Here is a 228048-nt window from a genome sequence, read left to right on the forward strand (position 1 = left end):
CAGCGGCACGCGCAAAAGGGTGCCACCGGCCAGCAGCCTTACCTCGGCCTTGCCGAAGACCGGATCGTCACGCAGCCCGGAAAGGTCGATCGGCCGGCGTTCATCGAAGACGGCGAACAGGTCCTGGCCGCTCTGAAACGCCGCCGCGCCGACGCCGGCAGCGAAAGGCAGGATGGCGGCTGACCCGCCGGCTTCGGCCGACATGCGTCCGAGCCGCGCCAGCAGGTCGGTCTGGCTGTCCGGCGCGGGATCGGCAAGGCCCGGACCGCCCGGTGCGGTGGCCTGCGCCAGGTCGGGCGGCTGGACCGGCGGGGCGGGCGGAGACATAAGCGGCCGCGCGGCCACGCCCCGCGCGGCAGCCGACACACCCGGCGGAAGCGGGGCGGAGGCGGCCTGGGACGAAGACGTCCCGCTCGAAGACACCCCGTTAGGGAAGCCCGCGGCGACAGATGGTGCCGGTGGAAGTGTCGCGGCCGCGGTGGGCTTGGCAGGCTGCGGATCGGACCGGGACGCCGAGGCCGATTCTGTCGGGGCGGTCCGCGCCTGAGAAATAACGCCCTGGACAGGCGTGCGGCCGCCAAGTTCAGGCGAACGCATCATTGCGGTCGGGTCTGTCCGCCTTGGCTTATGCCGGCGCCCCTTCTTCTCCCGCTGCTTGTCGCGGTCCGGCTTGTCGGGTGTCGGGGCACCGGCGGCGGCCAGAACGGTGTCCAAAGCACCGGGCTTCGGATCGTTCATGTCCAGGACCAGATGCCCGCCAATGACGGATGGATGCAGCGTCGCGCCAGGCAGCAACGTCAAATCCAGGACGGATCCATTGGTCCGCACGGAGATCACGTTCTGCGGCGGGCGTGGCGCGCGTTCCAAGGCCGACGATTGCTGCAGCCTCACCGTCACGCGCTGCCCGGACTGCTCGATCCGATATTTCGGCTCCTCGGGTGTATCGATGACGATACGGCCAAAACCGGGATGGTCGCCGGACCGCACCGGCACCGCCGCCGGGGACGCGGCGCCGGCTATCGCCGGCACCGCGCCGAGCGCGGTCAGAGCCGCGGCAAGGGTCCGCGCGACGCTCGACGTCATTCGAAGCTGGCCAACAGCTTGTCGATGTCGGATTGATCCATGGCCTGTTCCGGCAGTTGCGGGCCGTTCAGCAGCCCGTCGGTCTCGGTGGCCGTTGCATGCCCCGGCATTGTGACAGGACGCGTGCGGATGCGGGCACGATCGGTGGAGGAGCGATCCTCCGGAGAGCGATCGTCTGGAGAGCGATCCTCGGGGAAATGATCTTCGGCCATGGCCGGACCGAATGTCGCGATGATGTGTGCCACCTTGGCGTCAATGGCTTTCAGCGCGGCGACGATCTTGGTGATCCGCTGGCCGGTGATGTCCTGGAAGCCGCATGCCTCATAGATGCGCGTCGTCGCTTCCTGCAACCGCTCGGCGGGGGCTCCGTCGATGGTGTCGGCAACCTCATCCAGAATCTCGCAGCTGGTCAGTATGGCGTGGGTCGCCTGCGCGGTATGATCGACGATCGCGTCCAGTTCGTCCGTCGCCAGCGGGATTGCCCTGCCCGTGATGTCCTCCACGTGCAATGCCGCGATTTCCGTCCTGGCGGCTGCGATCGTTCGTGCCAGATCCTCCACCTCCTGCAGCAGCGATGCCTCCTTGGCGCTGAGTTCGTCACTGATGGTTGTTAGCACGGCGCGCACGACGTCGGCCAACATCTCAGGATCGAGCTCCGGCTTCTGCGCCCTGATTTCAGCCAGCCGGTTCTTGAGGGCATCGATGCCGGTGAGTCCGAACGAATCAAGCATGGTTCAAGACCTTTTCGATCTTGTCCTTCAGCGTTTCGGCGTTGAACGGCTTCACGATGTAGTTGGACACGCCGGCGGCCTTCGCGGCGACGACGTTCTCGGCCTTGCTTTCGGCGGTCACCATGATGAAGGGGGTCGCTCTCAGACGGCTGTCGGCGCGCACTTCCTGCAACAGTTGCAGGCCGGTCATCGGTTCCATGTTCCAGTCGCTGATGACCAGTCCGAAGTTGCCCTTGCGTAGCTTTTGCAACGCCTCGGCGCCATCGCTCGCTTCCTCGACGTTATTGAACTCGATCTGTTTCAGAAGGTTTCGGATGATACGAAGCATTGTTTTATAGTCATCCACGATCAACACGTTCATTGACTTGTCGATGGCCATCGCATGGTCTCCTGTTCCTGCATCAACTGCCTCGTGGTTCAACCCCGGCCAAGCGGCGCGGCGGCCTGCGATGTGGGTTTCGATCGCCCGGCCGGTGGGTTCTGCGGCGCGGCGAATGGCGGCGCCTGAGCAGGTAGCGGCGACGCGTCGCCAGCTGGCCCCGGCAAGTCCGGCACGGGATTGGCCGGGCCACGGCCGGTGCGCATCCGCGCCAGTTCGGCGGTGACTTCACGGGCCTTGTCGGGGGTCATGGCCGCCATCACCGCGGCGGCCTTCGAGTCCTTCATCCGGTCCATCACCTGCAGCAGGACCGGCATCGACAGGTCGTTGAAGATGGTTGCCGCATCGCGCGGCTTCATCGCCTCATAGAGCTTCACGAGGCCCTGCCACCCGGCCTCCTGCTTCTGCTTGCGGGCCGTGTCCAGATCTTCCAGGCTTTTGCGCAGGGCCTGCAGTTCCGCCACGCGCGCCTCCAACCGGTGCTCCGAGGCGCCAAGCACTGCTTCCCGCGCGGCCAGCGCCTTGTCCCGATCGTCGAGGTCCTTGCGGCGCTGACGCAGATCCTGCAGCAGCGCCTTTTCGGCATCGCTCAGAGCCGAGGCCGGAGGTGTCCTGGGCAGACCATCAGCTTGGGGCGCCTGGCCGGGTGGCGGCGACAGGGGCGGGGAAAGGCCAGCCGACGCCGATTTCTTTTCAGCGGCGGTGCCGTGATCGGCGGCATTCGCCAGCGCCACGACCGCCGTGTCGGCCGGATGCGCGCCGGTTACCACCGCCTTGACCAGCAGGCCCAGCTTCACCGCCAGCAAGACAGCGATCATGCTGGTGGTGATCGGCAGCAACCGCGGGGTGGGGATGCGTTTCATCGGACGAGGCGCAATGCCTGCAACAGATTACGCTCCGCCTCCGACCGTTGCGCGGGGGTGGCGGGTTCGGTCGTGACCAGCAATGGGTCGGGCGCGAGCGGCCTTGCGGCCCGCACGAGAGAGTCCAGGCGGTCGGCGATCCGATCCCCCCTCTCACCCAGGAACAGCAGGTCGTCCTTCAGCATGGCGGAGGCGGCAATCTGCTGTTCCAGCTTGCGGCCAGCCCCGTCGGCAGCCGCCTTTAGCCGGTCGACCCCGGCCTCGGCCTGGCGGGTACTGGCGTTGAAACCGGCGATCAAGGCTTCCAGAGCGACGCGATCGCGTTTCAGGACTCCCAGCGCGCGTTCCAGCCGCAGCGCCTGGACCAGGGTGGCCAGCAGCAGGACGACCAATACGATTTCGAGCGTCCATTCCATGGCGCCATCGTGCGCCGGAATTGGTTAAGAAATCGTGAGCGGCGACCGCACGATCGGGATGCGTACTGCTCAGGCCACTTCGGCTCTCGCGCCTGCGTCCGCGACGCGCGTCGCGCCTATGACGCGGGCCGATGCGCTCGGAGGAATGTCCGGACGCGGTTGATCGTCCGCGCCTTCAGCTCCGGTGGCTCACGCCATGGAAACACCGTGATCTCGGCGTTGGGACACAGCGAGGCGACATCAACGGAAGCCTGATGCGGGTGTGCGGGCGTATTATCCGGCAGCACCAGGATCGGTGTCTGACAGGCCCGGGCGAAATCGCGCGAGACGCTGTACACGAAGTCGGGACGGGCCCGATAGAGATTATGGAGATATTTCTCCACCATGCTCATGTTCAGGTCGGCGTGGCGCCCCAGCAGTTCAGGCGCCCATACGTCGCGGCCGGACCGATACATGACATCCGGGTCGTCATCCCAGTGCCCGACCGTCTGCACCAGCACGGCGGCCTTCACCCGGTCTGGCGCGCGCTCCATCAGCTTCATGGCGAAACATCCGCCGATGCAGTAGCCCATGAAGGCGAATTCGCGGATGCCAAGATGGTTCATCAGGCCGAGCTGGTCATCGGCGAACGCACCCCATGGATCGTCGACCGCGATCGGTCCGACCGACTCGCCGCCGTTGGCGTTTCGCTGATCCATGGTGATGCAGCGGAATTCGTCGCTGAAGATCTCCATCGCGTTGAAGACCGCGGTCGGCCAGTTGCTGACGCGGGAGTTCAGGCCACCACCTGGCGTGACCAACAGGGGGAATCCGGTGCCAGCTTCTTCATAGCGGATGGTGACGTCGCCGTTCTGGTAGTGAGGCATGCGATCCACTCCCTGTCGATTTTGTCGGGAGAGTGTCGTGCTACTGGACGGTGGCGTAAAGCGGCGGACGGCGGCGCGCCCGGGCCAGGGTGAACCCGGGCTGCCTGCCAATAGCCACGTGGCCGCGTCGGCCCGGGCCGCCGAAACCGCCGCGATCCGATGGGCCCGATTGAAACCATCACGGTCCGCCCGTGCCGCTCATCCCCGTTCGGCGTTCGGTGTCCGTGGCACCACACGCTCGATCTTCACCGCGACGTGGTTGTTCTTCTGACCGATTCGCCCCTCGAACATCACCACGCTGCCGCAGCGCACCTGCACCGGCTGGCCCGGTCCGACATTCAACAACATACGCTGCCCCGGCTTCAGCGCGATCACGTCGGACAGACGCATCGTGTGCTCATCCAGCACCACCGACAGATCGACGTCGGTGTTCCATAACTCCTCGGCAAGGTGGGTTTCCCAGATCGAGTCACGGCCGAATTTCTCGCCCATGAACTGCTGCAGCAGCAACTCGCGTACTGGCTCCAGGGTGGCATAGGGCAGCAGCAGTTCCAGCCGGCCGCCGCGATCCTCCATGTCGATGCGCAGCCGCGCAAGGATGGCGGCGTTGGACAGGCGAGAAATGGTGGCGAAGCGGGGATTCACCTCCAGCCGCTCAAAGCGGAAGGTGACGGGGCATAGCGGGTCGAAGCTCGTGGACAGATCGGCCAGCACCACCTGGATCAGGCGTTCCACCAATGTACGCTCGATGGTGGTGTAGGGCCGTCCCTCGATCCGCATCGCCGCGGTACCGCGCCGGCCGCCCAGCAGCACATCGACGATCGAGTAGATCATCGCCGAATCGATGACCATCAGGCCCTGGTTGTCCCATTCCTCGGCCTTGAACACCGCCAGCATCGCGGGCAGCGGAATGGAATTCAGATAGTCGCCGAAGCGCAGGGAGATGATGTTGTCGATTCCGACCTCGACATTGTCCGAGGTAAAGTTGCGCAGGCTCGTCGACATGATCCGCACCAGCCGGTCGAACACGATCTCCAGCATCGGCAGGCGCTCGTAGGACACGAGGCCGGAGCTGATGATCTTCTGCATGCCGGTGCGGACATCACCGGCGGCCGCGCCGTCATCAAAGCCCAGCAGGCTGTCGATTTCCGCCTGGTTCAGCTCGCGAGCCGGCACCGCGCCGGTCGGTGCCGCTTCCCCTTCCCCGTCCGCACCGGCTTCGGCAGCCCAGGCCGCGGCGAGTTCCTCGTCGGACTGGCTGCCGCTCATTGCACCAGCATCTGCGTGAACAGCACATCGCTGACCGTGTTCGGCGCGACGGCGATGTTGGCCCTGGCGATCAATTCCTCACGCAGGCGATAGGTGCCGGCGGAGCCACGCAGCTCCTCCGGACGGATTTCGCGCAGATAGGTCTGAAACATATCCTGCAGGCGGGGAATGGCCGCCTTGACCTTCTCCACGTCCTCCTGCTTCGGCACCTCGATCCGGACCACCACCTTGATATAGGCCGGCTTCCGCGTGCCGTTCAGATTGGCAACCATTTCGGGCAGCTCGACATAGGCTGGCGGGCCGCGCTTCGCCTCGGCCCCGCCATGCTCACCGCCGTGATCGCCTTCGCCGTGCATCTCCTTATGGCTACCCAGCAGGTTCGGCAGGATGCCGGTGACCCACAAGCCAGCCCCACCCAGCAGCAGCACCAGGACCGGTGCGGCGATCAGGATCAGCTTTTTCTTGCCAGCCTTTTTCGGTGGCTCCGCGGACGGATCATCCTCCGCTGGCTTGGGCTTGGGCGCGGCGCTCATGCGCGCCACTCTGGCGCGCACCGGTTAACGAAAGGTTATCGCCCGAACCGGTCGGGTGGCGCGCCGCGGCGGTTCAGCGCAGCGAGGCGTTGATCTTTTCCAAGGCCGCCGATCCCGGCACCAGCACCTTGTCCGGCAGCGCATTCAGCGGCGTTTCCGAGGTCCTCAGATGCTGGTGCATGTCGCGCGGCTCCGGATCGACATACAGCAACCCGGTGACGATCTCCCCCGCCGCCTTACGCTGGCTCATATACGTCATCGCCGCGGTGCGGTCATACATGTCGTAATCCATGCTGACCTTGCGCAGCCGCAGACGGGAGCCATCGTGCTGGGTGACGATCTCCACCGAACCGGGGGCATAATCGACAGTGATTTCCTTCCGGCCGGTGATGACGTCCAGGTAGTTCACCGCCGCATTGTGCTCCCGCACATAGTCGAAGCTCTTGGTGGAGCCTTCGTGGTTGTTGAAGGCCACGCAGGGGGAGATGCAGTCGATGAAGGCGGCGCCTTCGTGCTTCAGCGCAGCCTCGATCAGCGGCACAAGCTGCGCCTTGTCCCCGGAGAAGCTGCGGGCGACGAAGGTGGCGCCGAGCTGCAGGGCCATGCCGACGAGGTCGATGGCCTCATCGCTGTTCACGACGCCGCGCTTGGACTTGGCGCCCCTGTCGGAGGTGGCCGAGAACTGGCCCTTGGTCAGGCCATAAACGCCATTGTTCTCGACGATGTAGACCATGTTGACGCCGCGCCGCATGGCGTGCGCGAACTGGCCGATGCCGATCGAGGCACTGTCGCCGTCGCCGGACACGCCCAGGTAAATCAGGTCCCGGTTGGCCAGGTTGGCACCGGTCAGCACCGAGGGCATGCGCCCGTGTACCGAATTGAACCCGTGCGAGGCGCCCAGGAAATAGGTGGGCGTCTTTGAGGAGCAACCGATACCGGACAGCTTGGCGATGCGATGCGGCGGCAGGTCCAGCTCGAAGCAGGCCTTCACGATGGCGGCGCTGATCGAATCGTGGCCACACCCGGCGCAGAGCGTGGAAATCGCGCCTTCGTAGTCGCGCCGCGTGAAGCCCAGCGCGTTCTTCTGCAGATCCGGATGGTGCAGCTTCGGTTTGGCCAGGAAGGTCATGCGGCAACCTTTTCAAGCTGGGCGGCGATGGCGCCGGCGATGAAACGGGCGCTGATCGGCGTGCCGTCGTAATGGACGATCTTGACCAGCTTCTTCGGATTGATTTCGAGCTCGTTGATCAGCAGCGAGCGCATCTGGCCATCACGGTTTTGCTCGACCACGAACACCACATCATGTGCGTCGATGAAGGCCGCCACCTCGTCACCGAAGGGGAAGCCGCGCAGCCGGAGCAGATCCAGGTCGATGCCATCCTCTGCCAACATCGTGTCGGCTTCGTTGATCGCCGGGCTGGTCGACCCGTAATAGATCGCGCCGTACCGGGTCGGCTTTTCCGACGGACGTTCGATCGCCTTCGGCACCAGGGTGGCGGCGGTGCGATGCTTCTTCAGCAGCCGCTCCATGTTCTCCTGGTAGTCCACCCCTTCCTCGGAGTAGCGCGCCATGCGGTCCTTGGAGGTGCCGCGGGTGAAGAACGATCCCTTGGAGGGATGCGTGCCCGGCAGGGTGCGGTATGGGATGCCGTCGCCGTCGACGTCCAGATAGCGGCCGAAGACTTTCCCGGCTTCCAGTTCCTCCGCGGTCATGACCTTGCCACGGTCCAGCACGCGGCTGTCATCCCACTGGAAGGGCCGGCACAGGCGTTCGTTCATGCCGATCTCCAGGTCCAGCAGGACGAAGATCGGGGTCTGCAGCCGGTCGGCCAGGTCGAACGCCAGAGCCCCGAACTCGAAACACTCATAGGGGTCTTCCGGCAGCAGCAGCACATGCTTCGTGTCGCCGTGGGACGCATAGGCGCAGATCAAGATGTCGGTCTGCTGTGTGCGGGTCGGCATGCCGGTGGACGGGCCGGCGCGCTGCACATCGAAGATCACCGCCGGAATCTCGGCAAAATAGGCCAGGCCGACGAATTCCTGCATCAGCGAGATGCCGGGTCCGGAGGTCGCGGTGAACGCCCGCGCGCCGTTCCAGGCGGCACCGATCACCATTCCGATCGAGGCCAGCTCATCCTCGGCCTGGACAATGGCGAAGTTGTTCTTGCCGGTTTCCTTGTCCACCCGCAGGCGGCTGCAATAGCGGGTGAACGCCTCGGCCAGGGATGTGGATGGCGTGATCGGATACCAGGCGCAGACGGTGGCGCCGCCATAAACGGCACCCAGCCCGGCCGCGGCATTGCCCTCGATGAAGATGCGATCGCCGATCGTATCGGCCTTCCGCAGACGCAGGCCGATCGGATACGGCAGGTTCTCCTTCACCCAGCTCCGGCCCATGTTCAGCGCGGCGACATTGGCCTGGATCAGCTTGTCGCGGCCTTTGAACTGTTCGGCCAGCAATTGCTCGATCACCGCCGGGTCCATGTCCAGCAGCATCGACAGCGCACCCAGGCCGACGATGTTCTTGAACAGCTGCCGCTGGCGGGCGTCCTGGTACGCGGCGTTGGTGATCGCGGTCAGCGGCACGCCGATCACGTGGATGTCGGGCCGCATGCGCTCGACCGGGATCGGCTTGGTGTTGTCGTAGAACAGATAGCCGTTCGGTTCGATCGACTTGACGTCCTTATCCCAGGTCTGCGGGTTCATCGCCACCATCAGATCGGGTCCGCCGCCGCGCGCGGCCAGGTGGCCCTCCTGCGAGATGCGGACCTCGTACCAGGTCGGCAGACCCTGGATGTTGGACGGAAAGATATTGCGCGGCGTCGCGACGACCCCCATCCGCAGCACCGCCTTGCAGAACAGGGCATTGGCGCTGGCGGAACCGGAGCCGTTGACGTTGGCGAACTTGACGACGAACTCGTTGACCCGCTGGAGGCCCTCCAGACGGTCTACTTGCTGCAGCATGCGTTTTCCGCCTGTGCCATGTCGAAGAAAAAGCGTTGCATGTCCCAGGCGCCGGTGGGGCAGCGTTCCGCACACATGCCGCAATGCAGGCAGACATCCTCATCCTTGGCCATGATGCGGCCGGTCTTGAGGACGCCTGATACGTACAAGGCCTGGTCCAAGTCGTGCGCCGGGGCGTTCAGCCGGGTGCGAAGCTCCGCCTCCTCCCCGTTCGCGGTGAAGGTGATGCAGTCCACCGGGCAGATATCGACGCAGGCATCGCATTCGATGCACAGCGTGTCGGTGAACACCGTCTGCACATCGCAGTTCAGGCACCGCTGCGCCTCGGCAAAGGCCAGCTTGAGGTCGAAGCCCAGCTCCACCTCGGCCTTGATATCGGTCAGTGCCGCCTGTTTCTCCCGGTGCGGCACCTTGAAGCGCAGGTCCGGGGAGACGGCGTTGTCGTAGCTCCACTCATGGATGCCCATCTTCTGGCTGACCAGGGTGACGCGCGGCGGCGGGCGGTCGGCCTTGATGTCCAGGCCCTGGCACAGCAGGTGGATGGAAATGGCGGCCTGGTGGCCATGCGCCACGGCCCAGATGATGTTCTTCGGCCCGAAGGCGGAATCGCCGCCGAAGAAGACGTTCGGCACGCTGGACTGCAGCGTCTCCTCATCCAGGACCGGCAGGCCCCAGTCGTTGAAAGCCAGGCCGATATCGCGCTCGATCCAGGGGAAGGCATTTTCCTGACCGACCGCCACCAGCACGTCGTCGCATTCGAAGAAGGCATCCGGCTCCCCGGTCGGCACCAGCCGGCGCCGGCCCCTGGCGTCGTACTCGGCTTTCACCTTCTCGAACGTCATGCCGTAGAGGCGGCCGTTATCGTGTTTGAATTCCTTCGGCACCAGGAAGTTCAGGATCGGGATGTCCTCCCGGATCGCATCCTCCTTCTCCCACGGCGAGGCCTTCATCTCCTCGAAGCCGGAGCGGACGATGACCTTCACGTCCTCGCCGCCCAGGCGGCGGGCGGAGCGGCAGCAATCCATCGCCGTGTTGCCGCCGCCCAGCACGATGACGCGCCGGCCGATGGATTTGATGTGACCGAAGGAGACCGAGGAGAGCCAGTCGATGCCGATATGGATATTGGCGGCGGCTTCCTGACGGCCGGGGATCGGCAGGTCGCGCCCGCGCGGGGCGCCGCAGCCGACGAAGATCGCGTCATAGCCGCCGTTCAGCAGCGCGTTCAAACTGTCGACACGCTCCCCAAGCCGCATGCTCGGGCCCAGATCGGTGATGTAGCCGATCTCCTCGTCGATCACCTCTTCCGGCAGCCGGAATTTCGGAATCTGGGTACGGATGAAACCGCCAGCCTTCCGTTCGCCGTCGAATACGTCCAGCTCATACCCCAACGGCGCCAGGTCACGGGCGACGGTCATGGAGGCGGGGCCGGCACCGACCAGGGCGATGCGCTTGCCATTGCGGGTCGCAGGCGCTCGCGGCATCCGATCGCTGACATCGCCCTTGAAATCGGCGGCGACGCGCTTTAGGCGGCAGATCGCGACAGGCTCTTCCTCCACCCGGCCACGGCGGCAGGCCGGCTCACACGGGCGGTCGCAGGTACGGCCCAGGATGCCGGGGAAGACGTTGGATTTCCAGTTGATCATGAACGCGTCGGCATAGCGCTCGGCGGCGATCAGGCGGATATACTCCGGGACCGGCGTGTGCGCGGGGCAGGCCCACTGGCAATCGACCACTTTGTGAAAGTAGTCGGGTGCCTTGATGTCAGTCGGCTGCAAACGGGACTCCTCTCCTTCGCCGGGTCGGCCGCTTTGAAGATGCGCCGTTGGCCGGACCTACCGAGCGAATTCGGTGCGATGTTTCGATTGTGGGAACGCTAGCCGGAATCGGCCCGAACGGCAATTCGCCCCCAGAGGCTCGGGCGCAACCCAGGCATCGGCACGATGCATGCAGGGGGACAGGCAAGGGAGCACGCAACCGCCTCGCCGGCGGTCACGGCGCGGACTGGCGAGGGAATTGTTCATGATGGCGGATGACCTCCCGAATGATGAAATGAAGGTATTTTTCCGCGAATTCAGGATCGAGCCGGGCCGTCTCGGCCAACTTGCGCAGACGGCCGATCTGATAGGCCTCGCGTCCGGGATCGCCGGGCGGCAGGTTGTGCCTGGCCTTCAAGGCGCCCACCTGCTGCGTGCAGCGAAACCGCTCGGCCAGCATGTGGATCATGGCCGCATCAATATTGTCGATGCTGCCGCGCAACTCATTCAGCGCCGCCAAGGCGTCTGATGGGTCCGGCATGGCTCTTCTCCTCACGTAGGAAGCACGATGTGTCCGGAATCCAGCCGGGGCCGGACCGCTCACGAGCCCGGCAGGACCTTGCTATGGCCGCATCCCGAAGCTGGACGGGCCCGGCTCGCGCAGCGGCGCGGCCAGATTGGCGAAATCGCACAGCAAGCGGCGGGTGTCCCGCGGATCGATGACCTCGTCCACCCAGAATGCCTCGGCGGTGCGGAATGGCGAGCGCAGCCGGTTCAGCCGCAATTCGATCTCCTCCAGCTTCGCCTCGGGGTCCGGTGCGGCATCGATCTCGGCGCGATAGGCCGCCTCGATCCCGCCTTCCAGCGGCAGCGAGCCCCAGCTCGCGGATGGCCAGGCATAGCGCAGGCAGAGGCGCCCGACCGGCTGGTGGCCCAGCCCGCCGACGCCGTAGCAGTTGCGCACGATGATGCTGCACCAGGGCACCGTGGTCTGGTTGATCGCCGACAGCGCCCGTACGCCCCAGCGGATCACCGCCGTGCTTTCGGCCCGCAACCCGACCTGGAAGCCGGGGCAGTCGACCAGGTGCACCACCGGCAGGTGGAAGGTCTGCGCCATGTCGACGAAGCGGATGATCTTGCTGCAGGCATCCGCGGTCCAGGCACCGCCCTCGAATAACGGATCGCCCGCCATGACCGCCACCGGCCAGCCGTCCAGGCGGGCGAAACCGGTGATGATGGAGCGGCCGAACAGCGCCCCCATTTCGAAGAAACTGTTCTTGTCCACCACCGAGGTGATGATCCGGCGCATATGGTACGCCTGCTTCTTCACCTTGGGAATCGCCGAAATCAGCTTTTCCACCCGCCGGTGCGGGTCGTCCCAATTGCGCACCCGCGGCGGTACGTCATGGATCGAGCTGGGCAGGTAGGACAGGAAGGTCCGCGCGGCCTCGAACGCTTCCGCCTCGGTGTCCACCGCGTGGTCGACGGCGCCGCAACCCAGCTGGATCTGCCAGCCGCCCAGCTCCTGCTTGGTGCGCGGCTCGCCGAGCCGCTCCACCACCGGCGGGCCAGCGACGAAGACCGCCGCCATCTCCTTCACCATGACCGAGTAATGCGCGGCGACAAGGCGCGCGGCACCCAGGCCGGCGACCGATCCCAGGCCCAGCCCGACCACCGGCACCTGCGACATCTGGTTGGCCACCAGATCGAAAGAGGTCGTCTCGGTCAGTCCGCCCGGCAGGTTGGCACGCCCCGTGGTCTCGATCGTCTTCACCGATCCACCACCGCCGGATCCTTCGATCAGGCGGATGATCGGCATGCGGAACTGCGTGGCGATCTCCTCCGACATTTTTGGCTTGGCCTTGATCGAGGCATCCGCCGACCCGCCACGCAGGGTGAAGTCGTCCCCGGCGACCACGACGGGCCGCCCGTCCAGCAGGCCACGGCCGAACACGCAGTTGCCCGGCATGAACGCGATGATGTTACCGCTGTCGTCGTAGCTGGCCTTCCCGGCGATGCTGCCGATTTCCTGAAATGTGTCGGCGTCCAGAAGACGATCGATCCGCTCACGCACCGTCAGCCGGCCGCCGGCATGCTGGCGTGCCACCCGCTCCGGCCCGCCCATCTGCCGCGCGAGTTCCTGGCGGTGGCGCAGCTCGGCAAGCTCCGCCTCCCAGCCGACGGGGGCGGATCGCGCCGCCTCGACCGGGGTGGATGAAATCACATTGTCATCGGCCATACGCTTCCGTCCGCCCGTTCCCTCTGATTGTCGCGGAAAGTACGGGGGTTCCAAGCGATGTGCAACAAAGGCGGCGGGTCGTTCCGTGCGCGGGTGGGATCAATCCGCGGGCGCGGCGGCACGGCGGGCAAGGCGGCGTCCCATGCGGAGCAGGAGTTGACGGTCATCGGGCGCACACTCCCGGTAAAGGCGGAGCAGTGCCACCTCGTCCCCCTGCGCTGCTTGCAAGGGCGCCTGCTTGTCCTTGCCGTACATCAGAAATTCGACCCCGGTGTCCAGCGCCGCGGCGATGCGCGCCAGGTTTCCGGTCAGCTGGCCAGCGCGCCCGGTTTCCCACTGTGCGATGGCGCTGCGGGAGACGCCGATCCGGCGGGCGAGCTGGTCCTGGGTCATGCCGCGGTCGATGCGTTCCTGACGAAGGCGGGCACCGATCGTGGTGGGGGAAGTGACCATGAACGTTAGAATAACTGACATCAACGGCTGAAACCACAGTTTTCGCCAGGCCACCGCCGCAAAAGACAAACCGCTCGGCTCGGGAGGCGACCGCCCAGCCACGCCACATGTCGGTGCGAGCCGAGCGCGGCGCGCCGGACGGCGCAGATCTCATAGGACCGACCACCTCAGCCCAGCCGGATTCCCCGCTGGCAGCCGAATTCGAAATGCTAATATTTCCTATTTGGGTAAATATTCTGTTGACAGGCTCATGTTAGTCATACTAACTATTGCTCCGGAAACCTGCCATCCCTGGAGACGCTCTGTGCCTGAGAAAATTATCTGGACCGACGGCCAGGATACCCAAATCCGCCGCCTGCGCACCGAGGGCGCCTCCTGCGATGTGATCGCCCTGCTATTGGGCGTGACTCAAGCCGCCGTGGCCGAACGGGCCCGCCATCTCGGCGTCGATACCAAGCCCGTCACCGATCCGGATCAGGCGGATCGCCCGCCGATGCCGGCCGGCCATCCGGCCAGCTGGGGCGCCCTTACCCGAGGCACGACGCTACAGGACGTGCCATTCCGCGGCCCCAACACGATCCGCTGACGACCAGGGGCGGCGGATCCAGCGGCGAATCCCAGGGCGGCTGTCATCGCCTCCTCATCCCAGGTCGCCAGGCGCGCCCTCTCTTCACCCGCCCGCAGGGCGACCACGATTTCGACCGGAAGGACCCGTTGCCATGGCTCCTCGCGCTAAACCGCCGATTGCCCTGACGTCGCAGCCGCCGATGCGGCCCGTGGCCACCAACGGCTACGGCATCGACGCCGACTTCATCATCTATCGGCTGGAGGAAGCCGGTGCGACGCTGCTCGCCCTGCCGTCCGGCGGCTACAGCACGCGGCTGCGGACCTCATCCCTGGAGATCGTCCGCACCGCCCTGGAGGCCTATGGCTGGAGCGACGCGCGCATCCGCCCACCGGTGCCGTCCGCCGACAAGATCGACCGCATGGACGAGGCAATGAGCTGGCTGAGCCTGATCCCGATCGACCGCTATGTGCTGCGCCGCGTCGTCGGCGCCCGCAGCCTGGTGAACCCGCTGACCGATCGCCACCTGTATCCGTGGCGCCGGCTGGGCAAGGCGCTGGGCGCCGACCACAAGGCAGTGCAGCGCTGGCATGCCCAGGGCATCGCATTCATCCTGGATGGGTTGCACGCGGACTGACGGCGCGTCCCGATCGGGCGCTTGAGGTCCCGATCCGGTCGATGGCCGTTATGTCGGTGACCGTTATGGTGCCTTGTGGATCGGGTCGACCCAAAGCACTTCCTCGGGCTTCTCGACCGGTTCGATGTCCAGGTTCACGACGACGGCTTCGTTGTCGCTGCGCACCAGGACGCACTCAAGCGTCTCCTCGGTGCTGGCATTGATCTCCTGGTGCGGAACATAGGGGGGAACGAAGATGAAGTCGCCCGCCTCGGCCTCGGCGACGAATTCCAGCTTTTCGCCCCAACGCATCCGCGCCTTGCCGCGCACGACATAGATCACGCTTTCCAGTGCGCCGTGGTGATGCGCGCCGGTCTTGGCATTGGCATGGATATGGACGGTGCCGGCCCAGATCTTCTGCGCACCCACCCGAGCCTTGTTGATGGCGGCAGCTCGGTTCATCCCGGGGGTCTGTGCGGTGTTGGTGTCCAGCTGATCACCCTTGATCACCCGCACGCCGTTCAGCCGCCAGTCGACCGTGCCAGGAGCCGGCGGGGCGTCGTGATGATGGTCATGATCGTGCTGATGGTCGTGAGAGTGGCTCATGATGTCAGTTCCCTTGTGCCGATCACTGGCTTGCCGATCTGGCTCGCCGATCACTGGCCGGCGACGAAATGTTCCAGCCAATGGATCGTGTAGTCGCCGGACTGGAAACCGGGGTCGTCGACGATCTTCTGGTGTAGCGGAATCGTGGTCTGGATGCCGACGACGACAAACTCCTCCAGCGCCCGGCGCAGGCGATTGATCGCCTCCTCCCGGGTCGGTGCGTGGACGATCAGCTTGGCGACCATACTGTCATAATATGGCGGCACGAAATAGCCGGCGTACAGCGCCGAATCGATCCGCACACCCAGTCCGCCTGGCGCGTGATAGGCGGTCACGCGGCCAGGTGTCGGCGTGAAGGTTTTCGGATCTTCCGCGGTGATGCGGCATTCGATCGCATGACCGGAGAAGGTGATATCCCGCTGCCCGTAGCCCAGCGCGGCACCGGCGGCCAGGCGGATTTGTTCCCGCACCAGATCGATCCCGCAGACCATTTCGGTCACCGGATGCTCGACCTGCAGCCGCGTATTCATTTCTATGAATGCGAACTGCCCGTCCTGGTAGAGGAATTCCAGCGTCCCGGCGTTGCGGTAGCCCAGTTTGCGCAGCGCGGTGGTCGCGGTTTCACCCAGCCTGGCGCGGTCCGTTGCGGAGATGGCGGGCGAACCCGCCTCCTCCAACAGCTTCTGGTGCCGTCGTTGCAGGCTGCAATCGCGCTCACCGAAATGTACCACCTCGCCATGGTTGTCGGCGAGAATCTGCAGCTCGATATGCCGCGGCCTGTCGAGGAATTTCTCGATATAGACCGCGTCATTGCCGAACGCCGCCCTGGCTTCGGCGCGCGCGGTCTGGAACGCCTCCTCCAGCTCGCCGGCCTCTCGCGCCACCTTCATGCCGCGCCCGCCGCCACCCGCCGCCGCCTTGATCAGCACCGGATAGCCGATCCGGCTTGCAACTTTCCGGGCCTCCGCCAGATCCGCTACCGCGCCGTCCGAACCCGGCACCAGTGGCACGCCCAGCGATGCCATCGCCTCCTTCGCGGCGATCTTGTCGCCCATCATGCCGATATGGCCGGAGGATGGCCCGATGAAGGTCATGCCATGCGCCTCGACCATTTCGGCGAACCGCGCATTCTCCGACAGGAAGCCGTAGCCGGGATGAATGGCCTCTGCACCGGTGATGGAGGCCGCGGAGAGAATGGCAGGTATGTTCAGATAGCTGTCCTTTGCCGCCGGCGGACCGATGCAGACGCTTTCATCGGCAAGGCGCACATGCATGGCCTCGGAATCCGCGGTCGAGTGCACCGCCACCGTGGCGATGCCCAGTTCGCGGCAGGCGCGCTGGATGCGCAGGGCGATCTCACCGCGATTGGCGATCAGGATCTTCTGGAACAATGGCTTATTCCAGGATCATCAGCACTTCGCCGTATTCCACGGGCGAGCCGTTCTGCACCAGGACCGCGGCTACGGTACCCGCCTTGGGAGCCTTGATCTGATTGAAGGTCTTCATCGCCTCGATCAGCAGCAGCGTCTGGCCGGCGGCAACGGTCTGCCCGACGGTGACGAACGGGGCGGCGCCGGGTTCCGGCAGCAGATACGCCACGCCCACCATCGGGCTGGTCACCGCGCCGGGATGCGCCGCCATATCGGGGACACCGGCGCTCGAGGAGGCGGCGCTGGAAGCAACCGCCGAGCCCGCGGATGGCGCGGGTGCGGCGGCCGCGATCACGGTCGCGCCCGCCGCACCGCCGCGCACGACCTTGATGCGGCTGTCCTTCTCGGCGATCTCGATCTCGGTCAGGCCGGTCTCGGTCAGCACGGCGGCCAGTGCCCGAATCGCATCGGGATCAATCGGGATACGGGTCAACGGCATTCCTCCAGAAGATCGGCCCTCGGAACGACAACGCCGTATCGGACGGCGTGCCACCACGGTTCGCCGCCGCGCGTAGCACAGCAGGTGCCCCCGGTCCATGTTGCGGCGCCGTGCTTGCCACGGGCGCCGACATTGCGAGCCGCCGCACCGCGCCCCATACTCGTGTCATGCACAGTTCCGTAACCCTGACGCTGAATGGAGAGAGCCGGGTCTTTCAGGGGCCAGCCGACGGTCCCCTGTCGGTCGCCGGCCTTCTCGTCACCCTGGGTCTCGACGCCCGGAAGGTCGCCGTCGAACGGAACGAGGAGATCGTCCCCCGCTCTCGCTATCGTGAAACCTGGCTTGTCAGCGGCGACTCCCTGGAAATCGTGCATTTCATCGGAGGAGGCTGAGACATGGACGGATCTATCGCGGCGGACGACACCTGGACGGTGGCCGGGCGCACCTTCCGCTCCCGCCTGATCGTCGGGACCGGCCGCTACAAGGATCTGGAGGAAACCGGGCGCGCGATCGAGGCCAGCGGAGCGGAGATCGTCACCGTCGCGGTGCGGCGCGTGAACCTCTCGGACCCCGGCGCACCGATGCTGCAGGACTACGTCGATCAAAAGAAATACACCTATCTTCCGAACACCGCCGGTTGCTTCACGGCGAAGGACGCGGTGCGCACGCTGCGCCTGGCACGCGAGGCGGGGGGCTGGAACCTGGTCAAGCTGGAGGTGCTGGGTCCGCCGCCACTGCTGTACCCCGACATGCAGGGCACGTTCGAGGCGGCGGAGGCGCTGATCAAGGACGGGTTCGAGGTGATGGTCTATTGCGCCGATGACCCGCTGGCGGCGAAACGGCTGCAGGAAATGGGTTGCGTCGCCATCATGCCATTGGGCGCGCCGATCGGGTCCGGGCTGGGCATCCAGAATCCGGCGATGATCAGCATGATGATGGAGCAGGTGACGGTGCCGTTCCTGGTCGATGCCGGCGTGGGCACCGCGTCCGACGCCGCGATCGCGATGGAGCTGGGCTGCACCGCCGTATTGCTGAACTCGGCCATTGCGCACGCCAAGGATCCGATCCGCATGGCCAAGGCGATGAAGCTGGCAGTCGAGGCGGGACGCCTTGCCTATCTTGCCGGGCGCATGCCGCGCCGGATGGGTGCCGATCCGTCCAGCCCATTGACGGGCCTGATCCGCTGACGCGACCCCGGTTACGTGGCCCCGGCCGGCGAAACGATCGCCGGCCGGTTTCATGTCCGCCTGACCGACCGGCCCGCCGCGCGCATGCTTTATCAGCTCTTTGATTCAGGAGCGCGATTTACATCTTCCGACCGCCGGTTTCAGGCGATCGCGCCTTAATCGCCGTTCACGCCGACCGTTTCCGACAATGGCGGGCACGGTTTTTCATCACCGATCGCAATGGACCCGACGGCCCTGACGAGCCGGCGTCAAAGCCGGTTCATATCAGATGTAATGTTCCGCCAGCGGTGCGAAACCGTTGAAGCGCGTGCTGGCGTAGGTGGTGACATAAGCGCCGGTCGACAACAATTCCACGCGGTCCCCGGATGTCAGGGCCAGTGGCAGGCGATAGTTCGACTTTTCATACAGAATGTCGGCACCGTCGCAGGTTGGCCCGGCGATCGCCACCGGCCCCATCGCACCGCCGTCGTGCGACGTGGCGATGCGATACTTGATGGCCTCGCCCTCGGTCTCGGCCAGGCCGCCGAAACGGCCAATGTCCAGATACACCCAGCGGACCGGGTCGTGAGGATTCCGCTGACTGACGAGTACGACCTCGGCGCAGACGAGCCCGGCATCGGCAACGATGAAACGCCCGGGCTCCACCACCATCTCGGGCAGGGCATTGCCGAAATGCGCCGTCATGGTGCGCATGATCGCGTCGCTGAAGCGGTCGATTTCGGGCACGTCATCGCGGTAGCGGGTCGGGAATCCGCCGCCCAGGTTCATCATGCGCAGATTCACCCCGGCCTCGGTCAGGTCGGTGAACAGCATGGCGACCTTGGCGATCGCGACCTCATAGGCTTTGGTCGTGGTCTGCTGGCTGCCGACGTGGAATGACAGGCCGTACGGGTCCAGACCCATGCCGGCCGCAGCCAGCATCAGATCGCGGGCATTGTCGATCGTGGTGCCGAACTTCCGCGACAACGGCCAGTCCGCTCCGTCGTTCTCGACCAGGATGCGGCAATAGACGCGCGCGCCGGGTGCGTGCCTGGCCAGTTTTTCCAACTCTTCCCGGGAATCGAAGGCGAACATCGGCACACCCGCCGCGTGCGCCTGGCGGATGGCGGAGACCTTCTTGATCGTGTTGCCGAAGCTGATGGACTCGGGCGGTGCGCCGGCGGCCAGGCACAGCTCGATTTCCTCCATGCTGGCGGCGTCGAAGAAGCTGGACAGGCCGACAAGGCGCTCCAGCACCTGCGGCGCGGGATTGGCCTTCACCGCATAATATATGCGAGCCAGCGGCAGCGACCGCCGCAATGCGTGGAAATTGGCTTCCACGCGGTCGACATCCAACACCAGGCACGGCGTCGCCGGCTGTTGCTGCGACAGGAAACGGGCGATTTTCGGGGTCATCGCGCCGGGCCTCCCATTCTGACGCTCACCTGTTCAGGCGATGAGCGGAGTTAACGAAACGGTCGAACGAACCAGCGACCAAACGATTGCCAGAACGCTTGACGTCGTTGCGTAACCACAGAGGGCCAGAGGCACGTGCGTTGCTGCGTAGGGGGACGCACATAAGACCGCCCCGGGGTGGGTGCAATAGCAAAGTCGTCCCGGCGGGAATTTTTGTCCGGGCCGGGCCAAAGGGTTACCGGCTGGGCTGAAGGTCCAGTACGCGTCGGGACGCGCGTTGGGTATGCGGGCGTGCTTTTGCACACGAAACGCCACCTGGATGATCCAGGCGGCGTTACGGGGAAACAGCCGGTAGACCGGACGTAATCAGGCCTTCCGGCGCCGGCCGCGGGCAAGTCCCAGACCGGCCATGCCGACACCCAGAAGCGCCATCGAAACCGGCTCCGGCGTCTCGACCGCGGCCAGGTATGGGCCGGGGGAGATGCCGCCGGCCAGTTCATAGATGCCGGCGGCGCCGTTAAAGTCGAGCAGATAGGCCTGATTGGTCACGCCGGCCCCCGCCGGATTGCCGTCGTCCCAGTACCAGAGGCCACCGCCGTCACCGATGGCGGCAACGATCCAGTACTCGTTACCGGAGGTCTCATTGAGGATGGTCGCCGCGGTGGCGAAATCGATCGCCAGGCTGACCAGGTTCGGCGAGGTGGTGCTGAGGCTGGAGACGGCGACCGAACCGAGCGAGATCTCCTTGCTGAGGTCGGGGGCACCGGCAGTGCCGGTCGCGCCGCCCGAGCCGTCATCCGGTGCGAGATAGATCATGATCGACCCGCCAGGGGTCGTGACGCCGTCATAGCCCAGGGCCAGCGTGACGCGGGAGGGCAGGCCGCTCGTCGGGTCGGGCAGATAGAATGACTGGCCAACCGTCGTGGCGCCGTCGATGGTGCCATCCGCGGACACGGCGTTCGTCCCGCTGATGGAATCAAAAATGATGGCGGCCTGGGCATAGGGCGCAGCCAACACGCCCATCAGCGCAGTCGCCGCGAAAAGCTTCTTCATCAAGCGGGCACCCTTCAATCAACTTGTGGCTGTATGCCCACGCAGATTTCATGCCAAAAGATAAAATCATTTTGGATCAGTCTATTAGCTTTTCTAATATTTCATTCTGCCACATGAATGTAAAAAATCCCGACACTTTCTATTCGCCTTAAGGTGGTGGCTGTAGCAATGATTGGCAATAATCGTCCCGACAGGGCGCGATAAAGCCGCCAAAATGGCTCATAAAATGAGATTTGAGTCTTGTTGTGGAATGTATCTCTTGGAACAGGATGACACTTATTTGTCAGAGGACATGGTCGGGGGAGGAGGCAGCTCCATTGGGAAAAGCATTATATTTTTATTCAACAATGTGTTTTTTGGACGCTCCTGCAGATCACATCCAGACATGTCACGGCCGTTGCTCCCGGCGCTGGCGGGATGGTAAACCGGTGCCGCGCTGCACAACGGCGATCTGCTGTGCGCGGCACTGAAGATCTCGTGTGCATTGCACAACGGAGGCCCCGTGACGGAACTGCATTGGCTGCCATCACATCCGGAATGGCGACAGGCAGTGAAGGCCATCCCCGCGGACCCCGACACCGCCTGGGACAAGGCGGTCGGGCTGGCCAATGCACGCCTCAACTTCGTCCTGACCAACGCGCTGGACGAAACCGTGCGACGCACCCTGCCTCACGGCCCGGACACGCTGCCGACGAAGAAGGTGCGGCTGGCGGTCCTCGGCTCCTCCACCCTGGCTCATTTACTGCCGGCGATCCGCGTCGGCGGCCTGCGTCGTGGACTTTGGATCGACACCTACGAAAATGACTACGGTCAATATCTGCAGGAGCTGTCGGATTCCGATTCGGCCCTGCATGACTTCAAGCCGACCGCCATTCTACTGGCACTGGACGCTTATCATCTGACCGGCGGCATCACCGCCGCCATGGATCGCGGCAGCGCCGATGCCGCGCTGGCCGAAATGGCCGATCACATCCGCGAAACCTGGCGTCTGGCGCGGGACGCGTTTCGCTGCCCGATCATCCAGCAGGCGGTGCTGCCCGTGCATCTGCCGGTCCTGGGCAACAACGAACATCGTCTGCCAGGCTCCAAGGCCCATTTCGTCACACGGCTGAATCAGGCCATCCGAGCGATGGCGGAGGAGGAAGGCGTTGACGTGCTGGCGCTGGATGAGCGTGCAGCGCGCGACGGGCTCACGAAGTGGCACGACGCGGCGCTGTGGCATCGGTCGAAGCAGGAGGTTTCGCCCACTGCGGGACCGATGTACGGCGACCTGATCGGGCGCTGGCTGGCGGCAAAGCAGGGTCGCTCCTTCAAATGCCTGGTCATGGACCTGGACAACACGCTGTGGGGCGGCGTGATCGGCGACGATGGGCTGGAAGGGATCGCGCTAGGCCAGGGCAGCCCGTTGGGTGAGGCCTACGTAGCTTTTCAGGACTATGCCCGCGAACTCGGCCGCCGCGGCGTCATCCTGGCCGTCTGCTCCAAGAACGATGAGGCCAACGCGCTGGAACCGTTCGAAAAGCATCCGGACATGGTCCTGAAGCGCGGCGATATCGCCAGCTTTGTCGCCAACTGGTCCAACAAGGCGGACAATGTTCGCGCGATCGCGGCGGAGCTCAATATCGGCATCGATTCCCTGGTGTTCATCGACGACAACCCGTTCGAGCGGAACCTGGTGCGGCAGGAACTGCCGATGGTCGCGGTGCCCGAGGTTTCGGACGACCCGACCAGCTACCCGATCGCATTGGCGGATGCCGGATATTTCGAGGGGCTGGCGATCACCGATGAGGATCGCGAACGCACCGCGCAATATCAGGGCAACAAGGCACGGGAGGCGCTGAAAGCCTCGGTCACCGACCTGCCGGCCTATCTGCGCGGGCTGGAGATGCAGTTGATCTGGAAGCGCTTCGACAGGATCGGGCTGCAGCGCATCACTCAGCTGATCAACAAGTCGAACCAGTTCAACCTGACGACACGCCGTTACACGGAAGAGGACGTGATTGCCGTGATGGCCGACCCGGACGCGTTCGGCCTGCAACTGCGCCTGACCGACCGGTTCGGCGACAACGGCATCATCGCCATCGTCATCGGCCGTCTGCAGCCGGATAAGGATCTGCTGATCGATACCTGGCTCATGAGTTGCCGCGTGCTGGGCCGCCAGGTCGAACCCACGACGCTGAACCTGATTGCACAGGAAGCCGGCCGACTGGGCGCGCGACGGCTGGTCGGCGAATACATCCCCACCAGAAAGAACGGCATGGTGAAGGATCACTACGCCAGGCTGGGCTTCACCGTGATGGAAAACGACCCGTCCGGGGGCAGCCGGAACATTCTCGACCTCGCGGGCTTCACGCCCGCCGAGACCTTCATTCACGTCGTTGAGGGCTGATTAGAATGGCGAGCGAAGCGGACATCTATGCCGCATTGACAGGCATTTTTCATGACATCTTCATGCGTGACGACCTGGTCCTGACTCCCGACCTGTCAGCCAAGCAGGTCCAGGGCTGGGACAGTTTCAAGCAGATCGAGATCATCATGGCGAGCGAGGAGAAATGGGGCATCAAGTTCAACACCCGTGAACTCGACAGCCTGCGCTGCGTCGGCGATCTGGCGGGACTAATCGCCACCAAGACCGCCTGAAGCCAGGCGGCTCCGCCACCCTACACGATCGGGCCATTGACCTCCCGCGTCAGCTTCTGGCGCATCGCCTCGGTGAAATCGGCGTAGGTCCGGCAGGTGACCACGAACGCGCCCGGACCACCGATGACGCTGTCGGTGTAGGAAGTGACCAGGTCCGGCTCCTCATGCAGGATGCACAGGCCGTTGATGGTGATCCCGGCCGAGGCCATCCGATCACGGATCGGACCAGGCTCCACGCCGTCGTTCGACCGCCCGTCACCCACCACGTCCACCACGCTGCGCTTGGCCGTGACGGGCATATGAGACAGCAGGGTCAAGGCAGCCAGCAGTGCCTCGCCGATTGCAGTGGAGCCGGCCCTGACGAGGCGCGGCATGTTCTCCACCTCGTCGGCGAACGCATGCAGGGCCTCGGCCGTCCGGACGACGGTCCAGGGCGTGATCACCTCCTGGGCACCGGCGCCCGACCAGAGCAGCAACGACAACAGGCTGCCGCCGACCAGGCCTTGAACAACCGTCGGGTCGCGCAGCGCCGCCGCCATGCCTCCGGCGATCAGCCCGAATTCCTCGTAGGTGACGCTGGCGGACCCGTCCACCGCCAGCACCAGGGCAAGATCGACTCTGTCGGCCGTGGCTGCCTCACCGCTTCTCGATATTCGGCAGCAATGCGGTCAGCAGGCCGATCAGCGGCAGGAAGGAACAGACCTTATAGACTGTCTCGATGCTGGTCATGTCCGCGATCTGTCCCAACGCCGCGGCACCCAGGCCGCCCAACCCGAAGGAGAAGCCGAACACCATCCCCGCCACCATGCCGACGCGCCCGGGCATCAGCTCCTGCGCGTAGACGACGATGGCCGAGAAGGCGGAGGCCAGGATGAAGCCGATGGTGACGCTGAGCACACCCGTCCACATCAGGCTGGCGTAAGGCAGCATCAGGGCGAAGGGGAACGCCCCCAGAATCGAGAACCAGATCACCGGCTTGCGGCCGACGCGGTCGCCAATCGGGCCGCCGAAGAAAGTACCGGCCGCGACGGCGGCCAAAAAGGCGAACAGGTGCAGCTGCGCGCTTTGCACCGACACACCGAACTTCTGGATCAGGTAGAATGTGAAATAGGAACTGAGGCTGGCCGTGTAGACGTTCTTGGAGAACAGCAGGACCAGCAGGATCGTGAACGCGAAGATGACGGTCGATCGCTTGAAGGGCGAGGGCGCGATCGCCACCGCCGCGCGCTTGCCACGCCGCGCCGCCATCGCCGGATGACGCGAATACCAGAGGCTGACATTGGCGAGGATCAGGATTGCCAGCAGTGCCGCGGCCGAGAACCAGGCCACGCTGCCCTGCCCGCGCGGCACCACGATGAATGCCGCCAGCAGCGGTCCGATCGACGATCCCGTTGAGCCACCCAGCTGGAACAGCGATTGCGCGAAGCCATAGCGTCCACCCGATGCCAGCCGAGCAATGCGTGAGGATTCCGGATGGAACACCGAGGAGCCGATGCCGACCAGCGCGGCGGCGAGCAGGATCAGGCCGTAGCTGTTGGCCACCGACAGCAGCAGCAGGCCGGCGAGAGAGCTGCCCATGGCAATCGGCAATGAGAAAGGTTGCGGCCGCTTGTCGGTCACCATCCCCACCACCGGTTGCAGGAGCGAGGCGGTCAGCTGGAACGCCAGCGTAATCAGCCCGATCTGCCCGAAGTCCAACCCATAGGAGTCCTTGAGGATCGGATACATCGCCGGCACCAGCGACTGGTTCATGTCGTTCAGCAAATGGCACACGCTGAGCGACACCAGGATGGCCAGGGTCGTGCTGGAATCGCTGGCAGGCTTTAATGTCGGCGCGTTGACCAGGGATGCCGTCAGTGGCACAGCCGTGGCCATACCTCCGACGGGCTGATTGGCGACGTTTTCACTCACGGGCATGTCCTGTGTCGACGAGGTGCCGGAGTATGGCGTGCAATCTGACGCCGCACCTATGCGGCGGACGGGAAGCAGGTATCTGCCGTCTGGCGTTCAGAAATGCGTAGCTTCTAAAAAATTGCCTTAATCCGAGACGAAATGTCATCAGACGGCGCCCCGCATGGACAACCATGCAAACCCCAAAGGCGCCCCAGGGCGGCTGGAGGTTTTTCATGGCGGCGCGGAAGTCATCTTCAACAGGCAGGAGTTTCCTGCTTCCGTTACTGTGGATTCTGCTGCTGCTGGCAGTTTACTGGCTGCTGATCGAATGGCGGTCGCTCCCAGGCCTGGTATCGACCCTGGAGCTCGGCTTCTTCCGTTAAGGCGTGCGCGCAAGACGTCCGGGCGCCGTCCGACCGGCGCCCCCGGTCGTCCAGCTGCGGCATTTCCATCACATCAAGGCCGGCACATCAAGGCCGGCAAGGCCGCCGGCCTTGATGGACGTGGCCAGCCCGGTCAGACCGCCTTGCCGCGCTGCTGAAGGTCCTGATTCAGCGCGGGATCAAACACGCGATACATATCCGAGCGGCTGAGACCGATATCGGCCAGATCATAGTCGGACATCGAGGCGAACTCGGCCATCATCTGCTGATTCCGGCGCCAGGCCTGGTATCGTGCGCCGAGACGCGCCAGCAGGCCGGACTTCCGGGTAACGCCGCGCGCCTGGACCGGGGCCTGCAGGGCAGGCTCTTCCCACTTGGCGTCGATATAGCTCAAGCTGGGGAGCTGAAAGTTGAAGTTCTGATGAGCAGTCTGTGCGGCCATGACGAATATCCATACAAAACCCGAGACCAACGCGACGTCACAGTGGCGGGGCGTCTCCGGGTTATGACGCACTGCAACATAGCCCTGAATTCCTCTAATTTAAGTGGGAATTTGAACAAACAGCCATGCATGCTGCGCATGCGAAGACGCTTGTCCCCGCCCCTGCCCGCGCCGCCCCACCTATCGGATCAGCCCAACCGGATTAGCCCATGACCCACACCCCTCCGCTCACCGCCCTGCGCCAGGAACTTGCCGGACGGGGCCTCGACGGCTTCATCGTCCCGCGCAGCGATGAACACCTGGGAGAATACGTCCCCGCGTCGGCGGAACGCCTGGCATGGTTAACCGGGTTCACCGGCAGTGCCGGGATGGCGGTGATCCTGCCCGACCGGGCCGCGGTGTTCACCGACGGGCGTTACGTTCTGCAGCTGGCAGACCAGACGGATGGCTCCCTGTGGGAACGTCTGCATGTCATCGAGCAGCCGCCGCCGCGTTGGCTGGCCGAACACGCACCGCAGGGGGCTCGCATCGGCTACGACCCGCTGCTGATCAGCGCCGATGGCCTGGCGCGCTATACGGAACTCAACCTGACCATGGTGCCGGTGGACACGAACCCGATCGATTCGGTCTGGACACACCGCCCGGCTCCGCCCACCGCCCCCGCTGTGCCGCATCCGCTGCTTCATGCCGGCCGATCGGCCGATGAGAAGCGGGCCGACATTGCCGCGGTGCTGTCCGCCGCCAAGCAGGACGCGGCGGTGCTGACCGACCCCGCGTCGATCGCATGGCTGCTGAATATCCGCGGCGGCGACGTACCGTTCACGCCGTTCCCGTTGAGCTTCGGGATCGTCCATGCGGATGGCGGGACCGAGTTGTTCATCGATCCCGCAAAGCTGTCGGCCGAGACACGGGCATGGCTGGGCAACACCGTGTCGGTGTCCGGGCGCGATGCGCTGGGACCGGCGCTTGACCGGCTGCATGGCATGACGGTGCGGGTGGATCCGTCCGGTTCGCCGGTCTGGTTCGCTCAGCGCCTCACCGCCGCCGGCGCCAAGGTCGTCGGCGACCCGGACCCATGCCTGATCCCGAAGGCCCGCAAGAATGAGGTCGAGCAGCAGGGCGCACGCGACGCCCATGCCCGCGACGCGGTCGCCGTATGCCGTTTCCTGCACTGGCTGGACGCGGCGGGACCTGCGGGCGGGGAAACCGAGATGTCGGCGGCGGCTCGGCTGCTGGCGTTTCGCGAACAGGTCGAGGGCTTCCGCGGCGAAAGCTTCCCGGCGATTTCCGGCGCCGGCGAGCACGGCGCGATCATCCATTACCGCGTGACCGAGAAGTCCGATCGGGCGATCCGGCCGAACGAGGTCTACCTGATCGATTCCGGCGCCCAGTATCCGGATGGCACGACGGATATCACCCGCACGATCTGGACCGGCCCCGACACGCCGCCGGCGGCGCTGCGGGAGCAGGTCACACGCGTCCTGCAGGGACATATCGCCATCGCGACCGCGGTATTTCCGCAAGGGATCGGCGGCGCCCATATCGACGCCTTCGCGCGCCGCGCGCTATGGGCATGCGGCCTGGATTACGATCACGGGACGGGCCACGGCGTGGGCAGCTATCTGTCGGTGCATGAAGGGCCGGTCAGCATCTCCCGCCTGGCGCGGCCGGTGCCGATCGCCACCGGGATGATCCTGTCCAATGAACCTGGCTACTATCGACCACATCATTACGGAATAAGATTGGAAAATCTGCTGCTGACGCGCCCCATGGAGTTCAAGGACGCGAACAAGCCTTTCCTGTGTTTCGAAACCCTGACCCTGGCGCCGTTCGACACGCGGCTGCTGATGCCGTCGCTGATGACCGCGGCCGAGCTGCGCTGGCTCAATGACTACCATTCACGGGTATTGGAAACCGTCGGCCCGCATCTTGGGGATGCGGAACGAGGCTGGCTGGCTCGGGCCTGTGCCCCTATCGGCAGCATGGCGTAACGCTCAACCCGGCATCGGCAGGCTCATATGGGCAGGTCCTGCAGGATCAGCCGCCCTGCTTGACGTGTGCGGCGGCCGGAGCCTGAGAGGGTCAGGTCGACCCTGTCATGCTCCGGCCGCTCTCCGGTTCAAGAGCACCAGGCACCGCCTTCCGCCGCCGGTCCCAGGCCTCAGGCAACCGGCCTCAACGGGTCTTCGCCCATTCCCTGTATCGCGCCAGATTATCGGCGTTGGGCGGGTACAGGCCGGGCAGCGAAGCGCCGCCATCGACCTCACTCATGATCCACTCCTCCAACCGTTCCTGTTCACTGGCGGCCGCGGCCACATCAGCGACCAGCTTCTGCGGGATCAGGACGGCGCCATCATCATCCACGACCACGATGTCGTCCGGGAACACCGCAACGCCACCGCAACCAATCGGCTCTTGCCAGTTGATAAAAGTCAATCCTGTAACCGATGCGGGCGCCGCGGCGCCCTGGCACCAGACTGGCAATCCCGTGCCCAGCACGCCGGCCATGTCGCGCACGACGCCATCGGTCACCAGCGCCGCCACGCCGCGCTTTGCCATCCGGGCGCACAGGATGTCGCCGAATATGCCGGCATCCGTGACCCCCATGGCGTCCACCACTGCCACGCACCCGTCCGGCATCGCTTCGATCGCCGCCCGCGTGGAGATCGGGGATGACCAGGATTCCGGCGTCGCCAAGTCCTCCCGCGCAGGCACGAACCGCAAGGTGAAGGCCCTGCCGACGATTTTCGGCTGACCGGCGCGGATCGGCCGGGTGCCACGCATCCAGACGTTACGCAGCCCCTTCTTCAGCAGCACCGTGGTAATCGTTGCAGTCGAAATACGTAATAGTTGGTTACGAAGATCGGCTTCGACGGTCATGACACAGGACCTCCTGTCCGGCGACCAGGGCCATAACACGGGATCGCATGGCGCAGAAGACGGTGCATCGGACGGTGGTGCATCGGAAGGCGATGGACCGGGCCTTGACCGCGCGTCCGCCCCTCGGGATCAGTCCGCGGCGTCGGCGATCAGGACTTTCTTTGAGTGATCGATCAGTTTCAGCAGGATCTTCTGCAGATTGGTCCAGTCCGTCGCCGACAGTCCCGCCGTCAGCGTATGGTCCATCTGTTCCGCCATCGCCGGCAGGCTGGCATAGACGGTCGCGCCCTTGCGGGTCAGTCGCAGCAGCCGTCCACGGCCATCGCTGGGGTCTTGCGACTGCTTCAGCAAACCTCGGGCGACCAGGCTTGCCGCGGCTCGGCTCACCTTGACCTTGTCCATGGATGTCTGCTCGCCCGCGACGGTTGGTGACAGGACGCCGGCCTTGCCTACGGCAGCCAGCAGGCGCCATTCCGGCATGCCCAGGCCCACCGCATCCAGGAAGTGGCGCGCCATGATCCTGCTGACATTCTCCGACGCAACCATAAGCCGGTACGGCACAAATGCTTCCAGGTGAAACTCGCCGTGAGCGCCATTTCCCGACATTGTCGACTCTTTCACTTGAGACTATCCGATTCTCGTGACCAAGTATGCCGTCGATATTTCAATCCAACAATAGGGTGCGAATCGACAACGCGGCCCCTATGCCCGGATATCGAAATGACTGCACCGGCCTGCGAGCCTTGGCAATTTTGCATATTTTCGGTGTGCCATGCGCGGAACTAGGACCTTGCCGACACAGCAGGCTGTTCCCGAGCCAGGCCCGGCGCAAGGAAGTATAATACACGAGCCGCCAAGACCTGCCGCGACAGGTGTCCGATCGCATGTTGTTTCTTGGGCGGTTGCATCGGCGCAACCGGCCGCCTGCGCGGCCCCGTGCTCGCCGCCAAAGGCCGGAAGGGATATTGGATAACAGTATTCACCAGTTCCACCCTCTGCGCCAGGGGCTTCTAATGCTAATTTCCCCTTTGGGGTCAGACACCCGGCCACGCCCTGCCGTTTCGGCCAGGCTCCGCTTCCGGGCGGTGCGCGGATCGGCAGGACGTATGTAGAGGATGATTCTGCAGAGGGTGATTCATGTCTGCCCTGTATTGTCTGTCAGGGTATTGTCCGTCAGGGGACGGGTTTGCCGACGCGGGCTGGTGCGGTTCCGCGACCGTCTCCAACCCCGGCGCCTATCCGGCGGCTTGTCGGCCCCGCCCGGCCGGGAAGCGGCGGCCATTCCCGAGGCCATTCCCGGGGGCCCTTCCGACAAAGGCCTTTTCCGCCAGAACGCCCGTCCGCCGGGGTCCCGTCTGAAGGCCGTCGCCCTTTCAAGCAAAGGACGGCGCTTGCGTCCGCCGGCGGAGGCCGCTATAGCCCCGCCCTCGTTTGCGCGCCGGGCCTGGAAGGGCATGCCCGGCCGCGACCGCTGGCCTGCGCCGGATACGGCATCCGCCGGACATGGCAGCTGGCCCAGCACCATGGAGAAGGAGATCCAAATGCCCAAGATGAAGACCAAGTCGTCGGTCAAGAAGCGGTTCAAGATCACCGCGACCGGCAAGGTCCTCGCCGGCCCCGGCAAGAAGCGCCATTGCCTGAGCGCGCGCAGCCAGAAGGCGAAGCGGCAGAACCGCGGCAGCCAGACCCTGACCCACGCGGACGGCCTGACCGTCAAGCAGTGGGCCCCCTACGGCCTGGGTTAAGGAGGACACAGCATGGCACGCGTCAAGCGGGGCACCACCACCCACGCCCGTCACAAGAAGGTCCTGAAGCAGTCCGAAGGCTTCTACGGCCGCACATCCACCACCTATCGCGCGGCGCGGGAGCGGCTAGAGAAGTCGCTGCAATACGCCTATCGCGACCGCCGGGTGAAGAAGCGGGAATTTCGTGGCCTGTGGATTCAGCGCATCAACGCCGCGGTGCGGGAGCACGGGCTGACCTACAGCCGCTTCATCGACGGTCTGAAGAAGGCGGGGATCGAGATGGACCGTAAGATTCTGGCCGCGATCGCCTACGACGATCCGCAATCGTTTGATGCCATCGTCCGGAAGGTGCAGGCCGCCCTCGGCTGATGGGTCTTAACACCGGCTCCGGCCGGACCTAAACGAAGGGCCGCCTCACCAGGGCGGCCTTTTCCGTATGCGAGATGCCATGAACGACGATCTGGAAGCGCTGAAGCAAGAGACCGACGCCGCCCTGGCCGCCGCGGCCGATCTGCGCGCCTGGGATGCCGTCCGGATCGCCGTGCTAGGCCGCAACGGCAGCCTGACCGGCATGCTGAAGGACCTGGGCAAGGTACCGGCGGAGCAGAAGCGCGAGCGCGGCGCCGCGCTCAACCGGCTGAAGGAAGTCCTGACAGCCGCCATCGAGGCCCGCAAGGGCGAACTGGAAACCGCCGCTTTGGATGCGCGGGTGGCGGCGGAACGGATGGACCTGACCTTGCCGCCCCGGCCGAGGGCAACCGGGCTGATCCACCCGATCTCCCGCACCATGGAGGAGATCGCGGCGATTTTCGGCGCCATGGGCTGCACTGTCGTCGATGGACCCGATGTCGAATCCGACTGGTTCAACTTCGGCGCGCTGAACATCCCGCCGCACCACCCGGCCCGCGCCGACCACGACACATTCTACCTGCCGGCTCGCGACGGCGGCGCGCCACCCGTGCTGCGCACACACACGTCGCCCGGCCAGATCCGCACCATGCTGTCGCAGGAACCGCCGATCCGCGTCATCGTCACCGGCCGCACCTACCGCGCCGATCATGACGCCACGCACTCGCCCATGTTCCACCAGTGCGAAGGCCTGATCATCGACCGCAACCTCACCCTCGGCCACCTGAAGGGCACACTGATCGACTTCCTGCGTACCTTCTTCGCCATCTCCGACCTGCCGGTACGGTTCAGAGCGTCGTATTTCCCGTTCACCGAACCCTCGATGGAGGTGGATATCGGCTGGAACCGCCGCACCGGCGAACTGGGCGGCGGCGGCGACTGGCTGGAGATCCTGGGCAGCGGCATGGTGCATCCGCGCGTGCTGGCCAATTGCGGCATCGACCCGCGCGAGTGGCAGGGCTTCGCCTGGGGCATGGGCGTCGAACGCATCACCATGCTGAAACACGGCATGGCCGACCTGCGGCCCTTCTATGAATCCGACCTGCGCTGGCTGCGCCATTACGGTTTCAACCCGCTGGCGCCGACCATGCTGCATGAGGGCGTCTGAGCGATGAAATTCACCCTTTCCTGGCTCAAGACGCATCTCGACACCGATGCGCCGCTGGAACGCATCACCGACACGCTGACCCAGATCGGCCTGGAACTGGAAGGTGTCGAGGATCGCGGAGCCGCGCTGGCCCCCTTTGTCGTCGCCCACGTGATCGAGGCCTTGCCGCACCCCAACGCGGACCGGTTGCGGGCCTGCAAGGTTGACACCGGCAGCGGCATCGTCTCCGTCGTCTGTGGCGCGCCGAACGCGCGCAGCGGCATGAAGGGTGTGTTTGCCCCGCCCGGCAGCTTCATCCCCGGCACCGGAATGACCTTGAAGATCGGCGAGATCCGCGGCGTGCAGAGCGCCGGGATGCTGCTGTCGTCGAAGGAAATGGGGCTGGGCGATGATCATAGCGGGATCGTCGAACTGCCCGAGTCCGCCCCCGTCGGCCAGCCTTACACGGCCTGGTCCGGCCTGGACGATCCGGTGATCGAGGTCAGCGTCACGCCGAATCGCGGCGACTGCTTTTCCGTCCGCGGCATCGCGCGCGACCTTGCCGCCGCCGGGATCGGCACGCTGAAGCCGCTCGCGGCCGAGGTCATCCCGCCGCGCTTCGACGGCGGCCCGACATGGCGAATCGACTTTCCCGAGGCCTGCCCCTGGATTCTCGGCCGCACCATCCGTGGCGTGAAGAACTCGCCCAGCCCGAAATGGCTGCAGGACCGGCTGACCTCGATCGGGCTGCGGCCGATCAACGCGCTGGTCGATGTCACCAACTTCTTCACCTTCGACCTCGGCCGTCCGTTGCATGTTTTTGACGTCGCCAGGCTGACGGGCGACGTGCTGACCCTGCGACGCGGGGCGGGCGAAACGCTGCGGGCGTTGAATGGCAAGGACTACGTGCTGGATGCCGAGGATTGCGCGATCTGCGATGCCGCGGGTGTGCAGTCGATCGCCGGCGTGATCGGCGGCGAAGCGACCGGCTGCGACGAAGCCACCACCACCGTTTTCATCGAATGCGCCTTGTTCGACCCGGTGCGCATCGCGCTCACCGGACGCCGGCACCAGATCGTGTCCGATGCCCGCCAGCGCTTCGAGCGCGGGCTGGACCCGGCGCTGATGCCGGCGGCGATCGAGGCGGCGACAGCACTGATTCAGGAATTGTGCGGCGGCGAACCGGGCGCTGTCACCGCCGCCGGTGCCGAACCGGCCTGGCAACGCGAGGCGACGATGCGCTTCGACCGCGTCCGGACATTCGGCGGCTCCGACATCCCCCCGGACGAGGCCGCCGCGTCACTGGAGCGCCTGGGTTTCCTGCCCCGCCGGCGCACCGCCGAGGCGATCACGGTCGCGGTCCCGTCCTGGCGCAACGACGTCGCCGCCAGAATCCTGCTGGACCAGTCCCCATCGCTTGACCCGGCGAAAGCGGCGAAGGCCGCCGAGGGCTGTGCGGCGGTCGAGAGTGAGAACGATCTGATCGAGGAGGTGCTGCGGTTGCGCGGGCTCGATGCCGTGCCGCCGGTGTCGCTGCCGCGCGCCGGCCCGGTGCCGCCGGCGACGCTGACCCCGCGCCAGCAGCGCTCCGCCCTGGCGCGGCGCACCCTGGCCGCGGCCGGCCTGCTGGAGTGCGTGACGTTCAGCTTCATGGCGCGCGATGAGGCAGCCCGGTTCGGCACCGCACCGGAGTCGCTGCGGCTGCTGAACCCGATCGCCGCCGACCTGGATCAGTTGCGCCCGACGCCGGTGGCGACGCTCGCCCTGTCCGCGCGGCGAAACGCGGCACGCGGCTACGGTGACGTGGCGCTGTTCGAGATCGGGCCGGCCTTCGCCGAGGATGCACCAGACGGGCAGAAGCTGGTCGCGGCCGGCCTCCGGGCGGGGGCGACGCCGCGCAACTGGCTGGCTCCGACGCGGCCTGTCGATGCCATGGATGCCAAGGCCGATTTCTGGGCGGTGCTGACCGCGGTCGGCGTGCCGCTGGATGCCCTGCAGATCAGCGCGGATGCCCCGCCCTTCCTGCATCCCGGCCGTTCCGCGACGGTCCGCCAGGGCCCGAAGCTGGTGCTGGGCTGGTTCGGAGAGCTGCATCCCCGGCTGCTGGCAACCCTCGACCTGCCCGCCCCGATGGTGGCGTTCGAGCTGAACCTGGATGCCGTGGCCGATCCCAAGCGCCGCAGGAAGGGCGCGCCGGATCTGCCGGCCTTCCAGCCGGTGCGGCGCGACTTCGCGTTCGTGGTCGATGCCGCCGTGCCCGCGGACAATCTCGTCCGCGCCGCCAAAGGGGCCGACCGGGCACTCATCACGGCGGTGGCGCTGTTCGACGTCTACGAGGGCGACCAGATGGCGGCGGGCAAAAAGTCGCTGGGCATCGAGGTCACCTTCCAGCCACGCGAACGCACGCTGACAGACGCCGAGATCGAGACGGCCTGTCAGAAAGTCGTCGCGGCGGTGGCGAAGGCGACGGGGGCGTTGCTGCGATAGGACAGGAGGGGCCGGGGAGCGGGCCGCCATCCCCGGCCGCCGAAAAGCACCGTTCCCAACCGGAATGACCGGTGGCGGGACTTGAGTGGCAGGCCTGTGCCGGCCATGGCGCCGACAGCCGATCCGGTCACCCGCCTCGCTTCAGGAATGTGGCAAAGGCCGCCAACGTCACGTCCGAAACGTGGTGCTCGATCCCCTCGGCATCCGCTTCCGCGGCTTCCAGGGGCACGCCCACCGCCAGCAGCAGGTCGACCACCACGCGGTGGCGGGCACGCACGCGGGCGGCCAGGGTTTCTCCGGCCTCGGTCAGAAACACGCCGCGATAGGGTTTGGCGACCGCGAGCCCTTCCCGCTTCAGCCGCCCGATCGTCTTGATCGCCGTGGCATGTGCGACGCCCAGGCGGCGGGCAATGTCGGTTGGCCGTGCCTCACCCCCGTCATTCAGCAGGTCGGAGATCAGCTCGACATAGTCCTCCAGCAATGCGCTGGACTGTGCCGAACGCGCCTTGCCGAATCGGCTGGCCTGGGTCGGTTCGGCCGGCAGTGCCCCGTGCACGGCCGGCCGACTCGGGATGCTCGCCATGTCCCCAACATCATCGGTCAGTTACCGGTGAACAGGTCGGGCGAAACGCCGAAGGTTTGCAAGAGCAGAATTGCGTTCAGCCCCAACACGACCGCCGTCGCCGCGATGGCGACAGCCCGCGTTCCCGGCCTGATCGCAAAGGACCCCATCAGCGAGGGGCGGCCGACGAGCATCAGCAGGGAGATCATCGGCACCGGCAGCACCAGGCTGAGCACCACCTGGCTGATCACCAGCGCCTCGGTCGGCGCCACGCCGATCCCCACCACCACGATCGCCGGCAACATCGTGACCAGGCGGCGCACACTGACGGGAATACGCACGTGGACGAAGTCCTGCATGATGGTCTGCCCGGCCATCGTCCCCACGACGGAGCTGGAGATGCCGGAGGCCAGCAGCGAGGCCATGAAGGCACCGGCGGCCACGCCCCCGAATAGCGGGATCAGCGTGTGATAGGCGGTTTCGATCTCGCCTACCTGGGAATATCCCTTGTGGAACATCGTCGCGGCCATGATGACCATGGCCATGTTGATCAGCCCGGCGATGCCCAGGGCGACGACGACCTCGATATTGGAGAAGCGCAGCAGGCGGCGCTTCTCCGCCTCGCCGTTGGCTGTCACCCGCCCGGGCATCAACGCCGAGTGCAGGTAGATGACATGGGGCATGACGGTGGCGCCGACGATGCCCACGGCCAGCAGCACGCTGTCAGCGTCCGTCAGTTGCGGCACCACCGTATGGAAGGCCACGGCACCCCAGGCCGGTGGCGCGATCACCAGCTCGATCAGATAGCTGAGGCCGATCACGCCGATGAAGCCGGTGATGATCAGCTCGATCGGACGGAAACCGCGCGACTGCACCATCAGCAGCCCCCAGGTGACGACAAATGTCGTCAGCAATCCTGTCATCAGCGAGACGCCCAGCAGCAGGCTGATGCCGATGGCGGCGCCAATGGTCTCCGCCACGTCGGTGGCGACCGCCGCGATCTCGCTGGCGACCCACATCGCCAGGACGACCGGCCGCGGGAAATGCGCCCGGCACAGGCTGGCCAGGCTCTGGCCCGTCACGATGCCGATGCGGGCCGACAGCGACTGGAAGAACATGGCGACGACGTTCGCCACCAGGACGACCCATAGCAGCATGTAGCCGTAGCGGGCCCCCGCCTGGATATTCGTCGCGAAGTTGCCGGGATCCATGTACGCGATGGAGGCGACCACCGCCGGGCCGAAAAACGGAAAGATGGCCCGCAGACCGTGCACCCGGCCAGCCAGCGACATACGCGCCATCCGTTCCGTGCGGGACGACAGTGAGACGATCGCCTCACTCATGCGGATATCCTGCGCTACGAGATACAGATGTTGCCATACAATCCACCTCGGTGCGGAAGATGTAGCCAAGGCTACATTCCGAGTCCAGGAGTTTGTGGGATGACCGCGCGCTTTCAAGTGCGCCGCGAGACTTCTCAGCCGCGCGGAGTATGGTAGACAGCGCCCCCCATGCGACATTTCCTCGACTTCGAAAAACCGATCGCCGAGCTTGAGGGCAAGATCGAGGAGCTTCGGCGGATGTCGGAGCCGGACGGTCTGAACATCAACGATGAGATCGCGCGCCTGACCGCGGTGGCGGACAAGCAGCTCCGCACGCTCTACGGCAAGCTCACGCCCTGGCAGAAAACCCAGGTCGCCCGCCACCCGGACCGGCCGAAGGCGTCCGACTACATCACCGGACTGATCACGGACTTCGCCCCGCTCGCCGGCGACCGTGCCTTTGCCGACGACGCGGCGGTGCTGGGTGGCCTGGGCCGCTTCCACGGCCGCCCGGTCGTCGTACTGGGGACCGAGAAGGGATCGGACACGGAAAGCCGCGTACGACACAATTTCGGCATGGCGCGGCCCGAGGGCTACCGCAAGGCGCGGCGCCTGATGGAGCTGGCCGGGCGTTTCACCATGCCGATCCTCACCTTCGTGGATACCTCCGGCGCCTTCCCCGGCATCGATGCCGAGGCACGCGGCCAGGCCGAGGCGATTGCCCGCTCGATCGAGGCATGCCTGGAGGCCCCGGTGCCGGTCGTCGCCACGATCATCGGGGAAGGCGGGTCGGGCGGCGCGATCGCGCTGGCCACCGCCGATCGCATTCTGATGCTGGAGAATGCGATCTATTCAGTGATCTCACCCGAAGGCTGCGCCTCGATCCTGTGGCGCGACGCCGCCCAGGCGCCGGCGGCGGCCGAGGCGCTGAAGCTGACTGCGGAGGATCTGCTGAAGCTGAAACTGGTGGATCAGATCATCCCCGAACCGCTGGGCGGGGCGCAGCGCGACAAGAACGCCACGTTGAAGGCGGTGAACGAGGCGGTTCAGGGTGCGCTGGCCAGCCTGGACGGCCAGGATGCCGCAATGCTGCGCAACCGCCGGCGCGAGAAGTTCCTCGCCATGGGCCGCGACGCGATCACCTGATCGAGCGGGAATTTTTGAGCCGGCCAAAGGGGCGGCGGGCGCCGCCCCGGGGTATCGAAGAGCGGCGGCGCGTGCCGCCCCGGGGTATCGAAGGGCGGCGGCGCGTGCCGCCACCGACGTGTTGAAAGGCGGCGGCGGGAGCCGCCGCAGCCCTTCTCAGATGCCCGCCTGCGTGACGAACTTCGTGTTCAGATAGGCCTCGATTGCCTCGGAGCCGCCCTCGGACCCGTAGCCCGAATCCTTCACGCCGCCGAACGGAACTTCCGGCAACGCCAGGCCGATATGGTTCAGCGTCATCATGCCGGCCTCGACCTCGGTGGCGATCATGTTCGCGGTCTTGGCGGAGCGGGTGAAGGCGTAGGAGGCCAGGCCATATGGCAGGCGGTTGGCCTCGGCCACCACGTCGTCCATGCCGCTGAAGCGGGAAACGACGGCCAACGGACCAAACGGCTCCTCATGCATCACGCGCGCATCCATCGGGACGTCGGTCAGCACGGTCGGCTCGAAGAAATTACCCTTGTTGCCGATCCGGTTGCCGCCGGTCTGGATCTTCGCGCCTTTCTGAGTCGCGTCGCCGATGAAGGTCTCCATCGCGGTGATCCGGCGCGTGTTGGCCAGCGGTCCCATCGTCGTGTCGGACTTCAGCCCGTCGCCGACCTTCACCTTCCTGGCGTTGGCAACGAAGCCCTCGACGAACTGATCATACACCTTTTCCTGCACGAGGAAGCGGGTCGGGGAGACACAGACCTGGCCGGCGTTGCGGAACTTCGACGCCGCGAGCAGCCGGGACGCCAGATCCACATCGGCGTCATCGAATACGATGGCCGGTGCATGGCCGCCCAGTTCCATCGTCACACGCTTCATATGAGCCCCGGCAATCGCGGCAAGCTGCTTGCCGACCGCGGTCGAGCCGGTGAAGGACATCTTCCGGATGATCGGGTGCGGGATCAGATACTCCGAAATCTCGGCTGGCACGCCGTAGACCAGGTTCATCACGCCAGCCGGCACGCCCGCATCCGCGAAGGCCCGGATCAATTCGGCGGGGGAGGCCGGAGTCTCCTCCGGCGCCTTGACGATGATGGAGCAGCCGGCCGCCAGTGCCGCCGACAGCTTGCGCACCACCTGGTTGATCGGGAAGTTCCACGGCGTGAACGCGGCGACGGGGCCCACCGGCTCCTTGATCACCAGCTGGTACACGCCCTCGGCGCGCGCCGGGATGACGCGGCCATAAGCACGACGCGCTTCCTCGGCGAACCAGTCGATGACATCGGCGCCGGCCAGCACTTCGCCCTTGGCCTCGGGCAGCGGCTTGCCCTGCTCCATCGTCAGCAGCGGCGCGATGGCGTCCGCCCGCTCCCGCAGGATATTCGCCGCCTTGCGCATGACCTTGGAACGATCGAAGGCCGAGACCTTCCGCCACTGCCGGAAGCCACGCTCGGCCGCCTCCAGCGCGCGATCCAGGTCTGAACGATCCGCATGCGCGACCTTGCCGATCGGCTCCCCGGTGGCGGGGTTCACGATGGCGATGGTGCGGCCGCCGGTGGCTGCGGTCCACGCACCATCGATGAAGAGCGATACGTCTGGGTACATTGGTGGTTTCCTTTGCGTCTCACGTGGAAGCGCCGTGGGGGATCGCTGTCGCTGTATGCGCATAGCGTCCCTGGTTACACAAGGGTCAAAGAGGACTTTCAAAGTCCAGTTTAAGATCCCGACGCCGGGCGCGCGCCTCAAGCGCCGTTTCGCCGTCCCGCGAACCTGTGCCGGCTCGGCACACGGACCGCCGGTTGCCGCAAACGGACCGCAGGCGCCGCCCGTCGCGCCACCTCCGGCCGTCGGCCAGCGACATAGGGTCTGAACCCGAGTTCGCAAGAACCGCCGACGCGCGCGGACCCGGCCCGGGTCGTTACGCCACGACATGCAGGCCGGCATCGACATAGATCGTGTCGCCGGTCATGCCGCTGGCCGCCCCGCTGACCAGGAACGCCACCACGCGCCCGACCTCCGCGATATCCACCAGGCGCTGGGCCGGCGCCCGTTTCATGGCCGCGTCGATCAGCTCATCGAAGGCGGCGATGCCGCTGGCCGCCCTGGTGCGCAACGGCCCGGGCGAAACCGCGTAGACACGGATGGCTTTCGGACCAAGCTCCACGGCGAGATAGCGGGTGGTGGCTTCCAGCGCCGCCTTCACCGGGCCCATCATATTGTAGTTGTTCACCACCTTGTCGGCACCGTAATAGCTCATGGTCAGCAATGTGCCGCCATCTGTCATCAGCGGTTCGGCCAGGCGAGCCATGGCAATGAAGGAATGGCAGGAAACGGCCATTGCCTGAAGGAAGCCATCCTTGGAACAGTCGACCACGCGGCCATGCAGATCGGCCCGCGGCGCGAAGGCGATGGAGTGCACGACGAAGTCCAGCGAGCCCCATTCGGTCCGAATCCGGTCGAACACCGCCTCCAGCTGACCAGGCTCTTCGACATCGAGCGGCAGGATCATGCTGGCAGCGAGTTGTTCGGCGAGCGGACGGACGAAGCGTTCGGCCTTGTCATTGAGATAGGTCACCGCGACTTCGGCGCCGAAGGCTCGGAGCTTCACGGCACAGCCATAGGCGATGCTGTCCTGGTTGGCGATGCCAACCACGAGCCCGCGCCGGCCGCGCAGCATGTCACCGATCCGGCCGTCGGGATCCCAGACCTTGGGAAGCTGATCGATGCCAGGTGCGCCGCTTGGATCCGGCATGGTGGGTCGCCTCCTCACATCGGCGCCGGGGATGGGCGCCGGCGAACAGAAAGCCGCATTTCACCTGCGGCTGTCGACTGGTTCCTGCGCCGGCGCATTTGATCGTTCGAAGACAGGCAGGCCCTCATCGCCATGCGGCGTGCCGCCGTGGGCGGCGACAGCTATTGGCAACAACTAGTTGAGAATGGTTTGCATTGCCTAGAAACCCATGGTTGTAGTGGATTACCCAGCACAAGGAGATTTTCAGATGCGCATCCGCTCCATTGTTTCCGTCACGACCCTGCTGCTGACGCTGACCGGCTGCGCCCAGGCCGTACAGCAAAAGGAAGACCTGCTGGCAGCGTCGGGCTTTACGCTGGTGCCGGCCAATACGCCGCAGCGGATAGCGGCCATGAGAACGCTGCCGCCGCACAAGTTCATCCGGCAGGTTCGCAATGACACGGTGGTTTATGTCTACGCGGATCCGACAGTCTGCATGTGCATCTATATCGGCAATCAGGCGGCGTACGGCAGTTTCCGTGAGAAGGTCTTCGCCCGGCAGATCACCGACGAACAGGCGATGACCGCCCAGATGAATCAGATGACGGCCATCGACTTCGGGCCCTGGGGTCCGGGCTGGTGGTACTGAGCAGAAAGAAGGCGGCGCCGCCGGCAGGCTCGATCATCTGATCCATGATCATCTGATCCATCAGGCGACCGGATGCTGACCTGAGCAGGCCGGCATCCTCTGCCGCCTCTGCCGTGTCCGCGCCTACGGTGTCAGGCCGTAATAGTCGTCGACCGAACGCCCGTAGAGCGGATCCACCCACGGTTCCTCGCCGGCCGCATAACGCGGCGCGCCTTGCAGACGCTCCGGCGGCACGTCGATCTCATATCCGCCCATGGTCGAATTGAAGGTCAGCTTTTTCCACGGGACGGCATTGTACTCGGACCCGATTCCAAGGAATCCGCCGAAGCTGACCACGACGTACGATACCTGGCCGGAGATTTTGTTGATCATGACGTTGTGGACGGACCCGAGTTTCTCACCGGAATGGTTGTAGACCGAGGTCCCTTCTACCTTGTCGGACGCGATCAGGCTGGCGGTCTCATCAGCTTCCACGTCCGCGTTCTGCTGAAGCGGTCTTTCCATGTCTCCACCTCCTTTGACAGCATGTTCGCGCCGACGGGACGCGACGCCTTCTGAACCAGGGACAGGCGGACGCGGTTTCCGGACCATCGGTTGACATTCGCGCGCGCGGCCCGCGTTCGCTTTCAGGTCTCTTGTTCCAGGCCTCTTTTTCCAGGCCTCTTTTTTCTGGCTGGTTTTTTCTGGGGCTGGTTTCTCCAGGCTGACTTTTTGGTCAGTTTGCAGCACGGTTACGATGGCGCCGTGGCGGGAACCGGGTCAGGCGGCAAGGGTTACATCCCCCATGCTTGATCAAGACCCACAGCATTGGCTGGCCACTATCCGCCTGATGTTGCCGCTGATCATAACCAACGCCCTGCATGTCCTGGCGGCCATCTTTATTCTGATCATCGGCTTCTGGATCGCCGGCTGGGCGCAGGCCATGGCGATCCGGTCGCTGAACCGGGCGGGACATCTGGACGGCATGCTGAAGACCTTCTTCAGCAACATTGTCCGCTATTTCGTCCTGACAATCGCCTTGCTGGCGGTCCTGTCGGAGTTCGGCATCCAGACCACCAGCCTTGTCACGGTCATCGGCGCGGCCGGCCTGGCCATCGGCCTGGCTTTGCAAGGAACGCTGTCGCACCTTGCCGCCGGCGTCATGCTGCTGATCTTTCGTCCGTTCCGAATCGGCCATCACGTCCAGGTCAGCGGCGTCGACGGGACGGTAAAAGAGCTGTCCTTGTTCTGGACCGAGATCGTGACGACAGACGCGGTGCAGGTGATCATTCCGAATGGCAGCGTCTGGGGTCAACCGCTGCGGAATTTCAGCATCTATCCCCGTCCGGCAACGACAGCGGAAATCCGGTTCCGGCTGCCGGAGCGGGACCCCGCCAAGGCCTGCCGTGACATCGAAACCATTGCCCTGTCGCTGCCGGCCGTGAAGGCGGAACCTCCTCCGGCCGTCCTGCTGGACCGCAATGCCACCAACGATGCGCTGGAGATCGTCCTGACCTTTGTCCCGGCGGATGGGATGACGATCGCTTCAGCCAGGAGTGATGTCATCCAGGCCGTTTACGATGCGATGGATGCCACGGCAGCCGGCCGAAACCAATCGGCCACAGCAAGCGCTGCCAATGTCTGAACCGTGGCGCTGCGGGCGCGGAACCGCCCGTCACGGCTTCCACCGGAACGTTGCGCGATGTGATTTACATCGCTAGCCGCGCCTCTGCCTGTCTGGCCCTTTATCTGTCCTCGAACACGCGCTCCGAGGGCGGGTCCGAGGCCGGTTGCGCGGCATCGCGCCGAGCCATCGCGTCGAGGATGGTGCCGATTTCCGCGTCGCGCGGCACGCGGTTGAACGTCTGCTCGAACCAATGCGCGATAGCATCCTCGCTGATCGGATATCCCAGCGGCGGTAGCGGAAATCCCCGTCGATGCGGCGCTTCCATCTCCATCCGTTCGGCAACCGGCCGCCAGGTTGGATGGGGATCCACTGCCGAGGTCTGCTCCCAGTCGAGGTCGCGCTGGTCGGCTGCCTTCTCGTTCGGCTTCACCATCACGGACTCCCTGCATCTGCTGACGGCAACGCCCAAGCCGTCATCGGGTTGCTGGCTGCCGCTCTGTCGCGAGCGGGCTCTGGACGTTGGAAACCGGCAACGCAGGCGGCGGCAGGCGGCTCGCGCACGCGCAGTCGCCGCGGTGCGGCACGACAGGAGGGCCGCCGCACGAAAGGAATGGTGGGAATACCGGCACGCTGTCAAATGATCTCCACACCCGGCGACCCACCCACCACGCGTCCGATCACCGCCGCGTCCGGACAGCCTGCATCGCGGATCGATGCCAGCAGGGCCGCGGCGTGGGCGCCCTCGCATGCCACGAGCAACCCGCCCGATGTTTGCGGGTCCGTCAGCAGATGACGCATCGACAGCGCGTAGTGTTCGGGAAAAGTGACGCCCGCGCCGTAGCTGTCCCAGTTGCGATGGGAAGCCCCGGTAACGTGGCCGGCCTCGGCCAACCCGCCCGCCTGTTTCAGAAGCGGCACAGACGCTGCCTCGACACGCAGCCTTATCCCGCTGGCTCGGGCCAGTTCCAGGCTGTGGCCGAGCAGGCCGAAACCTGTGACATCCGTCATGGCATGCACGTCCGCCCGCGTTCCAAGCATTGCGCCGACGCGGTTCGGCGTCGTGGTACAAGCGAGCATGTCGGCATAGCCCTCGGCGTTCAGTTCCCCCTTGCGCAAGGCGTTCGCATAGATGCCGACCCCGATCGCCTTGGTTAGAATCAAGGCATCTCCCGGCTGGGCGCCGGCGTTCCGACGGATATGCTCCGGCTTGGCGGTGCCCAGGACAGCAAGCCCATAGATCGGTTCGGCCGTGTCGATGGAATGGCCACCGGCCACCGGAATACCGGCCTCGGCACAGGCCGCGCCGCCGCCATCCAGGATGCGCCGCGCGACATCAACCGGCAGCTTGCCTAGCGGCATGCCGAGGATAGCCAGGGCGAAGATCGGGGTGCCGCCCATGGCGTAGACATCGCTGATAGCGTTGGTTGCCGCGATGCGCCCGAAGTCGTGCGGATCATCGACGATGGGCATGAAGAAATCCGTGGTGGCGATCACGCAGAGTTCATCCGAAATCTGCCAGACGGCCGCATCATCAGCGGTCTCGTGGCCCACGAGAAGCTGCGGAAACATCGCGCCGGCCTGCCGGACCAGAAGCTGCTGCAACACAGCCGGCGCGAGCTTGCAGCCGCATCCCCCGCCATGAGCCAGTTCCGTCAGGCGAATCGGAGGATCGATCGGCCGAACATCATTCATCGAACATGCCTCCTTGATAACCGCTCCTCCGCCGGCCTGGTTGGCCACTGACGGCGCGGGGCTGGGGTCAACCATGGCTCACAGGCCGCCAGCCGGATAGATCCGGCAGCCCGCGAGGCGGAACAAGGGGCGCAGGCGCGATCCGGACATCACGTGCGCGGCGTGGCAGGAGAGTACGCTAGAACTGGCGCCTGACCAGGCGGAGGAATGACATGCGCGCCAAGCTTCGGCGGCTGGCCAGGGCATTCGAGCAAGCCGCGGCCGATCACCGGGCTGGCCGTCTCATGGATGCCGAACGGGGATATCGGAACATCCTCGATGAAGCGCCGGACCATCCCGACGCGCTGCATGGTTTTGGCCTGCTCGCTCTCCAATGTGATCGTGCACCCGCCGCCATCGCCTACCTGGGCATGGCCATGCGCGCCAGGCCGGATGATGCCAGGATTCACCTCGATCTGGGACTGGCCCTGCGGGCATGCGGGCATCTGGACGAATCGCGGGGCGCCATCCGCAGCGCCACCCTCCTCGATCCTGACGATCCGCTTGCTTATGCCGCCCTGGGCGACTCCCTGGTCCTGCTGAACCGGTTGGACGAGGCGGTGAACGCCTACCGGGACGCCCTGCGTCTGGCGCCGGAACTGGCAGTCGTGCGATCCTCACTCGGCTTTCTGCTGCGCGAACGGGGATCGCTCGACGAAGCCGTCATCGAGCTGCGCCATGCGGTGACACTGCAGCCCGAAAACGCGGCGGCCCGCGTCGCGCTTGGCGCCTCACTGAGCGAGCTGGGCCAGCTCGATGAAGCCGCGGCGGAATTGCGGGCGGCGCTGGACCTGGCGCCGGACGACGCGATGGCGCTCAACAATCTGGGCCTGGTTCAGCATACGCAAGGCGATGTGGCCGGGGCTGTCGCCAGCCTCACCGCCGGGCGCCGCCTCCGGCCCGACCTTGCCACGATTGCCGCCAACCTCGCCGCGGCGCTTCGCGATGCCGGCGCCCTCGACGCCGCGCTGGCCGAGGCCGAGGCCGCCCTGCGGATCGAGCCGGACAATGCGGATGCTCATTTTGTCTTGGGGACGATCCATCTTCTGCGCGGGGACCTGACACGGGGATGGGCCGGATTCGCCTGGCGTCACCGGATACGGGGAGCGCTGGTCCGGCCACCGCTTCCACCAAAGTGGGACGGCTCGCCCCTCGATGGCCGTACCCTGCTGATACGGCCGGAGCAGGGCTTGGGCGATGTGATTCAGTTCTGCCGATATGCACCGCTGATACGCGGGGGACGCGTCATCATTGCTGCCCCGGAACCACTGCTTCGATTGCTGGCAACCCTGCCGGGAGATGTCGAGGTGGTTCCGCAGGATATCGCCCCACCCGCCGATGTCGCTTGTTCGATCCTGGACCTGCCACACCTGTTCGGAACGACTCTCGAATCGATCCCCGCCGACATTCCGTATCTGTCCGCGGATTCCGTCGCGGCCGACGCATGGCGGCCGCGGCTCCAGGCCCTGCAAGGGAAGGCGGTCGGACTCTGCTGGGCCGGCGGTGCCCGCTACCAGCACGATCGCCGGCGGTCCATTCCATCTGCCTTCCTGCGCTCATTGGCGGCCGTTCCCGATGTCACATGGGTGTCGTTACAAAAGGACGCGGCCGGCACGCCGGCCCTGCCGCTTGTGGACTGGACGGCGGAGCTTGCCGATTTCGCCGATACGGCGGCGCTGGTGAGCGCGCTCGATCTGGTGATCACGGTAGATACAGCCATTGCGCATCTCGCCGGCGCGGTCGGGCGGCCTGTCTGGCTGCTCAACCGTTTCGGCGGCGACTGGCGCTGGCTGCTCGACCGCTCGGACAGTCCCTGGTACCCGACACTGCGCCAGTTTCGCCAGCCCAGGTTGAACGACTGGGCCAGCGTGCTCGATCAGGTTCGGCGCGCGCTGGTCGGCGCTGCGCTTTCACGGCCCGAACATCCTCAAGCGGGGTGAACGAAGGCTGCATCATGATCCCGGCGATCGGGCGCCGTCGTCCCTTTGCCAGGCGCGGCGGACGCCCAGGGTGGTCCAATTTACGCGTCCCCTTACCCGAGGTCGACATATCTGGCGCCGTTCCAGACGAGCCGGCTGTGATTCACGATCAGGTCGGGCATTCCGCGGTGACGGGAGGTTGCGATCCGGACCATGCCGCCCACCGTGTCCACGGTCCTGACCCAGTCCCCGTCCACATACTTGAACGCCATGATGCTGCAGCCGGCGGACCCGCATTCGCTGGATGACTGGAGTTGCACAAACAGCAGTTCATCCTGGTCGTTCAACCGGGCCATGGCCACCAGTACGACCGGGGCCGGCCCGCTGGCTTTGGCATGCTCGATTTCACGAGCCATCAGGCGGCGGGCGATGCCGTCAGCGGGGCTGCCAGGATGAGGCGCCATTTCGACAGGCGCACCGTCGGTTGTGCTCAACCGTGGAAAAGCGTGCGCCGGCCGCGCTTCGCTGGTTGGTTTGGCTGCCGCCGCCCCGATCGATATGAGGACGGCAGCCAGGCCGCCAAGGGCCGTATGTGTGAGCGTCTTCATGACGGATTAACTTGCCACCGCGCAAGAGAGTTCACTCACAAGATGCTGATTCCGCCCAGATTACACCACGACTCCCCCACAGTCCTTCGTCAGTCTCTGCATGCCGCGCCCGGATGTTCACGACGGCGATGCTCCGCGTCCGGCCCTCGACGCTGGCCGATCTCGGGACCGATCTCGGGGCAGATTTCGGGGTTTTCCGCGCGGTCTGGTAAGGTTGGAATCCCAGGGCCGGACCAGCAGGGCGTATCCGCGGAATGGTATGTCCGTCGGGAATGCGCGGTTCGCGGCGCGACAGCAGGAGGAAAAGATGGGTCGACTAGACGGCAAGGTTGCAGCGGTAACGGGCGGAGCCTCGGGGATCGGTGAGGCGACAGTCAGGCGTTTTGTCGCCGAGGGCGCGCGCGTGGCGTTCTGTGATCGGGACGGTGAGCGCGGCCAGCGCGTGGCCGCCGACCTTGAGGCCGCCGGCGCCAAGGTTGCCTTCACACAGGCCGATGTCGGGACCGAGGCCGCATGCCTCGCCTTCGTCAACGGCGCCGCGCAGACCTTCGGCCGCCTCGACATCCTCGTCAACAATGCCGGCATCCGTAAATACGAGAAGATCGACGAGGCGAGCGCGGCGAGCTGGAACGAAATCCTGCAGGTCAACCTCATGAGCTACGCCTTCTGTGCCAAGGCAGCGATTCCGCTGCTGCGCCGCAACAACGGGGGTGCCATCGTCAATGTCGCCTCCGTACGGTCCGTCATCGCGGGCGGTGGCAACCTTCTCTATGACACCACCAAGGCGGCGATTGCGGGATTGACGCGCGGGCTTGCCGCCGACCACTCCCCCGAGGGCATTCGCGTGAACGCGGTCGGTCCTGGTCCGATCTTCACGCCGTTCCATCAGCGCCGCATCGCAGCGGCCGGCGAGACCGTCGAGCAGTACAATGCCAAGGCCGCGCAAGGCACCATGATGAAGCGTCCGGGCCGGGCGGAGGAAGTCGCCGCCGCAATCCTTTTCTTGGCCTCCGACGATGCCTCCTATGTCACCGGTGCACTGCTGTTCGTGGATGGCGGCATGACGGCCCTGTGAGGATCGGCAACCGGTCCGGAACCGTAGCGACTCCGGAGCTGTAGCGCCTGGAACGTGAAGGCCGCGCGGCATCGGAACGAAACTCGGTGGCTGAGGTTTCGGATGCCGCTGGTCTGCGCAAGGATCGAAGGACGGGTGGCTCACGAAGCCGGCGCCGCGCGACCGCTTTGACGACCCGGCCGTGCAAGGCGTCACGCCTGACGGGGAGCAATCTCGGCTATGTAGCTTATGTCTCCGGTGGCCGTGTCCGGGCTGCCCGGACCTTGTTCAACCACGACTACGTGGCCGTTGCCTTGTCGAACAATCCAACACGGTTCGACGCGCGCGCCCGTCTCAGCCTCCTTGATGACGTCATCCGGCACGGTCGGCCACAGTGTTTCGTCAAGCACCCTGATGCGGTCCGTGATTTTCTCCTGCGCATCCCGACTGAACGTCTTCATGCGCAACAGGTTTCCCGGTTGATGCGCCAGCAGTGAGCCGACTTGCCAGGCCGCAGGGCCCCGGTTGCGGGCAATCAAACGGAAAAAATATCGGGTTGGTACGCCCGTCATCTTCGCCGGCCACGGGCTTTCCAGGCGTGCGATTCCCAGGAAAACAATAAAACCAGTGCGTTCGGCTGGTGCCGGGTGAGGGATTTGAACCCCCGGCCTTCGGTTTACAAAACCGCTGCACTACCGCTGTGCTAACCCGGCATCCGGCATCCGTATAGCGAAGTCGGGCCTGGCGCCGCAATCTCCCCCTGTGAGCATCACGGACGTCCACCGCGCCACCCCATAAGTAACTTACGGTATCGTAACACACATGACGGCGGTTTAATCGCTCTGTCCAGGAAACGGTTAACAACGGTGCCTTATCTTCATCGTTGTCTGTAACACACATCAACGCACGGTCCTGATGACGACGGAGACAAACAGAATGGATAAGCAGCACCGCCCCTGGCGTCGCGCGGCCCTCGCGGCTGTTCTGCTGGGGGGCACGAGTCTCGGCGGCCTCGCCCTTGGCACGGCCTGGGCCGACAGCGCCACGCCGGTGAATCCGCCAGGCGCGCCCGCGGTCACCGCCGCGCATGAACTGCCCGACTTCACCAAGCTGGTCTCCCAGGTGAAGCCCGCCGTGGTGTCCATCACCTCCAAGATGAAGGCGACGCCCGCCGCGCTGGAGGATAATGGTGACGATGACGGCCAGAGCCAGGGCCGCATGCCGCAATTGCCGTTCCCGTTCAACCAGATGATCCCGAATGGTGGCATGCCCCAGCAACCCGGGCGCGCAATGGAAGCGCGGGGCTCCGGCTTCATCATTGATGCCAACGGGACGATCGTCACCAACAACCACGTCGTGAAGGGCGCCAAGAGCGTATCCGTGACCCTCGATGACGGCACCGAGCTGCCTGCGAAGGTGATCGGCGTCGATCCGCGCACCGACATTGCAGTGTTGAAGGTGAAATCCGACAAGGCGCTGCCCTTCATCCAGCTGGGCAACTCCCGCGACGTGAAGCCGGGTGAATGGGTCGTGGCGATGGGCAATCCGTTCGGCCTGGGCGGCACCGTGACCGCCGGTATCGTGTCCGCGGTCAGCCGCGACATCGGCGCGGGCCCATACGACCAGTTCATCCAGGTGGATGCCCCGATCAACCAGGGCAACTCCGGCGGTCCGCTGTTCACCCAGGACGGCAAGGTCATCGGTATGAATACCGCGATCATCTCGCCCAGCGGCGGGTCGGTGGGTATCGGCTTCGCCATCCCGTCCAACATGATCAAGACGGTCTCAGCGCAGCTTGAGACGACCGGCCACATGACCCGGGGCTATCTGGGCGTCGAGGCGCAGCAGGTGACGGCGGCGACAGCCAAGGCCCTGAAAGTGCCGGAGAATTCGGGTGCACTGCTGGCCGGTGTGTCAGCCGACAGCCCGGCGGCCAAGGCCGGCCTGCAGCCGGGCGACGTGATCCAGTCCGTGAACGGGGTAAAGATCGCCAACCCGCGTGAGCTGGCGGTGAACGTGGCCAGCGTCCAGCCTGGTCAGGACGCGAACCTGACCATCCTGCGTGACGGCCAGACGAAGGACATCTCCGTGAAGGTCGGCACCATGCCGAACGAGCAGGTCGCCAGCAATGACACCGGCCCCCAGGGTGCGTCGCGCGGCCAGCTCGGCGTGGCGCTGGCGCCGCTGTCGCCTGAGGCCCGCAGCCAGCTCGACGTTCCGGACGGAACCAAAGGTGCTGTTGTGCAGCGCGTCCGGCCTGGCTCGCCCGCCGAGGCCGCCGGCCTGCAGCCGGGTGACGTCATCGTCGGCGTGAACACCGAAGCGGTCGGCTCGCCAGGCGAAGCCGTGAAGGCGCTGAAGGGCGCCATGAGCGGTGGCAACAAAGCACTGGCCCTGCGAATCATCCGCAATGGCCAGCCCGCCTTCGTCGGCGTGACCCTGGAGCAGAACAGCCAGGGTTAACCCCCCAAGCCGACGTTTTGGCCCGTCATTCGGCGACAGCCGGGTGACGGGTCTTTTTGTAAAGCCGGCTCCGCGCGCGGCAACCCCTCCGGATTGCGTCGGCTGCCCTTTGAAACGGCGGGAGGAAACGGCGGAACGCTCAGCCTCAACACCGCCCGTCATCATGCGGCGACGCAAGGCATGGGCCAAGACATGGCCCGAGACATGGCCGCTCCCCGACCAGTGCCTATTCCCGCACCGGCCGGCGGACCGGCGCGAAGGGCCGCGCGCCGAAAGCCTCCGGCAGCATCACCGTCTCGGTGCGCGGCAGCCTGCGATCGCCGCCGTCAGACCCTTGCGCACGCCCTGGGGAGTCCACACCAGCCGCCTGGACGTCCTCCATGGCCGGATCGTCGTCGGGGTGGAATGTCGCCGGCATCCCCGGCGTCCAGCCGTCGCCCATCGATATGGCGGTGGCGCCATCCACCGCCCATCCGACCGGAATCGAGACCGGTTCGATGATCCCGGCCTCCCTCAAGGATGGCACCGGATCCTCCCCCTCTGGGATGATCACCGCGCGGCAGGATACCTGCTCCGCCCTGATCAGCCGCCGGGCCGTGTCATCGACATTCGCCTCGGCCGCGCCCGCCGCGCCCCATTCATCATCCATCGTGCCGGCCCCTATGTTCTTTATATGTTCTTAGCAAAATCCGGCCGCTGTTGCAACCTTTCCGTGTAATCCGGTATGTGTGTAAAGCCTCATTTGGCACTGCTGGTGGCACCGCGCTAAACCCGGACGGACGGAGCGCAGGGATACGCCATGCCTCGCCATACCTATGCCCTGGTCGCCTGCGCGCGGTGGGAAGAAGCGTACATCCGCGAATGGATCGAGTATCACCGCGCCATCGGGTTCGATCATATTTATCTCTATTCGAACGACGACGATCCCGCGCCTCTGTTCTCCGCCGTGTCGGCCTACCTGTATGGCCGGGACCCGTTCGTGACGTTCCGGCATTGGCCTGTCCTGGGTGACCAGCGCCGCATCTACCTGCACTTCCTCGCGACATTCAAACAGGACACGGAATGGTTCTGCTTTCTCGACATCGATGAATTCATCGTCCTGAAAGACATCGACGACATCGGCGTTTTCATGCGCGATTATCGGGACCACGTCGACTGCCTCTATTTCCATTGGGCCGTCTTCGGCAACACCTTCCGCAAGCATCGCTCGGCCGGATCCGCGCTGATGACGTACCTGTTCCGAGCCCACTTCATCAATCCGCACACGAAGATGCTGTGCCGTTCTGCGGCGATCGATGCCGCCGCCGTCCGCAAGGGCTTGGACGACGGGTTTGGCGCGTTCTGGCATTTCCTCGACAATTATCACCTGCCGGGCGTGCGGTGCCGAGACGTCCTGAACGGCTCAACCGAGGGATACTCAGCGGATTTTCCAAATTCCGCCCGCCCCTTCCTGAGCCGCCCCGGCTTCACCCCCGATATCCTGGCGCGCGCCTATATCGCTCATTACCAGTTCAAGTCCGAAGGGGACTTCATGCGGCGCTGGCGCCGCGGCGGCTTCTCCAACCGCGAATTCTGGCGGGAAACCTATGAAACGGGACTGCACAAGGAGATACTGGCGGAACTGAACCAGGTCTACGATCCCTACCTGGCGGCATACTGGCATCGCTACACCCAGACCGGCCTGGTCCTTGGCCCGCAACCGGGCGAACCGCCTTCAACCCATCCCTCCTTTGCCCATGCCAATGTCGCCCTTCGCAAACCGGCATGGGCGAGTTCAGTATCCGACGAACCTGTCCAGGGATGGTCCGCCGAGGGATGGACTGGGAACCGGAACGGCGGCGCCGCCAATGACGGCATCATACGCGGCCTGTCCGGGTTCCGCACGGCGCCGGAGGAGCGCCCGTGGTGGATCGTCGATCTGCTGGCGGTGCACCAGATCGACTCCATTCGTCTTTTCGGCGGCAACCCGCAAACCGGAGCAGCAGCGCCGGCCCCCGCGCTGGAGATACTGGCCAGCGTTGACGGCGGCGCCTGGACACATATCCGTCGTCACGCCGGCGCCATTCCGGGTCCGAATGACGGGGCCCTGGTGATCAAATCTCCCACGGGGACGAGGGCGCGCTTCGTCATGCTGCGCCTGGCGGGCGAAGGCTGCCTGGACATCGATGAGGTCGAAGTCTACGGCATCCCCACCGGCGAGGATCCGCCGCTGCAGGCAGACGCCCTCACGCCCGCGGCGCTACGCGGCATTGGCTGACATCCATAGCCCGTCGGTCCAGTTGGCTGTCACCACCTGCGGCGATGCTGATGCCAGGCCGTTGTCCAACCGCTCCCTGACCGTGTCGCCAGGATGGTTGTAAATGAAATGACCGCGGACCGGTCGCCGCTGCCGGGCGAATTTCTCCAGGCAGGCCAGGTTGGCAAAGCTGGAGAATGACTGGCCGATGAAGCGCGGTGCGTCGCGTGCGAGCTCGAAATCCAGGATCGACAGGTCCAGTGCGTTGAAGCCGGACAGCGCGATCAGATCGCTTTTCCAGATCAGCCGGATACCGAACCGGTCCAAGGCCATCGCCCGGATTGCGTCCTTCCCGACGGGCAGGATCGATTCGTCGGTGGTCACATAGGCCATGCCCAGACCGGGAAACGTGTTGGCGACCCGGCGCAGGATCTCGGGAAAGTCGATACCGACGTCGTCCGAGACGCCATGGGCGGATTGCAGCGCCGACGCATAGTCCGGCCAGTCGCTTTCGATCCGCAACTGCAGAACCGTCCGCACCCCCAGGGTGCACAGCACGAACCCCTTCAGCGCGGACAGCTCTGGACGGGCATCCATCCTCGGCCGCAGCGCGGACAGCGCATCCAGCGCCATGCGCGCCACCTCCGGCAGGCTGGGAATGGCCAGGAACTGGCTGAATGCGAAGAAGTACGGCCACCCGCCGGGATCGCTGGCAGGCGGCCCGTCATCAATCCGCAGCCCATGGCGGTCGGTGAAGCCACGCAGCGATGCCAGGTCATAGATGTCACCGAACCGCGCCAGCGCATCGGCCGTGCCGCGATGGTCCTTGATGTGGAGATACGGCAGCGTGACCGGCAGATGCTTGCCGGCAGCGGTCAGCAGTAAGCCGGCCAGCGCCATCTTCTGATTGCTCAACCCGCCATCGTTGAACAGGTACCCCAGGACGTCCGGCCGGTCGGGACGGCGGACAGCCTGGGATGCCGGGAAAACCGGGTAGGACATGACTCAGGTCCGCCTGTGGGAGCGGCCGGACGCGCCATCGATCACGCGGGAGACAGGCTGCATGATGGTCGGTGCAAAAGCCGCCTTACGGTAGCGTGGTTCATCCGGCCGGCAAAGCGCGCTTGCCGAGCCCCGCCGGCACAGGGCAAAGCTCCGGTCATGAATGTCGATGACGAGGACGAAGGCCCGCCACGCCTGCCGGGCGCCAAATTCTACATGACGCCCGCTGGCCATGCGCGGCTGACCGCCGAACTGGCGGCCCGACGGGCGGAGCGGCACCGTGTTGTGGAGATCGTCGCCTGGGCGGCCGGCAATGGCGATCGCAGCGAAAACGCCGATTACAAGGAGGGTAAGCGGCGGCTGCGCGAAATCGACCGCCGCCTGCGCTTCCTGGCCAACCGGCTTGCCCATGCCGAGGTTGTCGATCCGGCACAGCAGACGCAGCGTGACCGCGTGTTCTTCGGGGCCACGGTCACCTACTATGCGGCGGAACGCGACACCGAAGTCACCGTGACGATCGTTGGCGTCGATGAGGCGGATATGGAAGCCGGCAAGATCAGCATCGGCTCGCCCGTCGCCCTGGCGCTGCTGAAGGCCCGGCCCGGCGACGAGGTCCGCGTGCGCACGCCCCGCGGCTTCGACGTGCTGGAAGTCCTCGCGATCCACTATCCCGGCGTGGACGGCGCCGCCGCTGTCTGAGGCTGCATGGACCGCCGCGACCTCGGCAACGCATTGCGGCTGCGAGCCCCCCGGCCATGACTGCAACGACCGGCGGGGACCGGCGGCATCGATGCCGCTTGGTATCAGTGCCGGAAGTGCCGCATGCCGGTAAACACCATCGCCACGCCAGCAGCGTCCGCGGCGGCGATCACCTCGGCATCGCGGATCGATCCGCCCGGCTGGATGACCGCCGTCGCACCCGCCGCGATCGCGATCTCCAGCCCATCGGCAAACGGGAAGAACGCGTCGGAGGCGACCACGCTGTCCTGGGTCAGGCGGTGCGGCAGACCGGCGGCCTTCGCGGCTTCTTCCGCCTTCCAGGCCGCAATGCGTGCCGAATCCGCCCGGTTTGGCTGACCGCCGCCGATGCCGACCGTCGCACCATCCCTGGCGTAAACGATCGCATTGGATTTCACATGCTTGCAGACGCGGAAGGCGAACAACATGTCCGCCAGCTCCGCCGCGGAGGGCGCGCGCTTCGTCACGACCTTCAGGTCATCGGCCGTCACCCGCCCGTTGTCCCGCGTTTGGGCCAGGAAGCTGCCGGCCAGGCCGCGCCAGGTCACACCACCCTCGGCAGGATCGGGCATGCCCCCGGTCAGCAGTAAACGCAGGTTCTTCTTTCGCGCGACCACCGCCTTGGCGGCGTCGCTGGCGTCCGGAGCGATGATCACCTCGGTGAAGATCGCCGCGATCTTCTCGGCCGCCGCCTCATCCAGCGTGCGATTCACCGCGACAATGCCGCCATAGGGAGAAATCGGGTCGCAGCGGAACGCCGCGTCCCAAGCCTCCGCCAGCGTCTCCGCCGAGGCCACGCCGCAAGGCGTGGCGTGCTTGATGATGGCGATCGTGGGAGCATCGAACTCGGCGACGCATTCGAACGCCGCGTCGGTGTCGTTGAAATTGTTGTAGGAGAGTTCCTTGCCCTGCACCTGGAACGCCGTCGCGACGCCGCGACGCCGGCCGGCCGTATAGAAGGCCGCCGCCTGGTGCGGGTTCTCACCGTAGCGCAGCGTTTGCTTCAGGGTGCCGGCGATCGCCAGGCGCTTCGGGAATACCAGGCCTTGCTGGCCGGCGAACCAGGCTCCGATGGCCGCATCATAGGCGGCGGTACGCGCATAGGCCTCGCCGGCGAGCTGACGACGCAACGCCAGCGAGGTACCGCCGGATGCCGCGATCTCCGCCAGCGCGGCCTTGTATTGATCCGGATCGGTCAGCACCGCGACGAAATCATGGTTCTTGGCCGCCGCCCGGATCAGCGCTGGCCCGCCGATATCGATGTTTTCGACACAGTCGTCATAGGCCGCCCCCTTCGCCACCGTCGCCTCGAACGGGTACAGGTTCACCGCGACCAGATCGATCGGTGCAATATCGTGCTGCCGCATCTGCGCCAGGTGATCCGGCAGGTCGCGCCGGCCCAGGATGCCGCCATGGATCTGCGGCACCAGCGTCTTCACCCGGCCGTCGAGGATCTCCGGAAAGCCGGTATGCTCGGATACTTCCTTCACCGGCACCCCGGCTTCGCGCAGCGTCCGGGCGGACCCGCCGGTGGACAGAATCTCCACACCCCGGGCGGCCAGGGCCTGAGCGAACGGCACCAGGCCGGTCTTGTCGGACACCGAGATCAGCGCGCGGCGGATGGGAACGAGGTCTGTCATGACGGCGTGTCCTGGTCGTGTGCGAAGGCGGCGGGATAGACCGACAGGCCCAGCAGGTCCAGGGTCCGTCCCAGGACCTTCGATTCATCATATAGTTCCAGGGCTCTGACCCGGCCGGCCTCACCCAGCCGGCGCCGCAGGGCCGCGTCGCGCACCAGCCGTCCCAGCGCGGTAGCCAGCGCCGCGGCATCGCCCGCGGCGACCTTCAGACCGGTTTCGCCTTCCACCACCTGCTCATCCGGGCCGCGGACCCGGGTGGCGACCACCGGCAGACCGGTCAGCATGGCTTCGATCACCGACATCGGCAGGCCTTCGAACCGGCTGGGCAAGGTGAAGATATCGGCGGCGGCCAGCAGATCGGGAATGTCCTCGCGATAGCCCAGCAGGCGCAGCCGGTCACCCAGCCCGGCCTGGCGCAGCGCTGCCGCCATATCCGAGCCCCGGTCGGTCGCCAGCCGTTCACCGACCACCCACAACTCGGCCTCCGGCACCTGGGCCATCGCCCGGGCAAGCTCCGGGTAGCCCTTGTGCCAGACCAGCCGGGACACGGCGATCACCACGACCCGGTCATCCGGCACGCCCAGCGCCGTCCTGATCCGTGCTCGGGCCGCCGGGTCGGGATGGAAAACCGCCGGATTGCGGCCGTTGCGGATCGCCACCGCCCTGCGGGAGATGCCCAGGCGTCGCGCGTCCCGCGCTTCGGCTTCCGAGACGGTCAGGAAGACGTCCGTCACCCGCGCGGCGATAAACTCCATGATGAAGGAGGCAGCGCGCCGCGGCAGCGAGGAATCGCGGTGATTGAACAGGAAGCCATGGCAGGTATAGGCGATGACCGGTACGCCGGCGCGCCACGCCGCGAGCCGCGCGACGAAGCCGCTGATCGGCATATGGGCATGCACGATATCCGGCTTCTCGGCGCGCAGGACCGCCACCAGCGCCCGGAAGGCCTTGATGTGCGCCAGCGGCGACACGCGGCGGACAAACGGAACGGCGATGACGCGGAACCCTTCGGCGCGAACCCCGTCCAGCAGCGGTCCCTCGGCACATCCGCCGACCGCTTCGTGGCCGGCGTCACGGATCACCCGCATCAACGGCAGCAGGAAATGCCGCAGCGAGAAATCCACGTTGGTGATCTCGATGATTTTCATGACGTGGGCGGGGCGTACGCCGCCTACCCCGCCCGCTCGACCTTGCTCAGCGCCCATTTCACCTGCTGGGGGCCATCGGCGAATCCGGTCAGGACGACCTGCTCGCTACGCCTTGGTTCGGCGCCGCCCAGGTAGATGCTGTCCTCCAGCGTCAACCGCGCGCCATCGGCGCGCAGACGCCAGAAACTGCCGGATCGCAGGCGCAGCAGCACGGTCGCGCCATCCTGCTGCAGGTTGGCCTGCACGTCGGGATGCAGGTGGAAGCGCAGGGTGAAAGGCTGCGGGTCGGGTGACTCGATCAGATCCTCGCCGCGCACATCCTCGCCGCTTTCCGCCATATAGAGCCGCCGGCGGTGGATCGCGCCGAACGGCTTGCGCCATCCGTCGTGCGAGGCGTCCAGCCAATGTGCCCCGGCGGCTTCCTGACGCTGCGCGTCCACCACCTGCGGCCGGCGCCCAAGCCCTTCCGGCCGCAATTCGCTGCTGTTGGTGTCGGCGATCACCAGGGTGGAATGGGCGGCCGTGGCGCGGGACGCGTCCCGCCATTCCGGCGGCCCGGCCGGAAAGGCACCACAGTTCACGATCAGGCGATCGCGGCCGACCGACATTTCCATCGACAAGGTTCCGGCATGGGTGCGGCGGTCGACACCCGGCGGAGGCGGGGCACCGCAGTCGACGATCAGCACCGTACGGCCGGCCTGCATGCGATGAAACCCGCCCTCGCTCAACGAGGAGGGGCTGCGGCCGCCGCGGCCTGCCTGGTTCAGCACGAGAGTGATCAGCGCGTCGCTCTCCTCCCGCGTGCCATTGAACAGCGCCAGACCGCCATCGCCGTGCCGCATCAGCCGCAGGGCCGGGGACATCCGGTCGATCGCCCCCGTCAGCGCCGGCGGCGGCGCCGTCTGCGCGCTTTGCAGCAACGCCCGCATTTCCGTCAAATCCTGCAGCGCGGCGAGCTGGGCGGCCGGACTCCGCTCCGCGTGACAACCATCCGGCAGGATCTGCCGGGTAATCTCCTGCGGCAGGAAGCGCAGGGCGCGGGCCAGGAAGCCGCCCTGCTCCCGCAGCGCCACGGCGGCGGCGATCAGGCCCTTCAGGGCGGTCAGCGCCCTGGCGTCCAGCTCCTCGGCCGGCAACGCCGCGGACAGACCGCGGGCATCGGAGACCAGCCGCGCCATCAGGCGCTGACGGAACGCATCATCGGCGGTGGCGGCGAAAAAGTCGTAGTGGCCCAGCCACGCGGTGATCCGCGCGCCGACGATGTCCGGGCGGTGCGCGATGGGGTCGGGGGGCGGATTGGCGATCCAGTCCGCCACCAGGCCCCGCGCCTTCAGCCGGGCCGCGTCGGTGCCCAGCGCGCGCAGGTCACGCAGCCAGCTGAAACTGTGCGCACCGGCCCGCAGGTCCGGCGACCCGCCCAGCGCGTGCCAGGCACCCTGTTGCAGGTATTGAACCGCGCCACCGACCTCCAGCTCGCCCTTGATCAGCCGGGCGCCGCGGTCGCCGTCGCCGGGCCAGGGATCGCGGACCGAAAGGGCCGGCGCGTCCGGCACCCGCCCCATCCGCAGGTTCGGCAGGCGTGCCATCGCCCGGCGCGCACCGCGCAACCATCTTCCAGGCACCGGCGGGGGAGTCATGCAGCCACGCAAGGAACAAAGGGGGAAACCGGTCGGCCGGACAGATCGTTTCGCGACTCGAATGCGCTCACTCTGGCATGACACAACATGCCCCGTTCTAGACAGTGGCCGCGAGGATGCACAAGGCATCCGTCAAGTGCGGACCAGTCGCGCGGCGAAGAATCCGTCCATGCCGCCGCGCGCGGCCCAAAGCCCGGGATGGGTGCGCAGGAACCCGTCGGATGTGATGGCTTCGGGCAGGCCTGGCAGGTCCTCCGGCCGGAACGGGTCGACCCGGACGCCGCCGCGTGCCACCGCGGCGGCAATCCGCGGCCGGCCCTCCTCCGGTTGCAGGGAGCACACCGCATAGACCAGCCGCCCACCGGGACGCAGCATCGCCACGGCGGCAGCCAGCAGCGCATCCTGGGCCTGGTTCAGCGCCTGGATGTCACGCGGCCGTTTCAGCCATGCGACATCGGGATGACGCCGGATCGTTCCGGTCGCGCTGCAGGGCGCGTCCAGCAGGATGGCATCCAGCAGCGCCGGCGGGCGCCAGGTGGTGGCGTCCGCGGTGACGATGCCGGCCCGCAAGCCCCATCGATCGAGATTGCCGCTGAGGCGCTTCACCCGCTGCGGGTCCCTGTCAAGGGCGGTGACCATGGCACCGGCCGTGGCAAGCTGGGCCGTCTTGCCGCCCGGCGCCGCGCACAGATCGGCGATCGCCTCCCCCGGCCGGGGGGCCAGAAGCCGGGCGGGCAAGGCGGCTGCGGCATCCTGCACCCACATATCGCCGGCCATGAAGCCGGGGATGGCGGCGACGGGCGTGCCGGGGGGGAACCGCACCGATCCCGTGGGCAGCCATTCGCCCCCAGCCGGCGCGGCCACACCTGGCTTCAGGGTCAGATCCAGCGGCGCCTCGTGCTGATGCGCCTCGGCGATCGCGCGGGCATCCGCACCCCAGGCGGTCCATAGCCAGGGCGGCGTGTCCAGCCTGGGCGAGTCCAGATCGGCCAGGGCGGCCGACCCGGCGGAAGCGACCTTCCGCAGCACGGCATTCACCAGGCCGGTGAATGGAGCCAGGCCCTTGGTTCGGGCCAGCGCCACGGCCGTCGCCACCGCCGCGTGGCTGGGTGTATCCAGAAGCAACAGGCCGGCGGCGCCGATGCGCAGGACGATCCGCACCGGGTCGGGCGGCTGTTTCCGTAAATGGGGCTCCAGCACGGCGTCCAGCGTGCCGAGGCGCCGCAGCACGGTGGCGGCGATACGATGGGCCGCCGAGCGATCGCGCGCGTCCTGCGCCGGCAAGGCGTCCAGCGCCTCCTCCAATGGGCGGCGCCGGTCCAGGACGGCCGTCAGCAGGTCAAACGCGGAAGTACGGGTCGGATCGGCCATCAGCGGCAGCTCATGTGGGGTGCCCCGTCGGGGCTGACCCCGATCAGGCGCGACGTTGTGGCCGCCCGACGCCATGATAGTCAAACCCGGCCTCCCGCATCGCCGCCGGGTCATAGACGTTCCGCAGGTCGACCAGAACGCGCCCGCGCATCACCTCGGCCAGCCGGCTGGGGGCCAGGGCGCGGAATTCGTTCCATTCGGTGATCAGCACCAGGGCATCCGCGCCGGCGGCGGCGTCCAGCGCATCCTTGCAGTACTCCACATTCTCCGGCAGCAGCGGTTTCGCCTGCTCCATCCCTTCGGGGTCGAAGGCTCGGATCGTGGCGCCGTCGCCGGCCAGGCGCGCGATGATGGACAGCGATGGCGAGTCCCGCATGTCGTCGGTCTCCGGTTTGAACGTCAGGCCCAGCACGCCCAGGGTCTTGCCCCGCACCGATCCGCCGCAGGCGGCCACCACGCGCATGGCCATGCTGGATTTGCGGGCGTCATTGACCGCCACGGTCGCCTCCACCAGCCGAGACGGTGCGCCGTAATCCTGCGCGGTACGGACCAGCGCCAGGGTGTCCTTGGGAAAGCAGGACCCGCCATAGCCGGGGCCGGGATGCAGGAATTTGCGCCCGATCCGCCCGTCCAGGCCGATGCCGCGCGACACGTCATGCACGTCGGCGCCGACTTTCTCACACAGATCCGCCATTTCGTTGATGAAGGTGACCTTCATCGCCAGGAAGGCATTGGCGGCATATTTGGTCAGCTCCGCCGTCTCGATCGAGGTGAACACGATCGGTGCCTCGATCAGGTATAGCGGCCGGTAGAGCCGGCGCAGCACCTCCCGCGCGCGATCGGATTCCGCGCCGATGACGACGCGGTCGGGCCGCATGAAGTCGCCGATGGCATTGCCTTCCCGCAGGAATTCGGGGTTGGAGGCCACATCGAATTCCAAGTCCGGGCGCGCCGTCTGCACGATCTGCTTGACGTGGCGGCCGGTGCCCACCGGAACGGTGGATTTCGTCACGATCACCGCATAGCCGGTGAGCGCCTTGGCCACCTGCTCCGCCGCCGTATAAACGTATTTCAGGTCGGCATGGCCATCGCCGCGCCGCGTGGGCGTGCCGACGGCGATGAACACGGCCTCGGCCCCCGCGACGCCGCCAGCCAGATCGCCGGTGAAGCGCAGCCGTCCGGCCGTGACATTCTCCTGCACCAGCTTGTCCAGGCCAGGCTCATAGATCGGCATGCGGCCTTCATTGAGCGCGGAGAGTCTTTTGGGATCCGCCTCGACAATCGTCACTTCCGTTCCAAATTCCGCGAAGCAGGCGCCGGAAACCAGTCCGACATAGCCGCCGCCGATCATCGTAATGCGCACCGGGTGAAATCCTTCTGCTCACGAGGCGGATTCAGCACAGAGCGCCGCCGGATTCCAGAAAATTGCCGCCTCCCGGCTCCGCTCATGTGCCGCCCGCCGCCACCCCTCTTGACACGACGTGCGGCCGCGCGATGTGTCTGCGCTGTTCGCCGCCTCAACCGATCGGTCAAGCCATGCCCGCTTCCCCCCTTCGCATCGGCGTCGTCGGTGCCGGTCATTTCGGCCGCTATCACGCGCTGAAGGTCGCCGCCTCGGCACGCGCAACGCTCAGCGGCATCGCCGACCTGGACACGGAGCGGGCGAAGACCCTGGGGTGGGAGGCGGGCGCACCCGACCTGGCGCTTGAAGCGCTGCTGCACACCAGCGACGCGGTCATCATCGCCGCACCCGCCGACACCCATCACGCGCTGGCCCACGCGGCGCTGACCGCCGGCAAGCACGTGCTGGTGGAGAAGCCGATGGCGGCCACCCTGGCCGAGGCCGAGGAGCTGGGCGCGCTGGCCAAGGCGCGCCGGCTGGTGCTGCAGGTCGGCCATCTGGAGCGCTTCTCCGCCGCCTTCCAGGCGATGGAGGGCAAGGTGCTGAACCCGCTGTATATCGAGGCGACGCGCATCGCCCCGTTCAAGCCGCGCGGCACCGACGTGTCGGTCATCCTGGACCTGATGATCCACGACCTGGACCTCGTGCTGGCCCTGGTCGACAGCGAGATCGAGGGCGTGGATGCGATCGGCGGCGCGGTCGCCAGCCAGTACGAGGACATCGCCAACGCCCGTCTGCGCTTCCGCAACGGCGCGGTGGCCAGCATCACCGCCAGCAGGATTTCCCCGCGCACGGAACGGCGGATGCGCATCTTCGCCCAGGACCGCTACCTGGCGGCCGATTTCGCCGCCCGTAAGCTGACCGTCATCCATCGCACCGAGGAGGATGCGGACGTGGCCGACGCCATGCCGGTGCCGGGCGTCAACGGCTTCAGCATGGAGGACGTGTCCTGGCAGGACCATGATTCCCTGGCGGCGGAACATGCGGCCTTTGCCGCCTCGATCCTGGACGGCGCGCCGGTGCTGGTGGACGCGGCCGTTGGTCGCCGCGCCTTGGCGGCGGCGCTGGCGGTCGGGCGAGCCATGCGGGAGTCACGGGACCGGATGATGGCGTCCGGGCTGATCGCCCCGCCCGGCTGACACAGTCATCCCAGGCGGCGGCGATAGAGGGCGATCAGCCTTTCCCAATGCCGCTCCGCGGCCGGCTTGTCGTAGCACCAGCGCTGCGGGAAGGCGAAACCATGGTGCACGCCGGGATACATTTCCAGCTCCCCGCCATTGCCGGATTTTTCGAACAGTACCTTCAATTCCGCCACCATCGGCAAGGGCGCGAGTTCATCGTGCTCCGCACAGGCGATGTAAAGCTCGCCCTTGGCGTTCCCCAGCGTCAGATGCGGGCTCTCCGGCGCGTCGCTGACCAGCCAGGTGCCATAAAAGGACGCGGCGGCCGCGACGCGGTCGGGAAAGCGCGCGGCGGCGGCCAGGGAATAGGGGCCGCTCATGCAGTAGCCATGCGTGCCGACCGGGCCCGGCCGGGCCGCATCCTGCGCATCCAGGAACACCAGCAGGTCGGCGATGTCGTCCATCACCGGCGGGATGGTCATCTTCGTGCGCACCGCGCGCATCCGCGCCTGCTCCGCACTGCCCTTCACCAGCACATCAGGACCGTATTTCGTATCGGCACCGGCGCGATAATACAGATTCGGCAGCAGAACGTAGAAACCGACCGCGGCGAGGCGGCGCGCCATGTCATACAGTTCCTCGCGGATGCCCGGCGCGTCCATCAGCATCAACACCGGCGGGTGCGGCCCATTCCGTTCCGGATGCACGATGAAGGTCTCCATCGTCCCGGCCCGGGTAGGGATATCGCGAATGTCCTCGATCATGGCTGCCTTCTCCCCCGCGCGCCGGTCACCGTGCCGGCGCCGTCGTCCCCGGCGGCATCGCCATGCCGGGCGGCATCGCCATGCCGGGCGGCATGCGTCCCTGCCCCATCATGCCATGCTGCATCGCGGGCAGGTCCAGCTTCCGGAAGTCCGCGGGCGGCGAGAACAGGGAAGCGGGCTGTGGGCCGTAGGTGACCTTGATCGCCTCCAATGTGAAATGGCCGGCCTTGCCGGTGTCACTGCCGGACCGCAACAGGACCCCGTCATCGGTGATGCACGCCTCGCCCTTGTCCCCGTCTCGCACCACCTCATAGACCGTGCAGCTCAGACCCGCGACGGTATCGGTGCCCTTCCGCTTGAAGCTGGCATTGGCCAGCGCCGCCATCGGCGTGTGCGCCTGGTCGATCGCATGCTCGATATACATCTTCTGCTCGGCCATCACGATGACGGCGCGCTGCGTCCCATAGTCGACGATCCCGTAGCCACGGCCCGACGCCATGTCGAAGCGCATCTTGTTGCCATGATCGGTAAAATACATCGACATGGTCCGATCAGCCTGGCCGGCATCGCCCGGCTGGTCGCCCTGGAAACGATACTCGACGGCCACGTCCTTGTCAGGCCGCAATGAGGGCGGGGTATCCGCCAGGGCGGGACCGGCGGCACACAACAGGGCACCCGTGACGAAGACTGCTTTCATGAACGTTCCTGCCTGATCGCCGATCGTGCCGGCGCGTGATCGTCGGGCGATGGTCCCACCTTCCCCGCGCGACGGCAAGCGGAACCGGACGCGTCGCCCGGGCCATGTCGGGCCATGTCGGCTTGGTCCCGGCCGAAAACTGCGCCAGGCTGGCGGGAGCCGAAGCCAGGCCGCCATGGAAGAAGCCGGCATGAGAATGCTGCCTTCGTCGTCCGCATCCGCGATGAGGTGCTCCGATCCATCCCGCCGGAAAGCGCTGTCACCGCGACCGGCGGCCCCGGCACGACGGTACTGCTGAATTGCCGGACGATCCATGGGTCGTTGAAGAAGCAGTCCGATCGCGCGCGGCCGTTGCCGCTGCCGGTTTATTCGTCGGCGGATTCGTTCGCCTATACGCCCAGCCCGATCCCCAGCCCGCACATGGGCGACATCGTGCGCGGCCGCCCGGCGCGCTTCGCCAGCTTCGATCCTCGGCCCTGCGAGCTGCCGGACTTCCGCGCCGGGTATGTGCCGCCATGGCTGGCGCAGAAGCAGCAGGAGGAGGAGCGGACACTGGTGATGTAGATCCTGCCGCGTAGACCCTACCGCGAGGAAATCCCGATCAGCCGCATCCGCAGATAGCGCGATGCGGTATCGATCAGCGCCACGGTGACCAGGATCAGCACGATGATGTAGGCGACCTGGTCCCAGGCATTGATCTGGATTCGTTCCGACAGGCGCAGGCCGATGCCGCCGGCACCAACCAGACCCAGGATCGTCGCCTCCCGCGTATTCGATTCGATCAGATACAGCGTCTGGCTGACCATCACCGGCATCACCTGCGGCAGATAGGCATAGCGCAACACGGCCAGGCGGCCGGCACCCACCGAGGTGATGCCCTCGATCGGCTTGCGGTCGATGTTCTCGATTGCCTCGGAAAACAATTTCGCCAACGTGCCGGCGTCGGCCACGGCGATGGCCAGGATGCCCGCGATCGGCCCCAACCCCATCGCGCGGACGAACACCAGCGCCCAGATCAGCTGGTCCAGCCCGCGGAACCCGTCGAAAATACGCCGCGTCAGGAAGCGGAAGACTGCGTTCGGAATAACGTTCCGCGCGCCCAGGAAACCCAGCGGCAGGGCGATCATCGAACCCAGCAACGTGCCCAGATAGGCCATCGCCACGGTTTCCAGCATTGAACTCCAGAGCTGGGCATGGTCCCAGTCCGCGAACCCGGTCCAGTCCGCCATCAGGCGCAGGATCACCCACAGCCGGGGCAGGCCGGTGAATGTCCGTCCAAAATCGAACAGGGCGCCCAGATAGATCAGATAGGCGAGCGCCGCGACGCCCAGCAGCCAGTGCCACCAGCCGCGCGGGCGGAAGACCTCGGGATGCCGATCCCGTTCCGCGGTCACATCGAGTCCGGCCACGCCGCTCATCGCGCCGTTCCTGTCATGACGGCGTCCCCAGGAAGCGGTGACGGAGCTGTGCCGACAGCAGATCGATGGTCACGACGATCAGCAGGATCAGAATGACGATCGCGCTAACCTCCTCATAGATGTTGAAGCTGATCACCCGCTTCAGCTCCTGCCCGATGCCGCCGGCGCCGACGAAGCCGATGATGGTGGAGGAGCGTACGTTGATCTCGAACCGCAACAGCCCATAGCTGAGGAAGCCCGGCCAGACCTGCGGCACCACGCCGTATCGGATCTGCGCCAGCCAGGACCCGCCAACCGAGCGGATGCCGTCGACGGCACGCATATCGGCGTTCTCGTTCAGCTCGACGAACAGTTTCCCCAGCGAGCCGGTGGTGTGGAGGGCAATCGCCAGGATGCCGGCCAGCGGCCCGATGCCGTACGGCCAGACCAGGATGAAGGCCAGCACCACTTGGGGTATGCTGCGCATCACCTCCAGCAGGCGGCGCACGACGAACACGACGGGCGGCGTGGCCATCAATGTCCGCGTGGCCGGAAAGCACAGCGCGACCGCCAAGCTGAAGCCGATCGCGGTGGACAGGATGGCCATCTGAATGGTCTGCCACAGCAGCCGCAGATAGACGTCGATCCGGTAGAACCAGTAGGCAAGGGACTGCGGCTGCTTCACCCCGCCGAACAGGTGTGCCCAGGCCAGCACCGGCACCGGATCGGCGTCACGCCTGGGCTGGATCGACAGCAGTTTTCCGAAATATTCGCCGATGCGCGGCAGGCCATGCCAGACCGTGGCGGGCAGGAAGTCCGTCCATACGGCTGCCAGCACGAACAGCAATGCAACGACGGCAAAGGTCAGCACCGGCTCCAGCTGCCGCGCTCGGCGCACCGCGCCGAACCGCCGTTCGAACAACCGGTAGGCGGCATCATCGGTCGGATCGGTCGGGGAGGCTCTGGCCGTCATGCGGAACGGATCAGCCGCGGTTGCCGCTGCGTTCCGCCTCACGCAGCTCGATCAGATCCTTGTACATGTCCATCGAGGCCGGCACATAGCCGATCCCTACGCCCTGCTCGATCGCATCATAGATGTCCTTGTGCGACTTCGGCAGGTCCATCATGAACGCGGTGAACACCTGCTTGAAGCCGGCGGGCAGCGCACCGCGCAGCCCCCAGGGGCCGTTCGGAATCCGGGCGGATTTCCAGATGATCCGCACGTCGGACATATGCAGCATGCCGCGATCCACCATGCCGCGCAGCGCCCCGCGGCTGAACCCCTGCGCCTCATCGCCCTGGCCCGAGGTCCAGGTGACGCAAGCGTCGTATTGCTTGTTCAGCACCGCGATGATCCCCTGCTCATGCCCACCGGCAAAGCCGGTGCGGGAGAAATACGCCCCGTCCGACAGATCTATGCCCTGCTTGCGCAGTGACGCCGCCGGAATCAGGTAGCCCGATGCCGAGTTCGGGTCGGCCCAGGCCAGCGAATGCCCCTTCATGTCGGCGATCGACCTGATCCCGCTATCCGCGCGCGTGATCATCACGGCAATGTAATAGATCGTTCCGTCCCTCTCCAACGGCACCACGGTGGGCCCGACGCATTTGCAGTCCAGCCAGGCGCCGGCGAAGGCGGAGGGGCTGAATTCGGCGCCGTCCAACTGGCCGGCGGCGATCGCCTGCATTACGCCGGCGTAATCGGCGGCGGGGTAGAGCTTCACCGGAATCCCCAGGTTTTCCTGCAGCAGTTTCTGGAAGCCGTCATAGCGGGCAAGCCGGGCCTGGGTGTTTTCGCCGCCCAGCAGGCCGAGCCGGAATTCCTTCATCTGCGCCTTCCAGTCCTGCGCCCTGGCGTGGGACGCCCACACCTGGGACACCAGGATCAGCGCGCAGGCGGCGGCAAACAGGTAGGTGAGACGGCGGACCATCGATCAACTCCGGCGCAGGCGGCAAAACTGCCTGACGGTAGGAGGCTTCGACGGCCCGGTCCACGCGTCTTTCGCCGATCCGATCAGGACCGGCCGCCGCTCCGTTCCGCCTCCCGCAGTTCGATGATGTCCTTGTACAGCTCCATCGTGGCCGGGACATAGCCGACACCGGCGCCGCGCTCGATGGCGTCGTAGACGTCGGGGTGCTCCTTCGGCATGGCCAGCATGAAGTCGGAAAATTCCTTCTTCAGGTCGGCCGGCAGCGCCGTCCGCACCGCCCACGGGCCGTTCGGAATCTTGCCGGACTGCCAGATGATGTTGATGTCGGACATCCTCAGCATCTTCTTGTCGACCATGCTGCGCAGATTGCCGCGCGTATAGCCCTCGGCCTTGTCGCCCTGCCCGGAGGTCCAGGTGACGCAGGCGTCGTACTGCTTGTTCAGCACCGCGACGACGCCCTGCTCATGGCCGCCGGCAAAGCCGGTGCGGGAGAAATAGGCACCGTCCGACAGGTCGATCCCCTTGCTCTTCAACGTCGCGCTGGGGATCAGGTAACCCGAGGTTGAATTCGGATCGGCGAAGGCGAGCGAATGGCCTTTCATGTCGGCGAGCGACTTGATGCCGCTGTTCGCCAACGTGACCATCACCGAGTAGTAATAGGTGGTCCCGTCCTTCTCCTGCGGCACCACCACCGGCTCCACGCATTTGCAGTCCAGCCAGGTGCCGGCAAAGCCCGAGGCGCCGAATGCGGCGGCGTCGAGCTGGCCGGCCGCCATGCCCTGCATCACCCCGGCATAGTCCGCAGCCGGGTACAGCTTCACCGGGACGCCCAGCTTCTGCTCCAGCAGCTTCTGGAATCCGTCGTAGCGGACCAGCCGGTCCTGGGTGTTCTCGCCACCCAGCAGGCCGATACGGAACTCCTTCACCTGGTCACGCCAGCCGGCGGCCTGGGCCGCGGCGCTGACAGCCAGGCTGACGGCCGCCGCCAGGGCAAGACGGATCGCGTTGCGTCGAAACATGCGCTTTTCTCCGGTCTGAGCGATATGAAGGATCAGCGAGTAACGGCGGCGGCCGGGCGCAGCGGCAGGCTGGTGGACGTAATGCGCTCATCCAGCACCACGGCCGGATCGCCCTGCCCGTAGATCTGCTGCAGCGCCGCCGCCGTCAGTTGCTCCGGCTCGCCGTCGAACACGACCCGGCCCTGGGCCATGCCAACCACTCGGCGGCAATAGGTCCGCGCGGTATCCAGCGTGTGCAGGTTGGTCAGCACGGTGATCCCGTCGCGGCGGTTGATGTCGGCCAGCGCGTCCATCACCACCTTGGCGTTGTGCGGGTCCAACGAGGCGATCGGCTCGTCCGCCAGTACGATGCGCGGCTGCTGCATCAGGGCGCGCGCGATGGCGACGCGCTGCTGCTGCCCGCCCGACAACGCCTCGGCCGGCTTCAGCGCCGCCTCAGCGAGGCCCAGCCGATCCAGTGCTCGGATGGCCAGGGCGCGCTCCGTGGGCGTGAACAGCTTGAACAGCATGCGCGGGGTGGAGACCTGGTTCAGCCGCCCGCACAGCACGTTGGTCAGGACGTCCAGCCGTCCGACCAGGTTGAACTGCTGGAAAATCATCGCCGTCCGTGCCCGCCACGCCCGCAGGTCGCGGCCGCGCAGGCTGGTGACGTCGACGCCGTCGCTGCGAATGCGCCCATCCGTCGGGTCGATCAGGCGATTGATCAGACGCAGCAGCGTCGACTTGCCGGCGCCGGAGCGGCCGATGATGCCGACCATCTCGCCAGGGGCGATGGTCAGGCTGGCCTCGGCAACGGCCAGCGTGTCGCCGAAGCGGCGACTCACGTTCAGAAGTTCGAGCACTCTTTCGCGGTTCCCGTGTCCGAGCCGGTGCCGGAGCGGTGGCTTTCCAGGATGCGGTAGCATTCAGGGGCAGGGCAAGGGCGTTATGTTTCGGTGACATCTGCCCGTACGTGCACTTGTGCCGAAGACCGATGGCTGCACGCAATGGTCGTGCCGCCGGCGCCCCCGGCTCGCGCGGCGGCCACTATTGGTAGAGGTGGGCATGCCCCAATCGCCGCAATATCTAGCGGTCCGACCAGGATGTTATCCACATCATTTTGTGGTCGACACCGGTTTTGCCGTTGACCCTGCAACGTCGGCGCGATAGGTCGAAACTGTGACAACAGCCGAGTCTGCCCCTTTGATCCGCCTGAGAGGCCGTTCGATCATGGCCCTCGTCCTGGCGCCCGAACCGCCCTTGCAGGGTTGGCTCAACGCGCTCGACACGCAGATGCAGCGCTCGCCGAATTTCTTCGACGCCCGTCCCGTGGTGCTGGACCTGACCGGCATCCCGCGCGAGCAGCAAGGCGTGGCGGAGTTCATCCAGTTGCTGGAGCAGCGCGGCATCCGCATCATCGGCACCGAGGGCGCGCATCCCTCCTGGGCGGGGATCGAGGCATGGGGCCGGTCGATGCCCCCGCCATCGAAGCCCGGACGCGCGGTAGAGATCCCGGAACCGGCCCCGGCGCCCGCCGCCGCGCCGGAACCCGAACCGGGTCATGCGGACCCCAGCCAGGCCGCCGGCAATGCGCTGGTGATCGACCAGCCGGTCCGCTCCGGCCAGACCGTGGTGTTCGAGCGCGGCGATGTCACCGTCCTCGGCTCCGTCGCCTCGGGGGCCGAGATCATGGCGGGGGGGTCGATCCATGTGTATGGCACGCTGCGCGGCCGGGCGATCGCCGGCATGGGCGGCAATGCCGCCGCCCGGATCTTCTGCAACCGGCTGCAGGCGGAATTGGTGGCGATCGACGGCGTCTATCAGACCGCGGACGACATGCCCGCCCAGGTGGTCGGACGATCCGTGCAGGTCTGGCTGGACGGCGAGCAGATGAAAATATCGGTGTTGGAATGAGGGGAACGCAGATGGGCAAGGTCCTGGTCGTGACGTCCGGCAAGGGCGGCGTCGGCAAGACGACATCGACGGCGGCCCTGGGCGGGGCACTCGCCCGCTCCGGCGCGAATGTCGTCGTCGTCGATTTCGATGTCGGGCTGCGCAACCTCGACCTCGTGATGGGCGCGGAGCGGCGGGTCGTGTTCGACCTGATCAACGTCGTGCAGGGCGATGCCAAGCTGCCGCAGGCGCTGATCCGCGACAAGCGGCTGGAAACCCTGTCGCTGCTGCCGGCTTCCCAGACCCGCGACAAGGACGCGCTGACGACGGAAGGCGTGGACAAGGTCATCGCCGACCTGCGGGAGAAATTCGACTGGGTGATCTGCGACAGCCCCGCCGGGATCGAGCGCGGCGCCCTGCTGGCGATGCGCAATGCCGATGTCGCCGTCGTCGTCACCAACCCCGAAGTCTCCTCCGTCCGCGATTCCGACCGCATCATCGGCATGCTGGATTCGAAGACGCTGAAGGCCGAGAACGGGGAGCGGATGGACAAGTTCCTTCTGGTCACCCGCTACGATCCGGCCCGCGCGGCCCGCAACGAGATGCTGAAGACCGACGACGTCCTCGAGATCCTGTCGATTCCCCTTCTCGGTATCATTCCCGAGTCGGAAGAAGTGCTGAAGGCATCCAATGTCGGCTCGCCCGTCACCCTCAACAGTCCCGACAGCGCTCCCGCCCGCGCTTATTTCGACGCCGCCCGCCGGCTGAAGGGGGAGACGGTCGAGGTGGTGGTGCCGCTGGAACGCAAGGGCCTGATGGGCCGGCTGTTCGGCCGGAGAGTCGCATGAACCTGTTCGACGTCTTCCGTCGGCGCAACACCGCTCCGGTCGCGCGCGACCGCTTGCAGGTCCTGCTGGCGCATGAGCGCAGCGTGATCGGCAAATCCGACCTGATGGCCGTGCTGCAGGAGGAGATCCTGGCGGTCATCGCCAAGCACGTCCAGGTCGACCGCGACGCGGTGCAGATCAAGATGGATCGCGGCTCCAACGTGTCGATGCTGGAAATCGACGTCGAGGTGCCGATCGACGCCAAGCTCAATCCCCGCAAGCCGGAAACGCGGGTGTCAGCCTCCGCCTGAGCGCGCCGCGCGGGCGCTCTGCGATTCAACACCAAGCTGCGCCGCGAGATCCAGCGCCGCCAGCAGGCTCGTCGGCTCCGCAAGCCCCTTGCCCGCGATGTCATAGGCAGTGCCGTGATCCGGGGATGTCCGCACGATCGGCAGGCCCAGCGTCACGTTGACGCCATGCTCCATGTCCAGGGTCTTCAGCGGGATCAACGCCTGGTCGTGATACATGCAGATCGCCGCGTCATAGCGTGCGCGCGCCTTCGCCGTGAACATCGTGTCGGGTGGCCAGGGACCCGAGACGTCGATGCCGTCCGCCCGCAGCACCGCGATGGCGGGTTCGATCAGCGTGGCTTCCTCCCGCCCCAGCGCGCCCTTCTCCCCGGCATGCGGATTGAGGCCGGCCATCGCCAGGCGTGGCCGCGCCAGGCCGAAATCACGGCGCAGGGCGGTCGCCGTGGTGCGGGCGGCGGCCACGATCATCTCCGTGCTCAGCATGGCGATCGAATCGCGCAGCGAGGCATGCACCGTCACCGGCACCACGCGCAGCGTCGGGCTGGCCAGCATCATGATCTGCCTGCCGCTGGCGCCCGTCAGGTGCGCCAGGAACTCGGTGTGGCCCGGATAGGCGAAGCCGGCATCATACAGGGCGGCCTTGTTGATCGGATTGGTCACCACCGCCGCCGCTTCGCCTCGCAGCGCCAGGCCCGTGGCCAACTCGATCGACCGCACCACGGCGCCGGCATTGGCCTTGCTGGGGCGCCCCGGCACCACCGGTTCCGCCAACGGCACGGGCAGCACCGGCAACGCGGCCGGGAACACGCCCACGGCCTGGGACGGCGACGCCACCGGCCGCACCGGCACGTCCAGGCCCATTTGCCCCGCCAGCGCGGCCAGCCGATCCGCATCATCCAGCGCCACGAACACCGGCCCCGTCGCCCGGCGGTCGAGCCAGGCCCGCAGCGTCAACTCCCCACCGATGCCGGCGGGGCATCCCATCGTCAGTGCGAGCGGCTCCATGGCGTCAGATATGGATCGCCCGGCCGTCGGCCGCCAGGGCCGCTTCCTTCACCGCCTCGCTCAGCGTCGGATGGGCATGGCAGACACGCGCGACATCCTCGGCCGAGGCACCGAACTCGATCGCGGTGACGACCTCGGCAATCAGCGCGCCGGCATCCGGCCCGACGATATGGGCGCCCAGCAGGCGATCCGTCCCCTTTTCCGCCAGCACCTTGACGAACCCGTCCGTATCGCCCATGGCGCGCGCTCGGCCGTTGGCGGTGAACGGGAATTTTCCCACCGTGTAGGCGGGGCCGCCCAGCTTCAGCTCATCCTCGGTCTTGCCCACCGTGGCCACTTCCGGCCAGGTGTAGACGACACCGGGAATCGCGTCGTAGTTCACATGCCCGGCCTGACCGGCCAGGATTTCCGCCACCGCCACGCCTTCGTCCTCGGCCTTGTGCGCCAGCATCGGCCCGGCGATGACATCGCCGATCGCATAGATACCCGGGACGTTGGTGGCATAGTGCTGATCGACGATGACCCGCTTGCGCTCATCCAGCGCGACGCCGGCTTCCGCCAGGCCAAGACCATCCGTGTAGGGGCGCCGGCCGATCGCCACCAGCACGATATCGGCTTTCAGCGTTTCGGCGTTGCCGCCCGTCACCGGTTCCATGGTCAGGACGACCCCGTCCGCGCCGGCGGCGGCGCTCGTTACCTTGGTACCCAGCCGGAACTTGATGCCCTGCTTGGCCAGGATGCGCTGGAAGGCGGTGGCAACCTCGGTATCCATGCCGGGCACGATGCGGTCCAGGAATTCCACCACCGTGACCTCGGCGCCCAGGCGGCGCCACACGCTGCCCAGTTCCAGCCCGATCACGCCGGCGCCGATGACAACCAGGTGGCCCGGCACCTTGTCCAGTTCCAGCGCGCCGGTGGAAGTGACGATCTGCCGCTCATCCACCGTCACGCCCGGCAGCGGCACGCTGTCGCTGCCGGTGGCGATGACGATCGCCTTGGTCTCGTGAATCTGGCCGTCCACGTCCACCTTGCCGGGCGCGGCAATGCGGCCGGTGCCCTTCAGCCAGGTGATCTTGTTCTTGCGGAACAGAAACTCGACGCCCCTGGTGTTGGCGGTGACGACCTCCTGCTTGCGTGCCTGCATCCGCGCGAGGTCGAGCTTCACGCCCTCGACCAGCACGCCATGGTCCTTCAGTGCGTGGCTGGCCTTGTCGAACGCCTCGGAGGACTGCAGCAGCGCCTTGGAGGGGATGCAGCCAATGTTCAGGCAGGTGCCGCCCAGGGTCGCGCGCTTTTCCACGCAGGCCGTCTTCAGCCCAAGCTGGGCGGCGCGGATGGCGCAGACATAGCCACCAGGGCCGGAGCCAATGACGATGACGTCGAAGGAGTCGCTCATGCAATCCTCTGGTGTCGTTGCTGAAGGGTTACAGCGCCGAACGAGGCGCCGCGCTTGCCGATGATAGCGGAATGGTCGTCGCCGTTACTTCCCGTACATGCCATGGCGGTATCACGCTTTTTGTCACGGCAGCCGTGCGTCGCCACGGCAGCGCCTGCGCCGGGATGTATTGCGAGGGTGGCGCCCCTTCGTCATGGCGGGCGTACGCCGGCCATGACGGAGACGAGTCGTCGCCGAGGATGACGGGAAAGGATCATTGCCCCGCCATGACCGCGATCAAATCTCCAGCAGCAGCCTGCGGGGATCCTCGATGCTTTCCTTCACCCGCACCAGGAAGGACACCGCTTCCTTCCCGTCGACGATGCGGTGGTCATAGGACACCGCCAGGTACATCATCGGACGGATCTCGATCTTGCCGCCGACCACCATCGGGCGGTCCTGGATCTTGTGCATGCCCAGGATCGCCGACTGCGGCGGGTTCAGGATCGGCGTCGACATCAGCGACCCGTAGATGCCGCCATTGGTGATGCTGAACGTGCCGCCGGTCAGGTCCTCCAGCTTCAACTGCCCGTCCCGCGCCTGGCGGCCGAAGGTGGCGACGGCGCTCTCGATCTGCGCCAGCGACATCCGATCGGCGTCGCGGATCACCGGCACGACCAGGCCTGACGGGCCGCCCACCGCGATACCCATGTGGACGAAGTTCTTATAGATGATGTCGTCGCCGTCGATCTCGGCGTTCACCGCCGGGAACTCCTTCAGTGCCGCGCAGCAGGCGCGAACGAAGAAGCCCATGAAGCCCAGGCGGACGCCCTTGTGCTTCTTCTCGAACACGTCGCGGTATTCGGCACGCAGCGCCATCACCGCGCCCATGTCCACCTCGTTGAAGGTGGTCAGCATCGCCGCGGTGTTCTGCGCTTCCTTCAGCCGTGCGGCGATGGTGCGGCGCAGGCGGGTCATCTTCACCCGCTCCTCCCGCGGTTCCGCGGCGCGCGGCGCCTTCGGGGCGGGTGCCGGGGTCGGGGCGGGGGCCGGGCGGTTCAGGAACGCCAGCACATCGCCCTTGGTGATGCGGCCATCCTTGCCGGAGCCGGTGCCGATATCGGCGGTGCTGACCGCATTCTCGGTCATCAGCTTGGCCGCGGCGGGCAGCGGCGCGTGCGCCGGCGCGGCGGCGGGACGCGCCACCGGGCCGCGCGCGGCGGGCGGCGGGTTGATGCCGGTCGGCGGCGGCGCGGCCGGTCCAGGCGCCTGGATCGCCTCCCCGCCGGACGCGGCGGCCGGCTTGACGGCCGGCGTGGCCCCGGCGGCATCCAGCATCCCCAGCACCGCGCCAACCTCCACCTCGGCGCCTTCGGGGGCGGCGATCGAGGTCAGCACACCGGCGGCGGGCGCGTTCACCTCGACGGTGACCTTGTCGGTCTCCAGCTCCACCAGCGGCTCATCGGCGGCGACCGCTTCGCCAGCCTGCTTGATCCACCGCGCGACCGTCGCCGTGGTGACGCTTTCGCCGAGGGCCGGCACTACGATCTCTGTCGCCATTCTTCTATCCTATTTCGGGCGCTGGTGAGGCTGGGGAACCGGGGCGCGGTCTAGCCGATCCCGAGGACCGTGGCCACCAGCCGCGATTGCTGCGCCATATGGGTCTTCGCCAGGCCGGTCGCGGGGCTGGCTGCCTCGTCGCGGCTCACCAGCACCGGCCGCCGTACCTTCATGTCCAGGCGCGACAGCACCTGCTCGATCCGACGGTCGACGAAGGTCCATGCGCCCATGTTCGCCGGCTCCTCCTGGCACCACACCACGTCGGCGTTGCCATAGGGCGCCAGCAGGCGGCTCAGGGTCTTGTCCGGGAATGGATGGAACTGCTCCAGCCGCAGGATGGCGATATCCTTGATCTCCTTCGACCGCCGCTCCTGCAGCAGGTCGTAATAGACCTTGCCGGAGCACAGTACGACGCGGTGCACATGTTCCGGCGGATCGATCGCGTCGATCTCGGGGATGACGTAGCGGAACCGCGTGCCCTCGGCGAAATCCTCCAGCGGCGAGACCGCCAGCTTGTGCCGCAGCAGCGACTTCGGCTCGAACACGATCAGCGGCTTGCGGAAGTTGCGGTGCACCTGCCGGCGCAGCGCGTGGAAGTAGTTCGCCGGAGTGGAGCAGTTGCAGACCCACATGTTGCGTTCGGCGCAGAGCTGCAGATAGCGCTCGATACGGGCGGAGGAGTGCTCCGGCCCCTGGCCCTCGTAACCATGCGGCAGCAGCATCACCAGGCCGGACATGCGTAGCCATTTCGTTTCGCCGCTGGCGATGAACTGGTCGATGATCACCTGCGCCCCGTTGGCGAAATCACCGAACTGGGCTTCCCACAGAACCAGCGTGTGCGGATCGGCCAGCGAGTAGCCGTAGTCGAAGCCCAGCACGCCGGCTTCCGATAGCAGCGAGTTGTAGATCTCGATGCGCGCCTGGTTCGGCTGGATGTTGTTCAGCGGCGTGTATTCGTTCTGGTTGAGCTGGTCGATCAGCACCGCGTGGCGCTGGCTGAATGTGCCGCGCTGCGTGTCCTCGCCGGACAGGCGGACGCGATGGCCCTCCAGCAGCAGGCTGCCGAAGGCCAGCGCCTCGCCGGTCGCCCAGTCGATGTCCTGGCCGGTCTCGATGGCCTGCCGCTTGGCTTCCAGCTGCCGGGCGATCTTGGAATTGACGTTGAAGCCCTCCGGCACCCGCGTCAGGGCGATGCCGATCCGCTTCAGCGTGTCGGTCGGGACGGCGGTCTCTTCCTCGACATGCGGCATGTCCTCCCGCTCCGGCGGGTGGAAGCCGGACCAATGGCCTTCCAGCCAGTCGGCCTTGTTCGGCTTATAGGATTTCGCCGCCTCGTTCGCGTCGTCCAGCGTCTTCATGACGGCATCCAGCATCGCCTTCGACTCCTCGGCCGACACCACGCCCTCGGCCGCGAGTTTCTCCGCGTACAGCGTCCGCGTGGTACGGGTCTTGGCGATCTGCCGGTACATCAGCGGCTGGGTGAAGGCCGGCTCGTCCGTCTCGTTATGGCCGTGGCGGCGATAGCAGACGATGTCCAGCACGACATCACCGCCGAATGTCATGCGGAAATCCGCGGCCATGCGGGAGCAGAAGATCACCGCTTCCGGGTTGTCACCGTTCACATGCAGGATCGGCGCCTGGATGGCCTTGGCCACGTCGGTGCAGTACAGGCCGGAATAGGCATGCGCCGGCACCGTGGTGAAGCCGATCTGGTTGTTGACGACCAGATGGATCGTGCCGCCGGTGCGGTAGCCGATCAGCTGGCTCATCGCCAGCGTCTCATACACCAGCCCCTGACCGGCGAAGGCGGCATCGCCGTGCATCAGGATCGCCATCACCGACCGACGCTCCTTGGTGTCGCCCGCCGAATCCTGGCGCGCGCGCACCTTGCCGACGACCACCGGGTCCACCGCTTCCAGATGGGACGGATTCGGCTGCAGCGACAGGTGCACCGTCCGGCCGGCAATCTCCATGTCGGTGGAAGTGCCCAGATGATATTTCACGTCACCGGACCCCAGCACGTCGTCCGGCAGGAAGCTTTCGCCACCGAATTCAGAGAACACGGCGGTCAGCGGCTTCTTGACGATATTGACCAGCGTGTTCAGGCGGCCGCGATGCGGCATGCCGATGGCCACCTCCTTCACCCCGCCGGCCGCCGCCGTCTCGATGATCGCGTGCAGCGCGGGAATGGTGACCTCGCCGCCTTCCAGCCCGAAGCGCTTGGTGGTGACGTAGCGCTTCTGACAGAACGCCTCGAACCCCTCGGCTTCGGTCAGCTGCCGCAGGATCGTACGCTTGTCGTCGCCGGTCATCGCCGTCAGCCACGGCGCCCCCTCCACCCGTCGCTGAATCCAGGATTTCTGGTCCGGGTCCTGGATATGCATGAACTCGACACCGATCGGCCCGCAATAGGTCCGCCGCAGGATCGTCACGATCTCGCGCAGGGTGGCGGTTTCACGGCCCAGCACGTGGTCGATGAAGATCGGCTGGTCCATATCGGCCTCGGTGAAGCCGTAGGTCTTCGGGTCCAGCTCCGCGTGCGGAGCCGGGATGGTCAGGCCCAGCGGGTCCAGCCGAGCCTCCAGGTGGCCGCGGACGCGGTAGGAGCGGATCAGCATGAGCGCGCGCAGTGAGCGGACCGTCGCGGCCCGGATCTCCTCCTGTGACGCGCTGCCCGTCCTTGGGGCCTCGGCCGTCCCCGGGCCGGCGGCGCCGGCACCCTCCGCCCGCCCGCCGGCCTCCGGTGGGGTACCCAGTGGAGTTCGTGGCGCCCAGGAGGCGCCGGTCGCATCCTCCAGCACCGCCCGCGCCTCGTCGTTCATGGCACCGAACAGCTCCGCGAAGCTGGGATCGACCGAGGCGGGATCGGTCACCCAACGGGCATAGAGGTCCGCGAGGAATGTCGCGTTGGCACCGCTGAATGCCGACGCCAGAATGTCCATGCCGGCCATCTGTTACGATCCTTGGATGTCGTGTGGGCGGGTCTTAGAGAACGCGTACCAGCCAAGACAAGGCTGTAACGGCGCGCCTGGGTTGCTTCAAGAGCATGTCCGCGCCGGTTCCTTGGCGGGCGCCATGAATGGCGGACGGCACGGGCCAGCGGCAAGGCCAAGCGGCAAGGGCAAGGCGGGCGCCACGAGGCGCCGCGCCTCTGTCGCCGGATGGTGCCGCCGGCGCCACGCTGGCCACCGCGGCGCTTTCGACTATGCTGCGGGAAAAGGCGGCCGGATCGACCGGGGCGCCAAGGAGGACGCCATGACCTCATTGAACGATGTCCTGGAAAGCAGCGCGTTGACCAAGGTCGCGGGCGGCATGTCATTCACCGAAGGTCCGTTGTGGCACCCGGACGGGTTTTTCTATTTCGTCGATCTGTTCGCCAACCGGCTGTACCGCCTGGTGCCGGGCGGGACGCCAGAGCTGGTGCGCACCACCGAAGGTGGCAATGGCACCACCTTCGACCTGCAGGGACGCCTGATCCATTGTGAGGGCGATGGCCGCAAGGTCACGCGGCTGGAGCGGGACGGCACCGTCACCACGATCGCCGATCGGATCGACGGCAAGCGCCTCAGCCGCCCGAACGACGTGATCTGCCATTCCAACGGCATGCTGCTGTTCACCGACCCGGATTTCCGCGTCCCGCTGGCCCAGCGCGAGATCGGCCACGCCGCCGTCTACCGCATCGCCCCAGACGGCTCGGTCTCCGAGTTCCTGCGTGTCGAATACCCCAACGGGCTGGCACTGTCGCGGGACGAGCGGACACTGTACGTCGCCAACACGCGGTGGACGCAATATATCCACGCGGTGGAGCTGGACAGCGCGGGCAACGTCGTCCGGCGCCGCATCTTCGCCGACATGTCGGCCGACGGCACCAGCGGCGTGCCCGACGGCATGAAGATCGACGAGGCCGGGCGGGTCTTCTGCACCGGCACCGGCGGCGTCTGGGTGTTCGAGCCGGATGGCCGCTTGATCGGCATCATCGCGATGCCGGAGGTCTGCGCCAATATCGCCTTCGGCGGCCCGGATCTTCGCACGCTGCTGCTGACCGCATCCACGTCGGTCTATACGCTGCGCACGAAGGTCCCGGGACTGCCGCATCCGTGGTACTCGTTGCGCAAGGCCTGAGCCCATGCCGTATCGCAGTGTCGAGGATCTGCCGGACCCGGTTCGCCTGCACCTGCCCCGGCACGCCCAGGACATCTACCTCGCCGCCTTCAACAATGCCTGGCGGCAGCACGCCGACGATCCCGATGGCGAGGCGATCGTCCATCGCATCGCCTGGGGCGCGGTAAAGCGTCATTACCACAAGGAGGGTCCCGTCTGGGTCCCGAACGAGTAGCGCGACGCCGACTCATTCCCGCTCCCGCCTGCCCGCGTGGCGGCCGTCCATAGAGCGCGATCGCCTGAAGCCGGCGGTTGGAAGGCGTGAATCGCGCTCTCGAATAGCGATAGAGCGCGATCGCCTGAAGCCGGCGGTTGGAAGGCGTGAATCGCGCTCTCGAATGGCGATAGAGCGCGGTCGCCTGAAGCCGGCGGTTGGAGGGCGTGAGTCGCGCCCCTTGAATCAAAGAGTTGATAAAGCATGAGGGGGTCAACCTGACCCTGGCATGCTTTAGCAGATCGGCCCCAGCGCTTCCCGGCACACATCGGCAAGGTGCACGCCCAGGGCCCTGTAGTCACCGGCCCGCGGGGAATTCGGCCGCCAGGCCAGCCCCAGCGTCCGCCACGCCCCGGCCCCCGCGAGCGGTCGTAGCACCACGCCCGTCCCCTGCGTGATCCCCGCCGATACCGCGAGTTGCGGCAGCAACGTGACGCCCAGCCCGCCAGCCACCATCTGAACCAGTGTATGCAGGCTGGTGGCGGCGAAGCCGTCCTCACCGTCCACCCTGTCCCCGGCCAGCAAACCGCACACCGCCAACGCCTGGTCGCGCAGGCAGTGCCCGTCCTCCAGCAGCAGAAGCCGCTCCGTCGCCAGCGCGACGACCGGAACCTCCGGCTCGCCGGCCAACCGGTGGTTCGGCGGCAAGGCCACCACGAACGGATCACGCGCCACGGTGACGGACGGGGCGCCGCCGCAATCGCAGGGCAGCGCCAGCAGCAGCAGGTCCAGCCGGTGCGACGCCAGACGGTCGACCAGCCGCGCCGTGGTGTCCTCCCGCAGATAGAGCCGCAGCTTGGGAAAAGCCGTCCGCAGCGCCGGCATCAGCCGGGGCAGCAGGAACGGCCCAATGGTCGGGATCAGGCCGAGGCGCAGCGGCCCCGTCATCGGATCGCGGGCCGCGCTGGCCGCTTCGGTGACGGCCTCCAGCGATATCAGCGCGCTCCTCGCCCGCTCCACCAGGTCGAGGCCAAGCGGGGTGAACACCACGTGGCGGCCGGCGGCGCGATCCAGGATCTGGGTGTCGAGCTGCCGCTCCAGCGCCAGCAGCCCGGCCGACAGGGTCGACTGGGTCACCGCGCAGGCCTGCGCCGCTCGCCCGAAATGGCGGGTTTCCGACAAGGCGACGAGGTATCGGAGCTGTTGCGGGCTCGGGAGAATGGTCATCGGATGAGTCGATCGAACGGTCAAATATCATTCATTGGCGCTGTCATACCAGCCGCACCACACTTGTGGTGCTTTTTTCATCTGGAGCGTTTCGGAATGCTGACTGTTGGCGATACCTTCCCCTCCTTCGCCCTCAAGGCCGTCAAGGGTGGGCCGGAAGGTCTCAACCTGAACACCGCCTTCACCGACATCACGCCGGAGACCGATGCGGGCAAGTGGAAGGTGGTGTTCTTCTGGCCGAAGGACTTCACTTTCGTCTGCCCGACCGAGATCGTGGCGTTCAGCAAGATGGCTGGCGACTTCGCCGACCGCGACACGGTGGTCTACGGCGTATCGATCGACAGCGAGTTCGTCCATCTGAACTGGCGCCTGCACCACGAAGACCTGAGGGATCTGCAGATCCCGATGCTGGCCGACCTGAAGCGGGAGCTGTCGACGGCAACCGGCGTGCTGGACAAGACGGAAGGCGTCGCGCTGCGTGCCACCTTCGTTGTCGATCCGGACAATATCATCCGGTTCGCCGCGGTGAACGACCTGTCCGTGGGCCGCAATCCCGCCGAGGTGCTGCGCGTGCTGGACGCGCTGCAGACCGATGAGCTGTGCCCGTGCAACTGGAACAAGGGCGAGCAGGTCCTGCGCCCCGCCGCCTGATATTGCCGTCGCCTGACGCTTTCTGACGGGCCGGGCCGCGGGCATCCCCTGATGGATGTCACGGATGGATGTCACGCGGCCCGGCCGGTCGTTTTGCCCAAGGACAAGTCATGTCGCTTGACGCCCTGAAGTCGGAGCTGCCCGACTATGCCAAGGATATCCGGCTGAATATCGGATCGTTGGCAACGGAACCGTCCCTGACGACGGAGCAGCGCGGGGGCACCTTCATCGCCTCAGCCTTCGCCACCCGCAACGCGACGGTCATCCGCGAAGTGCTGGATGAGTTCGCGCCGCAACTTTCGCCGGAAGCGATGACCGCCGCGAAGGCGGCCGGCGCGATCATGGCGATGAACAACGTCTATTACCGGTTCACGCATCTGGTCGGCGGCGACTACCCGAAGCTGCCCGCCAAGCTGCGGATGAACGTCATGGCCAGGCCCGGCGTCGACAAGGCAACCTTCGAGCTGTGGTCACTGGCGGTTTCGGCGATCAACGGCTGCGGCATGTGCATGGAAAGCCATGAGCGCGCGGTGCGCGAACATGGCATGACGACGGAGCAGGTGCAGGCTGCTGTCCGCATCGCCGCGGTCGTCAACGCCACCGCCGGAACGCTGGACATGGAGGCGGCGGTCCACTGATCTCGGCGGACCGGCAGGCGGGCACCGCGACCCTGTCATGCGTGTCTCCGGATCAGGCCGGGTTCGCCAGCGGGTTGCAGGCATCGCCCGCCACCACGGCCAGCCGGTATAGCCGCAGCTCGGCCGTGCTGAGCCCGGGAACCGTGCCGGCCAGGTGGCGCAGGATCGGCGTGCTTTCCAGCAAACGGGCGCCGGCGCCTTGCGCGACGAGGCCGACGGCGGCGGTTTCCAGCGCCGCGCGCAGCGTTCGCCGCAGCAGCATCAGCGTCACCATGCCGCCCGGCCTCAACCCATAGGCCACCGCGACCTGCCGCACGATGCGCAGCCCATACAGCGCGACGATGATCCCGTCCCAGGACTGATGAGGGGAGATCGCCACCAGCAGGCTGCCCTCGGTGGCCACGCGCAGACCGATGCGCCTTGTCTCCGCCTCCAGCGGGGGCGCCACCCGATTCTTCAGGATCGCCAGCACCTGGTCCGCCGTCTCCGCCTTGCGGATCGCCGACATCACCGCCGGGTCAACCTCCAGCCGGCCGGGCAAGGTGCGCAGCCAGCCCAGCGTGACGCCGCGCAGCTGCGACAGGCCGATCGTCTCGGCATGCCGCAGCGCATCGCGCACGATCTCCACGCGTCGCACCGACCGCATGGCCCGCCATTCCGACAGCAGCGCCGCCAGCACCAGCAGCAGGCCGGTCGCGTAGGCGGCGATGACGATGTTCCCCATCACCGGCGAGACCTGATACGAAGACAGCGCCGCCAGCGTCATCGTCGTGGCCAGCCAGCCCGCGATGATCAACGCTATGCCGGCGACGGCCACCAGGCCGGCTCCCAGCCGGCGGGGCGGCCGCTTGATCTCATCCGGCCGCCAGTCGGCGCCGATCGCGGTGGGCGCGTCCGGCAGAGGATCATGCAGGAAGGGCCGCTCGATCTCCACCCGGTCGGCCGCCGCCCCGGCGGGATCGGACGCCACCGGGCGTGCTCGCGGCGGCTCTGGCACCCGCGGTACTGGATTCGATGCCTCGTCGTCCAGGAAACGCGGCGTTTCGCGTGTCACAGCAGGTCTCCGATCACCGCATCCAGGACTTCATCCAGTGCCAGGTGGCGGATTCCCCGCACACCACGGGGATCGATCCGCGGCGGCAGGAAGTCCGGCAGCTCGAAATAGCCGGCATCCCAGAAATAGTCGGGAATATCCTCCGCCGGGATCTGTCCCGGGGAGAATGGCCGCGCCGGCCCGCCGGGCACCAGAACACCCTGCACGGCGCGCACCGGGCGGCCTTTGACGGTCAGGGTCACATCCTCGGTCGAGCGGATCGACGAAGCCACGTGATAGCTGACGCTCGCACGGTCCGCCTCGATCGCCCCGGCCGCGGGTTTCGCGAGGTTCGTCAGCAGCGAGCGCAGCGCCTGACGGTCGAGCTCCGGGACATGGTCGGCTTTGGTGGCGACGAAGGCGACACGATCCACCGATCGCGTGCCCATGAAGGCTGCCAGCAGCGATTGCGCCGCCGACACGGTCAGTGACAATGGCCAGGGTAGTTCCGACGCCGTCACCCCCGATCTGCGGCCGCGCGCCCAGGTGCCCCAGCCGTCACGCAGGACCACGGCCAGATCGTGAATGGCCGCGGCGGTGTCGTCGAACGCCAGCTTGCCGGCATAGAGGCAGCCCAGCACATCGACCAGCATGATCTGCCGGTCGAACGACCGGAAATAGCTGTCGAAGAAGTTCGCCCTGATTTCCCGCTTGTAGGTCTCGAACCGGTCCTGCAACAGCCGCCCGATCGAGCCGTGCATCAGCGGGCCCGCGGTGCCCGGCATCGGGAAGAACCACAGGAAGGGCGCGTCGCCGAACGGGCCGGGACACAGGAAGCGCCCCGGCTGCAGATAGCGCAGGCCGGCGGTATTTCGCAGGCTGGACAATGTTTCCTTATATAGCGCATGGCCCTGCCGCACGGTCGCCCCATCGGCCGGGCCATCGGCGCTCAGGCCACGCAGATAATCCAGGAACCGCCCGGTCTGCGGCTGCAAGGCAGGGGTTTGCAATCGGGCCAGCGTATCGTCGGACCAGGCGGCGTGACTGAGATCCAGCAGCGGCAGGTCCAGCAGCCACTCGCCAGGGTAGTCCAGGATGTCCATCCGCACCCGGCGGGAGCCCAGCTTCTGGCCCAGCCCCTCGCGCTCGATCTCCAGCGTGATGGAGATTTCCGAGAGATCCTCGGTGCGCGGCGGCCACGCGGCGTCCGAGCGGGAAAGTGCCAGCAACTTTGACTGGAAGTCGAAATAGGGAATCGTCTGCACACCGGCCGGATCGATCGACACGCGCCGCAGCCGGCTGCGGCCCCGGCTGTCCAGCCGCCGCGTGATCAGGGGCAGCGTGTCGCGCCCGTGGCCGAGCGCGATCAGGTTCTGGATCAGGGAGGTGATGAAGACGGTCTTGCCGGATCGGCTGAGGCCGGTGACGGCAAGGCGGATCCGGGTTTCGTTCATGGCGGTATCGACGGAGTCGGAAACTCCCGACGCCATGTTCCTGACCCCGGTCCACAGCCAGTGGCCGAGACCTGCCCCCTGCCTCATGCGGTCTCCATGTCCTTGCCGATCGCGGCGGCCGCAAAGCCCGGCCGCGCAGCCTGGTACGGACCCGCCGCGGCAAGCCCATCCCGGTATAGGCCCATCCCCATCGGCCGCGGGTCCGCACGGCGCTGACCACCATACATGGTTCTACCCGCGCGGTCCTGCCCCTCCTGTAACACGGCCCTGACCTGCCCGTCTTTCCTGCTTGTCGGGCCATCGTCGGCATCCCACCTGCCGCGAAACCGCAAAACGGAGTCTTCAATGATCGAGGTTCGCCCGTTCGACAGCCTGGGCGCGTTCCGCAACGCCTGGCTGGATACGCACCACCACTTTAGTTTTGCCAACTACCATGACCCCGCCCGCATGGGCGTCGGCCGTCTCCGGGTCTGGAACGACGATGAGATCGCACCCGGCACCGGGTTCGACCCGCATCCGCACCGTGACATGGAAATCGTGACCTATGTGCGCCAGGGCGCCATTACGCATCGTGACAGCCTGGGCAACCAGGGCCGGACCGAGGCCGGTGACGTTCAGGTGATGCATGCCGGCACCGGGATCACCCACGCCGAATACAATCTGGAGCAGGTGCCCACCAGCCTGTTCCAGATCTGGATCCTGCCGGACCGGCGCGGCGCGGCGCCGGGCTGGGACATGCGGAGCTTCCCCAAGGAAGGGGAAGGCCTGTCGGTCCTTGCCTCCGGCCGCTCCGGCGACAGCGGCGCGCTGCCGCTGAATGCGGATGCCGCCGTGCTGGCCGGCACGCTGGGCGAGGGTCAGACGGTGGAGCTGGCGCTGGCCGAAGGGCGGGTTGCCTATCTGGTGCCGGTGGACGGGCCGGTGACCGTCAACGGCGTGGAGGCGAACCCGCGCGACGGCGTGGCGATCACCGATGAGTCCAGCGTGGCGATCACGGCCAGGCAGAAGACGGCCGTCGTGGTGGTGGACGTCGCCGCCTGAAGGCACGACCGCGCGGCGGGCGCACCCGGCGGTCGGCGCCCGGGGGCGCCTGCCGTGTCCCTGCTGATATCAACGAGGACGGACAACCGAGCATCGGGCCGTCCTCGCACGATCCCGTTCGTCAGTAGACGACAACCGACCGGATCGACTCCCCGCGCCGCATCAGATCGAACCCTTCATTGATCTGCTCGAACGGCAAGACATGCGTGATCAGGTCGTCGATGTTGATGCGCCCGTCCATATACCAGTCGACGATGCGCGGCACGTCGGTACGCCCCCTGGCGCCGCCAAAGGCCGTGCCCATCCAGGTCCGGCCGGTGACCAGCTGGAATGGCCGCGTGGCAATCTCCTGCCCCGCCCCGGCGACACCGATGATGACGGATTTGCCCCAGCCACGATGGGCGCATTCCAGGGCCTGGCGCATGACGTTCACGTTGCCGATGCACTCGAAGCTGTAATCGGCCCCACCCTTGGTCAGGTCCACCAGATACGGCACCAGGTCGCCCCGCACCTCGCTCGGGTTGACGAAATGCGTCATGCCGAACGTCTCGGCGATCGGCTTGCGGCCGGGGTTGAGGTCAACGCCGACGATCTGCTCCGCGCCGATCATCTTCAGCCCCTGGATCACATTCAGCCCGATGCCGCCCAGGCCGAACACCACCGCCCGGCAGCCGGTCTCGGCCTTCGCGGTGTTGATCACCGCGCCGATGCCGGTGGTCACGCCGCAGCCGATATAGCAGACCTTGTCGAACGGCGCGTCCTCCCGGATCTTCGCCAGCGCGATCTCGGGCAGCACCGTGAAGTTGGCGAAGGTGCTGGTGCCCATGTAATGGAACACCGTCTCCTTTCCGCTGCGGAACCGGCTGGTACCGTCCGGCATCAGGCCCTTGCCTTGTGTCGCGCGGATCGCAACGCAGAGATTCGTCTTCCGCGACAGGCAGTACTCGCACTGCCGGCATTCCGGCGTATACAGCGGGATGACGTGGTCACCCTTCTTCAGACTGGTGACATTGCTGCCGACGTCCACCACGACGCCGGCCCCCTCGTGGCCCAGGATCGATGGGAAGATGCCTTCCGGGTCCGCCCCGGACAGCGTGTACTCGTCCGTATGGCAGATACCGGTCGCCTTGATCTCGACCAGCACCTCACCCTCGCGCGGACCGTCCAGTTCGACCGTCTCCAGGCTCAGTGACTTGCCGGCCTCGCGGGCGACCGCGGCACGTGTCTTCATGGTCCAGACTCCCAACCATCAGGGCGCCCATGGTGCTGACAGGCACGCCGGGGATCAAGCGGGGTGACCGGAATCCCGCCGCAACCCTGGCGTGGGACGTACCGTCAAACACATCTATCGCGCGCCGGGCCGAGACGTGGCACATAAATGTGATCAGCCCCCGATTCTCCTCCCCATGTCGCTTGCCACGCGCATCCTGCTGCTGATCGCCCTGGCCATGCTGCCAGTCGTCGGCGCCGAACTGTATACCCAGCTCGAACTGCGGCAGGCGCGCGCCGCGGCGGAACAGGCTGATGCCCTGCGCTTTGCGCGGCTCGTATCGAGCGACGCCCTGCGCACGGTGGAAGTCATGAAGGCGATCCTGATCGCCGTCGCCGCGGCACCCCCGGTCGAGAATTTCGACCCCGACGCCTGCAACCGCTATCTGACCGGCCTCGCCAGCCATTATCCGCAGATCTTCAACATGGCTCTTGTCGACACCAACGGACAGTCGATCTGCGGCAAGGTCGTGGCTCCGCCCAGTATCAACGCCAGCGACCGGTTCTATTTTCAGGAAGCGATCCGCACCGGAAGCTTCGTGATCGGCGACTACATGGTCGGCCGCACCGTTCGGCAGCCGCAGCTGCCACTCGCCCTTCCGTTCAAGGACGCGGCCGGGCGCCAGCGCGTGGCCTATGTCGGTCTCGGCTTCGACTGGTTGCAGGCCCATTTCCGTGAGCTCGACCTTCCCCCGGGCGCGACGCTGTGGATTGCCGACCGGCGCGGCGTGCTCGTGGTCGCGCCCACGCCGGGCGCTGTGGGCACGCCCATGCCTGCGATCCTCGGCCCAGCCCTGCATCGGGCGGAAGGCACGATCCGCTACCGCGACGCCGAGGGCCAATCCCACATCGTCGGGTACCTGCCGCCGATGGTACCGCCGCAAGGGCTGCTGATCGCGGTCGATCTGCGGGAGCCGCCGATATCCCTGCTGGCGACGGCGGCGGCACGCCGTGATCTGATCATCCTGCTGACCTCGATCCTTGCGACCGCCGCCCTGGCCAGCACCGGCACGAGATGGCTGGTCAGCCGGCCGCTGCAGCGCCTGGCGCACGCGGCGCGGCAATGGTCTGCCGGCAACTACGACGTTCGCGTCAACCTGCCGGACCGGTCATCCGAGGCCGGCCGGCTGAGCATCGCCTTCGATCAGATGGCCGACGTCATCGAACGCAACCAGTCCGCGCTTCGCAGGGCAAACGAGACTCTGGAACAGCGTGTGGCGGAGCGCACGGCCGCCCTGTCCAAGACCAACCGGCAGCTGGAGGCCGCGATCGCCGAGCAACAGGCGGCCGAGGCATCGCTGCGGCAATCGCAGAAAATGGAGGCGATCGGCCGGCTGACCGGCGGCATTGCCCATGATTTCAACAATCTGCTGACCGCTATCGGCGGTAGCATCGATTTCCTGTACCGGTCCGTACCCGCCGGGGACGACCGCGCGCACCGCTACTACATACTGGGCCGGGACGGGGTGAAGCGCGCCGCGCGCATGACCCATCGGCTGCTGGCGTTCGCCCGACAGCAACCGCTGGAGTCACGCACGGTCGACCTCAACCGGCTCGTCGCCGGCCTGGCCGACCTGCTGTCCCGCACACTCGGCGCCTCGATCGAGATCAAGACGATCCTGTCGCCAGACCTGTGGCGAACCCGCAGCGATCCGGCGCAGATCGAGAATGCCCTGCTGAACCTGGCGATCAATGCCCGCGACGCGATGCCGGACGGCGGCAGGCTGACGATCGAAACCGCCAACGCGGAATTGGATGCCGCCTACGCCGCGACTCACAACGAGGTGCAACCGGGCCAATACGTCATGCTGGCGGTGACCGATACCGGCCATGGCATGTCGCCCGGCGTGGCCGCCCAGGCCTTCGACCCGTTCTTCACCACCAAGGCACCCGGTCAGGGCACCGGCCTGGGCCTGTCGATGATCTATGGCTTCGCCCGCCAGTCGGATGGCCACGCGAAGATCTACAGCGAGCCTGGCCATGGGACGACCGTGAAGCTGTATCTGCCGCGCCTGACGGGCGCGGATGCCGCCGTCATGGAGCCACCGTCGGAACTGCCGACCCTGACGGCGCCGGCCGGGCAGACGGTGCTCGTGGTGGAGGACGACGACGCGGTGCGCGAGCTGACGGTCGCCTTCCTGCACGACCTCCGCTACCGCGTCCTGGCCGCGGCCACGGGTACCGCCGGGCTGGACCTGCTGCGCCGCCACCCCGAGGTCACCGTGCTGTTCACGGATGTCGTCCTGACGGGGGGCATGAGCGGGCCGCAACTGGCCGAGCTCGCACGGAGGGAACGGCCCGGGCTGCCGATCCTGTTCACCACCGGCTATGCGCCCGGCGCGGCCAGTCACAACGGCATGCTGCCCGCTGGCGAACACGTGCTGTCGAAACCCTTCACCGCGGCGGAACTGGGCGCGCGCCTGCTCGACGTGCTGGAACCGCCCGGGCCCGCCTGACCGGCTCCCGGCGCATCGTGAAGGGCTGCGTTCAGAGCGTGGCGCCGCGCCGCCGATCCGGTTTGCCGCACACCATCGCCACGCATTTGCGCATCACCGACGGCAACGCCTCCTCGTCCAGCGTGGCAAGGGACCGAAGCAGGCCCTCGGCGGCAATCCGCGGCACCTGCGCGGCAAACAGGTCGATGACGAGCTCGAAATGCGTGAAGCCATGCCGCACCTGCCCCGCCGGCCGCCAGTCCGTCGGCATCGGCGCGGCGGCGCGGACCTCATCCGCCGACCAGGGCTCGCCCCGCCATTCCGTCCCCGGCAGCTCGGTCATCCCGCCCAGCAGGCCCCGGGCCGGGCGGCGGCGCAGCAACACCTGCCCCGCGGGATCGGTCAGCCAGAAATGCACGCCATAGCGCAAGGGCCGCTGCTTCCTGGGCGCCTTGCGCGGCAGCTCCGAAGCGATCCCCTGGCGCCGGCCGGCGCAGGCTTCCACCCAGGGACAAAGACCACAGGCGGGCTGCGCGGGCGTGCACAGCGTCGCCCCCAGATCGAACAGCGCCTGGGCGAAATCGCCCGGCCGGGCGCGCGCGGCGGGCTGCTCCCCAAGCCGGTCGGCCGCCTCACGCAGTGCCGGCTTGGCGGCGGGCAAGGGGTCCTGGATCGCGAACACGCGCGCCGCGACCCGTTCCACATTGCCGTCCACCGGCACGGCCGGCACCCCGAAGGCGATCGCGGCCACCGCCGCGGCCGTGTAGACGCCGATGCCGGGAAGCGCCCGCAGCCCGTCCAGGTCCGACGGAAAGCCGCCTCGCGCCACCACCGCCTGGGCACAGGCGTGCAGGTTTCTGGCGCGGGCGTAGTAGCCAAGCCCGGCCCAGGACGCCAGCACCGACTCGATGGGCGCGTCGGCCAGCACCCGCACCGTCGGGAAGCGGCTTACGAACCTCTCATAGTAGGGTATGACGGCCGCCACGGTGGTCTGCTGCAGCATGATCTCGCTCAGCCAGACGCGATACGGATCGGGACTCTCCCCGGCCTCGGCCCGCCATGGCAGGCGGCGGCGATGCCGGTCATACCAGCGCAGGAGCGACTCGGCGGAAGCGATGGCGGATGACGGCACGGACAAAGGTATGACAGCCCGCGGCGGCGTTCTCCAGGGCCCGCGTCCGATCGGCGCGCTGGTGCCGTCGGTCACCCGCCCGGCCTATCGCCGCCACAGCCCGGCCGCGGCACAGATCATGGCGGACTGGCCATTGATCGTCGGCCCCCGGATCGCCGCGATCACCGCCCCGCGCCGGCTTGACCGCGGCACCTTGACCATCGGCTGCTCCGGTCCCGCGGCGATGGACCTGCACTATGTCGGTTCGGAGCTGATCCGCCGGATCAATGCCCATGTCGGGCCCGGCAAGGGCGCGCCCGCGGTGACCGCGCTGCGCTTTACCCAGGCCGGCATGCCGCCACGATCCGCGCCCGCGCGGCAACCGCCGCCGGAAGCAGTCGCCGAGGCCGAGGCGGCCGTCGCCGATCTGCCGGAAGGCGACCTGCGATCCGCGCTGGCCGCGCTTGGCCGAGTCGTGCTGGGCCGCGACCGTCAGCGCGCCGGCCTCCGTCAGCGCGGATCACGCTTGCAGCACAATGCCTTAGCCGGCAAGCCGGACCCCGGCCGGCCCTGACTGGGCCACCGTGGTGCTCGACACTCCGCCGCCTGTTGTCGTATGGACTAGATATAGAGGTATCAATGCAGTTTTCCCGTCGCTTCCTACTATCCCTAGTGCCCGCCAGTGCCATGCTGCCGGTTCTGGCCCACGCCGATGAGGATGTCACGCGGGCTGAGCGATCGGTCGGCAAGCCGGACGCGAAGGTGGTGGTGCAGGAGTTCTTCTCCCTGACCTGCACGCATTGCGCCGCCTTCTCTCAAGAGACGTTTCCGCAGATCAAGACCAACCTGATCGACAAGGGGGTCGTGCGCTGGGTGTTCCAGGACTATCCGCTGGACCGCACCGCGCTGAGCGCATCCATGGTCGCGCGCTACCTGCCGGTGGACCGTTATCTGCCGTTCATCGAGGCGCTGTTCGCCACCCAGGACCGCTGGGCCTTCAACCGGGGCAACAATCCGACGGATGAGCTATGGAAGACCGCCGCCCTGGCCGGCATGAGCCGCCCGACCTTCGACAAGGCGATCAATGACACCGCGCTGCGCGACTGGATCCTGCAGCAGCAGCAGGCGGCGACCCAGAAATGGAAGATCGACTCGACTCCGAGCTTCGTGATCGACAACCAGAAATATGCCGGGGAAATGAGCTACGAGGCCTTCCGCAAGCTGATCCCGTCATAAGGCGACCCACAGGAGTTTCGTTTGCCGGTCAGCTTCCGTCGTCTGCGCATCGCGGGTTTCAAAAGCTTCGCCGAACCGACCGCGGTTGAAATCCTGCCCGGGCTGACCGGCATCGTCGGGCCCAACGGCTGCGGCAAGTCCAATGTCGTGGAGGCGCTGCGCTGGGCCATGGGCGAGTCCAGCGCCCGCAACCTGCGCGGCGGAGAGATGGAGGACGTGATCTTCGCCGGCACCGCTGGCCGCGCCTCCCGCAACATCGCCGAAGTGACGCTGGTGCTGGATGAGACGGTCGGCAAGGTCCCGCCGCCCTTCCACGAACAGCCCGAGCTGGAAATCGTCCGCCGCATCGAGCGTGGCAGCGGATCGGCCTACCGCATCAACGGCAAGGAGGTTCGCGCCCGCGACGTGCAGACCTTGTTCGCGGATATCGGTTCAGGCGCCCGCACCTCCGCCATGGTCAGCCAGGGCCGCGTGACCGGCCTCGTGAACGCCAGGCCGGAGGACCGGCGCGGCGTGCTGGAAGAGGCGGCCAATATCACCGGCCTGCACGCCCGCCGGCATGAGGCGGAACTGAAGCTGCGCGCCGCCGAGGCCAACCTGGCGCGCGCCGAGGACCTGCGCGGCCAGTTGGAAGCCCAGTTGGCCGGGTTGAAACGCCAGGCCCGCCAGGCCAGCCGCTATCGCAATATCTCCGGCACCATCCGCACCGCCGAGGCCGAGCTGCTGTCCGTGCAGCGCGCCCGCGTGGATGCCGCCAGGGCCGAGGCCGCCGCCACGCTGGCGGCCGCCGAGCAGGCGGTCGCCGAAGCGAATGACGCCGCGCGCCTGGCGCTGGGCAAGGCCGGCGATAGCTCGGACGTGCTGCCGGCCCTGCGCGAACGGGAAGCCGAGGCGCGCACGGTGCTGGAACGCCACCGGATCGCGCAGGAACAGATCGCCGGCGAGGAACAGCGCGCCCGCACGGAACTCGCCGAGGCGGAGCGCCGCCTGGGACAGATCCGCAACGACCTGGACCACGCCCGGCAACTGCAGCGGGACGCCGCCGCCGCCGAGGAACGCCTGGGCGCCGAGGAGGCGAGCCTGGCAATGGCCGATGACGGGTACGAGGAACGGGCCGCGCAGGCCGAGGCCGTCGCCGTTGCCGCCGCCGAGGCGGTGCGCGGCGCGGAAGCCGAGGCCAATCGCGCCACCGAGGCCGCCGCCGAGGCCAATGCCAGGGCACAGGCGGCAACGCAGATGCTGGCCCAGGCGGAAAGCCGGGCCACCCGGGTGAACCAGCAGTTCCAATCGCTGACGCAGGATCGGGCCCGCGTGGCCGCCCAGCAGGTCGATCCGGCCGCGGTCAGCAAGGCCGCCGAGGAGACGGCGCAGGCGGAAGCCGCCGCCACCGCGGCACGCCAGGCGGTGGAACAGGCAGAGCAGGCCCGCGCCGCCGCGGCCACCGCGCTGACCGCCGCGCGCGAAGCCCAGGCAGCCGCCGATTCCGCCCGCGCCCGGCTGGCCGCCGAAGCCCAGGCCCTGGCCGAGGTGCTGGCGGTGAAGGATGGCGAGCGCTGGCCGCCGATGATCGATTCGCTGACGGTCGCCGCCGGGCTGGAGGCCGCGCTGGGCGCGGTGCTGGGCGAGGAGCTGACCTCCGCCCTGGACCCGAATGGCGCCCGCTACTGGGTGGCGTTGCCGGCCTTCGATCCGGTACCCGCCCTGCCCGCCTGTGCCACGCCGCTCTCATCCTTCGTGCAGGGCCCGCCGGCGCTGGCCCGCGTGCTCTCGCAGATCGGGCTGGTGGAGAACGAGCAGGACGGCGGAGCCCAGCAGACCTCGCTGCGGCCGGGTCAGTCCCTGGTCTCCCGCGCCGGGGCGATCTGGCGGTGGGACGGCTACACGATCCGCTCCGGCACGCCGACCCAGGCGGCGGTGCGCCTGCAACAGCGGAACCGTCTGAACGATTTGCGCGCGCGCCTGGGCGTCGCCGAGCAGCAGGCTGCGGCCGCGCGCGCCGGCCGAACCCAGGCGGAAGCCGCGGCGCAGAGCGCCACGCAGGCGGAGCAACAGGCCCGCGCCGCGCGGCGGGACCGGGAGAATGCCCTGGAACGGGCCAGGGCGGCCCTCGCCACGCTGCGCAACCAGGCCAATACCGCCGCGGCGCGCCTGGCCGCGGTCGACGACCAGCTCGCCCGGGTGAGCGGAGAGCGCGACGAGGCGCAGGCCGCGCTGGACCAGGTGCGGCAGGCCCAGGCGGACCTGCCCGATATTGCCGCCCTGCGCGACGCGGTGACAGCGACCCGCACGGCCCTGTCGAATGCGCGCGCGGCGGAGACCTCGGCACGCACGCAGCGGGATTCGCTGGCCCGCGAGTACGCGGCCCGCGCCAACCGGCGCAAGGCGATTGCCGCCGAACGGGGCGGCTGGGCCGAACGCGCCGCCGACGCCGCCGGCCGGGTCACCGATCTGGCTGCCCGGCAGCAGGAGGCGGAAGCGGCGCTGGGCACGCTGCAAGCTCGGCCGGCGGAAATCGCCGCCCGCCGCGCCGAAGCGCTGGACATGCTGAAGGCCGCCGAGGAGGCGCATCGCCGCGCCGCCCAGGAGATGAGCGCGGCGCAGGCCCAGGCCAGCGAGACCGACCGCGCCGCACGCGCCGCCGAGGCGGCCGTCGCGGCCCGGCGCGAAAACCTGGTGCGGGCCGAGGCCGCGCTGGAGCAGGCCAGTCACGCCTGGGGGGCGGTGGCGGAGCGCATCCTGGAGCGCCTGGGCGTGAACCCCGACCTGCCCGAACCGCCGGCCGAGCTGACCCAGGAAGCCGAGGACAAGGCCCGCAGGCGCCTGGAGCGGCTGCAGAAGGAACGGGAGGAGATGGGTCCCGTCAACCTGCGCGCCGAACAGGAGGTCGAGACGGTCGAGGAGCAGATCGCCACGATCGAGAAAGAGCGCGAGGAATTGACGACGGCGATCGCCAAGCTGCGCGGCTCGATCGGGCATCTGAACCGCGAGGGGCGGGAGCGGCTGACGGCTGTGTTCCAGGAAGTCGACCGCAACTTCCAGCAGCTCTTTACCCACATGTTCGGCGGCGGGCGGGCCCACCTGGCCCTGGTCGGCTCCGACGACCCGCTGCAGGCCGGTCTGGAGATCTACGCCCAGCCGCCCGGCAAGAAGCTGGCGATCCTGTCGCTGCTGTCGGGTGGCGAGCAGGCGTTGACGGCACTGTCGCTGATTTTCGCCGTGTTCCGCTGCAATCCAGCCCCGGTATGCGTGCTGGACGAGGTCGACGCGCCGCTGGACGATGCGAATGTGGACCGGTTCTGCACCCTGCTGGAGGACATGGTGCGGGACACCGGCACGCGGTTCCTGGTCGTGACCCACCACCCGATGACGATGGCGCGGATGGACCGGCTCTATGGTGTGACGATGCAGGAACGCGGTGTGTCCCGCCTGCTGTCGGTCGATCTGGCCGCCGCCGCCGGCATGGTGGAACACTCGCTGATGGCGGCGGAATAGCCGGCGAGCCGGTGCCGCATTCGCGTCACAAAGCGGTCATCGCGAGGATACAATCGCGTGGGAGCCTCGCATCGTCCAATCAGATGCATGAGGTGACGTCATGGCAATCTCGACACGTTTCATGACGGCATCGGCCTTCGGCGGCCTCGTCGCCGTCGGACTGATGGCCGCTCCGGGGCAGGCCCAGGCGTGGTGGCGGGGCGGGATCGGCGTGGTGGTGCCGCCCGTCGTGGTCGGCCCGCCGGTCGTGGTCGCTCCCGCGCCGGTCTATGCCGCGCCACCGGTCGTGTATGCGCCGCCGCCCCCCGCTTATTATCCACGTCCGAGGGCCTGGATTCCCGGTCACTGGCGGGGTGGCTACTGGATTCCCGGCCATTGGGCCTGAGCCAGCGGACATGAACCATCAGGCTTGAATCGCCGCACCTGTGAGCATCTCCGCTTGAGGTGACCCGGGTATCGCGTCTATCATCGGACGCGTTCCATGGCGGCGATGGAGTTCGCCCTAATTGCCCATTTGGGCTGATGACTCCTACCGATCTGGCTGTGCCGGAGGGGTAGGATATGGGGCAAGGCTTTCCCGACAAGCATATCCAAGTGGACTGGCCGGCGGTGTCGACACCCCGGCCAGGTCACGCATGCGCGCCGTGTATCGGTGCGCGCCAGCATGGGGAGGTGGTGGGATGAAGCATCGCATTACGTACATCGACGCCATGGAAATTCTCGATTCGCGCGGCAACCCGACGCTGGAGGTTGAGGTCGTCCTGGGCTCCGGCGTCAGAGCCACGGCCAGCGTGCCCTCCGGGGCGTCGACCGGCGCGCTGGAGGCGGTCGAACTGCGCGATGGCGATGGCCGCCGGTACGGCGGCAAGGGCGTCCGCAAGGCGATAGAGGATGTCCGCGGAGAGATTGCGTCGGCGCTGGCCGGCAAGGGTGCGCTGGATCACGCGGAGATCGACCAGTTGCTGATCGACCTGGACGGCACGCCCAACAAGTCCCGGCTTGGCGCCAACGCGATCCTGGGGGTTTCGATGGCCGTGGTGCGGGCCGGCGCGGCGGCGGAGAAGCGGCCGCTGTACCAGTTTTTCCCGCGCGCGGAACGGCGGCTGCCAATGCCGATGTTCAACGTCCTGAACGGCGGCAAACATGCCGACAGCAGCCTGGACTTCCAGGAGTTCATGCTGGTGCCGGTCGGCGCGCCCAGCTTCGCCGAGGCTGTACGCTACGCTTCAGAAACGTTCCATGCCTTGCGGGATCTGCTTGCCGCGGCGGATCAGCCGATCGCGGTCGGCGACGAGGGCGGCTTCGCCCCCCGCCTGCCGACCAATGAGCTCGCCTGCGAGTTCATTGTCCGCGGCATCGAAGCCGCCGGCTATCGACCCGGGGAGGACATCGCGATCGCGCTGGATCCCGCCGCGACGTCGTTCTTCGACGGCGAATACGCCCTGACCCGCACGCGACGCGGACGCAAGACGGCCGCGGAGATGATCGCCCTCTACGGCGACTGGGTCGCGCGCTACCCCATCGTATCGATCGAGGACGGATTGGCGGAGAACGACTGGGACGGGTTCCGTGCCATGACCGATTTCACCGTCGCCATGGGGGGCGGCCAGATCAAATCCGGCTCGTTATGCCGGGGCGAGCGCGTCGCGAAGTACAACCGGCTCCTGCGGATCGAGAAAGAGCTGGGACGGGACGCGATCTTCACCAACCCGTTTGCCAAGCGGCGCTGAACGGGGCGTTACCGCCCGCGACTCACATCCACCCGGGCGGCGCAGGGTGGATGTGGGCCTTCACGGCTTGAGCCGGTTGCGCGATGACCGTCAGCCGCTGAGCCGTGCGGGCTGATCATGCGCTTCCTCCTCCGGACCGAAGATCTGCCGGTACAGATCGATACCGAAGCTGCGCGGGAGCGGCCTGGCCGGGTGCAGCCGGAAGGTCCGCGTTCCTCCCGGATCGGGATCGGCGCGCAGAAACAACACCCGGTCGTCGTCGAAGAACACTCTGGCCAATTCGTACATATGCGTGACGAAGAACACGGTCACGCCGCTGTCCAGCAGCGCCGACACGACCTGGCGGGCGATCTCGGCCCCCTCCCGCTCATGCGTCGCGGCGAAGGATTCGTTGAACAGCACTAGCGCGCCGGGGCGGATATGATCGGCGATCTCGCTCATGCGGACCAGTTCCTCGTCAAACTTGCCGCTGCGCATCGACCGGTCCTCCTGCCGCTTGTAATGCGTGAACAGGCCGGAACGCAGTGACGACGAGAACTGCTCCGCGGTGACAAACAGGCCGCATTGCAACATCAGCTGAGCGACGCCGACACTGCGCAGAAAGGTCGATTTGCCACCCCGGTTCGCACCCGTGATGATCACCAGCGGCCTGTCGCCCGCATCCACATCGTTTCCCACCGCGCGGCAGCCCAAGGTCAGGGACAGGCAGGTATCGCGCAGATCGCGGCAGCGGAAATACCGTGGCGCGTCGCTCACTTCGGGAAAGCAGGTCGATTCGCCGATCCCGTCCAGGCGGTCCTTGAGATTGAGGCAGCCGACATAGAAGGCCAGTTCGTCCCGCAGCGCCTTCAGGAAGCCCAGCACATGTTCCGCGGACCGGTAAATAGCGTCCGAGATCTGGCCGAGGCCGCGATTCTGCAGCTCGCTGAATGCCTGCGCGCCGGCATCGTCACGTGGTTGCAATTGCAACGTATAGCTTTTGACACCGATCGCCGGCAGGTATTGCATCCAGCTCATGTCCCGCGGCTGCGGCTTGCGTAGTACCAGCCCCGCGGCCTTGCCGCCGCCGCCGACATGGGCGCTCAGCAACACGCCGGCGCCGAATGTGAGGCTGTTCAGGTCGTCCGCCACCGCCGCCAGGTACGTGTCGTCCAGGTCCCGGCGCAGCATGACGAGAAGTTGCTGCAAACCCGTGGAGGCAAACCGGTCGGCATGCGCAAGGCAGGTGTCGCGCAGGCGCCGCAGCAGGGCGAACGCATGCTGCAAGGTCCGGACCGCGCTGCCGACCATGGCCGAGGGCTCATGGCCATACAGGCTGAAGTCCCAGCTTCTTTCCCGTCCGAACGGCTCCCCCGCCATGGCGTAGAGCCGCCGCACCAGCTCGGGGTTCGCCAGACAGTCCTTCAGGATACCCTGCCGGTAACGGACCGTCGTGCTGTCGTTGGTCCAGGCTTCAGCACACACCGCTGCCATGACGGTCCGAATCAGCCGGTCGCTGCCGGCCGCGGCGGCGATCAGCACGTCCAGCTCGATATCCTGGGCAAAGCGTTCCGCCAGGCCCGCCCGCACCGATGCGGTATCGAAATCACGGTCCGGATACATCAGGCAGGTCTTCATGGCCGTATCCTCGCGCACAGCCGCTCATAGGTGACGCCGCGCTTTTCCGCCAAAGACAGCGCATAGGCCAGTCCGTTCGCCGGCATGCGCTTCACCCGGAATGTCCGGTTCGCCGGATTATCCGGATCGACCATGCTGACCATGCTGACGGTCTTCGCGCTCAAGCTGGTCAGGCCGTCGAGGAAGGTGACGCACACCCCAAGCGCATCGGTCGCCAGGATGCGTTCCATCACCTTGGTACTGAGCAGGATCTGGTCATCCAGGCTGGTCGAATTGAAGACCTCATTGAGGATGACAACGCTGTCGCCGGTCATCACCTCGCAGGTCCGGTGCAGACGGAACAACTCATCCTCCAGCTTGCCGCGGAGATTGGTGATATCCTCCTCGCGTTCGAAATGGGTGAAGACCTGATCGGCCAGGAACAGGCGCGCCCGCGTGCCGGGTACCGGGCAACCCAGGCCGGCCAGGATATGCATCTGGCCGAACATCCGCGAAAAAGTGGTCTTGCCGCCCTGGTTGGCGCCCGTGACGACCAGCATCCGTTCCGCGCCGGTCAGGCGGAAATCATTGCATATGACAGGCTTCCGTTCCGACACCAGCTTGGCGGCCAACGCCAGGTCGAAGGCCTCGTGCGCCTCGGTCTCCTTGCTTACCGCCGAAACATCCGGATGGCAGAACGGCAGGTTGGCCGCCTTCATCGGCGCGATGAATTCCAGGTACGAGACGAAGAAGGCGATCTCCCGCTCAAATCGGGCAAGCGCCTGGTCAATGAACTCCGCCCGGCGCGTGACAAACGCGGCCAGTGCATGGAACTCATCGGGAAACAGCTTCGCCACGAATGCCAGGATGGCTTCTTCGATATGGTTCAATGCGAAATCATCGCCCGGTGGACGCGGCGGTCGCGCGCCCACCGGTTCGGTTCGGAAACGCGCGAAACGATCCAGTATCGTCGCCGCGAAATCCACCTCGTCGGCGTATTTGCGCACCGTCACCTTGTCGCCGCGAAACAGCATGCCGTAGCTCAGGTCGGCCAAGGCCCGCGTCAGGTCGTCGGCCTCACCCGCCAGGCTGCTGAAGGCCGGCGACGCCCTGTAATCCGCCAGATAGGCCAGCAGTTCCGATAGCGCTTCAGAGCGCGGTCGGTGCAACTGCAAGCCTTCCGACAGCGACAGCACCGCCCGACAATAAAGCGTGATGGCGCGCAGCGTCACCGCATGCTGGTGGCTCGCCCGGTCGATCGGCGCGGCATAGGCCAGGTTGGCCCTGACCGTCCGCATCGCCCCGGAAAACGCCTGCATGACCTCGAAGACACCAGGCCGCTCCAGGTCGGCGAACACCGCCTGGCGATAGCGGATGATGTCTTCGCGACGCGACGGAGAGTAAAACAGCGGCCGCAGCACCGCCTCATCCCGATCCGCGACGATCGCGTTGACCACCTGATCCAGATTCAGATCGACAAAGCACGCCGGCTGCTCCGCACGCGGGGTCTCGGGTTCGCCGGGAGGAAACAGGACGCTGCGGAATATCGGCGGCGCCGATCCGGTGTCACGATCTAGCGGAACCGAAGGCAAGGCGGCCCGACGGCCGGCCGCCATGTTCCCGTCTGGAAGCCCCAGCGGGGATCCATCTGATATCGACCATTCTGTCATCACCACCCTGCCTCAGCTGCCGGTAACGGCACGCATCTCTATTGGCAGGAGTCATCAGCGTACGGAGCATGACAGGGGACTCCATCCCTTGCTCTGGACGTAGGTCCGCGAGAACGCTCAGTCAAGATCGATGCGCACGTGCCCCTGGTGCCGACCCAGGCGGCCCACGCCGGCATGGTTGACCGCTCGGCCTTGTTGGTCCACCGCTGATCGGATGCTGCGCCGCTTCGAACGCCTGCTGGACCCGACCGCCGGACAGCCCGATCCGCCGCCGACCGCCGGGCTGATGCGGTTCTACTGGCATTTCATCCGCCAGGTGCGCGGCCTGACCGCGGCGCTGTTCGTGTGCGGCGGCCTGATCGCGATCCTGGATACGATGATCCCCGCCTTCATCGGACGGGTCGTCGGGTTCGTTTCGACATCGACGCCGGACACCCTGTTCGCCGACCACGGGCCGGCCCTGCTGGGCATGGCCGCCATCCTGGTGCTGGCTCGCCCGGCCGCCTTCATGGCGCACAACATCCTGGTCAACCAGGTCGTCAATCCCGGGTTCTCCAACATGATCCGGTGGCAGAATCATTGGCATGTGGTGCGGCAGAGCTGGACGTTCTTTCAGAACGATTTCGCCGGCCGGATCGCCAACCGCGTGCAGCAGACCGGGCCGGCCCTGCGTGAAAGCCTGGTGATGGCGTTCGACGCCGCCTGGTACATCGTCGTCTACGGCAGCTCGGCGCTGCTGATGCTCGCGCACCTGGACTGGCGGCTGATGGTGCCGATGACGGCCTGGTTCGGCTGCTACGCCGTCATGCTGCGCTACTTCGTGCCGCGGCTGCGCGATCGCTCCCGCCGCGTGTCGGAAATGCGCTCGACGCTGACCGGACGGATCGTGGACAGCTATACGAACATCCTGACGGTGAAACTGTTCGCCAAGGCGCTGGATGAGGACGCCTTCGTGCGGGATGCGGTGGACGACCATACGCGGGCCTTCCGCGACCAGACGCGCCTGACATCCGGCTACACGATGACATTGTCGATGATGAACGCGCTGCTCGTGGTCGGCACCGCAACCGTGGCGCTGTGGCAATGGACCCAGGGCCAGATCGTCCTTGCCGCCGTCGCCACGGCCATTCCGCTCTCCTGGCAACTGACGAATATCGCCGGCTGGGTGGCACGCAGCATCACCAGCATCTTTGAGAATATCGGCACCGTGCAGGATGGCATGCGCTCGATCGACGTCGCGCGACAGATGCCGGACCCGCCGGGCGTGACGGACCTGCATGTGCACGGCGGCGAGATCCGCTTCGAGGACCTGCATTTCGACTACGGCCGCATCCGCGACGTGGTGACGGGACGGCAGGCCACGCAGGCCCCGGCCGTGCTGCACGGCATCGACCTGACGATCGCCGCCGGGGAACGCGTGGGCCTCGTCGGGCCGTCGGGCGCGGGCAAGTCGACGCTGGTGAACCTGCTGCTGCACTTCTACGACCCGGCGCGGGGCCGCATCCTGATCGACGGCCAGGACATCGCCCGCGTCACACAGGAAAGCCTGCGGGCCCATATCGCCATGGTGACGCAGGACACGTCGTTGCTGCACCGGTCGATTCGCGACAACATCCGGTACGGCCGGCCTGACGCCACCGAGGCACAGGTGATCGACGCCGCTCGCAAGGCCGAGGCGCATGACTTCATCATGGGGCTGGAAGACTGGCACGGCCGCCGCGGCTATGACGCGCATGTCGGCGAACGCGGCGTGAAACTATCCGGCGGCCAGCGCCAGCGCGTCGCCCTGGCGCGGGTCATCCTGAAGGATGCCCCGATCCTGATCCTGGATGAAGCGACTTCGGCCCTGGACTCCGAGGTGGAGGCCGCGATCCAAGGCCAGCTTGACCGGCTGATGGAGGGTCGCACGGTCATCGCGATCGCGCATCGGCTGTCGACCATCGCCCGGATGGACCGGCTGATCGTGTTGAACCAGGGGCGCATCGTCGAAAGCGGCAGCCATGCCGAACTGCTGCGCCAGGGTGGCGTCTATGCTCGGCTTTGGCACCGCCAGTCGGGTGGATTCCAGGCGGACGGAGTCCGGTCGGGCGAGTACCAGCCGGCCGATGCCGCGGAACTGCGGCCGTAAAGCGCGATTGCCGGCATGGGACCACCAGGGGACGCGACATCCACACCGGCAATCCGCGCCGCGAGGCCGGATTGAAAACCGCCGGCACCTGCGGGAAGCTGCGGGCAAGGATAACGGAGGAATCCAGTTCATGGTCGGGTTGCTGCAGGGAAAAGTCGCGCTGGTCACCGGCGGCGGCAACGGGATAGGGCGGGAGACCGCGCTGGTGATGGCACGCGAAGGCGCGCGCGTGGCGGTCGCCGACTACGAAGCGACCGCGGCGGAAGAGACGGTGGGCCTGATCAACAAGGCCGGCGGCCAAGCGATTTCCCTGTCGGGCGATGTCACGCGCGCCGCCGATGTGAAGGCGATGGTCGACGGCGCCACCGCCGCCTATGGCCGGCTGGACTGCGCCTTCAACAACGCCGGCATCGCCGGACACCAGGTCGACTCCGTGGGCCAGATGACGCACGAATGGTCCGAAGCCTCCTTCGATCGCATGATCCAGGTGAACCTGAAGGGCGTCTGGCTGTGCATGAAGCTGGAGGTGCCGGCAATGCTGGCGAATGGTGGCGGCGTGATCGTCAACACCGCCTCGATCGCCGGGCTGGTCGGGCTGAAGGGCTCCAGCGCCTATGTCGCCTCCAAGCACGGCGTGATCGGGCTGACCAAGACGGCGGCGATGGAATATGCCCAGCAGGGCATCCGGGTGAACGCCGTGTGCCCCGGGTTCATCGAAACCCGCATGACCGCGCCTTCGCGCCCGACGCGTGGTGAGGCCGTGATCGCGCGCACCCCGCTGGGCCGCTATGGGGAGCCGAACGATATCGCCGAAATGGTGACGTATCTGTGCAGCGACCGGGCAAAATACATCACCGGCGCCGCGTATGAGGTGGATGGCGGCTGGACCGCGACATAGGGGCGGGGCCGTCCGAGAGGCCGGCTCAGAACACCAGCTTGCCGCCGACGACGACGAGGGTGGCGGCAAGCACCGTGCGCAGAACCCGGTCCGGCACGCGTGACGACAGGTGGCTGCCCAGGATGATGCCAGGCACCGACCCGCATAACAGCGAGGCCAGCAGCACCCAGTCCACCGAACCCAGCCACCAGTGGCCGAGCCCGGCCAGCAAGGTCAGCGGCACGGCATGCGCGATGTCGGACCCGACGATGCGGGGCAGCGGTTCCCGCGGATAAAGCGCCAGCAGGGCGGTGACGCCCAGCGCGCCCGCGCCCACCGACGACAGGGTGACCAACACCCCCAGCACCGCGCCGGTGATCACCGTCAACCCGGCGGCCTGGCGCGGCGGCAGTCGATCCAGGGTCGGTCCGACCATCCGCAGCAATTGCTGGCGGAACAGCAGGGATACCGCCGTCAACAGCAGCAGCACACCCAGCATCAGCGCGATCACGCGGCCGCTGCCATGCGTGGCCATGCCGTAATGGGATGCCACCAGAAGAGTCAGCATCGTGGCCGGAATACTGCCGGCCGCCAACCGGCCGGTGATCCGCCAGTCGACCGTGTGATTCGCCCCATGGACCAGGGTACCGACCGTTTTCGTCGCCGAGGCGTATAGCAGGTCGGTCCCGACGGCGGTCGAGGGGTGCACTCCAAACAACAGGACCAGCAACGGCGTCATCAGCGCACCGCCTCCGACACCTGTCTGACCAACCAGCAGTCCGACAAAAAAGCCTGACAGCACAAATCGAAAATCGATTGAAAATAGTGAGGACATTCAAAGCCCGGAATGCGTCGCGGCTATTGGTAGCACAGGCACCGGGCGCCCGCACCTGCCTGCATGCGCCGCCCCCCACCCCGCTTGCCGGGTTGCGGCCGGGCCGGCTACCGCGGCAGTGTCACCGTCGCCTTCAGGCCTCGCGGCGCGCGGTTGACCAGCGTCACGTCACCACCATGGGCGCGAAAGATGTTCCGGGCGATCGGCAGGCCCAGGCCGACGCCACCTGTTTCCCGGCTGCGGCTGGGGTCGCCGCGGTGGAACGGCTCGAACACGCGATCTATCTCGGCGGCGGGAATCCCTGGCCCTTCGTCCTCGACCTCCACCACGACCGAATCAAACCTCGGCGTCGACAGCCGTACAACGGCGCCGCCTCCATAATGGACGGCATTGGCGACCAGGTTGACGAAGGCCCGCTTCAGGGAAAGCGGGCGGACCTGCAAGGTCAGATGGGATGGCCCCTCATACCGCAGCACCTCCTGTGCGCTGGGCCAGGCATCGCCGACCTCGTCGACGATAGTGCGCAGTAATTCGGCGAGATCAATCGGCGACAGCGGCTCCGTCGACCGCGCGTCGCGCCCGAAGGCCAGGGTGGCCGACACCATCGCCTCCAGCTCCTCCAGGTCGGCGAGGATCTTGGCGCGCTGCTCGTCATCCTCGACGAACTCCGCGCGCAGCTTCAGCCGCGTGATGGGAGTGCGCAGGTCATGGCCGATCGCGGTCAGCAGCTCCGTCCGGTCCTGCACGAAGCGCCTGATACGCATCGCCATCGTATTGAACGCGATGGCGGCGGTGCGCACTTCCGATGGTCCGGTTTCCGGCAGCGGCGGCGCATTGACGTCCCGACCCAGCGCCTCGGCCGCCTCCGCCAGGACACGCACCGGCGCGATCAGGCGACGCACGGTCCACAGCGTCAGGACCGCGGCAGCCAAGGTCATCAGAACGAACGCCACCAGGAATGTCGGCGAGTGCCAGGGCCGCAGCGGATCCAGGTGATCGGCGATGTTCAGCCACGTCCCGTCCGGCAGCCGCAAGCCCATCACCACGCGCCCGAAGGGCGGGCCGCCATAGATCACGATGTCACGCCAGGGCATCTGTGCGTCGCTGAACGGTACCATGTTCAGATGCAGCCGGATCAGCCGCTGCTCCATCGGCGGCATTTCCGGGAGGTCCGGCTGCGGCGGCGCGTCACTGACGGTGGCCGACAGGTCGGGCGGATGGCGCATGCGGTCCAGCACCTCCGCCCGCCGCGCCGGATCGGTCAATGCCATCGCGCGGTACAGGCCGCTGGCCCGGAAGGACAGGTCTCGCGCCTGCGCCAGGCGCTGCACGTCCAGCCGGTCCAGCGCATGGATCGTCAGCCCGGCGCCCTGCACCGCGACCAGCCCGACCAGCAGCACCACGGCCGTGCGCCCGGCCAGGCTCGCCGGCCAGAGGCGGATCGTCACGCCCGCTCGACGCTGGCGGCGAGCACGTAACCGCCGCCGCGCACCGTCTTGATCAGCTGAGCATGCCGGCCGTCATCTTCCAGCTTGCGGCGCAGCCGCGACACCGCGACATCGATCGCCCGGTCGAACGGCCCGGCCTGCCGCCCACGCAGCAGGTCCAGCAGCATGTCGCGGGTCAGCACGCGGTTGGCGCGCTCGACCAGGGCGAGCAGCAGGTCGAACTCGCCACCGGTCAGGGCGACTTCCACGCCCTCGGGGTTCAGCAGGCGACGCCTGGCGGGCTCCAGCGTCCAGCCGCTGAACGTCCAGCCGCGCAGTGCCTGTTCGCGACGCGGCTCTCCCTGGTCCGTGGTCCGCCGCAGGACAGCGCGAATCCGTGCCAGCAATTCCCGCGGGTTGAATGGCTTGGCCACATAATCGTCGGCGCCCAGCTCCAGCCCGACGATCCGATCCGTCTCCTCCCCCATCGCGGTGAGCATGACGATCGGCACATCGCCCTGGCTGCGCAGCCAACGCGCCACATCCAGCCCCGATTCGCCCGGCAGCATCAGGTCCAGCACGACGAGCTGATAGTGCCCGTTCATCCAGGCGCGCCGCGCCTCCTTCCCATCACGCACCGCGGTGACGCGAATGCGTTGATTTTCCAGGAAGCGAGCCAGCAGGTCGCGGATTTCGCGATCGTCATCGATCACGAGGATGTGGGGGGTCGGGTCCATGGGCTGTTACATAAGCCCAGATCCCCCGCATCGGAATCGCGGTTGCACTTTTTTGCATTTCGCACGGGCATGGCCAGAAACCGGACATGTTGGTCGGCGATAAACGGGTTGGATACCCGACCACCTGGAGGTACCTGATCCATGCGTTCATCCCTTATTGCTGTCGCCGCGGCAGCATTCGTATCAGGTGGCATTGCCACCGGCGCCGCCCTGTCGCTGGCCCAGTCCACGCCGGCGGCGCCCGCACCGGCCGCCGATGGCGCCGCTCCGCCCATGCACCCCGGACCTCAAGTGGAAGCGGCGGATGGACCGATGGGGATGCGCCCGCATCCCATGGGCCCTGCGATGCACCACTGGTGGCATCGGATGCACACCTTCGCCCTGATCTACCCGTCCGCGGACCGGAACCTGGACGCGAGTGACGTCAAGAAGATCGCCGAGGCATTCCTGCTGTGGAACGGCAACCATAGCTGGAAGATCGCGGACGTCGCGCCGACGGCGGACGGATCGATCGCATTCAGCGTCACGACCGGCGACGGATCGGTGGTAGCCAAGTTCACCATGGACCCGCACACCGCGCGGCTGCGCCGGATTTCCTGAAGCAGGGTCGGCCTGACCCGTCCCTGCCTTGGCCATCCGGTCTCCGCCGGCGCGGAGCGGCGTCGGCGGAAATCGTGCCATGTCTGGCGGGGACGGCGCGTCCCGGCGTCAGTGACGCATGAACAGCGGCATGTCCGCCTCGGCGAGCATGTACCGGGTCACACCGCCGAACATGGCCTCCCGCCATGGTCCATGGGCAAAGGCGCCCATCACCAGCAGGTCGGCGCCGAACCGATGCGCCGCGCGCAACAGCCGGGCGCCGACCGAGCCCTCACCCTCCGGCACCTCGTGACAGTCCGCCTCGATCCCATGCTCCGCCAATACGGCCGGCAGCCCGCACGGATGGTCCGCGCACAGCACGTGCACCTTGTCCGCGTGGCGCAGCAAGGCGAGGCCGTCCCGTACCGCCCCCGCCGAGCGGGCATCGTCATTCCATGCGATCGCCACCACCTTGCCGATGGGGCCGGCATGGCCGGGCGGAACGACCAGAACGGGACTGCCCGTGTCGAACAGCGCCGCGTGCAGGCACTCCCGCATCCGCTCCCCCTGATGCGGAACCGGACGCGAGATGACGATCGCATCGCTGCGGCGTCCCTGCTCGGCCACGATCGTCGCGGCATCGCCCTCGATATCGATCAGCTCCGTCCTGACGCCGGCCGGCTGGGATTCGGTCTGCCAGTCATCCACGACGTCACGCAGGCGCGCCGCCCAGTTCTCCTGCTCCGCTCGGACGGCCTCCGCGCGGTCCTCCGTCAAGACTTCCTCCGAGGGGAGAACCGCGGCGGCGGGCGGCAGACGGATTGCCAGGGCCTTCAGGCGCCCGCCACCCTCCCGGCTCAGCAGCCTGGTGCCGGCGTCCAGCAGGGTCTTGGCATCCTCCGGGGTGTGCAGAACAGCCACGGCAACCTCCCCCATCCCGCCTGGCGCCGGCGTGACGGCGGCAGCCCGCGAGGGGATGCTCCGCACGTGATGCGCGCCGGAGAAGCCGGCATAGACGGCGGTGAGGCACAGGACGACTGATAAGCCGATATTCAGCAGTGCCTGTCCCGTCCGCCCGTCGCGCGCCAGATCCAGCGTCTGCAGGCTGAATGAGGAAAACGTCGTGAAACCGCCGCAGATGCCGATCATCACGAAGGCGCGCAGATCGGCCGAGACGGCATACCGGCTGTCATTCGCCGTCAGCGTACCGAAGAATCCGATGACGAAGGAGCCGAGGATGTTGATCAGGATCGTGCCCCACGGGAACTGCGGACCCGTGAAGCGCGCCACCGCGGTGGCCATTCCGGCGCGCGCGATGCTGCCCAACGCGCCACCGATCGCGACGTAGAGATAAAGCAAACCGATCCGCCTCCGAACATGGCCACATGCCAGACCGGCACCCGGACCGGCACATCGGCACGGGTCTAGTCCAGCACTCCCACCGCGGGCAACGGCCGTTCGCGGCGGGAGGGATCGGCCAGGGGCACTCCGGAGGCTCCGTCTCCTTCGGCCGAGGATGGGACAGGGTCAGCCGCGCCGCAACGAATGGCCCGACACCAGTTCGCGGGACACGCCACACGCGCCGGTTGACCCGGTTCCGCCGGTTCCGAAGGATCATGACCGGGTGACGCAGGACCGGGTGACGCAGCACCGCCTTGGCGGCCAGTCCTGCGTCACCGATACGCGGAAATCAGGCCGGCATCCGATGCAACGCGCACAGCTTGTTGCCGTCCGGGTCGCGCAGATAGGCAAGATACATCGGGAACGCGCCGCCGGTGCGCACGCCGGGCGGATCCTCGATCGAAGTGCCACCGGCGGCGACGCCGGCGTCGTGCCAGGCCTTCGCCTGCTCCGGCCCCGTCATGGCGAAGCCGATCGTGCCGCCATTGGCGGGCGTGGCCGCCTTGCCGTCGATCGGCTTGCTGACGAGGAACAATCCGCCATTGTACATGTAGACTAGGCGCCCCTTGGGGTCCACGGAGCCCGGCTTGCCGCCAAGCGCGCCGAACAGCGCGTCGTAAAACTTCTTCGAACGATCAATGTCGTTGCTGCCCACCATGACATGGCTGAACATGCGGTTTCCTCCTCATGAGATCCGGTGCGGACCGGCGGCGGCAGCAGATCACGGTTCCCCTCCGCCGAAAAGCCCTGCCTGGACCAGCCGGCCGCTCGCACGCCTCGTCGCTTCAGCCCTTCAGCAGCTTCGCCGCCCAGTCGGAGACCGCGTCGCCGCTGCTGATGTCGGGCTGGACCAGGCCATCGATCATGAAGGTGGGCGAGACATGGATGCCGTTCTGGCGGGCGTATCTGCAGTGCCATTTGACCTCCCGATCCAGGTCCGGGATGGCGAACGCCTCGGCCAGCGCGACGCCGCTGTAGTCCTCGATCCGGCGGAGGATGTCGTGCGGGGTGGCATCCATGTTCGGACCTCGGCAGTGCCGTTCGAACTCGAACTCCTCGCGATGCGCGCCTACCGCTGTCATGACGGTCCTGGCGGCCTCCTTGCCGCCCGGCAGCGTAGAGGCCGCCAGGATGCAGCGCACGATCACCCCCGAATACATGTGCCAGGGCTGGGACTGCAGACGGATCTTTACCGTGATCCGATCAGCGCCGGCCTGCGCCAGCAGATCATCGAGCTTGCCGAAGGCCCGCACCGAGAAGGGACAGGTCGGCTCCAGGAAGATCTCGAACACCCGGGGACCGGTGCCCCAGGTCAGCGGATCGGCACGCCACGTCGTGTCTGTCATCGGATCATCCTTACTACAATATGGGGCTACGATATGGGCGAAGCGCGGCTGTCCCGCCGCCCGGCGGTATCATGAACGACAGCACGTTCCGGAAGGCAGCGAAAGCTCACGCGGGATACGCCGCGCCGGATGGCTCGCGCCGCTTGGGCACGCACCGGCCAGGCCCATATCGCGGCCGGACATGACCGGCGACGGCCGAGGGGCAAGCCGGGAAGACTCCACGCGGCGCGCTCCGCCCGGTAAGACGCGTCCGTGCCACATACCCCACCCTTGGCAGCATTGGCCGCCGTCGACACGCTGATCGCGCTGGACCCGGCCTTCGCGTCGATCCAGGACCGCGCCGGCCCGCTGCCCTGGCGCCGCCGGACACCGGGCTTCCCCGGCCTGCTGCAGGCGATCGTGGCGCAGATGATCAGCAATGCCGCCGCGGCCGCGATCTGGGGGCGGCTGCGGGCGATCCCCGGCGCGCTGGACCCGGCGACTCTGCTGACCCTGTCCGACGACACGCTGCGCGCCGCCGGTCTGTCGCGCCCCAAGGTCGTGCATGCCCGAGCCCTCGCCTCCGCCTTTTTAGACGGCACACTCAGCGCCGAGCGGATCGCCGGGCTGGAGGATGAAGCGGCTGTCGAGGCGATTGCGGGCGTCAAGGGTCTCGGCCGCTGGACAGCCGAGGTCTACCTGCTGTTCGCGGTGGAGCGGCTGGACATCTTTCCATCCGGCGACATCGCCCTGGCTGCGTCGCTGGCGGACCTGAAGCGCCTGCCCGCGCGGCCCTCTCCTCGGGAACTGCGGTCGATTGCCGCCGGATGGCAGCCGGTCCGGTCGCTCGCCGCCCGGCTGCTCTGGCACCATTGGCGGTACATCACCGGGCGGCCGGCCATGGACGATTTTCCGGCGACGTGACAGACAGTGCGCGATGGTTCGCAGCCGGCTGGCAGAAAACGCGGATCGCACCGTCAAATCAAATACTTAAAGTCTGAACCACAGGAGTCGCCTCGCGTATGTCCGCCGCTCGCCTGCTGATGTCCCGCCAGGGAGCCATCGCCACCGTCACGTTCAACCGCCCCGAAACGCGGAATGCCTTCGATCTGGCCATGTGGCGTGGCCTGCAGGCGATCATGGAAGAGCTGTCGCGAGACGACTCCCTGCGCTGCGTCGTGCTGCGCGGGGCGGGGCACCAGGCCTTCTGCGCGGGCGCCGATATCGGCGCGTTTGAACAAGAGCGAGGCACCCAGGAGCGGGAAGCCGAATACGCGCATGTGCTGGATGAGAGCATGCAGTCGATCCGGCTGTGCCAGCATCCGGTGGTGGCGATGATCATGGGCCATTGCCTGGGCGGCGGCGCGGGTATCGCCACCATGTGTGATTTCCGCGTCGGCGGGGAAAGCATCCGCATGGGCATTACCGCCCGCAACCTGGGCGTCTGGTACCCGTATGCCGAGATCGACCCGATCATCACCCTGGCCGGCACCGGCGTCGCGTCGGAAATGCTGATCGAGGGCCGCATCTTCACCGGGCGAGAAGCCTATGAAAAAGGGCTGCTGTCCCGTGTCGTGCCCGACGATCGCGTGGAGGTCGAGGCGATGGCACTGGCCGAGCGCATCGCCCAGGGTGCCCCGCTGTCCGCGCGCTACCACAAGATGGCGCTGCGGAAGTTGCGCGGCCCGTTGCCGATCGGCAAGGAAGAGGAGCTGGCCACCAGCGATTTCACCCGCACCCAGGATTTTCGCAACGCCTGCAAATCCTTCATGGCCAAGCAGAAGCCGGTGTTCCACGGGCACTGACGGCCGGCGCCGTCCATGATGAGAGCCGTCGGTAACCTTTTGTTTAGGAACTGCCCGCACACTGGGTGGCGTGAACGCATTCAGCCCATCGCCGGCGGATCTCCATCACCCGGCCACGTTCCAGGACCGGGGCGCGGCGGTGCCTTTCACCACGCCCATGCTGGCCGGCGCCCGGGTGCGGGACACCGGCCGGCAGGGCAAGGAACTGGTCGTTCATAACCCCTCCGGCGGACGGGGCGTCTATATCCTGCCCCTGCGCGGCATCCGCCAGCATTACCGTCCCACCGTGCACGACGTCTTGCTGGCCAGGCGTATCGACACCCTGCCCACGCTCTCCCCCAGCTCCGTCCGCGAAGCCGCTCGGGCCACTGCCGCCGAAGGCTACGCGGGCGACGCGGCGAGACCCGTGGCGCGCGGTGCCGCCGAAGCCGACCGCACCCGTGCCCTGATGTCCGAGTTCCACCTGCTGAACCTGTTGGTGGAGCAGATCGAACCCAGCGGCGACAAGATCACCGACGTCGGCGCCCAGGCGGCCGAGCTGCAACGGCGGGGTCGCGGCGTCCTCACGCGCCTGAGCCGGCGATTTGGTCGAAGTGGGCCGGAACTGGGCCAGGCGCTCGCCGCGATGGCGGTCCTGTTCGCGCCCGTCGGCGTGGATGGCGACCCGGTACCCTCCCGCATCGTCCGCCTGACGAGCCTCGTCCGTCAGACCCGTGACCAGATCCTGGACACGGCGGCCCGTGGCGAAACCGGCGTCGGCGCGCTGGGCAGGGCCATCGCGGCCTCGGCGGATATCGTGCTGCTGTGTGCCGAGGCCGCCCTGGCCGCGGCGCGCGCGCTGACCAGCGATCCGGTCGCGCTGCTCGTCCGCTGGTTCGGCGGCCACGCGGATGTGGTGGCGACCGCCACCCGGCCGGAATGGTTCCTCGACGGCTGGGAGCAGATCACCTTGCTGTGGCGTGTCAGCGCGAACAGCCAGGACCGGTTGGCGGCGCTGTTCGAGATGGCGCAGATCATTCCCTCGCTGCCGCGCGAGGCGATGCAGTGGAGCCCGCGCCCCCTGCCCGCCTCGGCCCTGACGCCGAATGTGCATGTGGCATCGCATAATGATGCGTGGCGGGTCGGTGCCAATGCCTTGCTGCTGATCGAGCGGAACGAGCGCATGCGCGCAATGAGTCTTTGACCGAATGCCAGCGGGGACCGAATGCCAGCGGGGACCGAATGCCAGCCGGCGCTGCCAGCCAGTCCTTGCCGTCACGGCGGGCGCAGCTCCGCCATGGCACGGCCCGGCGATGCACACAGCGCCGCGTCGAGTCCGAGAGGCATAGATAGCCATGAAGGATGACATCAAGGCACTGAAGCGGCAGGTTGCCGGGGCCGAAGATCATCGGCTCCGGCGTGTCGTTGAGACCGTGGACGGGCTGGCCGACCGGGGCGAAGCCGACGAGTTGATCGCCCCGCTGCGCCATCGCCTCGGCGCGCTGCAACTCGCCCGGCCGCTGCGGTTTTCCCGCCTGCTGTTCTACCCCCTCGATCCGCTGATCATGCCGCCGACCACCTGGAGGCTCACCGATCCGGCGCTGCCGCGCAGCGTCGTGACCCCGATGACCCTGATCGTCGAAGCGGCGATGGGCCCCAAGATGGCGACCATCCGCGAATCGATCCGCGACCGCACAACCGATGACGCCGAACTGATCGGCGCCCTGGGTGCCACGTTCTGGCCCGAGGCCGCTTCGATCCTGCGCGTCGCCCAGGTACCCGACGGGTGGGACCAGACCGGGCTGTCACCGCGCGTTTTCCAGGATCTGGCCGCCCGTGCCGCGGCGCTGCTCCGCCAGGCCCCGGTGCTGGATTCTCTGGTGATCGCCACCGCCAACGGGCTGCTGCCGCCCGACCGCAACGCCGTCGACGCCATGCTGTGCGCTGTCATGCAGGAGCGCGCCGACGCCTTGCCGTTGCTGGTGTTGATCCTGCTCAGCCGCCTGTCGCAGGCCGCAGCCGTGCTGTACGACCTGTCGGCCGGCGGCTCACTGCCGGGCCTGCGCGCGGCGATGGAAAGTGCCACCGACCTGCTGTTGCGGCGGCTGGCGGACGGCCAGTCCATCGTCGCGCACAAGCCGTTGGCTGAATTCAGCGCGGCGGTGCGCCAGGTTGCGGAACTGCTGGCGGAGTTGGACCAGGACCAGGCCTCACGCGGCCGGCGGGAACAGATCCGGGAACTGCGCCAGCGGCTGGATCGCGACTGCCAGCGGCAGTTCGACCAGGGCCTGGCACAGGCGTTCCTGATCCCGTTGCGGGCGTCGGCCGGGCCCGCGGCGCAGGTCGACCTGACCGGATTGGAGGCGGTCGCGCGCGGGCTGCGCGTTCTGGAGGCGGAAGGCAGGGCGATCGGCGGTGCCGCGCCGTATCAGAAGAAGATGGCCGGAGCCGCGGAAGCCGTCCGGCAATTGCCCGAGACGGCGGCGATCGATCTGGCCGGCCGGGTACGGCTGGTGGAAATCCTCGAAGGGGCCGACGCGGCGCTCGCGCTGCTAGCGGAGCATGATCGTTCCGCGTAACGCACAGCGGCGCCGGCCTGTCGCGGTCCCGGCAGTCGTCACCCTGGATCGTCACCCTCTATGGTCACCTGCGATCGGCGTGGGATCGGAGGGGAACTGCCATCACCAGCGTGGCATGACGGGCACCGCAATCCGGCGAGGCTCAGCCGCGGCCGGAGAGGATCAGGCGGATCGTGCCGGCCAGGGCTTCTCCCGGCGCCAGGCATGCCATGGCCTGATCCGCGGGCAGGCCAGCATGGTTCAACGCGTCGGGCACGTGGCTGACCGGTTCGGCGCAGAAGAAGTCCCCCCAATCCGGCGTGAACACCTGCAGGTTGGTGAAGGCGGCGCTGGCCGCGATGCACAGGCTGGCGGGTCCGGCGGCGATCGCGGCGCGGCCATCCCATCCGGTGAAGCAGTTGTCGAGCCGCATCGGCGTCACCCGCCTCGACTGGTCGAAGCGCCAATCCGCGGGGACAGGACCGTGCGCGGCCGGCAGCACATCGGGACCGGTCCGCCAGACACCGGTCGCGCCAAAGCGCAACGCCGGGTCATGCGCCTTGGGGAAATACGGATGCAAGCCGAGACCCGCCGGTGCCGGGTGGGGGGCGCGGTTGGTCAGGGCAATGCCGACCGTCACCGAATCCGGCGCCACCGCGTAATCCAGCGTCGCCCGGAACGCGAACGGCCACGCCGCGTCCCCGGCATGATCCAGGCCCAGGCGGGCGCGGCACGCCGTCAGCATCTCCACCGACCAGGGCCGCTGCCAGCCGATCCCGTGGATCGTGTGCGGGCTGTCGCCGAAATTCGGCGTCAGCCGATGGTCCACGCCCCGCCAGGTGAATCGGCCCCGCGCGATGCGGTTCGCGTACGGCAGCAGCGGGAACCATCCCAGCACATGCGGATTGCCGGCCACCACCGCACCGGGAACGGCGCGGCGCAGAACCGGCGTGTTACCGGTCATCCAACCGACCACCCCACCACCGGTCTCCGGCGCCACGACGATGGCGTTCTCGCCCGCCCTCAAGGTGAGCATCGGCTTTTGACTCCGGTTTCGCCGGAGATTAAGGCCGGGCGCGGAGCGACGGAAGGCGGCTCGCATCGCGCGGCGCCGACGCGCACTGTGCCGCCCTCGGACGGGCGCACCCGATCGCAGGAGGGAACGGCGTGGAGGAAGTGGATTGCGTGGTCGTGGGTGCCGGCGTCGTCGGCCTGGCGGTGGCGAGGGCGCTGGCCCTGGCCGGACGGGAGGTCATCGTCCTGGAAGCCGCCGAAGGCATCGGCACCGAAACATCCTCCCGCAACAGCGAGGTCATTCACGCCGGCATCTATTACCCCGCCAACAGCCTCATGGCTCGGTTCTGCGTCGCCGGGCGGCGCGCCCTATATGCCTATTGCGCCGAGAAGGGCGTGCCGCATCGCAACTGCGGCAAGCTGATCGTCGCGACCAGCGCGCAGGAGGACGCGATGCTGGCCGGCATCAAGGCGCGGGCCGAGGCGAACGGCGTCGAGGGCATGCGCGTGCTGACCGCCGATGAAGCCGTGGCGATGGAGCCGAACCTGCGCTGCACGAGCGCCCTGCTGTCGCCCACGACCGGGATCATCGACAGCCACGGCTACATGGTGGCACTGCAAGGCGACGCGGAGAATGCCGGCACGGTGCTGGTGTTCCTCAGCCCGGTGCTGCGCGGGCGCGTGGCGGACCGGCGGATCGAGATCGATGTCGGCGGTGACGATCCGATGACATTGCGCACGCGGCTGCTGGTGAATGCCGCCGGCCTGCATGCACCCGCGCTGGCGAGCCGGATCACCGGCATGCCAAAGGATCGTGTGCCCGGCACCTATTACGCCAAAGGCAATTATTTCACCCTGTCGGGGCGGTCACCTTTCTCCCGCCTGATCTACCCCGTTCCGGTGCCAGGGGGCCTGGGCGTGCACCTGACGATCGACCTGGGCGGCCAGGCCCGCTTCGGACCGGATGTGGAATGGGTCGATTCCATCGATTACGCGGTCGATCCGCACCGGTCGGACAGTTTCTATGACGCCGTGCGGAAATACTGGCCGGGGCTGAAGGACGGCGCGCTGCAGCCAGGCTATGCCGGCATCCGGCCAAAGATCGTGCCGAAGGGTGCGCCGGGACAGGACTTCGTCGTCCAGGGCCCGCAGACGCACGGTGTGGCGGGGCTGATCAACCTGTTCGGCATCGAAAGCCCCGGCCTGACCGCGTCGCTGGCGATCGCGGACCATGTCTTGGAAGTATCGCGGACCGGCTGAACCCGTCCTTCCATTGCACGTCGGTGATGGCGGGCGCCGGCCCGCCATTCATGTCTTTGCCAAAAAGGCACAGGCAAAGGCTGGGGATTTCAACGACACAACAATACAACGAAAAGGGCGGTGTCGCCACCGCCCCTTCCGTTATTCGCGCTCCGGCCGCGTGCGGTCGTTACGCCGCTTGTTCCATGACGTGGCCGTTGATCACCAGGCCGTCGGCACCGGCGGTCACGTGCACCGTGTCGCCGTCCTTCACCGACCCTTCCAGGATCATCTGCGCCAGCGGGTTCTGCAACGAGCGCTGGATCACCCGCTTCAGCGGCCGCGCGCCGTAGACACTGTCGTAACCCTCGGTGCCGAGCCATTCCAGGGCGGAGCGGTCCAGCTCCAGCCCGATCTTCCGATCGTGCAGCAGCGCCTTCAGGTGCCCCAGCTGGATGGTGACGATGCTCGCCATGTCCGACCGCTGCAGGCGGCGGAACAGGATGATCTCGTCCAGCCGGTTCAGGAACTCCGGACGGAAGTGGCGGCGGACGATCGCCATCACCTCGCCATGCACCATGGAGGTCGCCTCGCCTTCCGGCTGCCGCGCCAGGATCTCGCTGCCCAGGTTGGAGGTCAGCACGATGATGGTGTTCTTGAAGTCCACCGTGCGGCCCTGGCCGTCGGTCAGGCGACCGTCGTCCAGCACCTGCAGCAGGACGTTGAACACATCCTCGTGCGCCTTCTCGACCTCGTCGAACAGGATCACCTGATAGGGCCGGCGACGCACCGCCTCGGTCAGCACACCACCCTCGTCATAGCCGACGTAGCCCGGCGGCGCGCCGATCAGGCGGGAGACGCTGTGCTTCTCCATGAACTCGCTCATGTCGATGCGCACCATCGCCTTGTCGTCGTCGAACAGGAACGCGGCCAGCGCCTTGGTCAGCTCCGTCTTGCCGACGCCGGTCGGACCCAGGAACAGGAAGCTGCCGATCGGCCGGTTCGGGTCCTGCAGGCCGGCACGGGCACGCCGCACCGCATTGGACACCGCGACCAGCGCGTCGTCCTGGCCGACGACCCGCTTGCGCAGCTCGTCCTCCATCCGCAGCAGCTTGGCCCGCTCGCCTTCCAGCATCTTGTCCACCGGCACGCCGGTCCAGCGGGAGACGACCGCGGCGATGCTTTCCTCGGTCACCGCCTCGTTCACCAGCTTGCCGTCACCGGCCTTGGCGATCTTGGCCTCGATACCCGGAATGATGCTGTAGGTCAGTTCGCCCGCCCTGGCGAAATCGCCCTTGCGCTGCGCGATCTCCACCTCGGAGCGCGCCTGGTCGAGTTGCTCCTTCAGCTTCTGGGTCTCGGTGACCTGATCCTTCTCGGCCTTCCAGGCGGCGGTCATGGCGTTGGATTTGTCCTCCAGCTCCGCCAGTTCCTTGACCAGCTTCTCCAGCCGCTCCTTGGAGGCGATGTCGGATTCCTTCTTCAGCGCCTCCTGCTCGATCTTGAGCTGGATGACGCGGCGATCGAGTTCATCCAGCGCCTCGGGCTTGCTGTCGACCTGCATGCGCAGACGGCTCGCGGCCTCGTCCATCAGGTCGATCGCCTTGTCCGGCAGGAACCGGTCGGTGATGTAGCGGTTGGACAGGGTCGCCGCGGCCACCAGCGCGCCGTCGGTGATGCGGACGCCGTGGTGAAGCTCGTACTTCTCCTTGATGCCGCGCAGGATGCTGATCGTGTCCTCGACACTCGGCTCGCCGACGAAGATCGGCTGGAACCGCCGCGCCAGGGCCGCGTCCTTCTCCACGTGCTTGCGGTACTCGTCCAGCGTGGTGGCGCCGATGCAGTGCAGCGTGCCGCGGGCCAGCTCCGGCTTGATCAGATTGGACGCGTCCATCGCGCCATCGCCGCGGCCGGCGCCGATCAGCGTGTGCATCTCGTCGATGAACAGGATGACCTTGCCTTCGGCCGCCTCGATCTCCTTCAGCACGGCCTTCAGCCGCTCCTCGAACTCGCCGCGGTACTTGGAGCCGGCGACCATCGCGCCCAGGTCGAGCGACAGCAGCTGCTTGCCCTTCAGCGCCTCCGGCACGTCGCCATTGACGATGCGCAGCGCGAGGCCCTCGACGATCGCGGTCTTGCCGACGCCGGGCTCGCCGATCAGCACGGGGTTGTTCTTGGTGCGGCGCGCCAGCACCTGGATCGCACGGCGGATTTCCTCGTCGCGGCCGATGACCGGGTCCAGCTTGCCGTCGCGCGCCAGCGCGGTGACGTCACGGGCATATTTCTTCAACGCGTCGAAGGTCGACTCGGCGTTGGCGCTGGTCACCTTGCGGCCCTTGCGCACGTCATTGACCGCCTTTTCCAGCGATTGTGGCGTCACGCCACCCGCCTTCAGCGCACGGCCGGCCGGCGTGGCGGACTCGGCCAACGCGACCAGCAGACGGTCCTGGGCGACATACTCGTCGCCATGGCGCGTCGCGCTTTGCTGCGCGGCGTCCAGCACGCGAACCAGCTCCGGCGTCAGCGAAGGCTGGCCGACATCACCGCTGACCTTCGGCTGCTTGGCGACCTCGGCATTGATCGCGGCCTGCACCGCCTTCGGATCGCCACCGGCAGACTTGATCAAGCCGGCTGCCGCCCCTTCCTCATCGTCCAGCAGCGCCTTCAGCAAGTGCTCCGGGGTAATGCGCTGATGGTATTCGCGCATCGCGATGGTTCCCGCGGCCTGCAGGAATCCTTGTGCGCGCTCGGTGAATTTCTGAATATCCATGGTCCCTGTCCCTTCATAGGCGACGGCCATCCGACCCCTTGCAGGCAGCCGGATGAACCTTTGATCATCAACTTGGGGCGAGCGGCACGGCGCCTCAAGAGGGAGGCGTCGATGCGGATCGAATATCTTTATCGCTATCCGGTCAAAGGCTTAACGGCGGAGGCGTTGGAGGAGACGGAGGTCGAGGCGCGGCAGACGATCCCGTGGGACCGGGCCTTCGCCCTGGCTCAGGGGGATTCGGGCTTCGACCCGGCCGTGCCGGCCTGGCTGATGAAGACGAACTTCATGTGCCTGATGAAGAACGCCAGGGCGGCGGCGCTGTTCAGCGTGTTCGAGCCGGGCACGGGCCAGCTGACCATCCGCGCGCCGTCCGGCGACCGGGTATCGGCCAACGCGCTGACCGAGAGCGGCAGAGCCGAGATCGGCAGCTTCCTCATAACCTATCTTGGCGAGGAGGCTCGGCGCGACGAAGCCGGGAACCCGCCGCGCTTCCACCACGTGCCGGGCCACAGCTTCATCGACCAGAAGACCAAGGTGGTGAGCCTGAACAACCTGGCAAGCCTGCGGGACTATGAGGGCAAGGTCGGCGGCCGGCGGCACCGGCGGCGGTTCCGTGCCAACATCTGGTTCAGCGGTGCCCCGGCCTGGGCGGAGCGCGAATGGATCGGCAGGGAGCTGCAGGTTGGCGGTGCCGTGCTGCGGGTGTTGAAAGGGATCGCCCGTTGCCCGGCCACGCAGGTGAACCCCGAGACGTTCCAACGCGACTGCGACCCGATGGAGGAGCTGCGCCGGCTCTACGGCCACGTCGAGCTGGGCATCCATGCCGAGGTCGTCGAGGGCGGCCGGATCGCGATGGGGGATGCGATCGAGCTGCTGGACTAGTCGGCAAGCCGGGTCCACGCCGCCAGCGTCCGGCCGTCCAGGAAGGCCGCGTGAGCCGCCTCCATCCGCGTCACGCCGCCAGCGGTACCCCCTCCAGCGTGATGCGGTGCATCAAACGACGCTCACCATGATAGTCATTGACCGCGTAGTGCCAGGTGGCGCGGTTGTCCCAGAACGCCAGTGAACCCGACTGCCATGCGAAGCGATAAGCGAACTCCGGCCGCACCGCGTGCTGGTACAGGTAAGACAGCAGGGATCGGGATTCCTCGTCGGTCCAGCCCTCGAAGCGCAGGGTGAAGCCCGGATTGACATACAGCGCCTTCCGCCCGCTGTCGGGATGGGTGATGACGACGGGATGAACGGCGTCCTGGGTCGCCAGATCCTGGTTATGGAACCGGTCCTCCATCCCTTCCCGCTTCACGCCGAAGACGTGCCGGCTGGAATGGACCGCGCGCAGGCCGGCCAGCGTGCGTTTCAGCCCGTCCGATAGCGCGTCGTAGGCGGCGTACATGCTGGCAAACAGCGTGTCTCCGCCGGTCGGGGGCGTTTCGCGCGCATAAAGCATCGACCCCATGGCAGGCACCCGGTCATAGCTGTGATCGGTATGCCAGCCGCCGCCGATATTCTTCGTCTGGTGCGGCTCCTTCACCACCAGGGCAATCTCGGGATGGCCCTCGGCATGGGAGAAGAAGCGGTTGATGTTGATCTCACCGAACTGGCGCGCCAGCGCGATGTGCTGCTCCGGCGTCAGGGTCTGTCCATGGAAGAACACCACCCCACGCTCCGCCAGGGTGTGCCGGATCGTCTCCCGCGCCGCGGCATCGAGCGGCCGCGACAAATCGACGCCACTGATCTCCGCGCCGACCGAAGGCGCGGTCCAACGGATCGCCATGACACGGTCCATCCTGCCCTGCATGTCCTGCCTCCCCACCACACCGCCTGCCGCATTGGCCGCGGTCGACTTGTCCCGGGTATTACAAATACCCCATAAGGTCATGTCCCGCGCGGCACCAGGCGCAATTGGCTTGCCGCCCCGCGTCGATCCGGGCAACAAGCGGCAAATGACATTTGTGCGATCCGCATGACTGCCGCTGACCGGCCGGCCGGTTTCCTCCTGCCCGCCAAGCGGGGCGCACACGCCAGCGAAACATCCTTTCCGACCGCGAGACAGCCCTCATGCGTGGATTAGGCCCATTCCTCAAGGACGCCTGGCGTCTGACCCGCCCCTATTTCATGAGCTCCGAGGAAAAATGGTCGGCCCGCGGCCTGCTGCTGGGCATCATCGCGATGAACCTGACGCTGGTCGGCCTGACCGTGGTGCTGAGTTTCTGGCGGCGGGAATTCTACAACGCATTGCAGGACAAGGACTGGCGGGCGTTCCTGGAGCTGCTGTTCCTGTACCGCGCCACGCCCAGCGGCCTGATGCCCGGCTTCTGCGCGGTGGCGGCCTTGTTCATCGCGCTGTCGGTCTACCAGGTGTACGTGAACCAGTTGCTGCAGATCCGCTGGCGCCGATGGCTGACGCGCCAGTACCTGACCGAATGGCTGGCCGATCGCGCCTATTACCGGATCAGCCTGACCACGGGGCACGGCACGGTCGGCACCGACAACCCCGATCAGCGCATCGCCGAGGATCTGCGCGACTTTACCGACAATACGCTCAGCCTGGGGCTGGGCCTGCTGTCCAACGTCGTATCGCTGTTCAGTTTCGTCGGCATCCTGTGGGGCCTGTCCGGGCCGCTGTCGATCCTGGGCGTGCCGATCCCGGGCTATATGGTCTGGGTGGCGCTGGGTTATGCGGTCGTCGGCACCTGGCTGACCCATCTCGTCGGCCGCCCGCTGGCCATGTTGAGCTTCAGGCAGCAGCGCGTGGAAGCGGATTTCCGCTACGCCCTGGTCCGCATCCGCGAGAATATGGAGAATATCGCGCTGTATCGGGGCGAAGCCGAGGAAGGCGTGACGCTGCGGGAGCGGTTCGCCGCCGTGATCGTGAACTGGCGGCAGATCATGACGCGAACGAAACTCCTGAACACGCTGACCGTCGGCTATGACCAGGTTGCCGTGATCTTCCCGATCGTGGTGGCGGCACCGCGCTATTTCTCGGGCGCGATGCAGCTGGGGGATCTGATGCAGACCGTCGGCTCGTTCGGCCAGGTGCAAAGCTCGATGTCCTGGTTCGTTTCGGCCTATGCGCAACTGGCGACATGGCGCGCCATCGTCGAACGTCTGGCCACCTTCGATCGCGCCATCACGGCGGCGCGGGAAGCCGCCGCGGCCGGCTTCAAGACATCGGAGTCCCCGGATGGCGCGATCCGCCTGCAGGACGTGACCATGAGCCTGCCGGACGGCACCAGGCTGCTGGATGGCGTGGACCTGACATTGACGCCGGGCCACTCGGTGGTGCTGGTCGGACGGTCGGGCACCGGCAAGTCCACCCTGTTCCGCGCGCTGGCCGGCATCTGGCCGTTCGGCACCGGGCGGGTGGAGGTGCCGCGCGAAGCGTTCTTCCTGCCGCAACGCCCCTATGTCCCGCTGGGCTCGTTGCGGCACGCGATCACCTATCCGAATGCCACCGATGCGTTCAGCGACGCGGAATTGCGCCAAGTGCTGGCGGATGTCGGGCTGCCGCATCTGGCGGATCGGCTGGATGAGGATGAGAACTGGCCGCAGCGCCTGTCGATGGGCGAGCAGCAGCGTCTGGGCTTCGCCCGTGCGCTGCTGGCGAAACCAGAGTGGATCTTCCTGGACGAGGCCACCGCCAGCCTGGATCGGCAGGCCGAGGATGAGCTGTACCGGCTGCTGAAGGAACGCCTGCCCGGCACGACCCTGGTATCGATCGCGCACCGGGAGTCGGTCGCGCGTTATCATGAGCGCCTGCTGACATTCCGGCGGGAGACCGGGCATGCGGGTGTGCTGACGCTGTCTGCGACGGCCGCGCAACCGGCGGGAGACTGACATGGCACCCATGGCACCCATGGCACCGCACTTCGCCGATATCGTCGAGGCCACGCCCACCCGCGAAACCCTGCGGGCCGACAGCGCCGTGATCCATGCCGCCCTGGATCGCGGCGACCGGGCACGGGCGCTGGCCGACTGGGATGGGATGCGCCGGCGTTACGAGACCTGGTCGGCGCTGGTGTATCTGCGCTTCGCGCAGAATACCCAGAACCCCAAGGCAAAAGCCGATCGGGATTACGCCGACGCGCTGTCGCCCGAGGCGGCGGATCTGGATATCGCGTTGAAGCGCCGCCTGCTGGCCGATCCCGACCAGGCGGGACTGGCCGGCCTGGTCGGCCGCCACGCGCTGCGGCTGTGGGAAACCGATGTCACCACCTTCGATCCCGCCATCAAGCCGGACCTGGAGGAGGAGTCCCGCCTGTCCGCCCGCTACACCGAATTGCTGGCCGGCGCGAAGCTGGCGATCCGCGGCCAGACGGTCAACCTGCCCGGCATCGAGCCGTTCGCCGAGGATCCCGACCGCGCAACCCGCCACGACGCCGAGACAATACGCTGGTCATTCTTTGACCAGAACGGGCCTGAGCTGGACGACCTCTACGACCGGCTGGTGAAACGCCGCCACGGCATGGCCCGCAAGCTCGGCTACGACACCTACACCCCGCTCGGTTACCGCCGTATGCGCCGGGTCGATTACGGGCCCGAGGATGTGGCGCGCTATCGCCAGCAGGTCGTCCAGCATGTCGTCCCCCTGGTCGGGCGGCTGCTGGAGGCGCGGCGGGCGGCGCATGGCTGGGACAAGCTGCGGTTCTGGGATGAGGCGCTGATCGATCCGGCCGGCAACCCGAAGCCGGTCGGCGACCATGACATGCTGGTCGCCGCGGCCGAGGACATGTTCGCGGCACTCGATCCCCGGCTTGCCGCGTTCTACCGGATGATGCGCGCCGGCGGCTTCCTGGATCTGAAGAACCGCGCGGGCAAGGCCGGCGGCGGGTTCTGCACGTCGTTTCCCACCCTGGGCGTCCCGTTCATCTTCGCCAACTTCAACGGGACGCATCATGATATCGGCGTCTTCACGCACGAGATGGGACACGCGTTCCAGAACTGGGAGAGCCGCCACCAGCCGGGCATCGACTATCTGTGGCCGACGATGGAGGCGGCCGAGATTCATTCCATGGGGCTGGAGTTCCTGACCTATCCGGCGATCGACCGGCTGGTGGGGGCGGACGCGGCGGAACGGTTCCGCCGCATGCACCTGATCGGCGCGCTGGCCTTCCTGCCCTACGGCGTGTGCGTCGATCACTTCCAGCACGAGGTGTACGCAGTACCCGATGCCACGCCGGCGGAGCGGCATGCGATCTGGCAGCGGCTGGAACGGATCTACATGCCGTGGCTGGACTACGGCGACCTGGCCTATCCGGCGAAGGGCGGGCGGTGGCAGGCCAAGCAGCACATCTACAATTCGCCATTCTACTACATCGACTACACCCTGGCGCAGTGCTGCGCGCTGCAATTCTGGGTCCGCGCGCGGCGGGATGGGGCCGCGGCGCTGGAAGCCTATGTCGGCCTGTGCGGCCGCGGCGGATCGGCGCCGTTCCAGGACCTGGTGCGGTCGGCCGGCCTGGTGTCGCCATTCGCCGACGGGGCGCTGGCGGACGTGGTGAAAGAGGCGGAAGCAGTGCTGGCGGCGTAAAGGCTACGCCGCCGCCCGCGCATCCTCCTGGATCATGTCGGATGCCTTCTCGGCGATCATGATGGTCGGGGCATTGGTATTGCCCGCAACGATCACCGGCATGATCGAGGCATCCACCACCCGCAGCCCCGGCACGCCGTGCACGCGCAGACGCGGATCGACGACCGCCATCGGCCCATTGCCCATGCCGCAACTGCCGACCGGATGCAGGTTCGATACGCCGCGGGCGCGGGTATCCTCGGCGATGTCCTCATCGGTGCGGACGGCGATGCCGGGCAGCGTTTCCTCCACCAGCAGCGCCTGCATGGCATGCTGGCGGACAATGCTGCGGGCGATGCGCACGCCCTGGATCATCACCCGCATGTCGTTGTCCGACTTCAGGAAGTTGAACTTGATCGCCGGCCCTTCCAGCGGGTTCGGCGTCTTCAGCCGCACCGTGCCCCGCGCCTCGGGCGACAGATGGACCGGGCTGATGGAAATGCCCGGATGCGGATGCGAGATGATGCCCCTGCGCGTCCGCTCGATCGTGCTCCAGGCCGAGATGTTGAACTGCAGGTCCGGCCGTTCCAGCCGCTTGTCGCTGCGCACCAGCGCGCCGACGTAAAGCCCGTTGCCCGACATCTTGCCGGAGCGGAAGAACACGTATTGCGCGCCGGCCACCATGCGCTTGATGAAGCTATGCTGCAACGAGTTCAGCGACAGGTCGCGGGCGATCCGATAGGTACAGTAGGTGTTGAAATGATCCTGCAGGTTTGATCCCACGCCGGGCAGGTCGTGGACCACGTCGATGCCCATGTCCCGCAGGTGCTGCGCCGGCCCGATGCCGGACAGCAGCAGCAGTTGCGGCGACCCATAGGCGCCGCCGGACACGATGACTTCCCGCGATGCCCAGGCCTGGCGGGGCCCGGCGGGCGTCGCGAACGCCACCCCGGCCGCGCGGCCATCCTTGAACAGCAATTTCGTGGCGTGGGCCCTGGTCTGGATCACCAGGTTGGGGCGCCCCTTGGCGATGCCCAGATAGGCGGCGGCGGTGCTCCAGCGCCGCTTGTCCCTTGTCGTGGTCTGGTAATAGCCACACCCTTCCTGCGTCGCGCCGTTGAAATCGGGGTTTTCGGGGATGCCGGCCTGCTTGCATGCCTCCAGCAGCGCACGGGCGATTTCCCAGTCATACGGCTGGTTAGAGACCCGTAACGGTCCACCCTTGCCGTGGTAGCGGTCCTCGCCGCGTTCGTTGTCCTCGGCCCTGCGGAAATAGGGCAGCACGGATTCGTAGTCCCAGCCTGGATTGCCGAGCTGGCGCCACTGATCGTAATCGGCGGCGTTGCCGCGCATGTAGATCATGCCGTTGATGGAGCTGGTGCCGCCCAATACCTTGCCGCGCGGCTGGTACATGGTGCGGTCGTTCAGCTCCTCCTCCGGCTCGCTCTCGAACATCCAGTTCACGCGCGGATCGACGAAGGTCTTGGCGTAGCCCATCGGCACGTGAATCCAGAAGCTCTTGTCCTCGCCGCCCGCTTCCAGCAGCAGCACGCGATATTTGCCGCTTTCGGTCAGGCGCGCCGCCAGGACGCAGCCGGCGGAGCCGGCGCCGGTGACGATGAAATCATAGGTGTCGGCTTGGTTTGTCACGCTTCTGTTCCCCCTGGACCTGCCCCCTTGGGCCTCTCCCCCTGGACCTGTTCCCCTGGGCCTGTTCCCCTGGACCTGTTCCCTCGGGCCTGTCCCTTCGGCCGATCCGGCTGGCCCGCGCGGTCGTCAGGCGGCCAACGGCTCGGCGCCGGCCTTGGCGTCCTCCAGCAGCATGGCGGCGCATTTCTCGCCGATCATGATCGTCGGCGCATTGGTGTTGCCGCCCGGCGCGACCGGCATGACGGACGCGTCCGCGACGCGCAGCCCGGCGATGCCATGGACCCGCAACCGCGGATCGACGACGGTGCTCGGGCCGGCGCCCATGGCGCAGGAGCTGGTGGGATGCTGGTTGGACACGCCGGTCCTGCGGATATAGTCCAGCAGGTCGTCGTCGCTGACCAGGTCCTTGCCGGGATAGATTTCTCCAGCGTTATAGGCTGCCAGCGCCGGCTGCTCGGCGATCTTGCGAACCAGGCGAAGCCCCCAGATCGCCGTGCGGATGTCGTATTCCGTGCGCAGGTAGTCGAACAGCACGGCGGGCGGCGCCAGCGGATCGGGGCTGCCCAGGCGCACGGTGCCACGTCCCTCGGGCCGCAGATGCACGGGCGTCATCGAGAACCCCGAGAAATCATGCGGCACCACGCGTTCCCGCGTGCGCTCCCTGGTGCTCCATTCGAACAGGTTCACCTGGATGTCCGGCCGTTCCAGCCGCGGATCGGATCGGGTGAACAGGCCGGCGGTGACGCCATTGCTGGCCATCGGGCCGCCGCGATACAGCATGTATTGCAGCCCGGCGATCGCCTTCCGCAGCATGGAGTTTTCCAGGTCGTTCAAGGTGATCGCCCTGGTGCAGCGCCAGCTTGCCGTGGTGTTGAAATGGTCGTGGAGATTGGATCCGACGGCAGGCATGTCGCGGATCACCGGGATGCCCATCTCCTGCAGGTGCTCCGCGGGTCCCAGCCCCGACAGCAGCAGCAGTTGCGGCGAACCATAGGCGCCGCCGGACACGATCACCTCCCGCCCCGCGCGGCTGGTCTTCCGGCCTTCCGGCGTCTGGTATTCCACGCCGACCGCGCGGCCATTCTCGATCAGCACCCGGGTGGCGTGGGCGCCGGTCTGGATCGTCAGGTTTTCCGGCTTGTTGGACAGGTACGCCCTGGCCGCGCTCCAGCGCCGCCTGTTGTTGGTGGTGGTCTGATAGAAGCCGCAGCCCTCCTGTTCGGCGCCGTTGAAGTCGGGATTGGCCGGGATGCCCGCCTGCACGCAGGCTTTCAGCACGGCGCGCGACAGCTCGCCCTGGATCGCCTGGTCCGACACATGCAGCGGGCCGCCCACGCCGTGGAAGTCATCGGCGCCGCGCGTCTGGTTTTCCGCCTTCTTGAAGAAGGGCAATACGGAGTCGTAATCCCAACCGGTACAACCGCGCTGGCGCCATTCGTCGTAGTCGCCGCGATGGCCGCGGATATAGACCATCCCGTTGATGGAGCTGGAGCCGCCCAGCGTCTTGCCGCGCGGCAGATATAGCTTGCGCCCGGCCATCTGCGGCTGCGGCACCGTCTCGAACTTCCAGTTCACCCTGGGATCGACATAGGTCTTGGCATAGCCGAGGGGGATGTGAATCCAGGGATTCCTGTCCGGCGGTCCGGCTTCCAGCAGCAGCACCCGGTATTGCCGCGATTCGGCCAGGCGCCCGGCGATGGCACAGCCGGCGGACCCCGCGCCGGTGACGATGAAGTCGAACATTTCCTCGGACATGGTCTTCCTTGTGCCGTCGAGACGGGTTACCCAGCTTGACGCGGCCGCCATGCCGTACCGCATACGGCACCGGTCCCGGCTGGTCGCCGAGGCTGTCGGCTGCGCTGGATCATCGATTTGCTCCCTGACGGCCACGTTACACAGGGAGCCGACCCACTGGAAGGGGAGCAGAAGCATGCTGGAAGTCGAACGCCCGGCGGACATGAAGGCCTATGTCGGCAAGTCGCTGGGCACCAGCGAATGGGTGACGATCGATCAGCCCATGATCAACGCCTTTGCCGATGCGACCGGCGACCATCAATGGATTCATGTCGATGTCGAACGGGCGAAGCAGGAGATGCCGGGCGGCAAGACCATCGCGCATGGCTTCCTGACCCTGTCGCTGCTGCCGCGGCTGGGCGACGCCATCTATCGCATCCGCAGGATGTCGCGCGGCATCAATTACGGCGCCAACAAGGTGCGTTTCACCGCGCCGGTGCCGGTCGGCTCCCGCGTGCGGCTGAGCCAGGTGCTGAAGGCGGCGGATGACGTATCGGGCGGTGTGCGCCTGACCTTCGAAAGCACCGTGGAGCTGGAAGGCAGCAGCCGGCCGGCGCTGGTGGCCGAGACACTGGCATTGATATTCGATTGATATCCGATGGATGGGATCGCGCCGCGATTGCTGTTCCGGCGTGCAACCGCGGCAGCATCCGCGGAACACGTCCCGTGGCCGGACCGGGCGGCGTAGCTTGCCGCGGCGGGCGGCGCCATGTCGGGCGGCGGCGCTGACGCCAGGGATCGCCGTCCGCGCGCGCTGACAGCGGGAGCCGCCGGCGCCGCCGACGAAAGGACAGGCATCGTGTCGAACGTAACGGTTCTGGACCACCCCCTGCTGCGCCACAAGCTGACCCTGTTGCGGGACCGGAACACCTCCACCGGCCAGTTCCGCCAGGTGGCGCGGGAGATCAGCCTGCTGATGGCGTACGAGGTGACCCGCGACCTGAAGCTGGAACCGATCGATATCGAAACGCCTCTGGAGCCGATGCGCACAGAGCACCTGGCGGGAAAGAAGTTGTGCATCGTATCGATCCTGCGGGCGGGGAACGGCATCCTGGAGGGGATGCTGGACCTGCTGCCCTCGGCCCGGGTCGGCCATATCGGCCTGTATCGCGACCACACGACGCTGCAACCGGTGGAATACTACCTGAAGCTGCCCAACGACGTGGCGGACCGGCTGGTGATCCTGGTCGATCCGATGCTGGCGACCGGCCACTCGGCGGCCACGGCGGCGGCGCGGCTGAAGCAGGCCGGCGTCAGGATGCTGAAATTCGTCTGCCTGCTGGCGGCGCCCGAAGGGATCGCCACCTTCACCGCCGAGCATCCCGACGTGCCGCTGTTCACCGGCGCGATCGACCGGGAGCTGGACGCCAACGGGTATATCCGGCCCGGGCTGGGCGATGCCGGAGACCGGTTCTACGGCACCCGCTGATCCGCCCTCGGCCGGGCCTTTCCGCTGTTCACGCGGAACGCAGATCGTGTAACCTTCCCGTCAATAAGATTGGGGAGGCTGAACGATGAAGAGACGAACGGTCCTTGCCGGGCTTGGCGCGGCCGCCGTGCCGCTTCGCATGCACAGCGTGGCGGCGGCTACGCCAGGCGTGACCGAAACGGAGCTGCGGATCGGCAATACCGCCGCCTATAGCGGCCCCGCCTCCGCCTACGGCGTCATCGCGCGGACGGAAGCCGCCGTGTTCAAGATGATCAACGAGCAGGGCGGTGTCGGCGGACGGAAGATCAACTACCTCTCCTATGACGACGGCTACAGCCCGCCGAAGACCGTCGACATGGTGCGGCGCCTGGTGGAACAGGATGATGTCGCCTTCATCTTCGCCACGATCGGCACGCCAACCAACACCGCCATCGCCAAATACACCAACAGCAAGGGGGTGCCGCTGATCTTCCTGGGCAGCGGCGCCAACAAATGGGGCGATCCGAAGAACGCGCCCTGGGTCATGGGCTGGCAGCCAAGCTACCGGACCGAGGCGCAGATCTATACGCGCTACGCGCTGGAGCAGAAGCCGGATTGCAAGATCGGCGTCCTGTATCAGAACGACGATTTCGGAAAGGACTATCCGGCCGGCGTGAAGGACGCGCTGGGCGCAGATTTCGACAAGCACGTGGTCAAGGTCGTCTCATATGAAATAACTGATGCCACGATCGATTCCCAGGCGGTGGCGCTGCAGGGATCCGGCGCCGACGTGCTGATCACCGCCGCGACCCCGAAATTCGCCGCGCAGACCATCCGCAAGATCGCCGAGCTTGGATGGAAGCCGCTGCATTTCATGACAAATGTTTCGATATCGGTCGGTTCGGTGATCGCCCCGGCCGGCAAGCAGAACGCGCTGGGCATGATCACCGCGCGCTATCTGAAGGACCCCACCGATCCGCTGTGGAAGAATGATCCGGGCATGAACGAATGGCGCGCCTTCATGGCCAAATACATGCCGGACGCGGATCTGACGGATGCCGGGCCGGTGTTCGGCTACGGCGTCACGACCTGCCTGTGGCAGGTACTGAAACAATGCGGCACGGATTTTTCGCGCGCGAACATCATGCGGCAGGCGGCGAACCTGAAGGACGTGGAACTGGCCGTGCTGCTGCCGGGCATCCGGGTCAACACCAGCCCGACCAATTTCCACCCGATCCGGCAGATGCAGTTGTCCCGCTGGAACGGCGAGAGTTTCGACCTGTTCGGCAAGGTGCTGGAAGGGACCGCCGACATGGGATGATCGATCGGGCGTGACGCGCGCAAGGACCGCGCGCCGCGGCCAGTCCGCGCATCGGGGGCGTCAAAACTGGCAGACGTTCCGGCACGCACGCTGAGACCCGTCCCGGCCGGCACGGACGCTCACGCCGCCGGCCATGCCCGGACGGCAGCGGCGCGGGCGCGGATGGCCGCGTCAGGCGGCCGGCAGCAGCGATGCCTCCGGCCGCGGCCTGGGGATCTCCTCGCCTGTCAGGGTCTCGTGCGCCAGCAGCGCCGCGGCGCCTTCGTCCAGTTGCGCCTTGTTCGCGCGCAGGATCGCCACGGCACGGTCCAATGCCCGCTTCAGCAGGTGGCGGACCGCCTCGTCCACCTCGCGCGCCGTCGTCTCGCTGAACCGCCGCGGCCGCCAGAACGCCCCCGGATCGTTCAGGAACTGCCCCTGGTCGGTGTCCAGCGCGACCGGACCGAGTCCGCTGTCCATGCCGAAGCGCATGACCATGCCGCGCGCGATATCCGTTGCCTTGGCGAGATCGTCCGCCGCGCCGGTGGATATATCCGCGCCCAGCATCATTTCGGCGGCACGCCCGCCCATCAGCACCGCCATGCGCGCTTCCAGCTCCGCCGCGCTCATCAGATAGCGGTCCTCGGCCGGGCGCTGCATCGTGTAGCCCAGCGCGCCGATGCCGCGGGGAATGATGGAAATCTTCTGCACCGGATCGGTGCCCGGCAGCGCCAGCGCAACCAGTGCGTGCCCCATCTCATGATAGGCGACCTGCCGCCGCTCCTTCGGGATCAGCACGCGGGAGCGCTTTTCCAGCCCCGCCACGATCCTGTCGATGGACTCGGTGAAATCCTCCATGGCGATGGAGTCGGCATTGCGCCGCGTCGCCCGCACCGCGGCTTCGTTCGCCAGGTTCGCCAGGTCGGCCCCGGTGAAGCCCGGCGTCAGCGCCGCGATCCCTTCCAGGTCGACGTCCGGCGCCAGCCTCAACTTCTTCAGATGCACGGTCAGGATGGCGATCCGGCCTTTCCGCTCCGGCCGGTCCACCAGCACCTGGCGATCGAACCGGCCGGCGCGCAGCAGCGCCGGATCCAGGATTTCCGGCCGGTTGGTCGCGGCCAGGATCACCACCGCGACGCTGCGATCGAAACCGTCCATCTCGGCCAGCAACTGGTTCAGCGTCTGCTCCTTCTCATCCTGGCCGCCCATCGGTGTCGCGCCGCGCGCGCGGCCCAGCGCGTCCAGCTCATCGATGAAGATGATCGCCGGGGCCAGCTTGCGCGCCTGCTCGAACAGATCCCGCACCCTGGCGGCACCGACGCCGACGAACATTTCCACGAACTCGGCGCCATTGGTCGAGAAGAACGGCACCCCCGCCTCGCCCGCCACGGCTCGGGCCAGCAGCGTCTTGCCGGTGCCCGGCGGCCCGACCAGCAGCACGCCGCGCGGGATATGCGCGCCCAGCCGGCTATACGCCTCCGGCCGCTTCAGGAAATCGACGATCTCATGCAGCTCTGTCTTGGCTTCCTCGACGCCGGCGACATCGTCGAAAGTCACCTTGACGTCCGTCTCGGCCACCAGCTTGGCCTTGGACCGTCCGACCGAGAACAACCCGCCGCCCATCAGCCCGCCGCCGCCGCCACCCATCATGCCGCGCGACGCCAGCATCCAGATGCCGACGAACAGCAGCGGCGGCAGAATCCACCCGAGTGCCGTGCCCAGTGTCGAGGTCGCCGGCTCACCCGTGAACTCGACACCCTGCTTCGCCAGCTCCGCCGCCAGGTCCGCCGGGACGGTGCGGGTGGTGAAGCCGGTAGCGCCATCCGCCTGCTTTTCCTTGTATTCGCCGCGGATCGCGTCGCCGGCCACCACGACACGGGCGACCTTGCCCTCGGTCAGCAGCTTCTGGAACTGGCTGTAGGGAATGGCCGGGTTCGGCACGGCATAGAACTGGCCTAGCAGGCTGAAGCCCAGCAGGCCCAGCATGATCGCCAACCACCACACGCCGGGGAGATAGTTCTTCACATCCGCCTGCCTGTCATCGCATCCCCGCGTTCTTCCAAACGCCGCGCGAATAGTTGAGGGACCTCAAGGCCGTTTGCAACCGCGCGGCGCAGTATGGTGCCGCCCAATATCGGGAAAGGGAGCCACGCTATGAAGACGATGAAAGCCGCCCTCTTCATCGAACCCGGCCGTATCGTGCTCGATGAGAAGCCGATCCCCGATGTGGGACCCAATGACGCGCTGATGCGCATCACCACCACCACGATCTGCGGCACCGATATCCATATCCTGAAGGGCGAATACCCGGTCGCCCGGCGCCTGACCATCGGCCATGAGCCGGTCGGCGTCATCGAAAAGCTGGGATCCGCGGTCACCGGCTACACGGAAGGCCAGCGCGTCATCGCCGGCGCGATCACGCCCAGCGGCTACAGCAACGCCTGCCTGTGCGGCTGCCTGTCGCAGGACGGCGCGGGCACGAAGCACGGGTTCAAGGCGATCGGCGGCTGGAAGTTCGGCAACACGATCGATGGCTGCCAGGCGGAATATGTGCTGGTGCCGGACGCGATGGCCAACTTGGCGCCGGTGCCGGACGGGCTGACCGATGAGCAGGTGCTGATGTGCCCGGACATCATGTCGACCGGCTTTTCGGGCGCCGAGAGCGGCGGCATCCGCATCGGTGACACGGTCGCGGTGTTCGCCCAGGGACCGATCGGCCTGTGCGCCACGGCCGGCGCGAAGCTCAGCGGGGCAACCACCATCATTGCAGTGGACAGCATCGACAAGCGGATGGCCGTCGCCCGGGGCCTGGGAGCGGATCACACGGTCGATTTCCGCAACGAGGACCCGGTCCAGGCGATCATGCGGCTGACCGATGGCCGCGGCGTCGACGTGGCGATCGAGGCGCTGGGCACCCAGACGACGTTCGAGGGCGCGCTGCGGGTGCTGCGGCCAGGCGGCACGCTGTCCAGCCTGGGCGTCTATTCCACCGACCTGAAGATCCCGCTGGACGCCTTCGGCGCCGGCCTGGCCGACCTGAGGATCGTCAGCACGCTGTGCCCCGGCGGCAAGGAGCGGATGCGGCGCCTGATGGCGGTGATCGCCTCCGGCCGCGTCGATCTGAAGCCGCTGGTGACCCATCGCTACAAGCTGGACGACATCGAGGCCGCCTATGACCTGTTCGGCCACCAGCGGGACGGCGTGCTCAAGGTGGCGATCACGCCATAGGAGTCCGTCGGGGCCGCGCGCGGATCGGAACGGCCCCGCATCGCCGCGTCTGGTGGTCGCCGCGTAGGTGGTCGCCGCGTCAGATGACGACGCGCGGCAGGATCGCGACATCCATCAGCGGTGCGCCCGGCGGCGTGCCGCGACGGCCGGCATGATGGTGCCCTGAAGCCCGGTTTCGCGCAGGAAGGTCTCGATCCCGGTCGCGGCGGCATCACCGGCCGCCGCGACGGCCACGTGGCCATCCGGCCGGACCAGGTAGACGCCGTCCTGGACGAAACCGGCGCTGGCGGCGGCCGGTGTCCACGGCAACGCATGCACCGGAAGGCCGGCCTGCACGCACAAGGGCCGCAACGCCTCATCCCGCAATGCGTCATCCCGCGATGCCTCTCCCCGCGTTGCCGCATCCGGCGCGGCGAAGACATGCACCTGCCAGTCCAGCGACCGCAGCGGCGCGAAGTTGTCGGGATCGGCGATCCACGGCAGGCGATCGCCCCCGCGCACATCTCCGGCACGTCCGCGGCTGAGGGCGCTGTCCGGATAATGGATCTCCGTCTGCGAGACGGCGCGGAACAGGGCCCGCCGCGCGAAGGCCAGATGCGAGGCGATGCTGGCCAGAACCGGCGCCACCAGACGGCGCATGGCCTCGCCGCCCAGGCCGGGCGCCACCATGGGCCGGAACGCCCGGTCGGTCGTCGCGACCAGCCGGCGGGCGAAGCCGATCCGCTCCGTCTCATAGCTGTCCAGCAGATTGTCTGGCGCCCGCCCCAGCCAGACCTGCGCCAGCTTCCACCCTAGGTTCACCGCATCGCCGATGCCGGTGTTCATGCCTTGGCCGCCGGCCGGACTGTGCACATGGCCGGCGTCGCCGGCCAGGAACGCCCTCCCGACGCGGAAATGGTCGGCGACCCGGTGATGGACACGGTAGGCGGAGAACCAGTTCACCTCCATCACCCGGCGGCCGATCAGCGTCTCGATATGGCCCCGCACATCGTCGAACGTCAGGTCGGACCGGCTGGACAGATGCGGCGGCACCAGGCCGATCAGCCGGCTCATGCCGGTCGCCCGGACGGGCATCACCAGCTCCAGGATTCGCGGCCCCAGATTGGCCTGCAATTCATGATCGAACGGGCCTTCCAGCCGCACATCGGCAACATGGAACAACTGGTCGTACGTGCCGCCGGCGAAACCGATCCCCAGGGAATGCCGGACCTGGCTGTGCGCGCCGTCGCAGCCGGCGACATAAGACGCCCGCATCGCCTCTGCTCGTCCGTCCGGCAGCCGGAGCCGCGCCAGCGCGCTGCCCAACGTCAGCTCCACGGCCTCGAGACGCGTGTTCCATTCCGGCTGCACGCCCAATCCCGCCAGCTTCCCGATCAGGAAACGTTCGTGCAGGTCCTGGGCGTAGGTGAGGACGAACGGGTACGGGCTGATGCCGCCGCCGAGGTCATCGAAACGGAATGTCGTGACGTCGATGCCGGTGCCTTCGGCATCCACCTCCCGCAGATGCACGGCATCGGCCACCACCCCTTCCGCCACGACCTCGTCGGCGAAGCCGAACTGCCGATAGAATTCCAGCGTGCGCGCGTGGACCGCCATGGCGCGTGAGTGCGCGCCGGGTCCCGGCGCCTCGGCGATGAGGCGTATCGGTATGCCGCGCCGAGCGAGCGCGAGGGCAAGGACGAGGCCGGTCGGACCGGCGCCGGCAATCAGAATGGGGGAATCCGACACGACGGGCCTGCTTCACGGGAGGGGAACGAGACGGGACGAACCATCGATCCCGATCATGACCGAGGCGCGCCACGGCCAGGGTCACGCTTGCGTGTGATCCGCCAGGTGCAACCACCGGTGGGGCGGTGCCATCAGTCGGCCGTCCATCCCCCATCGACCAGCAGCGCGGTGCCGGTGACCAGCGCCGCGGCATCCCCCGCCAGATAGACGATGGCGCCCATCAGGTCTTCCACCGTCCCCAGCCGGCCCAGCTTGATGCGGCGCAGGACGTCGTCCCGAAACGCCGCGTTCTGGAAGAACGGCCGGGTCAGCGGCGTGTCGATGAAAGTCGGACCGATCGAGTTCACCCGGATTCCCATCGGCGCCAGGTCGATCGCCATCGCCTTGGTCAGACCCTCGATCCCGTGCTTGGTCATGCAATAGACGGTGCGGTTCTGTCCGCCGACATGCCCCATCTGCGAGGAGATGTGGATGATCGAGCCGGGCCTGGCCGCCGCCACCAGCCGCCGCGCCACGGCCTGGGCGACGAAATAGGCTGCCTTCTGATTCAGGCCGGTGATGGCGTCGTAGTCGTCCTCGGTCACGTCCAGGAACGTCTTGGGACGGTTGGTGCCGGCATTGTTGACCAGCACGTCGAAAGGTTCGGCCGCCGCGACGAAGGCTTCCACCGCCGGCAGGTCCAGCACGTCCAGCACCGCCGCGGCCGCCGCGCCGCCCTCCGCCCGGATCTGTGCCGCGGCGGCCTCGACCTCCGCGCCGGTCCGGGCGATCAGGGTGACATGCGCCCCGACCGAGGCCAGAGCCGCCGCCGCGGCCAGGCCGATTCCGCGACCCGCGCCGGTGACCAGCGCGCGCCGTCCGTCCAGCCGCATCGACGGCATTCTCGGCAGTTGCATGGTGTTATGCGTTCGCCGCCGCGCCTATCCAGACCTGGCGGTAGAGGCTGACAATCTCCGCCGCCGTCGGGACGCGCGGATTGTTGCCGGGGCTGCCGGAGGCCAGCGCCTGGTCCGCCATCAGCGCCATCTTGGCGTTCCAGTCAGCCTCCTTGATGCCGAATTCGGCAGGTGTGGGAACCGACAATTCCTTGTTCAGCGCTTCCAGCCCGGTCACCAGCTTGGCGGCGGCGACGCTGTTGTTGTCGTCCGGTCCGGCGAAACCGATGCGGCGGGCCGCCTCGGCATAGCGTCCCTCGGCACCTGGCACGCTATAGCGTGTGATCGCCGGCAGCAGCATCGCGTTGGACAGTCCGTGCGGCACATGGAAATGCGCGCCGATCGGGCGCGACATGCCGTGCACCAGGGCGACGGAGCTGTTGGAGAACGCCAAGCCGGCCTCGGTGGCGCCCAGCATCATCGCCTCCCGCGCGGCGGCGTTGCGGGGTTCGGCGTAGGCGGTGCGGATATTGGCCCCGATCAGCGTCATCGCCGACAGCGCCAGCGCGTCCGAGATCGGGTTGGCCCGCTTGGACACATAGGCTTCCAGCGCATGGGTCAGGCTGTCCACGCCGGTATCGGCGGTGGTGCGAGGTGGCACCGAGAAAGTCAACTCGTAATCCACCAGCGCGGCGAGCGGCAGCGCGCCCAGGCCGGCGATCAGCATCTTCTCATCGCGTTCGGTGTCGGTGATGACGGTGAACCGCGTGCATTCACTGCCGGTGCCGGCCGTGGTCGGTATGGCGATGACCGGCAGCTTGCCCTGGTCGGCGGCGAACGGTGCCTTATAGTCCCGCATCTTGCCGCCGCCCGCCGCCAGGATCGCCATCGCCTTCGCCGTGTCGATGGGCGAGCCGCCGCCGAAGCCGATCAGGCAGTCGAAGTTCCCCCGGTTGAGGATGGCGACGCCCGCCTCCACCACCGTATCGGTCGGATCCGGCACTGTGTCGCTGAACACGCTGACCGCGATGCCGGCCGCCGTCAGGGCATCGAGGCAATGCCGGACATGGCCGGAGCCGACCATGAACGGGTCCGTCACCACCAGCGGGCGGGACAAGCCGAACTTCCCCATCACGTCGGCAATCTGCTTCACGGCCCCCGCCGCCACGACCAGCAGCCGCGGCGACGCGAAATTCAGGGTGATGGTGCTCATGACGCTCCTCCAGGCGATGGGGACGGCCGAGCCGATGAGGGCCGGCGGTCAGGCGCGCGACGTCGATTGGCCGTCCCGCGTGTCACATGATGATCGGGCCGGCCTTGTTCGAAAAGCGGACCGTCCCTGGGTTTATCGCGCCGGCGCGGTGCCGTCACCTGTGCCGCACGGCCCAACCCTGGGCATCATGCGCGGGGCATCATGCGCGGGGCATCATGCGCGGCGGTGTCCCGCGGGGCGGCCTATGGACCGCCTCGCGCCCGCCTCCGATTTTCGCTGCCGGTTGCGCCGCAGGTTCATTAGACTGCGGCCGCAGGCTGGAGCCACGGGGGCAGCCCGCGCCACGATCCGCGCTGCCGGATGCCGGCAGCGCGGCGGCTGTGTGCGTGCCGCCGCCAGGACGGAAACCGACGAGAGAGAGTGATGGGACGTCGACTGATTTCAACGATGCGGTGCGGCCCCATCGGCTGTCTGCTGGCTGCCTGCTGTCTATTCGCCTGCCTGCTCGGCGGCTCTTCGGCGCGGGCGCAGACACCCCTGCCGATGAAGCCGGGTGGAATAATCGACCGCCAGGCCATCTTCATGAACGCCGACCGCCACACATTCGGCTCCCCGGCGCGGGCCGATCTGGGCGACGTCGCGAGGCTGCGCCTGCTGGACCTGCTGTACTACCTGCCGGACCGGGATGCCGCGGAGCAGGTGCTGGAAGTGATCGGCATCCCCATCCCGAAATATCTGCTGGGCCTGATACGCGCGCCCTTGCCGTCCGGCGCCAATCTCTGGGGCACGGTCGAGTACGTTCCGTCCGCGTCGATCGATGCCGATGACCTGCAATCCTGGTCGGCCGCCGACCTGCTGGCCAGCATCGACAGCACCATCGCGGCACAGAACAAGCAGTATCCGCAGCTGCCGACCGAGGTGCGCGGCTGGATCGAGCCGCCGAGCTACGACGCCAAGGCGCACCAGGTGATCTGGGCGGCACTGATCCTGCCGAAGGGTGCCCCGAAGAACTCGAGCGGCGAAATCACCTTCAACGCCGTCGCGTTCGGGCGGGATGGTTTCATCCGCGTCACGGTCTTCGCCAATACCGAACAGTCGGCGACCGCGGTGGCCATGCTGAAGGTCTTCCTGGCTGGCCTGACCTTCAATCCGGGCAAGGGCTATGACGCCCTGGCGGCGAAGACCCACGACACGAAAGGCCTGGCCGAGGCCCTCCGCGTGAACGAGCTCCATCGCGCGCCGATACAGGTCGTTCCCTCGGCGTTCGCCGACAAGGTGGTGCCGGTGGTCGGCGCCGGCATCGCCGCGTTCGCCCTGCTGGTGCTGGCGGTCTGGGGCTACCGCTACCGGCGGCGCAACGCCCGCCGGTGGTAGGCGGCGCCCGCCGGTGGTAGGCGGCGCGCCGCGGTCAGACGATCCCTCTCTCCCGCAACGCGGCAAACGCGTCCGGCCCGACGCCGCAAAGCGCCTGCAGGACGTCCGCGGAATGCTCGCCCAGCAATGGCGGACGTGTCACTTCCGCCGGCGATTCCGACAGTTTGATCGGGCAGCCGACCGTCTGGTAGGTGCCACGGGTGGGATAGTCGATATCCACGATCATCTCGCGCGCGCGCAGATGCGGGTCGGCCAGCACTTCACCGGTGTCCTGGCATGCCCCGCTGGGGACGCCGGCCTCGCCCAGCACGCGCATCACGTCATGCTTGGTCCGCTGACGGGTCCACTCGGCCATGATGGCATTGAACGCGTCCCGGTTCTCCCACCGCGCCTCCGGCGTGGCGAAGCGCGGATCGGTGGCCAGGTCCTCCCGTCCCATCGCCCCCAGCAGCGGTTTCCACATCTGCGGCTGGGCGAAGATATAGACATAGTCGTTGGGGCCGCCGGGCGCACAGGGATAGGTCGTCCCCGGCACGGTGCGGCCAAGCTGGTTGCCGGAACGCGGCTGCGGTCCGCCCAGCCGCTGATGGTCTCGCAGGCTGACACGGATCAGGTTCACCACCGCGTCCTGCATGGACACCTCGACATGCTGTCCCTTCCCCGTCTGGTGCCGCTGCTGCAGCGCCGCCAGGATGCCGATGGCCATATGCATCCCGGTGCCGGAATCGCCGATCGCCGGAAACACATAGGTCGGCGGGTTCTCGGGGAAACCGGTCACCGCCATCGCGCCGCCCATCGCCTGGGCGATCGGCTCGAAACTCTTGTAGCCGCTATAGGGACCGTAGGTGCCGAAGCCCTTGATCGTGGCGTAGATCAGCCGCGGGTTCAGTTTCGACAGCGCGTCATAGCCGAGGCCCAGCCGGTCCAGCGCGCCGGGGCCGAAATTCTCCAGCAGCACATCGGATTCGGCGATGACCTTGCGAAACAGTTCCTTCCCCTCCTCGGTCTTCAGGTTCAGCGTCAGGCTGCGCTTGTTGGCGTTCAGGATCAGGAAGAACAGGCTGTCGCTGTCCGCCCGGTCGCGCATGTTGGTGCGGGCCACGTCGCCGCCCCTGGGTTCCTCCAGCTTGATCACGTCGGCGCCGAGGAAGCCCAGAATCTGCGCGCAGGCCGGACCAGCCTGGTTGTGCGTCATGTCGATGACGCGGATGCCCTTCAATGCCTGGCTCATCAGGTTCGTTCCCTATGCGGCTTGTTCCAAGGTCGGTGCGGTATCCAGCGTGGTGGCTCGGCGCAGGTCGCGCGCCTGGCCCTCGTCGTGCGGACGGCCGCGATGCATCGTGCAGCGATTGTCCCAGATCACCAGGTCACCGACCCGCCACGCATGGCTGTAGACGAAGCGGGACTGCGTGGCATGGGCGGTCAGGTCCCATAACAGCAACCGGCCATCCGCCACCGGCCAGCCCACCACGTGCGAGGCATGCGCGGATAGATACAGCGTCTTGCGGCCGTCATCCGGCATCCGCCGCACCAGGCGTTGCGGCGACGGCGGATATTGCTCGCGCTCACCGGCCGGGAATTCGGTGAAGCCGATCTGCGCGCGGGACCAGAACACGTCATGCTCGACGACAAGGTCCTCGATCGCGGCGCGCATCCGATCCGTCAGCGCATCGTACGCCGCGCGCATGTCGGCGAACTCGGTCTCGCCGTTGCCGAAGGGGCTGGGCGGCGGCAGGGTCACCGCGTGCAGCATGCCCAGCACCACCGGTACCGGCATATAGGACGCATCGGTGTGCCACAGCCGGTTGCCCAGGCTGTCCAGGCGGCGCCGGTCGTCCAGCGCCCTGACCTCGTGGTCCTCATTCAGGTTGGAGATATCGCCGATCTGCGGGATCGCCAGCCGGCGCCGGCCCGGCCGAGCGGCGGAACGGCCGATTTCCAGCGGGCCGAAGCGGGCCGCGAAGTCGCGCAACTGTATGTCGGTGAGGCTTTGATCGCGAAACACCAGGACCGGATACCGCGTGATGGCGGCTTGAATATCGGCAACCGCCGCCTCCGACAGCGGTGCCGCCAGATCGATCCGCGCCGCCTCGGCGGCGAAGTCCGGATGCAGTTCCTTGTTCAGCCTCAGCATTGCCTGGCCCTCCCATCGACATCCTGCGAAGCCTGGCCGTCTCACGCAAGCGTTGCCCGTCACCCGGCGTCCATCATCCGGCGTCCGGCCGTGGTGCCCGGCGCTCTTGAACGCGGCGCGGCGCGGGCGCACTGTCGTGGCATGCGCATCGCCCTTATCCACGCCCTGTCGCATTCCATCGCGCCCACCGCCGATGCGTTCGCCCGCCTGTGGCCGAGCGCGCAGCTGATGAATCTGCTGGACGATTCGCTGTCCGCCGATCTGGCGCGCGCCGGCGCCCTGACCCCGGCGATGACCGACCGGTTCCTCACCTTGGCGCGCTATGCCGCCTCCACCGGCGCCGACGGAATCCTGTTCACCTGTTCGGCCTTCGGTCCATGCATCGAAGCCTGCGCCGACGCGCTGGCTCCCATGCCGGTGCTGAAGCCGAACGAAGCGATGATCGAGGATGCCGTTGCCTTGGCCGGTCCGACCGGCCGCATCGGTCTGCTGGCCACGTTTCCGCCGACGCTGGAATCGATGCCGCCGGAATTCCATGTCGCCGGCGGCGCGGGTATCAGCCTGGAGCCCTGTTTCGCCGAGGGCGCGCTGGCCGCGCTGGATCGTGGCGATGCGGCCGGACACGACGCGGCGGCGGTCAAGGCGGCGCAGCACATGGTGGGCTGCGATGTGATCGCGCTGAGCCAGTTCAGCCTGGCCCGCGCGGCGCCACTGATCGAAAAGGCGACCGGGACGCGGGTGCTGACCACGCCCGACAGCGCGGTTCAGAAGTTGCGGCGCTTGCTGCAGGCCAGCCGCGGGGGGGAATAGCAATGGACCTGACCGCCTTCCGGCAGTCCCTGGCGGCACCGGAACCGCCGCCGGTCGGCCTGGCGCTGCAGGCGCTGTGGTGGGATGCCAAGGGCGATTGGGACAGGGCGCATCAATGCGCGCAGGCGGAGCCCGGACCGCTGGGCAGCGCGGTCCACGCCTACCTGCACCGCAAGGAGCCGGACCTGGCCAACGCCCGCTATTGGTACAACCGCGCCGGGCGGGCGGTCGTCACCGACAGCCTGGATACCGAATGGGCGGCGCTGGCATCCGAATTGCTGGCGGGCTGAGCCGCCCGCCGGCATCAAGCGGATGACGGCTATTTCCTCGCCCTCTATCTATTTCCCCGCCTTCTATTTCCCTGGCTCGGCGGGCTTCGTGCAGGCCGTGAAGTCGTCGAAGGCGCCCGGCCGCGTCATCGGCCCGCGCTGCCTGCCGCACAGGTCGACCCCGGTATCGGACGGATCGGGCGTCAGAAAGGCCGGCGGTTCGGTCCAGGTCAGGTCCAGCGCGGCGGGATCGCGGTAATAGCCGCGCTCCGGATGGTCCCCCAGGAACAGGCGCAGCAGCATGGGCGACACGTTGCCCCAGCCCGCCAGCGTGGCACCATCCCGGCCGCGCACGACACCGTCCACGATGTTGGCGAAGACGTCGCCCGAGGTTTCCACGAAGCGCCCGTCGATACCGGCCGTGTCGATCAGCGTGTTGTGGCTGACGCGGGAGCGAGCCGCCCGGTTCAGGTAGATGCCCGCGTCGGAGCAGAACGCGATCAGGTTGTCGCGAATGACGCCGCCCACCTGCTCCATGCCGGTCGTCCCGCGGTCGCGCCGCAGCTCCGGGTCGGTGCCGCCACCACCCAGGGAGAAGCCGACCCGCGCCCCTTGCGGCTCCCGCAGCTTCCACGCGCACAGGACGACGTTGCGCTGAAACACGTTCCGCTGGCCCGCACCCTTGAAATAGCCGCCATAGGTCGGTCCGCCGGCGACGCCGCGCGCAAAGTCGGCAATGACATTGTCGCTGACGTGCCAGTCGCTGGCACCCACGAGGTCGATCGGCGCGATGGAGGCGCGGGTCTGCCTGGGCGCGGTGTCGATCAGCGTATTGCCCTCGATCACACCGCGATCCGGCCAATCCCCCCCATCGCCGTTGATCTTGATCTGGGCGTTGAAATCCTCGAACCGGTCGTTGCGGATGACCACGTCTGTCGCGCCGCCGACGACATGGATCGCATGCTCGCACTGGCTGTGATCGGCGCAGACGCCCCGCATCACCAGGTTTTCGAACCGCCAGAACGGGCCAGTGACGTTGAACGCCTCCACCACGTTGGACTCGATCACGGCATCGCCCAGGCGGGCGGCGCGCAGCGTGATCGGACCATCGGGATTGCCGATGGTGGCGAACTGCAATCCCTTGCCCTCAATGCGGTAGTGCCCGGGGGCCAGCAGGATGATGTCGCGCGGCAGGGAGGCAGCGACCGCGTTGCGCAGCTCCTCCACGGTGGATACCATCCGGACGATCCCGCCCGACGTCGTGGCACCTGGCGTCGTGGTGCCCGGCGTCGTGGCACCTGGCGTCGTAGTGCCCGGCGTCGTAGTGCCCGGCGTCGTGGTGCCCGGCGTCGTGGTGCCCGGCATCGTGCCCGACCGGTCGGCCGACGCGCCGAGGCGCCGCGGTATGGTCAGCTTGACGGCCGGACCCAGCGTGTCGGCCGCGTCCAGATGATCGGCCACACCCTCGGCCAGCCGAGCGGCGGTGGCGGAGCCGGCGAATGACTGGTGGCGCAGCAGCACGGCCACTTCCCGCGGCGTCCTGTCCAACTGCCAGAGTCCGACCACGACACCCGCCAGGCCGATCATCATGATGACGATGAGGGCGGCCAGCAGGGCCAGCAGCACGGACATGGCGCGCGACCGGCGGCGACCGAACACCACACGTCCGTCACTCGTCAGATAGTAGGACGGCTTCGACCGCTGCGCCGACCGATCGGTGGACCCCTGAGGCATGCTATCCCTTGCCAAGGTGTTGCGAATGCCGCGTCCCCGCCGCGGTGCCGGCGTTATGGCACGTGGGAGGGACCGGCAGGCAAGCCGAAACCATCAGTGCGGCCGGGACTCCCCGCCGGAGCCCGGCTCCGCCGGCGCGCTGCTGGTAGAGAAGACCGCGACCGGTGCCCCCAGCGCGCGGCCGGCGTGGGACGGCCTTGCGGCCGCCAGCGCATCATGCCGCTCTGACCACCGCACCGGGCCGCCACGCCCGGCGCGGCCGCAGGTGGCGCAGCTGATCGGGATCGACGCCGGGTCCCGCGCCGGCTCCGTGGCGTCCGCATTGGCCGGCCGATCCGCCTGATGGGACAACAGCCTGTCGGGCGCATTGGCTCCCACCGGGACCCCAGTGGGAATCTGCATGGGAATCTGCGTGGGAATCTGCGTGGGAATTTGCGTGGGGATTTCTGCGGTGGGGACTTCGGCTGGGATTTCCCCACCAGCCTCGGCCGGGTTCGGCTGCGCGGCCTCCGACGCCGGTGCCGCCGATGCCACGGCCGACCCGGGGAATAATGCAGCAGGCGATGCCGGCGGCATCGGCGGTACCGGCAGCGGTGCCGACGCGGCGACATGCCACGCATGGCTCAGGCTCGCGACCTCGGCACTCACCGCGGGATACTTCGTATACCGCAGGCCGGTGGCGAGGAAACGGCCGTCCGACTGGCGTTCCAGCGTGACGATGGCATCGCCCGCCATGGGCCGCGGCTGCCGCAGGGCGGGTGACAGCCGCAACTTCACGCGGTCTCCCAGCCAGACGAAATTGTCGTCCACGGTCACGAAGGCCTGCACGACGAGCTGGTCGACGGTGCCGCCGAAATAGGTGGTCGGGCTGGCCGCCAGCATGTCGGGGCTGACCGCGGCGACCTGCAGCTGACCGGACTGGTAGCTGCCGGTCGCGGCGACGATGTCGCCGGATTGCAGGGACGCCGAGGGTCCGCCCAGCAGCCGCAGCCCGCCGATCCACACGCCGCCGTCGCGCCGCTGCACTTCGCCGCGCACGAACAGCCGCCCGGCGGGCGCGCTGTCCAGCCGGCTGGCCGCGATCGTGCCATCGGCCTTGCGCAGCCCGCTGACCGAGGTCCAGTCGCCCAGGCCGAACCGGTTGGCGCCCCAGGTGCTGTTGGTGACGCTGACCCGCTGGCCCGCGACCATGATGGCGTTCTGCCCGACCTCGACAGCTTCGATGGGTCCCGCGACCTCGGTGCGAACCGAGATGCTGCGCGCGAAGGATGGCAGGCTGGTGCCCGCCGGATCGGCGGCACGGATCGCCACGACCTGGCCGACGCGGAGCTGATCCGTCGTCGCCGCGCGTCCATCCATGTCGACGGCGACACGCTCGTCGTAGCGCACTTCCAGCCCGCCGACACACACCGACGCGAACCCGGTCACCACGCCGACGATGCCGGTGCCGCCGATCCCGCGATCCGCCAACTGGTCGCCGAAGGACGCGCCGGTCCCGCCGATGCCCCGTTCGGCCATCAGCGGCCCGCCATCCTTGCCCACCCGGCAGACGACGCCGGGCTGCAGCACGGACGCCTCGACCTGAAGCTGGGTCACCTGCGGCGGCCGATCGGTGCAGCCGATCAGGCCGCCCAGGGCGGCGGCGACCAGCGCCCAGCGCGTCGGGGACTTTCCCGTCGGGGACTTTCCCGTCGGGGACTTTCCCATCGGGGGCTTTCGCATCGGCGGGGTCCGGACCGGCGGTCTCATGACGCCTCCGATCCGGCGGCCGGAGCGGCGGAGGCGCCATCCCTCGGTTCGACATCCGTATAAAGATAGATACCCAGATTCACCCGCCGCCCGGCCGGGGCCGGCACCACGCCCTCCCCCGCGACGCTGGCCGCGCGCCGGTTCACCTCCAGCAACACCCGGATCGCTTCCGCGCGGGCATACGCCTCCAGCTCGATCGCCTGCGTGGCGGACAGCCCGTCGTAATGCACGCTGCGATCCAGGAACGGTGCCTTCTCGGCGGCACTGATATTTGCCACCGCGGCGGCGGCGTGGTCCTGCAGGTTGCGGGCGAAATAGAACAATTGCTCATCCGCGCCCGGCCTCGGAATGAAAGCATCGGCATTCAGAACGACCCGATCGTGATCATCGATCCGGACGACGCCCTTGCTCAACCAGTCATCCAGCACGACCCGGGAACGAATATCGGATGTCACCGAGGCGACGAGCGATTCGAAGGAGGCCGGCGATGAGGTCGCCGCTTCAGGGGAAGACCGCGCGCCGTCCGGGTGCGCAGCCCCGTTGCCGGTGCGCGGCAACGGTCTCGGCCGGCCGGCCTCGTCCGTAAAGGGCGGCATGGCCAGCCAGCGCGCGATGATCTGGCTGCTGACCGTCACCACCTCGGGCGTTTCGGTCAGCTCGGGGGGAATATCGCGCAGGCGGCGAATTTCCTTGCGGTGGATGCCGGTGACCAGGCTGATCCGGCTGTCGGAGCGTGCCTTGGGATCGGTCAGGATCTCGGTCGCCGCAACATCGACGTAGAGCGCGCGCAGCATGTCGTTCAGCACCGGCAGGGTGACGCCGCTGCGAATCATCATGACCACCAACGGACGCAGCAGCCGACGGCAGGCCGCCAGCAGGGCACCCGGTGCGACCGGTACAGGGTTTTCAGCAGGCGGCATGCATATCCAACCCAGTCTCCCTCCCCGTTTCGTCTTTAGCACACCTGTTTGTGGGAAAAATACCCACAAATTTTTCGAAACCAATTGACGTGGGTATTTTTCCCACATAGGGTTTGCATGACGCGCTGAGAGGGTCGAACGCAACTCGTAATAGTATGCATTGCGGCAACCGCTACTGCCAGAGAGTTTCAAGCTCGTCCCTCGCCGAAAAACTGCACGCTCCTGATCGCGACCTCGGTCAAGGTCGGGGCTTCAGACGGAGGCTTTCATGTCTTATGCCGCTGCCACTGCGCACCGAACGCGGCTCGGAGTCACTGCTGTCGCCGATACGCTCCGCTTCGACGCGCGCGCACGCTCGGAGGCCATCGCCGATCCCGCGGTCGACCCGGACATCGACCTGCGCCAGCTTCGCCACCACACCAAGAACACGTTGCAGCGCCTGATCGGCTTGATCGGGGAGACGGAGGGGCTGCTCGACACGCCTGCCGGTGAGCAGATCGCGCGGGAGCTGGAGCATCGGATCTGCCTGTCCGCCACCATTTCCAACGCCCTGTTCGGCCTGACGGAAGCACCCGCGGCGATGGCGCCCCGCCTGCGGCAGCTGGCTGGCGCCGTGGTCGATCTGCTGAGCGCGAACGGCCAGAAGGTCCGTGTCGGCGTGTCGGTCAAGGGCCTGTGCCCGGCACATCTGCGGGAGGCGGTGATCCGCTCCGCCCATGAATTGATCGGCAACGCGATGAAACATGGCATGAAGGGCCGCCCCGCCGGCCGGATCGCCGTGCGGCTGGTGACGGATGCCCGGACGACAACCTTGACCATCACCGACAATGGATGGGGGTTTGCCGGGACGCCGCGCCGTGGCGAGGGGCTGTCCCTGGCGCATAGCTTTGCCGAAATGCATGGCGGGTCCCTCACCCTCGAATCGTCCGACGGCACCATCGCGACGCTGGAGCTGCCGAACTGGGGCTGAGCGCAGCAGAGCCGAGCTTGAGTTGGGCCGAGCTTGAGTTGGGCCGAGCTTGAGTTGGATTGAACCTCCTTGGCGGAACGGCCTGATATCTGTAGTGCAATGAGGCGGGGCTGCCGCGGGCCGAGGCCGGACTGTTCCGGATCGTTCCAGCGAGATGATGGCCGCCTGCATCCGTGACGGCCGCGTGATGAGATGGGTGCCGCGGCTCGGGCCGAACCCACGGGTGACCGGCATCCCGACATCGCGCGGGTGAACGGCTTTGGCGTTCCTGTCATGAAACGGAATCGCTTCGCCGGCATGGCAACGAAGACGTTCGGCGAGCCACCGGTCATGGACGGCATTCCCGGCAAGGGCACTCCCCCTTCAGCACCGGTTCGCCCTCGGCGACAGAGCGGATATCTCAGCAATAGCAGCCGCGTTCCAGCTTCATGGCGTTGTCCTTTTCATGGCGTTGTCCTTCCCGATTGGCAACCAGATTGGCGACCCAGATTTGGCAGCGGGCCGATCCCGCGGCATGACAGGATCAGGGGCGCCCCGCCATCCTCCGCGATCCCCCGATCGGAGCGCGGGCGCGCACCGCTGCCGTTTTGATTGCGGTCCGGTCGCCACCATGCCACCCTGGCGTGCGGGCCAGGGGGACCGTGCCTGTGTTGAGAACGACGCTCTACAGCTTTGAGGGCCGCATCGGCCGGTTGCGCTATTTCGGCTACGGGCTGCTGGCGGTGCTGCTGAACGGCATCATCATGGGCATTGGCGCCGGGCTGGCGACGGAGACACCGCTGGTCATTCCCGGCACGGTCCTGGCCTCCGCCGGCTTCGTCAGCATGGTCTGGTGCGGCGTGGCCCTGGCCGCGAAGCGGCTGCATGACATGGATCTCTCAGCCCATCACCTGTGGTGGATTTACGGCCTCAGCGCGCTTGGCGGCGTGCTGCAGGGTCTGTCGCACGGCTTCGCGGTCCTGCTGGCGGCGTTCGAATTCGGCGTCGGCATCTGGCTGCTGTTCAAGCGCGGAACGGACGGCCCGAACCGCTTCGGACCGCCTGCCGTGCCGTCACGCGGGTAACGCGCCGCCCGCGATCAATCGCTTTCCGGCGGAATGACGTTCTGCGGCCGCGGGCCGACCAGCGCCGCGCGCATCGTCTCGGCCGATTTGCTGCGGATATCGTCCCAGGCCTGCGGCGTATAGAACGCCGAGTGCGGGGTGATGATCAGCCGGCCCAGCGTCCAGGGCTCACGAGCGCGATAGGCGCGCATCAGTTCCGGCACCGGCTCGACCGGCGGCTCCACCGGCACCACGTCCAGGCCGACACCGGCCAGGTGGCCGCTTTTCAACAGAGTCGCCAGCGCATCGATGTCGATGATCGGGCCACGCGCGGTGTTCACCACCACCGCGCCCTTGGGCAGCAGCGACAGCTCCTTCAGGCCCAGCAGGTTGCGCGTGGTGCGGGTCAGCGGCGCGTGCACCGACAGCGTGTCGGTCTGCCGCAGCAGCGCCTCCAGCGTCGGCGCCCGCTCGATCCCCAGGCCGAGTTCCACGCCGTTCGGCAGATAGGGATCGAAGAACACGACGCGGAAACCGAAGGCCTTGGCGCGCAGGGCAACGGCGGTGGCGATGCGGCCCATGCCGACGATGCCGAAGGTCTGCACGTTGGACCGCCGGATCAGCGGGTCGTCCACATAGCGCCAGGCGGCCGGCGGATCGTTGCGCTGCAGCTCATGATGCAGCAGCAGCCCGCGGCGCAGCGCCAATGCCAGCGACATGGCGTGGTCGGCAACCTCCGTGGTGCCGTAATCGGGCACGTTCAGGATCATGATGCCGCGTTCCGCCGCCGCCACGCGATCCAGGTTGTCGTAGCCGACGCCCATCCGGCAGATCGCCTTCAGGTTCGGAAACCGCTCCAGGTCCTTGGCGAACACCTTGTAGCGCAGGATCATCAGCCCGTCGGCCGCGGCGCAGTCCGCATCCGGCAGGTCGGCGAGCCCGTTGGTCGGCTTCGGAAAGATGTACCGCACGTCAGAGCCGTAGATACGGCGCTCGACACTGTCATCGGGGTAGACGTTTTCGGAATAAAGGACGGTGGGCATCCTGGTTCTCAGCCTTTCGGTTCACGGGAAACGAGGGGGATATATTTATTGCCCATCCGGGTTCATTGCGCGATCAGGTTCATTGCCTGGTCGGGTTCATTGCCTGGTCGGGTCCAGCAGAACCTTGCCGTGCGGGTTGGGCCGCCGCAGCGCCTCGAACAGCGTCGGCAGTTCCGCGAAGGAAACGACGTCCGAGACCATGGCATCGGCATCGAAGCGGCCCGACCGCAGCAGGTCCAGCGCCAGGGCGAAATCGTCCGGCACATAGCCCAGCACGAACTGCAGCCGCAGCTCCTTGGTGATCGCGCGGCGGGGGAACATCCGGTCCTCGACCCGGCAGACGCCGACAATGACGATCGTGCCGGTCGGTGCGGCCAGCTCGATACAGTGCTGGATCAGACCGGCGGCGCCGACACATTCGAAGATCACCTCCGGCGGCCCGCCGGTCAGGCCGGCGAAGGCCTGGTCCAGCGGTTCGGCGGCGGGATCGGCCACCGCGGTGGCGCCCAGCCGCCGGGCCCGCGCGCGCCGGGTCGGATCCAGTTCGCTGACGACGACGTCGCGGGCACCGGCCGCCCTGGCAAACAGCGCGGTGGCGTTGCCGATCGGCCCGGCGCCGATCACCAGCACGCGGCGGCCCAGCAGCGGCCCGGCCGCGCGCACCGCATGGGCACCGACCGCCAACGGCTCCACCAGAGCCGCCGCCTTGTCGCCGACCCCGTCCGGTACTTTCAGCACCTGCCGCGCGCCGATGCGGACGAATTCCGCATAGCCGCCGGGAATGCCCGGCGACATGCCGATCACGCGCGCATTCGGGCAGCGAATCCCCATGCCGTCCCGGCATTCCCCGCTCTCCGCCCGGCACGGATCGCAAGGCCGCACCGGGATGCCGATCACACGATCCCCGGCCACGAAGCCGTCCGCGCGGGAATCGACGACCTCGCCGGAGAACTCGTGCCCCAGCACCGTGCCGGCGGCGATCTGGAACGGGCCCGGATCGGTCGCATGCACGTCCGATCCACAGATGCCGCAATAGGCCACCTTGACGATCAGGTCCCCCGGCTCCGGTTCCGGCACCGGCCGATCCTCCGGCCGCAGCGGCTGGCCGGGTTCGGCAAAGACAAGGCTGCGCATGGTCGTCTCGTTCCTCCCGCTGGCGCGACCTTGGCAGACCGATGGCCCGAAAGCCAGCCGGCGGCTTGCCAGCCGGCGCTGCTTGGCGCCAGGCTGCGCTTCATGGACACACGACGCAGCATCCTGGTCACCGGCGCCGCCACCGGCATCGGCGCCGCCATCTGCCGGACCATGGCGGGTCCGGACACGGCCATCCTGGTGCATACCCGCCGCAACCGCGACGGCGCCGAGGCGGTGGCGGCCGAGGTCCGCGCCGCTGGCGGCCTGGCGGCGGTGGCGCTCGGCGACCTGGCGGAGCCGGCCACGGCGGACGCGGTCGTCGGTGCCGCGGTGCAGGCCTTCGGCCGGCTGGACGTGCTGGTCAGCAATGCCGGCTTCGCCGACCGCACGCCGATCGCCGCGTTGACCGACACGGCGCTGACGGCGTCGACACAGGCCATCCAGGGTGCCTTCTTCCGCCTCAGCGCCGCCGCGCGGCCACACCTTCGAGAGCATCCGGATGCGCGGGTGATTGCCGTGTCCAGCTTCGTCGCGCATGCGTTCCGGCCGGATATCACGACATTTCCCGCCTCGGCGGCGGCAAAGGCGGGGCTGGAGGCGCTGGTGCGGGCGCTGGCGATCGAGCTGGCGCCGGACAGGGTGACGGTCAACGCGGTGGTGCCCGGCTTCATCCGCAAGGACAGCGGTGCCCACCGCGCGATGGCGCCCGGTGCCCAGGCGGCACAACTCGCGCGCGTGCCGCTCGGGCGTGTGGGGGAGCCGGCCGAGGTGGCCGCGGCGGTGGCGTTCCTGGCCTCTGCCGCGGCCGGGTATATCACCGGCCAGACAATCCATGTGTCCGGCGGATTGGTGATCTGATCCGCGCCCGCCATGACGGGACAGCAACGGCGAAAGCATGACAGGGTCAGGTCGCCCCTGTCATGCTTTATCAACTCTTTGATTCAACAGCGCGATTCAGGCCTTCCAACCGCCGGCTTCAGGCGATCGCGCTTTAACGGCGATGCTGCTTGGCGCCATGCGAGTCGGGATTACTCGGCGGCACGGCGCTTCGCGCGGCGGCGCCGCACCAGCCCGCCGATACCGATCATGCCGGCCCCCAGAAGCGACAGCGTCGTGGGCTCCGGCGCCGGGATCGGTGTCGTGTTCACGCCTTCCAGGAAGACGGTCGGCGGAAGATTGGTCGTGTTGCCACCGTCGCCCCAGGCCAGGAACGTCAGGACCGCTGTTCCGTTGTCGAGTTCATCCGCGGTCGGGGTGAAGGTCAGTTCGACATTGTTCCAGTCGACATTCTGCCCGGATGCCGTGCTCATCAACGGCGAATCTTCTTCTTCGTTGTTGGCGGTCCCGGTCACGGTGCAGGGGTTCGTCGAGCAACTGACGCCGATGCCGCCCACACCCAGGAAGACCTTCCACTGCTCGGTCGTGTCGCCCGTGAAGCCCACCTGCTGGCCGGCTGCCTGCTGGAACTGCAGCGTGTAGGTCGTGCCGGCCGTCAACCCCGAAATCGTCTGGAAGATCGTGTCTTCAAACTCCGGATTGCCGTCCGCCTGGAAGAAATTCGTTCCGGCTGGAACGGTCACCGAAAATCCGGGATTGGTGTAAACCGGATAGATATTGCCGCCCGTGCCAGTATAGCCCTCGGAACCCTGCTGGCCGACATAGGTCAGGGATCCCCCCGCACCAGCCGCGCCAGTCGACCAGCCGGTCGGTGCCACCGTGCTGAAGAATTCCTTCGCCTGAGTCATGGGATTGCCAACGAACTGCAGGTTCTGCACCGGCAGGACATCCGCCTTGGACGTCCCGGCCATTCCCAAGGCAAGCCCGATTGCCGTGACCGTGGTAAAAACCAACCTGGGTGTCGTTACAGTCATGACGCCATCCTCCCTGCGACCCGCGAGATGTGATTACCCGGACCACCGGACCACCCGGCAACCGGTCCATTCGATCGTCCGCCATTGACAAGCACATGATTGTCAAAGTGCGTTTCTGCCAAAGCATATCTTTGCGAAAGCATATCTTTGCCAAACCACATCTTTGGCTAAAGCACATTTCGGGCTGACGCACATTTCGTGCCAGGGAGAAGCGACAATGAATCCAACGGCGTCGAAAACGGGGACGCGTCATGTGTAAAAAAATTCGACGCTTTTCTATTTCTGGGATTGTCTGCCACGGCGAGCGGCCGGCAGCGCCGTTCCTCCCCCGGTCGCGACCCGGCGCTTCCCGCGGGACATCCGGCCGGCAGGACGCCTGAAACGGCAGCGATGCCCGGAGCGCCAGGCACGCGGTCACCCTCATCGCCGGGTCGGCCGTTGTGACCTCGAATTGGAACGGGCTGATCCGCCCATATGCTGATCCGCCCATATATCGCCAGCCGGATCGTTCCCGGCACCGATCACACGCCCGCGTCCACCCGTCTTGGCGCCACGGCGGATGGCGTGATGCCGAACGTTTCGCGGAACGCGGCACCGAAGGCCGGAACGCTGGCGAAACCCACCGCGGCGGCCACGCGCGCCGGCGCCTCACCACGGCCCAGCAGCGCCATCGCCTCGATCATGCGCAGCTGCCGCCGCCACTGGTGGAAGCTCATGCCGGTCTCGGCGCGGAACAACCGGGTCAGCGTGCGCACCGAGGCACCGGCGGCCAGCGCGTGGGCGTCCAGATCGCGCGGATCGGCCGGATCGGCGGCCAGCGAGTCGGCCACGCGCTTCAGCCTGGGGTCGCGGCAAGCCGGCAGTGACAGCGGGCGCGCCGCCGCGCGGCCGATCTCATGCAGCGCCAGCGCCGCAACCAGGCGGATCGGGCCGCGCCGGTCCCAGACCACCGGCTCATTGCACACGGTCAGGATCAGCTCGCGCAGCAGCGGGGAGACGGCGATCACCGTCACCTCCGGAGGGCCGGCGGCGGCGGCGTCGGGGCGCAGGAACAGCGCCCGCATCGCCACCGGACCATCCATCCGCACCTCATGGTTCGTGTCCGCCGGCACCCATAGCCCGGTGCCGGCCGGGATGACGAACAGCGCCCGGGCCGTCTCGATCCGCATCACCCCGGCGACGGCGAACAGCAATTGCGCGCGCGGATGGCTGTGCCGGCCGGTACGGTGACCGGCGGGATAGTCGCAGGTATAGCCCACCAGCGGCCGCGGCGCCCGCTCGAACGGGCGGAGCCGCACCTGGCCGGCTGGCGACAGAGCTTGGCCTAACATCGCCATCGCGTCACACTATCCTGATCCGGCAAGTCAGGAAAACGTTTGCCAGGAATTTTCGCCATGAACCCCGCGACACGACAGATCGTGTTCATCAATACGGCACACACGATCACCCATTACAGCCTGCTGATCCTGCCCACCGCCGTGCTCGCGATGGCACGGCCCGACAGCCCGTTCGGATCCGCCTATGGCCCGATCCTGGCACTGGCGACCGGCATGTTCGTGCTGTACGGCCTGCTCTCGCTGCCGCAGGGCTGGCTGGTGCAGCGGCTGGGCCGCAAGACGCTGATGACGGCGTTCTTCGTCGGCACCGGCGCCGGGCTGATCGGTGCCGGGCTGGCCCAGTCCTCCTGGGCGCTGGCGGCGGCGCTGGCGGCGGCCGGCGCCTTTTCGGCAATCTACCACCCGATCGGCACGACGATGCTGGTGGAGGCGGCGGGCGACAAGCCGGGCAAGTCGATCGGCGTGAACGGCGTGTTCGGCAATCTGGGCGTGGCGCTGGCGCCGGTGGTCACCGCGTTCCTGGCGGTGCGCTTCGGCTGGCGCGCGGCGTTCATCACGCCCGGCGCGCTGTGCATCCTGGTCGGCCTGCTGTGGATGCGCATCTCGGTCGTGCATATCGAGCGTCATGTCACCGCGCGCCCGTTCCCGCCGATCCCCGCCTATCTGGTCCGGCGCGCGCTGGTCGTGCTGCTGCTGATCGCGACCTCCTCGGGCCTGGTGTTCAACGCGTTCACCCTGCTGCTGCCCAAGCTGATGCAGGACCGGCTGGCGGCCAGCCCGTCGCTGCTGCCGCTGGTCGGCGCCGCCGCCTTCCTGGTGACGCTGTGCGGCGCGCTGACGCAGTTCACCGTCGGACGGATGATCGACCGCAACACGCTGAAGCGGGTGTTCCTGCCGATCAGCCTGGTGCTGGCGCCGGCCATGGCCGGGCTGTCCTTCGCCCAGGGCTGGATGGTGATGCCGCTGTCGGCGGTCGTCGCCGCCTCCATCTTCGGCCAGGTCACGGTGAACGAGACGATGGCCGCCCGCTACATCTCCCCCGAGATGCGCGCCCGCATCTACTCGGTGCGCTTCTTCGTCGGTTTCCTGGGCGCCGCCGCCTCGGCCCCGCTGGTCGCCACGCTGTTCGAGCGGACCGGCAGCCTGGTCGCGGTGACCCTGGTGCTGGCGGCGTTCTCCACCGTCACGCTGGGCTGCGCGCTGTTCTTCCCGAACCGGCCCGAGGAGCTGGAGCCGGAGCTGTGGAAGGACGTTCCCGGCTCGCCGGCCGCGGCACCGGTGCCGGTGGCGGCCGAATAGCTCCGGCCCGGCCGGCCACCGGGGGCCGCGTGCCGGCCGCCGGTGATCGGACCGATGGCGGCATCAATGGCGGCAGCAATGGCGGCAGCAATGGCGGCAGCATGGGGCAGACGCACAGCCCGCCACGGGGAAAATTGCATTCCGGCGGTAAAACGCCCACATGCGGCGCATGCAGACCCGACGAACCTTGCTGACCGCCGCCCTGGCTCCCGCCTTCGCTTCAACCCTTCTCTCACCCGTGCTTCTTGCGGTCAGCCCGCCCGCCCGGGCGGCGCTGGAGCGGTTGACGCCGCAGCAGCAGGCGGACATCGCCCGCGTCGAGGCCTATCTGAACGGCATCAAGACGCTGCAGGCGCATTTCTTCCAGGTCGCCGGCGATGGCGGGACCTCCCAGGGCACCGCCTGGCTGGAGCGGCCGGGCCGGATGCGCTTCCAGTACGATCCGCCCGCCCCGTACCTGCTGATCGCCAGCCATGGCGTGCTGACCTTCAACGACGCCTCGCTGCAGCAGACCAGCAACATCCCGCTGTCCCGCACGCCGCTGGGCATCCTGCTCGCCGACAAGGTCACGCTGACCGGCGCGGTCACGGTCACCGACATCCAGCGCCTGCCCGGCCAGTTGCAGCTCACGCTGGTCCGCACCGACAGCCCCGGCGACGGATCGCTGACGCTGATCTTCAGCGATCAGCCGCTGGTGCTGCGGCAATGGGTGGTGATCGACGCCCAGCGGCGGGAGACCCATGTCACGCTCAGCGATATCCGCCTGGGCGGCAGCTTCGACCCGGCGCTGTTCGAGCAGCTGGCGCCTCCCGCCGCCCGCAAGGGGTGAGATTCTTGGAGGTGAGGTTTACGGGTGAGGTTTTCATCGGAAGCGTGACGGGCATGTGCCGCGGTGTTATGAAATTGTCTTCTTTTTGCCGCGAATCTGGGGGATTGTTCTTCCCGCCATGAGGTCACCCCGCGTCGTCAAGCCCCTGATCGGGATCAGCTGCTGCACCAAGCAGTTTGGCGTGTTCGGCATGCCCAACCACGCGGCCTCGGACACTTATGTAAAGGCGACGGATGAGGTGATCGGCGGGGTGCCGGTCCTGCTGCCCGCGAACGGGCCGATGGCGGATATCGAAACCCTGCTGGACCGGCTGGACGGCATCATCCTGACCGGCAGCCGCTCAAACGTGCAGCCTGCCCTGTATGACGGTCCGCCCCACGCCGAAGGCACGTGGGAGGATCCGGCCCGTGACGGCATTACCCTGCCGCTCATTCGCGCGGCGGTATGCCGCGGTGTCCCGCTTCTGGCGATCTGCCGCGGCTTTCAGGAACTGAACGTGGCCCTGGGCGGCTCGCTGCATCAGCGGCTGCAAGATCTGCCCGACCGGTTCGATCATTCGACGCCGATGCAGCCATCGGCAAGGCTTCGCCAAGGCAAGGCCCATGCGGTGCGGATCACGCCCGGCGGCTGGCTGCACAAGCTGGCAGGCGCGACCGAGATCGCGGTGAATTCGTTGCACAACCAGGGAATAAACCGGCTCGCCCCCGGCCTGGCGGTGGAAGCCGTGGCGCCCGACGGCACGATCGAGGCGGTGCGGGTCGTGGCGAGCTCGGAGGGCCCTTGCCTGGGCCACGCGGTCGGCGTGCAATGGCACCCGGAATATGACTGGCGGACGGACGCCGTCTCGCGCGCGATCTTCGACCAGTTCGGACATGTCGTCCGCGGCTATGCCGAGGTGCAACGCCTGGGCGGCGTGTCGATCGCCGCGGACTAGGCGATCCGGCGCATCGCCACCGCGTGATTTCAGCGGCCGGCGCCGGCCTGATAGGATCGGTCCCCGCGATGACCACATCCCCATCCTCCACCGATTCCCCCGGCCAGCCGCCTGTCAGCCGCATCCTGGAAACCTGCCTTTATGTCGCGGATCTGGATCGCGCGATCGCCTTCTACCGCCGCGTCTTCGGCTTCAACGTCATGTCGCATGACGACCGCATGTGCGCGCTGGCGGTGCCGAACCGCGAGGCGCTGCTGCTGTTCCGCCGGGGCGCGTCGGAGGATCCGAGCGAGACGCCGTTCGGCGTGATTCCGGGGCATGGCGGGCAGGGCGTGCAGCACCTGTGCTTCGCCATCCCCCGGGACACGCTGGGCGCGTGGCGGGCGCATCTGCTGGCCCAGGCCGTGCCGGTGGAGAGCGAGCTGACTTGGCCCTACGGGTCGATCAGCCTGTATTTCCGCGACCCGGACGATCATTCGCTTGAAGTGGCCACCCCTGGCCTGTGGCCCAACGACCGGCCCGGCAGCGGTGAAACGCCCGGCGGCTGACGCCTGGCATCGGAACGACGCAATCGGGATGCGTCGCTTCACACGCTGTCATCCCTCGGGCCCCGGGATCCCTCAGGCACAATATCCCTCAGGCACAACTCCCTCGGGCACAGTCCGTGACCACCGTCCCGCCGTTCCCCTCCGTCACGGCGGGCGGAAGCCTGCCTTCCCCGCCTGTGCCGAAAAAGCACGGGCACACAAAAAGGCTTTCCGGCGGAAAGCCGTGGCTGGCCGGCCCCCGCCACGGCGCGGGGGCAGTGGGGATCACCCCCAATGCCCGTCCTGCCAGACATATCCACCGGTTTCAGAGCGGACCCACTGGCCGGGCACCCAACTCCGGTAGCCCTGCGGGATAGGGACATACTGGCCGGGCTGCCAGGCCCAGGCGGCGGCGGCATCGCCGGTATAGCGCCAGTGGCCGGGCTGCCAGGCCATGCCGACCGGGCCGGATGGCGGCGGTGGCGGCACCTCGACGCGCGGCGGCGGCGGCGCCACGGTCTGGGGCGGCGCCACGATCACCGTCTGCGCACGCGCCGGAACGGCCACAGCCAGCATGCCGGCCGCCACGATCGCGGCGCCAGAGAAACAAGCGGAGAAACAATCGGAAGAACGTCGCAGCATCGGACACTCCTCATGTTCACACGGAACGAAAGGCCGCCGCGCGTGCGGCGGCCCGCGTCAGCCAGATAGGGTGTCGATACGCGCGGTGAACCGATGAACAAATCACAAGCCGATGATGATCCGCTCCGATCCGCGGAGTCCGTACGCCGGCGCCCCCGGGGATCGACCGCTCCATCCGCGCCCTTCAACCGCCTGCGCCGGACGCTCACGCCCCGCCCAAGACGGTCAGGCAGCGACGCAGCGACGGTCAGGCAGCGACGGGCGGGGCGATGTCGCGGCTGAAGCGGGCCTCGATGTGATCGGCCAGCGCATCGGTCAGCGGCTGCGTCGGCGACCGCCCCTTCAACATCACGATACCGAAGTCCGGCAGCGGCGGCAGGCCCTCATCCGGGCGCACCACGCGCAACCCCTCGGGCAGCACGGTCAGCGCGCATACGGTTACCGCGAGCCCCGCCGCCACCGGCGCCAGCGTCCCCGCCTGCGTGCCCGACAGGTAGGCGATGCGATGGCGGATGCCCGCCTTCTCCAGCGCCGTCTGCGCGGCGGAGCGCCAGCCGCATTCCTGATGCGCCATCGCCAGGGGCAGCGGGTTCTGCCGGTGCTGACCGTGGCGGGTGGAGGTGATCCAGCTCAGCGGCCCGCGCCACAGCGGCGTGATCGGCCAGGCGCGCGGCTGGTTGCCGTCGGAGCACAGGGTCAGGTCCAGCGCGCCGGTCTTCAGTTGTTCCACCAGCTCCGGCGAGGAGGAACAGACCACATCCACCTGCACCGCCGGATGCGTCTCGGCAAACCGCTTCAGGATCGGCGGCAGATAAGACAGGGCATAGTCGTCCGGCGTGCCCAGCCGCACCGTGCCGGTGATTTCCGGCGCGTGGCAGGCGCTCAGCACCTCCTCGTTCAACGCCAGGATCGTTCGCGCCCGGCTCAGCAGGAAGCGCCCATGCTCCGTCACCTCCACCGCCCCACCCTTGGCGCGCTTCAGCACGGGGTGCCCCAGAATTTCCTCCAGCCGCTTGATCTGCATGGAGATGGCGGACTGCGTGCGTCCCATGCGGTTGGCCGCCTGGGTAAAGGTGGCGCCGTCGGCGATCAGCACGAAAGCCTGCAGCAGGTCGGGGTCGAGCATCGCGGAGTGGGCCATGGCGGGCATCAATATTGTTGATCGGACCCATCAGATCAATTCGTTTGATTGATTATCGATATCCGGCCATATCGGCAGCGTTCCGGTTTCACCGAAAGGTCAGTCCGATGTTCCAATCGCTCGGCGCAGCGTTGGGGACGGCGCCGCGGGCGCGGTCCTCTGTCACCACCTGGAGCGGCCTTGCCGCCGCGATCCGTCTGGCGATCCGCACACAGACGACACGTCAGGCGCTGCCAGAGCTGTCCGACCACCTGCTGGCCGATATCGGCATCAGCAAGGCGGCGGCGCTGGCCGAGGCGGAACGTCAGCCCTGGGACCTGATGCCGATCCGCTATCGCTGAGGCGCGTCAGCATACAGACGGGGCCTGCCTGAAACGCGCCGGCGGGCGGCAGCCGAAACAACCGGCCCGCCGGCGCGTCTCAAACGCTATCCGTCTCAGACGCTATCCGGCCGATTGCGGCGGGCGTTCCGCCGGGGCCGGCGGCCGCGGCGGACGAGCGACGCCGCGCTTGCCCGGCAAGGCTTCGGCGACGATGCCGAAGCGGATCATGTACGGCCGGAACCGCTCGCGCTCCGCCTGCTCATCCAGCCCGTGATCGCTGAATTGATAGACGTTGTTGCCGTAGCCGCCTTTCGGCCGCGCGGCGACATGGCGATCGATCGCGGCGGCGACGCCGGCCGGGAACGGCATGCCGAAATGCCGGTACGCCCCCTCGACCGTCGCCACCGGATCGCTGATCAGGTCCATGTGGTGGATGTGGTGGATCGGTTCGGCGAAATCGTCCGCCTCGGCGGCCGCCATCATGCGCCGCGTGCCGTCCAGCCAGCGGGTGCTTTCCAGCCGGCCCAGGCTCAGCGCGTCGACGTTGCGGTTGAACGGTTCGCGCAGCACCTGGGTCAGCTGCGACTGCGATAGCAGCACCTTCAGAGGGTCGCGATGCACGAAGATCAGCCTTGCATCGGGATACACCGCACGGATGGCTTCCAGCGCGAACAGATGCTCCGGGCATTTCAGCACCCAGCGGTGCTCCGCCTGCTCCTGATGCTGCAGGTATTGCAGGAAGCGACGGTGGAAACGGTAGGCCGGCACGTGGCGGGCGACGTCGGCGTCCAGCCAGGCGCGGTAGGCGGGGATGTTATAGGTCGTGTCGAAGCGCAGGCTGCGGAATACGTGGGCGGTGATCTCACTGCATTCCTGTGGTGAGGTGGCGTCGATCGGATGCAGGCTGCGGAATTGCGGGGCCAGCCATTCGAATGCACGCAATTGGCGGTTTACCCGGCTGACGCGCTGGCTGACCGGGCCGGAGGCGGGCGACGGAAAGATGGTTTCCCACACCAGCGGGCAGCGATTGCCTGGGTCGGCCATCATCAGCCGGTGCAGGAAGGTGGTGCCGCTGCGCGGCAGGCCGGTGATGAAGATCGGTTTACGGATCGGCGTCCGGGTGATGGCAGGGTTGCGCGCCATGTCGGCCTGAATGTGCAGGAGATTGGTGAGGAAGCGGACCGTATCCCACCGCGTGGCGCTCCGCCCGACCAGGCTGAGCGAGGATTCGGCCGAGATCGAGGCCAGCAGCCGCCGCAGCGGGTCGGCAAAATCCGCGTCACCGAAATCGCTCAGCCTGGTCTGCCGCCGAGCGATGGCGATCAGATCGTCCGGCTGCAACGGCTTGTCCAGCAAGCCCAGCAAGGCGGCGGCGCGGTCGGCGACCCGCAGGGCCTTGGTCCAGATCGTCACACAGCGTCTCCTGTTGGCACGACCCGACATGCCGCGGCCCGGGTCGCGATGTAGCGTGTTGTCGGGGTGGGCGCGGTCACAAGCAAGTGTTACTCAACGACCAGGCACGCTCTGTTTCAACCCCTTACCCGGCCGCCCGCGCTGGTGCCCTGCCCGGCGTTCCGCCCGCGGATTCTCGACGCCGATGCCATTTTGCAAGCACGAACCATATGGTGAGCCTTACAATGGACCGTCGGGTCCCGAACCACGCCGTGATCCTTCCGGGTCCGGGGCTTGACCACGGACCATGCGGTCCGGGGCTTGACCACGGACCATGCGGTCCGGAGCTTGACCACGGACCGTGCGGTCCGGGCCGGGCAGGAAACGGCGCGGCCGGCGCGTGCCCAGTATTCGGCACATTTTCGTGCCGATCCTGGGGCGGCATCGGCGGAGTCCCGGACGTGACGCGCACGAAGGCGGGCGCGGGAGCGGGCCGAACGGGGCGAAAGCGCGGCGAAATGTCAGAACGGGTGGCGGGCGAAGGTGACTATCCGACTGAGCCTAACCCTCAATGCTTGGGGAATGTTGGAATGAATTCAATGGTTTGCCGGCGGCGTGGCCTGCTTTTGGCGGCGGTGGGGGCGGCGTTCGCCGGGGTCGTGCCCGGCGCGATCACCCCCGCCCTGGCGGACGATCCGGCGGTGGCACCGATCCAGCGCCTGACCGACGGGCTGCTGCAGATCATGAAGCAGGGCAACGCGACGCCGTTCCCGCAGCGCTACGCCTCGCTGAACCCGGTGATCGACCAGGTGTTCGACCTGCCGCTGATCCTGCGCGAATCGGTCGGACCGACCTGGGATACCCTGCCGGCGGACCAGCAGAAGATGCTGCAAGAGGCGTTCGAGCGCTACACCGTATCGTCCTACGTCAACAGCTTCGACTCCTATAACGGCCAACAGTTCATCGTCAGTCCCAGCACGCGCGCGGTCGGTAACGACCAGGTGGTCCGCACCGAGATCATTCCGAGATCGGGCGAGAAGCACGTGTTGGACTACGTGATGCGCAACAGCAACGGCGGCTGGAAGGTCGTGGACGTGCTAGCCGACGGATCGGTCAGCCGGGTCGCCGTCCAGCGGTCCGATTTCCGCCGCCTGCTGGCGAAGGGCGGCGCGCCGGCCCTGGCGGAAAGCCTGCGCACCAAGTCGGCCGCCCTCTCGGGGTGACCGCGCCAGCGGCGCGACACCCGCCAAGGTGGCACCGGGGGGTGACACCGCCAGTGTGACACCGCCAGTGTGACACCGGCGGGGTGACATCGGCGGGCTGACAGCCGGGACGGACGCAGGCGCCCCGCGCGCGGCCGCCGGTCTGGGCCGCGTCCGGTCCTGGGCCGCGGACCGGCGGCGCGACCCGTCAGACGGTGGCGACCGGTGTCGCCGGGGAGCCGACGGCGCCCGGCAGACGCAGCGGCGGCGCCGTCAGCAGGAACCGGTTGCGCCGGTTCGCGCGCAGCCAGTCGGCCAGCTCCGTCAGGTACCACATCTCGCCCAGGTAGCAGCCCAGCTTGAACAGGCAGTGGTTGTGCAGCGGCAGGGTGGCGCAGAAATCATCGGCACAGGGCCGCGCCGGCGCGGCCTCCACCGCGTAATTGTCGGCCAGCAGCGCGACGGCGCCGCTATCGGTCACCCATTGCCGCAGCCGCTCATCCCGCCCGTCCAGCGCCGAGGTGGTGGAGAACAGCACCTTCGGATCCGGCTGCTTGTGCATGTCCAGCAACAGCTGGGCGAACCCGGTGCGGATGCACACGAAATCCCCGGTCTCGACGGACACCTTGTCCTTGTCGAGCACCATCATCAGGTCCTCATAGCCGACGATCCTGCCGGAGCGACCGAAATGCGCCTCCAGGTCGATCATCACGGCGCGGCCCTGCACGCAGGAAACGGCCATGTTCTCCACCCCCAGACGGCGCGCGCCGGGGACCTCGTTGGTCGGCGTCTGATTCCCCTTCGAATCATACAGCACCGGCCCCACGATATCCGTTCCCGCTCGGAATCCATTATAAAAACAGTCCTCGGGCACGCCGTCGCCATCGGCGTCGAAATACTGGCCGACATGCGACAGGCTGTCCCATTGGGTGGAATATTGCAGAGTCAGCACGACCTGGTCGTCGCACACCACGTCCAGCGCGGTGGGATCGTCACAGCGCAGCGGATAGTTCATGTTCGGGCGGCCGTTGCGCTCCGTCGGGCGCAGCACCGGCGGGTGGCGGCGGGGATTGATGATGTTGCCGCCCGGATAGTCCAGCGGCAGCGACAGGCAGAAGGTCTTGCCGGTCTTCACCTCGGCGATGCCCTGCAGCACCTTCTGCGGCGTCACCAGGTTCAGGCGGCCCAACTGGTCATCGGGACCGAAATCCCCCCAGGTGGAGCCTTCGGGGCGGCGCTTCCAGCGCGGGGTGGCTTGCGTGGTGTCGGCGGGCATGAACGAGGTCCCCGTTTGGTTGTCGGATACCGCCAAAGGTACGGTATTCGGCGAGCCTGTCGAGAGTGCGCGGCGCGGCACCGGGAGCGCGATCGTCTGAAGCCGGCGGTTGGAAGGCGTGAATCACGCCTTTTGAATCAAAGAGGGGATAAAGCATGACAGGATCACGCTTTATCGCGCGCAGGACAGCAGCCAGCCGAGCTGGCCGATGCGGCGGTCGATGACGGCGGCCCGTTCCTTCAGATAAGAGGTCGGCGCCGCGGCCGACCATTCCAGCGGGTTCGGCAGCACCACTGCAAGCTGGACTGCCTGCTGCCGCGTCAGGCCGGCGGCGGGGCGGCCGAAGAAGGCGCGCGCGGCCGCCTCGGCGCCATAGATGCCGGGACCGAACTCGACGATGTTCAGATAGACCTCCAGCACCCGCTGCTTCGGCCATAGCACGGCGATCTGCGGCGTCAGCAGCGCCTCGATACCCTTGCGCAACCAGTCGCGGCCGGGCAGCAGGAACAGGTTCTTCGCCGTCTGCATGGTGATGGTGCTGGCGCCGCGCGCATACTCGCCTTCGCTCAACGCCGCGATCTGGTCACCCAGCGCATGGACGTCGAAGCCGAACCATTCGGCGCAGAACCAGTTATCCTCGGACGCGATCACCGCCTTGGCCAGGTCGGGGCTGATGCGGTCCAGCGGCACCCATCGATGATGCCAGCCATGGCCCTGCGCCAGCCGCAGCACCATCAGCGGCGTCATCGGCACCGGCACGAAACGGAACAGCACGATCAGCAGCGTCGGTGTCAGCGCGGCGATCACCGCCACGCGCAGCGCGATCCGCCCCGCCTTCGACGCCGGCCGCCGGAACAGCCTCAGGCCGCGTCCTCCAGGATGTCGCTGATCACGCGTTCCAGGTGCCGCAGCGTGTTGCACACGGTCACCACGTTGCAGAACGGCGCGTAGCGGTACATGTCGGAATCGCCGGTGCCCCAGGCGGAGCGGTATTCCGGGTTCAGCCAGATGATCCGTTTCGCACGCAACGACAGCTCATTCATGATCTCGGTGCGCGGGTCGGTGCGGTTGCCACGCGCGTCGCCCAGGATGATGATCGTCGTCTTGTTGGTCACGTAGCGCATCCAGCCATCGGCGAAATCGGCGAGGGAGTTTCCGTAGTTGGAGGATCCGTAGCCGATCAGCGACATGATCTTGCTGATCGCTTCCTCCACCGGCTCCTTCTCCAGGATGTCCGACACTTCCATCAGCGATCCGGCGAAGGCGAAGGAACGGATGTCCGACATCGTCTCGTTCAGCGCGTACAGGAACATCAGCAGGAACTGCGACATCGCGGCGACGGAGCCGGAGACGTCGCACAGCACCATGACGCGCGGCTTCTCGATGCGCTTCTGTTTCCATACCGTGACGAAGGGGACGCCGCCCCAGCCCATGTTGCGGCGGATGGTGCGGCGCGTGTCCAGCACGCCGCGCAGCCGCACGCGGCGGGTCTGCGCGTAGCGGGCGGCAAGCTTCTTCGCCATCTGCCGTACCAGGACGCGCATCCGGTCCAGGTCCCGCCGCTCCAGGTTCGACAGGCGGGCGGATTTCAGCAGTTCTTCCCGGAACTTTTCCGTCTCGCCGCGGGCGAACAGCACCAGGTTGCGCTCGACGAAGTCGCGCACGGCGTCGCGCAATTGCTCCAGCCGGCCTTCCATGAACTGGGCCCGGCTCAGCCCCTCGGGCGTGCCGCTCTGCCGCAGTGCCTCGATCCCACGCTCCACCTGGCGCAGGCCCATACGGTCCAGGATACGCCGGGCGTAGAGGTTCTTCTGCGTGAAGAAGCGGATCGTCTCGATACCGGCATCCCGCGCCGCCTGCTCCATCGCCTGCGCCAGCGCCGCGCGATCGTCACCGGCCAGCAGCTGGCCCAGCGACTGGCCGCCGGACCCGCCCATGCCCTCGCCGCCGGGGCCGCCGGAGGGTGGGGCGAACGGATCGCCTTCGGGCATCGCGTCCGCATCCGGCGGCGCACCGTCGCGATCGCTGCTGGCATCGGAGAATTCGTCCCGCTTGAAGAACAGGTCGAACGCCTCGTCATACAGCTGCTTTTCGTCCGGCGTCTTCGCCAGCACCAGGCCCAGCGCGTCCTTCAGCACCGTGCGATCGGTGTAGCCGACGATCTCCACCGTGCGGGCGGCGTCGATCCCTTCGGCGGCCGACACGCGCAGCCCGGCGCCGCGCGCCACCTGCAGGAACCGCCGCAGCGGTTCGGATGCCGGTGCCGCCGCTGCCGCCGCTGCCGTGCGAGCCTGGGTGCCGCTCACGCCAGCCCGCCGTCCTGCCGAGCCTTGTGAGTCATGGCGGCGAGCTGCTTGTTGGCGGCCTCGATATCGGCTTCGAATTTCAGCACGACGTTCAGCGTGTCGCGCACCAGCTCCACGTCCAGCGCCGGCGCGTGCAGCAGCAGCATCACCTTGCCCCAGTCGATCGTTTCGCTGACCGAGGGTACTTTCTTCAGGTCCATCGCCCGCAGCTGCTGGGCGAAGCTGACGAGCTGCTTCAGCAGGCTGGCATCGATCCCCGGCACGCGGGAAGCGATGATCCTGGCTTCCAGCTTTTCATCCGGGAAGCCGATATGCAGGTGCAGGCAGCGGCGCTTCAGCGCGTCGCCGAGGTCGCGCGTGCTGTTCGAGGTCAGCAGCACGATCGGCGGCGTAACGGCGTGCACGGTGCCGATTTCGGGGATGGTCACCTGGTAGTCGGACAGGATTTCCAGCAGGAACGCCTCGAACTCCTGGTCCGACTTGTCGATCTCATCGATCAGCAGCACCGCGCCGTGCGGCTGCTCCAGCGCGCGGAGCAGCGGGCGCGGTTCCAGGAACTCATGCGAGTAGAAGATGTCACCGAAGGCGTGCAGCTTGGCCAGCGCGGCGGTCAGGCCATCGGCCTCGCCGATCACCGAGTTGATCTTGTCCTTCAGGATCTGGGTGTACAGAAGCTGCTTGCCGTATTTCCATTCATACAGCGCCTTCGCCTCATCCAGGCCTTCATAGCACTGCATGCGGATCAGCGGCAGTTTCAGCCAGGACGCCACCGACTTCGCCAGCTCCGTCTTGCCGACGCCGGCGGGGCCTTCCACGAGCATCGGCTTCTGCAGGTGATGCGCCATGTAGACGGCGGTGGAGATCTGGCGGTTGGCGATATAGCCGGCTTCGCCCAGGCCCTGCTCCACGGCGTCGATCGAGGGCAGCGAGATCGGCTCGCCGCGGGGAAGCGCGTCGTTCACATTCGGCTCCAGCTTACTGTTCGGTAGGTCCGGATCGCACCAGCGGCGGCGATTGTCAAACGCCGCTGGCGGGAAACAGACCGGCGATCCGGGCTGGGCGGCCTGAAAGCCGGACCGGCGCACCGGGCCGCTGGATCGGAATCAGGCCGCGCGCCGGAAGTCGGCCAGCTGGGCGTTCAATGCGCGGATGAAGGCGGGGCGGCCGGCGCAGCGCGCGACATAGTCGACCAGGTTGGAATGTTCGGCCAGGACCGGCCGGTCGCCCAGGTCGCGCAGCACCGTCGCCATGATCAGGTCGCCGACGGTGAACTGGTCGCCGTCGAGAAAGGGCTTGCGTCCCAGCGCCTTCGCCAGCCCGGTCAGCCGCCCCCGCGCGAACGCCTCCAGGCTCGGCCGGCGCAGCGGTGCCCAGGGCTGGTCGGCGTGGAACACCTCCACCGCGGCAAGGGCGGCCGTATGGGGCTCGATCGAGTTGAGCGCCGCGAATACATATTGAATGGCACGCGCGCGGGCGGCGGGATCGCGGGGCAGCAGCGCCTCGGACCGTTCGCCGATATGCAGGACGATGGCGCCGGACTCGAACAGGGTCAGCCCGTCCTGCTGCAATACGGGCACCTGGCCGAACGGTTGCAGCGCGCGGTATTCCGGCGTGTCCTGGTCGCCCTGGCGCAGCAGGCGGGTCTGGTAGGGCAGCCCGGCCTCCTCCAGCGCCCAGCGCACCCGCAGGTCCTTGACATGGCCCTGGGCAAACCCGGGCACCCAGGCAAAGGCGGTGATGGTGATCATCGTTGATCCTGCCTCCGTTGCGTGATCGCATAGTCCGCCAGGCGGTCGAACGTGCTGTTCCAGCCGCCGCGATGCGAATCGCGGTGTTCCGCTTTCAGGAACGGGGCCTGGTGGAAGGTCTGGGTGGTGCGGCCGTCGCGTTCCTCCAGCAGGATGGTGACCAGCGTTTCGACGCCGGCCGCGGGACCTTCGTGCCAGGCGAAGGTGAAGACCAGGCGGCGGTTCGGCTCGATCTCCCGGTAGACGCCGCTGAAACGACTGTCGCCGGTGCCGGGGGAGCGGATGACGGCGTGGTAGGCGCCGCCGACCCGCAGGTCGATGGCGGTCTCGATGCACTCGAACTCTTTCGGACCGATCCAGCGGCGGAAATGCGCGGGGTCTGTCCACAGCCGGAAGATCAGCGCGGCCGGGGCATCGAAGCTGCGGACGATCAGCAGGTCGTCGTCGGTCTGGGTGGCTGTCATGCGGGGTCCTCCGGTTTGGCCTGGAGTTCGGCCAGGTAGGCGTCCATGCGGTCGAAGCTGCCGGTCCAGAACCGGCGGTAGGGGCCGAGGAAGTCGTCGACGGCCTTGAGCGGGTCGGCCCGCAGGCGGCACGGGCGCCACTGCGCGTCCCGCCCGCGGGTGATCAGGCCGGCGGCCTCCAGCACTTTCAGGTGGCGGGAGATGGCCGGGAGGCTGATCGGGAACGGGGCGGCGAGGTCGTTCACCGTCGCCTCCCCCCGCGCGAGGCGCGCGAGGATGGCGCGGCGGGTGGGATCGGCGAGGGCGGTGAGGGTTTTTGTCAGCGGGTCCGGCATCGGGTGCATGGTTCTATTTAACGTTATATTTAAATATGAGGAGTGGCGGGGCTGTCAAGGGAGTCAGGCGGGCAGGGCTGGATTGTGCCGCCGCTTCCAGGTGGGCGAACGTCGGAAGCCGGTCCCGCGACCGGCCTTCCCACTGCCCGCGCAGCCCACCGTCGAACGCATGCCGAGCAGGGTTCTCCGGCTGCCGGGCAGCTCAGGTCGCGAAGCCGCGGAGCGGGTCGCCGAGGGCGGCGGGCTTGAATTGCCCGGCAGCCGGAGAGACGATGAAAGGCGGCGTCTCGGCGATCGCCACACGCAACCTGATGGCGGCAATCGGGATGTTGAAATGCCCCGAGTGAGGGAGATCGCAAACTTGCACGGGCATGGAACTGGTTTGGGGATGCCCCTCTCTATCCGACAAACCGTGGCATCGACCGGGGAGACCATGTATTGGCCATCCGGCACTCCGCAGGGTGGCATCGTGTGCTTGCACGGTAGCGAGGGGGCTGGGCCGGCTGGAACGACCTCCACTGCGCCCTGTTCGCGGCCAACGGCTTCGCGGCATTGAGCCGTACCTACACGCGGAACGCTCGGTGGCTGACGTATCCGGACATCGACGACGTGCCTTTGGAAGGTACCCAGGCGGCGCTGGCCGCGATGCGGGCGGAGATGGCGCCATTCCGCCGCGGGGTAGGCCTGTTTGGCGTTTCGCGCGGGGCGGAGCATGCCTTGCTGGTCGGCCAGCTCCTGGCGGAGGATGGCTGCGCAGAGGTACCCGACGCCGTCGCCGTCCATTCTCCGCCGGACGCAACATGGCCCGCCTTCATTGTGGCTGACTTCCAGACCGGGAAACCCTGGGCGGGCGACCGGGCGCGGCCCGCGTGGTCCTGGCGCAGCTCGCACGAGCGAACCCGGCCAGGAACGCGGCTTTGCCCGGGTCCGGTTCCCTACCCCGTTTTCATCGCCCAGGGCACGGAAGACATGACATGGGACGCCGACATGGCGCGACGACTGGTCGCGCGTATGACCAGGAGCGGGTCGCCGCCCGAAGCGCATTTCTTCGACGGTGAAGGGCACAGCTTCCGCGCGGCGTCCCGAAACCGGGAGTGGGCGCTGATGGTGGCGTTCTTCAGCCGGCATCTCACGAAGGGAGGCCAGCCACTGTGAGCCGGAAGGCTGTACCGATCTCACGGTCGGCACCATGCTCATGACGGGCAACGAAATCATTCGGATATGCCCGGCGAGATGATCGAGGGTCGGTGAACCGCGTTATTATTACGGTAACGCACTTACTAGACCGGGCGGCCGCGGCGGCACGCAACGCCTACCCCAACCGCCAAATCGCCTCCTTGATCCGCCCCACGAACGCCGCATGCGCCGCCAGCTCCGCCTCGCTCGGCACGATCAGCCGGGGCGTCCGCGGCCCCGTGTGCGTATACACCACCAGCGGCCCCCGCCGGTCATCCGTCGCCAGCGACAGCCCGCGCTGCCGTCCGCCCGTCAGCTCCACATACACGTCCGCCAGCAGCCGGCAGTCCAGCAGCGCGTTGTGGGTCGTCCGCGCCGACAGGTCGATCTCATACCGCCGGCACAACGCATCCAGGCTGTTCGGCATCCCCGGAAACCGCACCTTCGCCAGCGCCAGCGTGTCCACCATGCGCTCCGGACCCAGCCTGGGCAGCCCGATCCGGCCGAACTCCATGTTCAGAAAACCGAAATCGAACGGCGCGTTGTGCGCCACCAGCTTGCCGTCGCCCAGGAAGGCCAGCAGGTCGGCGGCGATCTGCTCGAAGGTCGGCTTCCCCTCCAGATCCGCATTGGTGAAGCCGTGGATGCGCGACGCCTCGGCCGGCACGTCCCGCTTCGGGTCGATCAGCGTGTGAAAATGCCGCCCGGTCGGCAGGTCGTTGATCAGCTCCAGCGCCGCGATCTCGATCACCCGGTCCCCGTTCAGCGGGTCCAGCCCGGTGGTCTCGGTGTCGAACAGAACCGAACGGATGCCCAGCGTGGGCGCGGTCTGGTCCATGGCGCGGCGGCGTCCCCCGACTGCGACTCGGGCCCATCCCCGAAGCCGTCGGTCCGGGATGCCAGCCCCGCCCCGCCGGCGCCACCACAAACCATTCGGCGGAAACCATTCGGCACAAACCGCCGAGACAGCCCGGCCCGCCCCGGCTACACACGCGGCATGGGATTCCTCACCGCCTTCCAGGAAACCGCCTACCCTGGCCGCGTCGCCGCGCTGCCGGGATCCCCCGGCTTCAGCCTGGCCACGGCGATCACCCTCGGCTGGGCATCGCAGCTGGCCTATGAGGTGCGGGATGAGGCCAAGGCGCGCCGCATCCTGGGCCGCTGGGGCTGGACCGGGCTGACGGTGCTGCGCGGCCACTTCTACGGCCAGATTCCGATCTTCACCACCTTCGGCTATGTCGCCCGCGCCGGTGATGCCGCCGTCATCGCCTTCGCCGGGACAGAGCCGGACAACCTGCTGAACTGGGCGCATGACCTGGATATAAGGCCCTCGGCGAACGGCATCACCAGCGGGTTTTCCGCCGCCTACGCGGCGGTGCGGCAGGATGTGCACCCCGCCTTGCCACCGGCGGGGCCGATCTATCTGGCCGGCCATTCCCTGGGGGGCGCGATCGCCGTCACCGCCGCCTACGACCTCGCCACCGACCCGTCCGGCGCATGGCTGCCACGGATCGCCGGCGTCTATACCATGGGCATGCCACGCGCTGGCACCGCTCTGTTCGCGGACGCCTATGACGCGCTGCTGGGGGACCGCACCTACCGGCTGGTGCTGGGCGAGGACCTTGTCACCCGCGTCCCGCCCGCCGCCAGCCCGTTCGATTTCCGTCATGTCGGCCACGCGCTGGCCTGCCCGCATGGCGGCCGCTTCGGCGGCGTGCCGGAACCCGGCGACCCGGCGGCCGATTTGAGCCTGCTCGCCGAGGTGCGCACCGCCCTGGCCGGCGCCACCGGTCCCACCGCGCCGGAATTGCCCGCCTTCCCCGCCGCCAACCCGGTGATCGCGAAGCTGATCGAAGCGCAGCCCCGCGCCATCCGTGACCACTTCGCGGACCGCTACCTGGCGGCCTTGGGCGCGCTGTAACCTTTCCCGCCCGGTGCCTCGCGTGCTACCCGCGCGCCGATGAAGTCGTTCCTGCGGTCCGCGCCGGTCCAGCTCCTGCTGGCGAAGCTTCTGAGCCTGTATCTGTGGCTCGCCCTGCGTACCCAGCGCTGGTCGATCGACGGGCAGGCGCATTTCGTTCCGCATGCCGCCGGGCAGCCGGCGGTGTTCGCCTTCTGGCACGAATTCCTTCCCTTGATGCCGCAACTCCCCGCCCTGGGCCGCCGCCAGACGGTCTATCGCCGCACCGGCGTCTATGTACTGGTCAGCCGCCACCGCGACGGCCGGTTCATCGCCGCGGCGGTGAAGCGGTTCGGGGTCGATTCGATCCACGGGTCCACCTCGAAGGACGGGGCGTCGAAGGGGGGCGCCGCCAGCCTGCGGGCGATGCTGGGGGCCCTGGCGCGCGGCGACATGATCGCGCTGGCGCCGGACGGGCCGCGCGGGCCACGGCACCAGGCGGCACCGGGCGTGGCACAGCTGGCCGCGCTGGCGGAAGTGCCGATCCTGCCCTGCGCCGCCCGCACCAGCCGGCGCATTCAGTTGCGCACCTGGGACCGCATGGCGATCCCGCTGCCCTTCGGCCGCGCGGTCATGGTATTCGGCGCCACGATCCGGGTGCCGCGCGATGCGTGGAAGGAGACGGTGCCGCAGATCACCGCCGCCCTGCAGGAAGTCGCCGACCGCGCCGAGCGACTTTGCCCTGCGGGATGAAGGCCTCCTCCGCCCGGGCTCGGCGTCAAGGACAGCGCCCTTCGCCAAGCTCGCTGCCCGGCACCACCCCGCCTTGGCCGGAGCGCTTCGCGCGTCCGTTACCGCGCGCCCCTCTCCGCTGCCGCCGCGGGGGTCTTGGCCATGAGCGGCTCAATCGCCGCCGCGGGGCCTTGGCCATGAGCGGCTCAATCGCCGCCGCGGGCTGGCACCTGACCGGTGCCCTCCTGGCGCCCGCGCTGCGGCTGAACCTGCGCCGCCGCGCGCGCAGCGGGCGGGAGATCGCCGCGCGCCTGGATGAGCGCCAGGGCATCGACCCGGCGCCGAGACCCGATGGGCGGCTGCTGTGGATGCACGCCGCCAGCGTGGGGGAGACGCAATCGATCCTGCCGGTGCTGTCCGCCCTGGTGCCGCGCACCCATGTGCTGCTGACCACCGGCACGGTGACCTCGCAGGACCTGCTGGCGCGCCGGCTGCCGGAGCTGGGGCTGGACCGCCACGTGCTGCCCCGCTTTGCGCCGCTGGACGTGCCCGCCTGGGTGGACCGGTTCCTGGCGCATTGGCGGCCCGACGCCGCCTGCTTCGTCGAAAGCGAGCTGTGGCCCAACCAGCTCGCCGCCTGCCGGGCGGCCGGAATCCCGCTGGTGCTGATCAATGCCCGCATGTCGGACCGCAGCTTCGCCCGCTGGCGCAGAGTGCCCGGCATCGCCCGCCACCTGCTGGGCGCCTTCGCCCACATCCAGGCGCGCGGCCAGCAGGACGCCGACCGCCTGCGCGCCCTGGGCGCGACGTCCGTGGACTGTCCCGGCGACCTGAAATTCGCCGCCGCCCCGCTGCCGGTGGACCAGGTCGAGCTGGACCGGCTGACCGCCGCCCTGGCCGGCCGGCCGGTCTGGCTGGCCGCCAGCACCCATCCCGGCGAGGAGGCACAGATCGCCACCGTCCATCAGGCCCTCGCCCCCGCCTGGCCCGGCCTGATCACCATCGTCGCACCCCGCCACCCGCAACGCGGTCCGGCCCTGGCCGCCGAGCTGCGGGCGGCCAGGCGCGGCGCCGGCGAGGGGCCGCCCGGCATGGCCGGGCTGTGGATCACCGACACGGTGGGGGAGATGGGGCTGTGGTATCGCCTGGCGCCGATCGCGTTCGTCGGCCGTTCCCTGCTGCCGCCCGGCGGCGGGCAGAACCCGCTGGAGCCGGCTCGCCTGGGCTGCGCCATCGCCGCCGGGCCGCACATGGGCAATTTCGCGCATGCCGTGTCGGTGCTGGAACAGGCGGGCGGGCTGCGCCGCGTCGCCAATGGCCCCGATCTGGCCGCCTTCGTCCGCGCCATGCTGGCCGATCCCGATGCCCGCCGCCGCATGGGTGAGCGCGCCGCCGCCGTCATCCAGCGCCACGCCGACCTGCCCGCGCGCACCGCCGAGGCGCTGCTGGCGCTGATGCCGGCATGACACCCGGCTGGACGGCGCTCGCCTGGACGACGCCCAGCTGGACGAGGCCCGGCTGCATGACGGCCAGGAGAGGGAGGAACAGCCCGCCGGCCAGCACGCGCGCGGCTCTGACATGACGCGCGCGCCCGCCTTCTGGTCTCGCGACACCGCCCTGTCCCGCCTGCTGGCGCCGCTCTCGGCGGTCGGCACCGCCCTGACCGCGCGGCGGGTGGCACGGCCGGGCTGGCGGGCGCCGGTGCCGGTGATCTGCTGCGGCAACGCCACCGTCGGCGGGGCCGGCAAGACCACGCTGGTGCTGGACCTGGCGCAGCGCCTGCGCCGGCGCGGCCTGGACGTGCACATCCTGCTGCGCGGCTATGGCGGCGGCGCCCGCGGCCCCCGCCGTGTCCAGCCGACCGACAACGCCGCCATGGTCGGCGACGAGGCGTTGCTGCTGGCCGCGGTCGCCCCCACCTGGACCGGCGCCGATCGCGCGGCGAGCGCCCGGGCGGCGGTCGCGGCCGGCGCGCAGGTGCTGCTGATGGATGACGGGCTGCAGAACCCGACCTTGGCGAAGAGCGTCAGCCTGCTGGTCATCGACGGCGCCAGCGGCTTCGGCAATGGCCGCGTCCTGCCGGCCGGTCCCCTGCGCGAGCCGGTTGCCGCCGCCGCCGCGCGATCGCATGCCGCCATCCTGATCGGCCCAGACGCCACCGGCGCCCTGGCTCGGCTGCCCCCGTCCCTGCCGGTGCTGCGCGCCAGCCTGGTGCAGGATCGGGCCATCGCCGGCCTGGCCGGGCGCCGGGTCCTGGCCTTCGCCGGCATCGCCCGGCCGGAAAAGTTCTTCGCGCCACTGCGAGCCGCCGGTGCCATCCTGGTCGAGGCGCGGCCGTTCCCCGACCACCATCCGTTTGCCGCCGCCGAACTGGACGCGCTGACCCGCGACGCCGACCGCCAGGACGCCAGGCTGGTCACCACCCCGAAAGACGCCGTGCGCCTGCCATCGGCCTTCCGGTCCCGGGTTACCGTCATCGGCGTCGGCCTGGCCTGGGACGACGCGGCAGCGATCGAGGCGATTCTCGGCCGGCTCTGAGGTCCCGCCGCCCCGCCACGTCCCCCGCGACGCAGCCCGGCGACACAGCCCAGCGACGCAGCCCAGCGACACAGCCCATCTGGCACCCGCGCCACGCATCCAAGGCATGCCGGCCGAAGCCATGCGCGCATCCATCTGCTACACACGCTCCATCATCGAGAGGAGCCATCCCATGTTCATCGCCATGAACCGCTTCAAGGTCCTGCCCGGCGCCGCCCAGGCGTTCGAGGAAGTCTGGTCCAGCCGCGACAGCTTCCTGAAGGACGTTCCCGGCTTCAAGGTCTTCCACCTGCTGAAAGGGCCGGCCAAGGACGACCACATCCTGTATTCCTCCCACACCATCTGGGCCAGCCGGGCGGCGTTCGAAGCATGGACGAAGTCGGAGGCATTTCGGAAAGCGCATGCCGGCGCCGGCTCCAACAAGCCGATGTATCTCGGCCACCCGGAATTCGAGGGGTTCGAAGTCATTCAGACGGTCGGATAGGACGCGATCAGCGCGCCGTGACCCGCACGCCATGACCCGCACGCCATGACCCGGGCGAGCAGGAGCTGGATCAGGCCGGCGGTCCTTGCCCTGGTCGTCGTCGGCGTGGCCGTCCTCGGCTGGCAGATCCTCCGCCCGCACGGCCTGCCCGCCGGCTTCGCCAGCGGCAACGGCCGCGTCGAGGGCACCGACATCGACATCGCCACCAAGATCGCCGGCCGCATCAAGGACATCCTGGTCAACGAAGGCGATTTCGTCACCGCCGGCGAGGTCGTGGCCCGCATGGACACGCTGGTGCTGGAAGCGGAACGGCGCGAGGCCGAGGCGCAGTTGAAGCGCGCCGGCATCGAGGTCGACGCCGCGAACAGCCTGATCACCCAGCGGGAGGCCGAGAAAGCCGCCAACCAGGCCATCGTCGCGCAGCGGGAGGCGCAGCTGGACCTGGCACGCCAGAACCTCGTCCGCTCGGAGGACCTGGTGCCGCGCGGCGCCGCCCCCGTCCAGCGCCTCGACGACGACCGCGCCAGCTTCCAAGGCGCCCGGGCCGCCCTCGGCACCGCCATGGCGCAGGTGGCCGCCAGCGACGCCGCGCTGGCCTCGGCCAAATCCGGCGTCATCAGCGCCCAGGCGGCGGTGGAGGCGGCCAAGGCCACGATCGAACGCATCCAGGCCGATATCGATGACAGCCAGCTCCGCGCGCCCCGCGATGGGCGCATCCAGTACCGGATCGCGCAGATCGGCGAGGTGCTGGGCGCCGGCGGCCGGGTGCTGAACATGGTCGACCTGAGCGATGTCTATATGACGTTCTTCCTGCCCACCGAGGCCGCCGGCCGCGTCGCCATGGGCACCGAGGTCCGCATCGTCCTGGACGCGGTGCCGCAATATGTCATTCCGGCCGAGGTCTCCCTGGTCTCCGACGTCGCGCAGTTCACGCCGAAGACGGTGGAAACGCAGGAGGAGCGGCTGAAGCTGATGTTCCGCGTCAAGGCGCGGATCAGCCCCGACCTGCTGCGGAAATACATCACCCAGGTGAAGACCGGGCTGCCGGGAATGGCCTATGTCCGGCTTGATCCGCGCGTGGAATGGCCGGCCAACCTGCAGGTCCGGCTGCCGCCGGTGTGAACATGGCGGACCACAGCGCCGATCCGCCGCCCGTTGCCAGCCTGCGCGGCGTATCGCTGCGCTATGGCCGGACCACCGCCCTGGACGATGTCGGCCTGGATGTTCCCGCCGGCCGCATGGCGGGGTTCATCGGTCCGGACGGCGTCGGCAAGTCCAGCCTGCTGGCCCTGGTCTCCGGCGCCCGCGCGATGCAGGACGGCACCATCCGGGTGCTGGACGGCGACCTGGCCAGCGCCGGCCACCGCGCCGCGATCGGCCCGCGCGTCGCCTATGTGCCGCAGGGGCTGGGCAGGAACCTGTATCCGACCCTGTCGGTCTTCGAAAACATCGATTTCTTCGGCCGGCTGTTCGGCCAGGACAAGGCGGAGCGGGAGCGTCGCATCGCCGGGCTGGTCGCCAGCACTGGCCTGGCGCCGTTCACCGGCCGCCCGGCGGGAAAGCTGTCCGGCGGCATGAAGCAGAAGCTCAGCCTGTGCTGCGCCCTGATCCACGACCCCGACCTGCTGATCCTGGACGAGCCGACCACCGGCGTGGACCCGCTGTCCCGCCGCCAGTTCTGGGACCTGATCGCCGGCATCCGCGCCGAGCATCCGGGCATGAGCGTGCTGGTGGCCACGGCGTATATGGAGGAAGCCGCCGGTTTCGACTGGCTGGCGGCCATGGATGGCGGCCGCGTCCTGGCCACCGGCACGCCGGCGGAATTGCTCGCGCGGACCGGGACCGCAGACCTGGAGGCCGCGTTCCTGGCGCTGCTGCCCGAGGCGAGGCGCCGCGGCCATCGCTCGGTGGTGATCCCGCCCCGCGCCGCCGGCCCCGGCGATGACGTGCCGGCGATCGAGGCCGAAGGCCTGACCATGCGGTTCGGCGACTTCACCGCCGTCGATCATGTCAGCTTCCGCATCGCCCGCGGCGAGATCTTCGGCTTTCTGGGCTCCAATGGCTGCGGCAAGACCACGACGATGAAGATGCTGACCGGCCTGCTGGAAGCCAGCGAGGGCACCGCTCGGCTGTTCGGCCAGCCGGTCGATGCGCGCAACCTGGAAACGCGGCGGCGCGTCGGCTACATGTCGCAGGCATTCTCGCTGTACACCGAATTGACGGTGCGGCAGAACCTGGACCTGCACGCCCGCCTGTTTCATCTTCCCGCCGACACGATCGGCCCGCGCGTGCGGGAGCTGGCGCAACGGTTCGACCTGGAACCGATCCTCGACACCCTGCCCGGCGCCCTGCCGCTGGGCCAGCGCCAGCGCCTGTCGCTGGCCGTGGCGCTGATCCACGGACCGGAGATGCTGATCCTGGACGAGCCCACCTCGGGCGTCGACCCGGTGGCGCGCGATGCGTTCTGGCTGACCCTTGTGGAGCTGTCCCGCCGCGACCGCGTAACGATTTTCATTTCGACCCATTTCATGAACGAGGCGGAGCGCTGCGACCGGATTTCCCTGATGCATACCGGGCGGGTGCTGGTGACCGATGCCCCCGCCGCGCTGGTTGCCGCCCGCGGCGCCGCCAGCCTGGAGGACGCCTTCGTCGGCTACCTGGAAGATGCCGCCGGGGCGCGGCGGCCGGCGGGACCGTCCGGCACCGCCGCGCCGGCGGCGGACCCGCCCGCTCCGGCAGCCGACCCGGCCCCGCCGCGCCGCCAGCGCGGCTTCGACCCCAGGCGTCTGTTCAGCTACGCGCGGCGGGAATCGCTGGAGCTGCGCCGCGATCCGGTGCGCGCGACCCTGGCGCTGGTGGGCACCGTCATCCTGATGCTGATCATGGGCTACGGCATCAACCTGGACGTCGAGGACCTGTCCTTTGCCGTGCTGGACCGCGACCAGACGACGCTCAGCCGCGACTACACGCTGAACCTGGCCGGCTCGCGCTATTTCATCCAGAAGCAGCCGATCATCGACTATGCCGATCTGGACCGCCGGATGCGCAGTGGCGAGTTGAGTCTGGCGCTGGAGATCCCGCCGGATTTCGCCCGCGACATCGCGCGCGGCCGGCCGGTTCAGATCGGCGCCTGGGTCGACGGGGCGATGCCGAGCCGGGCCGATACGATCGTCGGGTATGTGCAGGGCATGCACGCGCTGTGGCTGTCGCGCAAGGAAGCGGCGCGGCCCGACAAGCCGGCGGCCGACCTGTTCACCATCGAAATGCGGTTCCGATACAATCCCAATGTCGAGAGCCTGGTGGCGATGGTGCCGGGGGTCATCCCGGTCCTGCTGATCATGATCCCCGCCATGCTGACGGCATTGAGCGTGGTGCGGGAAAAGGAGCTGGGCTCCATCGTCAATCTCTACGTCACCCCGGTCACGCGGCTGGAATTCCTGCTGGGCAAGCAGCTTCCCTATATCGCGCTGGCGATGCTGAATTTCGCATGGATGGCGCTGCTGGCGGTGACGCTGTTCGCCGTGCCGCTGAAAGGCAGCATCCTCACCCTGGTCGCCGGCACGCTGGTCTACGTCACCGCCACCACTGCCCTGGGCCTGCTGATCTCCGCCTTCATGCGCAGCCAGATCGCCGCCATCTTCGGCACCGCCCTGGCAACGATGGTGCCAGCGACCAGTTTCTCCGGCCTGATCGACCCGGTTTCGTCCCTGCAAGGCGGCGGGGCGCTGGTCGGCCACGTGTTTCCCACCGCCTACTATCTGGTCATCTCGCGCGGCACCTTCTCCAAGGCGCTGACCTTCGCCGATTTGTGGCCTTCCTTCATTCCGCTGCTGATCGCCGTGCCCGTGCTGGTCGGGCTGAGCGCGGCGCTGCTGCGCAAGCAGGAGCGGTGAATGCGCGGCCTGTGGAACATCCTGAACCTGGGCATCAAGGAACTGCGCAGCCTGGCCCGCGACCCGGTGATGCTGATCCTGATCAGCTATTCGTTTACCGTATCGGTCTACACCGCCGCGACGGCGATCCCCGAAACCTTGAACAAGGCGCCGATCGCCATCGTCGATGAGGACCGGTCCCCCTTGTCGGCGCAGATCGCCACGGCGTTCTATCCCCCCTATTTCCTGCCGCCGGCAATGATTTCCCAGGCCGAGATGGATGCGCGGATGGATACCGGCCTGGACACGTTCGCGCTGGTCATTCCCTTGTCGTTCCAGCGCGACGTTCTGGCCGGACGCCAGCCGGCGATCCAGCTGAATGTCGACGCCACGCGCATGAGCCAGGCCTTTACCGGCAGCGGTTACATCCAGTCCATCGTCAGCGGCGAGGTGAGCAGCTTCGTGGGACGACACCGCACCGCCGGCCGGCTGCCGGTGGACCTGGCGTTGCGCGCCCGGTTCAATCCCGACCTGAACAAGACCTGGTTCGGCGCGGTGATGCAGGTGATCAACAATGTCACCATGCTGTCCATCATCCTGACCGGTGCCGCGTTGATCCGCGAACGCGAGCACGGCACGATCGAGCATCTGCTGGTGATGCCGGTCACACCGTTCCAGATCATGACGAGCAAGATCTGGTCCATGGCGCTGGTGGTGCTGGTGGCCTGCGCGGTGTCGCTGGTCTTCGTCGTGCAGGGATGGATCCATGTGCGGATCGAGGGTTCCGTCCTCCTGTTCCTGGCCGGGGCGGCGCTGAACCTGTTTGCCACCACCTCGATGGGCATCTTCCTGGGCACGGTCGCGCGGTCCATGCCGCAGTTCGGCCTGCTGGTGATCCTGGTGCTGCTGCCGCTGCAGATGCTGTCCGGGGGCAGCACGCCCCGGGAGAGCATGCCCGACGTGGTGCAATACGTGATGCTGGCGGCGCCAACGACGTATTTCGTGATGCTGGCCCAGGCGATCCTGTACCGGGCGGCGGGCCTGGCCGTCGTCTGGCCCTATTTCGTGGCGCTGGCGGCGATCGGATCGGCGCTGTTCGGCTTCGCCCTGGCACGGTTCAGGGCGGCGATCGCGACGATGGGATGAAAGCCTGGAGAGGGCGATCGCCTGAAGCCGGCGGTCAGAGGGGGTGAATCGCGCCCTTGAACCAAAGAGGGATGAAACATGACGGGGCCAGCCTGACCCTGCCCTGTTTCAGGTCAGGAACACGCCTCCGTTCACGTGCAGCGTCTGTCCGGTGATGTAACGGCCATCCGGTCCGGCCAGGAAGCGCACGGCGGCGGAAATCTCCTCCACCGCCGCCTTGCGCCCCAGCGGCACGCCCTTCTCGGCCAGCGTGCTGGGCAAGGCCCCGGCCGAGGCGCCGCGCACCGTATCCACCGACCCCGGCGCGACACAGTTGCAGGTGATATGATGCGGCGCCAGCTCGATCGCCAATGCCCGCATCAGCCCTTCCAGCCCCGCTTTCGACGCCGAGACATGGCAGCGGTTCGGCGTGCCGACATGGGTGGAAATGCCGGACAGCGCGACGATCGCGCCGCCGCCGCGCGGGATCATGTGCGGCACCCCCGCCTTCGCGAGGATGAAGGCGCCGTCCAGCGCAACCGACAGGATCTCCCGCCATTCGGCCAACCCCATCTCCAGGAACGGTGTCTGCCGGCGCAGCCCGGCATTGCTGACGACGACGTCCAACCCGCCGAACGCCGCCACCGCGTCGGCCACCATGCGCTGCGTCGCGTCGGGGTCGGAGACATCGGCCATGCCGCCGATCGCCTGCCCGCCGGCGGCATTGATCTCCGCCACCACCGCGTCGACAGCGGAACGGTCGGAGCGGCCGTTCACCACCACCGACGCCCCCCGCGCCGCCAGGTCCAGCGCGATCCGGCGGCCGATATTCCTGCCCGCGCCGGTGACCAGCGCCACCTTGCCGGCGAAGCTCTGCTCCAGCGTGCTCATGCCGCCCTCGCCAGCGCCGGCCTGCCCAGGATCGCGTCGGACGCCTTCTCGGCGATCATGATGACCGTGGCATTGGTATTGCCCGAAACCACCGTCGGCATCACCGAGGCATCGACCACCCGCAGCCCATCCATGCCCTTCACCTTCAGGTCCGTATCGACAACCGCCATCGGCCCCGGTCCCATCATGCAGGTGCTGGTCTGGTGGAACGTCGTGCCGGCGGTGGCGCGCACATGCTCCAGCAGATCGTCGTCGGTGACCGCCTGCGGGCCGGGATAGATCTCCTCCCGCAACAGCTTCTGCATCGACGGGCTGGCGAACACTTTCCGGCTGACACGCAGCGCCGCGACGATCGTGTCGCGATCGGCCTGGGTGGACAGGTAGTTCGGCTGCATCGCCGGCGGCCTGGCCGGGTCCGGCGTGGTGATGCGCAGCCAGCCGCGGCTTTCCGGCCGGCAGGGAATTGCCACCAGCGTGCATCCCGGGAACGGGTGCATCGGATCACCGGTCTTCGGCGCGCTGCCGGCCAGGAATTGATATTGCACATCCGGACTGTCCAGCTCGGGCCGCGTCTTCACGAACAGCCCGATCGGCGCCGCGCCGGTCATCGCCGGCCCCTTGCCGCGGATCAGCCACTCCGCCCCGGCGGACAGATAGCGGACCCAGCTGTGATAGACCTCGTTCATCGTCACCACATCGTCCTTGCAACGATGGATGATGCGGCCGCCAATATGGTCCTGCAGGTTCTCACCGACGCCCGGCAGGTCATGCTTCACCGCGATGCCCAGCGATTGCAGCAAGGCGCCCGGACCGATGCCCGAAAGCTGCAGGATCTGCGGCGAGTTGATCGCGCCGCCGCACAGCAGCACCTCCTTCGTCGCGCGCGCCTTGTAGACGGCGCCATTGTGGCGGTACTCGACGCCCACCGCGCGCCTGCCCTCCACCAGCACGCGATGCGTCAGCGCGTGCGTCTGCACGGTCAGGTTCCGCCGGGAGCGCACCGGATGCAGATAGGCGCGGGCGGCGGAACACCGGCGGCGGCCCTTCACCGTGAGCTGCAAGGGACCGACCCCCTCCTGCTCCGCGCCATTGAAGTCACGGTTGAACGGATAGCCGACCTCCTGCGCGCCGGCGATGAAGGCCTCGTGCAGGACGTGATCGGTGCGCAGGTCGGAGACACCGAGCGGGCCGCCGACGCCGTGATAGTCGCTGACGCCGGCTTCCTGGTCCTCGGCCTTGCGGAAATAGGGCAGGACATCGTCAAACGACCAGCCGGCGTTGCCGAGCTGGCGCCACAGATCGAAATCCTGCCGCTGGCCGCGGATATAGATCAGCCCGTTGATCGCGGACGATCCGCCCAGCACCTTGCCGCGCGGCCAGGAAATGCGCCGGTTGTGCATCTCCGGGACCGGTTCGGTCTCGAAATACCAGGCAACCTTGGGATTGTAGATGTTGCGGTAAAAGCCGGCCGGGACATGAATCCAGAAATCGGTGTCCTTGCCGCCCGCTTCAAGCAGCAAAACGCGGTTGTTGGAATCCGCCGACAGCCGGTTGGCCAGCACACATCCGGCCGACCCGGCGCCGACGATGATGAAGTCGAATTCCCGGTCCACAGCCGTCTCCTCCTTGTCCCGGCACAGTCAACCCGAACCGGCTTGGGTTGACCAGAGGGTGGGGGAGACGGGGTTTCACCCCGCACCAGGCCGAGGGGCGGGCAGTCCCCTGGCAGAGTCCACTGGCAAGGTCCACTGCAAAGGTCCCCTGGAAAGGTCCACTGGCAGGGTCCGGGGCGGAGCCCGGGTAACCCGCCGCCTTATGTCACCACGCGCAGGACAGGCCGGGTGCGGCCGGACAGGCGGCGGTAGATGGTCAGGTAGTCTTCGGCCATGCGGCGGGCGGTGAAGCGCTGCTCGAACTGGGCGCGGATCACCGCGCGGGACAGATCCGGCAGGCGTCTGATCGCCGCCACGGCGCCGGCCTCGTCGGAGACGATGAAACCGGTGGTGCCGTCCTCGATGATTTCCGGTACCGACCCCGCGGGGAAGGCGATGGTGGGGGTGCCGCAGGCCATCGCCTCGATCATCACCAGGCCGAACGGTTCCGGCCAGTCGATCGGCAGCAGCAGGGCCCGGGCGCCGCTGAGGAACGCGGCCTTCTCGGCTTCGCCGATCTCACCGATCATTTCGATCTGCTCACCATCGATCATCGGCTTGATGTAGGTCTCGTAGTAGTCGCGGTCCACACGGTCGACCTTGGCGGCGATCTTCAGCTTCAGCCCGGCGGCGCGCGCGATCCGGATGGCGCGGTCCGGGGATTTCTCGGGGCAGATGCGGCCCAGGAACGCCAGGTAGTCGCGCGCGACCGGTTGCGGCGTCAGCAGGTTCTCCGGCAGGCCATGATACACGGTGCCGACAAAGCGGCCCCGGCGCAGCGGCCGGCGCTGGGCATCGGAGATGGACACCAGCGGCACGCCCTCGAAGCACTCGTGCACCATCATCAATTCCGGCAGATCGAGCCGACCGTGCAACGTCGTGACGAACGGCGTCGACTGCCGGCTCAGCAGCGGAAACGTCCAGTAATCCAGGTGGCAGTGCAGCACGTCGAACTCCCACGCGCGGCGGCAGGCGGCTTCCATCTCCAGCATATGCGGCGCCATTCCGTCCCGCAGCGCCTTGTCAAAGCGCAAGGCGCAGGGCCAGGCGGCTTCCAGCTCCGCCGACGTGACGGAATCGCCGCTGGCGAACAGCGTGACCTCGTGGCCCATCGCCACGAGCTCCTCCGTCAGGTACGATACGACTCGTTCGGTGCCGCCATAGGTCTTCGGCGGCACAGCTTCGGTCAGGGGCGCAATCTGGGCTATACGCATCGTCGTCTTGCTCCGGCTTGGTCGTCGACTCTGGCCCGATATGCCGGGCATATCTGGCGATTTCACGGCACGTTTGTGATATCCTGAAGCCGTCACGGCGAATTGACTTTGCCACGGTGACGAAATTGCGGCAGAGCGGCACACCTTAGAGATCAGTGCGATCATTTAGAGATCAGTGCGATCATTTGATTTCAGGAAGGAGGTTGGCATGACTCGACTTGTCGTTGTCTCCAACAGGGTGCCGTTGCCGTCGGAGCGCGGTGCCAAGGCGGGTGGTCTGGCGGTGGCCCTGGCCGATGCGTTGAGGCCAGGTTCGCTCTGGTTCGGCTGGAGTGGCCGACGAACGAGTCATGATACCCGACGAACCCACGTTCAGCGATCGGACGGAATCACCTATGCGACGATCGACCTGACGGATGCGGAATATGACGGTTTCTATGTGAATTTTTCAAATGGCGCGCTATGGCCCCTATTGCATTTCCGCCTGGGTCTGCTGGATTTCAACGCGGATGATTACAAAGAATATTGTTCCGTCAATCGGCGCTATGCCGCCGCGCTGAAGGCCTTGCTGCAGCCGGATGACGTGATCTGGGTCCATGACTACCATCTGATCCCGCTGGGCGCGGAGTTGCGGGCGCTGGGCGTGGAAAACCGCATCGGCTTCTTTCTGCACACGCCATTCGTTCCACCTGCGGTTTTCCAGGCCCTGCCTCGCGCGACCGAGCTGCTGACCGCCTTGTGTGCCTACGACATCGTCGGCTTCCACACACCGACCTATTGCAAGGCGTTCCTGGACTGTGTGACGGAATGCCTGGGCATCCGCACCGGAACCGACGGCCGGTTCTCGTTCCGGTCCCGCACCGTGCAGGCCATCGCCGACCCCATCGGCATCGATGCCAAATCCTTCGCCGCAAAGGCCGAGGCCGTGGCCCGCGGCAAGGACGCGGCGGCGCTGCGGGAAAGCCTGAACGGCCGCGCGCTGGCGATCGGCGTGGACCGGCTGGACTATTCGAAGGGGCTGCCGAACCGCTTCATCGCCATCGGCCGCCTGCTGGCCAACCATCCCGAAGATCGACGCCAGATCAGCTTCCTGCAGATCGCCGCGCGGTCGCGTGAAGAGCAGCATGCCTACCAGCGGCTGCGGCGGGAGCTGGACCGGATCGCCGGCGAAACCAATGGCCGCTATTCCGAGTTTGACTGGACGCCGCTGCGCTATATGACCAATGCGGTGAAGCGCGACACCTTGGCCGGTTTCTTCCGCATCGCGAGGATGGCCGTGGTGACGCCGCTGCGGGACGGCATGAACCTGGTGGCGAAGGAATACGTCGCCGCACAGGACCCGGAGGATCCGGGCGTCCTGATCCTGTCGCGCTTCGCCGGCGCGGCCGAGGAGATGACCGCGGCTCTGCTGGTCAACCCCTTCGACGCGGACGAGATCGCAGAGGCGATGCACCGGGCGCTGACAATGAGCCTGCAGGAGCGGGTGGAGCGCTGGAAGACGCTGTACGGGGTGGTCGCCACCAATACGGCGGAACGGTTCTGCAACGTGTTCATGTCGTACCTGGCACGGTCCGATACCGTGGCGCAGCGCCCGGTGCTGTTGCGGGCGATCTGATCAGGCCTGATCAGTCGGCGAACACATCGACAGGCGCTCCCCTCGCCGGGGCGGGTGCGGCAAACAGACCGCCCAGGCTGGGGAACTCGGCAAGCACCGCGTCCGACTTGCCTTCCCGCAGCGAGGTCGCGAACAGCCGGTCGCCGGCGAAGCAGGGCATCGTCGGGCCGGGCACCGGGAAGTCCAGGCGACGCAGCAGCGTCCCCGACGGGCTGAAGCAGTGCAGCACCCCGGCCGAGGGACCGGCGGACCAGTAGTTGCCGTCCATGTCCGTCGCCGCGCCGTCCGGCCGCCCCTGATCGTTGGTCAGCTTGGCCAGGACGCGATGGTGGCTGCGCGCGCCGGTGGCGGGGTCGAAATCCCAGGCCTCGATGATGCCAGCGGCGGTGTCGGCGTGAAACATGGTCCGCCCGTCCGGCGTCCAGGCCAGGCCGTTGGAATTGGCGATGCCTGTCTCCTCCCGCGTGATGGCGCCATCCGCCGTCACCCGGTACAGGGAGGCGGTGGGCTGCCGTGGCGCGTTGCCGTCGATGGTGCCGACCCAGAAGGCACCGTCCGGGCCGACCTTGCCATCGTTGAAGCGGCTGGTGTCCGGCTCCGCCACTTTCGGGGTCAGGTCGCGGCTTTCGCGCGTGCGGGGGTCGAACAGGACGACATGGTGCTTCAGCGCCACCACCAGCCTGCCGGAGCGGCACAGGCCGAAGGATCCGACCACTTCGGGAAAATCCCAGATGTCGCGGCTGCCGCTGCTCAGGCCCAGGACGTAGATGCGCTGGCCGGGGATGTCGCAGAACAGCAGCCGGTCGTTGGGCGCGTCCCAGACCGGCGACTCGGCGACGCCACACTTCGCGTCCCAGACCAGTTCGAACTCGCTCATTGCCGTCCGTCTCCTGATTGCGGGGGCCCGATACTGGCCCAGCCGGCGCAAACGTGCCAATCCGGCGCCGACAGGAGGACATATGCGGACGGATCCATTCGGCGACCAGGCGGACCTCGCGGCATATCTGCTGGCGGAACTGGGGCCGGACGGGACCGATGGCTCGCATGACCGGTCCCACCTGCTCCGCGTCTGGCAGAACGCTCGGCGGATCGCGGCGGAAGAGCCGGGTTGTCAGAGGGACGTGCTGGTCGCGGCCGTGCTGCTGCATGACTGCGTGGCGGTGGAGAAGAATTCGCCGGACCGTCCCAAAGCATCGCGGCTGGCGGCGGCACGGGCGCGCGGCATCCTGGCCGGGCTGGGCTGGCCCGCGGAGCGGATCAGGCAGGCCGCGCATGCGATCGAGGCGCACAGCTTCAGCGCCGGGATCGAACCCAGGACGATGGAGGCGCGCATCCTGCAGGACGCCGACCGGCTGGAGGCGATCGGCGCGATCGGCATCGCCCGCTGCTTCTACGTCGCCGGGCGGATGGGATCGGCGCTGTACAGCCCGAACGATCCGGCGGCGGTGACGCGGGCCTTGGACGACCGTCACTTCGCGCTGGACCATTTCGGTGCCAAACTCTTCACCGTGGCGGAGGGTTTCAGGACCGTTTGCGGGCGGCGGCTGGCGGCGGAACGGGCGGCGCTGGTGCGGACCTTCCACGCGGCTTTCCTGGCCGAGATCGGGGATGGAAACACGGCCTGACGAGCAGGTTCATCTCGCATCCCGGCGGGCGGACATGGTATGGGCGGCGGCCCTGGGAGACGCCGAGAGTTTTCATGTCCCATCCATTCGACCGTTCCCGGCTGCGTCCTGCCATCGTGATCGGGGCCTTGGCATTTCCGGGCGTGCTGGCGGCGCAGCCGGCACCGCGGACCACCATTTCGCCGGTCGCTCCGCCGACGCTGAGCGCGCCGGTCTTCGACACGACGAAGGGCGTCTATCAGGCTCCATCTCCGGACAAGGCCGCGGCCACGGTGGTCGCCGAGGTCGATGGTCACGCGATCACGCTGGGGCAGGTGGCGGATGCCATCAACGCCTTGCCAGCCGGGATGCAGGAAAACCTGCCCTATGACCAGCTGTTCGAGATCGCCCGCAGCCGGCTGATCACACGACAGGCGATGGTGCTGCGGGCCCAGCAGGCGGGGCTGGACAACGACAGCGTGGTGCGCCGCCGGATGCGGGACGCGGCGGATACCGTGCTGGCGGATTCCTATGTGCGGGGCGAGGCCGAGAAGTCGATCACCGAGGAACAGCTCCTGCAGCGCTATGCCCAGGACATTGCGGGCAAGCCAGGCCCGGAGGAGGTGCGGCTACGGGTCATCGCGGTACCGACCGAGGCTGCCGCCAGGGATGTCATCAAGCAGTTGCAGGGCGGGGCTGATTTCCCGACTCTTGCCGAGAAGGTCAGCAAGGACGCGACCGCACCGAAGGGCGGGGACCTGGGGTATGTCATGCGCAGTGCGCTGAACCCGGAATTGAGCGGCGCGGCTTTCGCGACGCCGGTCGGGCAGATCGTGCCGGCGCCGATCCGCAGCGGCGGGAACTGGTTCGTGCTGAAGGTCGAGGATCGCCGCCGCCAGCCCACGCCGCCCTTCAGCGTGGTGCGGCAGGCATTGCGGGACACCATGATCCGCGAGCAGGCGCCGGGGATCATGGAAGCGGCGGTGAAGGGATCGAAGATCCGGCTGTTCACCATCGGCGGTCAGGAAGTGCAGGACACTCAGCAGGACGCGGCCCAGCAGGATGCGTCTCAGCAGGACTCGACCCAGCAGCAGGACGCGGCGGAGAAAAACACCCGGCCATGACGCCTGGCGAGGTCCGCACAACCAGGTTGTGATGACGCGGTCGGGAGATCCGCTGCGTGGTAAACGCGGGGAGGTGCTGCCTGACGGGCCTGTCGGGCTCCCCCTGTCAGGCGGCCTTGAGGAGCCGCCGCCCGGTCCGCCGGCGCGCGAATGCCAGTCCCGCAAGGCCCACGCCAAGAACGGTCATGGAGACCGGTTCCGGATTGCTGACATAGCGCTGGGTCATCGTCACGATGTGATAGGCGTTGGATGTCGAGAACAGGTCCTTGCTGACGCTCAACGACTGTGCCGCTTGGGATGTGGTCAGGGTATAGCTGGCGGGTGAGGTGGTCCCGGCGACCAGAGGCGCGTAGCCTGACGTGCTGCTGAAATCAGTCGAGCTGGTGCATGTCGCAACCGTGCTGGCGCACAGATATTCGGTGCCCTTGATGTTGCTCGTCGAGCCGCTGGTGCCGGTGATCGCCATCGACACCTGGTTGATCTTCTGAGAGGAGGTCGGGGTGCTGACGGAGAAATTAAGGAAAAGATCGTTGTCCGCGCCGGAGGTCCCGCCAACCACCAGGTCCTTGCCGCTCGTGATGTTGGAGAAGGTCAGGGTCAGCACGCCACGCGTGATGTCAGCGACCAGCTCGACATTCGAGCAGCTCCCACTCCCGGTATAATAACAGCCGCTCGCCGATGACGAGGCGAGCTTGTCAAAGCTCAGGGACCACGTACCCATGGTGAAGGTCGTGTTCCTCGACGAGCTCAACGACCCAAGGTTGAAGGTATAGGTCGTCGCCTTCGCGCTCTGAGCGACAGAAATCAGCCCCAAAGCAATGATCGCGCTCATACCCAGTCGGGTTAACCAACCCATAGCTGCACCTTCCTCGACCACGAGGGGTGTCCCCCCATTTCTCACCCGCTCCCTTAGCGCAAGCGCCCGAATTTTTCCAGTTATTTCGTCACGGCGCCGAACCTGCAGTCATTACGTTCTCGTGACCAAGAGCGGCGGCGCCGGCCGGCACCGGCCGGGCCTGCCCCTGCTGTGACTGTCCATGCCGCGATTGCCCATGCCGCGAGTGTCCATGCCGTGATCGCCCCTGCCCTGATGACCCGTGCGGCCATTGTTCCGGCGTGCCGACCGGTTCCGGCGGAAACGCCCGCGCCAGCGCGGCATGGAGCGCCGCGGCCCGATCGGAGATAGGCGCCGCCGGCGGGCGCGGCGCGGCGGGCTGCACGGCGGGGGAGGTTTCGGTGGCGGGACCGGCATCGGCGGACCCGGCATCGGCGGGACCGGCATCGGCGGACCCGGTATCGGGGGGACCGGCATCGGCGGGCCTGATCTCGGCCGATGCGGCGTCCATGGCTTCGGCCGGCGCCGCCGGCAACACCGCTCCCGAAGCGGCATCCGCGGCGCCGGCCAACATGTCCGCCGGCACCCCATCCGGCCGCGCTTCCCGCGCGTGCCCCGCCGATGCCGCCGACGCCTCCGCCTCCCGCTCGGCCCGCATGGCGGCCAGATGGGTGCGGTAACCGGCCATGACCCCCGTGCGTCGCCGCCTCGATCGCCGCATCGGCATCCAAAGACCGGGCCGTCGGCTCGGCCCGCGGCGCCGGCTCCAGGCGCTGGATCGCATGTCCCTCCTTCAGGAAATGCTGCCGGCAGCGTTCCAGGTGACGCTCCGCCGCGCCGATCTGGCGGTTCAGCGCGACGACGGTCGCGGCGCATTTCAGCCGCATCCGCAGCGACGGCCGCTCCACGGCGGCATCGCGCATCAGGTCGAGGGCGGTGAAGGACAGCGCGACGATGCGGCTGGCATGCATCGCCTCGGCCTCGGTCTGCGGGATGTAGGTGGCGACCAGGTTCCACCCCAGCCGCCTCGCCTGCCCCCGATCCTGCGGGCCGAGCGCGAGATAGGGCTCGATGTCGTCGGCGACGCGGGCCATCAGGTAGCTGTTCAGCTCCTGGAAGGTGGGCGGCTGCACGGCGGACGGCCGGGCTGGACCCGAGGATGATGCCGATGCGGTTGCTGCGAGGGCCATGGGCTGAAAATCCCGATTGAAATGTTCTTTTTATGTTCTTAATCGCCTCTATCAAAAATTGCAATACTATTTTCTTATCAATCATGGGTTGAATTGGCTGCCGCTTCCGCCAAAGCCGGTCAGGTCGCGTCTTGCCGGCTTCGCAGATTCGCATGATCCTGCCGGCAACCACGATCAACGCTTTGGGGGGAACGGAATGGCATCCGCCATGTTCGACTATATCATCGTCGGCGGCGGCTCCGCCGGATCGGTCCTGGCCAACCGGCTGTCGGCGGTCAGCCGCAACAAGGTGCTGCTGCTGGAGGCGGGGCAGGACACGCCGCACGGCAAGGTGCCGGCCGCGGTGCTGGATTCCTATCCCGGCACGGCCTACCTGAACCCCAACTACACCTGGAACAAGCTGAAGGTCACCACCGAGGTCATCCCGCACAACCAGCCCGGCGAACGCCCCCCTCCCCTCCGCACCTATGAGCAGGCCCGGATTCTGGGCGGCGGGTCCTCCATCAACGGGCAGATGGCCAATCGCGGCGCGCCCACCGATTATGAGGAGTGGGCGGAACGCGGCGCCACCGGCTGGGACTGGGACAGTTGCCTGCCCTATTTCAAGAAGCTGGAGCGGGACATGGACTTCGACGGTCCCTGGCACGGCAAGGACGGGCGAATCCCGATCCGCCGCATCTTTCCCGACCTTTGGCCGGAGCACGCCAAGGCGGTCGGCAAGGCATTCGAGGCCGCGGGCTGGAAATACCTCCAGGATCAGAACGGCGCGTGGGAGGATGGGTATTTCCCGGCCACCATCTCCAACGCGTATGAACGGCGGGTATCGGCGGCGATCGGCTATCTGGATCCCGCCACGAGGCTGCGAGAGAACCTGACCATTTCCACCGACACGGTGGCGGCGGAGCTGCTGTTCGATGGCTCGCGCTGCGTCGGCGTGAAGGCCATGGTCGATGGGCGGCAACAGGAATTCCGCGGGAATGAGATCATCCTGTCCTGCGGCGCCATCCACTCACCGGCGCACCTGCTGCGGGCCGGCATCGGACCGGTGGCGCATCTGCGGGACATGGGGATCGAGGTGCGGCATGCGCTGCCGGGCGTCGGCCAGCGGCTGCAGGATCATCCGGCGGTGGCGATGGCGGCCTTCCTGAAGCCGCATGCCCGCATCATCCAGGACTGGTCGCGGCGGCACATCTACACGGCGCTGCGCTACTCCTCCGGCCTGCCGGGCATCCCGGCGGGGGACATGTTCACCGTGGTGACCAACAAGACGTCCTGGCACGCGGTGGGAGAGCAGATCGGGTCGTTCATCATCACCGTGTACAAGACCTACTCCGAGACCGGGTCGGTGAAGCTGCGCACGCCGAACTGGCAGGACGAGCCGCAGGTGGACTTCAACCTGCTGTCCGACCAGCGGGACCTGGAGCGGATGATGGACGGGGTGCGGACCTTCGGCGCCATGCATCTGACGCCGATCATGCAGGCGGTGACCGACAACCCCTTCCCCGCCAGCTATAGCGACAAGGTCCGGCAGGTGGGGCTGCTGAGCAAGAAGAACAAGCTGATCACCGATGTGCTTGCGAAGGCGTTGGACAGCTCCGCCGGGCTGCGGAAATACCTGATCGAGAAGCTGGTGATGGAAGGTGTCACCTTGCAGGACGTGCTGACCAACGATGAGGCCTGCGAGGCCTTCGTGCGCCGGGCGGCGGTTGGGGTCTGGCATGCCTCCTGCACGTGCCGGATGGGCTCCGAGGACGACCCGATGGCGGTGACCGACCCGGCCGGGCGGGTGCGCGGGATCGGCGGGCTGCGCGTGGTGGACGCCTCGGTATTCCCGCAGGTGCCGTGTGCCAACACGAATATCCCGGTGCTGATGACGGCCGAGAAGATATCGGATGCAATTTTGGCGGGGGCGTGAGGCAGGAAAGGGTTGCATTGGCGGGAGAGGCTGGTAGAACCCGCCTCCGCGTTGGTGCGGGTGCATAGCTCAGTTGGTAGAGCAGCTGACTCTTAATCAGCGGGTCCAAGGTTCGAGTCCTTGTGCACCCACCACGAAACCCCGGATTTCTCCCAATTTTCCATTGCACGGCGTATCCCCGCGTCGCTTGAAATAGCGGGGCATCGCGCCGATCGTGTCGCCCCAGCAGCCGGGGGGTAACAGCGGGGAGCGGCACGATGGAGGCGATTCCAGGCATGCCGCGCGGCGTCGCTGTGAGCGGCGGTCAACGCCGGGTCCGGATCGGTGATGCCCATCGTCACCGGGATCGACGCGGACATGGACGCCTACCTCGCGGCCCCGACGACGCTCGCCTTCTGGCGCAAGCATCGCGGCCTGACCCAGGCGGAGCTGGCCGTTGCCGCCGGCCTGTCGCAAGCGTTCGTGGCGCAGATCGAGGGCGGCGAGCGGGAGGGCACGGTCCAGGCCCTGGCGCGCATCGCCCGCGCGCTGCGCGTGCGGATCGAGGATTTGCTGGCGGACGAGTAGATGCGGAACGGCGACCGCAGCGGTCATTCGGAACAGGAAAGATCAGCCGCCAGCCGGACTTGCTCGGCACAGGCGCACACATTACATGTAACGCATGAGCAAGAGCAGCAACGCCATGCGCGTGCAGCGCAACCGGGACAAGATGCGCGCCGCCGGACTACGGCCGGTCCAGATCTGGGTGCCGGACACGCGGGCGCCTGGCTTTGCCGAGGAACTGGCGCGGCAGTGCCGACTTGTCGCGGCTTGGGAAGCGACGCCTGAAGGCCAGGAGGAAATGGCCTTTTGGGATCAATTGCAGGCGGAGACGCTGGCCGAGATCGCGGACGACACCTGATGCGCCGCGGCGATCTGATTACCGTCGCTCTCCAAGGCGACGGCGGCAAACCGCGCCCAGCCTTGGTCATTCAGGCCGATGGCTTCGCCGAGATTCCGACAATCGCCGTTTTGCCGCTGACCAGCACCATCCTCGACTCACCGCTGGTGCGCGTGACGGTCGAGCCGACCACGGCGAATGGATTGCTCAAGCGGTCGCAGGTCGTCGTTTCACGCCCGCAATTCCTTTTGCGCGGAAAAGCCGGTCCAGTCATCGGCCGCGTGGACGACGCCATCCTGGTGTCGGTCGGCCGGCTGCTCGCCCTGTTCCTGGGACTTGCCGGCTGATCGACGCTTGCCGGATCGACGTGGGAACGGCGACGCGCGGCCTCCCACGCCTTGCCGCCCAAGGATCAGCGCGCGCTCATGGCCGCCACCGCCGCCGCTGGTCGCAAGGCAGGTCCGGGCGTCCAGGCGACGCGCGATCTGTGGTACCATGCCGACGACATCGGCCGGCGCGTTTCCGACGGATATGACTGGTTCGTCGACCGGGTGAAGGAGCTATCCGCCGCCGCGCCGAGGCCATCTCGTCGATGGAAGCGCACAGCCGCCGGAGATCCCTGCAATCACCGCGGCATCTGAAAGCCCGGGCATCACAAAGCCGGGAATCTCAAAGCCGGGGCATCTCGATGCCGGGACATCCCAAGGCCGGGGCAGCGGCGCGAAAGAAAAAGGGGCACCGTCACCGGTGCCCCTTGCTCGTCGGATATCAGCGCATCAGAAGCTGCAACCGCCGATCCGAGAGGACGCGATCCACGCGGTCGCGGAAGACCGCCCTAGCTGTTCTTGTGGCTTTGCTGGCCAGCCCGGACGTGCTGCTCATGCGTGCCGCCGCGCATCGGTTCCTGGGAGCCGCCCGACGCGTTCTTGTGGCTCTGCTGGCCGGCCTTCACATGCTGTTCGTGAGAACCGCCCTGTGAGGAGCTGCCCTGGGAGGAGCTGCCCTGTGAGGAGCTGCCATGCGAGGAACCGCCCTGTGTGTTCTTGTGGCTCTGCTCGCCCGCCCGCACGTGCTGTTCGTGGGTGCCGCCCTGGTTAGCCATGGATCTCTCCTTTGTATGGATGACTGTCTTGAGGGGCGCCTTCACGCGCACCTCGGCTTCAAGAACGGCCGGGCGGCCAGGCTGTTCGATGCCGATGCAGTCACTGGCACGCGATTTCGCCGGCCAAACCTTTTTGCCGTCGCGGCGCCGCGCGCAGCCACCGGTTGTACGGTCTGCCGCCTATCCGGTCAGCGATCCTGCTCTTGCCAGACCAGCCGCAATACGCCGTCGCGCTTCGCCAATGCGTCGACAAAGCCGGGGATGGCGGTGTCGGCGGCACGCCTGCAATGCTGAACCTCAAACTCGAAGACCTGCCGGTCGGACGCGCGGTCGAATGACACGCGCGCACTGGCGATCGACATGCCGGGGCGCGTGAGGAGATCGCGCAATTCCGCTTCCCGCGGTCCGCCGTTGGCCGTTTCCACGATCAGGCGCGCGCGCATCTGGTGGGAGAGGCGCGATTTCACCCAGCCGAGACCAAAGAGGGTAACAAGCCCGAGACCTGTCGCGACGAGTCCCAGGACGAGCTGGTCGCCGCCCAGGCACAGCCCGACCACGGTGGCCAGCCACAACGTCGCCGCGGTGGTGACGCCGAGAACCGCGTTGCCCCGGCGCAGGATGACACCGCCGCCAATGAAACCGACACCGGTCAAAATCCCGAGTGGGAGCCGCATGAGATCGTTCATGACGAACGAGCTCTGCGAGCGTCCCTGCAGGGCCAGCAGCAGGTTGACCTGGATCATCGCGACGCAGGCGGCCAGACAGACCAGCAGGGTCGTCCGCATCCCGGCCGCCTTCCCGCGCTCCCCACGGTCGTAGCCGAGCGCCATGCCGCTCAGAACCGCGAGCAGGAGGCGGAGCGCGATGTCGGACCAATCCGGTTGCAGCGGCATTTGACGAGGCAGCCTGCGCCACGGTGGCTCAATCCGCAATCATGCCGGCCGTGGCCGCATATCGCTCGGGCGCCGCCTCCTGCCAGCGGCGGATCGATATGTCTTCACCCCCCGCGCCGCGATAAGCGGCCGTCAGCATGGCAATCCAGGAGCGATAAGGGCACCGCCGGCCGCCGGCACGCGGAGCCCGGGCGGCGCGATCCGTTTCATCGCGATCCGTTTCATAATGGCGGAAAGGCACCCGCGAAACGGCTGGCGTCAATGCCGCCTGGGATCATTCCGCTGGGTAGATGCCATGCAGAACGGCATCGAAATGGTCCCTGATCGCGGTTGCGCAGCCGCATGATCTGGCCCGCAGGGCGGCTTCGTCCTTCACGATGAACCGGCCACGGCGGGTGGCGATCAGGCCTTCCTCCCGAAGCCGGCTGACGATCCGGGTGACGAACGTCCGGCCGACGCCCAGCATCTCCGCCAACTGCTCCTGAGTCATTTCGAATTCACACCCGTCCGTGCGCGCGGTAGCCGCCAGCAGCCACTTCGCCGTGCGCTGCACCATGTTGTGCGTGGCGTTGCAGGCGGCCGTCTGGAAGATTTGCGCAATCAGGCAATCCGAATAGCGCGAGAACCAGTGGCGCAGCGCGATCGATTCGAGCTTCGCCCGCTCCAGCGTGGAAATCTTGACGCGCAGGAACCGGCCGCCCGCCCGCACCTCGGACGTGGCATAGGCGGGCACGTTGCCGTTGGACACGATGCCCCCCACCGCACCCTCCCGCCCGACAAGCGCTACCTCGATGCCCTTGTTGACATCTTCGATCCAGATGCGGAAGGCAGCCAGGGCGGATCCGCAGGGGAACCATGTATCGGTCACGGTATCGCCCGCGTGCTGCAGAACATCGCCGGCCTTCAGGTCCAGGACCACCATATGCGGCGTCAGCCGCTTCAGATCGTCATCCTTCAATCGGGTGAGGAGCGCATTGCCGGCGATGTCGTCAGGGGAGGGCGTGGTCATGCCAAAGCTTCCAATCGTTTCATCGCCACCGGTTTGTCCACAAGTGTACAGACACCACCCCATGGTTATGTTACTCGTGAACATAAGACTGCCGCACCAAGGATATGTGACTTGCGGCCGCAGGCGCATGGCCTCCGCAGACACGAATCGGAGAGGCCGCCTGCTCGTGTTCAAACCCGGCCAGGAATGGACGAGGATGCTGGAATACCGATGCTATCTCATTGACCCGAGCGGTCACGTCCAGCAACCGGCGGTCGTCGTGCGCTGCGCCAGCGATGCCGAGGCTCTTGCCGAGGCGCGACGCGTGCTCGGTCACGATGTCCGCATCGAAGTGTGGCAACGCACCCGCTGCGTCGGCAGGCTGTGCCCTGACCCCACGTGCGGCGGGGCCGGCAGCACGGCTTGACCTCGGATTGCGGCCCGGCATGGCGCCATCGGTGCGGCCCGTGCTCCGCTCTTCGGTCCGCGCAGGCGCCGGCCACCGCCCCCGCGGTCATGCCGCGGCCACGAATACCTGCCGCGTGGCATAGGAAATCCATACCCGGCGCGAGAGGATCCAGTTCGCCCCCAGCAGCATGTCGGCGATGGGGATCAGGTGGATCGGGGCGATCAGCATCGTCGGATGGTCGATCACCACGTTGCCGATCCGCATCGTGCGGAAGGTGCGGTGCGCCATTGGCGTGGTGTTCGGCCCGACGCCCGTCACCGGTACATGGGTCCCAGGCTCCGCCTCCGCCGGGTCCAGCCCGAGCCGGTGCAGTCCCGGCGCAGCGATCAGGCTGACATTGGCACCGGTGTCCAGCAATCCGCGCAGCGTCACCCCGTCCAGTTCCACCGGCACCAGCATCGCCGTATCCACAGGTTGCGTGACCGGGACCGAGACGTAGGGTCCGGTCCAGGGCAGGAAGCGGCCACTGCACCCAAGCGGCTGGTACAGCGTCAGCCGCCGCCGCGGCACGTCGATGTCCAGATCGAACAGCGACAGGTAGTCGCGCCCCAGCAACCCGTCGATCGGCACGCCCGACGATTCGGAACTGGGGAAGTCGGCGACGGTCAGGCTGGTGTCATGGTTCACGGTGCGGCGCACCAGCGTCACGCCACCCAGCCTCAGGCTGCGCGGATTGGCATTGGGGCGGGCGTTGAACCCGCCGATACCGCTCATGGTGGTGCCGACCCAGGGATCGCGGGCCAGCGCCAGGCGCCGTGCCGCCGCCTCGGTCACCACGGACCGGGTCGCGCCGGTATCCAGGATGAAGGATGCGAGCTGGTCGTTCACCTCCAGCGGCACCATGATCAGCCCGCGCGCAACGGTCAGGTCGACATGGCCGCGTTCCGGAACCGTGCAGTCCCCTACCGAGACCGCTGAGGACGCCCCAGAGGACGCCTCCGAGGAAGCCCCAGAGGAAGCCCCAGAGGAAGCCTCCAGGGAGGCCGCAACGCCTGGCCGGCCCGGCGCCGCGGCAAGGGCGGCGGCCGACAGCAAGCCGAGCACGGCCCGTCGCGTCGGGATCGTTGGCGGTGTCATGGGCACGAAGTCGTCATCGCGCTGCCTGCGTAGCACAGAACGCGCCGGCCACGTGTGAAGTGCGCGTCATGCGCGCGGCCGCGCATTTGTTCGTGCCCAGCGAACCCGCTATGCGCATCCGATGCCCGATACCCGCCCGAGCTCTGCCAGCACCGGCCCTGCCGGCGCCAATCCTGCCAGCACCAGTCCTGCCAGCGTCAGTCCCGCCACCACCAGCACCACCAGTGCCGGTGGTGGCAATGCCGCCATCGCCCATCCGACCGTCATGCAGCTGTTCCTCGGGTTCCTCCATGTCGGGGTGCTGGGTTTCGGCGGCGTGCTGCCCTGGGCGCGGACCATGATCGTCGACCAGCGCCAATGGCTCACCCAGACCGAGTTCACCGAGATGCTCGGCCTCTGCCAGTTCCTGCCTGGCGGCAACGTCATGAACCTGACGGTGGCGCTGGGCGCCCGGTTCCGTGGCGTGCCCGGAGCGGTGGCCTCGACGGTCGGCCTGCTGGCCGCGCCGGTGGCCATCGTGATCATGCTGGGCGCGATCTACGAGCAATATGCCGATATCCCGGCGGTGAAGCGCGGCTTCGTGGCGATGACGGCGGCGGCGTGCGGCTATCTGCTGGCGACGTCGCTGAAGATCGTCGCCCCGCTGCGCGCCGATCCGTGGGCGATCGCGGTGGCGGTCGCGACCTTCATCGCCGTGGCGGTGCTGCGCATCCCGCTGCTGCTGGCGCTGCCGGTGATGGCGATCGGCTCCTCGGTCCTGCTGGCGAGGATGCAGCCATGATCCGGGATCTGACCGACCTGGCGCTGGTGTATGGGCAGTTGTCGCTGCTGGCCTTCGGGGGCGCCAACGCGGTCATTCCGGAAATGCAGCGGCAGGTGGTGGAGGTGCATCATTGGACCACGGCCCGCGAGTTCGCCTCGCTGTACGCCCTGGCCCAGGCGGCGCCGGGACCGAACATGATGGTGGTCAGCCTGGTGGGCTGGCGCGTCGCCGGCGTGATCGGCGCCATCGTCGCGACGGTGGCGATCACCCTGCCCTCCTCGATCCTGACCCTGCTGGTGGCCGGGCTGTGGTTCCGCTTCCGCGACGCACCCTGGCGCAGGGCGGTGCAGGCCGGTCTGCAGCCGGTGACGGCGGCACTGATCATGGCCAGCGCCGTGCTGCTGGTGGGCACGGTCGCCATCGACGTCTCGGCCACGCTGGTCGTGCTGGCGGCAACCGCGCTGTTCCTGCGCACGAAGCTGCATCCGCTGCTGATCCTGGGCGGCGCGGCGGCGCTGGGGGTGGCCGGGCTCGTCGGCTGAGCGGTTCCCGCGTAGCCTGTCCGCCGTTCAGGCAAACCGCCGAAAGCACCGGGAGGAACCGACCCATGAGCCATCCCCTGAAGATCGCCCGCGTCGAGGATCTGCACTGCGACGCCGGCTGGCGCACCTTCAGCTTCCTGAAGATCACCACCCAGGACGGCCTGACCGGCTGGTCGGAGTACACCGAGGCCGATGGCAGCCGCGGCCTGACCGCGGTGATCCAGGGCATGGCGGAGCAGCTGATCGGCCAGGATGCCCGCGCGGTGCAGGCGATCGATTCGTTCCTGTACGTGAAGCAGGTGCAGGCACCGAACGGCGTCAACCAGCGGGCCATCGCCGCGATCGGCAACGCGCTGCTGGACCTGAAGGGCAAGGCGCTGGGCGTGCCGGTCCACGAGCTGTTCGGCGGGCCGGTGCGCGACCGCATACCGGTCTACTGGTCACACTGCGGCACCTACCGCGTGCGCAACCACGAAGCGGTGGGCAGCAAGCCGTTACGGACTTTCGACGACGTCGCCGCGCTGGGCGCCGAGGTGAAGGCCAAGGGGTTCAAGGCGCTGAAGACCAATATCCTGCCCTTCGACGGGGAGAAGCTGACCAGCTTCGGTCCCGGCTTCGGCCGCTCCCCCGGCTGGCCCGCACTGAACTGCGACCGCGCCACGCTGGCGTCCCTGAAGAAGCAGCTCACCGCGTTCCGCGAGGGCGCCGGCCCGGACATGGGGCTCCACCTGGACATCAACTACCACTTCAAGACCGAGGGCAACATCCAGGTAGCCAAGGCGGCGGAACCGTTCGACCTGACCTGGCTGGAGATCGACAACTGGGATCCGGCGGCGCTGGCCCTGATCCGGTCGAAGGCGCCCTGCCCGATCGCGTCGCTGGAATCCGTCACCGGACGCCGCGCGTTCCGGCCCTTCCTGGACGCCTACGCGGCGGACGTCGCGATCATCGACGTGATCTGGAACGGCTTCCTGGAAAGCATCAAGATCGCCGCCATGGCCGAGGCGTACGAGGTGAACGTCGCGCCACACAATTATTACGGCCATCTCTGCTCCGCGATCAGTGCGCATTTCTGTGCCGTGGTGCCGAATTTCCGCGTGATGGAAATCGACATCGACAGCGTATCCTGGCGCGACGAGCTGTTCATCAACGCGCCAAGGATCGAAAACGGCGAGCTGCTCATCCCCACTGGGCCCGGCTGGGGTGTCGAGGTGAACGAGGCGGCGGTACGGGCCCATCCGCCAAAGGGGTAGAGACACACGTGACCGAACCGACCTACGACATCCTGGGCATCGGCAATGCCATCGTCGACGTGGTGGCGGCGGCCGAGGACCAGTTCCTCTCCCGCCACGACATGCACAAAGGGGCGATGCGCCTGATCGACACGGCCCGGGCGGACGCGCTGTACGCCGCCATGCCGCCGGGGCGGGAGAGCAGCGGCGGCTCCGCCGCCAACACGTGCGCCGTCGCCGCCGGGCTGGGCGCCCGGGTGGCCTATGTCGGCAAGGTCGCGGACGACCAGCTCGGACGCGTGTTCCGCCACGACATCAACGCCGCCGGGGTCCATTTCCCGACCGATCCGCTGACCGGCGGCGCCCCCACCGCGCGCTGCCTGATCCTGGTGACGCCGGACGGGCAGCGGACGATGAACACCTTCCTGGGTGCCTGCGTCGCGCTGGAACCGGCGGACGTGCATCCGCACCTGATCGCGCTGGCCAAGGTGACCTATCTGGAAGGGTATCTGTTCGACCCGCCGGCCGCCCAGGCCGCCTTCTACAAGGCCGCCGACGCCGCCCATGCCGCCGGCCGCCAGGTGGCGCTGTCGCTGTCCGACCCGTTCTGCGTCGACCGCCACCGCGAGGCATTCCGGAAGCTGGTGGCCAGCCACGTGGACATCCTGTTCGCCAATGAGGCCGAGATCACCAGCCTGTATGAGCAGAACACGTTCGAGGCCGCCGCCGAGATGGCACGCGCCGATGTCGAGCTGGCGGTGCTGACCCGCAGCGAGGCCGGCAGCGTCATCCTGCACGAAGGCACGACGCTGGAGATCGCGGCGGAACCCGCCCGGGTGGTCGACACCACCGGCGCCGGCGACGCCTATGCCGCCGGCTTCCTGACCGGCTACACCGGGGGCAAGCCGCTGAGCATCTGTGGCCGGATGGGCTCGATCGCCGCCGCCGAGGTGATCGGCCATTACGGTGCCCGCCTGACCCGCGATCTGCGCCCGCGCATGGCGGCGATCACGCACTGAGCCGGCCAGCTGCTCAGCCACGCCCCCCTGCCGGTGCTGCCATGGGGTGCTGCCATGGGGTGCTGCCATCGCACGCGCCGCGCGGCGCGCTGGACGACAAGCCGTGTCCCGGCCGGCCGTCGCCGGCCCGGGTCGGCCTGATCGCCGGTCCTGGAGGGCCTTGTTCGTGATGCGCGCCCAGGCAAGTCTGCCGATCCCAGTCGGCCGATCCCAGTCTGCCGATCCAAGTCTGCCGACCATGGTATCGTCGATCGGCTTCCTGAGGACGCCGGCGATCAGCCCGGTCCTGGCGAACACCGTGCCGCGCGAACCTCTCATCGCCGAACCGCGGGGTGGACCGGCGGCGATCATGGGCGGGGTGGCCATGGCGGCCTGGCCGGGGAGGAGACGATGATCCTGAACGCGATCCAGGCCGGCGAGGGGCCGCCGGTGGTGCTGCTGCACGGCCTGTTCGGCGCCGCCCGCAACTTCGGCGCCCTGCAGCGTGCCCTGGCGCCGCGTTTCCGCGTGGTCGCACTGGACCTGCGCGATCACGGCGACAGCCCGCACGGCGCCGACATGCGCTATCCGGTGATGGCCGAGGACGTGCGCGAGACGCTGGATTCGCTGGGGATCGGGTCGACGGCGGTGATCGGACATTCGATGGGCGGCAAGACGGCGATGGCGCTGGCCCTGCTGCACCCCGACCGGGTCGGCCGGCTGCTTGTCAGCGACATTGCCCCGGTGGTCTACCAGCACGGCAATGCGCGCATCGCGGCGGCGATGCAGGCGATCCCGCTGAGCCCATCGCTGACCCGGCGGGACGCCGATGCGGCACTGGCCGATATCGAGACGCGGCCCGACGTGCGCGCCTTCCTGCTGCAGAACCTGCGCTTCGGCCCGGCGCCGCGATGGCGGGTGGGACTGCGGGAGATCGCCGGCGCCATCCCTGACCTGGAAGGCTGGGTAGACCTGCCCGGCCGGTATCCGGGTCCGACCCTGTTCGTGACCGGCGCGCTGTCGGACTACGTGCTGGCGGAACATCGTCCGGTGATCAAGGCGCTGTTCCCGAACGCGCGGTTCGTCGCGGTAAAAGGCGCCGGCCACTGGGTGCATGCCGACAACCCGGCCGGTTTCCTGTCAGTGGTCGAAGGATTCCTGGCTGCCTGGAGCTGAACGGGATCGCAGCATCCTGTTGTCTCCGCGCCCGCGGCGCGCCGCCCGTGATGCCGGAATGCGCTTTCCGGCCGGTTCCCCAGGCTTCCAAAGAATCGGCGCGGCCGTCTACACTCCCGCGACTCGCGCGGCTGAGCCGCGATTGCACGGGGATGAGGTTGCTCTTGCCGGTCCACGCCGCCCGGGTCGGACGTCCGGCCACATATCCGATCGCGCTTCGGCTCACGCTCACGATCCTCACCGCCGGCCTGCCGCTGTCGCTCGGCGCATGCAGCTCGCTGCTGACCGAGGGGACGGCGGCGGGTGCCGGCATCGCCGGTGCCTCCGTCGCCCATGCGGTCGGCGCCAACGGCGCGGTGACCGCCGGCATCGGCATCGGCGCCCAGGCCGCGGGCATGGCGGGCGTGCAGTATCTGGAAAAGCGCATCCATCACGCCGAACAGGATACGATCGCGCAGGCCGCCGGGCCGCTGGCGCCCGGCCAGGTGGCGCATTGGAACATCCGCCACAGTCTGCCGATCGAGAGCAATGAGCAGGGTGAGGTAACGGTCTCCCGCGTCATCACCGCGCCGGCGGCGGCCGGCTCGCTGGACTGCAAGGAGATCGTGTTTTCCGTCGACACCACCGAGGATGGCCACCCCCACCGAGCGTTCTACACGGCGGCGGTCTGCCGGGACGGGCAGGCGTGGCGCTGGGCCACGGCCGAGCCGGCGACGGAACGATGGGGCTCGTTGCAATGAGTCGCCGGGCGGGCCGGCCGCCTCTTCTGTTGCCCGTTCTGCTGCCCGTTCTGCTGCCATTGGGGGCGTGCAACAGCATCGGCGCGATCAGCGGCGCGGTGGTGGGCACCGCCACCGGCGCCGGCACGACCAACCCGGTGGTGGGCTATGCCGCCGGCATCGGCACGCAGGCGGCGGTCGACTCGCTGGTGAAATATGTGACCCGCACGCGCCAGCGGAACGAACAGGACCAGATCGCCCAGACGGTCGGCCGGCTGCAGCCGGGCCAGACCGCCCCCTGGAAGATCGAGCACACGATCCCGTTCGGCAACGAGCACGGCGACGTAACCGTGCTGGGCATGATCGACAACACCCTGGCCCCCTGCAAGGAAGTCGCGTTCACCGTCGTCGACGGCGACAAGCCCGACGCGCCGCGCGGCACCTTCGTCACCACCGCCTGCGCCCAGGGCGACACGTGGAAATGGGCGCAGGCCGAACCGGCAACCGATCGCTGGGGCACGTTGCAGTAGCCGCGGCCTATTCCGCCGCGGCCCGCACGCCATTTTGGTACGTTGACGGAACACCCTGGAAGGCGGATTTGGCGCGCTTGCCCAGCCACCAGCCCATCGCCGGCGGAACGGTGGCGAAATCCGGATCGGCGCCCAGCTTCTGCGCCGCGTCCAGTGCCCAGTTCGGGTTGTACAACAGCTCCCGCGCCAGGGCGACCAGGTCGGCACGGCCTGCCCGCAGGATCGCCTCGGCCTGGTCGGCATGCACGATATGGCCCACCGCCATGGTCTTGATGCCGGCCTCCGCCCGGATCTTCTCGGCATACGGCACCTGATATCCGTATTCGCGCGCGCGGACGCTGTCCATGGGTGAGCGTTCCAGGATGCCGCCGCCGGAACAATCGATCACGTCGACGCCCTTCGCCTTCAGTTCGCGCGCCAGCACGACGCTCTGTTCAGGGCCCCAGCCGGCGTCGTCCTCGCAGGACAGGCGCATGAACAGCGGCTTGTGATCGGGCCAGTTGGCGCGGACGCATTCCGCCACTTCCAGGGCGAAGCGCATGCGGTTGGCGTCGCTGCCGCCATATGCGTCGTTGCGGCGGTTCGCTTCGGGGGACAGGAACTGGTGGATCAGGTAGCCATGAGCGCCGTGGATCTCCAGGATGTCGAACCCGGCCTTGTCGGCGCGGGCGGCCGCTTCGCCCCAATGGGTGACCAGGTCGGGGATTTCCGCCCGCGCGAAGGCACGCGGCACGGGCATGCGGTCGCTATGGGCGATGGCGCTGGGGGCCACGAGGTCCCAGCCCTCCCAATCGAACATCTCGGGATGGTCCGCCGTCAGCGGCTGCTGGCCTTCCCATGGCCGGGTCAGCCTGGCCTTGCGGCCGGAATGGCCGATCTGGATGGCCGGCACCGCGTTGCGGGCGCGGATGAAATCGGTGATGCGCCGCAGGCCCGGAATGAAATCGTCCTTCCACAATCCCAGATCGCCGACCGTGCCGCAACCGCGACGCTCGACCTTGGTGGATTCCACCATCACCAGGCCGCACCCGCCGGCGGCGTATTTGCCGGCATTCATGAGATGCCAGTCGGTCGCGAAGCCCTGGTTGGAGGCGTATTGATGCATCGGCGCCAGAACGACACGGTTCTTCAGCGTGACGCTGCGTATCTGCAGCGGGGTGAACAGCAGCGGCTTGGTCATGGGCGGGCGTTCCTCTTTCGTCTTGGCGCCGATCCTACCGGGTGGCGGGCGGGGCATGTCACCGCATATTCGACCAGGCCGACCGCCGGAAACCCTCTTGGATCGCACTTTTAAGGGCCGGCTCATCAGTGCCGGCAGGCCGGTCCCACGCGAGGGGTCCGGCGATCCGGACCCGCCCGCTGAGCCCGCTGCGCCGATGTCCGGTCGGCTTGGCGGCGCGAGACGTGGCGGCTGGCTCCGTCAGAGCGGCCCTAGCTTGCCCAGTTCCATCGCCTTGATCTGCAGCGCCAGATATTTCGAGTTGATACGGCATTGCGCGAGACCGCCGGCGATGAACCATACACCCTGTTGCGGGGTGCGCTTGTACATGTTGTTCAGCTCGCCATCAGGTCCAATGCCCCACACCGGTCCGATCTTCTCCGCCATCTCATGGCCGAGCGCCCTGACGACCAGTTCCTTCTGCGGGTAATATCCCGTTGCGAGAACGATCAGGTCGGCGGGTATGGTCGAGCCGTCCTTCAGCAGCGCCCCCTCGGCAGTGAAGCGTTCAATGCGGTCGAACTGCAGCAGCCCGATCTCGCCCTTGATCATCAGGGCGGAGCTGCCGGCATCCAGATTATAGCCACCGCCCCGGCGGTAATATTTCATCTGGTGTCCGCTTTCATCCTCACCGATGTCGTGCTTGAAGCCGATGCCTTTCAGGCCCTCGATCAAGGTCTTGTCGAATTCAACCATGCGCTTCACGACGGCCTTATAGGCCTGCAGGACCAGTGGCGGCGTGGCGGATGAAACGATCAGGTCGCAGTCATCCAGAAGCCCGCCTTCGTCCCAGATCGCCTCATTCAACCGGGCGCTGGGATCGATTGAAACGACCGTGGTGGAACCGCGCTGGATCAACGTGGCGTGCACCCCGTGGCTGTGCAGGTCCAGCGCGATGTCATTGGCGCTGCTGCCGGTGCCCAGGATCAGCGCGTTCTTGCCTTCCCAGCCGGCGCCGCTGTCGAATCCTTCCGAATGGATGACGGTGCCCTTGAAGTCCTTCAGTCCCGGCAGATCGGGAATCATCGGATAGGAGCTGACGCCATTGGCGAACACCAGGTGTCTCGGCTTCACCACCCGTTCGCTGCCGTCGCCGCGCCTCAGCACCGCGATCCAGTGCCGTTCCCGCGCATCCCATGTGCCGCTGACGAATTCCGTATCGGTCCAGCAATTGATCTCCATCGCGTCGGCATAGAACTCGAACCAGTTCCCCAGCATGTCCTTCGGGATGTATTTCGGCCAGGTCGGCGGAAACTCCATGTAAGGCAGATGGTTCAGATGGATCGAGTTGTGCAGGGCCAGGGAATGGTAGCGCTTGCGCCAGCTGTCGCCGATGCGCGGCCACTTCTCCACCACGAGTGTATCGACGCCCAGCTGGTTGAGCCGGGCCGCGGCGGACAGGCCGGCCTGGGCGCCGCCGATGACCAGGACGGTAGGCTCCCGATCCTCATACGCCGAGGCCTTGCGGCGGACGTCGGCCCAGTTGTCGCCGCCGAAATTGCGTGAATAGGCGGCGCCGGTCGGACGACGGGCGCCGATCTTTTCCTCGTACCCGTCAAGAGACTGCAAGGTCGTGGACAGCAGCCATGCCCTTGGCGTGCCTTCGGCATCCGGGGACAGGCGAACGATGCCGGCGCCGCAGCCGTCGGCGGTCTTGAATTCGTAGATGACCTCGATGCTATCGATCCCAAGGCGCTTGACCTGGCGGGGCGCGCGCCGGGTCGGCTCCAGGTGAAACCCGTGCGCGCCGGCATGCGCCTGTTCCGCCGCCAGGCGGGATGCGATGGCATCGCGGCCCGCGACCGGCGTGATGTGCCAGGTGAAGGCCAGGACGTCCCGCCAGTGCGAATCCTCATGGAACAGGGCGCCGATCCGCGCCGGATCACGGATCGCCAGCGCGGCTTCAAACGCAGCCAGCCAGTCCTCGGCCGTCTGCCTCGCTCTGGCCGCGGCCTGGAATTCCAGAAAGCTCTGGTCGAAATCATTCATCTTGTTTCACTCCGCCATCCCTCCTGACGGAGGTTGTTGCTTGAGAGTATGCCCGGGCCGGGCCGTCCCTGTCCATGCGGGCGATGTCCAGACGGGTGCCCCCATGCAAGTCCACATCGCCCATCGCCCGACAGGACGCCATACGACCGAGCCGGTCAGAACCAGCGCCACATATCCTCATGCCGGGCGAGTTCCGCACTGGGCCCGTCGAAAATGACGCCACCGGTCTTCAGAACGATGGCCCGCTGGACGATACGCAACGCAGCGGCAACGTTCTGTTCCACCAACATGATCGCCGTGCCGGTGGTTTCATTGATCTGGATCAAGCTACGGAACATGTCCTGCACGATGACCGGTGCCAGACCTGTCGTAGGCTCATCCAGCATCAGGATCGTCGGCCGTGTCATCAGTGCCATGCCGACCGCCAGCATCTGCTGCTGGCCGCCGGACAGTGATCCGGCGATCTGCGCCCGTCTCTCCAGCAGGACCGGGAACAGCCGGTAGACTTCGTCGATATAGGCCTGATCATGCAGCAGCCCCGCCATTCTCAGGTTCTGCGCCACGCTCAGGTCACGAAACACGTTGTGTCCCTGCGGCACGAAGCCGATCCCCTTCCGAGCGTTCCGGTACACCGATCCCGGAATGATCGGGTCGCCGTTATAGGTGACGGTGCCGGACACGTCGTCCACATCGCCCAGGCCGCAGCGCAGCAGCGTCGTCTTGCCGGCGCCGTTATGACCGAACACGGCGACGCGCTCCCCGGGCCGCACGCTGATTGTGATGTCGCGCAGCGCGGTGAAACCCCCGTAGCGGGCCTCCAGCTTGCGATATTCAAGCATCGGCGGTGCCGAAATACAGGTCGGTCAGCTCCCGTGACCGGGTCAGATCATCGACGGAGCCGCGTTGCAGGATACGGCCATACGACATGAACACCGCCTCCGTGCACAGGTCCTTGATGAAGCTGACATTATGCTCCACCACGCACACCGCCCGGCCTGACGCGGCCTCGTCACGCACGATCCGCTGCATCGTTTCGTAATTGGAGCCTTCGACCCCCGCCATCGGCTCGTCCAGCAGCAGGCAGCGTCCGTCGTTCATCAGCGCGCGCGCCACACCGATCAGCTTCTGCTGTCCGAATGGCAGGTCCACCACGACGGTGTCCGCGGCGCCGGCCAGGCCCATGCGCTCCAGCACCTGCACCGCCCTGTCGCGCGCCGCGGCCTCCGCCCGGCGCACCGCACCCGTCCACGCCATGCTCCGCAGCATCGATTCGCCGGGGTAGTCGCGCGGGCCGACCAGCATGTTCTCCATCACCGTCATGCTGCGGAACAGCCGCATGTGCTGCCAGGTGCGGGCGATGCCGGCCCGCGCCCGGCGGTGCAACGGACCCGCCAGCAGCCGTCCTTCCAGGTAGATGCGGCCGGCATCGGGCTGGAACAGGCCGGAGATCAGGTTGAACAGCGTCGTCTTGCCGGCGCCGTTCGGGCCGATCAGGCCCAGCACATCGCCCGCGCGCAGCGACAGGGAGATATTGTCCGCCACGACGACACCGCCGAAACGCTTGCAGACATTCTCCAGCCGCAGGATCTCGTCGCTCAATGCTCCGCTCCCGCCATGCGGGTGCCGACCAGGCCGTGCGGGCGCAGGAACAGGAAGACGATGACCAGCGTGGTGAAGATCAGGCCCTGCAGCGGGCCGACCAGGCTGGATGGCAATTGCAGGAAGGTAATGGCCTGCGGCAACGCCACCAGCACGAAGGCACCGATCACCGGTCCCCAGACCGTGCCCAGGCCACCCAGCACCACCATCGTCAGAATGGTCGCCGATTGCGCGACATTGAACTGCTCCGGGCTGATATACTGGAAGTAATAGGCGTACAGACCGCCAGCGAGACCCGCCGCGCCACAGCCGAACGCGAAGATCACCACCTTCATCGTGAACAATCCGCGGCCCAGCGCCGCGCACGCCACCTCATCATCCCGCATCGCCCGCACGGCTCTGCCGAACGGCCCGGCCATCGCCCGGTGCACCAGCCAGATGACCAGCACGGCGATCGCCACGGTCATCAGCAGATACCACCAGCCGCGTCCCGGACCGCCCAGCGTCATCGGTATGTTCGACAAGCCGGCCGGGCCGCCGGTGAAGTCCAGATTGTTAACCAATTGCAACAGACCGAGCTGGAAGCCCAGGCTGGCGATCAGCAGGTAGTCGCCGGAGATACGCAAGGTGGTGACCGCCAGCGCGGCCGAGGCAGCAGCGGCCACACCGACACCCGCGGCGATGCAGAGCACCGCCGGCAGCCCAGTGCCGATGGCCAGCAGCGCGGCGGCATAGGCACCCAGCGCGAAGAAGATCGGATGCGCGATGGTGTTGAGGCCGCCATAGCCGATGATCAGGTTGTAGCTGGTGGCCAGGATCACATAGATGCCGATCAACACGCCGGTGCTGGCAAGATAGTCCATCCCTCAGCCCCCCGCCTGGGCGGCGACGGGGGGCGCGGGCACCGGCGGCGTTCGGACGCGCCGGCGCCACACCGGAATGCCGCGTGGAAACACCAGCAGCGCGACAAACAGAACACAGTACAGCAACAATGTCTGCCATTTCGACGCGATGAACAGGATGCTGAAGCTTTGCAGCAAGGCCAGCCCGACCGCGGCCAAGGCGGCCGAGAACACCCGGCCCAATCCGCCGATCAGCGTGGCGATCACCGCCGTCAGGATCAGCCCGATCGGCACATCAGGCGTGACCCCCGCCCGCGTGCCGTACAGCCAGATTCCCGCCACGATCAACAGCGCGGCAATCACCCCCGACAGGAGATAGGCCCGCATCGCGCTGATGCCGTAGATGCCGGCGAGTTTTTCGTTGTCGGCGACGGCGACCATGAACTGGCCGTCGCGGGTGAAGCGGATCAGCAGGTATAATGCGATCAACAATCCCAAGGTCAGTCCGACAGCCTGCAGGTCCCAGTCGGTGACGGCGATGCCCGCGATGATCCGCACCGGCGACATCACGCTGGGAAAGATCGTTTCCGGTTCGGTGCCGAACAGCAGGGTCAGCAGGAAGGACACGAACTGGGAAAAGATCAGCGTGAAGATGAAGAAGATCAGTCCGCTGGAATGCCGCCGGCGCAGCACGTCGACCGCCCAGACCTCGACGCCGACGGTAACGGCACAGGTCACCACCACCGCCGCCGCGATGCCGGCCCACACCGGCCAATGGCCGGCGTTCAACGTCCAGAACATCGTATAGAAGGCGATGCCCATCAGGCCCGCCTGGGCGAAGTTCCACAACTTCTCCACCTTCAGCGTCAGCGCGAAGGCCACCGTGAACAGCACGAAATACGATGACATCGCGATCCCGGTCCACAGGATCTGCAACAATATGACGGGATCGATCATCGGCGATGCCGGACTGCAGGATCAGGCGACGGTGTCGAGCAGCGTGAACTGCCCGTTCTTGACCACGTACAGATAGACCGGCTTGCTGATCCGGTGATCGTCCTTGATGACCAGCTTGCCGGTCATCGGCAGGTCGAAAGTGCGGATCTCCAGCAGGGCCTTGCGCAGGTTCTCACCGGTGACCGGCAGCTTGTTCTTGTCCACCCAGGCAAACAGATCGGCGACCACCACCGTCGAATCCCACGCATATTGCAGATACGGCAAGCCATTCGGCGCTCGGCCGACCTGCTTCCACAGATCCAGCAGCTTCGCCACGTTCGGGTTCGACGTGGCCGTGGGCGCCAGGGAGGTGACGATCAACCCCTCGGCGGCCGGACCAAGCTGCGCGAGCAACTTGGGATTGTAGCCGGCGGAGTAGCTGGTGACCTGCTGCGACATGCCCAGCTGCCGCATCTGCGCGATGACCTGCGGCAGCTCCGACAGGCCATGGATATGCACGACGTCCGGGTTGGCCACGCGAACCTTCAGCAACACGCCGGTGAAATCAGACGCCTTCGGATCATAAGCCTCGAACGCAACCACCTGGCCGCCGGCTTCGGTGAACACGTCGCGATAGATCTTCGCGCCGCCGATGCCTGTATCGTTGTTGATGTACAGCACCGCCGCCTTGGACTTGCCCAGCTTGTCCTTGGTGTATTTCGCCAGGGCGGTGACGTCGACCTCGGCCAGCGGGAACACGGTGTAGACATAGTCGCCCAGATTGGCGATGTCGGGCGAATTCGCGCCCATGTTCAGTTCCAGCGTCGCGGTGCGGTTGCCGATGGGAGCGACCGCCTTCACCACCGAACTCCAGGCGGTGATGATCACCGGCACCTTGTCGACATCAACCAGCTTGTTCGCGGCGTTGATCGCCAGCTCTGGTTTCGCCTGCGTATCAAGCACGATCATCTCCAGCGGCCGGCCGGCGACGCCGCCCTTGTCGTTGATATCCTTGACCGCCATCTCATAGGTCTTGACGAAATCCAGCCCATAGCCGGCTTCGGGTCCCGTCGTCGGCATCAGGGCGCCGAACCGGAATGGCTCCTTCTGCTGCGCGAATGCGCCTGCCGCCCAAAGGCTGGCAGGGGCCGACAATATCACTCGGCGTGTCAATCCTGTACCCATCGTTTCCCCCTGTTTTGCCGGAAGGTGCGGGGGATCGGCAGCCGCCGTCAAGGCGGCGTACCGGCCGACACAACCGCCAGTTTCAAACAGCGGCCGGTGATTGCCCTCCCGTGACGAGAATCTCCCCGACGGCCACAGGGTATTCGGGCCCAGGTGGATCGTTGACCCGCCTCGCCGCGCCAGGCGGCGCCTGCTACCCGGCATCGCAACGATTTGCCAAGTGACAGGTGAAACGCTCCGCCGATGGTTTCTGTCGTCCGGTATTTCACCCGCCAGGCGTCCCGCCGGCCACCGAGGCCATGTGGACGCCGCCCAGCCCTACCCTCGCCAGACCGGGCCGCCTGCGCTAGTTGCTGGAATGTCCCGGACGCCGCAAACGTCCGGCAGATGCGATCACAAGCTCCGCCGACGCACACTCATGGCGGCTGGTCATAGGGGAAAACCACGATGAAGCTCACATCCGGCATGGTCGCCGCCGAGGTCAAGGGATCGGTCGGCTGGCTGATCTGGGACAACCAGTCGAAAATGAACGCGCTGTCGCCGCCGATGTACCCCGATGCGCTGACGGTGATCGAGGCGTTCGAGGCCGATCCCGCCGTCAAGGTGGTGGTGATGCGCGGGGCCGGCCAGCGGGCGTTCATCTCCGGCGCCGACATCTCCAGCTTCGAGAAGACGCGCTCCGACGCCGAGGCGGCGGAGCGTGCCAAGGTGGCGCCGGAAAAGCTGCGGCAGGCCATGCTGACCATGGCAAAGCCGCTGATCGCCATGATCCGCGGCTATTGCCTGGGTGGCGGCATGGGGATGGCGCTGAACGCCGATCTCCGGTTCGCCTCCTCCGACAGCCAGTTCGGCATCCCGGCGGCGCATCGCGGCGTGGCCTATGCCCCGGACGGGTTGAAACAGCTCGTCGACGTGGTGGGCCCCAGCGTGGCCAAGGACATCATGTTCTCGGCCCGGCGGCTGAAGGCGGATGAGGCGCTGCGCGTCGGCCTGGTGAACCGCGTGGTGGAACCCGACGAACTGGAGGCGATCACGGTGGAATACGCCGAAACCCTGGCAGCGAACGCGCCGCTGTCCATCCGCGCCTCCAAATACTTCATCAACCAGCTCGGCCTGGAGCGCGCGCAGCGGAATGAGGCGCGGATGGCGGCGATGCAGCGGGAGGCCGCCGATAGCGAGGATTTTCAGGAGGCGACGCGGTCCTTCATGGAAAAGCGCCGGCCGGTGTTCCGGGGGCGGTGAGACGAGCGGATCCCGTCCGGATCCCGCGTATCGTCGCCGGCTTGCGCGACACCGCCCGCCGGCCTGTCGCGCGGTCCCCCCGGCCAGGGATGCCGTGGCCGCGGTGGTGCGGTGCGTTCACTGCCACCCCCGCGGCCGCCCCCGCGTGAGGGCGGCAGGCCGGCACCGGCAGGCAGTCACTCCGGCTGGGCTTCCTGACGCTCCACACCCAGGTTCTTGCCGTCCTTGATGATGCCGATGCCGAACGGGAAGAACAGTCCCTGCGCAATGCCGAACTGTTTCTTGCCGGTCCAGTATCCCTTGCCGATATTGGGGTCCTCCACCGGCATGGTGCGCAACACCGCGGCCACCTTCTCGGCGTCGTCCGTCCCGGCCGCCTGCACCGCTTTCAGCGTCAGTCGCGCGCCGGGCAGGTACGACCAGAAGGTGGTGCCCCCCATGGGGTCCTTGCCCAGCAGCGCGCGATATTCATCGTCGATGGCGCGCACCTTCGGGTCATCGGTCGGCACCGCCTCATACCAATAGAAATCGCGCAGCACGTCCAGCCCGCCGCTGACCCGCAGGATCTCCGCCGTGCCGGGTCCGCCGACGCGGCCGATCGGACCGGTGAAGCCGGCCAGACGAAGCTGCTTGACGATCACGCCCGCGTCGCCCGGGGCCGAGGACGCCGTATCGACGGCATCCGGATGCGTGGCCAGGACGCGGGTGATGATCGGCGCGAAATTCGTCGTGCCCCGCTGGAAAAACTCCGTCGTGGCGGTGACGCCGTTGTGCTTGTACGCCGCCGCGTCGACACCCGCGACATCGGTGCCGGTCTGGTCGTTCGGCACCACGATCACCACGGTTTTCATGGGAAATGTCTTCATCGCCCGTTTGATCAGCAGGTCGGCCCAGACGGCCGGCGGCGGGCTGACCTGGAACATGAGCGGAAACCGCGGTTCCAGCGCATTGTTCGCATAGGCCGCGTTCCACGCAAGCTGCTGGTTACGGGCCGCCACCGGCTTGACCGCGGCATTCTCGATCGAGCCAACCGGACCGATGATGATGTGGATATCCTGTCCCGCCAGGACGTTGGCACCGGCCGCGGCACCATCCGCGGTGTATTTACTGTCATATGATACGACGGAAACCTTGCAGGTCTCCCCGTTGATTTTGATGCCACCCGCCTTGTTCGCCTCGGCCGCCGCCAGCTCGGCGGCACTCTGCATCGACAGGCCCCACTGCGCTCCGCTGCCGGACATCGGGCCCATGGCGCCGATCTTCAATTCGCAGGGTGCCGCCAGAGCCAGCGCGGGCATCGCTATCAGCGCCGCCGCCAGACGCCATTGCCTCATCGATCCGTCCCTCCGTTTCGCCGCCGGCTGCTGATGGCCGGCTGGTATCGCAGTCGAGGCTCAGCCAGAAAGGCAGGACCGTCAAGGCGAGGCCACGGACAGGCGAGGCCGCGGACGGCGGCAACCGCCGCAGCCCGGACGCTACCCGAGCCGGCTGCAGGTTTGCTTCATCACCGGTCCCTCGCCACGGCGGGACGCAACGGCGGAACGGTCGGCATCAAGGATTCCTCGGCATCAAGGCTCCCGCGGTATTACAGCCCCCGCTCCGCCTTCGTCGCCGCCAGGTCGTCCTCGATGAATGCCCGCACGACCTCCAGCACCGGCTCATGCGCCGAGAAGCCGAGGGTCCGAGCGTGCAGGGCCTCGAAGGCCGGGGGCCAGGTGGAGACGATGTCGGCGATCGCCTTGTCCTCCACCCGCTTCACCTGCTTCGATGCGCCGGGTGCGACCTCGTCCAGCGCTTGCAGCAGATGGGCGACCGTGGTGCTGATGCCCGGCGGATCGATGCTGCGGTCCAGCCCCATCGCGCCGGTATCCATCGCCGCCGCGTGCAGCAGCCAGTCGACCGCGCGGCGTGGACTGCAAACCCAGACCGAGAAATCGTCCGGCACCGGCAATTCGGTCTCCAGCCCCAGCAGCGGTTCCCGCACGATGGCGGAGAAGAAGGAGCTGGCGGCCTTGTTCGGGCGGCCAGGGCGCACGATCACGGTGGGCAGGCGGATGGTGACGGCGTCCAGGAAGCCGCGGCGGGAGGCGTCGGCCAGGATCAGTTCCGCCGCCGCCTTCTGCGCACCATAGCTGTTGCCGGGGACCTGCCGCGCATTGTCCGGCATGGTGCGGTCCTGGCTGCCGCTGAAGCTGGCGACGGAGCTGGTGAACACCACGCGCGGGCGGGTGCCCAAGGCGCGGCAGCGGTCGATCACCGCATCGGTGCCGCGCAGGTTGACGCGGCGGCCGAGGTCATAATCCGCCTCGGCGGCGGCGCTGACCACGGCGGCCAGATGAAAGATCACATCGGTGCCGGCGGGCACCGCGGTGTCCGGCAGTTCCACGAGGTCGCCGGCGACCGAGGCCACCGGAAACAGCGCCTCGGGCTTCGGCGGGGCGGCCATGTCGAACAGGGTCAGGCCGGTGACCGGCTTGCCGCCCAGCGTGCCGTCCTTGGCCAGTCTTGCCGCGATCTTGCGGCCCAGGAAGCCGCCGCCGCCCAGGATGGAAATTTTCATCGACCGTCCTCCTTCGCCCGTTCGGCGTTTACGCGCTGCCCGATGTCCTTGGCCAGCCCCAGTGGTCGGCCCCAGTGGTCGGCTCCAGTGGTCGGCCCCCGTGGTCGGCCCCTATGGTCGGCCCCCGTGGCTAGCCCATGCGGGCGGATCCCAGGGCCGATCCCTCGGTCTTGCCAACCGGCGGGGGGCGGGCCAGCATCCCGGGCATGTGGTTCGATCCGCCGACAGAAATCCCCACCCGCGTGCTGACCCGGATGCCGGACCGGTTCCGGCGGCTGGAAGCCTCGGAATGGTCGGATGCGAACCGCGCCGGGCTGCCGGTCGATTGTTTCCTGGAAGGCCCGTGCTACGACGCGCGGGGCCGGCTGCACGTGGTGGACATTCCCTATGGCCGCATCTTCCGGATCGAGCCGAACCTGGACTGGACGCTGATCGCCGAATATCCGGGTTGGCCAAACGGGCTGAAGGTGCAGCCGGATGGGGAGCTGCTGGCCGCCGACTACCGCCACGGCCTGGTGCGGATCGATCCCGAAACGGGCGCGACACGGGCCGTGCTGCAGACGGTCATGAGCGAGAGCTTCAAGGGCCTGAACGACCTGACCCTGCACAATGACGAGTCGATCCTGTTCACCGATCAGGGCCAGACCGGCCTGCAGGATCCCACCGGCCGGGTCTGGCGGTTGCACAAGGACGGGCGGGTGGACAAGCTGATCGGGACGGGACCGAGCCCGAACGGGCTGGTGTTGAATACGGCACAGACGCATCTGTACGTGGCGATGACCCGCTCCTGCGAGGTGTGGCGGTTCCAGTTGCGGCCCGATGCCGTGGTGGGCAAGGCGCAGTGCTTCGCCCGCGTGCCGCCGGGACTGGTGGGACCGGACGGGTTGGCGATGGACCGCACCGACCGGCTCTATGTGTCGAACCCTGGCCATGGCTGCGTGTGGGTGATCGATCCGCATGGCGTGCCGCTGTATCGGATCCAGTCGGCGGTGGGGCGGATGACCACGAACTGCGCGCTGACGCCGGACGAGCGCAGCCTGGTGATCACGGAGTCGGAGAGCGGATCGATCCTGATCGCCGATGTTCCCGCTCCCTGATTGAACGCACGCCGCGGCGTCGCGCTCGGCGCGCCGGCCACATCGCGCTCAGCGCGCCGGCCAGATCGTGCCGGGGCCGCGTCCCGGTCGCGCCGGCCGGCCGGAAGCAATACGCCAACTTGTCTAGACAACATATGCCGGCCTGCGTGCGCGTGGACATGTCGGCCCAGGCATCCGTCTTCCCTCGGCCGGAGGTTTTGATGACAGTCCGGTGACGCAGCAGCAGACGGATACACGATGGCCGCCGTTCTTCCGCTCGCCGTTTCCATCCCCAGGCGCCGGGTGATGGCGGTGGCCTGTACCGCTCATGCCCTGCACGACGGATACACCGATCTGATCTATGTGCTGCTGCCGGTCTGGCAGCATGAATTCGGCCTGAGCTTCGCGGCGCTGGGCGTGCTGCGCGCGTTGTACACCGGCGCCATGGCCAGCCTGCAAATCCCCGCCGCGGCCGCCGCGCGGCGCTATGGCGCGGTCTTCATCCTGGCGTCGGGCACGCTGCTGGCCGCGGGCGCCTATGTCGTCATCGGCGTGACCGGCGCCGGGTTCGCGGTGCTTGCCGCGGCGCTCCTGTGCGGCGGCGCCGGCTCCGCGACCCAGCACCCGCTGGCCTCGGCCCTGATCTCCCGCGCCTATGACGATAAAGGCTCAACCCGCGCGGCGCTCGGCACCTATAATTTCGCCGGCGACCTGGGGAAGATGGCGATCCCGGCGACACTGGCCTGGCTGGTGACCATCCTGTCCTGGCGCCATGGCTTGGGGCTGATCGGGCTGGCCGGCATCATCCTGGCGGCGTCCATCGCGCTGTTGCTGCCGGCGCGGCTGGGCAGCGCGGCCCAGGTCACGGCGCAGGTCCGCTCGACCGGCAACAAGCCGGTCACCGGGGCGCCGCGCTCCCTGGGGTTCCGGCTGCTGCTGCTGATCGGCGTGATCGATTCCGGCACCAGGATGGGCTTCCTCGCCTTCCTGCCCTTCGTGCTGAAGCTGCAGGGTGCCGGGTTCGAGACGGTCGGCCTCGCCCTGAGCCTGGTCTTCGCCGGCGGCGCCGCCGGCAAGTTTGTCTGCGGCATCCTCAGCGCCCGGATCGGCGTGCTGGCGACGGTGCTGCTGACCGAGGGCGGCACCGCGGCCGGCATCCTGGCGCTGCCATTTCTGCCGCTGACGGCCAGCCTGGCGCTGCTGCCGCTGCTCGGCCTGGCGCTGAACGGCACATCCTCGGCATTATACGGCAGCGTGCCGGAGCTGGTCCCCACGGCGCAGCAGGAGCGGGCGTTCGGAATTTTCTACACCGGCACGATCGGCTCCGGCGCGCTGGCACCGATCATCTATGGGGCGGTCGGTGACGCGGTCGGGCCGATGCACGCGATCACCATCGTGGCGCTGGTCTGCCTGTCGACGATCCCGCTGGCAATGGTGCTGAACCCGTTCCTGCCGGGGCGGCGCTGATGGGACGACGCTGATGGGACGACGCTGACGGGGCAGCGATGACGGGACGACGCTGACGGGGCAGCGATGACGGGACGCGCCGGTCCTCGCGGTGATGGGGCCATGCCGCTGGATGCCCGAGCGGACACAACCCGGCGAGCCTTGCCTTTTCGCCGCCGCGGCCGCACTTTCCGGCCGATTTCCAGACAGCAGAGGTGCGTCCCACCATGACCGGCGAATTCGTTTCCATCTGTGAGGTCGGCCCCCGCGACGGGTTGCAGATCGCCAAGACCCGCATGACCACCGACGACAAGGTCACCTGGATCAAGTCGCTCGCCGCCGCCGGCATTCCCGAGATCGAGGTCGGCAGTTTCGTGCCGCCCCGCGTCATCCCGCAACTGGCCGACACCGCCGAGGTCGTCGCCCGCGTGCTGGCGGAGGTGCCGAACGTGGTGGTCCAGGCCCTGGCGCCGAACCTGCGCGGCGCGCAGAACGCCTACAATGCCGGCGTGCACAAGGTCTCCATGCCGGTCTCGGTCAGCGTCGGCCACAGCAAGGCCAATCTGAACCGCGAGCCGTCCAAGTCCATCGAAGTCATGAAGGAGGTGATGGACTGGATGAAGGCGCAGGAGCGGCATGTACCGGTGATCGTCGGCGCCTCCACCGCCTTCGGCTGCTCGATCGACGGCGTGGTGAGCACGGCGCAGACGGTGGCGATGTGCGAGGGGCTGGCGAAGGCCGGGGTGGAGCACATCATGCTGGCGGACACGGTCGGCTACGCCCATCCGGCGCAGGTGAAGGAGGTTGTCCGCGCAGTGCGCGAGGCGGTCGGGCCGGTGCTGTATGGTCTGCACCTGCATGACACGTGCGGCCTGGGCATCGCCAATGCGCTGGCCGGCCTGGAGGAAGGTGTGCGGGCGTTCGATTCCTGCCTGGCGGGCCTGGGCGGCTGCCCCTATGCGCCGGGCGCGTCCGGCAACGTGGTGACCGAGGACCTGGTATTCATGCTGGAAAGCATGGGCTTCCGCACCGGCATCGATATCCCGAAGCTGCTGGAATCCCGGAAGGTGCTGCACGCCGGCCTGCCGGCGGAACCGATGCACGGCCAGATGCCGAAGGCCGGCCTGCCGCCGACCTTCCGCAAAGCGGCGTGATCCCGGAGGGGGAAGGCGGCTGGCGCCGCTTTCCCCGTGATTGCGCTCGACACGAACGACCTGTACTGGCCGGTGAATCGAGCGTGATTCACGAATGATTAAGGTTTGCACGTCAAGCTGGGGCCGATCCGGCGTGCGGGGACGGCAACCCTTGCCAGTTTCGTCAACCGGCTTATGGTTTTGACTCGTGACGGAGAGACCGAGGGTGAGACGCCCGACAATCACCAAGCCTGGAAGGATCTGTCAGGACGTCGTGGCGTTTCAGCGCGCCGCAGATAGTTTTCTGCATGAAGCAACCGCTTCGAAGAAGGCCGCGCATGCGGCCATGATCCGGCTGGGTATCCAGGATACAAAGGGGAATTTGACGAAACGATTCAAGTAGCGTGCATACGCTCAGCACATCGTTTGTGCTCGGCTATCACGGATGCGACCGCAACGTCGCGGACCGGGTACTGAGCGGCGAGCCTTTCGTTCCGAGTCAGAATACCTATGACTGGCTGGGTCATGGCATCTATTTCTGGGAATCGAACCCACGCAGAGGTTTGGAATTCGCCGAGGAGCTCATGGAAGCGCCTCGGGGGACGCCGCGTATCTCATTCCCAACTGTTGTCGGGGCCATCATCGACCTGGGCGTTTGCCTGGATCTGACGACCTCGGCCGGGCTTTCGCAACTCGCGATCGGCTATGACGTCCTGAGGCAGATTGCCGACAAGAGTCCGTCCCGAAAAATCCCGACCAATAAGGGGCTGCGCCGAAATCTGGATTGCGCAGTACTCAACACGGTCCGGCAAATTCTGGAACGGGAACATATCAGGATTGACACGGTCAAGGCCGCCTTTATCGAAGGCGAGCCCGTCTATCCGACCGCCAACTTCTACCGAAAGACGCATATTCAGATCTGTGTCTGCGAGCCCGACCAGATCAAAGGCGTGTTCCGCGTCCCGGTCACCTCTTTGCGCTGAAGCCTTCCGAGATCTGATGAAATCCTTACGGACTCTGTAGGATCCGCAACTTTGGAGGCTGCTTCCCGATGACCGACTGACAAAAGCCGGGCTCGGCTGTCGCGAACCGGCTGCTCAATTCAGAAAAATCTTCCCCGGATTGAGAATCCCCCGCGGGTCCAGCGCCTGCTTCACCGACCGCATCACCGCCATCGTCTCGACGCCATGCTCCTGCTCCAGGAACGCGCGCTTGCCGATCCCCACGCCATGCTCGCCGCTGCACGAGCCGCCCAGGGCCAGCGCGCGGGCGACGATCTTCTTGTCCAGCTCCCAGGCCCGCTCCAACCCGTCCGGCTCCGGCGGCACCAGGATCACGGTGTGGAAATTGCCATCCCCCACATGCCCCACGATCGGCGCGATCAGGCCGGAGGCAGCGATATCGTCCTTGGCGCCCAGGATCGCCTCGTTCAACCGTGAGATCGGCACGATCGCGTCGGTCGGCAGCCCCTTGTAGCCGGGTTGCAGCGCCAGGCAGGCCCATAGCGCGTCATGTCGAGCCTGCCAGAGTTTCGCGCGCTCGGCGGGATCGGTGGCCCACCGGAAGCCGGCGCCGTTGTAGCCGCCGGCGATATCCTGCGCCTGCCGGGCCTGCTCCGCCACGCCGGCCTCGGTGCCGTGGAATTCGAAGAAGATCGATGGCAGCGCCTCCAGCCCCTCCAGCTTCGAGTAGGCAATGCAGGCGCCCATCTGCACGTCGTCCAGCAGTTCCATCCGAGCGACGGGGATGCCCATCTGCAGGATGGCGATCACCGTTTCCACCGCGTCAGCCAATGTCGGGAACTGGCAGACGGCGGAGGAGACGGCCTCGGGGATGCCGTGCAGGCGGAGCTGGACCTCGGTAATGACGCCCAGCGTGCCCTCGGACCCCACGAACAGACGCGTCAGATCGTAGCCGGACGAGGATTTCCGGACACGCCCGCCGGTGCGGATCACCCGCCCGTCGGCCAGGGCGACGGTCAGGCCCAGCACATTCTCCCGCATCGTGCCGTAGCGCACGGCGTTGGTGCCGGAGGCGCGGGTCGCGCACATGCCGCCGATGGTGCAGGACGAGGTGCCGGGATCGACCGGAAAGAACAGGCCGGAGTCCCGAAGGTGCTGGTTGAGCTGCTCCCGCGTCACGCCGGCCTGGACGCGGCAGTCCATGTCGGCCTGGCTGACATCCAGCACGTCCGTCATGCGCGACAGGTCGAGGGTGATGCCGCCGCGGACCGGCGTGACGTGACCCTCCAGTGAGGTGCCCGCGCCCCACGGGATGACCGGCACGGTCTGGGCATGGCATAGGGCCAGCAGGCGGGCGGCTTCGTCCGTCGTTTCGATGAAGGCGACGGCGTCCGGCAGCACCGGCGGCTGGGTGTCCTGGCCATGGGAGTGGTGGTCCCGCAGGCCGGTGTTGGTGGTGATGCGCTCACCCAGGAATTCGCGGGCGGCATCGATGACGGTCTGAACGGACATGGGCCGTTTCCTGTGGTTCCAACGTGTGGATCGGAGGAATGGGCCGGTCCGTTGCTTGGCGCAAGTGTCACGTGCGGTGGATTTTATGCCGATGCGGCGGCCGGCTTGCGGTCCAGCGTGACGAGGTCGGCGCCCAGCGTGCGGGCCAGCCAGAGACGGGCGTCATGGGCGGTGAGGCCGGATGCGGCGCGCGGCGCCCCCGGAGTTCGGCCAGCAGGCCGGCTTGGGTCGGTTTCCGCTGGGGCCGCACCCTTCCTCGATGAGGGGCGAGCCCTTCGCCTGCGGGGAACGCCTGTGGGGAACGCCTGTGGGGAACGATGGTGCGGCTTGGTCTTTCGGCTGAAAAATCGGCTAACATGGTCAAGCAGAGGGAGTTGTCATCATGGCGGGGTTTGTCGGCGCTCAGCACGAGTTTCACGATGCGGCATTCGTGCAGAACTGGGCGGATCGCTTCGTTCCCTCTCCTCCAAGACTGGCGTTGTTCGATATGATCCTCGACCGGATTCGCCGCCTTCCCGTTGCCGCCCCCAACGTCCTGGAGCTTGGTCTCGGCCCCGGCTACATGGCTCGGCATATCCTGCAACGGCACCCGACACTTCAGTATGAAGGGATCGACTTCTCCTCGGTATTTCTTGATGTCGCGAAACGGATACTCGGCGATCTGCAGACCCGGGTCGCCTTTACCCAGGCCGACCTGACCGACCCATCCTGGCCGGATCGTCTGGTCCGCTCGCCACATGCCATCATCTCGACCTGGGCCCTGCACGACCTGGGAAGCCAGCAGGCCGTGGCCGATGTCTACGCGCGGTCATGCGAAACGCTGCCCAAGGGCGGCATCCTGGTCAACGGCGACTTCATCAAGCCGGACGGAACCGAATGGGACTACGAAGCCGGCCGGTTCGAGATCGCCCGTCATCTGGAATTGCTGCAACAGGCCGGCTTCACCGAGGCGGCCTCACTGCATCACTTCGAGCCGGAGCTGGACAATCCGACGGCAGCGCAAAACTACGCCTGTCTCGTTGCGGTGAAGTAGTCCACTCGCCGCCTCGGTTGCTGCCGCGCGCACCGGCAGCGCGGCGCTTTATCGGAACGACTGAAACAATCCGTCTCAAGCATACCCTATCAACTCTTTGATCCAGGAGTGCGATTCACGCCCTCAACCCGCCGGCTTCAGGCGATCGCCTAGAACCGCGCCCGCTCCTTCGCCTCCCCCACCGCAGCGACCGGCGCCCCCGCCACCGCCGCGGCTTCGGCATCCCGCCGTCCCACCACCGCCGCCGGCAGCAGGAGCACCAGCGGCACGGTGATCGCGGTGGTCAGGGAATTCGCCCAGATCAGCGTCTCCATCGACACACCATACTTCTCGATCAGCACCGACCCGAACCAGTCGGTGCCGAACAGCGCGAAGTTCCGCACGCTGACCATCAGCGCGAAGCCCAGCCCCTCACTGCCCGCCGGGGTCGCGCGCACCGCCAGGTCCATCAGCGCCAGCTCCGCCAGGGTGAAACCGACGCCGTTCAGCCCGTCGATCACCTGTGCCCGTTCCCACGACGAGTAGAACAGATAGCCCAGATTGGCGACCGTCCCCGCCGACATCGAAACGATCAGCAAGGTCCGCAAATTCAGCTTCCGGCACAGCAACCCATAGGCCAGTGCCGCCGACACGCCGCAGATTCCGGCGATCAGCCCAAGAAATCCCTGCATCTGCGTCGTCATGTGCAGATCGTTCTGCTGTCGGTAGAACATCGCCGTGCCGAACCCGGGTGCCAGGTAGAACAGCGCCATCAGCCCCGCCGCCCCCCACATGGTCCGCGCCGACGCGATATTGCGCAGCTGGGTGCGCGCATTGCCAAAGACCTCGGTGGGGGAAATGCGCAGCGTCCGTTCATGCAGGAACAGGATCGTCACCGGGATCAGCACCGCGACCACCATGGCGGACGCCCCCGCGGTCCAGGCAAACGCAACGGACGCCAGAAATCCCGACAGCGGGCCGACGAAGATCGAACAGGCCTGCTGCACGAACTGACGGATCGCCGTCAGCCGTCCAGACCCCGCGGTGGCCTGGGCCGTCTCCACCATATAGCCGCCGATCACGGTGCTGCAGATCACCATGAACACGTTCAGCACGATCGCCACCGCCAGCAAATGCGCGTAATCGCGCGGCGTGAAGATCATCGCCACCCAGGACAGAGAGGCCAGGGCGGCACCGACGATCAGGTAGCCCTTGCGGCGGGAGCCGAACAGCGGAAACGCATCGGTGACCACGCCGAAGAACGGCTTCAGGTACCACGCCAATCCCGCCCAGAAAAAGAACGCCGCATTCGCCGCTCTGTCCAGGTGCAGATCATTCTTGATCAAATTCTGCAGCGGCAGCCGCGCCAGCACCTCGGTCTGCGCCAGGGTCGTCGCCAGGATGCCGGCGACGATGACGATCGCGGCATGCCGCAGGGTTTTGGTCGGGGTGGTGTCAGGTGCGGCCATTCTGTATCGACGCCAGTCAGCGGGACGCTACCATGGCGCCGCGCCGCGCGATGCGCCAGCTTGAAGGAAAGCGAATGACCCCGACCATCAACGCCGACCGTCTATGGCAGTCCATCATGGCTATCGCCGAGATCGGCGCGATCCCCGGCAACGGCTCCTGCCGGATGGCGCTGACGCCGGAGGATACCGCCGCCCGCGCCCTGTTCATCGGCTGGTGCCAGGAATTGGGCCTGGGGCACGAACAGGATGCGATCGGCAACCAGTTCCTGCGCCGCGCCGGCACGGATGCTTCGGCCAAGGCGGTGGCGTTCGGCAGCCACCTGGACACCGTGCCCACCGGTGGCCGCTTCGACGGCGTCGCCGGGGTGCTGGCCGGTCTGGAGGTGCTGCGCGCGCTGGACGACGCCGGTGTGAAGACCAGGGCGCCGCTGGAGCTCGTGAACTGGATGAACGAGGAAGGCAGCCGCTTCCGCCCCGCCATGATGGGCAGCCGCGTCGCCGCCGGCACGTTCAGGCTGGCCGATGCGCTGGCGATCACCGACGATGACGGCATCTCCGTCGCCCAGGCGCTGGCCGAGTCCGGCCAGGCAGGGCCGCTGACCCCTGCCCCGCGCGACTGGAGCGCCTGGCTGGAGCTGCATATCGAGCAGGGGCCGGTGATGGAGGCCACCGGCGCCGATATCGGCGTGGTGGTCGGCACCATGCACGCTCGCTACTTCCAGCTTTCGGTGATCGGGGAGCCGAGCCATGTGGGACCGACCGAGATGGGACGGCGGCATGACAGCCTGGCGGCGGCGGCCGAAATCATCCTGGCAGTGGAAAAGATCGGCCGGGCGGCGGAACCGGACGGCCGTGCCTCGGCCAGCTGGATCGAGAATATCCCCAATGCCCGCGGCAATGTCTCGCACCTGACCCGGCTGCACTGCGACGTGCGCCACACCGACGCCGCGGCCGCCGTGGCGATGGAACAGACACTGCGCGCCGTGTTGTCCGATATCGAACGGCGGCGCGGCGTCCGGATCGAGATCGATCCCTACACCACCTTCGGTCCGATCCTGTTCGACCAGAGATTGGGCTCGCTGATTCGCCGGAAAGCGGCGGACCGGCAGCTCACCACCCGGGACATGGTGGCCGCCGCCGGCCATGACTCGGTGCTGATGGCGCCGCTGGTGCCGACGGCGATGCTGTTCGTCCCCAGCGTCGGCGGCATCACGCATAACCCGAAGGAGTATTCCACGCCCGCCCAGCTCGCCCACGGCGCCCAGGTGCTGCTGGACGCGGTGCTGGCGCTGGCCGGGTGATGGAGGAACCGTCAGTGCGTGCTCCGCACCAGCCCGCCCGGCAGCGCACCGGTCGCGACGCCGTTGCGGTAGATCACCTGCCCCGCCTTCACCGTCGCCACATAGCCGTACGCCTTCTGCATCAGCCGGCGGCCGCCGGCCGGCAGGTCCACCACCATGCGCGGCCGTTCCAGTCCCAGGTTCGGGAAATCGATCACGTTGATGTCCGCCTTCATGCCCGGCGCCAGCACGCCGCGGTCATGCAGCCCGGCAAACCGCGCCGGCTCCCGCGTCTGGCGCCGCACCAGATCATGCAGCGGCAGCCGGTCCTCACCCCGGTCGCGGCCCCAATAGCTGAACAGGAAGGTGGGGAATGACGCATCCGAAATGAAGGCGACATGCGCCCCGCCGTCGCTCAGGCCGGGAATCACGTGGTCGCGGCCATACATCTCCTTCACCGCGCTCAGATCGTAATTCGCGTAATTGACCAGGCAGGTGAAGATGAAGCCCTTGCCGTCATCCTCGATCAGCATGTCGTAGGCGACGTCCTGCGGCGTGCGCCCCTGCCGAGCGGCGATGGCGGCGATGGAGTCCTCCTTGGCCGGCGTGTAGTTCACCGGGTCGGTGAAGCGGAACATCCGCTCCCACCCGATGCGGCCCAGCAACGACCAAGTGTTGAACTCATGCGGGTCTTCAGAGACGATTCTCGCGCGCACCGCCGGATCGCGCATGCGTGCCAGGCGTTCGGGCAGCGGCAGATGCGCGATCTCATGATAGGTGCGGGTACCGGCGAACGGGTTCTGGCTGCCGGTCAGGCCCAGCAGCGCGCCGATCGGCCGCGGCGGCGCCACGCAGCGCACCGGCACGCCCTCGGCCACTGCCTCGGTCGTCAGCTCCAGCAGGTCCTTCCAGGCTGTCGTGCCGTCATGCCGTTGCGTCAACGACAGCACCAGCGGCCTTCCGGACGCCGCCATCACCCGGCGCAGCATGGAAAACTCCGTGGCTGGATCGGGCGTGTTCCAGTCCGAAGTCATTTCGATGAATCCTTTCCCCGCATCCTTCAGCCCCAGCGCGATGCCGGTCAGCTCCGCCTCCTGCGCGCGCAAGGTCGGCGTTGCGTCGCCCGCCAGCGTCTTGTGGGCGATGGTGCGGGAGGTGGAGAAGCCGAACGCGCCCGCCTTCACCGCCTCGGCGGCGAGTTCCCGCATCTGCCGGATGTCGGACTGGTTCGCATCCTCCAGCCGCAGCGCCCGCTCGCCCATCACGTAGACGCGCAGCGGCGCGTGCGGCAGCAAGGCGCAGAAGTCGATATCGTGCGGCCGGCGTTCCAGCGCGGTCAGGTATTCGCCGAAACTTTCCCATGTCCAGTCCAGCCCCTCGTGCAGGCAGGGGCCGGGAATGTCCTCCACACCCTCCATCAGCGCGATCACGGCGGTCTGGGTGTTCTTGCGCACCGGCGCGAAGCCGACACCGCAATTGCCCATCACCACGGTGGTGACACCGTGCCAGGAGGACGGGGCAAGACGGGAATCCCAGATCGCCTGCCCGTCATAATGGGTATGCAGATCCACCCAGCCCGGGGTCACCGACAGGCCGGCGGCGTCGATCTCCTCCCGCCCGCCTGCGTCGACCTTGCCGATTTCCGCGATCCGGCCGTCCTTGACGGCGACGTCGGCGGTGAACGGCGTTCCGCCATTGCCGTCCATGACCGATCCGCCACGAATGACAATGTCAAATTCGCTGGCCATACCTGGGCTCCCTTCCCGTATGATTGGCCCCCTTGATTGGCCCCCTTGTTTGGCCCGCTCGGGGTCCGCGCAGTGTCGTCCCGGCGATCCCCTTCAGGCAAGCGCAATCGGATGCCTTCTATGCGGACCGCAGCAATCCGCCATCGATGGCGATGCACTGGCCGGTGACATAGTCGGACAGGTCGGTCGTCAGGAACTCCACCACCTTGGCGCAGTCCTCCACATTGCCCAGCCGCCGCACCGCCACCTTCTCGGTCTGGTCGGTGTTGCCGTCGACCCGGCCCGGCATCACGCTGGCGACGATCCGGCCGGTGGTGATGATCCCCGGCGCGATGCAGTTCGCGGTAATGCCATGCGGACCCAGGTCCTGCGCCAGGTAGCGGGTATAGTGCAGGATCGCCGCCTTTGCGGCCCCGTAATGGGCATAGCCCCCATCGGTGGACGGTCCCAACCCTGCCACGGAGCTGACGGTGACGATCTTGCCGCTGCGCTGCGCCTTCATGATCGGCGCCACCGCGTTCACGCAGTAGACGGTACCGTAATAGTTCATCTCCGTGACAAGATGCAGCAGATCGGAATCCAGCGTGCTGGCCTTGGTATCCATCGGCCGCCCGCGCCCGCCGCCGGCATTGCAGACCAGGATGTCGATGCGGCCCCATTTATCCATCACCCGGCGGACCATCGCCTGCACCGCCGCCTGGTCCCGCACATCCATTTCGATGCCGATCGCCTCGGTGATCGCGTTGATCTCATCCACCGTGCTGTCGGCGGTCATCGCCTTCGCCTCGGCCTCGAACTCCTGATACGACTTCAGATTGATGTCCGTCACCGCGACCTTGGCGCCCAGGCCCGCCAGGCGCAGCGCATAGGCCCTGCCCAACCCACGC

212 protein-coding genes, 2 tRNA genes, 1 pseudogene and 1 riboswitch (2 of these 216 cut by a window edge) are annotated in these 228048 nt (G+C 67.3%); of the genes and pseudogenes, 96 read left to right on the plus strand and 119 right to left on the minus strand.

Annotation, left to right across the window (positions count from 1 at the left end):
- The 14 genes from VHC04_RS02755 to VHC04_RS02820 form a co-directional block, all read right to left on the minus strand.
- Positions 1-1083, minus strand: partial view of a tetratricopeptide repeat protein gene (locus VHC04_RS02755; RefSeq protein WP_325677701.1) — the start only. Its footprint begins 2064 nt before the window's first position; only the first 1083 of its 3147 coding nucleotides appear in the window; its start codon is at positions 1081-1083; the stop codon falls past the left edge of the window.
- Positions 1080-1814: a protein phosphatase CheZ gene (locus tag VHC04_RS02760; RefSeq protein ID WP_325677703.1), complete on the minus strand. Its 735-nt coding sequence runs from the start codon at positions 1812-1814 to the stop codon at positions 1080-1082. The genes VHC04_RS02755 and VHC04_RS02760 overlap by 4 nt, the downstream gene beginning before the upstream one ends.
- A complete protein-coding gene (locus tag VHC04_RS02765) occupies positions 1807-2193 on the minus strand; it encodes a chemotaxis response regulator CheY (RefSeq protein ID WP_325677705.1) in 387 nt (128 codons plus the stop codon). The genes VHC04_RS02760 and VHC04_RS02765 overlap by 8 nt, the downstream gene beginning before the upstream one ends.
- Before the next feature lie 38 nt (positions 2194-2231).
- On the minus strand, positions 2232-3056 hold the full coding sequence (locus tag VHC04_RS02770) for a MotE family protein (protein WP_325677707.1): 825 nt from the start codon (positions 3054-3056) through the stop codon (positions 2232-2234).
- Positions 3053-3472, minus strand: a complete 420-nt coding sequence (locus tag VHC04_RS02775) for a DUF6468 domain-containing protein (protein WP_325677709.1) — start codon at positions 3470-3472, stop codon at positions 3053-3055. The genes VHC04_RS02770 and VHC04_RS02775 overlap by 4 nt, the downstream gene beginning before the upstream one ends.
- Positions 3473-3588: 116 nt before the next feature.
- Positions 3589-4338, minus strand: coding sequence for an alpha/beta fold hydrolase (locus tag VHC04_RS02780; RefSeq protein WP_325677711.1), 750 nt, complete (start codon positions 4336-4338; stop codon positions 3589-3591).
- A 198-nt stretch (positions 4339-4536) separates the two neighbouring features.
- On the minus strand, positions 4537-5607 hold the full coding sequence (fliM, locus tag VHC04_RS02785) for a flagellar motor switch protein FliM (protein ID WP_325677713.1): 1071 nt from the start codon (positions 5605-5607) through the stop codon (positions 4537-4539).
- Complete coding sequence (locus tag VHC04_RS02790) at positions 5604-6140, minus strand: flagellar basal body-associated FliL family protein (RefSeq protein WP_325677715.1); 537 nt, start codon at positions 6138-6140, stop codon at positions 5604-5606. The genes fliM and VHC04_RS02790 overlap by 4 nt, the downstream gene beginning before the upstream one ends.
- Before the next feature lie 73 nt (positions 6141-6213).
- Entirely contained in the window at positions 6214-7269 is a 1056-nt protein-coding gene (locus VHC04_RS02795; protein WP_325677717.1) for a 2-oxoacid:ferredoxin oxidoreductase subunit beta, read from the minus strand.
- Positions 7266-9104 (minus strand): 2-oxoacid:acceptor oxidoreductase subunit alpha, encoded by a 1839-nt coding sequence (locus VHC04_RS02800; RefSeq protein WP_325677719.1) that lies wholly within the window; start codon positions 9102-9104, stop codon positions 7266-7268. The genes VHC04_RS02795 and VHC04_RS02800 overlap by 4 nt, the downstream gene beginning before the upstream one ends.
- Positions 9089-10879, minus strand: coding sequence for an FAD-dependent oxidoreductase (locus tag VHC04_RS02805; protein WP_325677721.1), 1791 nt, complete (start codon positions 10877-10879; stop codon positions 9089-9091). The genes VHC04_RS02800 and VHC04_RS02805 overlap by 16 nt, the downstream gene beginning before the upstream one ends.
- Positions 10880-11093: 214 nt before the next feature.
- Positions 11094-11399 (minus strand): chorismate mutase, encoded by a 306-nt coding sequence (locus VHC04_RS02810; protein WP_325677723.1) that lies wholly within the window; start codon positions 11397-11399, stop codon positions 11094-11096.
- 81 nt (positions 11400-11480) lie between these two features.
- Complete coding sequence (locus tag VHC04_RS02815) at positions 11481-13097, minus strand: acyl-CoA carboxylase subunit beta (protein WP_325677725.1); 1617 nt, start codon at positions 13095-13097, stop codon at positions 11481-11483.
- Between the two features lie 99 nt (positions 13098-13196).
- Positions 13197-13571, minus strand: coding sequence for a helix-turn-helix domain-containing protein (locus tag VHC04_RS02820; RefSeq protein ID WP_325677727.1), 375 nt, complete (start codon positions 13569-13571; stop codon positions 13197-13199).
- Between the two features lie 283 nt (positions 13572-13854).
- Here VHC04_RS02820 and VHC04_RS02825 point away from each other — a divergent pair, with 283 nt between their 5' ends.
- Together VHC04_RS02825 and VHC04_RS02830 are read left to right on the plus strand one after the other, a co-directional pair.
- Positions 13855-14136, plus strand: coding sequence for an AsnC family protein (locus VHC04_RS02825; RefSeq protein WP_325677729.1), 282 nt, complete (start codon positions 13855-13857; stop codon positions 14134-14136).
- 133 nt (positions 14137-14269) lie between these two features.
- Positions 14270-14752: a DUF6362 family protein gene (locus tag VHC04_RS02830; RefSeq protein ID WP_325677731.1), complete on the plus strand. Its 483-nt coding sequence runs from the start codon at positions 14270-14272 to the stop codon at positions 14750-14752.
- Between the two features lie 63 nt (positions 14753-14815).
- Here VHC04_RS02830 and VHC04_RS02835 read toward each other — a convergent pair whose 3' ends face one another.
- The 3 genes from VHC04_RS02835 to accB are packed head-to-tail and all read right to left on the minus strand — an operon-like array spanning position 14816 to position 17200.
- The gene (locus VHC04_RS02835; RefSeq protein WP_325677733.1) at positions 14816-15337 is read right to left on the minus strand and encodes a cupin domain-containing protein; all 522 of its coding nucleotides are present in this window, start codon (positions 15335-15337) and stop codon (positions 14816-14818) included.
- Between the two features lie 50 nt (positions 15338-15387).
- Entirely contained in the window at positions 15388-16728 is a 1341-nt protein-coding gene (accC, locus tag VHC04_RS02840) for an acetyl-CoA carboxylase biotin carboxylase subunit (RefSeq protein WP_325677735.1), read from the minus strand.
- A 4-nt stretch (positions 16729-16732) separates the two neighbouring features.
- Positions 16733-17200, minus strand: coding sequence for an acetyl-CoA carboxylase biotin carboxyl carrier protein (gene accB, locus VHC04_RS02845; protein ID WP_325677737.1), 468 nt, complete (start codon positions 17198-17200; stop codon positions 16733-16735).
- Positions 17201-17373: 173 nt separating this feature from the next.
- Between accB and thiS the strand changes: the two genes are divergently transcribed.
- Together thiS and VHC04_RS02855 are read left to right on the plus strand one after the other, a co-directional pair.
- Complete coding sequence (gene thiS / locus VHC04_RS02850) at positions 17374-17598, plus strand: sulfur carrier protein ThiS (protein WP_325677739.1); 225 nt, start codon at positions 17374-17376, stop codon at positions 17596-17598.
- A gap of 3 nt (positions 17599-17601) precedes the next feature.
- Positions 17602-18393, plus strand: a complete 792-nt coding sequence (locus tag VHC04_RS02855) for a thiazole synthase (RefSeq protein ID WP_325677741.1) — start codon at positions 17602-17604, stop codon at positions 18391-18393.
- Positions 18394-18657: 264 nt separating this feature from the next.
- Here the strand turns inward: VHC04_RS02855 and VHC04_RS02860 are convergent, their stop codons facing one another.
- Positions 18658-19788: a type III PLP-dependent enzyme gene (locus tag VHC04_RS02860; protein ID WP_325677743.1), complete on the minus strand. Its 1131-nt coding sequence runs from the start codon at positions 19786-19788 to the stop codon at positions 18658-18660.
- A gap of 366 nt (positions 19789-20154) precedes the next feature.
- Positions 20155-20841: a PEP-CTERM sorting domain-containing protein gene (locus VHC04_RS02865; protein ID WP_325677745.1), complete on the minus strand. Its 687-nt coding sequence runs from the start codon at positions 20839-20841 to the stop codon at positions 20155-20157.
- Positions 20842-21343: 502 nt separating this feature from the next.
- Between VHC04_RS02865 and VHC04_RS02870 the strand changes: the two genes are divergently transcribed.
- A complete protein-coding gene (locus VHC04_RS02870; RefSeq protein ID WP_325677747.1) occupies positions 21344-23230 on the plus strand; it encodes an HAD-IIIC family phosphatase in 1887 nt (628 codons plus the stop codon).
- 5 nt (positions 23231-23235) lie between these two features.
- Entirely contained in the window at positions 23236-23481 is a 246-nt protein-coding gene (locus VHC04_RS02875) for an acyl carrier protein (protein WP_325677749.1), read from the plus strand.
- Between the two features lie 20 nt (positions 23482-23501).
- On the opposite strand, the gene VHC04_RS02880 is transcribed toward VHC04_RS02875, so the two are convergent.
- The 3 genes from VHC04_RS02880 to VHC04_RS02890 all read right to left on the minus strand — a co-directional run bounded on the left by VHC04_RS02880 (position 23502) and on the right by VHC04_RS02890 (position 26199).
- Positions 23502-24134, minus strand: a complete 633-nt coding sequence (locus VHC04_RS02880; RefSeq protein ID WP_325678253.1) for a DUF1194 domain-containing protein — start codon at positions 24132-24134, stop codon at positions 23502-23504.
- Entirely contained in the window at positions 24118-25392 is a 1275-nt protein-coding gene (locus tag VHC04_RS02885) for an MFS transporter (RefSeq protein WP_325677751.1), read from the minus strand. The genes VHC04_RS02880 and VHC04_RS02885 overlap by 17 nt, the downstream gene beginning before the upstream one ends.
- Before the next feature lie 498 nt (positions 25393-25890).
- A complete protein-coding gene (locus VHC04_RS02890) occupies positions 25891-26199 on the minus strand; it encodes a DUF1127 domain-containing protein (protein WP_325677753.1) in 309 nt (102 codons plus the stop codon).
- Between the two features lie 209 nt (positions 26200-26408).
- Between VHC04_RS02890 and VHC04_RS02895 the strand changes: the two genes are divergently transcribed.
- Complete coding sequence (locus VHC04_RS02895) at positions 26409-28190, plus strand: aminopeptidase P family protein (RefSeq protein ID WP_325677755.1); 1782 nt, start codon at positions 26409-26411, stop codon at positions 28188-28190.
- A 184-nt stretch (positions 28191-28374) separates the two neighbouring features.
- Here VHC04_RS02895 and VHC04_RS02900 read toward each other — a convergent pair whose 3' ends face one another.
- Complete coding sequence (locus tag VHC04_RS02900; RefSeq protein WP_325677757.1) at positions 28375-29079, minus strand: ribonuclease activity regulator RraA; 705 nt, start codon at positions 29077-29079, stop codon at positions 28375-28377.
- A 129-nt stretch (positions 29080-29208) separates the two neighbouring features.
- Complete coding sequence (locus VHC04_RS02905; protein ID WP_325677759.1) at positions 29209-29595, minus strand: MarR family winged helix-turn-helix transcriptional regulator; 387 nt, start codon at positions 29593-29595, stop codon at positions 29209-29211.
- A 1025-nt stretch (positions 29596-30620) separates the two neighbouring features.
- Here VHC04_RS02905 and rpmI point away from each other — a divergent pair.
- The 4 genes from rpmI to pheT all read left to right on the plus strand — a co-directional run bounded on the left by rpmI (position 30621) and on the right by pheT (position 34806).
- Positions 30621-30824, plus strand: a complete 204-nt coding sequence (rpmI, locus tag VHC04_RS02910) for a 50S ribosomal protein L35 (protein WP_325678255.1) — start codon at positions 30621-30623, stop codon at positions 30822-30824.
- A gap of 12 nt (positions 30825-30836) precedes the next feature.
- Complete coding sequence (gene rplT, locus VHC04_RS02915; protein ID WP_325677761.1) at positions 30837-31193, plus strand: 50S ribosomal protein L20; 357 nt, start codon at positions 30837-30839, stop codon at positions 31191-31193.
- A 79-nt stretch (positions 31194-31272) separates the two neighbouring features.
- The gene (gene pheS, locus VHC04_RS02920; protein WP_325677763.1) at positions 31273-32340 is read left to right on the plus strand and encodes a phenylalanine--tRNA ligase subunit alpha; all 1068 of its coding nucleotides are present in this window, start codon (positions 31273-31275) and stop codon (positions 32338-32340) included.
- Positions 32341-32343: 3 nt separating this feature from the next.
- Positions 32344-34806: a phenylalanine--tRNA ligase subunit beta gene (pheT, locus tag VHC04_RS02925; RefSeq protein ID WP_325677765.1), complete on the plus strand. Its 2463-nt coding sequence runs from the start codon at positions 32344-32346 to the stop codon at positions 34804-34806.
- Positions 34807-34933: 127 nt separating this feature from the next.
- Here the strand turns inward: pheT and mntR are convergent, their stop codons facing one another.
- Complete coding sequence (gene mntR, locus VHC04_RS02930; protein ID WP_325677767.1) at positions 34934-35389, minus strand: manganese-binding transcriptional regulator MntR; 456 nt, start codon at positions 35387-35389, stop codon at positions 34934-34936.
- A 17-nt stretch (positions 35390-35406) separates the two neighbouring features.
- Entirely contained in the window at positions 35407-36711 is a 1305-nt protein-coding gene (locus tag VHC04_RS02935; protein ID WP_325677769.1) for an Nramp family divalent metal transporter, read from the minus strand.
- Positions 36712-36879: 168 nt separating this feature from the next.
- Here VHC04_RS02935 and VHC04_RS02940 point away from each other — a divergent pair, with 168 nt between their 5' ends.
- The gene (locus tag VHC04_RS02940; protein ID WP_325677771.1) at positions 36880-37836 is read left to right on the plus strand and encodes an acetyl-CoA carboxylase carboxyltransferase subunit alpha; all 957 of its coding nucleotides are present in this window, start codon (positions 36880-36882) and stop codon (positions 37834-37836) included.
- Between the two features lie 156 nt (positions 37837-37992).
- Here VHC04_RS02940 and VHC04_RS02945 read toward each other — a convergent pair whose 3' ends face one another.
- Both VHC04_RS02945 and fabI read right to left on the minus strand, forming a co-directional pair.
- A complete protein-coding gene (locus VHC04_RS02945) occupies positions 37993-39426 on the minus strand; it encodes an NAD-dependent succinate-semialdehyde dehydrogenase (RefSeq protein ID WP_325677773.1) in 1434 nt (477 codons plus the stop codon).
- Positions 39427-39739: 313 nt separating this feature from the next.
- The gene (gene fabI / locus VHC04_RS02950; RefSeq protein WP_413789048.1) at positions 39740-40573 is read right to left on the minus strand and encodes an enoyl-ACP reductase FabI; all 834 of its coding nucleotides are present in this window, start codon (positions 40571-40573) and stop codon (positions 39740-39742) included.
- 247 nt (positions 40574-40820) lie between these two features.
- Here fabI and VHC04_RS02955 point away from each other — a divergent pair, with 247 nt between their 5' ends.
- Positions 40821-41201, plus strand: coding sequence for a hypothetical protein (locus tag VHC04_RS02955; protein WP_325677775.1), 381 nt, complete (start codon positions 40821-40823; stop codon positions 41199-41201).
- 123 nt (positions 41202-41324) lie between these two features.
- Here VHC04_RS02955 and VHC04_RS02960 read toward each other — a convergent pair whose 3' ends face one another.
- Complete coding sequence (locus VHC04_RS02960) at positions 41325-41705, minus strand: PRC-barrel domain-containing protein (protein WP_325677777.1); 381 nt, start codon at positions 41703-41705, stop codon at positions 41325-41327.
- 280 nt (positions 41706-41985) lie between these two features.
- On the opposite strand from VHC04_RS02960, the gene VHC04_RS02965 reads away from it, so the two are divergent.
- Complete coding sequence (locus VHC04_RS02965) at positions 41986-42825, plus strand: mechanosensitive ion channel family protein (RefSeq protein WP_325677780.1); 840 nt, start codon at positions 41986-41988, stop codon at positions 42823-42825.
- 100 nt (positions 42826-42925) lie between these two features.
- Here the strand turns inward: VHC04_RS02965 and VHC04_RS02970 are convergent, their stop codons facing one another.
- Together VHC04_RS02970 and selD are read right to left on the minus strand one after the other, a co-directional pair.
- Positions 42926-43240, minus strand: a complete 315-nt coding sequence (locus VHC04_RS02970) for a hypothetical protein (protein WP_325677783.1) — start codon at positions 43238-43240, stop codon at positions 42926-42928.
- A 200-nt stretch (positions 43241-43440) separates the two neighbouring features.
- A complete protein-coding gene (gene selD / locus VHC04_RS02975; protein ID WP_325677785.1) occupies positions 43441-44499 on the minus strand; it encodes a selenide, water dikinase SelD in 1059 nt (352 codons plus the stop codon).
- A gap of 212 nt (positions 44500-44711) precedes the next feature.
- Between selD and VHC04_RS02980 the strand changes: the two genes are divergently transcribed.
- Complete coding sequence (locus VHC04_RS02980; RefSeq protein ID WP_325677787.1) at positions 44712-46478, plus strand: tetratricopeptide repeat-containing glycosyltransferase family protein; 1767 nt, start codon at positions 44712-44714, stop codon at positions 46476-46478.
- Between the two features lie 92 nt (positions 46479-46570).
- On the opposite strand, the gene VHC04_RS02985 is transcribed toward VHC04_RS02980, so the two are convergent.
- Positions 46571-47065 carry a hypothetical protein gene (locus VHC04_RS02985; RefSeq protein WP_325677789.1) on the minus strand — a complete coding sequence of 165 codons (495 nt, stop codon included), beginning with the start codon at positions 47063-47065 and terminating at the stop codon, positions 46571-46573.
- Between the two features lie 100 nt (positions 47066-47165).
- On the opposite strand from VHC04_RS02985, the gene VHC04_RS02990 reads away from it, so the two are divergent.
- Positions 47166-48140 (plus strand): SDR family NAD(P)-dependent oxidoreductase, encoded by a 975-nt coding sequence (locus VHC04_RS02990; protein ID WP_325677791.1) that lies wholly within the window; start codon positions 47166-47168, stop codon positions 48138-48140.
- Positions 48141-48331: 191 nt separating this feature from the next.
- On the opposite strand, the gene VHC04_RS02995 is transcribed toward VHC04_RS02990, so the two are convergent.
- Complete coding sequence (locus VHC04_RS02995) at positions 48332-48580, minus strand: hypothetical protein (protein WP_325677793.1); 249 nt, start codon at positions 48578-48580, stop codon at positions 48332-48334.
- Positions 48581-48757: 177 nt separating this feature from the next.
- Positions 48758-48832, minus strand: a tRNA-Thr gene (locus VHC04_RS03000).
- A 223-nt stretch (positions 48833-49055) separates the two neighbouring features.
- Between VHC04_RS03000 and VHC04_RS03005 the strand changes: the two genes are divergently transcribed.
- Positions 49056-50582: a trypsin-like peptidase domain-containing protein gene (locus VHC04_RS03005; RefSeq protein WP_325677795.1), complete on the plus strand. Its 1527-nt coding sequence runs from the start codon at positions 49056-49058 to the stop codon at positions 50580-50582.
- Positions 50583-50808: 226 nt separating this feature from the next.
- Here the strand turns inward: VHC04_RS03005 and VHC04_RS03010 are convergent, their stop codons facing one another.
- Complete coding sequence (locus tag VHC04_RS03010) at positions 50809-51231, minus strand: hypothetical protein (RefSeq protein WP_325677797.1); 423 nt, start codon at positions 51229-51231, stop codon at positions 50809-50811.
- 150 nt (positions 51232-51381) lie between these two features.
- On the opposite strand from VHC04_RS03010, the gene VHC04_RS03015 reads away from it, so the two are divergent.
- On the plus strand, positions 51382-52839 hold the full coding sequence (locus VHC04_RS03015; protein WP_325677799.1) for a glycosyltransferase family 2 protein: 1458 nt from the start codon (positions 51382-51384) through the stop codon (positions 52837-52839).
- Here the strand turns inward: VHC04_RS03015 and VHC04_RS03020 are convergent.
- Positions 52822-53820, minus strand: a complete 999-nt coding sequence (locus tag VHC04_RS03020) for a hypothetical protein (RefSeq protein ID WP_325677801.1) — start codon at positions 53818-53820, stop codon at positions 52822-52824. The genes VHC04_RS03015 and VHC04_RS03020 overlap by 18 nt on opposite strands.
- A gap of 159 nt (positions 53821-53979) precedes the next feature.
- Here VHC04_RS03020 and greB point away from each other — a divergent pair, with 159 nt between their 5' ends.
- On the plus strand, positions 53980-54519 hold the full coding sequence (gene greB / locus VHC04_RS03025; RefSeq protein WP_325677803.1) for a transcription elongation factor GreB: 540 nt from the start codon (positions 53980-53982) through the stop codon (positions 54517-54519).
- A gap of 104 nt (positions 54520-54623) precedes the next feature.
- Here greB and purH read toward each other — a convergent pair whose 3' ends face one another.
- The 5 genes from purH to VHC04_RS03050 form a co-directional block, all read right to left on the minus strand.
- The gene (purH, locus tag VHC04_RS03030; RefSeq protein ID WP_325677805.1) at positions 54624-56198 is read right to left on the minus strand and encodes a bifunctional phosphoribosylaminoimidazolecarboxamide formyltransferase/IMP cyclohydrolase; all 1575 of its coding nucleotides are present in this window, start codon (positions 56196-56198) and stop codon (positions 54624-54626) included.
- A complete protein-coding gene (locus VHC04_RS03035; RefSeq protein ID WP_325677807.1) occupies positions 56195-57346 on the minus strand; it encodes a glycosyltransferase family 4 protein in 1152 nt (383 codons plus the stop codon). Before VHC04_RS03035 ends, purH begins: the two co-directional genes overlap by 4 nt.
- Before the next feature lie 23 nt (positions 57347-57369).
- Positions 57370-58932 (minus strand): heparinase II/III family protein, encoded by a 1563-nt coding sequence (locus tag VHC04_RS03040; protein WP_325677809.1) that lies wholly within the window; start codon positions 58930-58932, stop codon positions 57370-57372.
- A gap of 183 nt (positions 58933-59115) precedes the next feature.
- Positions 59116-60354, minus strand: coding sequence for an RsmB/NOP family class I SAM-dependent RNA methyltransferase (locus tag VHC04_RS03045; protein WP_325677811.1), 1239 nt, complete (start codon positions 60352-60354; stop codon positions 59116-59118).
- A 43-nt stretch (positions 60355-60397) separates the two neighbouring features.
- Positions 60398-61717, minus strand: coding sequence for a UDP-glucose dehydrogenase family protein (locus VHC04_RS03050; RefSeq protein WP_325677813.1), 1320 nt, complete (start codon positions 61715-61717; stop codon positions 60398-60400).
- Positions 61718-61890: 173 nt separating this feature from the next.
- On the opposite strand from VHC04_RS03050, the gene VHC04_RS03055 reads away from it, so the two are divergent.
- Positions 61891-62895: a Gfo/Idh/MocA family protein gene (locus tag VHC04_RS03055; RefSeq protein ID WP_325677815.1), complete on the plus strand. Its 1005-nt coding sequence runs from the start codon at positions 61891-61893 to the stop codon at positions 62893-62895.
- Between the two features lie 5 nt (positions 62896-62900).
- Here the strand turns inward: VHC04_RS03055 and VHC04_RS03060 are convergent, their stop codons facing one another.
- Both VHC04_RS03060 and VHC04_RS03065 read right to left on the minus strand, forming a co-directional pair.
- Positions 62901-63641: a dienelactone hydrolase family protein gene (locus VHC04_RS03060; protein ID WP_325677817.1), complete on the minus strand. Its 741-nt coding sequence runs from the start codon at positions 63639-63641 to the stop codon at positions 62901-62903.
- Between the two features lie 25 nt (positions 63642-63666).
- A complete protein-coding gene (locus tag VHC04_RS03065; RefSeq protein WP_325677819.1) occupies positions 63667-64338 on the minus strand; it encodes a DUF4412 domain-containing protein in 672 nt (223 codons plus the stop codon).
- 228 nt (positions 64339-64566) lie between these two features.
- Here VHC04_RS03065 and VHC04_RS03070 point away from each other — a divergent pair, with 228 nt between their 5' ends.
- Positions 64567-64902: a hypothetical protein gene (locus VHC04_RS03070; RefSeq protein WP_325677821.1), complete on the plus strand. Its 336-nt coding sequence runs from the start codon at positions 64567-64569 to the stop codon at positions 64900-64902.
- A gap of 17 nt (positions 64903-64919) precedes the next feature.
- Here VHC04_RS03070 and phnE (VHC04_RS03075) read toward each other — a convergent pair whose 3' ends face one another.
- The 5 genes from phnE (VHC04_RS03075) to phnC all read right to left on the minus strand — a co-directional run bounded on the left by phnE (VHC04_RS03075) (position 64920) and on the right by phnC (position 69524).
- Complete coding sequence (gene phnE / locus VHC04_RS03075) at positions 64920-65756, minus strand: phosphonate ABC transporter, permease protein PhnE (protein WP_325677823.1); 837 nt, start codon at positions 65754-65756, stop codon at positions 64920-64922.
- 13 nt (positions 65757-65769) lie between these two features.
- Positions 65770-66750: a phosphonate ABC transporter, permease protein PhnE gene (gene phnE / locus VHC04_RS03080; RefSeq protein ID WP_325677825.1), complete on the minus strand. Its 981-nt coding sequence runs from the start codon at positions 66748-66750 to the stop codon at positions 65770-65772.
- Complete coding sequence (phnD, locus tag VHC04_RS03085) at positions 66719-67663, minus strand: phosphate/phosphite/phosphonate ABC transporter substrate-binding protein (protein ID WP_325677827.1); 945 nt, start codon at positions 67661-67663, stop codon at positions 66719-66721. Before phnD (VHC04_RS03085) ends, phnE (VHC04_RS03080) begins: the two co-directional genes overlap by 32 nt.
- Before the next feature lie 83 nt (positions 67664-67746).
- A complete protein-coding gene (gene phnD, locus VHC04_RS03090) occupies positions 67747-68682 on the minus strand; it encodes a phosphonate ABC transporter substrate-binding protein (protein ID WP_325677829.1) in 936 nt (311 codons plus the stop codon).
- A 32-nt stretch (positions 68683-68714) separates the two neighbouring features.
- Positions 68715-69524: a phosphonate ABC transporter ATP-binding protein gene (phnC, locus tag VHC04_RS03095; RefSeq protein ID WP_325677831.1), complete on the minus strand. Its 810-nt coding sequence runs from the start codon at positions 69522-69524 to the stop codon at positions 68715-68717.
- A gap of 316 nt (positions 69525-69840) precedes the next feature.
- Here phnC and minC point away from each other — a divergent pair, with 316 nt between their 5' ends.
- From minC to minE, 3 genes are read left to right on the plus strand one after another with little or no spacing between them, the layout of a single operon-like run.
- A complete protein-coding gene (gene minC / locus VHC04_RS03100) occupies positions 69841-70575 on the plus strand; it encodes a septum site-determining protein MinC (RefSeq protein ID WP_325677833.1) in 735 nt (244 codons plus the stop codon).
- An 11-nt stretch (positions 70576-70586) separates the two neighbouring features.
- The gene (minD, locus tag VHC04_RS03105) at positions 70587-71402 is read left to right on the plus strand and encodes a septum site-determining protein MinD (RefSeq protein ID WP_325677835.1); all 816 of its coding nucleotides are present in this window, start codon (positions 70587-70589) and stop codon (positions 71400-71402) included.
- Positions 71399-71692, plus strand: coding sequence for a cell division topological specificity factor MinE (gene minE / locus VHC04_RS03110; protein ID WP_325677837.1), 294 nt, complete (start codon positions 71399-71401; stop codon positions 71690-71692). Before minD ends, minE begins: the two co-directional genes overlap by 4 nt.
- On the opposite strand, the gene pdxA is transcribed toward minE, so the two are convergent.
- The 4 genes from pdxA to VHC04_RS03130 form a co-directional block, all read right to left on the minus strand.
- Positions 71678-72697, minus strand: a complete 1020-nt coding sequence (pdxA, locus tag VHC04_RS03115) for a 4-hydroxythreonine-4-phosphate dehydrogenase PdxA (protein WP_325677839.1) — start codon at positions 72695-72697, stop codon at positions 71678-71680. The two genes, minE and pdxA, sit on opposite strands and share 15 nt — an antisense overlap.
- A 4-nt stretch (positions 72698-72701) precedes the next feature.
- A complete protein-coding gene (gene lpdA, locus VHC04_RS03120) occupies positions 72702-74093 on the minus strand; it encodes a dihydrolipoyl dehydrogenase (protein WP_325677841.1) in 1392 nt (463 codons plus the stop codon).
- Between the two features lie 276 nt (positions 74094-74369).
- On the minus strand, positions 74370-75632 hold the full coding sequence (gene odhB, locus VHC04_RS03125) for a 2-oxoglutarate dehydrogenase complex dihydrolipoyllysine-residue succinyltransferase (RefSeq protein ID WP_325677843.1): 1263 nt from the start codon (positions 75630-75632) through the stop codon (positions 74370-74372).
- A gap of 50 nt (positions 75633-75682) precedes the next feature.
- Positions 75683-78583 carry a 2-oxoglutarate dehydrogenase E1 component gene (locus VHC04_RS03130; protein WP_325677845.1) on the minus strand — a complete coding sequence of 967 codons (2901 nt, stop codon included), beginning with the start codon at positions 78581-78583 and terminating at the stop codon, positions 75683-75685.
- Between the two features lie 304 nt (positions 78584-78887).
- On the opposite strand from VHC04_RS03130, the gene VHC04_RS03135 reads away from it, so the two are divergent.
- Positions 78888-79754, plus strand: a complete 867-nt coding sequence (locus VHC04_RS03135; RefSeq protein WP_325677847.1) for an SMP-30/gluconolactonase/LRE family protein — start codon at positions 78888-78890, stop codon at positions 79752-79754.
- Positions 79755-79758: 4 nt separating this feature from the next.
- Positions 79759-79968: a ChaB family protein gene (locus VHC04_RS03140; protein WP_325677849.1), complete on the plus strand. Its 210-nt coding sequence runs from the start codon at positions 79759-79761 to the stop codon at positions 79966-79968.
- A 273-nt stretch (positions 79969-80241) separates the two neighbouring features.
- On the opposite strand, the gene VHC04_RS03145 is transcribed toward VHC04_RS03140, so the two are convergent.
- Complete coding sequence (locus VHC04_RS03145) at positions 80242-81174, minus strand: hydrogen peroxide-inducible genes activator (RefSeq protein WP_325677851.1); 933 nt, start codon at positions 81172-81174, stop codon at positions 80242-80244.
- 96 nt (positions 81175-81270) lie between these two features.
- Between VHC04_RS03145 and VHC04_RS03150 the strand changes: the two genes are divergently transcribed.
- Positions 81271-81825, plus strand: a complete 555-nt coding sequence (locus VHC04_RS03150; protein ID WP_325677853.1) for a peroxiredoxin — start codon at positions 81271-81273, stop codon at positions 81823-81825.
- 110 nt (positions 81826-81935) lie between these two features.
- Complete coding sequence (locus tag VHC04_RS03155; RefSeq protein WP_325677855.1) at positions 81936-82463, plus strand: carboxymuconolactone decarboxylase family protein; 528 nt, start codon at positions 81936-81938, stop codon at positions 82461-82463.
- A 52-nt stretch (positions 82464-82515) separates the two neighbouring features.
- On the opposite strand, the gene VHC04_RS03160 is transcribed toward VHC04_RS03155, so the two are convergent.
- Together VHC04_RS03160 and VHC04_RS03165 are read right to left on the minus strand one after the other, a co-directional pair.
- Positions 82516-83517, minus strand: coding sequence for a DUF697 domain-containing protein (locus VHC04_RS03160; protein ID WP_325677857.1), 1002 nt, complete (start codon positions 83515-83517; stop codon positions 82516-82518).
- Positions 83514-84950 (minus strand): YcjX family protein, encoded by a 1437-nt coding sequence (locus tag VHC04_RS03165; RefSeq protein ID WP_325677859.1) that lies wholly within the window; start codon positions 84948-84950, stop codon positions 83514-83516. Before VHC04_RS03165 ends, VHC04_RS03160 begins: the two co-directional genes overlap by 4 nt.
- A gap of 345 nt (positions 84951-85295) precedes the next feature.
- Between VHC04_RS03165 and VHC04_RS03170 the strand changes: the two genes are divergently transcribed.
- Entirely contained in the window at positions 85296-85991 is a 696-nt protein-coding gene (locus tag VHC04_RS03170; protein ID WP_325677861.1) for a pirin family protein, read from the plus strand.
- Between the two features lie 121 nt (positions 85992-86112).
- Here the strand turns inward: VHC04_RS03170 and VHC04_RS03175 are convergent, their stop codons facing one another.
- Complete coding sequence (locus VHC04_RS03175) at positions 86113-87222, minus strand: S-(hydroxymethyl)glutathione dehydrogenase/class III alcohol dehydrogenase (protein ID WP_325677863.1); 1110 nt, start codon at positions 87220-87222, stop codon at positions 86113-86115.
- Between the two features lie 175 nt (positions 87223-87397).
- Between VHC04_RS03175 and VHC04_RS03180 the strand changes: the two genes are divergently transcribed.
- The gene (locus VHC04_RS03180) at positions 87398-89716 is read left to right on the plus strand and encodes an ATP-binding protein (protein ID WP_325677865.1); all 2319 of its coding nucleotides are present in this window, start codon (positions 87398-87400) and stop codon (positions 89714-89716) included.
- 31 nt (positions 89717-89747) lie between these two features.
- On the opposite strand, the gene mutY is transcribed toward VHC04_RS03180, so the two are convergent.
- Positions 89748-90827, minus strand: coding sequence for an A/G-specific adenine glycosylase (gene mutY / locus VHC04_RS03185; protein ID WP_325677867.1), 1080 nt, complete (start codon positions 90825-90827; stop codon positions 89748-89750).
- Positions 90828-90837: 10 nt separating this feature from the next.
- On the opposite strand from mutY, the gene VHC04_RS03190 reads away from it, so the two are divergent.
- The 5 genes from VHC04_RS03190 to eno all read left to right on the plus strand — a co-directional run bounded on the left by VHC04_RS03190 (position 90838) and on the right by eno (position 97264).
- On the plus strand, positions 90838-91380 hold the full coding sequence (locus VHC04_RS03190; protein ID WP_325677869.1) for a DUF721 domain-containing protein: 543 nt from the start codon (positions 90838-90840) through the stop codon (positions 91378-91380).
- Positions 91381-91445: 65 nt separating this feature from the next.
- On the plus strand, positions 91446-92042 hold the full coding sequence (locus VHC04_RS03195; RefSeq protein ID WP_325677871.1) for a DsbA family protein: 597 nt from the start codon (positions 91446-91448) through the stop codon (positions 92040-92042).
- Between the two features lie 21 nt (positions 92043-92063).
- A complete protein-coding gene (smc, locus tag VHC04_RS03200) occupies positions 92064-95534 on the plus strand; it encodes a chromosome segregation protein SMC (RefSeq protein WP_325677874.1) in 3471 nt (1156 codons plus the stop codon).
- 100 nt (positions 95535-95634) lie between these two features.
- On the plus strand, positions 95635-95919 hold the full coding sequence (locus VHC04_RS03205; protein WP_325677876.1) for a hypothetical protein: 285 nt from the start codon (positions 95635-95637) through the stop codon (positions 95917-95919).
- Between the two features lie 92 nt (positions 95920-96011).
- Positions 96012-96073, plus strand: a riboswitch (Fluoride riboswitch).
- Between the two features lie 141 nt (positions 96074-96214).
- Entirely contained in the window at positions 96215-97264 is a 1050-nt protein-coding gene (gene eno / locus VHC04_RS03210; RefSeq protein WP_325677878.1) for a phosphopyruvate hydratase, read from the plus strand.
- Positions 97265-97354: 90 nt separating this feature from the next.
- Here eno and VHC04_RS03215 read toward each other — a convergent pair whose 3' ends face one another.
- Together VHC04_RS03215 and VHC04_RS03220 are read right to left on the minus strand one after the other, a co-directional pair.
- The gene (locus tag VHC04_RS03215) at positions 97355-98881 is read right to left on the minus strand and encodes a MutS-related protein (RefSeq protein ID WP_325677880.1); all 1527 of its coding nucleotides are present in this window, start codon (positions 98879-98881) and stop codon (positions 97355-97357) included.
- Entirely contained in the window at positions 98878-100476 is a 1599-nt protein-coding gene (locus VHC04_RS03220; protein ID WP_325677882.1) for a MutS-related protein, read from the minus strand. Before VHC04_RS03220 ends, VHC04_RS03215 begins: the two co-directional genes overlap by 4 nt.
- A 268-nt stretch (positions 100477-100744) precedes the next feature.
- Between VHC04_RS03220 and VHC04_RS03225 the strand changes: the two genes are divergently transcribed.
- Both VHC04_RS03225 and VHC04_RS03230 read left to right on the plus strand, forming a co-directional pair.
- Positions 100745-102658, plus strand: coding sequence for an ABC transporter ATP-binding protein (locus tag VHC04_RS03225; RefSeq protein ID WP_325677884.1), 1914 nt, complete (start codon positions 100745-100747; stop codon positions 102656-102658).
- A 130-nt stretch (positions 102659-102788) separates the two neighbouring features.
- The gene (locus VHC04_RS03230) at positions 102789-103556 is read left to right on the plus strand and encodes a glucose 1-dehydrogenase (protein WP_325677886.1); all 768 of its coding nucleotides are present in this window, start codon (positions 102789-102791) and stop codon (positions 103554-103556) included.
- 25 nt (positions 103557-103581) lie between these two features.
- Here the strand turns inward: VHC04_RS03230 and VHC04_RS03235 are convergent, their stop codons facing one another.
- The 3 genes from VHC04_RS03235 to VHC04_RS03245 all read right to left on the minus strand — a co-directional run bounded on the left by VHC04_RS03235 (position 103582) and on the right by VHC04_RS03245 (position 106534).
- Positions 103582-104370: a sulfite exporter TauE/SafE family protein gene (locus tag VHC04_RS03235; protein WP_325677888.1), complete on the minus strand. Its 789-nt coding sequence runs from the start codon at positions 104368-104370 to the stop codon at positions 103582-103584.
- A 107-nt stretch (positions 104371-104477) separates the two neighbouring features.
- Positions 104478-105818 (minus strand): ATP-binding protein, encoded by a 1341-nt coding sequence (locus VHC04_RS03240; RefSeq protein ID WP_325677890.1) that lies wholly within the window; start codon positions 105816-105818, stop codon positions 104478-104480.
- Positions 105815-106534: a response regulator gene (locus tag VHC04_RS03245; protein WP_325677892.1), complete on the minus strand. Its 720-nt coding sequence runs from the start codon at positions 106532-106534 to the stop codon at positions 105815-105817. The genes VHC04_RS03240 and VHC04_RS03245 overlap by 4 nt, the downstream gene beginning before the upstream one ends.
- A gap of 141 nt (positions 106535-106675) precedes the next feature.
- Between VHC04_RS03245 and VHC04_RS03250 the strand changes: the two genes are divergently transcribed.
- Positions 106676-107134, plus strand: a complete 459-nt coding sequence (locus tag VHC04_RS03250; RefSeq protein WP_325677894.1) for a hypothetical protein — start codon at positions 106676-106678, stop codon at positions 107132-107134.
- Positions 107135-107242: 108 nt separating this feature from the next.
- On the opposite strand, the gene VHC04_RS03255 is transcribed toward VHC04_RS03250, so the two are convergent.
- The 4 genes and pseudogenes from VHC04_RS03255 to VHC04_RS03270 all read right to left on the minus strand — a co-directional run bounded on the left by VHC04_RS03255 (position 107243) and on the right by VHC04_RS03270 (position 109860).
- Positions 107243-108049 carry a universal stress protein gene (locus VHC04_RS03255; RefSeq protein WP_325678259.1) on the minus strand — a complete coding sequence of 269 codons (807 nt, stop codon included), beginning with the start codon at positions 108047-108049 and terminating at the stop codon, positions 107243-107245.
- 48 nt (positions 108050-108097) lie between these two features.
- A pseudogene (gene crcB, locus VHC04_RS03260) lies at positions 108098-108478 on the minus strand (fluoride efflux transporter CrcB); the annotation flags it as partial.
- A gap of 325 nt (positions 108479-108803) precedes the next feature.
- Entirely contained in the window at positions 108804-109187 is a 384-nt protein-coding gene (locus tag VHC04_RS03265; protein WP_325677896.1) for a VOC family protein, read from the minus strand.
- Positions 109188-109299: 112 nt separating this feature from the next.
- The gene (locus tag VHC04_RS03270) at positions 109300-109860 is read right to left on the minus strand and encodes a DsbA family protein (RefSeq protein ID WP_325677898.1); all 561 of its coding nucleotides are present in this window, start codon (positions 109858-109860) and stop codon (positions 109300-109302) included.
- A 252-nt stretch (positions 109861-110112) separates the two neighbouring features.
- On the opposite strand from VHC04_RS03270, the gene VHC04_RS03275 reads away from it, so the two are divergent.
- The 4 genes from VHC04_RS03275 to VHC04_RS03290 all read left to right on the plus strand — a co-directional run bounded on the left by VHC04_RS03275 (position 110113) and on the right by VHC04_RS03290 (position 114202).
- On the plus strand, positions 110113-110763 hold the full coding sequence (locus VHC04_RS03275) for a DNA-3-methyladenine glycosylase family protein (protein ID WP_325677900.1): 651 nt from the start codon (positions 110113-110115) through the stop codon (positions 110761-110763).
- A gap of 98 nt (positions 110764-110861) precedes the next feature.
- Positions 110862-111644 (plus strand): enoyl-CoA hydratase/isomerase family protein, encoded by a 783-nt coding sequence (locus tag VHC04_RS03280; RefSeq protein ID WP_325677902.1) that lies wholly within the window; start codon positions 110862-110864, stop codon positions 111642-111644.
- Positions 111645-111714: 70 nt separating this feature from the next.
- A complete protein-coding gene (locus tag VHC04_RS03285) occupies positions 111715-112827 on the plus strand; it encodes a hypothetical protein (RefSeq protein ID WP_325677904.1) in 1113 nt (370 codons plus the stop codon).
- A 151-nt stretch (positions 112828-112978) separates the two neighbouring features.
- Positions 112979-114202: a hypothetical protein gene (locus VHC04_RS03290; protein ID WP_325677906.1), complete on the plus strand. Its 1224-nt coding sequence runs from the start codon at positions 112979-112981 to the stop codon at positions 114200-114202.
- 142 nt (positions 114203-114344) lie between these two features.
- Here VHC04_RS03290 and VHC04_RS03295 read toward each other — a convergent pair whose 3' ends face one another.
- Entirely contained in the window at positions 114345-115217 is an 873-nt protein-coding gene (locus VHC04_RS03295) for an aldose 1-epimerase (RefSeq protein ID WP_325677908.1), read from the minus strand.
- A gap of 131 nt (positions 115218-115348) precedes the next feature.
- Between VHC04_RS03295 and VHC04_RS03300 the strand changes: the two genes are divergently transcribed.
- Positions 115349-116455, plus strand: coding sequence for an NAD(P)/FAD-dependent oxidoreductase (locus VHC04_RS03300; RefSeq protein ID WP_325677910.1), 1107 nt, complete (start codon positions 115349-115351; stop codon positions 116453-116455).
- 169 nt (positions 116456-116624) lie between these two features.
- On the opposite strand, the gene clpB is transcribed toward VHC04_RS03300, so the two are convergent.
- Positions 116625-119204: an ATP-dependent chaperone ClpB gene (gene clpB / locus VHC04_RS03305; protein WP_325677912.1), complete on the minus strand. Its 2580-nt coding sequence runs from the start codon at positions 119202-119204 to the stop codon at positions 116625-116627.
- A 111-nt stretch (positions 119205-119315) separates the two neighbouring features.
- Here clpB and VHC04_RS03310 point away from each other — a divergent pair, with 111 nt between their 5' ends.
- Complete coding sequence (locus VHC04_RS03310) at positions 119316-120086, plus strand: MOSC domain-containing protein (protein ID WP_325677914.1); 771 nt, start codon at positions 119316-119318, stop codon at positions 120084-120086.
- Between the two features lie 70 nt (positions 120087-120156).
- Here VHC04_RS03310 and VHC04_RS03315 read toward each other — a convergent pair whose 3' ends face one another.
- On the minus strand, positions 120157-120978 hold the full coding sequence (locus VHC04_RS03315) for a TauD/TfdA dioxygenase family protein (protein ID WP_325677916.1): 822 nt from the start codon (positions 120976-120978) through the stop codon (positions 120157-120159).
- A 284-nt stretch (positions 120979-121262) separates the two neighbouring features.
- Here VHC04_RS03315 and VHC04_RS03320 point away from each other — a divergent pair, with 284 nt between their 5' ends.
- Entirely contained in the window at positions 121263-123041 is a 1779-nt protein-coding gene (locus VHC04_RS03320) for an ABC transporter ATP-binding protein/permease (RefSeq protein ID WP_325677918.1), read from the plus strand.
- A gap of 10 nt (positions 123042-123051) precedes the next feature.
- Complete coding sequence (locus VHC04_RS03325) at positions 123052-124734, plus strand: M3 family oligoendopeptidase (RefSeq protein WP_325678261.1); 1683 nt, start codon at positions 123052-123054, stop codon at positions 124732-124734.
- Positions 124735-124737: 3 nt separating this feature from the next.
- Here VHC04_RS03325 and VHC04_RS03330 read toward each other — a convergent pair whose 3' ends face one another.
- Both VHC04_RS03330 and VHC04_RS03335 read right to left on the minus strand, forming a co-directional pair.
- Positions 124738-126363, minus strand: a complete 1626-nt coding sequence (locus VHC04_RS03330; RefSeq protein ID WP_325677920.1) for a GMC family oxidoreductase — start codon at positions 126361-126363, stop codon at positions 124738-124740.
- A 126-nt stretch (positions 126364-126489) separates the two neighbouring features.
- Positions 126490-128118 carry a GMC family oxidoreductase gene (locus VHC04_RS03335; protein ID WP_325677922.1) on the minus strand — a complete coding sequence of 543 codons (1629 nt, stop codon included), beginning with the start codon at positions 128116-128118 and terminating at the stop codon, positions 126490-126492.
- Between the two features lie 175 nt (positions 128119-128293).
- Between VHC04_RS03335 and VHC04_RS03340 the strand changes: the two genes are divergently transcribed.
- From VHC04_RS03340 to VHC04_RS03350, 3 genes are all read left to right on the plus strand, one after another.
- A complete protein-coding gene (locus VHC04_RS03340; protein ID WP_325677924.1) occupies positions 128294-128749 on the plus strand; it encodes a MaoC family dehydratase in 456 nt (151 codons plus the stop codon).
- A gap of 204 nt (positions 128750-128953) precedes the next feature.
- Positions 128954-129586 carry a uracil phosphoribosyltransferase gene (gene upp, locus VHC04_RS03345; RefSeq protein WP_325678263.1) on the plus strand — a complete coding sequence of 211 codons (633 nt, stop codon included), beginning with the start codon at positions 128954-128956 and terminating at the stop codon, positions 129584-129586.
- An 85-nt stretch (positions 129587-129671) separates the two neighbouring features.
- Positions 129672-130886 carry an ABC transporter substrate-binding protein gene (locus VHC04_RS03350; protein ID WP_325677926.1) on the plus strand — a complete coding sequence of 405 codons (1215 nt, stop codon included), beginning with the start codon at positions 129672-129674 and terminating at the stop codon, positions 130884-130886.
- A gap of 171 nt (positions 130887-131057) precedes the next feature.
- Here the strand turns inward: VHC04_RS03350 and ftsH are convergent, their stop codons facing one another.
- Positions 131058-132890, minus strand: a complete 1833-nt coding sequence (gene ftsH, locus VHC04_RS03355; RefSeq protein WP_325677928.1) for an ATP-dependent zinc metalloprotease FtsH — start codon at positions 132888-132890, stop codon at positions 131058-131060.
- A 129-nt stretch (positions 132891-133019) separates the two neighbouring features.
- On the opposite strand from ftsH, the gene VHC04_RS03360 reads away from it, so the two are divergent.
- Positions 133020-134093, plus strand: a complete 1074-nt coding sequence (locus VHC04_RS03360; RefSeq protein ID WP_325677930.1) for an NAD(P)-dependent alcohol dehydrogenase — start codon at positions 133020-133022, stop codon at positions 134091-134093.
- Between the two features lie 114 nt (positions 134094-134207).
- On the opposite strand, the gene VHC04_RS03365 is transcribed toward VHC04_RS03360, so the two are convergent.
- The 3 genes from VHC04_RS03365 to VHC04_RS03375 all read right to left on the minus strand — a co-directional run bounded on the left by VHC04_RS03365 (position 134208) and on the right by VHC04_RS03375 (position 137909).
- Positions 134208-135821 (minus strand): FAD-dependent monooxygenase, encoded by a 1614-nt coding sequence (locus VHC04_RS03365; protein ID WP_325677932.1) that lies wholly within the window; start codon positions 135819-135821, stop codon positions 134208-134210.
- A 131-nt stretch (positions 135822-135952) separates the two neighbouring features.
- The gene (locus VHC04_RS03370; protein ID WP_325677934.1) at positions 135953-136717 is read right to left on the minus strand and encodes an SDR family NAD(P)-dependent oxidoreductase; all 765 of its coding nucleotides are present in this window, start codon (positions 136715-136717) and stop codon (positions 135953-135955) included.
- A gap of 4 nt (positions 136718-136721) precedes the next feature.
- Positions 136722-137909, minus strand: coding sequence for an iron-containing alcohol dehydrogenase (locus VHC04_RS03375; protein WP_325677936.1), 1188 nt, complete (start codon positions 137907-137909; stop codon positions 136722-136724).
- 423 nt (positions 137910-138332) lie between these two features.
- Between VHC04_RS03375 and VHC04_RS03380 the strand changes: the two genes are divergently transcribed.
- A complete protein-coding gene (locus VHC04_RS03380) occupies positions 138333-139283 on the plus strand; it encodes a DUF2167 domain-containing protein (RefSeq protein WP_325677938.1) in 951 nt (316 codons plus the stop codon).
- Positions 139284-139317: 34 nt separating this feature from the next.
- Here VHC04_RS03380 and VHC04_RS03385 read toward each other — a convergent pair whose 3' ends face one another.
- Positions 139318-140514 carry a formyl-CoA transferase gene (locus VHC04_RS03385; protein ID WP_325677940.1) on the minus strand — a complete coding sequence of 399 codons (1197 nt, stop codon included), beginning with the start codon at positions 140512-140514 and terminating at the stop codon, positions 139318-139320.
- Positions 140515-140526: 12 nt separating this feature from the next.
- Positions 140527-141417, minus strand: coding sequence for a TauD/TfdA dioxygenase family protein (locus VHC04_RS03390; protein WP_325677942.1), 891 nt, complete (start codon positions 141415-141417; stop codon positions 140527-140529).
- Between the two features lie 141 nt (positions 141418-141558).
- On the opposite strand from VHC04_RS03390, the gene VHC04_RS03395 reads away from it, so the two are divergent.
- A complete protein-coding gene (locus VHC04_RS03395; RefSeq protein ID WP_325677944.1) occupies positions 141559-142227 on the plus strand; it encodes an aspartate/glutamate racemase family protein in 669 nt (222 codons plus the stop codon).
- A 2-nt stretch (positions 142228-142229) separates the two neighbouring features.
- The gene (locus VHC04_RS03400; RefSeq protein WP_325677946.1) at positions 142230-142517 is read left to right on the plus strand and encodes a hypothetical protein; all 288 of its coding nucleotides are present in this window, start codon (positions 142230-142232) and stop codon (positions 142515-142517) included.
- Between the two features lie 63 nt (positions 142518-142580).
- Here the strand turns inward: VHC04_RS03400 and VHC04_RS03405 are convergent, their stop codons facing one another.
- The 3 genes from VHC04_RS03405 to VHC04_RS03415 form a co-directional block, all read right to left on the minus strand.
- Positions 142581-144230, minus strand: coding sequence for a hypothetical protein (locus tag VHC04_RS03405; RefSeq protein ID WP_325677948.1), 1650 nt, complete (start codon positions 144228-144230; stop codon positions 142581-142583).
- 93 nt (positions 144231-144323) lie between these two features.
- Entirely contained in the window at positions 144324-145937 is a 1614-nt protein-coding gene (locus VHC04_RS03410) for a DUF5666 domain-containing protein (protein ID WP_325677951.1), read from the minus strand.
- 38 nt (positions 145938-145975) lie between these two features.
- The gene (locus tag VHC04_RS03415) at positions 145976-146899 is read right to left on the minus strand and encodes a DUF6502 family protein (RefSeq protein ID WP_325677953.1); all 924 of its coding nucleotides are present in this window, start codon (positions 146897-146899) and stop codon (positions 145976-145978) included.
- A gap of 268 nt (positions 146900-147167) precedes the next feature.
- On the opposite strand from VHC04_RS03415, the gene VHC04_RS03420 reads away from it, so the two are divergent.
- Together VHC04_RS03420 and VHC04_RS03425 are read left to right on the plus strand one after the other, a co-directional pair.
- Complete coding sequence (locus tag VHC04_RS03420; RefSeq protein ID WP_325677955.1) at positions 147168-147869, plus strand: ATP-binding protein; 702 nt, start codon at positions 147168-147170, stop codon at positions 147867-147869.
- Positions 147870-148519: 650 nt separating this feature from the next.
- Positions 148520-148933, plus strand: a complete 414-nt coding sequence (locus VHC04_RS03425) for a DUF805 domain-containing protein (protein WP_325677958.1) — start codon at positions 148520-148522, stop codon at positions 148931-148933.
- A gap of 14 nt (positions 148934-148947) precedes the next feature.
- Here the strand turns inward: VHC04_RS03425 and VHC04_RS03430 are convergent, their stop codons facing one another.
- Together VHC04_RS03430 and VHC04_RS03435 are read right to left on the minus strand one after the other, a co-directional pair.
- On the minus strand, positions 148948-149955 hold the full coding sequence (locus tag VHC04_RS03430) for a C-terminal binding protein (protein WP_325677960.1): 1008 nt from the start codon (positions 149953-149955) through the stop codon (positions 148948-148950).
- A gap of 96 nt (positions 149956-150051) precedes the next feature.
- Positions 150052-151089, minus strand: a complete 1038-nt coding sequence (locus VHC04_RS03435) for a zinc-dependent alcohol dehydrogenase (RefSeq protein WP_325677962.1) — start codon at positions 151087-151089, stop codon at positions 150052-150054.
- A 102-nt stretch (positions 151090-151191) separates the two neighbouring features.
- Here VHC04_RS03435 and VHC04_RS03440 point away from each other — a divergent pair, with 102 nt between their 5' ends.
- On the plus strand, positions 151192-151947 hold the full coding sequence (locus tag VHC04_RS03440) for an SDR family NAD(P)-dependent oxidoreductase (protein WP_325677964.1): 756 nt from the start codon (positions 151192-151194) through the stop codon (positions 151945-151947).
- 170 nt (positions 151948-152117) lie between these two features.
- Here the strand turns inward: VHC04_RS03440 and VHC04_RS03445 are convergent, their stop codons facing one another.
- Both VHC04_RS03445 and VHC04_RS03450 read right to left on the minus strand, forming a co-directional pair.
- Positions 152118-152960 carry a PEP-CTERM sorting domain-containing protein gene (locus VHC04_RS03445; RefSeq protein ID WP_325677966.1) on the minus strand — a complete coding sequence of 281 codons (843 nt, stop codon included), beginning with the start codon at positions 152958-152960 and terminating at the stop codon, positions 152118-152120.
- Between the two features lie 521 nt (positions 152961-153481).
- Positions 153482-154297 (minus strand): AraC family transcriptional regulator, encoded by an 816-nt coding sequence (locus VHC04_RS03450; protein WP_325677968.1) that lies wholly within the window; start codon positions 154295-154297, stop codon positions 153482-153484.
- Between the two features lie 57 nt (positions 154298-154354).
- Between VHC04_RS03450 and VHC04_RS03455 the strand changes: the two genes are divergently transcribed.
- The 4 genes from VHC04_RS03455 (at position 154355) to VHC04_RS03470 (ending at position 157907) form a co-directional block, all read left to right on the plus strand.
- A complete protein-coding gene (locus VHC04_RS03455; RefSeq protein WP_325677970.1) occupies positions 154355-155596 on the plus strand; it encodes an MFS transporter in 1242 nt (413 codons plus the stop codon).
- Positions 155597-155765: 169 nt separating this feature from the next.
- Positions 155766-156425, plus strand: a complete 660-nt coding sequence (locus VHC04_RS03460; protein ID WP_325677972.1) for a LolA family protein — start codon at positions 155766-155768, stop codon at positions 156423-156425.
- A 118-nt stretch (positions 156426-156543) separates the two neighbouring features.
- A complete protein-coding gene (locus VHC04_RS03465) occupies positions 156544-157359 on the plus strand; it encodes a gamma-glutamyl-gamma-aminobutyrate hydrolase family protein (protein ID WP_325677974.1) in 816 nt (271 codons plus the stop codon).
- A gap of 68 nt (positions 157360-157427) precedes the next feature.
- The gene (locus VHC04_RS03470; protein WP_325677976.1) at positions 157428-157907 is read left to right on the plus strand and encodes a VOC family protein; all 480 of its coding nucleotides are present in this window, start codon (positions 157428-157430) and stop codon (positions 157905-157907) included.
- A gap of 264 nt (positions 157908-158171) precedes the next feature.
- Here the strand turns inward: VHC04_RS03470 and VHC04_RS03475 are convergent, their stop codons facing one another.
- Together VHC04_RS03475 and VHC04_RS03480 are read right to left on the minus strand one after the other, a co-directional pair.
- The gene (locus VHC04_RS03475) at positions 158172-158528 is read right to left on the minus strand and encodes a hypothetical protein (protein ID WP_325677978.1); all 357 of its coding nucleotides are present in this window, start codon (positions 158526-158528) and stop codon (positions 158172-158174) included.
- 247 nt (positions 158529-158775) lie between these two features.
- Entirely contained in the window at positions 158776-159669 is an 894-nt protein-coding gene (locus tag VHC04_RS03480) for a LysR substrate-binding domain-containing protein (protein ID WP_325677980.1), read from the minus strand.
- A 107-nt stretch (positions 159670-159776) separates the two neighbouring features.
- On the opposite strand from VHC04_RS03480, the gene VHC04_RS03485 reads away from it, so the two are divergent.
- A complete protein-coding gene (locus VHC04_RS03485) occupies positions 159777-160010 on the plus strand; it encodes a DUF1127 domain-containing protein (RefSeq protein WP_325677982.1) in 234 nt (77 codons plus the stop codon).
- A 102-nt stretch (positions 160011-160112) separates the two neighbouring features.
- Here the strand turns inward: VHC04_RS03485 and VHC04_RS03490 are convergent, their stop codons facing one another.
- Entirely contained in the window at positions 160113-161405 is a 1293-nt protein-coding gene (locus VHC04_RS03490; protein ID WP_325677984.1) for a sulfotransferase family protein, read from the minus strand.
- A gap of 569 nt (positions 161406-161974) precedes the next feature.
- Between VHC04_RS03490 and VHC04_RS03495 the strand changes: the two genes are divergently transcribed.
- Entirely contained in the window at positions 161975-162607 is a 633-nt protein-coding gene (locus tag VHC04_RS03495) for an ABC transporter substrate-binding protein (RefSeq protein ID WP_325677986.1), read from the plus strand.
- A 187-nt stretch (positions 162608-162794) separates the two neighbouring features.
- Here the strand turns inward: VHC04_RS03495 and VHC04_RS03500 are convergent, their stop codons facing one another.
- The 7 genes from VHC04_RS03500 to VHC04_RS03530 form a co-directional block, all read right to left on the minus strand.
- The gene (locus VHC04_RS03500; RefSeq protein ID WP_325677988.1) at positions 162795-163862 is read right to left on the minus strand and encodes a cyclase family protein; all 1068 of its coding nucleotides are present in this window, start codon (positions 163860-163862) and stop codon (positions 162795-162797) included.
- 171 nt (positions 163863-164033) lie between these two features.
- Positions 164034-164675, minus strand: a complete 642-nt coding sequence (mtgA, locus tag VHC04_RS03505; protein ID WP_325677990.1) for a monofunctional biosynthetic peptidoglycan transglycosylase — start codon at positions 164673-164675, stop codon at positions 164034-164036.
- 47 nt (positions 164676-164722) lie between these two features.
- Positions 164723-166168, minus strand: coding sequence for a VWA domain-containing protein (locus VHC04_RS03510; protein ID WP_325677993.1), 1446 nt, complete (start codon positions 166166-166168; stop codon positions 164723-164725).
- Positions 166165-167130, minus strand: coding sequence for an AAA family ATPase (locus VHC04_RS03515; RefSeq protein WP_325677995.1), 966 nt, complete (start codon positions 167128-167130; stop codon positions 166165-166167). The genes VHC04_RS03510 and VHC04_RS03515 overlap by 4 nt, the downstream gene beginning before the upstream one ends.
- A 141-nt stretch (positions 167131-167271) precedes the next feature.
- Positions 167272-167916, minus strand: a complete 645-nt coding sequence (locus VHC04_RS03520; protein ID WP_325677997.1) for a glutathione S-transferase family protein — start codon at positions 167914-167916, stop codon at positions 167272-167274.
- Entirely contained in the window at positions 167913-168380 is a 468-nt protein-coding gene (locus VHC04_RS03525; RefSeq protein ID WP_325677999.1) for an SRPBCC domain-containing protein, read from the minus strand. Before VHC04_RS03525 ends, VHC04_RS03520 begins: the two co-directional genes overlap by 4 nt.
- Positions 168377-168715: an ArsR/SmtB family transcription factor gene (locus VHC04_RS03530; RefSeq protein ID WP_325678001.1), complete on the minus strand. Its 339-nt coding sequence runs from the start codon at positions 168713-168715 to the stop codon at positions 168377-168379. Before VHC04_RS03530 ends, VHC04_RS03525 begins: the two co-directional genes overlap by 4 nt.
- A gap of 552 nt (positions 168716-169267) precedes the next feature.
- On the opposite strand from VHC04_RS03530, the gene VHC04_RS03535 reads away from it, so the two are divergent.
- Positions 169268-169870, plus strand: a complete 603-nt coding sequence (locus VHC04_RS03535; RefSeq protein ID WP_325678003.1) for an alpha/beta hydrolase family protein — start codon at positions 169268-169270, stop codon at positions 169868-169870.
- A 157-nt stretch (positions 169871-170027) separates the two neighbouring features.
- Here the strand turns inward: VHC04_RS03535 and dnaQ are convergent, their stop codons facing one another.
- Positions 170028-170729 carry a DNA polymerase III subunit epsilon gene (gene dnaQ / locus VHC04_RS03540; protein WP_325678005.1) on the minus strand — a complete coding sequence of 234 codons (702 nt, stop codon included), beginning with the start codon at positions 170727-170729 and terminating at the stop codon, positions 170028-170030.
- A gap of 159 nt (positions 170730-170888) precedes the next feature.
- Here dnaQ and VHC04_RS03545 point away from each other — a divergent pair, with 159 nt between their 5' ends.
- The 8 genes from VHC04_RS03545 to VHC04_RS03580 all read left to right on the plus strand — a co-directional run bounded on the left by VHC04_RS03545 (position 170889) and on the right by VHC04_RS03580 (position 180563).
- Positions 170889-171812 (plus strand): lipase family protein, encoded by a 924-nt coding sequence (locus VHC04_RS03545; protein ID WP_325678008.1) that lies wholly within the window; start codon positions 170889-170891, stop codon positions 171810-171812.
- A 39-nt stretch (positions 171813-171851) separates the two neighbouring features.
- Positions 171852-172544: a lysophospholipid acyltransferase family protein gene (locus VHC04_RS03550; protein WP_325678010.1), complete on the plus strand. Its 693-nt coding sequence runs from the start codon at positions 171852-171854 to the stop codon at positions 172542-172544.
- Between the two features lie 176 nt (positions 172545-172720).
- Positions 172721-173989 (plus strand): 3-deoxy-D-manno-octulosonic acid transferase, encoded by a 1269-nt coding sequence (locus tag VHC04_RS03555; RefSeq protein ID WP_325678012.1) that lies wholly within the window; start codon positions 172721-172723, stop codon positions 173987-173989.
- Between the two features lie 112 nt (positions 173990-174101).
- Positions 174102-175061: a tetraacyldisaccharide 4'-kinase gene (gene lpxK / locus VHC04_RS03560; protein ID WP_325678014.1), complete on the plus strand. Its 960-nt coding sequence runs from the start codon at positions 174102-174104 to the stop codon at positions 175059-175061.
- A gap of 172 nt (positions 175062-175233) precedes the next feature.
- Positions 175234-175545: an antibiotic biosynthesis monooxygenase family protein gene (locus VHC04_RS03565; RefSeq protein WP_325678016.1), complete on the plus strand. Its 312-nt coding sequence runs from the start codon at positions 175234-175236 to the stop codon at positions 175543-175545.
- Between the two features lie 45 nt (positions 175546-175590).
- Positions 175591-176667: an HlyD family secretion protein gene (locus VHC04_RS03570; RefSeq protein WP_325678018.1), complete on the plus strand. Its 1077-nt coding sequence runs from the start codon at positions 175591-175593 to the stop codon at positions 176665-176667.
- A 2-nt stretch (positions 176668-176669) separates the two neighbouring features.
- Positions 176670-179438, plus strand: coding sequence for a ribosome-associated ATPase/putative transporter RbbA (rbbA, locus tag VHC04_RS03575; protein WP_325678020.1), 2769 nt, complete (start codon positions 176670-176672; stop codon positions 179436-179438).
- The gene (locus tag VHC04_RS03580; RefSeq protein ID WP_325678022.1) at positions 179439-180563 is read left to right on the plus strand and encodes an ABC transporter permease; all 1125 of its coding nucleotides are present in this window, start codon (positions 179439-179441) and stop codon (positions 180561-180563) included.
- Between the two features lie 108 nt (positions 180564-180671).
- On the opposite strand, the gene VHC04_RS03585 is transcribed toward VHC04_RS03580, so the two are convergent.
- The 3 genes from VHC04_RS03585 to VHC04_RS03595 form a co-directional block, all read right to left on the minus strand.
- Positions 180672-181433 carry an SDR family NAD(P)-dependent oxidoreductase gene (locus tag VHC04_RS03585; protein WP_325678024.1) on the minus strand — a complete coding sequence of 254 codons (762 nt, stop codon included), beginning with the start codon at positions 181431-181433 and terminating at the stop codon, positions 180672-180674.
- Positions 181430-183046 carry a GMC family oxidoreductase gene (locus VHC04_RS03590; RefSeq protein WP_325678026.1) on the minus strand — a complete coding sequence of 539 codons (1617 nt, stop codon included), beginning with the start codon at positions 183044-183046 and terminating at the stop codon, positions 181430-181432. Before VHC04_RS03590 ends, VHC04_RS03585 begins: the two co-directional genes overlap by 4 nt.
- Positions 183047-183246: 200 nt before the next feature.
- Positions 183247-184299, minus strand: coding sequence for a glycosyltransferase family 4 protein (locus VHC04_RS03595; protein WP_325678028.1), 1053 nt, complete (start codon positions 184297-184299; stop codon positions 183247-183249).
- A gap of 208 nt (positions 184300-184507) precedes the next feature.
- On the opposite strand from VHC04_RS03595, the gene VHC04_RS03600 reads away from it, so the two are divergent.
- On the plus strand, positions 184508-185914 hold the full coding sequence (locus VHC04_RS03600) for an alpha,alpha-trehalose-phosphate synthase (UDP-forming) (protein WP_325678030.1): 1407 nt from the start codon (positions 184508-184510) through the stop codon (positions 185912-185914).
- A gap of 10 nt (positions 185915-185924) precedes the next feature.
- Here the strand turns inward: VHC04_RS03600 and VHC04_RS03605 are convergent, their stop codons facing one another.
- Positions 185925-186791 (minus strand): SMP-30/gluconolactonase/LRE family protein, encoded by an 867-nt coding sequence (locus VHC04_RS03605; RefSeq protein WP_325678032.1) that lies wholly within the window; start codon positions 186789-186791, stop codon positions 185925-185927.
- Between the two features lie 82 nt (positions 186792-186873).
- Here VHC04_RS03605 and VHC04_RS03610 point away from each other — a divergent pair, with 82 nt between their 5' ends.
- Both VHC04_RS03610 and VHC04_RS03615 read left to right on the plus strand, forming a co-directional pair.
- The gene (locus VHC04_RS03610; protein ID WP_325678034.1) at positions 186874-187539 is read left to right on the plus strand and encodes an HD domain-containing protein; all 666 of its coding nucleotides are present in this window, start codon (positions 186874-186876) and stop codon (positions 187537-187539) included.
- Positions 187540-187613: 74 nt separating this feature from the next.
- The gene (locus VHC04_RS03615; protein ID WP_325678036.1) at positions 187614-188642 is read left to right on the plus strand and encodes a peptidylprolyl isomerase; all 1029 of its coding nucleotides are present in this window, start codon (positions 187614-187616) and stop codon (positions 188640-188642) included.
- Between the two features lie 106 nt (positions 188643-188748).
- Here VHC04_RS03615 and VHC04_RS03620 read toward each other — a convergent pair whose 3' ends face one another.
- Together VHC04_RS03620 and VHC04_RS03625 are read right to left on the minus strand one after the other, a co-directional pair.
- Positions 188749-189498: a PEP-CTERM sorting domain-containing protein gene (locus VHC04_RS03620; protein WP_325678038.1), complete on the minus strand. Its 750-nt coding sequence runs from the start codon at positions 189496-189498 to the stop codon at positions 188749-188751.
- A gap of 88 nt (positions 189499-189586) precedes the next feature.
- The gene (locus tag VHC04_RS03625; protein WP_325678040.1) at positions 189587-190165 is read right to left on the minus strand and encodes a hypothetical protein; all 579 of its coding nucleotides are present in this window, start codon (positions 190163-190165) and stop codon (positions 189587-189589) included.
- Between VHC04_RS03625 and VHC04_RS03630 the strand changes: the two genes are divergently transcribed.
- From VHC04_RS03630 to VHC04_RS03660, 7 genes are all read left to right on the plus strand, one after another.
- The gene (locus tag VHC04_RS03630; protein WP_325678042.1) at positions 190164-190640 is read left to right on the plus strand and encodes a hypothetical protein; all 477 of its coding nucleotides are present in this window, start codon (positions 190164-190166) and stop codon (positions 190638-190640) included. The two genes, VHC04_RS03625 and VHC04_RS03630, sit on opposite strands and share 2 nt — an antisense overlap.
- A 235-nt stretch (positions 190641-190875) precedes the next feature.
- Complete coding sequence (locus tag VHC04_RS03635; protein WP_325678044.1) at positions 190876-192582, plus strand: GMC family oxidoreductase; 1707 nt, start codon at positions 190876-190878, stop codon at positions 192580-192582.
- Positions 192583-192640: 58 nt separating this feature from the next.
- Positions 192641-192716: transfer RNA gene (locus VHC04_RS03640), tRNA-Lys, on the plus strand.
- Positions 192717-192909: 193 nt separating this feature from the next.
- Positions 192910-193149: a helix-turn-helix domain-containing protein gene (locus VHC04_RS03645; RefSeq protein ID WP_325678046.1), complete on the plus strand. Its 240-nt coding sequence runs from the start codon at positions 192910-192912 to the stop codon at positions 193147-193149.
- A 94-nt stretch (positions 193150-193243) separates the two neighbouring features.
- Positions 193244-193483: an antitoxin MazE family protein gene (locus VHC04_RS03650; protein WP_325678048.1), complete on the plus strand. Its 240-nt coding sequence runs from the start codon at positions 193244-193246 to the stop codon at positions 193481-193483.
- The gene (locus VHC04_RS03655) at positions 193483-193809 is read left to right on the plus strand and encodes a type II toxin-antitoxin system PemK/MazF family toxin (RefSeq protein ID WP_325678050.1); all 327 of its coding nucleotides are present in this window, start codon (positions 193483-193485) and stop codon (positions 193807-193809) included. The genes VHC04_RS03650 and VHC04_RS03655 overlap by 1 nt, the downstream gene beginning before the upstream one ends.
- A gap of 78 nt (positions 193810-193887) precedes the next feature.
- Complete coding sequence (locus VHC04_RS03660; RefSeq protein WP_325678052.1) at positions 193888-194103, plus strand: hypothetical protein; 216 nt, start codon at positions 193888-193890, stop codon at positions 194101-194103.
- A 194-nt stretch (positions 194104-194297) separates the two neighbouring features.
- On the opposite strand, the gene VHC04_RS03665 is transcribed toward VHC04_RS03660, so the two are convergent.
- The 3 genes from VHC04_RS03665 to VHC04_RS03675 form a co-directional block, all read right to left on the minus strand.
- The gene (locus tag VHC04_RS03665) at positions 194298-194564 is read right to left on the minus strand and encodes a hypothetical protein (RefSeq protein WP_325678054.1); all 267 of its coding nucleotides are present in this window, start codon (positions 194562-194564) and stop codon (positions 194298-194300) included.
- Between the two features lie 188 nt (positions 194565-194752).
- A complete protein-coding gene (locus tag VHC04_RS03670) occupies positions 194753-195457 on the minus strand; it encodes an MgtC/SapB family protein (RefSeq protein WP_325678056.1) in 705 nt (234 codons plus the stop codon).
- A 274-nt stretch (positions 195458-195731) separates the two neighbouring features.
- The gene (locus VHC04_RS03675; RefSeq protein ID WP_325678058.1) at positions 195732-196466 is read right to left on the minus strand and encodes a Crp/Fnr family transcriptional regulator; all 735 of its coding nucleotides are present in this window, start codon (positions 196464-196466) and stop codon (positions 195732-195734) included.
- A 196-nt stretch (positions 196467-196662) separates the two neighbouring features.
- Between VHC04_RS03675 and VHC04_RS03680 the strand changes: the two genes are divergently transcribed.
- Positions 196663-196872 carry a hypothetical protein gene (locus tag VHC04_RS03680; protein ID WP_325678060.1) on the plus strand — a complete coding sequence of 70 codons (210 nt, stop codon included), beginning with the start codon at positions 196663-196665 and terminating at the stop codon, positions 196870-196872.
- 87 nt (positions 196873-196959) lie between these two features.
- Here VHC04_RS03680 and VHC04_RS03685 read toward each other — a convergent pair whose 3' ends face one another.
- Both VHC04_RS03685 and VHC04_RS03690 read right to left on the minus strand, forming a co-directional pair.
- Positions 196960-197991, minus strand: a complete 1032-nt coding sequence (locus VHC04_RS03685) for a retroviral-like aspartic protease family protein (protein WP_325678062.1) — start codon at positions 197989-197991, stop codon at positions 196960-196962.
- Positions 197992-198099: 108 nt separating this feature from the next.
- On the minus strand, positions 198100-198258 hold the full coding sequence (locus VHC04_RS03690) for a hypothetical protein (protein ID WP_325678064.1): 159 nt from the start codon (positions 198256-198258) through the stop codon (positions 198100-198102).
- Between VHC04_RS03690 and VHC04_RS03695 the strand changes: the two genes are divergently transcribed.
- The 7 genes from VHC04_RS03695 (at position 198257) to VHC04_RS03725 (ending at position 203951) form a co-directional block, all read left to right on the plus strand.
- The gene (locus VHC04_RS03695; RefSeq protein WP_325678066.1) at positions 198257-198772 is read left to right on the plus strand and encodes a chromate transporter; all 516 of its coding nucleotides are present in this window, start codon (positions 198257-198259) and stop codon (positions 198770-198772) included. The two genes, VHC04_RS03690 and VHC04_RS03695, sit on opposite strands and share 2 nt — an antisense overlap.
- Positions 198769-199296, plus strand: coding sequence for a chromate transporter (locus tag VHC04_RS03700; RefSeq protein ID WP_325678068.1), 528 nt, complete (start codon positions 198769-198771; stop codon positions 199294-199296). The genes VHC04_RS03695 and VHC04_RS03700 overlap by 4 nt, the downstream gene beginning before the upstream one ends.
- A gap of 65 nt (positions 199297-199361) precedes the next feature.
- Positions 199362-200549 (plus strand): mandelate racemase/muconate lactonizing enzyme family protein, encoded by a 1188-nt coding sequence (locus VHC04_RS03705; RefSeq protein ID WP_325678070.1) that lies wholly within the window; start codon positions 199362-199364, stop codon positions 200547-200549.
- A gap of 8 nt (positions 200550-200557) precedes the next feature.
- Positions 200558-201547, plus strand: a complete 990-nt coding sequence (locus VHC04_RS03710) for an adenosine kinase (RefSeq protein WP_325678072.1) — start codon at positions 200558-200560, stop codon at positions 201545-201547.
- Between the two features lie 390 nt (positions 201548-201937).
- A complete protein-coding gene (locus VHC04_RS03715) occupies positions 201938-202702 on the plus strand; it encodes an alpha/beta fold hydrolase (RefSeq protein ID WP_325678074.1) in 765 nt (254 codons plus the stop codon).
- Between the two features lie 164 nt (positions 202703-202866).
- Positions 202867-203442 carry a hypothetical protein gene (locus VHC04_RS03720; RefSeq protein WP_325678076.1) on the plus strand — a complete coding sequence of 192 codons (576 nt, stop codon included), beginning with the start codon at positions 202867-202869 and terminating at the stop codon, positions 203440-203442.
- Positions 203443-203471: 29 nt separating this feature from the next.
- Positions 203472-203951, plus strand: a complete 480-nt coding sequence (locus VHC04_RS03725) for a hypothetical protein (RefSeq protein ID WP_325678078.1) — start codon at positions 203472-203474, stop codon at positions 203949-203951.
- Positions 203952-203958: 7 nt separating this feature from the next.
- On the opposite strand, the gene VHC04_RS03730 is transcribed toward VHC04_RS03725, so the two are convergent.
- The 7 genes from VHC04_RS03730 to VHC04_RS03760 form a co-directional block, all read right to left on the minus strand.
- Positions 203959-205131, minus strand: coding sequence for an NADH:flavin oxidoreductase/NADH oxidase (locus VHC04_RS03730; RefSeq protein WP_325678080.1), 1173 nt, complete (start codon positions 205129-205131; stop codon positions 203959-203961).
- A 240-nt stretch (positions 205132-205371) separates the two neighbouring features.
- Positions 205372-207159 (minus strand): flavin-containing monooxygenase, encoded by a 1788-nt coding sequence (locus tag VHC04_RS03735; protein WP_325678082.1) that lies wholly within the window; start codon positions 207157-207159, stop codon positions 205372-205374.
- Between the two features lie 155 nt (positions 207160-207314).
- The gene (locus tag VHC04_RS03740; RefSeq protein ID WP_325678084.1) at positions 207315-207998 is read right to left on the minus strand and encodes an ABC transporter ATP-binding protein; all 684 of its coding nucleotides are present in this window, start codon (positions 207996-207998) and stop codon (positions 207315-207317) included.
- Positions 207991-208758, minus strand: a complete 768-nt coding sequence (locus tag VHC04_RS03745; protein WP_325678086.1) for an ABC transporter ATP-binding protein — start codon at positions 208756-208758, stop codon at positions 207991-207993. The genes VHC04_RS03740 and VHC04_RS03745 overlap by 8 nt, the downstream gene beginning before the upstream one ends.
- Complete coding sequence (locus tag VHC04_RS03750) at positions 208755-209621, minus strand: branched-chain amino acid ABC transporter permease (protein WP_325678088.1); 867 nt, start codon at positions 209619-209621, stop codon at positions 208755-208757. The genes VHC04_RS03745 and VHC04_RS03750 overlap by 4 nt, the downstream gene beginning before the upstream one ends.
- A 3-nt stretch (positions 209622-209624) precedes the next feature.
- The gene (locus VHC04_RS03755) at positions 209625-210557 is read right to left on the minus strand and encodes a branched-chain amino acid ABC transporter permease (protein ID WP_325678090.1); all 933 of its coding nucleotides are present in this window, start codon (positions 210555-210557) and stop codon (positions 209625-209627) included.
- Between the two features lie 21 nt (positions 210558-210578).
- Positions 210579-211925 (minus strand): ABC transporter substrate-binding protein, encoded by a 1347-nt coding sequence (locus VHC04_RS03760; RefSeq protein ID WP_325678092.1) that lies wholly within the window; start codon positions 211923-211925, stop codon positions 210579-210581.
- A gap of 243 nt (positions 211926-212168) precedes the next feature.
- Here VHC04_RS03760 and VHC04_RS03765 point away from each other — a divergent pair, with 243 nt between their 5' ends.
- Positions 212169-212963: an enoyl-CoA hydratase gene (locus VHC04_RS03765; protein ID WP_325678094.1), complete on the plus strand. Its 795-nt coding sequence runs from the start codon at positions 212169-212171 to the stop codon at positions 212961-212963.
- 176 nt (positions 212964-213139) lie between these two features.
- Here the strand turns inward: VHC04_RS03765 and VHC04_RS03770 are convergent, their stop codons facing one another.
- The gene (locus VHC04_RS03770) at positions 213140-214297 is read right to left on the minus strand and encodes an ABC transporter substrate-binding protein (RefSeq protein ID WP_325678096.1); all 1158 of its coding nucleotides are present in this window, start codon (positions 214295-214297) and stop codon (positions 213140-213142) included.
- 251 nt (positions 214298-214548) lie between these two features.
- Positions 214549-215523 (minus strand): D-erythronate dehydrogenase, encoded by a 975-nt coding sequence (gene denD / locus VHC04_RS03775; protein ID WP_325678098.1) that lies wholly within the window; start codon positions 215521-215523, stop codon positions 214549-214551.
- Between the two features lie 206 nt (positions 215524-215729).
- Here denD and VHC04_RS03780 point away from each other — a divergent pair, with 206 nt between their 5' ends.
- The 4 genes from VHC04_RS03780 (at position 215730) to VHC04_RS03795 (ending at position 220161) form a co-directional block, all read left to right on the plus strand.
- Positions 215730-216620, plus strand: a complete 891-nt coding sequence (locus VHC04_RS03780; protein ID WP_325678100.1) for an SMP-30/gluconolactonase/LRE family protein — start codon at positions 215730-215732, stop codon at positions 216618-216620.
- Positions 216621-216857: 237 nt separating this feature from the next.
- Entirely contained in the window at positions 216858-218066 is a 1209-nt protein-coding gene (locus VHC04_RS03785; protein WP_325678102.1) for an MFS transporter, read from the plus strand.
- 206 nt (positions 218067-218272) lie between these two features.
- Positions 218273-219199 carry a hydroxymethylglutaryl-CoA lyase gene (locus tag VHC04_RS03790; RefSeq protein WP_325678104.1) on the plus strand — a complete coding sequence of 309 codons (927 nt, stop codon included), beginning with the start codon at positions 218273-218275 and terminating at the stop codon, positions 219197-219199.
- A gap of 383 nt (positions 219200-219582) precedes the next feature.
- Positions 219583-220161: a hypothetical protein gene (locus VHC04_RS03795; RefSeq protein WP_325678106.1), complete on the plus strand. Its 579-nt coding sequence runs from the start codon at positions 219583-219585 to the stop codon at positions 220159-220161.
- 114 nt (positions 220162-220275) lie between these two features.
- Here the strand turns inward: VHC04_RS03795 and VHC04_RS03800 are convergent, their stop codons facing one another.
- Positions 220276-221652 (minus strand): FAD-binding oxidoreductase, encoded by a 1377-nt coding sequence (locus VHC04_RS03800; protein ID WP_325678108.1) that lies wholly within the window; start codon positions 221650-221652, stop codon positions 220276-220278.
- A gap of 382 nt (positions 221653-222034) precedes the next feature.
- On the opposite strand from VHC04_RS03800, the gene VHC04_RS03805 reads away from it, so the two are divergent.
- Complete coding sequence (locus VHC04_RS03805) at positions 222035-222685, plus strand: class I SAM-dependent methyltransferase (protein ID WP_325678110.1); 651 nt, start codon at positions 222035-222037, stop codon at positions 222683-222685.
- 149 nt (positions 222686-222834) lie between these two features.
- On the opposite strand, the gene VHC04_RS03810 is transcribed toward VHC04_RS03805, so the two are convergent.
- On the minus strand, positions 222835-224133 hold the full coding sequence (locus VHC04_RS03810; RefSeq protein WP_325678112.1) for an MFS transporter: 1299 nt from the start codon (positions 224131-224133) through the stop codon (positions 222835-222837).
- Between the two features lie 74 nt (positions 224134-224207).
- Here VHC04_RS03810 and VHC04_RS03815 point away from each other — a divergent pair, with 74 nt between their 5' ends.
- Complete coding sequence (locus VHC04_RS03815) at positions 224208-225434, plus strand: M20 family metallo-hydrolase (protein ID WP_325678114.1); 1227 nt, start codon at positions 224208-224210, stop codon at positions 225432-225434.
- An 11-nt stretch (positions 225435-225445) separates the two neighbouring features.
- Here the strand turns inward: VHC04_RS03815 and VHC04_RS03820 are convergent, their stop codons facing one another.
- Complete coding sequence (locus VHC04_RS03820; RefSeq protein ID WP_325678116.1) at positions 225446-227161, minus strand: N-acyl-D-amino-acid deacylase family protein; 1716 nt, start codon at positions 227159-227161, stop codon at positions 225446-225448.
- A gap of 118 nt (positions 227162-227279) precedes the next feature.
- On the minus strand, positions 227280-228048 hold the 3' portion of the coding sequence (locus tag VHC04_RS03825; protein ID WP_325678118.1) for an SDR family NAD(P)-dependent oxidoreductase. It continues 44 nt past the right edge of the window; the window shows 769 of its 813 coding nt (coding positions 45-813); the start codon falls outside the window, past its right edge; the stop codon is at positions 227280-227282.

It is taken from the genome of Rhodopila sp. (assembly GCF_035548095.1).
Taxonomy (GTDB): Bacteria; Pseudomonadota; Alphaproteobacteria; order Acetobacterales; family Acetobacteraceae; genus Rhodopila.

Excerpts from the sequence above, each read along its gene's own strand:
- VHC04_RS03520 (WP_325677997.1), bottom strand. The coding sequence starts at position 167,916 with ATGATCACCATCACCGCCTTTGCCTGGGTGCCCGGGTTTGCCCAGGGC.
- VHC04_RS02875 (WP_325677749.1), top strand. The coding sequence starts at position 23,236 with ATGGCGAGCGAAGCGGACATCTATGCCGCATTGACAGGCATTTTTCAT.
- VHC04_RS03680 (WP_325678060.1), top strand. The coding sequence starts at position 196,663 with ATGCTGGAATACCGATGCTATCTCATTGACCCGAGCGGTCACGTCCAG.
- VHC04_RS03570 (WP_325678018.1), top strand. The coding sequence starts at position 175,591 with ATGACCCGGGCGAGCAGGAGCTGGATCAGGCCGGCGGTCCTTGCCCTG.
- VHC04_RS03550 (WP_325678010.1), top strand. The coding sequence starts at position 171,852 with ATGAAGTCGTTCCTGCGGTCCGCGCCGGTCCAGCTCCTGCTGGCGAAG.
- VHC04_RS03600 (WP_325678030.1), top strand. The coding sequence starts at position 184,508 with ATGACTCGACTTGTCGTTGTCTCCAACAGGGTGCCGTTGCCGTCGGAG.
- VHC04_RS03630 (WP_325678042.1), top strand. The coding sequence starts at position 190,164 with ATGACCCCCGTGCGTCGCCGCCTCGATCGCCGCATCGGCATCCAAAGA.
- VHC04_RS03500 (WP_325677988.1), bottom strand. The coding sequence starts at position 163,862 with ATGCCCGCCGACACCACGCAAGCCACCCCGCGCTGGAAGCGCCGCCCC.
- VHC04_RS03010 (WP_325677797.1), bottom strand. The coding sequence starts at position 51,231 with ATGGATGATGAATGGGGCGCGGCGGGCGCGGCCGAGGCGAATGTCGAT.
- rplT (WP_325677761.1), top strand. The coding sequence starts at position 30,837 with ATGGCACGCGTCAAGCGGGGCACCACCACCCACGCCCGTCACAAGAAG.
- VHC04_RS03615 (WP_325678036.1), top strand. The coding sequence starts at position 187,614 with ATGTCCCATCCATTCGACCGTTCCCGGCTGCGTCCTGCCATCGTGATC.
- VHC04_RS03255 (WP_325678259.1), bottom strand. The coding sequence starts at position 108,049 with ATGGGGGAGGTTGCCGTGGCTGTTCTGCACACCCCGGAGGATGCCAAG.
- VHC04_RS03350 (WP_325677926.1), top strand. The coding sequence starts at position 129,672 with ATGAAGAGACGAACGGTCCTTGCCGGGCTTGGCGCGGCCGCCGTGCCG.
- VHC04_RS03740 (WP_325678084.1), bottom strand. The coding sequence starts at position 207,998 with ATGCTTGAATATCGCAAGCTGGAGGCCCGCTACGGGGGTTTCACCGCG.
- VHC04_RS03335 (WP_325677922.1), bottom strand. The coding sequence starts at position 128,118 with ATGTCCGAGGAAATGTTCGACTTCATCGTCACCGGCGCGGGGTCCGCC.
- VHC04_RS03555 (WP_325678012.1), top strand. The coding sequence starts at position 172,721 with ATGAGCGGCTCAATCGCCGCCGCGGGCTGGCACCTGACCGGTGCCCTC.
- odhB (WP_325677843.1), bottom strand. The coding sequence starts at position 75,632 with ATGGCGACAGAGATCGTAGTGCCGGCCCTCGGCGAAAGCGTCACCACG.
- VHC04_RS03605 (WP_325678032.1), bottom strand. The coding sequence starts at position 186,791 with ATGAGCGAGTTCGAACTGGTCTGGGACGCGAAGTGTGGCGTCGCCGAG.
- VHC04_RS03205 (WP_325677876.1), top strand. The coding sequence starts at position 95,635 with ATGGCAATCTCGACACGTTTCATGACGGCATCGGCCTTCGGCGGCCTC.
- VHC04_RS03340 (WP_325677924.1), top strand. The coding sequence starts at position 128,294 with ATGCTGGAAGTCGAACGCCCGGCGGACATGAAGGCCTATGTCGGCAAG.
- purH (WP_325677805.1), bottom strand. The coding sequence starts at position 56,198 with ATGACAGACCTCGTTCCCATCCGCCGCGCGCTGATCTCGGTGTCCGAC.
- VHC04_RS02815 (WP_325677725.1), bottom strand. The coding sequence starts at position 13,097 with ATGGCCGATGACAATGTGATTTCATCCACCCCGGTCGAGGCGGCGCGA.
- VHC04_RS03730 (WP_325678080.1), bottom strand. The coding sequence starts at position 205,131 with ATGACCAAGCCGCTGCTGTTCACCCCGCTGCAGATACGCAGCGTCACG.
- VHC04_RS03005 (WP_325677795.1), top strand. The coding sequence starts at position 49,056 with ATGGATAAGCAGCACCGCCCCTGGCGTCGCGCGGCCCTCGCGGCTGTT.
- VHC04_RS03660 (WP_325678052.1), top strand. The coding sequence starts at position 193,888 with ATGGCCGCCACCGCCGCCGCTGGTCGCAAGGCAGGTCCGGGCGTCCAG.
- VHC04_RS03265 (WP_325677896.1), bottom strand. The coding sequence starts at position 109,187 with ATGTTCAGCCATGTCATGGTGGGCAGCAACGACATTGATCGTTCGAAG.
- VHC04_RS03360 (WP_325677930.1), top strand. The coding sequence starts at position 133,020 with ATGAAGACGATGAAAGCCGCCCTCTTCATCGAACCCGGCCGTATCGTG.
- VHC04_RS03445 (WP_325677966.1), bottom strand. The coding sequence starts at position 152,960 with ATGACTGTAACGACACCCAGGTTGGTTTTTACCACGGTCACGGCAATC.
- VHC04_RS03280 (WP_325677902.1), top strand. The coding sequence starts at position 110,862 with ATGTCCGCCGCTCGCCTGCTGATGTCCCGCCAGGGAGCCATCGCCACC.
- VHC04_RS02980 (WP_325677787.1), top strand. The coding sequence starts at position 44,712 with ATGCGCGCCAAGCTTCGGCGGCTGGCCAGGGCATTCGAGCAAGCCGCG.
- VHC04_RS03620 (WP_325678038.1), bottom strand. The coding sequence starts at position 189,498 with ATGGGTTGGTTAACCCGACTGGGTATGAGCGCGATCATTGCTTTGGGG.
- VHC04_RS03380 (WP_325677938.1), top strand. The coding sequence starts at position 138,333 with ATGGGACGTCGACTGATTTCAACGATGCGGTGCGGCCCCATCGGCTGT.
- VHC04_RS03765 (WP_325678094.1), top strand. The coding sequence starts at position 212,169 with ATGAAGCTCACATCCGGCATGGTCGCCGCCGAGGTCAAGGGATCGGTC.
- VHC04_RS03585 (WP_325678024.1), bottom strand. The coding sequence starts at position 181,433 with ATGAGCACGCTGGAGCAGAGCTTCGCCGGCAAGGTGGCGCTGGTCACC.
- VHC04_RS03130 (WP_325677845.1), bottom strand. The coding sequence starts at position 78,583 with ATGGCCGGCATGGACATTCTGGCGTCGGCATTCAGCGGTGCCAACGCG.
- VHC04_RS03770 (WP_325678096.1), bottom strand. The coding sequence starts at position 214,297 with ATGAGGCAATGGCGTCTGGCGGCGGCGCTGATAGCGATGCCCGCGCTG.
- VHC04_RS03645 (WP_325678046.1), top strand. The coding sequence starts at position 192,910 with ATGCCCATCGTCACCGGGATCGACGCGGACATGGACGCCTACCTCGCG.
- VHC04_RS02800 (WP_325677719.1), bottom strand. The coding sequence starts at position 9,104 with ATGCTGCAGCAAGTAGACCGTCTGGAGGGCCTCCAGCGGGTCAACGAG.
- VHC04_RS03755 (WP_325678090.1), bottom strand. The coding sequence starts at position 210,557 with ATGATCGATCCCGTCATATTGTTGCAGATCCTGTGGACCGGGATCGCG.
- VHC04_RS02820 (WP_325677727.1), bottom strand. The coding sequence starts at position 13,571 with ATGTCAGTTATTCTAACGTTCATGGTCACTTCCCCCACCACGATCGGT.
- VHC04_RS03420 (WP_325677955.1), top strand. The coding sequence starts at position 147,168 with ATGTCTTATGCCGCTGCCACTGCGCACCGAACGCGGCTCGGAGTCACT.
- eno (WP_325677878.1), top strand. The coding sequence starts at position 96,215 with ATGAAGCATCGCATTACGTACATCGACGCCATGGAAATTCTCGATTCG.
- VHC04_RS03225 (WP_325677884.1), top strand. The coding sequence starts at position 100,745 with ATGCTGCGCCGCTTCGAACGCCTGCTGGACCCGACCGCCGGACAGCCC.
- VHC04_RS02945 (WP_325677773.1), bottom strand. The coding sequence starts at position 39,426 with ATGTACCCAGACGTATCGCTCTTCATCGATGGTGCGTGGACCGCAGCC.
- VHC04_RS02985 (WP_325677789.1), bottom strand. The coding sequence starts at position 47,065 with ATGAAGACGCTCACACATACGGCCCTTGGCGGCCTGGCTGCCGTCCTC.
- minD (WP_325677835.1), top strand. The coding sequence starts at position 70,587 with ATGGGCAAGGTCCTGGTCGTGACGTCCGGCAAGGGCGGCGTCGGCAAG.
- VHC04_RS02960 (WP_325677777.1), bottom strand. The coding sequence starts at position 41,705 with ATGGAAAGACCGCTTCAGCAGAACGCGGACGTGGAAGCTGATGAGACC.
- VHC04_RS03400 (WP_325677946.1), top strand. The coding sequence starts at position 142,230 with ATGGACCTGACCGCCTTCCGGCAGTCCCTGGCGGCACCGGAACCGCCG.
- VHC04_RS03690 (WP_325678064.1), bottom strand. The coding sequence starts at position 198,258 with ATGACGGTCGGATGGGCGATGGCGGCATTGCCACCACCGGCACTGGTG.
- clpB (WP_325677912.1), bottom strand. The coding sequence starts at position 119,204 with ATGGATATTCAGAAATTCACCGAGCGCGCACAAGGATTCCTGCAGGCC.
- VHC04_RS03410 (WP_325677951.1), bottom strand. The coding sequence starts at position 145,937 with ATGGGAAAGTCCCCGACGGGAAAGTCCCCGACGGGAAAGTCCCCGACG.
- VHC04_RS03060 (WP_325677817.1), bottom strand. The coding sequence starts at position 63,641 with ATGATCGAGGACATTCGCGATATCCCTACCCGGGCCGGGACGATGGAG.
- VHC04_RS02855 (WP_325677741.1), top strand. The coding sequence starts at position 17,602 with ATGGACGGATCTATCGCGGCGGACGACACCTGGACGGTGGCCGGGCGC.
- VHC04_RS03780 (WP_325678100.1), top strand. The coding sequence starts at position 215,730 with ATGTGGTTCGATCCGCCGACAGAAATCCCCACCCGCGTGCTGACCCGG.
- VHC04_RS02860 (WP_325677743.1), bottom strand. The coding sequence starts at position 19,788 with ATGACCCCGAAAATCGCCCGTTTCCTGTCGCAGCAACAGCCGGCGACG.
- VHC04_RS03525 (WP_325677999.1), bottom strand. The coding sequence starts at position 168,380 with ATGACAGCCACCCAGACCGACGACGACCTGCTGATCGTCCGCAGCTTC.
- VHC04_RS03325 (WP_325678261.1), top strand. The coding sequence starts at position 123,052 with ATGGCACCCATGGCACCGCACTTCGCCGATATCGTCGAGGCCACGCCC.
- VHC04_RS02995 (WP_325677793.1), bottom strand. The coding sequence starts at position 48,580 with ATGAAGACGTTCAGTCGGGATGCGCAGGAGAAAATCACGGACCGCATC.
- VHC04_RS03295 (WP_325677908.1), bottom strand. The coding sequence starts at position 115,217 with ATGCTCACCTTGAGGGCGGGCGAGAACGCCATCGTCGTGGCGCCGGAG.
- VHC04_RS03320 (WP_325677918.1), top strand. The coding sequence starts at position 121,263 with ATGCGTGGATTAGGCCCATTCCTCAAGGACGCCTGGCGTCTGACCCGC.
- VHC04_RS03405 (WP_325677948.1), bottom strand. The coding sequence starts at position 144,230 with ATGCCTCAGGGGTCCACCGATCGGTCGGCGCAGCGGTCGAAGCCGTCC.
- VHC04_RS03020 (WP_325677801.1), bottom strand. The coding sequence starts at position 53,820 with ATGTCCTACCCGGTTTTCCCGGCATCCCAGGCTGTCCGCCGTCCCGAC.
- VHC04_RS03700 (WP_325678068.1), top strand. The coding sequence starts at position 198,769 with ATGATCCGGGATCTGACCGACCTGGCGCTGGTGTATGGGCAGTTGTCG.
- VHC04_RS02905 (WP_325677759.1), bottom strand. The coding sequence starts at position 29,595 with ATGGCGCGCCACTTCCTGGATGCGGTGGGCCTGGGCATGCCGGAATGG.
- phnD (WP_325677827.1), bottom strand. The coding sequence starts at position 67,663 with ATGGTCCGCCGTCTCACCTACCTGTTTGCCGCCGCCTGCGCGCTGATC.
- VHC04_RS02770 (WP_325677707.1), bottom strand. The coding sequence starts at position 3,056 with ATGAAACGCATCCCCACCCCGCGGTTGCTGCCGATCACCACCAGCATG.
- lpxK (WP_325678014.1), top strand. The coding sequence starts at position 174,102 with ATGACGCGCGCGCCCGCCTTCTGGTCTCGCGACACCGCCCTGTCCCGC.
- VHC04_RS03810 (WP_325678112.1), bottom strand. The coding sequence starts at position 224,133 with ATGGCCGCACCTGACACCACCCCGACCAAAACCCTGCGGCATGCCGCG.
- selD (WP_325677785.1), bottom strand. The coding sequence starts at position 44,499 with ATGAATGATGTTCGGCCGATCGATCCTCCGATTCGCCTGACGGAACTG.
- VHC04_RS03705 (WP_325678070.1), top strand. The coding sequence starts at position 199,362 with ATGAGCCATCCCCTGAAGATCGCCCGCGTCGAGGATCTGCACTGCGAC.
- VHC04_RS03220 (WP_325677882.1), bottom strand. The coding sequence starts at position 100,476 with ATGGCGGCCGGCCGTCGGGCCGCCTTGCCTTCGGTTCCGCTAGATCGT.
- VHC04_RS03610 (WP_325678034.1), top strand. The coding sequence starts at position 186,874 with ATGCGGACGGATCCATTCGGCGACCAGGCGGACCTCGCGGCATATCTG.
- pdxA (WP_325677839.1), bottom strand. The coding sequence starts at position 72,697 with ATGGAGCCGCTCGCACTGACGATGGGATGCCCCGCCGGCATCGGTGGG.
- VHC04_RS03395 (WP_325677944.1), top strand. The coding sequence starts at position 141,559 with ATGCGCATCGCCCTTATCCACGCCCTGTCGCATTCCATCGCGCCCACC.
- VHC04_RS02955 (WP_325677775.1), top strand. The coding sequence starts at position 40,821 with ATGCGCATCCGCTCCATTGTTTCCGTCACGACCCTGCTGCTGACGCTG.
- VHC04_RS03375 (WP_325677936.1), bottom strand. The coding sequence starts at position 137,909 with ATGAGCACCATCACCCTGAATTTCGCGTCGCCGCGGCTGCTGGTCGTG.
- VHC04_RS03015 (WP_325677799.1), top strand. The coding sequence starts at position 51,382 with ATGCCTCGCCATACCTATGCCCTGGTCGCCTGCGCGCGGTGGGAAGAA.
- VHC04_RS03790 (WP_325678104.1), top strand. The coding sequence starts at position 218,273 with ATGACCGGCGAATTCGTTTCCATCTGTGAGGTCGGCCCCCGCGACGGG.
- VHC04_RS03045 (WP_325677811.1), bottom strand. The coding sequence starts at position 60,354 with ATGGCCGATCCGACCCGTACTTCCGCGTTTGACCTGCTGACGGCCGTC.
- mntR (WP_325677767.1), bottom strand. The coding sequence starts at position 35,389 with ATGGCGAGCATCCCGAGTCGGCCGGCCGTGCACGGGGCACTGCCGGCC.
- VHC04_RS03625 (WP_325678040.1), bottom strand. The coding sequence starts at position 190,165 with ATGGCCGGTTACCGCACCCATCTGGCCGCCATGCGGGCCGAGCGGGAG.
- VHC04_RS02765 (WP_325677705.1), bottom strand. The coding sequence starts at position 2,193 with ATGGCCATCGACAAGTCAATGAACGTGTTGATCGTGGATGACTATAAA.
- VHC04_RS03165 (WP_325677859.1), bottom strand. The coding sequence starts at position 84,950 with ATGAACGAAACCCGGATCCGCCTTGCCGTCACCGGCCTCAGCCGATCC.
- phnE (WP_325677823.1), bottom strand. The coding sequence starts at position 65,756 with ATGAGCGGCGTGGCCGGACTCGATGTGACCGCGGAACGGGATCGGCAT.
- VHC04_RS03735 (WP_325678082.1), bottom strand. The coding sequence starts at position 207,159 with ATGAATGATTTCGACCAGAGCTTTCTGGAATTCCAGGCCGCGGCCAGA.
- fliM (WP_325677713.1), bottom strand. The coding sequence starts at position 5,607 with ATGAGCGGCAGCCAGTCCGACGAGGAACTCGCCGCGGCCTGGGCTGCC.
- greB (WP_325677803.1), top strand. The coding sequence starts at position 53,980 with ATGAATGTCGATGACGAGGACGAAGGCCCGCCACGCCTGCCGGGCGCC.
- VHC04_RS03685 (WP_325678062.1), bottom strand. The coding sequence starts at position 197,991 with ATGACACCGCCAACGATCCCGACGCGACGGGCCGTGCTCGGCTTGCTG.
- VHC04_RS03785 (WP_325678102.1), top strand. The coding sequence starts at position 216,858 with ATGGCCGCCGTTCTTCCGCTCGCCGTTTCCATCCCCAGGCGCCGGGTG.
- VHC04_RS02965 (WP_325677780.1), top strand. The coding sequence starts at position 41,986 with ATGCTTGATCAAGACCCACAGCATTGGCTGGCCACTATCCGCCTGATG.
- rbbA (WP_325678020.1), top strand. The coding sequence starts at position 176,670 with ATGGCGGACCACAGCGCCGATCCGCCGCCCGTTGCCAGCCTGCGCGGC.
- VHC04_RS02790 (WP_325677715.1), bottom strand. The coding sequence starts at position 6,140 with ATGAGCGCCGCGCCCAAGCCCAAGCCAGCGGAGGATGATCCGTCCGCG.
- pheS (WP_325677763.1), top strand. The coding sequence starts at position 31,273 with ATGAACGACGATCTGGAAGCGCTGAAGCAAGAGACCGACGCCGCCCTG.
- VHC04_RS02795 (WP_325677717.1), bottom strand. The coding sequence starts at position 7,269 with ATGACCTTCCTGGCCAAACCGAAGCTGCACCATCCGGATCTGCAGAAG.
- rpmI (WP_325678255.1), top strand. The coding sequence starts at position 30,621 with ATGCCCAAGATGAAGACCAAGTCGTCGGTCAAGAAGCGGTTCAAGATC.
- VHC04_RS03250 (WP_325677894.1), top strand. The coding sequence starts at position 106,676 with ATGCGTTCATCCCTTATTGCTGTCGCCGCGGCAGCATTCGTATCAGGT.
- VHC04_RS03235 (WP_325677888.1), bottom strand. The coding sequence starts at position 104,370 with ATGTCCTCACTATTTTCAATCGATTTTCGATTTGTGCTGTCAGGCTTT.
- VHC04_RS02760 (WP_325677703.1), bottom strand. The coding sequence starts at position 1,814 with ATGCTTGATTCGTTCGGACTCACCGGCATCGATGCCCTCAAGAACCGG.
- VHC04_RS03475 (WP_325677978.1), bottom strand. The coding sequence starts at position 158,528 with ATGCTGCGACGTTCTTCCGATTGTTTCTCCGCTTGTTTCTCTGGCGCC.
- VHC04_RS03170 (WP_325677861.1), top strand. The coding sequence starts at position 85,296 with ATGATCGAGGTTCGCCCGTTCGACAGCCTGGGCGCGTTCCGCAACGCC.
- VHC04_RS02775 (WP_325677709.1), bottom strand. The coding sequence starts at position 3,472 with ATGGAATGGACGCTCGAAATCGTATTGGTCGTCCTGCTGCTGGCCACC.
- VHC04_RS02935 (WP_325677769.1), bottom strand. The coding sequence starts at position 36,711 with ATGAGTGAGGCGATCGTCTCACTGTCGTCCCGCACGGAACGGATGGCG.
- VHC04_RS03665 (WP_325678054.1), bottom strand. The coding sequence starts at position 194,564 with ATGGCTAACCAGGGCGGCACCCACGAACAGCACGTGCGGGCGGGCGAG.
- VHC04_RS03670 (WP_325678056.1), bottom strand. The coding sequence starts at position 195,457 with ATGCCGCTGCAACCGGATTGGTCCGACATCGCGCTCCGCCTCCTGCTC.
- VHC04_RS03760 (WP_325678092.1), bottom strand. The coding sequence starts at position 211,925 with ATGCCGGGTAGCAGGCGCCGCCTGGCGCGGCGAGGCGGGTCAACGATC.
- VHC04_RS03145 (WP_325677851.1), bottom strand. The coding sequence starts at position 81,174 with ATGACCATTCTCCCGAGCCCGCAACAGCTCCGATACCTCGTCGCCTTG.
- VHC04_RS03580 (WP_325678022.1), top strand. The coding sequence starts at position 179,439 with ATGCGCGGCCTGTGGAACATCCTGAACCTGGGCATCAAGGAACTGCGC.
- VHC04_RS03495 (WP_325677986.1), top strand. The coding sequence starts at position 161,975 with ATGAATTCAATGGTTTGCCGGCGGCGTGGCCTGCTTTTGGCGGCGGTG.
- VHC04_RS03390 (WP_325677942.1), bottom strand. The coding sequence starts at position 141,417 with ATGCTGAGGCTGAACAAGGAACTGCATCCGGACTTCGCCGCCGAGGCG.
- VHC04_RS03435 (WP_325677962.1), bottom strand. The coding sequence starts at position 151,089 with ATGCGCAGCCTTGTCTTTGCCGAACCCGGCCAGCCGCTGCGGCCGGAG.
- VHC04_RS03545 (WP_325678008.1), top strand. The coding sequence starts at position 170,889 with ATGGGATTCCTCACCGCCTTCCAGGAAACCGCCTACCCTGGCCGCGTC.
- VHC04_RS03800 (WP_325678108.1), bottom strand. The coding sequence starts at position 221,652 with ATGTCCGTTCAGACCGTCATCGATGCCGCCCGCGAATTCCTGGGTGAG.
- VHC04_RS03155 (WP_325677855.1), top strand. The coding sequence starts at position 81,936 with ATGTCGCTTGACGCCCTGAAGTCGGAGCTGCCCGACTATGCCAAGGAT.
- VHC04_RS03695 (WP_325678066.1), top strand. The coding sequence starts at position 198,257 with ATGCAGCTGTTCCTCGGGTTCCTCCATGTCGGGGTGCTGGGTTTCGGC.
- VHC04_RS03310 (WP_325677914.1), top strand. The coding sequence starts at position 119,316 with ATGCGGATCGAATATCTTTATCGCTATCCGGTCAAAGGCTTAACGGCG.
- VHC04_RS02990 (WP_325677791.1), top strand. The coding sequence starts at position 47,166 with ATGCCGCGCCCGGATGTTCACGACGGCGATGCTCCGCGTCCGGCCCTC.
- VHC04_RS03415 (WP_325677953.1), bottom strand. The coding sequence starts at position 146,899 with ATGCCGCCTGCTGAAAACCCTGTACCGGTCGCACCGGGTGCCCTGCTG.
- lpdA (WP_325677841.1), bottom strand. The coding sequence starts at position 74,093 with ATGAGCGACTCCTTCGACGTCATCGTCATTGGCTCCGGCCCTGGTGGC.
- VHC04_RS03815 (WP_325678114.1), top strand. The coding sequence starts at position 224,208 with ATGACCCCGACCATCAACGCCGACCGTCTATGGCAGTCCATCATGGCT.
- VHC04_RS03450 (WP_325677968.1), bottom strand. The coding sequence starts at position 154,297 with ATGGCGATGTTAGGCCAAGCTCTGTCGCCAGCCGGCCAGGTGCGGCTC.
- VHC04_RS03040 (WP_325677809.1), bottom strand. The coding sequence starts at position 58,932 with ATGGCACGCCTGCCGAACCTGCGGATGGGGCGGGTGCCGGACGCGCCG.
- VHC04_RS03215 (WP_325677880.1), bottom strand. The coding sequence starts at position 98,881 with ATGAAGACCTGCCTGATGTATCCGGACCGTGATTTCGATACCGCATCG.
- VHC04_RS03195 (WP_325677871.1), top strand. The coding sequence starts at position 91,446 with ATGCAGTTTTCCCGTCGCTTCCTACTATCCCTAGTGCCCGCCAGTGCC.
- VHC04_RS03455 (WP_325677970.1), top strand. The coding sequence starts at position 154,355 with ATGAACCCCGCGACACGACAGATCGTGTTCATCAATACGGCACACACG.
- VHC04_RS02970 (WP_325677783.1), bottom strand. The coding sequence starts at position 43,240 with ATGGTGAAGCCGAACGAGAAGGCAGCCGACCAGCGCGACCTCGACTGG.
- VHC04_RS03270 (WP_325677898.1), bottom strand. The coding sequence starts at position 109,860 with ATGACAGACACGACGTGGCGTGCCGATCCGCTGACCTGGGGCACCGGT.
- minE (WP_325677837.1), top strand. The coding sequence starts at position 71,399 with ATGAACCTGTTCGACGTCTTCCGTCGGCGCAACACCGCTCCGGTCGCG.
- VHC04_RS03460 (WP_325677972.1), top strand. The coding sequence starts at position 155,766 with ATGCAGACCCGACGAACCTTGCTGACCGCCGCCCTGGCTCCCGCCTTC.
- VHC04_RS03440 (WP_325677964.1), top strand. The coding sequence starts at position 151,192 with ATGGACACACGACGCAGCATCCTGGTCACCGGCGCCGCCACCGGCATC.
- VHC04_RS03820 (WP_325678116.1), bottom strand. The coding sequence starts at position 227,161 with ATGGCCAGCGAATTTGACATTGTCATTCGTGGCGGATCGGTCATGGAC.
- VHC04_RS03655 (WP_325678050.1), top strand. The coding sequence starts at position 193,483 with ATGCGCCGCGGCGATCTGATTACCGTCGCTCTCCAAGGCGACGGCGGC.
- pheT (WP_325677765.1), top strand. The coding sequence starts at position 32,344 with ATGAAATTCACCCTTTCCTGGCTCAAGACGCATCTCGACACCGATGCG.
- VHC04_RS02865 (WP_325677745.1), bottom strand. The coding sequence starts at position 20,841 with ATGAAGAAGCTTTTCGCGGCGACTGCGCTGATGGGCGTGTTGGCTGCG.
- VHC04_RS03370 (WP_325677934.1), bottom strand. The coding sequence starts at position 136,717 with ATGCAACTGCCGAGAATGCCGTCGATGCGGCTGGACGGACGGCGCGCG.
- VHC04_RS03595 (WP_325678028.1), bottom strand. The coding sequence starts at position 184,299 with ATGCGTATAGCCCAGATTGCGCCCCTGACCGAAGCTGTGCCGCCGAAG.
- VHC04_RS03150 (WP_325677853.1), top strand. The coding sequence starts at position 81,271 with ATGCTGACTGTTGGCGATACCTTCCCCTCCTTCGCCCTCAAGGCCGTC.
- fabI (WP_413789048.1), bottom strand. The coding sequence starts at position 40,573 with ATGCCGGATCCAAGCGGCGCACCTGGCATCGATCAGCTTCCCAAGGTC.
- VHC04_RS03245 (WP_325677892.1), bottom strand. The coding sequence starts at position 106,534 with ATGGACCCGACCCCCCACATCCTCGTGATCGATGACGATCGCGAAATC.
- VHC04_RS03055 (WP_325677815.1), top strand. The coding sequence starts at position 61,891 with ATGCCCGCTTCCCCCCTTCGCATCGGCGTCGTCGGTGCCGGTCATTTC.
- VHC04_RS03635 (WP_325678044.1), top strand. The coding sequence starts at position 190,876 with ATGTTCGACTATATCATCGTCGGCGGCGGCTCCGCCGGATCGGTCCTG.
- VHC04_RS03065 (WP_325677819.1), bottom strand. The coding sequence starts at position 64,338 with ATGAAAGCAGTCTTCGTCACGGGTGCCCTGTTGTGTGCCGCCGGTCCC.
- VHC04_RS03715 (WP_325678074.1), top strand. The coding sequence starts at position 201,938 with ATGATCCTGAACGCGATCCAGGCCGGCGAGGGGCCGCCGGTGGTGCTG.
- VHC04_RS02890 (WP_325677753.1), bottom strand. The coding sequence starts at position 26,199 with ATGGCCGCACAGACTGCTCATCAGAACTTCAACTTTCAGCTCCCCAGC.
- VHC04_RS03530 (WP_325678001.1), bottom strand. The coding sequence starts at position 168,715 with ATGCCGGACCCGCTGACAAAAACCCTCACCGCCCTCGCCGATCCCACC.
- thiS (WP_325677739.1), top strand. The coding sequence starts at position 17,374 with ATGCACAGTTCCGTAACCCTGACGCTGAATGGAGAGAGCCGGGTCTTT.
- VHC04_RS03650 (WP_325678048.1), top strand. The coding sequence starts at position 193,244 with ATGAGCAAGAGCAGCAACGCCATGCGCGTGCAGCGCAACCGGGACAAG.
- VHC04_RS03565 (WP_325678016.1), top strand. The coding sequence starts at position 175,234 with ATGTTCATCGCCATGAACCGCTTCAAGGTCCTGCCCGGCGCCGCCCAG.
- VHC04_RS03290 (WP_325677906.1), top strand. The coding sequence starts at position 112,979 with ATGAAGGATGACATCAAGGCACTGAAGCGGCAGGTTGCCGGGGCCGAA.
- VHC04_RS03035 (WP_325677807.1), bottom strand. The coding sequence starts at position 57,346 with ATGAAAATCATCGAGATCACCAACGTGGATTTCTCGCTGCGGCATTTC.
- VHC04_RS03805 (WP_325678110.1), top strand. The coding sequence starts at position 222,035 with ATGGCGGGGTTTGTCGGCGCTCAGCACGAGTTTCACGATGCGGCATTC.
- VHC04_RS03465 (WP_325677974.1), top strand. The coding sequence starts at position 156,544 with ATGAGGTCACCCCGCGTCGTCAAGCCCCTGATCGGGATCAGCTGCTGC.
- VHC04_RS03480 (WP_325677980.1), bottom strand. The coding sequence starts at position 159,669 with ATGGCCCACTCCGCGATGCTCGACCCCGACCTGCTGCAGGCTTTCGTG.
- VHC04_RS03140 (WP_325677849.1), top strand. The coding sequence starts at position 79,759 with ATGCCGTATCGCAGTGTCGAGGATCTGCCGGACCCGGTTCGCCTGCAC.
- denD (WP_325678098.1), bottom strand. The coding sequence starts at position 215,523 with ATGAAAATTTCCATCCTGGGCGGCGGCGGCTTCCTGGGCCGCAAGATC.
- VHC04_RS03190 (WP_325677869.1), top strand. The coding sequence starts at position 90,838 with ATGACAGCCCGCGGCGGCGTTCTCCAGGGCCCGCGTCCGATCGGCGCG.
- VHC04_RS03315 (WP_325677916.1), bottom strand. The coding sequence starts at position 120,978 with ATGGCGATCCGTTGGACCGCGCCTTCGGTCGGCGCGGAGATCAGTGGC.
- VHC04_RS02810 (WP_325677723.1), bottom strand. The coding sequence starts at position 11,399 with ATGCCGGACCCATCAGACGCCTTGGCGGCGCTGAATGAGTTGCGCGGC.
- VHC04_RS02940 (WP_325677771.1), top strand. The coding sequence starts at position 36,880 with ATGCGACATTTCCTCGACTTCGAAAAACCGATCGCCGAGCTTGAGGGC.
- VHC04_RS02895 (WP_325677755.1), top strand. The coding sequence starts at position 26,409 with ATGACCCACACCCCTCCGCTCACCGCCCTGCGCCAGGAACTTGCCGGA.
- VHC04_RS02900 (WP_325677757.1), bottom strand. The coding sequence starts at position 29,079 with ATGACCGTCGAAGCCGATCTTCGTAACCAACTATTACGTATTTCGACT.
- VHC04_RS03135 (WP_325677847.1), top strand. The coding sequence starts at position 78,888 with ATGACCTCATTGAACGATGTCCTGGAAAGCAGCGCGTTGACCAAGGTC.
- VHC04_RS03750 (WP_325678088.1), bottom strand. The coding sequence starts at position 209,621 with ATGGACTATCTTGCCAGCACCGGCGTGTTGATCGGCATCTATGTGATC.
- VHC04_RS02830 (WP_325677731.1), top strand. The coding sequence starts at position 14,270 with ATGGCTCCTCGCGCTAAACCGCCGATTGCCCTGACGTCGCAGCCGCCG.
- VHC04_RS03675 (WP_325678058.1), bottom strand. The coding sequence starts at position 196,466 with ATGACCACGCCCTCCCCTGACGACATCGCCGGCAATGCGCTCCTCACC.
- phnD (WP_325677829.1), bottom strand. The coding sequence starts at position 68,682 with ATGTTTCGACGCAACGCGATCCGTCTTGCCCTGGCGGCGGCCGTCAGC.
- VHC04_RS02780 (WP_325677711.1), bottom strand. The coding sequence starts at position 4,338 with ATGCCTCACTACCAGAACGGCGACGTCACCATCCGCTATGAAGAAGCT.
- dnaQ (WP_325678005.1), bottom strand. The coding sequence starts at position 170,729 with ATGGACCAGACCGCGCCCACGCTGGGCATCCGTTCGGTTCTGTTCGAC.
- VHC04_RS02835 (WP_325677733.1), bottom strand. The coding sequence starts at position 15,337 with ATGAGCCACTCTCACGACCATCAGCACGATCATGACCATCATCACGAC.
- VHC04_RS03470 (WP_325677976.1), top strand. The coding sequence starts at position 157,428 with ATGACCACATCCCCATCCTCCACCGATTCCCCCGGCCAGCCGCCTGTC.
- VHC04_RS03430 (WP_325677960.1), bottom strand. The coding sequence starts at position 149,955 with ATGCCCACCGTCCTTTATTCCGAAAACGTCTACCCCGATGACAGTGTC.
- VHC04_RS03485 (WP_325677982.1), top strand. The coding sequence starts at position 159,777 with ATGTTCCAATCGCTCGGCGCAGCGTTGGGGACGGCGCCGCGGGCGCGG.
- VHC04_RS03175 (WP_325677863.1), bottom strand. The coding sequence starts at position 87,222 with ATGAAGACACGTGCCGCGGTCGCCCGCGAGGCCGGCAAGTCACTGAGC.
- VHC04_RS03230 (WP_325677886.1), top strand. The coding sequence starts at position 102,789 with ATGGTCGGGTTGCTGCAGGGAAAAGTCGCGCTGGTCACCGGCGGCGGC.
- VHC04_RS03385 (WP_325677940.1), bottom strand. The coding sequence starts at position 140,514 with ATGAGCCAGGCATTGAAGGGCATCCGCGTCATCGACATGACGCACAAC.
- VHC04_RS03180 (WP_325677865.1), top strand. The coding sequence starts at position 87,398 with ATGTCGCTTGCCACGCGCATCCTGCTGCTGATCGCCCTGGCCATGCTG.